Annotated in this window: 207 protein-coding genes, 1 tRNA gene and 2 pseudogenes (1 of these 210 only partly in view); 121 read left to right on the top strand and 89 right to left on the bottom strand. The window is 73.6% G+C overall.

Annotated features, from left to right (window positions below):
- On the top strand, positions 1–362 hold the 3' end of the coding sequence (locus ACF08D_RS06415) for an inositol monophosphatase family protein (RefSeq protein WP_392221414.1). The gene continues 505 nt to the left of window position 1, outside the view; 362 of the gene's 867 nt are visible here — the last part of the coding sequence; its start codon lies beyond the left edge, outside the window; its stop codon occupies positions 360–362.
- On the opposite strand, the gene ACF08D_RS06410 is transcribed toward ACF08D_RS06415, so the two are convergent.
- Positions 357–1559, bottom strand: a complete 1203-nt coding sequence (locus tag ACF08D_RS06410) for an SLC13 family permease (RefSeq protein WP_392221413.1) — start codon at positions 1557–1559, stop codon at positions 357–359. The two genes, ACF08D_RS06415 and ACF08D_RS06410, sit on opposite strands and share 6 nt — an antisense overlap.
- Before the next feature lie 68 nt (positions 1560–1627).
- Between ACF08D_RS06410 and ACF08D_RS06405 the strand changes: the two genes are divergently transcribed.
- The 6 genes from ACF08D_RS06405 (at position 1628) to ACF08D_RS06380 (ending at position 6178) form a co-directional block, all read left to right on the top strand.
- The gene (locus tag ACF08D_RS06405) at positions 1628–2344 is read left to right on the top strand and encodes a vWA domain-containing protein (protein WP_392221412.1); all 717 of its coding nucleotides are present in this window, start codon (positions 1628–1630) and stop codon (positions 2342–2344) included.
- Positions 2341–2919 (top strand): HutD family protein, encoded by a 579-nt coding sequence (locus ACF08D_RS06400; RefSeq protein ID WP_392221411.1) that lies wholly within the window; start codon positions 2341–2343, stop codon positions 2917–2919. Before ACF08D_RS06405 ends, ACF08D_RS06400 begins: the two co-directional genes overlap by 4 nt.
- Before the next feature lie 96 nt (positions 2920–3015).
- Positions 3016–3450, top strand: coding sequence for a hypothetical protein (locus ACF08D_RS06395; RefSeq protein ID WP_392221410.1), 435 nt, complete (start codon positions 3016–3018; stop codon positions 3448–3450).
- Between the two features lie 192 nt (positions 3451–3642).
- Positions 3643–3846 carry a cold-shock protein gene (locus tag ACF08D_RS06390; protein WP_005318814.1) on the top strand — a complete coding sequence of 68 codons (204 nt, stop codon included), beginning with the start codon at positions 3643–3645 and terminating at the stop codon, positions 3844–3846.
- 130 nt (positions 3847–3976) lie between these two features.
- Positions 3977–5548, top strand: a complete 1572-nt coding sequence (locus ACF08D_RS06385; RefSeq protein ID WP_392221409.1) for a DEAD/DEAH box helicase — start codon at positions 3977–3979, stop codon at positions 5546–5548.
- Positions 5549–5800: 252 nt separating this feature from the next.
- Positions 5801–6178 (top strand): ribonuclease domain-containing protein, encoded by a 378-nt coding sequence (locus ACF08D_RS06380; RefSeq protein ID WP_392221408.1) that lies wholly within the window; start codon positions 5801–5803, stop codon positions 6176–6178.
- Between the two features lie 74 nt (positions 6179–6252).
- Here ACF08D_RS06380 and ACF08D_RS06375 read toward each other — a convergent pair whose 3' ends face one another.
- The gene (locus ACF08D_RS06375) at positions 6253–7146 is read right to left on the bottom strand and encodes a hypothetical protein (protein WP_392221407.1); all 894 of its coding nucleotides are present in this window, start codon (positions 7144–7146) and stop codon (positions 6253–6255) included.
- Between the two features lie 263 nt (positions 7147–7409).
- Between ACF08D_RS06375 and ACF08D_RS06370 the strand changes: the two genes are divergently transcribed.
- Positions 7410–8180, top strand: coding sequence for a S1 family peptidase (locus ACF08D_RS06370; RefSeq protein WP_392221406.1), 771 nt, complete (start codon positions 7410–7412; stop codon positions 8178–8180).
- 87 nt (positions 8181–8267) lie between these two features.
- On the opposite strand, the gene ACF08D_RS06365 is transcribed toward ACF08D_RS06370, so the two are convergent.
- Positions 8268–10058, bottom strand: coding sequence for a beta-galactosidase (locus ACF08D_RS06365; RefSeq protein WP_392221405.1), 1791 nt, complete (start codon positions 10056–10058; stop codon positions 8268–8270).
- Positions 10059–10256: 198 nt separating this feature from the next.
- Between ACF08D_RS06365 and ACF08D_RS06360 the strand changes: the two genes are divergently transcribed.
- Positions 10257–11144 carry a helix-turn-helix domain-containing protein gene (locus ACF08D_RS06360; protein ID WP_392221404.1) on the top strand — a complete coding sequence of 296 codons (888 nt, stop codon included), beginning with the start codon at positions 10257–10259 and terminating at the stop codon, positions 11142–11144.
- 11 nt (positions 11145–11155) lie between these two features.
- Positions 11156–11491 carry a chorismate mutase gene (locus ACF08D_RS06355; protein ID WP_392221403.1) on the top strand — a complete coding sequence of 112 codons (336 nt, stop codon included), beginning with the start codon at positions 11156–11158 and terminating at the stop codon, positions 11489–11491.
- A 14-nt stretch (positions 11492–11505) separates the two neighbouring features.
- Here the strand turns inward: ACF08D_RS06355 and ACF08D_RS06350 are convergent, their stop codons facing one another.
- On the bottom strand, positions 11506–12168 hold the full coding sequence (locus ACF08D_RS06350) for a class I SAM-dependent methyltransferase (RefSeq protein ID WP_392221402.1): 663 nt from the start codon (positions 12166–12168) through the stop codon (positions 11506–11508).
- Positions 12169–12313: 145 nt separating this feature from the next.
- Between ACF08D_RS06350 and pepN the strand changes: the two genes are divergently transcribed.
- Positions 12314–14797 carry an aminopeptidase N gene (gene pepN, locus ACF08D_RS06345; RefSeq protein ID WP_392221401.1) on the top strand — a complete coding sequence of 828 codons (2484 nt, stop codon included), beginning with the start codon at positions 12314–12316 and terminating at the stop codon, positions 14795–14797.
- 182 nt (positions 14798–14979) lie between these two features.
- On the opposite strand, the gene ACF08D_RS06340 is transcribed toward pepN, so the two are convergent.
- Positions 14980–15108 carry a hypothetical protein gene (locus ACF08D_RS06340; RefSeq protein ID WP_392221400.1) on the bottom strand — a complete coding sequence of 43 codons (129 nt, stop codon included), beginning with the start codon at positions 15106–15108 and terminating at the stop codon, positions 14980–14982.
- Positions 15109–15214: 106 nt separating this feature from the next.
- Here ACF08D_RS06340 and ACF08D_RS06335 point away from each other — a divergent pair, with 106 nt between their 5' ends.
- Both ACF08D_RS06335 and ACF08D_RS06330 read left to right on the top strand, forming a co-directional pair.
- Complete coding sequence (locus tag ACF08D_RS06335; protein WP_392221399.1) at positions 15215–16558, top strand: pyridoxal phosphate-dependent decarboxylase family protein; 1344 nt, start codon at positions 15215–15217, stop codon at positions 16556–16558.
- Positions 16555–17991 carry a lysine N(6)-hydroxylase/L-ornithine N(5)-oxygenase family protein gene (locus ACF08D_RS06330; RefSeq protein ID WP_392221398.1) on the top strand — a complete coding sequence of 479 codons (1437 nt, stop codon included), beginning with the start codon at positions 16555–16557 and terminating at the stop codon, positions 17989–17991. Before ACF08D_RS06335 ends, ACF08D_RS06330 begins: the two co-directional genes overlap by 4 nt.
- Here ACF08D_RS06330 and ACF08D_RS06325 read toward each other — a convergent pair.
- On the bottom strand, positions 17988–19790 hold the full coding sequence (locus tag ACF08D_RS06325) for a bifunctional metallophosphatase/5'-nucleotidase (protein ID WP_392221397.1): 1803 nt from the start codon (positions 19788–19790) through the stop codon (positions 17988–17990). The genes ACF08D_RS06330 and ACF08D_RS06325 overlap by 4 nt on opposite strands.
- A 149-nt stretch (positions 19791–19939) precedes the next feature.
- On the opposite strand from ACF08D_RS06325, the gene ACF08D_RS06320 reads away from it, so the two are divergent.
- Positions 19940–20647, top strand: coding sequence for an SIMPL domain-containing protein (locus tag ACF08D_RS06320; protein WP_392221396.1), 708 nt, complete (start codon positions 19940–19942; stop codon positions 20645–20647).
- Between the two features lie 144 nt (positions 20648–20791).
- Positions 20792–22222, top strand: coding sequence for a pyruvate kinase (pyk, locus tag ACF08D_RS06315; protein ID WP_392221395.1), 1431 nt, complete (start codon positions 20792–20794; stop codon positions 22220–22222).
- An 8-nt stretch (positions 22223–22230) separates the two neighbouring features.
- Here the strand turns inward: pyk and ACF08D_RS06310 are convergent, their stop codons facing one another.
- Both ACF08D_RS06310 and ACF08D_RS06305 read right to left on the bottom strand, forming a co-directional pair.
- Complete coding sequence (locus tag ACF08D_RS06310; protein WP_392221394.1) at positions 22231–23019, bottom strand: helix-turn-helix domain-containing protein; 789 nt, start codon at positions 23017–23019, stop codon at positions 22231–22233.
- 85 nt (positions 23020–23104) lie between these two features.
- Positions 23105–23187: transfer RNA gene (locus ACF08D_RS06305), tRNA-Leu, on the bottom strand.
- Between the two features lie 94 nt (positions 23188–23281).
- On the opposite strand from ACF08D_RS06305, the gene ACF08D_RS06300 reads away from it, so the two are divergent.
- On the top strand, positions 23282–23938 hold the full coding sequence (locus tag ACF08D_RS06300) for an ANTAR domain-containing response regulator (protein WP_392221393.1): 657 nt from the start codon (positions 23282–23284) through the stop codon (positions 23936–23938).
- 92 nt (positions 23939–24030) lie between these two features.
- Here the strand turns inward: ACF08D_RS06300 and ACF08D_RS06295 are convergent, their stop codons facing one another.
- The 7 genes from ACF08D_RS06295 to ACF08D_RS06265 form a co-directional block, all read right to left on the bottom strand.
- Complete coding sequence (locus ACF08D_RS06295) at positions 24031–24747, bottom strand: ABC transporter ATP-binding protein (RefSeq protein ID WP_392221392.1); 717 nt, start codon at positions 24745–24747, stop codon at positions 24031–24033.
- Positions 24744–25793 (bottom strand): ABC transporter ATP-binding protein, encoded by a 1050-nt coding sequence (locus ACF08D_RS06290; protein ID WP_392221391.1) that lies wholly within the window; start codon positions 25791–25793, stop codon positions 24744–24746. Before ACF08D_RS06290 ends, ACF08D_RS06295 begins: the two co-directional genes overlap by 4 nt.
- A 6-nt stretch (positions 25794–25799) precedes the next feature.
- On the bottom strand, positions 25800–27608 hold the full coding sequence (locus tag ACF08D_RS06285; RefSeq protein ID WP_392221390.1) for a branched-chain amino acid ABC transporter permease: 1809 nt from the start codon (positions 27606–27608) through the stop codon (positions 25800–25802).
- A 4-nt stretch (positions 27609–27612) separates the two neighbouring features.
- Complete coding sequence (locus ACF08D_RS06280; RefSeq protein ID WP_392221389.1) at positions 27613–28542, bottom strand: branched-chain amino acid ABC transporter permease; 930 nt, start codon at positions 28540–28542, stop codon at positions 27613–27615.
- A 100-nt stretch (positions 28543–28642) separates the two neighbouring features.
- On the bottom strand, positions 28643–29860 hold the full coding sequence (locus ACF08D_RS06275; RefSeq protein ID WP_392222320.1) for a branched-chain amino acid ABC transporter substrate-binding protein: 1218 nt from the start codon (positions 29858–29860) through the stop codon (positions 28643–28645).
- A 1748-nt stretch (positions 29861–31608) separates the two neighbouring features.
- On the bottom strand, positions 31609–32121 hold the full coding sequence (locus ACF08D_RS06270) for a PaaI family thioesterase (RefSeq protein ID WP_392221388.1): 513 nt from the start codon (positions 32119–32121) through the stop codon (positions 31609–31611).
- A gap of 69 nt (positions 32122–32190) precedes the next feature.
- Entirely contained in the window at positions 32191–34473 is a 2283-nt protein-coding gene (locus ACF08D_RS06265) for an FdhF/YdeP family oxidoreductase (protein ID WP_392221387.1), read from the bottom strand.
- 194 nt (positions 34474–34667) lie between these two features.
- On the opposite strand from ACF08D_RS06265, the gene polA reads away from it, so the two are divergent.
- A complete protein-coding gene (gene polA / locus ACF08D_RS06260; RefSeq protein WP_392222319.1) occupies positions 34668–37325 on the top strand; it encodes a DNA polymerase I in 2658 nt (885 codons plus the stop codon).
- Positions 37326–37409: 84 nt separating this feature from the next.
- On the opposite strand, the gene ACF08D_RS06255 is transcribed toward polA, so the two are convergent.
- The gene (locus ACF08D_RS06255; protein ID WP_392221386.1) at positions 37410–38240 is read right to left on the bottom strand and encodes a DUF4184 family protein; all 831 of its coding nucleotides are present in this window, start codon (positions 38238–38240) and stop codon (positions 37410–37412) included.
- A 208-nt stretch (positions 38241–38448) separates the two neighbouring features.
- On the opposite strand from ACF08D_RS06255, the gene ACF08D_RS06250 reads away from it, so the two are divergent.
- Positions 38449–40170, top strand: coding sequence for a lytic transglycosylase domain-containing protein (locus tag ACF08D_RS06250; protein ID WP_392221385.1), 1722 nt, complete (start codon positions 38449–38451; stop codon positions 40168–40170).
- Positions 40171–40288: 118 nt separating this feature from the next.
- Here ACF08D_RS06250 and ACF08D_RS06245 read toward each other — a convergent pair whose 3' ends face one another.
- Together ACF08D_RS06245 and ACF08D_RS06240 are read right to left on the bottom strand one after the other, a co-directional pair.
- Positions 40289–42955 carry an ATP-dependent RNA helicase gene (locus tag ACF08D_RS06245; RefSeq protein WP_392221384.1) on the bottom strand — a complete coding sequence of 889 codons (2667 nt, stop codon included), beginning with the start codon at positions 42953–42955 and terminating at the stop codon, positions 40289–40291.
- A complete protein-coding gene (locus tag ACF08D_RS06240; protein ID WP_392221383.1) occupies positions 42955–43749 on the bottom strand; it encodes a class I SAM-dependent methyltransferase in 795 nt (264 codons plus the stop codon). Before ACF08D_RS06240 ends, ACF08D_RS06245 begins: the two co-directional genes overlap by 1 nt.
- Before the next feature lie 350 nt (positions 43750–44099).
- On the opposite strand from ACF08D_RS06240, the gene rpsA reads away from it, so the two are divergent.
- The 4 genes from rpsA (at position 44100) to ACF08D_RS06220 (ending at position 47936) form a co-directional block, all read left to right on the top strand.
- On the top strand, positions 44100–45602 hold the full coding sequence (gene rpsA, locus ACF08D_RS06235; protein ID WP_156694932.1) for a 30S ribosomal protein S1: 1503 nt from the start codon (positions 44100–44102) through the stop codon (positions 45600–45602).
- Between the two features lie 231 nt (positions 45603–45833).
- Positions 45834–46772, top strand: a complete 939-nt coding sequence (locus tag ACF08D_RS06230; RefSeq protein WP_392221382.1) for a proteasome assembly chaperone family protein — start codon at positions 45834–45836, stop codon at positions 46770–46772.
- A 31-nt stretch (positions 46773–46803) separates the two neighbouring features.
- A complete protein-coding gene (coaE, locus tag ACF08D_RS06225) occupies positions 46804–47418 on the top strand; it encodes a dephospho-CoA kinase (RefSeq protein WP_392221381.1) in 615 nt (204 codons plus the stop codon).
- Between the two features lie 125 nt (positions 47419–47543).
- Positions 47544–47936: a tetratricopeptide repeat protein gene (locus tag ACF08D_RS06220; protein ID WP_392221380.1), complete on the top strand. Its 393-nt coding sequence runs from the start codon at positions 47544–47546 to the stop codon at positions 47934–47936.
- A 9-nt stretch (positions 47937–47945) separates the two neighbouring features.
- On the opposite strand, the gene ACF08D_RS06215 is transcribed toward ACF08D_RS06220, so the two are convergent.
- A complete protein-coding gene (locus ACF08D_RS06215; protein ID WP_392221379.1) occupies positions 47946–48212 on the bottom strand; it encodes a DUF6343 family protein in 267 nt (88 codons plus the stop codon).
- A 211-nt stretch (positions 48213–48423) separates the two neighbouring features.
- Between ACF08D_RS06215 and ACF08D_RS06210 the strand changes: the two genes are divergently transcribed.
- The 6 genes from ACF08D_RS06210 to ACF08D_RS06185 all read left to right on the top strand — a co-directional run bounded on the left by ACF08D_RS06210 (position 48424) and on the right by ACF08D_RS06185 (position 57746).
- Positions 48424–48978, top strand: a complete 555-nt coding sequence (locus tag ACF08D_RS06210) for a DoxX family protein (protein ID WP_392221378.1) — start codon at positions 48424–48426, stop codon at positions 48976–48978.
- Between the two features lie 54 nt (positions 48979–49032).
- A complete protein-coding gene (locus tag ACF08D_RS06205; RefSeq protein ID WP_392221377.1) occupies positions 49033–50490 on the top strand; it encodes a carboxylesterase/lipase family protein in 1458 nt (485 codons plus the stop codon).
- Between the two features lie 79 nt (positions 50491–50569).
- A complete protein-coding gene (gene murJ, locus ACF08D_RS06200) occupies positions 50570–52246 on the top strand; it encodes a murein biosynthesis integral membrane protein MurJ (RefSeq protein WP_392221376.1) in 1677 nt (558 codons plus the stop codon).
- Between the two features lie 288 nt (positions 52247–52534).
- Positions 52535–55372 (top strand): DEAD/DEAH box helicase, encoded by a 2838-nt coding sequence (locus tag ACF08D_RS06195; protein WP_392221375.1) that lies wholly within the window; start codon positions 52535–52537, stop codon positions 55370–55372.
- Positions 55369–56820 (top strand): SWIM zinc finger family protein, encoded by a 1452-nt coding sequence (locus tag ACF08D_RS06190; protein WP_392221374.1) that lies wholly within the window; start codon positions 55369–55371, stop codon positions 56818–56820. The genes ACF08D_RS06195 and ACF08D_RS06190 overlap by 4 nt, the downstream gene beginning before the upstream one ends.
- 149 nt (positions 56821–56969) lie before the next feature.
- On the top strand, positions 56970–57746 hold the full coding sequence (locus tag ACF08D_RS06185) for a chaplin (protein ID WP_392221373.1): 777 nt from the start codon (positions 56970–56972) through the stop codon (positions 57744–57746).
- A gap of 221 nt (positions 57747–57967) precedes the next feature.
- Here ACF08D_RS06185 and ACF08D_RS06180 read toward each other — a convergent pair whose 3' ends face one another.
- Positions 57968–58636 (bottom strand): DUF2293 domain-containing protein, encoded by a 669-nt coding sequence (locus tag ACF08D_RS06180; protein ID WP_392221372.1) that lies wholly within the window; start codon positions 58634–58636, stop codon positions 57968–57970.
- A gap of 1 nt (position 58637) precedes the next feature.
- The gene (locus tag ACF08D_RS06175) at positions 58638–59084 is read right to left on the bottom strand and encodes a hypothetical protein (protein ID WP_392221371.1); all 447 of its coding nucleotides are present in this window, start codon (positions 59082–59084) and stop codon (positions 58638–58640) included.
- A 134-nt stretch (positions 59085–59218) separates the two neighbouring features.
- Between ACF08D_RS06175 and ACF08D_RS06170 the strand changes: the two genes are divergently transcribed.
- Positions 59219–59851 carry a uridine kinase gene (locus ACF08D_RS06170; protein WP_392221370.1) on the top strand — a complete coding sequence of 211 codons (633 nt, stop codon included), beginning with the start codon at positions 59219–59221 and terminating at the stop codon, positions 59849–59851.
- A 28-nt stretch (positions 59852–59879) separates the two neighbouring features.
- Here ACF08D_RS06170 and ACF08D_RS06165 read toward each other — a convergent pair whose 3' ends face one another.
- Entirely contained in the window at positions 59880–60773 is an 894-nt protein-coding gene (locus ACF08D_RS06165) for a carbohydrate kinase family protein (protein WP_392221369.1), read from the bottom strand.
- Positions 60770–61678, bottom strand: coding sequence for a pseudouridine-5'-phosphate glycosidase (locus ACF08D_RS06160; protein ID WP_392221368.1), 909 nt, complete (start codon positions 61676–61678; stop codon positions 60770–60772). Before ACF08D_RS06160 ends, ACF08D_RS06165 begins: the two co-directional genes overlap by 4 nt.
- Positions 61679–61748: 70 nt before the next feature.
- On the opposite strand from ACF08D_RS06160, the gene ACF08D_RS06155 reads away from it, so the two are divergent.
- Complete coding sequence (locus tag ACF08D_RS06155; RefSeq protein ID WP_392221367.1) at positions 61749–62105, top strand: cupin domain-containing protein; 357 nt, start codon at positions 61749–61751, stop codon at positions 62103–62105.
- Between the two features lie 134 nt (positions 62106–62239).
- Here ACF08D_RS06155 and ACF08D_RS06150 read toward each other — a convergent pair whose 3' ends face one another.
- Both ACF08D_RS06150 and ACF08D_RS06145 read right to left on the bottom strand, forming a co-directional pair.
- Positions 62240–63529, bottom strand: a complete 1290-nt coding sequence (locus ACF08D_RS06150; RefSeq protein WP_392221366.1) for an MFS transporter — start codon at positions 63527–63529, stop codon at positions 62240–62242.
- Positions 63530–63556: 27 nt separating this feature from the next.
- Positions 63557–64105, bottom strand: coding sequence for a methylated-DNA--[protein]-cysteine S-methyltransferase (locus ACF08D_RS06145; protein ID WP_392221365.1), 549 nt, complete (start codon positions 64103–64105; stop codon positions 63557–63559).
- 300 nt (positions 64106–64405) lie between these two features.
- Between ACF08D_RS06145 and ACF08D_RS06140 the strand changes: the two genes are divergently transcribed.
- The 5 genes from ACF08D_RS06140 to ACF08D_RS06120 all read left to right on the top strand — a co-directional run bounded on the left by ACF08D_RS06140 (position 64406) and on the right by ACF08D_RS06120 (position 72024).
- Positions 64406–65323 carry an MHYT domain-containing protein gene (locus ACF08D_RS06140; protein ID WP_392221364.1) on the top strand — a complete coding sequence of 306 codons (918 nt, stop codon included), beginning with the start codon at positions 64406–64408 and terminating at the stop codon, positions 65321–65323.
- A gap of 149 nt (positions 65324–65472) precedes the next feature.
- Positions 65473–67632, top strand: coding sequence for an excinuclease ABC subunit UvrB (uvrB, locus tag ACF08D_RS06135; RefSeq protein ID WP_392221363.1), 2160 nt, complete (start codon positions 65473–65475; stop codon positions 67630–67632).
- Between the two features lie 322 nt (positions 67633–67954).
- On the top strand, positions 67955–68533 hold the full coding sequence (locus tag ACF08D_RS06130) for a TerD family protein (protein WP_392221362.1): 579 nt from the start codon (positions 67955–67957) through the stop codon (positions 68531–68533).
- 106 nt (positions 68534–68639) lie between these two features.
- Entirely contained in the window at positions 68640–70775 is a 2136-nt protein-coding gene (locus ACF08D_RS06125) for a TerD family protein (protein WP_392221361.1), read from the top strand.
- Positions 70776–71019: 244 nt separating this feature from the next.
- Positions 71020–72024 carry a TerC/Alx family metal homeostasis membrane protein gene (locus tag ACF08D_RS06120; protein ID WP_392221360.1) on the top strand — a complete coding sequence of 335 codons (1005 nt, stop codon included), beginning with the start codon at positions 71020–71022 and terminating at the stop codon, positions 72022–72024.
- Between the two features lie 123 nt (positions 72025–72147).
- Here the strand turns inward: ACF08D_RS06120 and ACF08D_RS06115 are convergent, their stop codons facing one another.
- The 3 genes from ACF08D_RS06115 to ACF08D_RS06105 form a co-directional block, all read right to left on the bottom strand.
- Positions 72148–73431 (bottom strand): MFS transporter, encoded by a 1284-nt coding sequence (locus tag ACF08D_RS06115; RefSeq protein ID WP_392222318.1) that lies wholly within the window; start codon positions 73429–73431, stop codon positions 72148–72150.
- A gap of 363 nt (positions 73432–73794) precedes the next feature.
- Entirely contained in the window at positions 73795–74451 is a 657-nt protein-coding gene (locus ACF08D_RS06110; protein ID WP_392221359.1) for an MBL fold metallo-hydrolase, read from the bottom strand.
- Between the two features lie 10 nt (positions 74452–74461).
- Positions 74462–75154, bottom strand: coding sequence for a maleylpyruvate isomerase family mycothiol-dependent enzyme (locus ACF08D_RS06105; protein WP_392221358.1), 693 nt, complete (start codon positions 75152–75154; stop codon positions 74462–74464).
- Positions 75155–75362: 208 nt separating this feature from the next.
- Here ACF08D_RS06105 and uvrA point away from each other — a divergent pair, with 208 nt between their 5' ends.
- On the top strand, positions 75363–78431 hold the full coding sequence (uvrA, locus tag ACF08D_RS06100; protein ID WP_392221357.1) for an excinuclease ABC subunit UvrA: 3069 nt from the start codon (positions 75363–75365) through the stop codon (positions 78429–78431).
- A 182-nt stretch (positions 78432–78613) separates the two neighbouring features.
- On the opposite strand, the gene ACF08D_RS06095 is transcribed toward uvrA, so the two are convergent.
- The 3 genes and pseudogenes from ACF08D_RS06095 to ACF08D_RS06085 form a co-directional block, all read right to left on the bottom strand.
- A complete protein-coding gene (locus ACF08D_RS06095; protein WP_392221356.1) occupies positions 78614–79615 on the bottom strand; it encodes a phosphotransferase family protein in 1002 nt (333 codons plus the stop codon).
- A 39-nt stretch (positions 79616–79654) separates the two neighbouring features.
- Positions 79655–79978 (bottom strand): DUF4180 domain-containing protein, encoded by a 324-nt coding sequence (locus ACF08D_RS06090; protein ID WP_392222317.1) that lies wholly within the window; start codon positions 79976–79978, stop codon positions 79655–79657.
- A gap of 51 nt (positions 79979–80029) precedes the next feature.
- Positions 80030–80914: pseudogene (locus tag ACF08D_RS06085) on the bottom strand (carbohydrate kinase); the annotation flags it as partial.
- A gap of 123 nt (positions 80915–81037) precedes the next feature.
- On the opposite strand from ACF08D_RS06085, the gene ACF08D_RS06080 reads away from it, so the two are divergent.
- The 16 genes from ACF08D_RS06080 (at position 81038) to ACF08D_RS06005 (ending at position 100543) form a co-directional block, all read left to right on the top strand.
- Positions 81038–81463: a Rieske (2Fe-2S) protein gene (locus ACF08D_RS06080; protein WP_392221355.1), complete on the top strand. Its 426-nt coding sequence runs from the start codon at positions 81038–81040 to the stop codon at positions 81461–81463.
- A 157-nt stretch (positions 81464–81620) separates the two neighbouring features.
- Positions 81621–82664, top strand: coding sequence for a vWA domain-containing protein (locus ACF08D_RS06075; RefSeq protein ID WP_392221354.1), 1044 nt, complete (start codon positions 81621–81623; stop codon positions 82662–82664).
- A gap of 342 nt (positions 82665–83006) precedes the next feature.
- Entirely contained in the window at positions 83007–85178 is a 2172-nt protein-coding gene (gene uvrC, locus ACF08D_RS06070) for an excinuclease ABC subunit UvrC (protein ID WP_392221353.1), read from the top strand.
- A complete protein-coding gene (gene rapZ / locus ACF08D_RS06065; RefSeq protein ID WP_392221352.1) occupies positions 85171–86148 on the top strand; it encodes an RNase adapter RapZ in 978 nt (325 codons plus the stop codon). Before uvrC ends, rapZ begins: the two co-directional genes overlap by 8 nt.
- Complete coding sequence (gene yvcK, locus ACF08D_RS06060; RefSeq protein ID WP_392221351.1) at positions 86145–87167, top strand: uridine diphosphate-N-acetylglucosamine-binding protein YvcK; 1023 nt, start codon at positions 86145–86147, stop codon at positions 87165–87167. Before rapZ ends, yvcK begins: the two co-directional genes overlap by 4 nt.
- Positions 87158–88147 (top strand): DNA-binding protein WhiA, encoded by a 990-nt coding sequence (whiA, locus tag ACF08D_RS06055; RefSeq protein WP_084901626.1) that lies wholly within the window; start codon positions 87158–87160, stop codon positions 88145–88147. Before yvcK ends, whiA begins: the two co-directional genes overlap by 10 nt.
- Before the next feature lie 291 nt (positions 88148–88438).
- Positions 88439–91414 (top strand): M14 family zinc carboxypeptidase, encoded by a 2976-nt coding sequence (locus tag ACF08D_RS06050; RefSeq protein ID WP_392221350.1) that lies wholly within the window; start codon positions 88439–88441, stop codon positions 91412–91414.
- A gap of 293 nt (positions 91415–91707) precedes the next feature.
- The gene (gap, locus tag ACF08D_RS06045; RefSeq protein ID WP_392221349.1) at positions 91708–92712 is read left to right on the top strand and encodes a type I glyceraldehyde-3-phosphate dehydrogenase; all 1005 of its coding nucleotides are present in this window, start codon (positions 91708–91710) and stop codon (positions 92710–92712) included.
- A gap of 120 nt (positions 92713–92832) precedes the next feature.
- On the top strand, positions 92833–94044 hold the full coding sequence (locus ACF08D_RS06040; protein ID WP_392221348.1) for a phosphoglycerate kinase: 1212 nt from the start codon (positions 92833–92835) through the stop codon (positions 94042–94044).
- Positions 94045–94050: 6 nt separating this feature from the next.
- Positions 94051–94827, top strand: a complete 777-nt coding sequence (tpiA, locus tag ACF08D_RS06035) for a triose-phosphate isomerase (RefSeq protein WP_392221347.1) — start codon at positions 94051–94053, stop codon at positions 94825–94827.
- A gap of 212 nt (positions 94828–95039) precedes the next feature.
- Positions 95040–95270, top strand: a complete 231-nt coding sequence (gene secG / locus ACF08D_RS06030; RefSeq protein WP_064073089.1) for a preprotein translocase subunit SecG — start codon at positions 95040–95042, stop codon at positions 95268–95270.
- A gap of 110 nt (positions 95271–95380) precedes the next feature.
- On the top strand, positions 95381–95716 hold the full coding sequence (locus ACF08D_RS06025; RefSeq protein ID WP_003957010.1) for an RNA polymerase-binding protein RbpA: 336 nt from the start codon (positions 95381–95383) through the stop codon (positions 95714–95716).
- Between the two features lie 197 nt (positions 95717–95913).
- Positions 95914–97566 (top strand): glucose-6-phosphate isomerase, encoded by a 1653-nt coding sequence (gene pgi, locus ACF08D_RS06020; protein WP_392222316.1) that lies wholly within the window; start codon positions 95914–95916, stop codon positions 97564–97566.
- A gap of 4 nt (positions 97567–97570) precedes the next feature.
- Positions 97571–98071 (top strand): PH domain-containing protein, encoded by a 501-nt coding sequence (locus ACF08D_RS06015; RefSeq protein WP_392221346.1) that lies wholly within the window; start codon positions 97571–97573, stop codon positions 98069–98071.
- Entirely contained in the window at positions 98068–99627 is a 1560-nt protein-coding gene (locus ACF08D_RS06010; protein ID WP_392221345.1) for a PH domain-containing protein, read from the top strand. The genes ACF08D_RS06015 and ACF08D_RS06010 overlap by 4 nt, the downstream gene beginning before the upstream one ends.
- Positions 99628–99694: 67 nt before the next feature.
- Positions 99695–100543, top strand: a complete 849-nt coding sequence (locus tag ACF08D_RS06005) for a poly-gamma-glutamate hydrolase family protein (protein ID WP_392221344.1) — start codon at positions 99695–99697, stop codon at positions 100541–100543.
- An 81-nt stretch (positions 100544–100624) separates the two neighbouring features.
- Here ACF08D_RS06005 and pgl read toward each other — a convergent pair whose 3' ends face one another.
- The 5 genes from pgl to tkt are packed head-to-tail and all read right to left on the bottom strand — an operon-like array spanning position 100625 to position 107247.
- Positions 100625–101413 carry a 6-phosphogluconolactonase gene (gene pgl, locus ACF08D_RS06000; RefSeq protein WP_392221343.1) on the bottom strand — a complete coding sequence of 263 codons (789 nt, stop codon included), beginning with the start codon at positions 101411–101413 and terminating at the stop codon, positions 100625–100627.
- The gene (gene opcA, locus ACF08D_RS05995; protein ID WP_392221342.1) at positions 101410–102459 is read right to left on the bottom strand and encodes a glucose-6-phosphate dehydrogenase assembly protein OpcA; all 1050 of its coding nucleotides are present in this window, start codon (positions 102457–102459) and stop codon (positions 101410–101412) included. Before opcA ends, pgl begins: the two co-directional genes overlap by 4 nt.
- Positions 102456–103988 (bottom strand): glucose-6-phosphate dehydrogenase, encoded by a 1533-nt coding sequence (zwf, locus tag ACF08D_RS05990; protein ID WP_392221341.1) that lies wholly within the window; start codon positions 103986–103988, stop codon positions 102456–102458. Before zwf ends, opcA begins: the two co-directional genes overlap by 4 nt.
- Before the next feature lie 3 nt (positions 103989–103991).
- The gene (gene tal, locus ACF08D_RS05985; RefSeq protein ID WP_392221340.1) at positions 103992–105110 is read right to left on the bottom strand and encodes a transaldolase; all 1119 of its coding nucleotides are present in this window, start codon (positions 105108–105110) and stop codon (positions 103992–103994) included.
- A 34-nt stretch (positions 105111–105144) separates the two neighbouring features.
- Positions 105145–107247: a transketolase gene (tkt, locus tag ACF08D_RS05980; protein WP_392221339.1), complete on the bottom strand. Its 2103-nt coding sequence runs from the start codon at positions 107245–107247 to the stop codon at positions 105145–105147.
- A gap of 372 nt (positions 107248–107619) precedes the next feature.
- Between tkt and ACF08D_RS05975 the strand changes: the two genes are divergently transcribed.
- The 3 genes and pseudogenes from ACF08D_RS05975 to ACF08D_RS05965 all read left to right on the top strand — a co-directional run bounded on the left by ACF08D_RS05975 (position 107620) and on the right by ACF08D_RS05965 (position 110405).
- A complete protein-coding gene (locus ACF08D_RS05975; protein WP_392221338.1) occupies positions 107620–108561 on the top strand; it encodes a heme o synthase in 942 nt (313 codons plus the stop codon).
- 93 nt (positions 108562–108654) lie between these two features.
- Positions 108655–108996 (top strand): annotated as a pseudogene (locus ACF08D_RS05970) (hypothetical protein); the annotation flags it as partial.
- Positions 108997–109289: 293 nt separating this feature from the next.
- Positions 109290–110405 (top strand): amidohydrolase, encoded by a 1116-nt coding sequence (locus ACF08D_RS05965; protein WP_392221337.1) that lies wholly within the window; start codon positions 109290–109292, stop codon positions 110403–110405.
- On the opposite strand, the gene ACF08D_RS05960 is transcribed toward ACF08D_RS05965, so the two are convergent.
- The 3 genes from ACF08D_RS05960 to ACF08D_RS05950 all read right to left on the bottom strand — a co-directional run bounded on the left by ACF08D_RS05960 (position 110380) and on the right by ACF08D_RS05950 (position 113123).
- Positions 110380–111369, bottom strand: coding sequence for a heme A synthase (locus tag ACF08D_RS05960; RefSeq protein WP_392221336.1), 990 nt, complete (start codon positions 111367–111369; stop codon positions 110380–110382). The genes ACF08D_RS05965 and ACF08D_RS05960 overlap by 26 nt on opposite strands.
- A 63-nt stretch (positions 111370–111432) precedes the next feature.
- On the bottom strand, positions 111433–112200 hold the full coding sequence (locus ACF08D_RS05955) for an ABC transporter permease (protein WP_392221335.1): 768 nt from the start codon (positions 112198–112200) through the stop codon (positions 111433–111435).
- Positions 112197–113123: an ABC transporter ATP-binding protein gene (locus ACF08D_RS05950; protein ID WP_392221334.1), complete on the bottom strand. Its 927-nt coding sequence runs from the start codon at positions 113121–113123 to the stop codon at positions 112197–112199. Before ACF08D_RS05950 ends, ACF08D_RS05955 begins: the two co-directional genes overlap by 4 nt.
- 250 nt (positions 113124–113373) lie before the next feature.
- Between ACF08D_RS05950 and ACF08D_RS05945 the strand changes: the two genes are divergently transcribed.
- The 8 genes from ACF08D_RS05945 (at position 113374) to ACF08D_RS05910 (ending at position 119995) form a co-directional block, all read left to right on the top strand.
- Complete coding sequence (locus ACF08D_RS05945; RefSeq protein WP_392221333.1) at positions 113374–114096, top strand: helix-turn-helix transcriptional regulator; 723 nt, start codon at positions 113374–113376, stop codon at positions 114094–114096.
- Entirely contained in the window at positions 114093–115508 is a 1416-nt protein-coding gene (gene sufB / locus ACF08D_RS05940) for a Fe-S cluster assembly protein SufB (protein WP_392221332.1), read from the top strand. Before ACF08D_RS05945 ends, sufB begins: the two co-directional genes overlap by 4 nt.
- Positions 115509–115660: 152 nt before the next feature.
- Positions 115661–116842: a Fe-S cluster assembly protein SufD gene (gene sufD / locus ACF08D_RS05935; RefSeq protein ID WP_392221331.1), complete on the top strand. Its 1182-nt coding sequence runs from the start codon at positions 115661–115663 to the stop codon at positions 116840–116842.
- A complete protein-coding gene (locus ACF08D_RS05930; RefSeq protein ID WP_126883593.1) occupies positions 116842–117159 on the top strand; it encodes a non-heme iron oxygenase ferredoxin subunit in 318 nt (105 codons plus the stop codon). Before sufD ends, ACF08D_RS05930 begins: the two co-directional genes overlap by 1 nt.
- Positions 117160–117166: 7 nt before the next feature.
- Positions 117167–117931 (top strand): Fe-S cluster assembly ATPase SufC, encoded by a 765-nt coding sequence (gene sufC / locus ACF08D_RS05925; RefSeq protein WP_392221330.1) that lies wholly within the window; start codon positions 117167–117169, stop codon positions 117929–117931.
- On the top strand, positions 117928–119184 hold the full coding sequence (locus tag ACF08D_RS05920; RefSeq protein ID WP_392221329.1) for a cysteine desulfurase: 1257 nt from the start codon (positions 117928–117930) through the stop codon (positions 119182–119184). The genes sufC and ACF08D_RS05920 overlap by 4 nt, the downstream gene beginning before the upstream one ends.
- An 11-nt stretch (positions 119185–119195) precedes the next feature.
- Positions 119196–119660, top strand: coding sequence for a Fe-S cluster assembly sulfur transfer protein SufU (sufU, locus tag ACF08D_RS05915; RefSeq protein ID WP_392221328.1), 465 nt, complete (start codon positions 119196–119198; stop codon positions 119658–119660).
- Positions 119657–119995 (top strand): metal-sulfur cluster assembly factor, encoded by a 339-nt coding sequence (locus tag ACF08D_RS05910; RefSeq protein ID WP_392221327.1) that lies wholly within the window; start codon positions 119657–119659, stop codon positions 119993–119995. Before sufU ends, ACF08D_RS05910 begins: the two co-directional genes overlap by 4 nt.
- Before the next feature lie 66 nt (positions 119996–120061).
- On the opposite strand, the gene ACF08D_RS05905 is transcribed toward ACF08D_RS05910, so the two are convergent.
- The gene (locus ACF08D_RS05905; RefSeq protein WP_392221326.1) at positions 120062–121240 is read right to left on the bottom strand and encodes a hypothetical protein; all 1179 of its coding nucleotides are present in this window, start codon (positions 121238–121240) and stop codon (positions 120062–120064) included.
- Between the two features lie 46 nt (positions 121241–121286).
- Between ACF08D_RS05905 and ACF08D_RS05900 the strand changes: the two genes are divergently transcribed.
- The 10 genes from ACF08D_RS05900 to ACF08D_RS05855 all read left to right on the top strand — a co-directional run bounded on the left by ACF08D_RS05900 (position 121287) and on the right by ACF08D_RS05855 (position 127101).
- Positions 121287–121625 (top strand): DMT family transporter, encoded by a 339-nt coding sequence (locus ACF08D_RS05900; RefSeq protein WP_392221325.1) that lies wholly within the window; start codon positions 121287–121289, stop codon positions 121623–121625.
- The gene (locus ACF08D_RS05895; RefSeq protein WP_392221324.1) at positions 121625–122164 is read left to right on the top strand and encodes a TetR/AcrR family transcriptional regulator; all 540 of its coding nucleotides are present in this window, start codon (positions 121625–121627) and stop codon (positions 122162–122164) included. The genes ACF08D_RS05900 and ACF08D_RS05895 overlap by 1 nt, the downstream gene beginning before the upstream one ends.
- Before the next feature lie 61 nt (positions 122165–122225).
- On the top strand, positions 122226–122828 hold the full coding sequence (locus ACF08D_RS05890; protein ID WP_392221323.1) for an RNA polymerase sigma factor: 603 nt from the start codon (positions 122226–122228) through the stop codon (positions 122826–122828).
- Entirely contained in the window at positions 122821–123768 is a 948-nt protein-coding gene (locus tag ACF08D_RS05885; protein WP_392221322.1) for a hypothetical protein, read from the top strand. Before ACF08D_RS05890 ends, ACF08D_RS05885 begins: the two co-directional genes overlap by 8 nt.
- Positions 123769–123868: 100 nt before the next feature.
- The gene (gene dapD / locus ACF08D_RS05880) at positions 123869–124852 is read left to right on the top strand and encodes a 2,3,4,5-tetrahydropyridine-2,6-dicarboxylate N-succinyltransferase (RefSeq protein WP_392221321.1); all 984 of its coding nucleotides are present in this window, start codon (positions 123869–123871) and stop codon (positions 124850–124852) included.
- Positions 124853–124943: 91 nt separating this feature from the next.
- Positions 124944–125150 carry a hypothetical protein gene (locus tag ACF08D_RS05875; protein WP_392221320.1) on the top strand — a complete coding sequence of 69 codons (207 nt, stop codon included), beginning with the start codon at positions 124944–124946 and terminating at the stop codon, positions 125148–125150.
- 157 nt (positions 125151–125307) lie between these two features.
- On the top strand, positions 125308–125697 hold the full coding sequence (locus tag ACF08D_RS05870) for a phage holin family protein (protein ID WP_392221319.1): 390 nt from the start codon (positions 125308–125310) through the stop codon (positions 125695–125697).
- A complete protein-coding gene (locus ACF08D_RS05865) occupies positions 125694–125951 on the top strand; it encodes a DUF3618 domain-containing protein (protein ID WP_392221318.1) in 258 nt (85 codons plus the stop codon). Before ACF08D_RS05870 ends, ACF08D_RS05865 begins: the two co-directional genes overlap by 4 nt.
- A gap of 9 nt (positions 125952–125960) precedes the next feature.
- Positions 125961–126239 (top strand): DUF4235 domain-containing protein, encoded by a 279-nt coding sequence (locus ACF08D_RS05860; protein WP_392221317.1) that lies wholly within the window; start codon positions 125961–125963, stop codon positions 126237–126239.
- Positions 126240–126387: 148 nt separating this feature from the next.
- Positions 126388–127101 carry an antibiotic biosynthesis monooxygenase gene (locus ACF08D_RS05855; RefSeq protein ID WP_392221316.1) on the top strand — a complete coding sequence of 238 codons (714 nt, stop codon included), beginning with the start codon at positions 126388–126390 and terminating at the stop codon, positions 127099–127101.
- A 16-nt stretch (positions 127102–127117) separates the two neighbouring features.
- Here ACF08D_RS05855 and ACF08D_RS05850 read toward each other — a convergent pair whose 3' ends face one another.
- Positions 127118–128968 carry an endonuclease/exonuclease/phosphatase family protein gene (locus ACF08D_RS05850; protein ID WP_392221315.1) on the bottom strand — a complete coding sequence of 617 codons (1851 nt, stop codon included), beginning with the start codon at positions 128966–128968 and terminating at the stop codon, positions 127118–127120.
- Positions 128969–129172: 204 nt separating this feature from the next.
- On the opposite strand from ACF08D_RS05850, the gene ACF08D_RS05845 reads away from it, so the two are divergent.
- Positions 129173–130627: a hypothetical protein gene (locus ACF08D_RS05845; RefSeq protein ID WP_392221314.1), complete on the top strand. Its 1455-nt coding sequence runs from the start codon at positions 129173–129175 to the stop codon at positions 130625–130627.
- 469 nt (positions 130628–131096) lie between these two features.
- Here the strand turns inward: ACF08D_RS05845 and ACF08D_RS05840 are convergent, their stop codons facing one another.
- Both ACF08D_RS05840 and ACF08D_RS05835 read right to left on the bottom strand, forming a co-directional pair.
- Positions 131097–131858 carry an SDR family NAD(P)-dependent oxidoreductase gene (locus ACF08D_RS05840; RefSeq protein WP_392221313.1) on the bottom strand — a complete coding sequence of 254 codons (762 nt, stop codon included), beginning with the start codon at positions 131856–131858 and terminating at the stop codon, positions 131097–131099.
- Complete coding sequence (locus ACF08D_RS05835; RefSeq protein WP_392221312.1) at positions 131855–132475, bottom strand: PAS domain S-box protein; 621 nt, start codon at positions 132473–132475, stop codon at positions 131855–131857. The genes ACF08D_RS05840 and ACF08D_RS05835 overlap by 4 nt, the downstream gene beginning before the upstream one ends.
- 65 nt (positions 132476–132540) lie before the next feature.
- Here ACF08D_RS05835 and ACF08D_RS05830 point away from each other — a divergent pair, with 65 nt between their 5' ends.
- On the top strand, positions 132541–135633 hold the full coding sequence (locus ACF08D_RS05830; RefSeq protein ID WP_392221311.1) for a cytochrome P450: 3093 nt from the start codon (positions 132541–132543) through the stop codon (positions 135631–135633).
- Positions 135634–135647: 14 nt separating this feature from the next.
- Here the strand turns inward: ACF08D_RS05830 and ACF08D_RS05825 are convergent, their stop codons facing one another.
- From ACF08D_RS05825 to ACF08D_RS05815, 3 genes are all read right to left on the bottom strand, one after another.
- A complete protein-coding gene (locus tag ACF08D_RS05825) occupies positions 135648–136868 on the bottom strand; it encodes a TerD family protein (protein ID WP_392221310.1) in 1221 nt (406 codons plus the stop codon).
- 35 nt (positions 136869–136903) lie between these two features.
- Positions 136904–137134, bottom strand: a complete 231-nt coding sequence (locus tag ACF08D_RS05820) for a hypothetical protein (RefSeq protein WP_392221309.1) — start codon at positions 137132–137134, stop codon at positions 136904–136906.
- 80 nt (positions 137135–137214) lie between these two features.
- On the bottom strand, positions 137215–138396 hold the full coding sequence (locus ACF08D_RS05815; protein WP_392221308.1) for an MFS transporter: 1182 nt from the start codon (positions 138394–138396) through the stop codon (positions 137215–137217).
- Positions 138397–138563: 167 nt separating this feature from the next.
- On the opposite strand from ACF08D_RS05815, the gene ACF08D_RS05810 reads away from it, so the two are divergent.
- A complete protein-coding gene (locus ACF08D_RS05810) occupies positions 138564–138818 on the top strand; it encodes a hypothetical protein (protein ID WP_392221307.1) in 255 nt (84 codons plus the stop codon).
- Here ACF08D_RS05810 and ACF08D_RS05805 read toward each other — a convergent pair.
- The 4 genes from ACF08D_RS05805 to ACF08D_RS05790 all read right to left on the bottom strand — a co-directional run bounded on the left by ACF08D_RS05805 (position 138757) and on the right by ACF08D_RS05790 (position 142142).
- Positions 138757–139245 carry a hypothetical protein gene (locus ACF08D_RS05805; RefSeq protein ID WP_392221306.1) on the bottom strand — a complete coding sequence of 163 codons (489 nt, stop codon included), beginning with the start codon at positions 139243–139245 and terminating at the stop codon, positions 138757–138759. The genes ACF08D_RS05810 and ACF08D_RS05805 overlap by 62 nt on opposite strands.
- 75 nt (positions 139246–139320) lie before the next feature.
- Entirely contained in the window at positions 139321–140769 is a 1449-nt protein-coding gene (locus tag ACF08D_RS05800; RefSeq protein ID WP_392221305.1) for a peptidoglycan D,D-transpeptidase FtsI family protein, read from the bottom strand.
- 132 nt (positions 140770–140901) lie between these two features.
- Positions 140902–141372 carry a GNAT family N-acetyltransferase gene (locus tag ACF08D_RS05795; RefSeq protein WP_392221304.1) on the bottom strand — a complete coding sequence of 157 codons (471 nt, stop codon included), beginning with the start codon at positions 141370–141372 and terminating at the stop codon, positions 140902–140904.
- Positions 141372–142142: an IclR family transcriptional regulator gene (locus ACF08D_RS05790; RefSeq protein WP_392221303.1), complete on the bottom strand. Its 771-nt coding sequence runs from the start codon at positions 142140–142142 to the stop codon at positions 141372–141374. Before ACF08D_RS05790 ends, ACF08D_RS05795 begins: the two co-directional genes overlap by 1 nt.
- A gap of 203 nt (positions 142143–142345) precedes the next feature.
- On the opposite strand from ACF08D_RS05790, the gene ACF08D_RS05785 reads away from it, so the two are divergent.
- From ACF08D_RS05785 to ACF08D_RS05775, 3 genes are all read left to right on the top strand, one after another.
- Complete coding sequence (locus ACF08D_RS05785) at positions 142346–143893, top strand: aldehyde dehydrogenase (NADP(+)) (RefSeq protein ID WP_392221302.1); 1548 nt, start codon at positions 142346–142348, stop codon at positions 143891–143893.
- A gap of 147 nt (positions 143894–144040) precedes the next feature.
- Positions 144041–144544, top strand: a complete 504-nt coding sequence (locus ACF08D_RS05780; RefSeq protein WP_392221301.1) for a GNAT family N-acetyltransferase — start codon at positions 144041–144043, stop codon at positions 144542–144544.
- A 37-nt stretch (positions 144545–144581) separates the two neighbouring features.
- A complete protein-coding gene (locus ACF08D_RS05775) occupies positions 144582–145685 on the top strand; it encodes a class I SAM-dependent methyltransferase (protein ID WP_392221300.1) in 1104 nt (367 codons plus the stop codon).
- A gap of 45 nt (positions 145686–145730) precedes the next feature.
- On the opposite strand, the gene ACF08D_RS05770 is transcribed toward ACF08D_RS05775, so the two are convergent.
- Together ACF08D_RS05770 and ACF08D_RS05765 are read right to left on the bottom strand one after the other, a co-directional pair.
- On the bottom strand, positions 145731–148043 hold the full coding sequence (locus tag ACF08D_RS05770) for an MMPL family transporter (RefSeq protein WP_392221299.1): 2313 nt from the start codon (positions 148041–148043) through the stop codon (positions 145731–145733).
- 120 nt (positions 148044–148163) lie between these two features.
- A complete protein-coding gene (locus tag ACF08D_RS05765) occupies positions 148164–148793 on the bottom strand; it encodes a TetR/AcrR family transcriptional regulator (protein WP_392221298.1) in 630 nt (209 codons plus the stop codon).
- An 80-nt stretch (positions 148794–148873) separates the two neighbouring features.
- Here ACF08D_RS05765 and ACF08D_RS05760 point away from each other — a divergent pair, with 80 nt between their 5' ends.
- Both ACF08D_RS05760 and ACF08D_RS05755 read left to right on the top strand, forming a co-directional pair.
- Positions 148874–150073, top strand: coding sequence for an MFS transporter (locus tag ACF08D_RS05760; protein WP_392221297.1), 1200 nt, complete (start codon positions 148874–148876; stop codon positions 150071–150073).
- A 110-nt stretch (positions 150074–150183) separates the two neighbouring features.
- A complete protein-coding gene (locus tag ACF08D_RS05755; protein WP_392221296.1) occupies positions 150184–151272 on the top strand; it encodes a sugar ABC transporter permease in 1089 nt (362 codons plus the stop codon).
- Between the two features lie 32 nt (positions 151273–151304).
- On the opposite strand, the gene ACF08D_RS05750 is transcribed toward ACF08D_RS05755, so the two are convergent.
- The gene (locus ACF08D_RS05750; RefSeq protein WP_392221295.1) at positions 151305–151892 is read right to left on the bottom strand and encodes a hypothetical protein; all 588 of its coding nucleotides are present in this window, start codon (positions 151890–151892) and stop codon (positions 151305–151307) included.
- A gap of 132 nt (positions 151893–152024) precedes the next feature.
- On the opposite strand from ACF08D_RS05750, the gene ACF08D_RS05745 reads away from it, so the two are divergent.
- A complete protein-coding gene (locus ACF08D_RS05745; protein ID WP_392221294.1) occupies positions 152025–152585 on the top strand; it encodes a dihydrofolate reductase family protein in 561 nt (186 codons plus the stop codon).
- A gap of 100 nt (positions 152586–152685) precedes the next feature.
- The gene (locus ACF08D_RS05740; RefSeq protein WP_392221293.1) at positions 152686–153384 is read left to right on the top strand and encodes a DsbA family oxidoreductase; all 699 of its coding nucleotides are present in this window, start codon (positions 152686–152688) and stop codon (positions 153382–153384) included.
- Between the two features lie 18 nt (positions 153385–153402).
- Here the strand turns inward: ACF08D_RS05740 and ACF08D_RS05735 are convergent, their stop codons facing one another.
- Positions 153403–153885: a DedA family protein gene (locus tag ACF08D_RS05735; RefSeq protein ID WP_392221292.1), complete on the bottom strand. Its 483-nt coding sequence runs from the start codon at positions 153883–153885 to the stop codon at positions 153403–153405.
- A 354-nt stretch (positions 153886–154239) separates the two neighbouring features.
- On the opposite strand from ACF08D_RS05735, the gene ACF08D_RS05730 reads away from it, so the two are divergent.
- A complete protein-coding gene (locus ACF08D_RS05730; protein ID WP_392221291.1) occupies positions 154240–155283 on the top strand; it encodes an aminotransferase class V-fold PLP-dependent enzyme in 1044 nt (347 codons plus the stop codon).
- A 151-nt stretch (positions 155284–155434) separates the two neighbouring features.
- Here ACF08D_RS05730 and ACF08D_RS05725 read toward each other — a convergent pair whose 3' ends face one another.
- Entirely contained in the window at positions 155435–155974 is a 540-nt protein-coding gene (locus tag ACF08D_RS05725) for a MarR family winged helix-turn-helix transcriptional regulator (protein ID WP_392221290.1), read from the bottom strand.
- 210 nt (positions 155975–156184) lie between these two features.
- Between ACF08D_RS05725 and ACF08D_RS05720 the strand changes: the two genes are divergently transcribed.
- On the top strand, positions 156185–157264 hold the full coding sequence (locus ACF08D_RS05720) for an alkene reductase (protein ID WP_392221289.1): 1080 nt from the start codon (positions 156185–156187) through the stop codon (positions 157262–157264).
- A gap of 115 nt (positions 157265–157379) precedes the next feature.
- On the opposite strand, the gene thpD is transcribed toward ACF08D_RS05720, so the two are convergent.
- The 4 genes from thpD to ectA all read right to left on the bottom strand — a co-directional run bounded on the left by thpD (position 157380) and on the right by ectA (position 160791).
- Positions 157380–158282, bottom strand: coding sequence for an ectoine hydroxylase (gene thpD / locus ACF08D_RS05715; RefSeq protein ID WP_392221288.1), 903 nt, complete (start codon positions 158280–158282; stop codon positions 157380–157382).
- 3 nt (positions 158283–158285) lie between these two features.
- The gene (locus ACF08D_RS05710) at positions 158286–158684 is read right to left on the bottom strand and encodes an ectoine synthase (protein ID WP_392221287.1); all 399 of its coding nucleotides are present in this window, start codon (positions 158682–158684) and stop codon (positions 158286–158288) included.
- 76 nt (positions 158685–158760) lie between these two features.
- Positions 158761–160029 (bottom strand): diaminobutyrate--2-oxoglutarate transaminase, encoded by a 1269-nt coding sequence (ectB, locus tag ACF08D_RS05705; RefSeq protein WP_392221286.1) that lies wholly within the window; start codon positions 160027–160029, stop codon positions 158761–158763.
- Between the two features lie 207 nt (positions 160030–160236).
- The gene (gene ectA / locus ACF08D_RS05700; RefSeq protein WP_392221285.1) at positions 160237–160791 is read right to left on the bottom strand and encodes a diaminobutyrate acetyltransferase; all 555 of its coding nucleotides are present in this window, start codon (positions 160789–160791) and stop codon (positions 160237–160239) included.
- Between the two features lie 565 nt (positions 160792–161356).
- Here ectA and ACF08D_RS05695 point away from each other — a divergent pair.
- Positions 161357–162424: a LysR family transcriptional regulator gene (locus ACF08D_RS05695; protein WP_392221284.1), complete on the top strand. Its 1068-nt coding sequence runs from the start codon at positions 161357–161359 to the stop codon at positions 162422–162424.
- Positions 162425–162608: 184 nt separating this feature from the next.
- On the opposite strand, the gene ACF08D_RS05690 is transcribed toward ACF08D_RS05695, so the two are convergent.
- On the bottom strand, positions 162609–163712 hold the full coding sequence (locus tag ACF08D_RS05690; RefSeq protein WP_392221283.1) for a pyridoxal-phosphate-dependent aminotransferase family protein: 1104 nt from the start codon (positions 163710–163712) through the stop codon (positions 162609–162611).
- A gap of 116 nt (positions 163713–163828) precedes the next feature.
- On the opposite strand from ACF08D_RS05690, the gene ACF08D_RS05685 reads away from it, so the two are divergent.
- Positions 163829–164914 (top strand): amidohydrolase family protein, encoded by a 1086-nt coding sequence (locus ACF08D_RS05685; protein ID WP_392221282.1) that lies wholly within the window; start codon positions 163829–163831, stop codon positions 164912–164914.
- A 367-nt stretch (positions 164915–165281) separates the two neighbouring features.
- Entirely contained in the window at positions 165282–166238 is a 957-nt protein-coding gene (locus ACF08D_RS05680) for an SCO1860 family LAETG-anchored protein (RefSeq protein WP_392221281.1), read from the top strand.
- Positions 166239–166466: 228 nt separating this feature from the next.
- On the opposite strand, the gene cobC is transcribed toward ACF08D_RS05680, so the two are convergent.
- Positions 166467–167534, bottom strand: a complete 1068-nt coding sequence (cobC, locus tag ACF08D_RS05675) for an Rv2231c family pyridoxal phosphate-dependent protein CobC (RefSeq protein ID WP_392221280.1) — start codon at positions 167532–167534, stop codon at positions 166467–166469.
- 319 nt (positions 167535–167853) lie between these two features.
- A complete protein-coding gene (locus ACF08D_RS05670) occupies positions 167854–169404 on the bottom strand; it encodes a cobyric acid synthase (RefSeq protein WP_392221279.1) in 1551 nt (516 codons plus the stop codon).
- A 365-nt stretch (positions 169405–169769) separates the two neighbouring features.
- Between ACF08D_RS05670 and ACF08D_RS05665 the strand changes: the two genes are divergently transcribed.
- Together ACF08D_RS05665 and ACF08D_RS05660 are read left to right on the top strand one after the other, a co-directional pair.
- Positions 169770–170075 (top strand): hypothetical protein, encoded by a 306-nt coding sequence (locus tag ACF08D_RS05665; protein WP_392221278.1) that lies wholly within the window; start codon positions 169770–169772, stop codon positions 170073–170075.
- Positions 170076–170196: 121 nt separating this feature from the next.
- Positions 170197–171180: a hypothetical protein gene (locus ACF08D_RS05660; RefSeq protein WP_392221277.1), complete on the top strand. Its 984-nt coding sequence runs from the start codon at positions 170197–170199 to the stop codon at positions 171178–171180.
- A gap of 161 nt (positions 171181–171341) precedes the next feature.
- Here ACF08D_RS05660 and ACF08D_RS05655 read toward each other — a convergent pair whose 3' ends face one another.
- The 3 genes from ACF08D_RS05655 to ACF08D_RS05645 all read right to left on the bottom strand — a co-directional run bounded on the left by ACF08D_RS05655 (position 171342) and on the right by ACF08D_RS05645 (position 173938).
- The gene (locus tag ACF08D_RS05655; RefSeq protein ID WP_392221276.1) at positions 171342–172310 is read right to left on the bottom strand and encodes a cobalamin biosynthesis protein; all 969 of its coding nucleotides are present in this window, start codon (positions 172308–172310) and stop codon (positions 171342–171344) included.
- Positions 172311–172443: 133 nt separating this feature from the next.
- Complete coding sequence (locus ACF08D_RS05650) at positions 172444–172665, bottom strand: hypothetical protein (RefSeq protein ID WP_073752768.1); 222 nt, start codon at positions 172663–172665, stop codon at positions 172444–172446.
- A gap of 13 nt (positions 172666–172678) precedes the next feature.
- Positions 172679–173938, bottom strand: coding sequence for an anion permease (locus ACF08D_RS05645; protein WP_392221275.1), 1260 nt, complete (start codon positions 173936–173938; stop codon positions 172679–172681).
- Between the two features lie 234 nt (positions 173939–174172).
- Here ACF08D_RS05645 and ACF08D_RS05640 point away from each other — a divergent pair, with 234 nt between their 5' ends.
- From ACF08D_RS05640 to ACF08D_RS05630, 3 genes are all read left to right on the top strand, one after another.
- Positions 174173–174823, top strand: coding sequence for a class II aldolase/adducin family protein (locus ACF08D_RS05640; protein WP_392221274.1), 651 nt, complete (start codon positions 174173–174175; stop codon positions 174821–174823).
- Between the two features lie 200 nt (positions 174824–175023).
- Positions 175024–176151 (top strand): alpha/beta hydrolase, encoded by a 1128-nt coding sequence (locus tag ACF08D_RS05635; RefSeq protein WP_392221273.1) that lies wholly within the window; start codon positions 175024–175026, stop codon positions 176149–176151.
- Positions 176152–176336: 185 nt separating this feature from the next.
- A complete protein-coding gene (locus ACF08D_RS05630) occupies positions 176337–177767 on the top strand; it encodes a hypothetical protein (protein WP_392221272.1) in 1431 nt (476 codons plus the stop codon).
- Positions 177768–177819: 52 nt separating this feature from the next.
- Here the strand turns inward: ACF08D_RS05630 and ACF08D_RS05625 are convergent, their stop codons facing one another.
- Entirely contained in the window at positions 177820–178221 is a 402-nt protein-coding gene (locus ACF08D_RS05625; protein ID WP_392221271.1) for a VOC family protein, read from the bottom strand.
- 457 nt (positions 178222–178678) lie between these two features.
- Here ACF08D_RS05625 and ACF08D_RS05620 point away from each other — a divergent pair, with 457 nt between their 5' ends.
- From ACF08D_RS05620 to ACF08D_RS05610, 3 genes are all read left to right on the top strand, one after another.
- On the top strand, positions 178679–180277 hold the full coding sequence (locus ACF08D_RS05620) for an ABC-F family ATP-binding cassette domain-containing protein (protein WP_392221270.1): 1599 nt from the start codon (positions 178679–178681) through the stop codon (positions 180275–180277).
- Positions 180278–180609: 332 nt separating this feature from the next.
- A complete protein-coding gene (locus ACF08D_RS05615) occupies positions 180610–180831 on the top strand; it encodes a helix-turn-helix domain-containing protein (protein WP_006123601.1) in 222 nt (73 codons plus the stop codon).
- 146 nt (positions 180832–180977) lie between these two features.
- Positions 180978–181778 (top strand): enoyl-CoA hydratase/isomerase family protein, encoded by an 801-nt coding sequence (locus tag ACF08D_RS05610; RefSeq protein ID WP_392221269.1) that lies wholly within the window; start codon positions 180978–180980, stop codon positions 181776–181778.
- A gap of 112 nt (positions 181779–181890) precedes the next feature.
- Here the strand turns inward: ACF08D_RS05610 and ACF08D_RS05605 are convergent, their stop codons facing one another.
- Complete coding sequence (locus ACF08D_RS05605; RefSeq protein ID WP_392221268.1) at positions 181891–182592, bottom strand: hypothetical protein; 702 nt, start codon at positions 182590–182592, stop codon at positions 181891–181893.
- A 192-nt stretch (positions 182593–182784) separates the two neighbouring features.
- Between ACF08D_RS05605 and ACF08D_RS05600 the strand changes: the two genes are divergently transcribed.
- Genes ACF08D_RS05600 through amaP form a run of 5 tightly spaced genes read left to right on the top strand, consistent with a single transcriptional unit; the run spans position 182785 to position 185002 of the window.
- A complete protein-coding gene (locus ACF08D_RS05600) occupies positions 182785–183201 on the top strand; it encodes an Asp23/Gls24 family envelope stress response protein (RefSeq protein WP_392222315.1) in 417 nt (138 codons plus the stop codon).
- A 21-nt stretch (positions 183202–183222) separates the two neighbouring features.
- On the top strand, positions 183223–183414 hold the full coding sequence (locus tag ACF08D_RS05595) for a hypothetical protein (protein ID WP_392221267.1): 192 nt from the start codon (positions 183223–183225) through the stop codon (positions 183412–183414).
- A complete protein-coding gene (locus ACF08D_RS05590; protein ID WP_392221266.1) occupies positions 183389–183805 on the top strand; it encodes an Asp23/Gls24 family envelope stress response protein in 417 nt (138 codons plus the stop codon). Before ACF08D_RS05595 ends, ACF08D_RS05590 begins: the two co-directional genes overlap by 26 nt.
- Positions 183802–184434: a DUF6286 domain-containing protein gene (locus tag ACF08D_RS05585; protein ID WP_392221265.1), complete on the top strand. Its 633-nt coding sequence runs from the start codon at positions 183802–183804 to the stop codon at positions 184432–184434. Before ACF08D_RS05590 ends, ACF08D_RS05585 begins: the two co-directional genes overlap by 4 nt.
- Before the next feature lie 4 nt (positions 184435–184438).
- Entirely contained in the window at positions 184439–185002 is a 564-nt protein-coding gene (gene amaP, locus ACF08D_RS05580) for an alkaline shock response membrane anchor protein AmaP (protein WP_392221264.1), read from the top strand.
- 12 nt (positions 185003–185014) lie between these two features.
- On the opposite strand, the gene ACF08D_RS05575 is transcribed toward amaP, so the two are convergent.
- The 8 genes from ACF08D_RS05575 to ACF08D_RS05540 form a co-directional block, all read right to left on the bottom strand.
- Positions 185015–185770, bottom strand: coding sequence for an SDR family oxidoreductase (locus ACF08D_RS05575; protein WP_392221263.1), 756 nt, complete (start codon positions 185768–185770; stop codon positions 185015–185017).
- A gap of 4 nt (positions 185771–185774) precedes the next feature.
- Positions 185775–187559, bottom strand: coding sequence for a glycoside hydrolase family 15 protein (locus tag ACF08D_RS05570; protein ID WP_392221262.1), 1785 nt, complete (start codon positions 187557–187559; stop codon positions 185775–185777).
- Positions 187560–187640: 81 nt separating this feature from the next.
- Positions 187641–188510 (bottom strand): SURF1 family protein, encoded by an 870-nt coding sequence (locus ACF08D_RS05565; protein ID WP_392221261.1) that lies wholly within the window; start codon positions 188508–188510, stop codon positions 187641–187643.
- A 127-nt stretch (positions 188511–188637) separates the two neighbouring features.
- Positions 188638–188874, bottom strand: coding sequence for a hypothetical protein (locus ACF08D_RS05560; RefSeq protein ID WP_392221260.1), 237 nt, complete (start codon positions 188872–188874; stop codon positions 188638–188640).
- 53 nt (positions 188875–188927) lie between these two features.
- A complete protein-coding gene (locus ACF08D_RS05555; RefSeq protein ID WP_392221259.1) occupies positions 188928–189926 on the bottom strand; it encodes a DEDDh family exonuclease in 999 nt (332 codons plus the stop codon).
- Positions 189927–190044: 118 nt separating this feature from the next.
- Positions 190045–193173 carry an NACHT domain-containing protein gene (locus tag ACF08D_RS05550; RefSeq protein ID WP_392221258.1) on the bottom strand — a complete coding sequence of 1043 codons (3129 nt, stop codon included), beginning with the start codon at positions 193171–193173 and terminating at the stop codon, positions 190045–190047.
- Positions 193174–193339: 166 nt separating this feature from the next.
- Positions 193340–194740, bottom strand: coding sequence for a CoA transferase (locus tag ACF08D_RS05545; protein WP_392221257.1), 1401 nt, complete (start codon positions 194738–194740; stop codon positions 193340–193342).
- A gap of 140 nt (positions 194741–194880) precedes the next feature.
- On the bottom strand, positions 194881–196419 hold the full coding sequence (locus tag ACF08D_RS05540) for a S8 family serine peptidase (protein WP_392221256.1): 1539 nt from the start codon (positions 196417–196419) through the stop codon (positions 194881–194883).
- Between the two features lie 293 nt (positions 196420–196712).
- Here ACF08D_RS05540 and ACF08D_RS05535 point away from each other — a divergent pair, with 293 nt between their 5' ends.
- The 3 genes from ACF08D_RS05535 to moaA all read left to right on the top strand — a co-directional run bounded on the left by ACF08D_RS05535 (position 196713) and on the right by moaA (position 199890).
- Positions 196713–197102 (top strand): DUF485 domain-containing protein, encoded by a 390-nt coding sequence (locus ACF08D_RS05535; RefSeq protein WP_392221255.1) that lies wholly within the window; start codon positions 196713–196715, stop codon positions 197100–197102.
- Complete coding sequence (locus ACF08D_RS05530) at positions 197099–198736, top strand: cation acetate symporter (RefSeq protein WP_392221254.1); 1638 nt, start codon at positions 197099–197101, stop codon at positions 198734–198736. Before ACF08D_RS05535 ends, ACF08D_RS05530 begins: the two co-directional genes overlap by 4 nt.
- Before the next feature lie 164 nt (positions 198737–198900).
- Positions 198901–199890 carry a GTP 3',8-cyclase MoaA gene (moaA, locus tag ACF08D_RS05525; RefSeq protein WP_392221253.1) on the top strand — a complete coding sequence of 330 codons (990 nt, stop codon included), beginning with the start codon at positions 198901–198903 and terminating at the stop codon, positions 199888–199890.
- A 10-nt stretch (positions 199891–199900) separates the two neighbouring features.
- Here the strand turns inward: moaA and ACF08D_RS05520 are convergent, their stop codons facing one another.
- A complete protein-coding gene (locus tag ACF08D_RS05520; protein WP_392221252.1) occupies positions 199901–200140 on the bottom strand; it encodes a hypothetical protein in 240 nt (79 codons plus the stop codon).
- A 212-nt stretch (positions 200141–200352) separates the two neighbouring features.
- On the bottom strand, positions 200353–200775 hold the full coding sequence (locus ACF08D_RS05515) for a DUF3099 domain-containing protein (protein WP_392221251.1): 423 nt from the start codon (positions 200773–200775) through the stop codon (positions 200353–200355).
- A gap of 197 nt (positions 200776–200972) precedes the next feature.
- Here ACF08D_RS05515 and ACF08D_RS05510 point away from each other — a divergent pair, with 197 nt between their 5' ends.
- Positions 200973–201248: a GlsB/YeaQ/YmgE family stress response membrane protein gene (locus ACF08D_RS05510; RefSeq protein ID WP_392221250.1), complete on the top strand. Its 276-nt coding sequence runs from the start codon at positions 200973–200975 to the stop codon at positions 201246–201248.
- 97 nt (positions 201249–201345) lie between these two features.
- On the opposite strand, the gene tyrS is transcribed toward ACF08D_RS05510, so the two are convergent.
- The 3 genes from tyrS to ACF08D_RS05495 form a co-directional block, all read right to left on the bottom strand.
- The gene (gene tyrS, locus ACF08D_RS05505) at positions 201346–202614 is read right to left on the bottom strand and encodes a tyrosine--tRNA ligase (protein WP_392221249.1); all 1269 of its coding nucleotides are present in this window, start codon (positions 202612–202614) and stop codon (positions 201346–201348) included.
- Positions 202615–202689: 75 nt separating this feature from the next.
- A complete protein-coding gene (locus tag ACF08D_RS05500; RefSeq protein WP_392221248.1) occupies positions 202690–204081 on the bottom strand; it encodes a metallopeptidase TldD-related protein in 1392 nt (463 codons plus the stop codon).
- Positions 204078–205601 (bottom strand): TldD/PmbA family protein, encoded by a 1524-nt coding sequence (locus tag ACF08D_RS05495; RefSeq protein WP_392221247.1) that lies wholly within the window; start codon positions 205599–205601, stop codon positions 204078–204080. Before ACF08D_RS05495 ends, ACF08D_RS05500 begins: the two co-directional genes overlap by 4 nt.
- Before the next feature lie 222 nt (positions 205602–205823).
- On the opposite strand from ACF08D_RS05495, the gene fabG reads away from it, so the two are divergent.
- The 3 genes from fabG (at position 205824) to ACF08D_RS05480 (ending at position 207961) form a co-directional block, all read left to right on the top strand.
- The gene (gene fabG, locus ACF08D_RS05490; RefSeq protein WP_392221246.1) at positions 205824–206540 is read left to right on the top strand and encodes a 3-oxoacyl-[acyl-carrier-protein] reductase; all 717 of its coding nucleotides are present in this window, start codon (positions 205824–205826) and stop codon (positions 206538–206540) included.
- 5 nt (positions 206541–206545) lie between these two features.
- Entirely contained in the window at positions 206546–207313 is a 768-nt protein-coding gene (gene fabI, locus ACF08D_RS05485) for an enoyl-ACP reductase FabI (protein ID WP_392221245.1), read from the top strand.
- 300 nt (positions 207314–207613) lie between these two features.
- Positions 207614–207961, top strand: coding sequence for a hypothetical protein (locus tag ACF08D_RS05480; RefSeq protein ID WP_392221244.1), 348 nt, complete (start codon positions 207614–207616; stop codon positions 207959–207961).
- Here ACF08D_RS05480 and ACF08D_RS05475 read toward each other — a convergent pair.
- Entirely contained in the window at positions 207930–208619 is a 690-nt protein-coding gene (locus ACF08D_RS05475) for a FadR/GntR family transcriptional regulator (RefSeq protein WP_392221243.1), read from the bottom strand. The two genes, ACF08D_RS05480 and ACF08D_RS05475, sit on opposite strands and share 32 nt — an antisense overlap.
- A gap of 67 nt (positions 208620–208686) precedes the next feature.
- On the opposite strand from ACF08D_RS05475, the gene ACF08D_RS05470 reads away from it, so the two are divergent.
- The 4 genes from ACF08D_RS05470 to ACF08D_RS05455 all read left to right on the top strand — a co-directional run bounded on the left by ACF08D_RS05470 (position 208687) and on the right by ACF08D_RS05455 (position 211201).
- On the top strand, positions 208687–210033 hold the full coding sequence (locus tag ACF08D_RS05470; protein ID WP_392221242.1) for a CynX/NimT family MFS transporter: 1347 nt from the start codon (positions 208687–208689) through the stop codon (positions 210031–210033).
- A 17-nt stretch (positions 210034–210050) separates the two neighbouring features.
- Complete coding sequence (locus ACF08D_RS05465) at positions 210051–210170, top strand: SGM_5486 family transporter-associated protein (RefSeq protein ID WP_392221241.1); 120 nt, start codon at positions 210051–210053, stop codon at positions 210168–210170.
- Positions 210171–210373: 203 nt separating this feature from the next.
- Positions 210374–210625 (top strand): hypothetical protein, encoded by a 252-nt coding sequence (locus tag ACF08D_RS05460; RefSeq protein ID WP_392221240.1) that lies wholly within the window; start codon positions 210374–210376, stop codon positions 210623–210625.
- 57 nt (positions 210626–210682) lie between these two features.
- Entirely contained in the window at positions 210683–211201 is a 519-nt protein-coding gene (locus ACF08D_RS05455) for a SixA phosphatase family protein (protein ID WP_392221239.1), read from the top strand.
- A 75-nt stretch (positions 211202–211276) separates the two neighbouring features.
- On the opposite strand, the gene serB is transcribed toward ACF08D_RS05455, so the two are convergent.
- On the bottom strand, positions 211277–212482 hold the full coding sequence (serB, locus tag ACF08D_RS05450) for a phosphoserine phosphatase SerB (protein ID WP_392221238.1): 1206 nt from the start codon (positions 212480–212482) through the stop codon (positions 211277–211279).
- Between the two features lie 411 nt (positions 212483–212893).
- On the opposite strand from serB, the gene ACF08D_RS05445 reads away from it, so the two are divergent.
- Positions 212894–215509, top strand: a complete 2616-nt coding sequence (locus ACF08D_RS05445) for an FHA domain-containing protein (protein WP_392221237.1) — start codon at positions 212894–212896, stop codon at positions 215507–215509.
- Between the two features lie 118 nt (positions 215510–215627).
- Here ACF08D_RS05445 and ACF08D_RS05440 read toward each other — a convergent pair whose 3' ends face one another.
- The 3 genes from ACF08D_RS05440 to ACF08D_RS05430 form a co-directional block, all read right to left on the bottom strand.
- Positions 215628–216356, bottom strand: a complete 729-nt coding sequence (locus ACF08D_RS05440) for a transglycosylase SLT domain-containing protein (protein ID WP_392221236.1) — start codon at positions 216354–216356, stop codon at positions 215628–215630.
- A gap of 304 nt (positions 216357–216660) precedes the next feature.
- Positions 216661–217743 (bottom strand): S-adenosylmethionine:tRNA ribosyltransferase-isomerase, encoded by a 1083-nt coding sequence (locus tag ACF08D_RS05435; protein ID WP_392221235.1) that lies wholly within the window; start codon positions 217741–217743, stop codon positions 216661–216663.
- The gene (locus ACF08D_RS05430) at positions 217740–218441 is read right to left on the bottom strand and encodes an SDR family NAD(P)-dependent oxidoreductase (RefSeq protein ID WP_392221234.1); all 702 of its coding nucleotides are present in this window, start codon (positions 218439–218441) and stop codon (positions 217740–217742) included. Before ACF08D_RS05430 ends, ACF08D_RS05435 begins: the two co-directional genes overlap by 4 nt.
- A 175-nt stretch (positions 218442–218616) precedes the next feature.
- Between ACF08D_RS05430 and ACF08D_RS05425 the strand changes: the two genes are divergently transcribed.
- The 3 genes from ACF08D_RS05425 (at position 218617) to ACF08D_RS05415 (ending at position 220802) form a co-directional block, all read left to right on the top strand.
- Positions 218617–219774, top strand: a complete 1158-nt coding sequence (locus tag ACF08D_RS05425) for a GAF domain-containing sensor histidine kinase (RefSeq protein WP_392221233.1) — start codon at positions 218617–218619, stop codon at positions 219772–219774.
- Positions 219767–220411 carry a response regulator gene (locus ACF08D_RS05420; RefSeq protein ID WP_392221232.1) on the top strand — a complete coding sequence of 215 codons (645 nt, stop codon included), beginning with the start codon at positions 219767–219769 and terminating at the stop codon, positions 220409–220411. The genes ACF08D_RS05425 and ACF08D_RS05420 overlap by 8 nt, the downstream gene beginning before the upstream one ends.
- Before the next feature lie 145 nt (positions 220412–220556).
- On the top strand, positions 220557–220802 hold the full coding sequence (locus ACF08D_RS05415; RefSeq protein WP_392221231.1) for a chaplin: 246 nt from the start codon (positions 220557–220559) through the stop codon (positions 220800–220802).
- A gap of 54 nt (positions 220803–220856) precedes the next feature.
- Here ACF08D_RS05415 and ACF08D_RS05410 read toward each other — a convergent pair whose 3' ends face one another.
- On the bottom strand, positions 220857–221663 hold the full coding sequence (locus tag ACF08D_RS05410; RefSeq protein WP_392221230.1) for a hypothetical protein: 807 nt from the start codon (positions 221661–221663) through the stop codon (positions 220857–220859).
- Between the two features lie 157 nt (positions 221664–221820).
- Here ACF08D_RS05410 and ACF08D_RS05405 point away from each other — a divergent pair, with 157 nt between their 5' ends.
- From ACF08D_RS05405 to ACF08D_RS05390, 4 genes are all read left to right on the top strand, one after another.
- Complete coding sequence (locus ACF08D_RS05405; RefSeq protein WP_392221229.1) at positions 221821–222612, top strand: ABC transporter ATP-binding protein; 792 nt, start codon at positions 221821–221823, stop codon at positions 222610–222612.
- Between the two features lie 46 nt (positions 222613–222658).
- Complete coding sequence (locus tag ACF08D_RS05400) at positions 222659–223087, top strand: NfeD family protein (protein ID WP_392221228.1); 429 nt, start codon at positions 222659–222661, stop codon at positions 223085–223087.
- 160 nt (positions 223088–223247) lie between these two features.
- A complete protein-coding gene (locus ACF08D_RS05395) occupies positions 223248–224219 on the top strand; it encodes an SPFH domain-containing protein (protein ID WP_392221227.1) in 972 nt (323 codons plus the stop codon).
- A gap of 76 nt (positions 224220–224295) precedes the next feature.
- A complete protein-coding gene (locus tag ACF08D_RS05390; RefSeq protein WP_392221226.1) occupies positions 224296–225066 on the top strand; it encodes a sulfite exporter TauE/SafE family protein in 771 nt (256 codons plus the stop codon).
- 93 nt (positions 225067–225159) lie between these two features.
- On the opposite strand, the gene ACF08D_RS05385 is transcribed toward ACF08D_RS05390, so the two are convergent.
- The 3 genes from ACF08D_RS05385 to ACF08D_RS05375 form a co-directional block, all read right to left on the bottom strand.
- Positions 225160–225699, bottom strand: a complete 540-nt coding sequence (locus ACF08D_RS05385) for an HNH endonuclease (protein ID WP_392221225.1) — start codon at positions 225697–225699, stop codon at positions 225160–225162.
- A gap of 171 nt (positions 225700–225870) precedes the next feature.
- A complete protein-coding gene (locus ACF08D_RS05380; protein WP_392221224.1) occupies positions 225871–226422 on the bottom strand; it encodes a YbhB/YbcL family Raf kinase inhibitor-like protein in 552 nt (183 codons plus the stop codon).
- Positions 226423–226473: 51 nt separating this feature from the next.
- The gene (locus ACF08D_RS05375) at positions 226474–227256 is read right to left on the bottom strand and encodes a sporulation protein (RefSeq protein ID WP_392221223.1); all 783 of its coding nucleotides are present in this window, start codon (positions 227254–227256) and stop codon (positions 226474–226476) included.
- Between the two features lie 81 nt (positions 227257–227337).
- Between ACF08D_RS05375 and ACF08D_RS05370 the strand changes: the two genes are divergently transcribed.
- Positions 227338–227979: a DNA-3-methyladenine glycosylase gene (locus ACF08D_RS05370; protein WP_392221222.1), complete on the top strand. Its 642-nt coding sequence runs from the start codon at positions 227338–227340 to the stop codon at positions 227977–227979.
- Positions 227980–228576 lie beyond the last annotated feature (597 nt).

Raw genomic sequence — 228576 nt, 5'->3', positions numbered from 1 at the left:
GGACCCAGGGCCACGCCGTGGACCGCGCCGACCGCGCCGCGACCGCCCTGCGCGGCGCGCTGGAACGCCGCTCCCGGCGCGTCCTGCGCCTGTGGGCACCGCTGCTGGGCTGGAGCCTGCTGGCGCGCGGCACCATCGACGGCCTCGTCGGCCACCGCGCCGACGGCGTCGACCTGCCCGCCGGCGCACTGCTCGCGGCCGAGGCGGGCGTGGAACTGCGCACCCTGCGCGGCGCGCCCTTCCGGCCCGGCTTCACCGGCCCCGACTCCGGGCGCAGTTTCGTCGCCGCCCGCGCCGAGACCCTCACCTACGTCCTGGAGGAGGTCGCCGCCGCGCTGCGCGCCCCCCACCGGCCGTCATGACGTCAGCTCCAGGGCGGCCACCGCCGCCACCGTGCCGGTGACGGCCAGCACCAGGCCCGTCCCCATGAACCGCCCCAGCCCGATCCGGACGCCGTGGCGGCGGCAGCGCTCGAACCACAGCAGCGTCGCCAGCGACGCCCACGGCGTGACCAGCGGGCCCACGTTCACCCCGATCAGCAGCGCGAGCAACTGCTCCCGGTGACCGGCCGGCACCGCGCCCTCCCCGGCCACGTACGCGGGGAGGTTGTTGAGCGCGTTGGAGAACCCCGCGCCCACCGCGGCCGTGCGCAGCACCCCCAGCGGCCCCTCGTGCGCACCGACCGCCGAGGCCAGCAGCCGGTCCAGGCCCAGCACCCCGGCCGTCTCCACCACCAGGAACATCCCCGGCACCAGGACCAGCAGCCGCCACGGCACCAGCGACCAGGACAGCTCCCGGGGCCGCCGCCGGGCGAACGCCGCGACCACCACCAGGGCCGCCGCCGACGACGCCGCCCACAGCGGCACCAGGTCGAGCAGCAGCACCGCCAGGAACCCGCCGCACGCCAGGGCGCACACCCGCAGCAGCACCGGATCCGCCGGACGCGGCGGCTCCGGCGGCACATAGCGCTCCGCCCCGCGCCGCCCGCGCCGCCAGTAGAACCCCCACAGGCACACCGCGGTCACCCCGATCGCCGCCACCTGCGACGGCCACATCACCGCCGCCATCCCGGTCGGCGACAGCCCCACCCGGTCCGCGGCGAGCAGGTTCGTCAGATTGGACACCGGCAGCAGCAGACTGGCCGTGTTCGCCAGCCACACGGTCGTCATCGCCAGCGGTACGGCCGCGATCCCCACCCGGCCGGCCAGCGCCAGCAGAACGGGCGTCAGCAGCACCGCCGTGGTGTCCAGGTTCAGGGCGATGGTCGTGACCGACGCGAACACCACGCACAGCGCGAACAGCACGGCGTAACTGCCCCGCCCGGCCCGCGCCACCCAGGCGGCCACGACGTCGAAGACCTGCGCGCTGCCGGTCAGTTCGGCGAGCACGATCACCGTCGCCAGGAACACCAGCAGCGGCCCGATCCGGGCCAGCACGTCCGACGCCGGCCCGTACGGCAGCACCCCGGTCGCCACGGCGAGCAGCCCCGCCCCCAGCAGCGCCCCGGCCAGCCAGTCCAGCGCGTGCAGCCTGCCGGTGACGCGTCCGAGAAGATCCACGGCCCTGAGCCTAGGCGGGTTTCCCCAGGCCCCCCGAAGGGGCCCCGGCGATCGCATAGTCTCCTCGTATGCCGATCAGTCTCCAGAAGGTCGAGGAGACAGCGCCCGCGCTGGTCGACCTCTACAAGAGCGCGGGCGTCTCGCTGCGCAAGCACGGGCTGAGCGGCGAGCGCGCCGCGGTCTATCTGGTCGTGGACTACTCGGGGTCCATGAAGCCGTACTACAAGGACGGCAGCGTCCAGGCGCTCGCCGACCGGGTGCTGGGGCTGTCGGCGAACCTCGACGACGACGGGCGCGTGCCGGTGGTGTTCTTCTCGACGGACGTCGACGCCGAGACCGAGATCGCGCTCGCCGACCACCGGGGCCGGGTCGACCGGATCGTGGCGGGTCTCGGCCACATGGGGAAGACCAGCTACCACCTGGCCATGGACGCCGTCATCGACCACTACCTCGACAGCGGGGCCACCGCCCCGGCGCTGGTCGTCTTCCAGACCGACGGCGGACCGATCAACAGGCTCGCCGCCGAGCGGTATCTGTGCAAGGCCGCCGAACTGCCGCTGTTCTGGCAGTTCATCGGCTTCGGCGACCCGCACAGCCGCCAGTTCGACTTCCTCCGCAAGCTCGACGAGCTGCCGGTCCCGGCGAAGCGCCGCGTCGACAACGCGGGCTTCTTCCACGCGGGCACCGACCCGGCCCGCGTCCCCGACGCCGAGCTGTACGACCGGCTGGTCGCCGAGTTCCCCGCCTGGCTCGTCGCCGCCCGCGCCGAGGGCATCGTCCGGTGAGCGCCCCGCAGGACCGGGGAGCCGGGCGGGTGCTGCGGGCGGCCGCCCGGACGGCGGTCCCGTGGCGGAACGGCGGCGGTGTCACCCGGGAGGTGGCCGCCGGGCCGGAGGGCGCGGGCCTGGACGGCTTCGACTGGCGGGTGAGCCTCGCGGACGTCCGCGCCGACGGGCCCTTCTCCGCCTTCCCCGGCACCGACCGGATCCTCACCGTCGCGGACGGCTCCGGCATGGACCTGGAGGCCGGCGGGCGGCACCTGCGCGCGGAGCGGTACGTACCGCTGCGCTTCCCCGGCGACGTCCCGACCGAGGGGCGGCTCGTCGGCGGACCCGTGGTGAACCTGAACGTGATGCACCGCCGGGGCGCCCTCGTGGCGGACGTCACGGTGGTCCGTGGCGGCCACACCCTCCCGGCCGCCGCCCCGGGTGCGGTCGTGCTGGTCGTCGCCCTGGACCGGGCGGTGGAGGTGGCGGGCGCGCGGCTGGGGCGCCACGACGCGGTGCTGGGCCCGCCGCCGGGGGCGGAGCTGCGCACGGAGGGGTACGCGGCGGTCGTCACCCTCGCCCGGACGCGCTGAGCCGGCCGTGTGATTGTCCCCGGGCCCTCGTGAGCGGGCACGTCCGGCGGGTAGTGCTGCACCTCGGGATTCGGCCACCGGACAGGAGACACACCCATGCGCCGTGCAGGTTTCACCCTCGCCGCCACCACCGCGTTCACGCTCGCCGCGGCGGGCCAGGGGTGGGCGAGCACCACCAGCGGGGACATCACCAGCAGTTGGGGGGACCGCACCAGGATCGAGATCACCTGGACCGACCGCGACTCCTTCCGCGACGGCACCCTCGCCGTCGCCGACCAGACCTGCGACGAGCGGACCGTGTACGCCACCCTCACCGTCCGCACCGGCTCCGGCACCACCCTCGCCACCGAGGACCGGCACAACACCCGCGGCTGCGGCACCACCAGCGACTTCCGCGGCCTGCGGGCCACCGACCCGGCCGGCATCAAGAGCGTCACGCTCACCCTGTGCCGCAGGGCGGCCGGCCAGCCGGACCAGTGCGAGTCCCGGTACACCGCCTACAACCCGTACAACCCGGCCTTCGGCCGCTGATCCGGCACCCCGCCCCGGCCCCCGGGCGCGCCTGGTTGCGACCGGGGCCGAGGGGTGGTGTGCTACGGTTGTCCACGTTGCAGTTTTGGTACCCATGAACTTTATGTGCGCCTGACGGGAATGTTCCTCAGGCGCATTATTGTTTTCCCGGCTTACTCCGGATGGGGCCCCTTACACCATCAGGAGAGCATTATGGCCACCGGCACCGTGAAGTGGTTCAACTCGGAAAAGGGCTTCGGCTTCATTGAGCAGGACGGCGGCGGCGCCGACGTCTTCGCCCACTACTCCAACATCGCCACCTCGGGCTTCCGTGAGCTCCAGGAGGGCCAGAAGGTGACCTTCGACGTCACGCAGGGCCAGAAGGGCCCGCAGGCGGAGAACATCCTCCCCGCCTGATCACCGGACACGCAGCACCGGTAGCGCGCAGCCGGGACCCGCACCTCGCAGTCGCAGGTGCGGGTCCCGGCTCGTGCTGTGCCCGGGCCACGCCCTGGCACCGCCCAGGCCCAAGGAAGGCAGCAGACGCATGACGACGACCCGCCCCGAACGCCCCGCCCGCAAGCGCCCCGCGCGCGCCGGGGGCGGCAAGGCGCCCGCCCGCGGCGCCGGCAACCGCGCCCCCGTGGCCCCGCCGCGCGACTTCACTCCGCCGGAGACCGCCACGCCCGCGCTGCCGCCGGTCGCGGCCTTCGCCGACCTCGACATGCCGGCCGCCCTCCTCAAGACGCTGACCGCCCAGGGCGTCACGGAGCCGTTCCCGATCCAGGCCGCCACCCTGCCGAACTCGCTGGCGGGCCGCGACATCCTCGGCCGGGGCCGCACCGGCTCCGGCAAGACCCTCGCCTTCGGCCTCGCCCTGCTGGCCCGCACCGCGGGCCGCCGCGCCGAGCCGAAGGCCCCGCTCGGGATGGTCCTGGTCCCCACGCGCGAGCTGGCGCAGCAGGTGACCGACGCTCTTACCCCGTACGCGACCTCCCTCCAGCTCCGGGTCGCCACCGTCGTCGGCGGCATGTCGATCACCCGCCAGGCGGGCGCGCTGCGGCGCGGCGCCGAGATCCTGGTCGCCACCCCGGGCCGGCTGAAGGACCTGATCGAGCGCGGCGACTGCCGGATCGACCAGGTGTCGGTCACCGTCCTGGACGAGGCCGACCAGATGGCGGACATGGGCTTCCTCCCCCAGGTCACCGCGCTGCTCAAGCAGGTCGAGCCGGACGGCCAGCGGATGCTCTTCTCGGCCACGCTCGACCGGAACATCGACCGGCTGGTGCGGATGTTCCTCACCGACCCGGTGGTGCACTCGGTCGACCCGTCGGCCGGCGCGGTCTCCACCATGGAGCACCACCTGCTGTACGTCGCCGACGAGACCGACAAGAAGGCCGTCACCGCCCGCATCGCGGCCCGCGACGGCCGGGTGATCCTCTTCCTGGACACCAAGCGCTCGGTGGACCGGCTGGTCAAGCGGCTCCTCTCCAGCGGGGTACGGGCCGCCGGCCTGCACGGCGGGCGCTCGCAGCCGCAGCGCAACCGCACCCTGGACCAGTTCAAGAACGGCCAGGTCACCGCGCTGGTGGCCACCAACGTGGCGGCCCGAGGCATCCACGTCGACGACCTCGACCTCGTCGTCAACGTCGACCCGCCGACCGACCACAAGGACTACCTGCACCGGGGCGGCCGCACCGCCCGTGCGGGTGAGTCCGGCAGCGTCGTCACGCTCGTCCTGCCCGAGCAGAAGCGCGAGATGAGCCGGCTGATGTCCCACGCGGGCATCACCCCGCGCACCGCGCGGGTGAAGTCGTCCGACGAGGAGCTGGCCCGGCTCACCGGTGCCCGCGAGCCGTCCGGCATACCGGTCGTCATCGAGGTCCCGCAGCAGCCCCGCCCCGCCGCGCAGCCCGCCGCCTCGTCCGGGCGGCGCCGCCGTCCCCGCCGCGGCGGCCAGGGCTCCGGCTCCGGCGCCCCCCAGGCGGCGTCCACGGGCGCGGCCGCGGGCGGCCAGGGCGGCACCTCCCGGCGCCGCCGCGGCGCCGGTGGCGGCGCCGGCCAGGGCGGCGGTACGGGACGCCCGGCGGGGCGCGGCGGCCGGCGGGCCGCGGCGTAGCGCTTTCGGCCGTACCGCAGTCGGTACAGGTGACATACGGCGGGGGCACCGGTCACGTGCCCCCGCCGTGTCCGTACCGGAGATGTGCGTACGGGAGACGTCCGTGCCGGAGACGTCCGTGGCGGAGACCTGCGTACAGGACGGCCGGGATGTTCACCGATCCGCCCCATAGGTGGATGCGCGGTCAACATCCGGGGAACACCCCGCACGCGGCGTTGACGTGCACACATCTACACGCGTCATCATCGCGGTATGCGAATCCCCCCACGCCTCACCCTGCTCGGCGGCGCCGCGGCGCTGCTCTCCACCCTGTTCACCGGACCGGCCACGGCCGCACCCGCCGCGGTCGGTGAGATCTGCTACTCGGCGCTGCCGTCCCAGGCGCACGACACCCTCGGCCTGATCGAAGCGGGCGGACCCTACCCCTACGAGCAGGACGGCACGGTCTTCCAGAACCGCGAGGGCATCCTGCCCGACCGGAACACCGGCTACTACCACGAGTACACCGTCGTCACGCCGGGCTCGGAGACGCGCGGCGCCCGCCGCATCGTCACCGGCGACGCCGAGCGCGAGGACTACTACACCGCCGACCACTACGAGTCGTTCGACCTCGTCGACCACGGCTGCTGAGGCGGCCCGGCATCCCCCCACCCCTGTGCGGCCGGTTTCCGCCGGCCGCACGGCCATGCCCGGGCCCGGCACTCTCAGGTGTCGCACTCCAGCACCGTGCGGCACAGCCCGCAGCGGGCGCGCACCCGCCCGCGTACCGGCACCCTGATGCGCTGGTGGCAGGTGGGGCAGGGGAACGAGACGCGCAGCCCGCCCTCCCGGCCGCCGCTCTCGAAGGCGTACGGCAGCCCGGTCGCGGCCCCCGGGTGTTCGCGGGCGTGACGGCGGTCCTTCGCGTACCGGTGCCGGCCCACCCGGCCCGCCGCCGTCAGCGGCGGCTGCCGCCCGTCGCGCAGGGCCAGCGCGCGGCCCTCGGTGTACGCGGTGTACGCCTGCGGGCTGGTGAACCACGGCGAGGGGTCCTCACCGAACACCAGCGCCCGCTTGGCCAGCACGTACCCGAACTCCTCCGGGGTGAGATAGCCGAGCTTCTGGCTCGTCACCCCGTCCTCCCGGTACGCGTCCAGCAGCAGCCAGCCGGCCCCGAGGTACGTGGTCACCGTGTCGGTGAGGATCTCGTTGTCCCGGGTGCCGGGGAACGTCAGTCCGAGCCGGTGCAGCAGCACATGGGTGATCTCATGGGCGAGGGCGGCGCCGATGTCCCGGCGGTGTGTCCGGAAACGGTCGTTCAGCTCGATGAAGTACTCGGGCCCCGCCGCCAGTTCGACGCTCGCCGCGTGGGTCATCGCCCGGAAGCCGACGATCATCCGCGCGTCCGGCAGCCGCAGGTGCTGCACCAGGGCGTGCGCCACCCGCTGCGCCCCGAGGTGCAGGTCGTCGCCGTCCGCGAAGGCCACGTCGGCGGGGGCGACGCCGACGCCGTACGCGAGGAGCCCGTCGGGCGTCAGCCGCCGGTACAGGGCCGTGATCGCCGCCCGCACGGTGTCGAGGTGCGGGTAGCCGTGCACGACCTCACTGCCGTTCGCCACGTGCCTGCCCCCATGTGCGACGCCGACCTCCCCTCCACTGTAGGGCCGCCGGGCGGTGAACCGGCGGTGCCGCCCGATGGCCGTCCGGCCACCGGGCGGTGGCCGCCGGGCGACCGGGACATGGCCGAAATCGCAGCCTTGTGGGTGCGCCGATCACGTCCGGATAATCCGGGACACGCCTTGACGGGCCCATGTCAGTGAGCTGCCTCTGGCCGGGGACCGTCCTGTGCGCACCCGCACAACCCCCCACGAAAGGCAGACACATGAACATCCTTCGCACCCTCAAGAGATGTGCCGCCGTCGGGGCCGTGGCGCTCGCCGCCGTCAGCCTCCAGCCCACCTCCGCGTCGGCCGCCCCCACGCCGGTCGTCGGAGGCACCCAGGCCGCCCAGGGCGAATTCCCCTGGATGGTCCGGCTCTCCATGGGCTGCGGCGGCTCGCTGCTCACCCAGCAGATCGTGCTCACCGCCGCCCACTGCGTCAACGGCTCCGGGAACAACACCAGCATCACCGCCACCGCCGGTGTCGTCGACCTCCAGAGCTCCAGCGCCATCAAGGTCCGCTCCACCAAGGTCCTCCAGGCCCCCGGCTACAACGGCAAGGGCAAGGACTGGGCCCTGATCAAGCTCGCCCGGCCGATCAACCTGCCCACCCTGAACATCGCCACCAACACCGCCTACAACACCGGTACCTTCACCGTCGCCGGATGGGGTGCCACGCGCGAGGGCGGCGGTCAGCAGCGCTACATGCGCAAGGCCACCGTGCCGTTCGTCTCCGACGCCTCCTGCCAGCAGTCGTACGGCAGCGACCTCGTCCCCGGCGAGGAGATCTGCGCCGGCTACCAGCAGGGCGGCGTCGACACCTGCCAGGGTGACTCCGGCGGCCCGATGTTCCGCCGCGACAACGCCGGCGCCTGGATACAGGTCGGCATCGTCAGCTGGGGCCAGGGCTGCGCACGGCCCGACTACCCCGGTGTGTACACCGAGGTGTCCACCTTCGCCTCCGCCATCAAGTCCGCGGCGGCGACTCTGTAGCACGGACGTCCGGGGGTGAGGGGCGGGTCCGGCGGGGCCCGCCCCTCACCTCGTCATCCCAGGAGTACGCGGACGCCGGTCATCTGGTCATCTCAGGAGTACGCGGTCCCCGGCGCCCTCCAGCTCCAGCACCCACACCTCGTTCGGCCCCTCCCGCAGCACCGGCCCCGGCACGAACAGCGACCGCTGCGGCCCCACGTCCCAGTAGCGGCCCACGCAGAAGCCGCCCACCCACACGAAGCCCCGGGTCCAGCCCGGCAGCTCCAGCCACGCGTCCCCCGCGCCGGACACCACCGCCACCCCCCGGTACAGACCCGGCGCACCACCCCCCGGCACCCGGTCCTCCGGCGCCCGGTCCTCCGGTGCCGACGCGGGCGGCACGGCGGTGAACGGCACCTTCGCCACCCCCTCCCCGGTGAACGCGTCCAGCCGCAGGCCCCGCGCCCGTACCCCGTGCAACTGCTGGCGCTCGTGCAGCACCCCGCCCGTCAGGCCCTTGGCCTCGCCGACCCGCGGCCCGTAGTTGACCCGCCCCAGCGACTCCACCCACAGCTCCACCACCGCCGGGCCCGCCACCGGGCGCGGCAGCGCCGGTTCCCGCTCGGTGAGCACCCCGGCCCGTACCCCGTCCACGTACACCACCGCCCGGTCCCGCAGGCCCGGGGCCGACAGGGCGTACGGCACGCGCGGCCCCGGGACCTCCAGCCGGTAGCGCACCAGCCCCCGGTCCACGCCCAGTTCCTCGAAGGACGGCGGCACCGGCCCGGCCACCTCCTCGTCGCCGAGCGCCTCCAGCACGTCCCCAATCGGCGCCCACTCCCGGAGCGGCGCCTCCACCGGGCCGGCCAGCCGCGGCGGCGGGGGCGGCACGGGCGGCAGCGGGCCCGGCGCCCACCGCTCCAGCACCGCGCGGAACGCCCAGAACTTCGCCGTCGGCAGCCCCGCCTCGTCGACCGGCGCGCCGTAGTCGTACGAGGTGAGCGTCGGCTCCAGCTCCCCGTCGTGCAGCGGGCCGGAGCGGTTCGCGCCCGCCCAGCCGCCGAAGTTCGACCCGCCGTGCGCCAGATAGACGTTCACCGACGCCCCGCACTCCAGGATCTCCGCCAGCTCCGCCGCCGCGTCCGCCGCGTCCCGCCCGGCGCCCTCCTCGCCCCAGTGCCCGAACCACCCGCACCAGAACTCCCCGCACAGCAGCGGCCCGTCCGGCCGGTGCCGGCGCAGCGCCCCGAAGGCGGCCCGCGCCCCGGACCCGAAGTTCACCGCGGCCGTCAGCCCCGGCACCGACCCGCCGGTGAGCATGTGGTCCTCGGGCCCGTCCGACGTGAACAGCGGCACGCTCACCCCGCACGCCTCCAGCAGCCCGGCGACGTACCGCGGATGGCCGCTGTCCGAGCCCCAGCTCCCGTACTCGTTCTCCGCCTGCACCAGCACCACCGGGCCGCCCCGGTCCACCTGGCGCTCCACCACCTGCGGCAGCAGCGCCCGGAACCAGCGGCCGACGTGTTCCAGGTACGCGGCGTCCGCCGTCCGCACCCGCCGCCCCACCCGCCCGGTCAGCCAGTGCGGCAGCCCGCCGTTCTCCCACTCGGCGCAGATGTACGGGCCCGGCCGCACGATCGCCCACAGCCCGGCTTCCCGCACCGCGTCCAGGAAGCGGCCCACCGCCCCCAGGTCCCGGTACCGCCCCGGCGCGGGCTCGTGGAGGTTCCACGGGACGTACGTGTCCACGCAGTTGAGCCCCATGGCGCGCAGCATCGCCAGCCGGTGGCCCCACTGCTCCTCGTGCACCCGGAAGTAGTGCAGCGCCCCGGACAGCAGCCGCACCGGCCTGCCGTCCAGCAGGAAGTCCGCCTCTCCCACGGTGAACGCACCGCCCACGACACCCACCCCACCCCTCCGAGCCCGACAGCGGCCGACCGCGCCCACTGTCGCCCTCTGGCGGCGGGCGGGTCCATGGACAAAGATCGGCGCTGATTGGACGCGCCCGAAGCGGGGCGGCCCCGGGCCGGGGCGGTCCGGGCGGGGGCGGGGCGAGCGGGGACAGCAGCGGCGATGGCACCTCCGGGAGGCCGAAGGATGTACCACACCTGGATGCGTTTCTTCACGCCCGGCCCACCGCACCAGCGGCTCGGCCTGGTCTGCCTCGGCGTCGGGCTCCAGCACGGCGCCCTGCCCACCGTCGGCCCCCGCACCCTGGACCACCACGTCGCCGTGGTGATCACCGCGGGCGGCGGCTGGTACCGGTACCCCGACGGCCGGCGCGCCACCGTCACCGCGCCCGCCCTGCTCTGGCTCACCCCCGGGGTCCCGCACCACTACGGGCCGGACCCGGCGACCGGCTGGGACGAGGGGTTCGTCGACTTCACCGGCCCGGTCACCGCCACGTACACCGAGCTGGGCTACATCGAGCCCGACCGCCCCGTCGTCCCGCTCGCCGACGCCGGCCCCGCCCGCACGGTGATCGGCCGCATCGCCCGGGCCGCGCGGCGCGGCAACCCGCTGCTGGAGGTCGAGACCGCCGCCGCCGTCCACGAGCTGCTGGTCGCGCTGCGCCGCGCCCGCGCCGACACCAACGCCGACGGCGCCCCCGTCCTGGACGCCCTCGCCCGCGACGCCTTCCGGCCGCTGACCGTCGCCGAGCACGCCGCCCGGCACGGGATGACCCCCGCCGAGCTGCGCACCGCGGTACGCCGGGGCGCCGGGTGCAGCCCCAAGGACTACCTCCTCGGCATACGGCTCGGCCGCGCCAAGGAGCTCCTCGCCGGTACGGACCTGCCGGTCGCCGCCGTCGCCCGCCGCGTCGGCTACGACGACCCCGCGTACTTCTCCCGCCTGTTCACCCGCCGCGTCGGCACCGCACCGGTCCGCTTCCGCGAGCAGCAGGGCCGTGCCGTGCCGGGCGGCTGGAGCACCAGGGTCCCGGATGCCGAACACCCCCCGACGATCATCACGGGACACGTCTAAGCTCGCTCCCCATGAGCACCAGCCACACCGACGACTCCGCGACCGGCCCCGAATCCGTCAGCGCCGAACTGAACCGGCTGCGCGAGAGCATCGACAACATCGACGCGGCGGTCGTCCACATGCTCGCCGAGCGCTTCAAGTGCACCCAGCAGGTCGGTCTCCTCAAGGCCCGCCACCACATGCCGCCGGCCGACCCCGACCGCGAGGCCCGCCAGATCGCCCGGCTGCGCCGGCTCGCCGAGAGCGCCAACCTGGACCCGGCGTTCGCCGAGAAGCTGCTGAACTTCATCATCGCCGAGGTGATCCGCCACCACGAGACCATCGCCGGCGGCCCCGACGCCCCCTGACGCCGGCCGGGCCCTCAGTCCGTCGCCCGCAGCAGCAGGTGGCCGCGCCGGAAGCGTTCCCCCTCGGCCGGCGCCCGCAGCATCCGCCCCACCTCGGTGAACCCGGCCCCGGTGGCCAGCGCGGCCAGTCCGTCGACCGGCCACCGGTAGGCCGTCACCACCTTGTGGTCGAACGCCACGACCGGCTCGCCCTCCGATGCGAAGAACGCCAGCAGCAGCACCCCGCCGGGCGCGAGGGCCCGGCGGAACGCGGCGAGGTACCCGGGCATGTCCTCCGGCGGCGCGTGGATCACCGAGTACCAGGACACGGCACCCCGCAGCCGCCCGGCGCCCGGGCCGTCCGGCAGGTCGAGCGCGCCCGGCGCCTCCATCGCGCCGAGCTCGAACCGCAGGTCCGGGTACGCCTCCCGGGCCAGCGCGATCAGCCCGGGCGACACGTCGACACCGAAGACGTCCAGCCCCAGGTCCCGCAGGTGCGCGGTCAGGTACCCGGGGCCGCACCCCAGGTCGGCGACGGGCCCCGGGCCGGCGGCGCGGACGGTCTCGGCGAACGCGGCGATCACCGCCCGGTCCAGCGGGAGGCCGTCGAGCGAGTCGCGGGCGAGCCCGGCGTACAGGCCGGCGACGGCGTCGTACGCCCCCGCCGTCTCATGGTGGTACGGGGAGAGTCCGGTCATGAGCGCAAACCCTACGGCGCCCGCCCCGGTGCCCCGGCCCCGGCCCGGGCGCCCCCGCCGCGGAGCCCGCCCGGGACGGAACTCGTGGTCAGCCGTGAGAGGAACCCTCGTGCCCCGCCCCCGCACCATCGGGCAGCATGGGCCCATGCCCGTACTGACGCGCGACGAAGCGCAGACCCGAGCCCGGCTCCTCGACGTCCACCGCTACACGGTCGACCTGGACCTGACCACCGGTGACGAGACCTTCGGCTCCACCACCGCCGTCCACTTCACCGCCCGCGCCGCCGGGACCACCTTCGTCGAGCTCAAACCGGCCACCCTCCGCTCCGTCACCCTCGACGGCGAGCCCGTCGACCCCGAGACGCTCGGCGACAACCGGCTGCCGCTCACCCTCACCGAGGGCGAGCACACCCTCCGCGTCGACGCCACCATGCGCTACTCGCGCACCGGCGAGGGCATGCACCGCTTCACCGACCCCAGCGACGGCGAGACCTACGTCTACACCCAGCTGTTCCTCGACGACGTCCAGCGGGTCTTCGCCGCCTTCGACCAGCCCGACCTCAAGGCGGTCTTCGAGATCGCCGTCACCGCGCCCGAGGGCTGGACCGTCCTCGCCAACGGCATCACCACCCACCAGGGCGGCGGCCGCTGGCAGGCCGCCCCCACCCCGCCGATCTCCACCTACCTCGCCGCCGTCGCCGCCGGCCCCTGGCACTCGGTCCGCACCGAGCACGCCGGGCTGCCCTTCGGCATCCACTGCCGCCGCTCCCTCGCCCCGTACCTGGACGCCGACGCCGACGAGATCCTCGACGTCACCCGGCGCTGCTTCGACCGGTACCACGAGAAGTTCGACGAGCCGTACCCCTTCGACTCGTACGACCAGGCCTTCGTCCCCGAGTTCAACGCGGGCGCCATGGAGAACCCCGGCCTGGTCACCTTCCGCGACGAGTTCGTCTACCGGTCCGCCGTCACCGTGACCGAGCGGCAGACCCGCGCCATGGTCATCGCCCACGAGATGGCCCACATGTGGTTCGGCGACCTCGTCACCCTGCGGTGGTGGGACGACATCTGGCTCAACGAGTCCTTCGCCGAGTACATGGGCTACCAGACCGTCAACGAGGCCACCACCCGCTTCCCCGACACCTGGACCGACTTCGGCATCGCCCGCAAGGCGTGGGGGTACGACGCCGACCAGCGCCCCTCCACCCACCCCGTCGCGCCCGACCCCGACGCCGTGCCCGACACCGCGTCCGCCCTGCTGAACTTCGACGGCATCTCCTACGCCAAGGGCGCCTCCGCCCTGCGCCAGCTGGTGGCGTGGATGGGCGAGAAGGAGTTCCTGGCCGGGATCAACGCCCACTTCGCCCGCCACCGGTTCGGCAACGCCACCCTCGCCGACTTCCTCGACAACCTCGCCTCCGCGACCTCCCGCGACGTCCACGGCTGGGCCGAGGCATGGCTGCGCACCACCGGCGTCGACACGCTTACCCCCCGGTACGACCAGGCCGCCGGCACCCTCACCGCCGACCGCTCCGGCAGCCGCCCCCACCGCGTCACCGCCGGGGTGTACGACCCCGACCTCGCCGACGGCCGGCGTCTGGTCCTGCGCGACCGCCACGAGATCGACGTCCCGCAGGACGCCCCCGCGCACCTGCCCGGCCCGCGCCCCGCGCTGATCGTCCTCAACGACGAGGACCACACGTACGCCAAGATCCGCCTCGACGACCACTCCGCCGAGCGCGCCCTGCGCACCCTCTCCGGCATCCCCGGCGCCCTCACCCGCGCCGTGGTGTGGAACTGCCTGCGCGACATGGTCCGGGACGGCGAGCTGGAACCGGTCACCTACCTGGAGACCGCCCGCGCCCACCTGCCCGAGGAGACCGACCTCGCGGTCGTCCAGGGCGTCCTCGCCTTCGCCTCCGGCCCGATCGCCGACCAGTACGTCCCCGCCGAGGAGCGCCCCGCCGCCCTCGCCGTCCTCACCGACCTCACCCGCGACCTGATCCGCCGCACCGAGGACGGCAGCGACCCGGGCCTGCGCCTCACCGCCGTACGCCACCACATCGACGCCACCGACCGGACCGGCACCCTGCAGGGCTGGCTCGACGAGGGCACCGTGCCGGGCGGCCCCGAACTCGACCCCGAGCTGCGCTGGCGCGTCCTGGCCCGGCTCGCCGCCCTCGGCGCCACCGACGAGGCCGCCATCGCCGCCGAACTCGACCGCGACGCCAGCGCCACCGGCGAGGAGGGCGCCGCCCGCTGCCGCGCCGCCCTGCCCACCGCCGAGGCCAAGGCGGCCGCCTGGGAGCGGATGTTCACCGCCGACACCCTCTCCAACTACCTGTTCACCGCCACCGCCCAGGGCTTCTGGCAGCCCGAACAGGCCGGGCTGCTGCGGGAGTACGTCGCCCGGTTCTACCCGGACGCCACCGCCCTCGCCGACCGCCGGGGCCCCGCCATCGCCCGCGCGGCCGGCCGCTACGCGTTCCCGGCGCACGCGGTCGACCCGGCGCACCTGAGCCTCGCCGAGGAGCACCTGGCGTCCGGCAGCCTGCTCCCGGCCCTGCACCGTCAGCTCACCGACCAGGTCGACGACCTGCGGCGCGCCCTCGCGGTGCGCAAGGGCTGACCGGCCGGGAGGGCGCGCGGGGCGGCTCCCGGGACCACCCGGGGGCCGCGGGAGGACCACCCGGGGGCCGCGGGAGGACCACCCGGGGGCCGCCCATAGCACGTCCGCACCGACCCGTAACCCCCCTTCCCCCTTTCGGGTTGTGATCGCCCCGCACCCCGGCCTCGCCCCGCCGGGCCGGGTCACGCTGGCAGCATGAGCAGCACCCCGCCGAGCACGCCGCCGAGCAGCCCGAGCACGCCGCCGAGCGCCCCGCCCGAGGCCCGGCCGGGCACCCCGCCGAGCACGCCGCCGAACCCCCGCACGGGCACGCCCTCCGGCGCCCCCGGAACCGCCGGCACCCCCGGGGCCGCTGGAGCCGCTGGGGCCGGACCCTCCGGGAGTCCGCCGCTCGCCGGGGGGCCCGGCGGGGCCGACGTGCTGCGGCCCCTGCTCGCCACCGTGCTCGACGCGCTGCGCGACGGCACCCACGCGCGCGGCGGCCCCCTGCCGGCCGGCGGCCCCGACACCGTCACCGCCCGGCTGCGCCACGCCCTCGAAGACCCCCTGCCCGACGCCGGGACCGGCGCCGACGAGGCCCTGCGCACCCTGGTCACCGCCCTCGCCGCCGGCGCCGCCGACCCGGCCCACCCCCGGTGCGCCGCCCACCTCCACACCCCGCCCCTCGCCGTCGCGGCCGCGGCCGACCTCGCCGCCTCCGCGCTCAACCCCTCCCTCGACTCCTGGGACCAGGCCCCCGCCGCCTCCGCCCTCGAACAGGGCGTCACCCGCGCCCTCGCCGGCCTCACCCACCCCACCGGCCCCGCCCCCGACGCCCTCGTCACCACCGGCGGCACCGAGTCCAACCAGCTCGCCCTGCTCCTCGCCCGCGAACGGCACGGCCCCACCCTCCAGACCGTGTGCGGTGCCAACGCCCACCACTCGCTCCACCGCGCCGCCTGGCTCCTCGGCCTCCCCGCCCCCGTCACCGTCCCCGCCCCCGGCGGCACCCTCGACCTCGACGCCCTCGCCGCCGTCCTCACCGACCTGCGCGGCCCTCTCCTCGTCACCGCCACCGCCGGCACCACCGACACCGGGGCCATCGACCCCCTCGACGCCGTCGCCGACCTCTGCGACGCCCACGGCGCGGACCTCCACATCGACGCCGCCTACGGCGGGCCGCTCCTCTTCAGCGACACCCGCCGCCACCTCCTCACCGGTCTCCACCGCGCCCGCACCGTCACGCTCGACCTGCACAAGCTGGGCTGGCAGCCGGTCGCCGCCGGCCTCCTCGCCGTACCCGACACCCGCCTCCTCGACGCCCTGCGCCACACCGCCCCCTACCTCAACCCCGACGACGACACCGAGGCCGGGCTCCCCGACCTCCTCGGCCGCTCCCCGCGCACCAGCCGCCGCCCCGACATCCTCAAGATCGCCGTCACCCTGCGCGCCCTCGGCCGCACCGGCCTCGGCCGGCTCGTCGACCACGTCTGCGACGCCGCCCAGACCCTCGCCGGCCTCGTCGAGAAACACCCCGGCCTCGAACTCCACTCACGCCCCACCATCAGCACCGTCCTGCTGCGCCCCACCGGTGCCACCGACCACGCCGTCGCCGCCACCCGGCGCGACCTGCTCACCCGGGGCCACGCCGTCCTCGGCCGCGCCCACGCCGACGGCCGGCTCTGGCTCAAGGCCACCCTCCTCAACCCCCACACCACCCACGGCGACCTCGAAGAACTCGTCGCCCTCACCGCACTCGTGGAAGGCAGAACCGCCCGATGACCGGCAGCACACCCCAGCGCGACAGCCAGCGCGACCACGACCCCCAGGACCTGGTGGGCATCGGCATCGGCCCCTTCAACCTCTCCCTCGCCGCCCTCGCCCACGGCGTACCCGGCGGCCTGGCCACCGCCTTCTACGAGCAGCGCCCCGCCTTCCAGTGGCACCCCGGCCAGCTCATCGAGGGCACCACCCTCCAAGTGCCGTTCCTCGCCGACCTCGTCACCCTCGCCGACCCCACCAGCCCCTGGTCCTTCCTCAACTACCTCCGCGGCCGGGACCGGCTCTACCCCTTCTACTTCGCCGAGCGGTTCCACATCCACCGCGCCGAGTACGACGCCTACTGCCGCTGGGTCAGCGACCACCTCCCCGGCCTGCACTTCTCCCACCAGGTCGACGCCGTCCGCTGGAACCCCGAACGCGACCTCTTCGAGATCGACCACAGCCGACTCGGCGACGACGGCGAGACCGAGGCGCTCGGCCGCACCCACGCCCGCCACATCGTCCTCGGCGTCGGCACCCGGCCCCACGTCCCCGACCCGCTGCGCCCCCTCGCCGAACAGCCCTCCGTGCCCGTCATCCACGCCGCCGACTACCTCCGGCACCGCGACACCCTCCTGGCCGCCGGACACATCACCGTCATCGGGTCCGGCCAGTCCGGCGCCGAGATCTTCCTCGACCTGCTGCGCGCCCGCCCCACCGGAGCCGAGAAGATCCACTGGCTCACCCGCACCGAGGCGTTCGCCCCCATGGAGTACAGCAAACTGGGCCTCGAACACTTCACCCCCGACTACACCCGCTACTTCCACGCCCTGCCCGAACAGGTCCGCAGCGACCTCGTCCCCCGCCAGTGGCAGCTCCACAAGGGCATCGACGCCGAGACCATCGCCGCCATCCACGACGAGCTGTACCGCCGCAGCCTCCACGGCGGCTGGCCCGACGCCGTCCTCACCCCCGGCGTCCGCGTCCGCACCGCCGGCCGCCTCGCCACCACCAAGGTCGAACTGCACCTGGAACACCTCCAGCAGGGCACCCGCTCCCGCCTCACCACCGACGCCGTCGTCCTCGCCACCGGCTACCGGGAACGCCCCCTCGGCCGCATCCTCGCCGGCCTCGACCCCTACGTCCGCCGCGACTCCCGCGACCGGCCCCGCGTCGACGCCCACCACCGGCTCGTCCTCGACCCCTCGGTCACCGGCTCCGTCTACGTACAGAACGCCGAGACCCACACCCACGGCGTCGGAACCCCCGACCTCGGCCTCGCCGCCTGGCGCAGCGCCACCATCCTCAACCACCTCACCGGCAAGGAGCCCTACCCGCTCCCGCACCGCACCGCCTTCACCACCTTCGGCCTCGAACGCCAGGAGGCGCCCGGCATCCCCCGCCAGGCGCCCCCTCTGCGCACCGCGCGCCCCGTCAGTCCCGAAACGACCTAGAACACCGGCACACCGTCCCGGGTCAGCTTCCAGTCCACCGACGCGAAGCCGGCCGGGTCGACCGTGCCCCGCGCCTTCACCCACTGGATGATGGTGTTGCGGATCTCGTCCGAGTTCGCCCACAGCTGCTTGGCGCCCGCCACGTGCGGGAAGGCACCGCCGCCGGACGCCCGGTAGTTGTTCACCGCCAGCACGAACTGGGCGGCCGGGTCCAGCGGCTTGCCCTGGAACGACAGGTTCACGATCCGCGAACCGGCCGGCTTCGCGATGTCGATCTCGTACGACAGGCCGTACAGCGCGTCGTAGTTGTAGTCCGGCGTCCCGTCCGCGTTGGTCAGCTTCGCCGGGTCCACCGGCGCGCCCGCCGGGGTCCGCACGTAGTACCGCGCCGAGAACTCCAGATAGTCCTTGAGCTGCGCGCCCGTCAGCAGCCGCGCCTCCAGGGTGTTCTCGAACGGGTACAGGCCCGCCGCGTCCCGGATGGTCACCTCACCGGCCGGGATCTTCGCCGTGCGGGAGAAGCAGGACGCCTGCGACAGCACCGGCAGCGACGCGTACGCGCCGCCCGCCAGCGCCGCCTTCACCGTCTCCGCCTGCACATGGTTGATCAGGTCGATGATCGGCTCGTCCTTCCACGGCGCGTCGGCCGTGGACATCTCCGCCGTCGACGTACCGATCACCTGATTGACGTACGCCACGACCTTCTCGTGCTCGTCGCCCAGCAGCCGGACGATCTCCGGGTCCTCCTCGACGGTGTTGGAGTTCAGCACCTGCGCGCCGACCTTCTCCACCGTCCAGCGGCCCTTCGACCACATCAGGTCGAAGTCGAACAGCGTCAGCCGCTGCCCCCACTTCAGCGGCTCGGACAGCACCACGTCCTTGCCGGTCTTCTTGTTCGCCACCCGGTACTCGGGGATCTCCGTGTGCGCGTGGCCCACCAGGATCGCGTCGATCCCCGGCACCTGCTCGGCCACCAGCGCCGCCGCGTTCTCGATGTACGGGAGCTGGTCGCCGTACGACGAGGTGCCGCTGGACCCGGAGTGGGCCGACACGATCACCACGTCCGCGCCCATCGACCGCAGCCGCGGCACCCACTTCGCCGCCTGCTCCTCCAGCCCCGGGAACACCATCTTCCCGCTGACGTTCGCCTTGTCCCAGATCGCGATGCCCGGGTTCGTCAGCCCCAGCACCGCCACCCGCACGTCCCGCCCGCACGGGGTGCGCAGCCGGTGCATGCTGTACGGGGGGAACGCCGGCCGCAGCGTCCTCGCGTCCAGCGCGTTGGCGCCCAGCAGCGGGAAATCGCACTGCTCCTGGAACTTCCGCAGCACGGGTATGCCGTAGTTGAACTCGTGGTTGCCGAGCGCGGCGGCGTCGTACCCGATCGCGTTCATCGCCTGCGCCATGGGGTGCACGGGGCCGCGCCGGGCGGTGATCGGGTCGACCTTGGCGTAGTAGTACGACAGCTGGGTGCCCTGGATGGTGTCCCCGGCGTCGATGAGGAGGGTGTTGCGGCGCCCCTTCTCCTCGCGCACCCGCTCGACCAGCGTGGAGATCTTCGCCAGGCCGACGTCGTTGTGGGCCTTGTCGTCGAACTCCTTGTCCGTGAAGTAGTCCCAGTTGAAGACGTTGCCGTGCAGGTCGGTGGTCCCCATCACGGTGAAGGAGTACCGCCGGGCGCGGCCCCGGGACCCGGTGCGGGGCGCCGCCGCCGCCGGGGTCGTGAGGGCCCCGCCGACGGCCGCGCCGGCACCGGCAGCGGCCGAAGTGCCCAGAAAAGTCCTACGATTGAGCGGCATGTGATCTCCTTCGTTCCGTCATGACGCGCGTAGATTCTGGCGCAGACACGACAGGCGCAACACCCCTCGCGGGTTTCTGTTCGACGACCACCTGCGCGACAGTGGCAGAACGACGCACGACACCCCCCGACGCGAAGGGCGACCGCGCCATGACCCAGCCCCCCTTCCCCGCCCACCCGCCCTACGGCACCCCCGACGCCCCGCGCGTCGCCGTCCGCGGCGAGGCCCTCCTCGAAGTGGACCCCGAGATCGCCCGCATCGGCGTCACCGTCACCGCCCGCGGCACCGACCGGCGCACCACCCTCGACGACCTCACCCGCCGCAACACGGCCGCCCTCGACCTCCTCAGGTCCTACGGCGACGCCGTCGAGAACCTCCGCACCGGCACCTTCACCCTCACCCCCGAACTCACCCGCCACGGCCGCGCCGAACGGGTCCGCAGCCACCACGGCAGCGTCCACATCACCGCCGAACTGAACGACTTCACCGCCCTCGGTGAGCTGGCCACCCGCCTCGCCGACCTCGAACTCACCCGCGTCGACGGACCCTGGTGGGCGCTGCGCCCCGACTCGCCCGTCCACGCCGAGGCCCGCCGCCGGGCCGTCCAGGAGGCCGTGACCCGCGCCCGCGCCTACGCCGAGGCCCTCGGCACCCTGCTGGACGCCCTGGTCGAACTGGCCGACCCCGGCGCCGAGGACGCCGCCCCCTACGGGCCGCCCCCGGGCGCCCGGATGGCCTTCGCCGGAGCGCGGGGCGCCGAACCGGACGACGCCCCGGTGCTCGACCTCGAACCCCAGCGCCAGACCGTCACCGCCCAGGTCAACGCCCGGTTCACCATGCGACCGCCCCAGCTGTGACCCACCCGGTCGCGCCGCCCGCGGCGCTCATCGGAGCGGGCCCCCGCACACATTCAACTGTTGTCAATAAGGCTTCATGGAAAGGTTGTTGAGTCGTCACGCGGGACCAAATCTCTACCCGTCGGTAAGCCATAGGCTCGGCCCATGCGCCGAGCGAAAATCGTCTGCACCCTGGGCCCCGCCACCCACACATACGACCAGATCAAGTCATTGGTCGACGCCGGAATGGACGTCGCCCGCTTCAACCTCAGCCACGGCAGTTACGCCGACCACGAAGAGCGCTACCGCCATGTGCGCAAGGCGTCCGAGGAGACCGGCCGCGGTGTCGGGGTCCTCGCCGACCTTCAAGGCCCGAAGATCCGCCTCGGACGCTTCGCCGAAGGCCCCGTACTCCTTGAACGCGGCGACGACTTCACCATCACCACCGAACCCGGCGTCCAGGGCGACCGCCACACCTGCGGCACCACCTACCCCGGCCTGGCCGGCGACGTCACCCCCGGCGAGCGCATCCTGGTGGACGACGGCCGCGTCACCCTCCAGGTCACCGCCGTCGACGGGCCCCGCGTCCGGACCACCGTCGTCGAGGGCGGCATGGTCTCCGACAACAAGGGCCTCAACCTCCCCGGTGTCGCCGTCTCCGTCCCCGCGCTCTCCGAGAAGGACATCGACGACCTCCGCTGGGCCCTGCGCACCGGCGCGGACATCGTCGCCCTCTCCTTCGTCCGCAGCGGACGCGACATCGAGGACGTCCACCGGGTGATGGACGAGGAGGGGCGCCGCGTCCCCGTCATCGCGAAGATCGAGAAGCCGCAGGCCGTCGAGAACATCGACGGCATCGTCGCCGCCTTCGACGGCATCATGGTCGCCCGCGGCGACCTGGGCGTCGAGATGCCCCTGGAGCACGTCCCGGTCGTCCAGAAGCGCGCGATCAAGCTCGCCAAGCGCAACGCCAAGCCGGTCATCGTCGCCACCCAGATGCTCGACTCGATGATCGACAACTCCCGGCCCACCCGCGCCGAGGCCAGCGACGTCGCCAACGCCGTCATCGACGGCACCGACGCCGTGATGCTCTCCGGCGAGACCAGCGTCGGCCGCTTCCCCATCGAGACGGTCCGCACCATGAGCCGCATCGTGGAGGCCGCCGAGGAGGACGTCCTCGCCAAGGGCCTGCCGCCGCTGACCGAACGGAACAAGCCCCGCACCCAGGGCGGCGCCGTCGCCCGCGCCGCCGCCGAGATCGGCGACTTCCTCGGCGCCACCCACCTCGTCGCCTTCACCCAGTCCGGCGACACGGTCAAGCGGCTCTCCCGCTACCGGTCGCCCATCCCGCTGCTGGCCTTCACCCCGGACCCGGACACCCGCTCCCAGCTCAACCTCACCTGGGGCGTCGAGACCTTCCTGGGCCCCCACGTGGACTCCACCGACGCGATGGTCGCCCAGGTCGACGAGCACCTGCTGAAGATCGGCCGCTGCCGCAAGGGGGACGTCGTCATCATCACGGCGGGCTCCCCGCCGGGCGTCTCGGGCTCCACCAACCTGGTCCGCGTCCACCACATCGGCGAGCCCCTGGCGTAACCCGCCACTCAGTATTTCGGCCCGACGTGCGCGTCCACCAAGCCCACGCACGCGCGTCGGGCGACCGAGATGTTGTACGGGTTCCCGTCCCGCGTGCAGTGCGTCCACCCGACGCCGAGCCTGTCGAGCGTGTCGGTGAACAGCCGCCGGATGTCCTCGGACACGTTGGTGAAGAAGTACCGCGGATACTCGTACCGCTTGCGCTCACCCGCCACGACCCGTGTGGTCCAGTTCGTCGTCCGGCACCCGTCGGAATGGATGAGCCCCCGGACGAACTCCCACGGGTGCGCGTCGACGATCGTTCGCTGCCACTCCTCGAGCACGATGCGCCGCTCGTGCTTCCTGCCGGGGCCGTGCTGGGGGAAGAGGCAGACCAGGTGCTTGCCGTATACCTTCAGGTTGTGGCACCCGGTCCTGCGTACGCGGCATACCCGGTTGCCGGGGAGGACGGCGCGCATGGCCTGCTCGCACTCGTCCATGACGCCGGGCCAGCTGTCATCACAGGTGATCATGAGACTTGGCACGCGATGCGCCGAGTGGTGACTGATGTGTCCGTCGCCCAGGTACATGCCCAGTAAGTACGAGTAGGCCGCGGTGTCGAGCGCCCGGCCGTCGCAGTGGGGGCACTCCGGCTCTGGCTTGCCGGGACATTCTGCTCGCTCAGCCCGGTCCATGTGGAGCCAGTAGGAGATCGTGCCCACGGGGATGTCGAGCCGACGCGCCACGTCCGCGTTGCGCACGCCGCCACGCAGGAGTGCGAGGGCCTGTTGCCGCACTGTTGTGCCGTGGAAGTTCATGCGTACACTCTCCGTGATCGGGGATCACGGTGAGCAGCAGAAAGCGGATGTTCACGAGAATGGGAACATCCGCTTGTCCTTGCCGTACCGGGTGCGGGACTCGAACCCGCAAGCCCTCTCGGGCAGAGGTGTTTGAGACCTCCGTGTATACCGTTCCACCAACCCGGCGAGGTGTCCTGTCGGAGTGTACCCGGTGCCCATGATCGTCGGCAGCTGGGTAGGCTCAGGGGGAGCTGTACCTGCCTTGGAACGAGGAGCCCACGTGACCGCCCCCGAGTCGCCCCAGCCCGACGCCGCCGACGACGACAAGTCGCACGTCCCGCCGCTGACGACCCGTGTCGTCATCGCCGAGGACGAGGCCCTCATCCGCCTCGACCTCAAAGAGATGCTCGAGGAAGAGGGCTACTCGGTCGTCGGCGAGGCCGGGGACGGCGCCCGCGCCGTCGAGCTGGCCCGGGAGCACCGGCCCGACCTGGTGATCCTGGACGTGAAGATGCCCGTCCTGGACGGGATCTCCGCCGCGGAGCGGATCGCCGGCGAGTCCATCGCGCCCGTCCTGATGCTCACCGCGTTCTCGCAGCGGGACCTGGTCGAGCGGGCGCGGGACGCCGGGGCCATGGCGTACCTGGTGAAGCCGTTCAGCAAGAGCGACGTGGTGCCGGCGATCGAGATGGCCGTCTCGCGGTTCGCGGAGCTGAAGGCGCTGGAGCAGGAGGTCGCGGACCTCTCGCAGCGGCTGGAGACGCGCAAGCTGGTGGACCGGGCGAAGAGCATCCTGCAGACGCAGTACGGGCTGACGGAGCCGGCCGCGTTCCGGTGGATCCAGAAGACGTCGATGGACCGGCGGATGTCGATGCAGCAGGTCGCCGAGGCGGTCATCGAGGACGCCGAGGAGAAGAAGGCGGCCAAGGGGCAGTAGCCGGCGCGGCGCCGCCGCCCGCGTACGCGGGACGAACACCGCAGGAGGGCCCACCCGCTGACGGGTGGGCCCTCCTGTGCGTGCGGTGGTGCTCAGTCCTCGCCGAGGTAGGTCTTGCGGACCGACTCGTCGTGGAGGAGGTCCTGCCCGGTGCCGGAGAGCTTGATCGTGCCGGTCTCCATGACGTACGCCTGGTCGGCGAGCGACAGCGCGGCCTGGGCGTTCTGCTCGACGAGCAGGATGGTGGTGCCCTGGGCCTTGAGCGCCGAGATGGTCTCCATGATCTTCTGCATCATGATCGGCGAGAGGCCCATGGAGGGCTCGTCGAGCATGAGCAGCTTGGGCCGGGACATCAGGGCCCTGCCCATGGCGAGCATCTGCTGCTCGCCGCCGGAGAGGGTGCCGGCGGCCTGCTTGCGGCGTTCCCCGAGGATGGGGAAGAGGTCGTAGGCGCGCTGGATGTCCTTCTCGATGCCCTCCTTGTCGCTGCGGAGGTAGGCGCCGAGCCGCAGATTGTCCTCGATGGACATGCGGGGGAAGATGTGGCGCCCCTCGGGGGAGTGGGCCAGGCCCAGGGCGACGATCTTGTGGGCGGGGACCTTCCGCAGCGGCTGGCCGTCGAAGGTGATCCTGCCCGCGAGGGGTTCGAGGAGCCCGGAGAGGGTGCGCAACGTGGTCGTTTTGCCGGCGCCGTTGGTGCCGATGAGGGTGACGACCTCGCCGGCGCCGACGCTGAAGGAGATGCCCTTCACGGCTTCGATCTTGCCGTAGGCGACCCGGAGGTCCTCGACTTCGAGGAGTGCGGTCACTTGGTGTCTCCTTCGGTGGTGCCGGGCTCCGCGTCGATGTCCGGTGCGCCGGAGCCGTGCGGTGCGTCGGCGCCGGTCGCGTCGGCGTCCGGTGCCTCGTCGTTCTCCGCGCCGTCCGCCGGCGCCTCCGTACCGGACGCCGGGGCGGAGGCCGTGCCGGACGCCGGGGCGGATGCCTCCGCGGCGGCCGCCTCGGCGTGGGCCTCGGCGGCCTCGACCTCGGCGACCTCCTCCGCGCCCGGCGCTCCCTCGAAGGGGGTGCCGAGGTACGCGGCGATGACGCGCTCGTCGCCCTGGACGACGGCCGGGGTGCCCTCGATGAGCTTCTCGCCGCGCACGAGGCAGGCGACCCGGTCGCAGAGGTTGAAGATGAAGCGCATGTCGTGCTCGATGACGAGGACGGCGATGCCCTTGTCGCGGATCGCGAAGATCAGCTCTTCGGCGGCCCGCGTCTCCTGCGGGTTCATCCCGGCGGTGGGCTCGTCGAGCAGCAGCAGCCCGGGGTCGCTCGCGAGGGCGCGGGCGATCTCCAGCTTGCGCTGCTCGCCGTAGGGCAGGTTGCGGGCGAGGTGGTCGGCCTTGGCGGCGAGGCCGGTAAACTCCAGGAGCTCCATGGCCCGTTCGCGGGACTCCTCCTCGGCCTTCCGGAATCCGGGCAGCCGCAGCAGGGCGGACCAGAGGCCCTCCTTGGTGCGGGTGTGTCGGCCGACGAGGACGTTCTCCAGGACCGTCATGTTGGCGAAGAGCCGGATGTTCTGGAAGGTGCGCGCGATACCGGCCTGGGTGACCAGGTGCGGCTTGGGCGGCAGGACGGTGCCTTTGTAGCTGACCCTGCCCTCGGTGGGAACGTACAGCCCGGTGAGGCAGTTGAAGAAGGTCGTCTTGCCGGCGCCGTTGGGGCCGATGAGGCCGACGATCTCGCCGCTGTTGACGGTGAGGCTGACGTCGCGTACGGCGGTCAGGCCGCCGAAGCGCATGGTGACGCCGCTCGCGTCGAGCACGGTGGTGGTGGCCGGTGCGGCCGGGGTGGCAGTGGTGGTGGTCATGAGGTGTTACGCCCCCGCCTTGGTGATGCCGACGGCGCCGTCGGGGAGCTTCGCGTCGGGCACGTCGAGCTGGCCGGTCTCGTGGAACTCCAGCTGCTTCCGGCGGTCGGCGACCAGTCCTTCGGGGCGGAAGCGCATCAGGACGATGAGCGCGACACCGAAGAGGAGGAGCTGGTAGTCCTGCATGAACTGGAGCTTGGCCGGGATGAGGTAGAGCAGGGCGGCGCCGATGAGCGGGCCGCCGATGGTGCCCATGCCGCCGAGGATGACCGCGGCGAGCAGGAAGGCGCTGTTGGGCGGTACGGAGCCGGCGAACTGGTACTGCTCCGGGGTCACGCTGTAGCCGAGGTGCGCCTGCACGGTGCCGGCGAGGCCGGCGAGCGCCGCGCCGAGGGCGAAGGCCAGCAGCTTGAGCCGGAAGCCGTTGATGCCCATGGCGGTGGCGGCGGTCTCGTCCTCGCGGATGGCGACCCAGGCGCGGCCGATGCGGGAGTCGGCGGAGCGCCGGAAGACCAGCACCACGACGGCGGTGAAGATCAGCATCAGCAGGAAGTAGTTGCCGGACCGGGTGAGGTCGAAGCCGGCGACGGTGTGGGTGAGCCCGAAGTCGAATCCGAAGACATTGAGGTCCGGGATGTTCGGGATGCCCTGGGCGCCGTTGGTGACGTCGGGGCCGCTGGTGCCGTTGAGGTTGAGCATGGCCAGGCGGAAGATCTCACCGAAGCCGAGGGTGACGATGGCGAGGTAGTCGCCGCGCAGCCGCAGGGTCGGGGCGCCGATGAGGACGCCGAAGATCAGGGAGACGGCGGCACCGGTGAGGACCGCGGCCCAGAAGGGGAAGTGGACCCCGATGCTGGACTGGGGGGAGCCGGAGACCAGGGCGGCGGTGTAGGCGCCGACGCCGAGGAAGGCGACGTATCCCAGGTCGAGCAGGCCGGCCAGGCCGACGACCACGTTGAGGCCGAGCGCCACCGTGGCGAAGATCAGGATGTTCGCGCCGATCAGGGTGAACTGGTCGTTGCTCTGCGAGAACGGGAAGCAGATCGCGGCCGCGAAGGCGGCGCCCATGGTGACGGTGCGGTGCTTGGCGGTGAGGGCGGTGACCCGGGCCAGCAGTCCGGCGCGGTTGACGGCGGTGAAGCCGAACCCGACGGTGATCAGGAAGCCGATGAAGAGTTCGGCGTAGTCCGTGTCGATGCCGTAGACGAAGACGTACAGGCCGACGGCGAAGGCGGCGACGATGATCCCGATCTCCGCCCAGGAGGACAGCTCCCGGGCGCGCGGCGGCCGGGGCGCGGAGAGGCTGTGGCGCAGCCGCGGCCAGAAGCCGTCCGCGCTGTCGGCGTCGGGCTCCTGGTCGGCGGGGAGGCCGAAGGCGCCGATGACGGCGATCAGGGCGCCGGCGCCGGAGACCCAGGCGCCGGGTTCGAGGTTGACGAGCCCGCCGAGGGTGGTGGATATGGCGCCGATGGCGTAGCCGGTGGTGCCGAGGACGCCGAGGGTGAGGAGGCGTACGGGGCTGTTGGTGCCGCCCGGGGTGAGCCAGCCGAGGCCCTTGACGCCGTACCCGGAGAGCAGGAACAGCAGGGCGAGGGCGGCGCCGGCGAGGGTGAGGACCTGGAGGCCGCCGGGGTAGCCGGTGACGGTGAGGTCGCCGGGGAACTCGTCGGTCCACGTCCAGGCGAGGAAGGTGCCGGCGAGGGCGAGGACGGAGCCGGCGACGGCGGTGATCCGCGCGGTGGCGGCCGGCAGGGGGAGCAGGGCCGCGGGGGCCGAGGGGCCGGCGGCGGGGGTGGTCTTGGTGATGGTGGTCATGTGTTCACGCCCTGTCCGCGACGCGTTCGCCAAGGAGGCCCTGGGGACGGATGAGGAGGACGAGGATGAGGAGGCTGAAGGCCCAGACGTCCTTCCAGCCGCCGCCACCGAAGAGCTCCATGCCGGGGATCTCACCGACGTAGCCGGTGGCGAGGGACTCGGCGATGCCGAGGACGACGCCGCCGAGCATGGCGCCGTAGATGTTGCCGATGCCGCCGAGGACGGCCGCGGTGAACGCCTTGAGGCCCATCAGGAAGCCCATGCGGAAGCCGACCTGGCCGTTCTTCAGGCCGTAGGCGACGGCCGCGACGGCGGCGAACGCGGCACCGATGGCGAACGCCATGACGATGATGCGGTCGGTGTTGATGCCCATCAGCTTGGCGGTGTCCGGGTCCTGCGCGGTGGCCTGCATGCCGCGGCCCGAGCGGGTCTTGGAGACGAAGAGGCCGAGGGCGAGCATGCACAGCGGGGCGGCGACCAGGACGAAGATGTCACCGCGCTGGATGGTGGCGCCGAGGATCTCGAAGGGCGCCCCGTCGAACTGCGGGAAGGACCGGTCCTTCTTGGCGTCCGGGTAGAGCATCCAGACGGCCTGCTGGAGGGCGATCGACAGGCCGATCGCGGTGATCAGCGGGGCGAGCCGTGGCGCGCTGCGCAGCGGACGATAGGCGAAACGTTCCGCTGCGGTGGCGACCGCGACGGACACGAGGACGCCGCCGAGGATCATCAGCGGGATGGCGAGGCCCAGGGAGAAGCCGGTCGGAAGGACGAGGAAGACGGTCAGGGCGCCGAAGCCGCCGACCATGAAGATCTCGCCATGGGCGAAGTTGATGAGCTGGACGATGCCGTAGACCATCGTGTAGCCGACAGCGATGAGTCCGTACATCGCGCCGAGGATGAGTCCATTGGCCAGCTGTTGCGGCAGTTCGTGCACCGCAGGGCCTCCGTGGAGTGGTTCGGATGGGGCGCCGCGCGGGAGCGCTGGTGGCGCTCCCGCGCGGCCTGGGTTCAGGCGGCGGGGCGGGAGGGGCCGGTTACGGCTTGTACTCCTCGCTCAGCTTGGGGACCCAGGCGCCCTTGTCGACCTGGTAGGCGGTCATCATGGTGTTGGTGGTGTCGCCGAACTCGTCGAAGGAGACCGGGCCGGTGACGCCCTCGAACTTGACCTTGCTCATGGCCTCGAGGACCTTGGCGCGGGCGTCCTCGGGGAGCTTGCCGCCGTTGTCGGCCACCGCGATCTTGACGGCCTCGATGATCGACCAGGTGGCGTCGTAGGTGCCGCCGCCGTAGGCCTCGTAGGCGTCCTTGTAGCCGGCCGTCTTGTAGTCGGCGATGAACTTCTTCGCGGAGTCCAGCTGCTCGACGGGCTTGCCCACGGAGGTGGCCAGGTCGCCCTGGGCCTTCTTGTTGAGCTTGGGGAACTCGCCGCTGTAGATGCCGTCGCCGCCCATCAGCGGGATGTTGGTGCCGCTGTCCTTGAGCTGCTGGCTGAGCGGCGCGGCGGCGGGGTACTCACCGCCGTAGTAGAGGGCCTTGGCGCCGGAGTTCTTCACCTTGGCGACGACGGCGTTGAAGTCGCGGTCGTCGGGGTTGATGTGGTCCGTGCCGACGATCTTGCCGCCGAGCTTGGTGTAGGTCTCCTTGAAGGAGGCTGCGAGACCGGCGCCGTAGGTCTTCTGGTCGTCGATCAGGTAGACCTGCTTGATCTTCGCGGTGTTGAAGAGGTACTTGGCCGCGAAGGCGCCCTGGACCTGGTCGGTCGTGGCGGTGCGGAAGTACGTCTTGAACGGGCGCTTCTTGTCGCCGGTCTTCCAGCCGTCGCCCTGGGTCAGCTCGGTGCCGGTGTTGGCGGGGGAGACCTGGACCAGGCCGGCGTCGTTGAGCGGCTTCTGCATGGACTGCGAGACGCTGGAGTTCAGCGGGCCGACGACACCGAGGACGTCGTCGTTGCTGATGAATTTGCTGGCGTTCTGCTGGCCGACGGACGGCTGTGCCTGGTCGTCGAGCGCTTCGACCTTGAATTCGATGCCGGGGACGACGTTGTCCTTGTTGGCCGTCTTGGCGGCGAGGTCGGCGGAGTTCTTGATGCCGAGGCCGAGGGCGGACAGGTCACCGGTCAGCGGCGCGTCGACGCCGATGACCACGGTGGTCTTCTTGCCGTCGCTGCTGTCGCCGCCACCCTTGTCGTCGCGCGACCCACAGGCAGTGAGAGTCAGTGCTCCGGTGGTGAGCACCGCGGTGAGTATGAACAACGATCGCTGTCGCACGAAGGGGTCCTTTCCCTGGCGCGGTCTCCTCGCTGTCGAGGAGCCGTTGCGAGCGCCGGGCCGTACATGACGTGATGCAGGGGCCGTGCAGGTGACGCGCCCGGCGGCGCGGTGACTGGCCGTGACTCTAAGCGCAGCCGGGGCGGGTCGGGGAGCGTCGGCAAGAGGATGTGACTTTCTTGTTATGCCGTGGCCAAACGTTGCCGATCGGTGCCGCCTACACGCGTCGTCGCGGCCGGGGCTTCCTTCTCACATGGCGAGAACGCCCAGTTCCGCTAAGGGGCTTGGGGGGATCTTGCTGCTTACGTGCGGACCGGTGGCGCGCGGTCGCGCGGACGTGCGCGGGGCGCTCGTGGCGCTCTCGCGCCCTCGGTCGGGGGCGGCTTGGCGCATCGGAGGTTTATTACGGAGAGTGACGGTGGCCCGAAGGGGAGGGTAACTCCGCTTCGTGGTCCGGAAGGGGGTGCGGCCGGTGCCGCGGGGGCTTCCGGCGGCGACGGTGGACGGGGCTCCGGAGGGCGTCCGCGGCGCCGCGCCGGGCGGGGCGAAGTCGCTGGCGAGCGGCTACGGCGGGCGGTGTACGGCCGCCGCCTCTGCCCCCTGCGCGGCATGTGCGCGTGAAGTCCCGTTCCGGGCGCCCTGTGCGGCGTCCGGCGGCCGTGGTGTCCGGTCAGCGCGACACCGAGTCCGGTAGCCGAAGTGCCCTGTCCGTGACGGGAGTTGACCCTACCGCGCCGGGAGTGGTTGGCCGGCCCGGTGGTGGTGGCAGAGCCGTGCCGGCCGCCGGGCGGGCGCGGGGCGCGATGTGGGGGTGGGTGCGGCTCCACCGGGCGGCTCGCCGGTGGTTCTCGCGGCGGCCGGGCGGACCCCGGGACCTCAACTGTGAGTGAGCGGTGGACGGTTGGTGGATCAGGTGTCGCAGATGCGGAAGCGATGTGAGGGCCGGGTGTCCGTCCCTGGCGGCGGGTGGCCCCGCGAGGCCGGGAGGCGGGGCAGGTGGTGCTGTGCCCCCCTGGCACCCCCTCGGCGGCCGGTGCGCCGTCGCGCCGACGGGCCCCGCCGTCGCCTTGCCCCGGGGCGCGGCACGTCCCTCCGCGCGAGGCTCCGGCGAGGGCTTCGCGCCGCGGATCGGGGCCGGTCGCGCCCGGTCGTTCCCGCCCCGCGCGGAGGGCCCGTATCACCAGGTGGACACCGGGACGGCGACGGACAGCGACGGACGGCCACGGAGCCTGGCGGACGCGGCGGTGCGGGGGCGGGTGGCCCCGAGGGGGTCGGTGGCGTTCGGCCGGGGGCGCCCGGCCGGGGTGGCGGCCCGTGGCCGGGGGCGCCCGCGTACGGGGGCGGCGGCGGGGGTGGTCCCTTACCAGGAAGGTGAGATGACCGGGGCGGACCGCCCCGGAGGTAAGGGGCACGGGCAGTGCGGGGGCGGTACGGGGCGGGGCGCGGGGGCGCGGGGCCGTTCGCCGGGGGTCGGGGGCTGGTGGCTGCCGCCCGGGCGCACCCTCGTGGGGGCTGGTGGCGTGCCGGCGCGGGGACGGCCGATGGCCCCGGCGGTACCGGGGCGGAGTCGCGGCCGTGCCGGGTGGACCGCCCTGGGGGCTGGTGGCATCCGCCCGGGTGGACCGCTCCGGGGGCTCGGGGCCGGACGGACGGGAGCGGCACCCGTCTCCGGGGGCGAGCCAGGCCCCCGGCCGGCCGGTCCGTGGTGCGGCGGCCGGCCGGGGGGCGGCGGGTCAGCCAGCCGGGCGGTCCGTGGCGGTGGCCGCGCCGGCGACGTGCTCGGCGTCCTTGGGGGAGACCTCCCGCAGCAGGCAGGTCAGACGGGCCGTGCAGACCCGCTTGTCCTGCTCGTCGGTGATGACGATCTCGTACGTCGCGGTCGAGCGGCCCCGGTGGACGGGGGTGGCCACCCCGGTCACCAGCCCGCTGCGGACGCCCCGGTGGTGCGTGCAGTTCAGGTCGACGCCCACGGCGATCTTGGACACGCCGCCGTGGAGCATCGAGCCGACCGAGCCGAGCGTCTCGGCCAGGACGGCGGACGCCCCGCCGTGCAGCAGCCCGTACGGCTGGGTGTTGCCCTCGACCGGCATGGTGCCGACGACGCGGTCCGCCGACGCCTCGACGATCTGGACGCCCATGCGGTCGCCGAGGTGCCCGGCGGAGAAGAGGGCGGGCAGGTCCACGCCGAGCGAGGCGTACTCGTCGAGGACTTCCTGCGGGAACTTCACCTGTGTCTGCTCGCCCATGGGGCCCGGCTCCGATCGTCGTGCGGTCGCGTCACTCGTCACTGATCCACCTGCTGCCTAAGCGAACGCTCAGGCGGGTGGTGATTGTTCCAGACGCACGACGACGGACTTGCTCGCGGGGGTGTTGCTGACGTCCGCGGTGGCCTCCAGCGGCACCAGGACATTGGTCTCCGGGTAGTACGCGGCGGCGCAGCCCCGCGCCGTGGGGTAGTGGACGACCCGGAAGCCGGGCGCCCTCCGCTCGGTGCCGTCCGTCCACTCGCTGACCAGATCGGCGTACGCCCCGTCGGGCAGCCCCCGCTCCCGGGCGTCCTCGGGGTGCACCAGGACGACCCGCCGCCCGCCCGTGATGCCCCGGTAGCGGTCGTCCAGGCCGTAGATCGTGGTGTTGTACTGGTCGTGCGAGCGGAGCGTCTGGAGCAGCAGGCGGCCCTCCGGGACCCGGGGGTACTCGACCGGCGCGGCCGTGAAGTTGGCCTTCCCGGTCCTCGTTGGGAAGCGGCGCTCGTCGCGCGGGGCGTGCGGCAGGGCGAAGCCGCCCGGGTTCGCCGCCAGCCGGGCGTTGAAGTCCTCGAAACCGGGCACCACGCGCGCGATGCGGTCCCGGATCGTGGCGTAGTCCTCCTCGAACCGCTCCCACGGCGTCGCCGACGCCCCGCCGAGCACCGCCCTGGCCATGCGCGCCACGATCGCCGGCTCCGACAGCAGGTGCGGGCCCGCCGGCCGCAGGTTGCCCCGGGAGGCGTGCACCAGGCCCATCGAGTCCTCGACCGTGACGAACTGCCGGCCGCTCCGCTGCACGTCCCGGTCGGTGCGGCCCAGCGTGGGGAGGATCAGCGCGCGCGTGCCGGTCACCGCGTGGGACCGGTTCAGCTTGGTCGACACGTGCACCGTCAGCCGCGCCCGGCGCATCGCCGCCTCGGTGACCTCCGTGTCCGGGGTGGCGCCCACGAAGTTGCCGCCCATGGCGAAGAACACCTTCGCCCGGCCGTCGCGCAGGGCCTGGATGGCGCGCACCACGTCGTAGCCGTGGTGCCGGGGGGAAGTGATGCCGAACTCCGCGTCCAGCGCGTCCAGGAATCCGGCGGAGGGCCGCTCGAAGATCCCCATGGTGCGGTCGCCCTGCACGTTGGAGTGGCCCCGCACCGGGCAGACGCCCGCGCCGGGGCGGCCGATGTTGCCGCGGAGCAGCAGGAAGTTGACCACCTCGCGGATGGTCGGCACCGCGTGCTTGTGCTGGGTCAGGCCCATGGCCCAGCAGACGATGGTGCGCCGGGAGTCGAGCACCATGCGCAGCGCCCGCTCGACCTCCTCGCGCTCCAGGCCGGTGGCGGCGAGGGTCTCCTCCCAGCCGGCGCCCCCGGCCGCGGCGGCGAACTCCTCGAAGCCGTGCGTGTGCTCCCGGACGAAGTCCTGGTCGACCGCGCCGTCCGTCTCCAGGATCAGCTTGTTGAGGAGGCGGAAGAGGGCCTGGTCCCCGCCGATGCGGATCTGGAGGAACAGGTCGGTGAGGGCGGCACCCCTGAGCATGCCCCGCGGGGTCTGCGGATTCTTGAAGCGCTCCAGGCCCGCCTCGGGCAGCGGGTTCACCGTGATGATCCGGGCGCCGGCGGCCTTGGCCCTCTCCAGCGCGGACAGCATCCGGGGGTGGTTGGTGCCCGGGTTCTGCCCGGCCACGATGATCAGGTCGGCCCGGTGCAGGTCCTCCAGGGAGACGCTGCCCTTGCCGATGCCAATGGTCTCCGTGAGCGCCGAGCCGGAGGACTCGTGGCACATGTTGGAGCAGTCCGGCAGGTTGTTGGTGCCGAACTCGCGGGCGAAGAGCTGGAGCAGGAACGCGGCCTCGTTGCTGGTGCGCCCGGAGGTGTAGAAGACGGCCTCGTCGGGGGAGCCGAGCGCCGTCAGCTCCTCGGCGATGATCGAGAAGGCCCGCTCCCAGCTCACCGGTTCGTACCGCTCGGCGCCCTCGGCCGCGTACACCGGCTCGGTGATCCGGCCCTGCTGGCCCAGCCAGTACCCGCTGCGGGTGGCGAGGTCGGCGATCGGGTGGGCGGCGAAGAACGCGGGCGTCACCCGGCGCAGGGTCGCCTCCTCGGCGACGGCCTTCGCCCCGTTCTCGCAGAACTCGGCGACATGGCGCTTGTCGCCCTCGGGCCAGGCGCAGCCGGGGCAGTCGAAGCCGTCCTTCTGGTTCACCTTGAGCAGGGTGCGCGCGGTGCGCGCGACGCCCATCTGCGCCTGCGACATCCGCAGCGTGTGCCCGACCGCGGGGAGGCCCGCGGCGGCGTGCTGCGGCGGCGCGACCCGCGGCGCGTCCTGGACCGGGTCACCTGCGGGCGGCTTGCTGGCCATCGCGCTCCCCCTTGAGCGGTCGTCTCTCCGGCGGTACGGGATCGCCGCACCTTCTTCGATCCTGTCACGCGCCACCGACAGCCGCGGACTCGAGCCCCGCCCGGTCGGGATTGTCAGTGGTCCGTGGCAGGATCGTCCCCGTGGTAGAGACAGCATCGAAGAAGACCGACGACAACCGTCCGCGCCTGCTCCTCATGGACGGGCACTCCCTGGCGTACCGGGCGTTCTTCGCGCTGCCCGCGGAGAACTTCACCACCGCGAGCGGCCAGACGACCAACGCCATCTACGGCTTCGCGTCGATGCTGGCGAACACGCTGCGCGACGAGGCGCCCACGCACTTCGCCGTCGCCTTCGACGTCTCCCGCAAGACGTGGCGGTCCGCGGACTTCCCGGAGTACAAGGCGAACCGCTCGTCGACCCCGGACGAGTTCAAGGGCCAGGTGGAGCTGATTGGCGAGCTGCTCGACACGATGAACGCGGAGCGGTTCGCGGTCGACGGCTTCGAGGCGGACGACATCATCGCCACCCTGGCCACGCGGGCCGAGGCGGCCGGTTTCGAGGTGCTGATCGTCACCGGCGACCGCGACTCCTTCCAGCTGGTGTCCGACCACGTCACCGTGCTGTATCCGACCAAGGGCGTCTCCGAGCTCACCCGCTTCACCCCCGAGAAGGTGCGGGAGAAGTACGGACTGACCCCCGCGCAGTACCCGGACTTCGCCGCCCTGCGCGGCGACCCGTCGGACAACCTCCCGGGCATCCCCGGCGTCGGCGAGAAGACGGCCACGAAGTGGATCAACCAGTTCGGTTCGTTCGCGGAGCTGGTCGAGCGCGCCGACGAGGTGAAGGGCAAGGTGGGGCAGGCGCTGCGCGACCACCTGGAGTCCGTCAAGCTCAACCGTCACCTCACGGAGCTGGTCCGTGACGTCGAGCTGCCGAAGACGGTCGAGGACCTGGAGCGCCGGCCGTACGACCGCACGGCGCTCAAGGGCTTCCTGGAGGTCCTGGAGATCCGGAACCCGAGCCTGCGCGAGCGGCTCCTCGCGGTCGACCCGGGCGCCGAGGAGGAAGAGGCCCCGGCCCCGGCCGCCGGGGTCGAGCTGGACGGCTCGGTCCTGGGCGCCGGCGAGGTCGCGGGCTGGCTGGAGCGGCACGGGGCGCAGCCGCTCGGTGTCGCCACCGTCGCCAGCTGGGCGCTCGGCGTGGGCAATGTCAGCGAGGTCGCCCTGGCCGCCGCCGACGGCACGGCGGCCTGGTTCGACACCACCCAGCTCGACGAGGCCGACGAGCGGGCCTTCGCCGCCTGGCTGGCGGACGCGAGCCGCCCGAAGGTCCTGCACAGCGCCAAGGAGGCCCTGCGGGTCTTCCCCGAGCACGGCTGGCGGATCGAGGGCATCACCATGGACACCGCCCTCGCTGCCTACCTCGTCAAGCCCGGCCGCCGCTCCTTCGCGCTGGACGCCCTGTCCGTGGAGTACCTGCACCGCGAGCTGGCGCCCGCCGCCGCGGACGGGCAGCTGGCCTTCGGCTCCGACGACGAGCAGGCCGAGGCCGACGCCCTGATGGCCCAGGCCCGCGCCGTCCTCGACCTGGGTGAGGCGTTCGGCGAGCGGCTCGCGGACGTCGGCGCCACGGAGCTGTTGCACCAGGTGGAGCTGCCGACCTCTCTCCTGCTCGCCCGGATGGAGCGGCACGGCATCTTCGCCGACCGCGCCCACCTGGAGGCCATGGAGCAGCAGTTCGCGGGCGCCGTGCAGCAGGCCGTGAAGGAGGCCCACGCGTCGGTCGGGCACGAGTTCAACCTCGGCTCGCCCAAGCAGCTGCAGGAGGTCCTCTTCGGCGAGCTGAACCTGCCCAAGACCAAGAAGACCAAGACCGGTTACACCACCGACGCCGACGCGCTCGCCTGGCTGGCCGCCCAGACCGAGCACGAACTGCCGGTCATCATGCTCCGCCACCGCGAGCAGGCGCGGCTCCGCTCCACCGTCGAGGGCCTGATCAAGACCATCGCGGCGGACGGCCGGATCCACACCACCTTCAGCCAGACCGTCGCCGCCACCGGCCGCCTGTCGTCCACCGACCCCAACCTGCAGAACGTGCCGGTCCGCACCGACGAGGGCCGCGCCATCCGGCACGGCTTCGTCGTCGGCGAGGGGTTCGAGTCCCTGATGACGGCCGACTACAGCCAGATCGAACTGCGCGTGATGGCCCACCTGTCGGAGGACGAGGGCCTCATCGAGGCGTTCACCTCCGGCGAGGACCTCCACACCACGGTCGCCTCCCAGGTGTTCTCCGTGGAGCGGTCCGCCGTCGACGCCGAGATGCGCCGCAAGATCAAGGCCATGTCGTACGGCCTGGCGTACGGATTGTCCGCCTTCGGCCTGTCCCAGCAGCTCAGCATCGAGGCGGGCGAGGCCCGCGCCCTGATGGACACCTACTTCGAGCGGTTCGGCGGGGTACGGGACTATCTGCGCCGGGTCGTCGACGAGGCGCGGGCCACCGGGTACACCGAGACGATGCTGGGCCGCCGCCGGTACCTCCCGGACCTCAACAGCGACAACCGCCAGCGCCGCGAGGCGGCCGAGCGGATGGCACTGAACGCCCCGATCCAGGGCACGGCCGCCGACATCGTGAAGGTCGCCATGCTCAATGTCGACCGCGCCCTGCGCGAGGCCGGGCTCACCACCCGGATGCTGCTCCAGGTCCACGACGAAATCGTGCTGGAGGTCGCCCCGGGCGAGCGGGAGCGGGTCGAGGAGCTCGTGCGCCACGAGATGTCCACCGCCGTGCACCTGCGCGCACCGCTGGACGTCTCGGTGGGCGTCGGCCGGGACTGGGACTCCGCTGCCCACTGACCCCGGCCGCCCCCGCCGGTGGACGTCCACCGGCGGGGGCGGGCCCCCCGGCGTCGACCGGTGGGACCCGCCGCCCACATCCTCCTAGCCCACCGGGCGGCGGGTGTTCGCCGCCGTGTGCAGCCGCATGCCCGCGCCGTACAGCAGCAGCCCCGCGGCGAGCCCCGCACCCGCGCCGAAGCAGGCGGTGGGGATGATGTCCAGCGGGGTGTCGATCCGCCCCCAGTACGCGTACCACCGGGCGCACCGGTGCGCGGTGCCCACCGCCACCGAGGCGAGCAGCAGGCCGCCCGCCAGCCACCGCCCCCGCCGGTCCAGCACCGGCACCGCCGCCGGTGGCCGGCCCGCAACCTCCGGGGGCACCCGGCGCAGCGCGCCGCCCACGAACCACACCAGCACCACCAGCGCCACGGCCGAGCCGCCGTACTGCGCGTACAGATAGAGCGGGAAGCCGGCCACCAGCTCGCCGAGCCACGGGAGGACCCGGGTGCCCCACCGGTCGGCGTGGGTGAACAGGTCCCACACCACATGGGTCGCCGCCCCGGCGGCGGCCGAGACGCAGAACCACACCGCCAGCGCCGCCGGACGGCGCTCGCGCCAGGACTCGCCCCGCACCACGGCGTGCACCCGCCCCTGCCACCGGCCCGGCACCAGCGCCAGCAGCGGCTCACGCACCATCAGCCACACCGCCACCAGCGCGGCGGCGATCAGGACGTCGACGGTCACCACACCCAGCGGGCTGTGAGTGACGTCCCCGAAGGCCATCGCCCCGGGGATCGCGGTGTCCGCGAAATAGGTCATGTCGGGCGCGAACGACCCCATGACGAGCGCCGACGGGACCAGCGGCCCCCGGCCCGCGCCCGACCTCCGTATGCCCGGCAGCACCGCCGCCGCGTGGCTGAGCGTGAATGGCATGAGTGTCGTGCCCCCCGAAATGCGTACGCAGATTCAACGGCGCCCAGTATGCGCGACATTCGACAACCGGATTCCGGACGACCCGCAGGTGACGAATGCGTGAAAACCGGTCAAGTGCCGGTGTCCAGGGGCGTCGAGTTGACGTAGGGTCGCCTGAGTCACCGCGCTGGGGAGCGCGAAGGGCCGCCAACGGGGAGGGACCAGACGTATGGCAGGGCACATCGGCCGTCGACTGCGCAAGGGAGCGACCAGCACAGCCGTGGCCGCGGCCGCGGTGGCGGCACTCTCCGCCTCGCAGGCACCCGGAGTCACCCCGGCCGGAGGCGGCTCCGACGGGCCGCTCACCGGCTCGACGCCCCCCTCGCCCGACGGCTCGGCGACCGGCAACTCCCCGTACTACACCGACCTTCCGCCGCTGAACACGCCCACCAAGCCCGGCGCGCCCACCGGCCCGGTCGTCACGGGCCCCGCGGAGGCCGGCATCCCGGCGACCGTGCTCGCCGCGTACAAGCAGGCCGAGCAGCACCTCCGTACCAGCGACCCCGGCTGCAACCTGCCCTGGCAACTCCTCGCCGGCATCGGCAAGGTCGAGTCCGGCCAGGCGCGCGGAGGCCGGGTCGACGCCAACGGCACCACCCTGTCGCCGATCCTGGGCCCGGTCCTCAACGGCGTCGGCTTCGCCAACATCTCCGACACCGACCGGGGCGCCTACGACGGCGACTCCACGCACGACCGCGCCGTCGGCCCGATGCAGTTCATCCCGTCCACCTGGGCGACCTGGGGCCAGGACGCCAACGGGGACGGCCGCAAGGACCCCAACAACATCTACGACGCGGCCCGCGCGGCCGGGATGTACCTGTGCGCCAACGACCGCGACCTCGCGCTCAAGGCCGACCTGGACAAGGCGATCCTCAGCTACAACCGGTCGACGGAGTACCTGCGGACGGTGCTGTCCTGGTTCGAGTACTACAAGAACAACAGCCACCAGGTGCCGGACGGCACGGGCGTCCTGCCGGTCGACCGCAGCGACACCAGCGCCGGTACGGGCACCGGGACCGGCACGCGCCCGTCCCCCTCGCCGGTGCCCACCCCGGGTCCCTCGCTCACCCCCGGCACGGTCACGCCCACGCCGAAGCCCCCGAGTCCGTCCCCCACGCCCACCCCGAAGCCGCCCACCCCCACGCCGAAGCCGCCGACGCCGACCCCGACTCCGACCCCGCCGCCCAGCCCCTCGCCGTCGCCGGCCACGGTCGCGCGCCTCAAAGACGCCGCCGCCGGCCCGCTGACCGCGACCGCCGGCAGCCGCTTCGAGCAGCGCCCGGCCGTCACGGCGCTGAACGCGGCGGGCAAGCCGGTGGCCCGGGCCCGGGTCACCTTCACGCTCCTCGGCGAGACCGACTCCCGCTTCCCCGGCGGGGCCACCACCGCGACCGTCGTCACCGGGACCGACGGCACGGCCACCGCGCCGGAGCTCCAGGCGGGCGAGCGGACCGGTGAGTTCACCGTCCGGGCCACCGTGGCGGGCCGCACCGTCACCCCCGTCGACCGGACCGCCACCGTCACCGCGCGCCAGGCCGACGCCCTGACCCGCACGGACGACGAGGGCGACAAGGCCACCAAGGCCGCGCCCGGGACGGAGTTCGCCGGCCGGATCCGGGTCGGCGCCACGCACAAGGGCGCGACCGCCCCGGGTGTCGCCGTGACCGCCACTCTGGTCGCGGCGGCGGGTGACACCACCGCCGCGGGCAAGGGCCCCTTCTTCAAGGACGAGCAGGGCAACCCGGTCCGCACCCTCGAAGGGCTGACCACCGGCGAGGACGGGACGCTGACCCTCCCGAAGCTCTTCGCGGACGACCTCAGCGGCACGTTCCTGCTGCGGCTCACCACCGAGGGCGGCGGCACCCTGACCGTCGAGCTGACCGTCGCCTGACCCGCGGCCTCACCGACCGCGGCCCTCACGACTCCACGAAGGCCGTGGGGGCCATGAGGGCCGTGGGGCCATGAGGGCGGTGGGGGTCAGGAGGGCCGTGCGGCCCGGCCGGGGACCCTCAGCGGCGGGCGTTCGTCCGCCGCGTCGGCGGCGCCGCCGTCGGGTCCTCCGGCCACGGGTGCCGCGGGTACCGTCCGCGCAACTCCGCGCGGACGGCCCGGTACCCGTCCCGCCAGAACGACGCCAGGTCCGCCGTGACCGCCGCCGGGCGCCCGGCCGGCGACAGCAGGTGCACCAGCAGCGGAACCCCCGCCACCGAGGGCGTCTCGGACAGGCCGAACATCTCCTGGAGCTTCACCGCCAGTACGGGCTGCTCGCCGCCGTACTCGACCCGGACCCGCGACCCGCTCGGCACCTCGACGCGCTCCGGCGCCAGCTCGTCCAGCCGCGCCGCCTCACCGCCCGCCCACGGCAGCAGCCCCCGGAGGGCCTGCCCCGCGTCGATCCGCCCCAGGTCGGCCCGGCGCCGCGCCCGCGACAGCTCCGGCTCCAGCCACTCACCGGGCCGCTCCAGCAGCGCGGCGTCCGAGACGTCCGGCCACGGCGCGCCCAGCACCCGGTGCAGGAACGCCAGCCGCTGCCGCAGCTCCACCGACGCCCGCGACCAGCCGAGCAGTCCCGTGCCCTCGCGCCGCAGCCCCTCCAGCAGCGCCTCCCGCACCAGCCCCGGGTCCGGCTCCCTCAGCGGTCGTACGGCGAGGTCGACGGCGCCCAGCCGCTCCACCGAGCGCGCGACGACGTCACCGTCCTCCCAGCGCACCTCCTCACCCGCCGCCAGCAGGTGCCGTGCCGCCGTCCGCGCGGTGTCCTCGTCGATCACCGCGGCCAGCCGCACGCGCGCGGAGGCGGCGTGCGCGGGCCGGTCCGCGACGGCCACCGCGAGCCACTCCGCCCCGCGCGACGCCGACCCGCGCGGCAGCTCCGCCCCGGTCCCGGACGCCATCAGGAACGCCCCCTCGACCCGGGCCCGCGCCACCCGCTCCGGGTACGCCAGCGAGGTGACCAGCCCGGCGACCGCGTCGTCCGACAGCCGGGCCCCACCCGACAGCCCGGCGCCCGGAACCCCGGCGCCCGGAACCCCGGCGCCCGGAACTCCGTCCTCCGACAGCCCGGCCCCCGGAACCCCGGCGCCCGGAACCCCGCCCTCCGGCAGCCCGGCGTCCGGCACCGCTTCGTACGGTGATCCGGCCGCTCGGGCCTCGTCCTCCGACCGCCCCGGCCGTAACCCCGCGCCCGCGCGGGACGGCTCGCCCAGCTGGCCCGCCAGGCGCCGCGCCTCCTGGCGCCACCGCGCCCCGTAGGCGTCCCCGCCGCGCCGCGCCGCGCGCCACGCGCCCGCCAGGTCGTCGCCGTACTCGCGCGGCGGCTCCTCGCTCAGCAGGGCCACCACCTCCGCCGCCCGCCGCGCGCCCACCAGCGGCGCCCCGTCCAGCAGCGCCCGCGCGAGCCGCGGGTGGAGGCCCAGCCGCGCCATCGCCCCGCCCCGGGCGGTCACCCGGCCCGCCGCGTCCACCGCGCCGATCGCCGCCAGCACCGACCGGGCGGCGGCCATCGCCCCGGCCGGCGGCGCGTCCAGCAGCGCCAGCCCGGCCGCCTTCGGATCGCCCCAGGCCGCGGCCCGGAGCGCGAACCCGGCGAGGTCGGCCACCCGTATCTCCGGCGCCGGGAACGCGGGCAGGCGCCCGTCCTCCGCCTCGGCCCAGCACCGGTACACCACGCCCGGCGCCTCGCGACCAGCCCGCCCCGCGCGCTGCCGGGCGGCCGCCCGCGACGCCCGTACGGTCGTCAGCGACCCCAGCCCGCGCGCGTGGTCCACCCGCGGCTCGCGCGCCAGCCCGCAGTCCACCACCACCCGCACCCCCGGGACGGTCAGCGACGACTCGGCCACCGACGTCGCCAGCACCACCCGCCGGCGTACCCCGGGGGAGAGCACCGCCTCCTGCACGGCCGCCGGAGCCCGCCCGTGCACCTGGAGCACCTCCGCCTCCACGGACGCCAGAAGCCCCGCCACGCGCGCGATCTCCCCGACACCGGGCAGGAAGCACAGCACGTCGCCGGAGCGCTCGGCCAGCGCCCGCCGCACCACCGCCGCGACATGCGCGAGCAGCGCCGGGTCGACCCTGGTCCCCTGGGGCGGCCGCACCGAACCGGCCGGCGGGGCCCACACCACCTCCACCGGGTGGGCCGTGCCGTGCGCCTCGACCACCGGCGCGCCGCCCAGCAGCCGCGCCCAGCCCTCCGCGTCGGTCGTCGCCGACGCGGCCACCAGCCGCAGCTCCGGCCGCAGCGTCTCCCGGACGTCCAGCAGGAACGCGGCGGCGGTGTCCGCGTCGAGGTGCCGTTCATGGCACTCGTCGATGATCACCACATCGGTCCCCGGCAGCTCCGGGTCCCGCTGGAGCCGCTGGAGCAGCACACCCGTGGTCACCACCTCGACGAGCGTGTCGCGCGAGACGACCCGCTCGCCGCGCACCGTGAAGCCGACCCGGCCGCCCGCCTTCCCGCCCAGCAGCCACGCCATCCGCCGGGCCGCCGCCCGTGCCGCGATCCGGCGCGGCTCGGCGACCAGTACGCGCGCGCCGCGCTCCGCGAGGGCGAGCGGCACCAGCGTGGTCTTGCCCGTCCCGGGCGGCGCGCAGAGCACCGCCGAGCCATGGTCCTCCAGCGCCCGTTCCAGCGCGGGCAGGGCGTCCCGCACGGGAAGGGCGTGCGCCTCGGCACGCATCACGCGCGCTCGCAGACGAAGATCGCCGTGCCGGGGATCAGGTTGCCGCGCAGCGGGGACCAGCCGCCCCACTCCTGGGTGTTCCAGGCGGGCCACTCCGGCTCGACCAGGTCCACCAGCCGGAAGCCGCCCGCCACCACGTCCCGCACCCGGTCCCCGAGGGTCCGGTGGTGCTCGACGTACACGGCGTCGCCCCGCTCGTCCTGCTCGACGTAGGGCGTGCGGTCGAAGTACGAGGCGGAGACGGTCAGCCCGTCCGGTCCCGGCTCGTCGGGGAAGGCCCACCGGATCGGGTGGGTCACCGAGAAGACCCACCGCCCGCCGGGCCGCAGCACCCGGCGCACCTCGCGGAAGACCCGTACCGGATCGGCCACGAAGGGCACCGCCCCGTACGCCGAGCACGCCAGGTCGAAGGCGCCGTCCCGGAAGGGCAGCGCCGAGGCGTCGGCCTCCACCAGCGGCACGCCGCCGCCGATGCGCAGCGCGTGCTGGAGCTGGCGGTGGGAGAGGTCCAGCGCCACGGGCCGGGCCCCGCGCGCGGCGAGCCAGCGCGCGCACTGGGCGGCGCCCGCGCCGATCTCCAGTACGTCCAGCCCCGCGACGTCCCCCAGCAGGCCCGCGTCCGCCTCGTCCAGCCCCTCCGGGCCCCACACGAAGCGGTCGTCCCCGAGGAAGGAGCCGTGCTCGGTCTGGTACTCGTCCGCGTTGCGGTCCCACCAGCCGCGGCTCGCCCGGCTGCTCTCCCGGTCACCGGCGTGGCGCCGGGTGGCCTCAGGCTCGTACTCTTGGATCATCCCGCCCGCCGTTGTAGGTTGCGCACGGCCCCCACCGAGTGGCGGCCGCGGCCACGATGGCCTTGGGAAACCTTAAATGTGCCGGGTATGCGATGTTCTGCCCCGGGTGTGCGCCTTCGCGCATTGACCGTGTCCGGCCGTCCCCGTATGCTAAAGGTTGCGCTGCGGGCCTGCGCGCCTCAGACGGAGCAGGTCGCGCTCGCATCTGTTGTATGTCCCCTCGGTTGTCGAGGCGCCTCCCCCTCCGGGATCGGGCGCTTCCTTGGCTGTCCGGCTTCTGCAGCTGCGATACGGGCTCTCGGCGTAGCAGTACCTACGACTTCAATGTCCGTACCGGAGCCCTTTCCCACATGACGAGCAGCACCGAGACCACCGCCACCACCCCGCAGGTTGCGGTCAACGACATCGGTAACGAGGAAGCCTTCCTCGCCGCGATCGACGAGACGATCAAGTACTTCAACGACGGCGACATCGTCGACGGCGTCATCGTGAAGGTCGACCGGGACGAGGTCCTGCTCGACATCGGTTACAAGACCGAAGGTGTCATCCCGAGCCGCGAGCTCTCGATCAAGCACGACGTCGACCCGAACGAGGTCGTCAAGGTCGGCGACGAGATCGAGGCCCTGGTTCTCCAGAAGGAGGACAAGGAAGGCCGCCTGATCCTCTCGAAGAAGCGCGCCCAGTACGAGCGTGCCTGGGGCACCATCGAGAAGATCAAGGAAGAGGACGGCATCGTCACCGGCACCGTCATCGAGGTCGTCAAGGGTGGTCTCATCCTCGACATCGGCCTCCGTGGCTTCCTGCCGGCCTCCCTCGTCGAGATGCGCCGTGTCCGCGACCTCCAGCCCTACGTGGGCAAGGAGCTCGAGGCGAAGATCATCGAGCTGGACAAGAACCGCAACAACGTGGTCCTGTCCCGCCGCGCCTGGCTCGAGCAGACCCAGTCCGAGGTGCGCCAGACGTTCCTCACCACCCTGCAGAAGGGTCAGGTCCGCTCCGGCGTCGTCTCCTCGATCGTCAACTTCGGTGCGTTCGTGGACCTGGGCGGCGTCGACGGTCTGGTGCACGTCTCCGAGCTGTCCTGGAAGCACATCGACCACCCCTCCGAGGTTGTCGAGGTCGGCCAGGAGGTCACCGTCGAGGTTCTCGACGTGGACATGGACCGCGAGCGTGTCTCCCTGTCGCTGAAGGCGACGCAGGAGGACCCGTGGCAGCAGTTCGCCCGTACGCACCAGATCGGTCAGGTCGTCCCGGGCAAGGTCACCAAGCTGGTTCCGTTCGGTGCGTTCGTCCGCGTGGACGAGGGGATCGAGGGTCTGGTCCACATCTCCGAGCTGGCCGAGCGCCACGTGGAGATCCCGGAGCAGGTCGTCCAGGTCAACGACGAGATCTTCGTCAAGGTCATCGACATCGACCTCGAGCGCCGTCGCATCAGCCTCTCGCTGAAGCAGGCCAACGAGTCCTTCGGTGCCGACCCGGCGTCGGTCGAGTTCGACCCGACCCTGTACGGCATGGCCGCGTCGTACGACGACCAGGGCAACTACATCTACCCCGAGGGCTTCGACCCCGAGACCAACGACTGGCTCGAGGGCTACGAGACCCAGCGCGAGGCCTGGGAGACCCAGTACGCCGAGGCGCAGCAGCGCTTCGAGCAGCACCAGGCCCAGGTCATCAAGTCCCGCGAGGCCGACGAGGCCGCCGCTGCCGAGGGTGGCCCCGCCGCTCCGGCCGGCGCCCCGGCGGGTGCCTCGGGCGGTTCGTACTCCTCGGAGTCGGACGACAACTCCGGCGCCCTGGCGTCGGACGAGGCCCTGGCCGCGCTCCGCGAGAAGCTGGCCGGCGGCCAGAGCTGACGCTCCGGCTCACCGCTGAGCGGTAGGAGCACGCAGTAGCAGCACTGAGGCCCGTCCCCGGAAGGGGGCGGGCCTCAGTCGTACCCGGCGCCCGGTGCCCGGCGCCCGGCTGTTGCCCTCGTCCGCCGGACGAGGGCAACAGCCGGGCGGCAGCCGGGAATACGGGTGCGGCGGGAATGCCGGTGCGGCGGGTGACGTTCTTCCCTGTGAACACGAGGAGGAGCGGTAATCGTGCCTGATCCGCAGGGTTTGTACGCATGGGAGCCGAAGGGCCTGGCCGCCGTCGACATGGCGCTGGCACAGGAGTCCGCCGGCCTGGTCATGCTCTACCACTTCGACGGCTACATCGACGCGGGCGAGACCGGCGAGCAGATCGTCGACGGCCTGCTGGACGCGCTGCCCCACCAGGTGGTGGCCCGCTTCGACCACGACCGGCTCGTGGACTACCGGGCCCGCCGGCCGCTCCTCACCTTCCGGCGCGACCGCTGGAGCGCGTACGAGGTCCCGGCGATCGAGGTCCGGCTCGTCCAGGACGCCACCGGGGCGCCCTTCCTCCTGCTGTCCGGCCCGGAGCCGGACGTGGAGTGGGAGCGGTTCGCCGCCGCCGTCCGGCAGGTCGTCGAGCGGCTCGGGGTGCGGCTCTCGGTCAACTTCCACGGCATCCCCATGGGCGTCCCGCACACCCGCCCCGTCGGCCTCACCCCGCACGGCAACCGCACCGACCTGGTCCCCGGGCACAGCAGCCCCTTCGACGAGGCCCAGGTGCCCGGCAGCGCCGAGGCGCTGGTCGAGTACCGGCTGATGGAGGCCGGGCACGACGTCCTCGGCGTCGCCGCCCACGTCCCGCACTACGTCGCCCGGTCCCCCTACCCCGACGCGGCGCTCACCGCGGTGGAGGCCATCACCGCCGCCACCGGCCTCGTCCTGCCCGCCGTCGCCCACGCCCTGCGCACCCGCGCCCAGCGCACCCAGACGGAGATCGAGCGCCAGATCGGCGAGGGCGACGAGGAGCTGACCGCGCTCGTCCAGGGCCTCGAGCACCAGTACGACGCGATGGCCGGCGCCGAGACCCGCGGCAGCCTGGTCGCCGAACCGGTGGAGCTGCCCTCCGCCGACGAGATCGGCCGCGAGTTCGAGCGCTTCCTGGCCGAGCGGGAGGGCGAAGGCTGAGCCCCGGACGGCACGCCCTAGGGTTGCCCCCATGCTGAAGGTGGGACTGACCGGTGGCATCGGCGCCGGCAAGAGCGAGGTGTCACGGCTGCTCTCCTCGTACGGAGCGGTCGTCGTCGACGCCGACAAGATCGCCCGCGAGGTCGTCGAGCCCGGTACGCCCGGGCTCGACGCCGTGGTGGCGGCGTTCGGGCCGGAGGTCCTGACACCCGCCGGGGCGCTGGACCGGCCCCGGCTCGGGGCGATCGTCTTCGCCGACCCCGAGCGGCTGGCCGTCCTGAACGCCATCGTCCATCCGCTGGTCGGCGCCCGCTCCGCCGAGCTGGAGGCCGCCGCCGGACCGGACGCGGTCGTCGTCCACGACGTACCGCTGCTCACGGAGAACGGCCTCGCCCCGCTGTACGACCTCGTGGTGGTCGTGGACGCCTCGCCCGCGACCCAGCTCGACCGGCTCGTCCGGCTGCGCGGCATGACCGAGGAGGACGCGCGGGCCAGGATGTCCGCCCAGGCCACCCGGGAGCAGCGGCTGGCCGTCGCGGACCTGGTCGTCGACAACGACGGGCCGATCGAGGCCCTGGAACCCCAGGTGCGGGAGGTGTGGGCGCGGCTGACCGAACGGGCCGCCGCGCCGCCGCGCACCGGCTGAGCAGACGCTCGGCAGGCGCCCGGCCTCGCGTACGAGGGGCTCGGGCCGGCGGGCATGGGGGCGGCCGCAGGAATACCGGACGCCCCGCGCATGTTGAACCGGCGCAGCGAGGGAAGGATGGGAGCGTGCCCGAGACCAACCCGGAGACCCACGTCATCGACTACCGCGCGGCCGAGCAGCTCCTCGCCGCCCGGGACCCGCGCGGGGCCGTCAAGCTCCTCGACTCCGTGATCGCGGCCCATCCCGAGAACACCGCCGCCCGCCTGCTGCGCGCCCGGGCGTTCTTCGCGGCGGCCCAGCTGCGACCGGCGGAGCTGGAGTTCGAGCTGGTGCTGGAGCGGGAGCCGGACAACGCGTTCGCGCACTACGCCCTGGCCCGGACCTTCCAGCGCTCCGGCCGCCCCGAGCAGGCCAAACGCCACTTCCGGCTCGCCGCCGCCCTGGAGCCCCGGCCCGAGTACCTGGAGGCCGCCCGCTTCCCGGTGGACTTCCCGGCGGACCTGCCCCCGGAGGAGTAGGGCCCCGGTCTAGGGCCTGTCACCCGGCTCGTACGGCGGCACGTCCCGCCCCGGCTGGTAGTGCGGGCCCTGCCGGATGTGGCGCCGGACCAGCAGCAGGTCGACCGTGACCACCACGGCCAGCACCCCGCACGCCGCCGCCCAGCCGGGCCGGCCGGCCAGCGCGAAGGCCACCGTGCCGCCCACCGCCCAGACCAGCCCCCACACGGCCAGCCAGAACCGGCCGCGCAGGGGGCTGCGCGCGGTTCTCGGTTCACTGCCGGTACGCGTTCCCATGGAGATCACCTCCTGCCCCGGGCTGCCACCTGGCGGGTACCCGTCCCGCGACCGATCGATCCCGGCCACAGCGCCTGGTGGCCGGTGGTGGCTCCGCGCGCAAAAAGGCGCCTCGACCAGCGCGGCGACAGCGATGAGTTTCCGGTGGCGGGCCGGTCCATACTCCGACAGCGACGCCCCGCCGGGGCAACGCCCGCAGGAGGAGACCGACATGACCGCCACCGCCAGCACCCCCGCCACCACCGTCGACACCACCACCGCCGCTGTGGGTACCGGCGCCGGCGCCGGTACGGGTACGGGCACGGGAACCGGCACGGGTACGGGAACCGGCACCGGCACGGGGACCGGTCAGGCGGCCGGAGCCGCCCGGAAGTCCGGCCTCTCCCGCCGCGCCGACATCGGCGCCTGGACGCTCCAGATCGTCCTCGCCCTCTTCTTCGCCGTCCCCAGCGCCGGGCCCAAGCTGGTCGGCCACGCCTCCGCCGCCGAGTCCTTCGACACCATCGGCTACGGCGACTGGTTCATGTATCTCGTCGGCGGGCTGGAACTCGCCGGTGCCGTCGCCCTGGTGATCCCGGTACTGTCCGGAGTGGCGGCGCTCGCGCTGATCGGCCTGATGGGCGGCGCGCTCGTCGCGCAAATCGCCTACCTGGGCGCGGAGTTCTGGTTCACGCCGGTGATCTTCGCGGTGCTGTTGGCCGTGGTCGCCCTGGCCCGCCGCGGGCAGACCGCACGGCTGCTGGCGCTGGTCCGCGACCGCGCGTGAGCCCGCGGGTACCGGACCGGAGCGCGCCGCGCCCACCCGACGGAGGGGACCGTGATGCGACCGGTGTGCACGACGAGGCAGGGCGCGGTGCGCGGCACCGTCTCGGCCGACGGGACCGCCTCCTTCCTCGGCATCCCGTACGCCGCGCCCCCGTTCGGCCCCCTCCGCTTCCGCCCGCCCGCCCCTCCGCGCGCGTGGAGCGGGATCCGGGACGCGACGGCCCACGGTCCCACCCCGCCGAAGGCGCCCTACGCCCCGCCGTTCGACGCCCTCGTCCCGGAGACGACGATCCCGGGCGAGGACTGCCTCAACCTCAATGTGTGGACGCCGTCCCCCGGACCGGGCGCCCGCCTGCCGGTCGTGGTGTGGCTGTACGGAGGGGCCTTCACCAACGGGTCGGCGTCCCCGTCCGCGTACGACGGAGGCGCCTTCGCCCGTGACGGTGTGGTGTTCGTGTCGCCCAACTACCGGCTCGGCGCGGACGGGTTCCTGCACCTGGACGGAGTCCCGGACAACCGGGGCCTGCTCGACCAGATAGCGGCGCTGGAATGGGTCCGGGACAACATCGAGGCCTTCGGCGGCGATCCCGGCCGGGTGACCCTGGCCGGCGAGTCGGCCGGTGCGATCAGCATCGGGGTGCTGCTGTCCGATCCACGCGCGCGTGGGTTGTTCCACCGGGCCGTCCTGCAGAGCGGGGCGGCCCACCACGTCCTGCGCCCCGAGACCGCCGGCCGGATCACCGCCCACCTGGCCGGGAAGCTGGGCATCGCCCCCACGGCCGACGCCTTCGCCGCCGTACCGCTCGACCGGCTGCTGCCCGCCCAGGCGGAACTGCGCAAGGACATCGCGACCGGCCCCGACCCGGCCCTCTGGGGCGAGGCCGTGCTCAACGCGATGCCCTTCGAACCGGTCACCGACGGCCCGGTGCTCCCGGGACCCGACTGCGGTGTGGACCTGCTGGTCGGCTCCAACCGGGAGGAGTACCGGTTCTTCCTCGTACCGACGGGCCGCCTGCACCGCCTGACGGAGGAGAAGCTCCGGTCCACCGCCGAGGCGTACGGGCTCGACCCGGACAAGGCCCTGCCCGTCTACCGCGACGCACGACCCGGGGCCGTCCCGGGGGAGATCTTCGACGCGATGGTGACGGACTGGTTCTACCGGATCCCCGCGCTCCGGCTCGCCGAGTCGGTACCCGGCTCCCACGTGTACGAGTTCGCCCGGCGCTCCTCCGCCTTCGACGGCCGGCTCGGCGCCTGCCACGCCGGCGAGCTGGCGTACGTCTTCGACCGGCTGGACGACCCCCAGTACGCCCCGGTGACCGGCCACGCCCCGCCGCAGGCGCTGGCCGACGCGATGCACGGCGCCTGGGTCGCGTTTGCCACGACCGGCGACCCGGGCTGGCCCGCGTACGACACACGGACCCGCCCGACGATGGTCTTCGACGACCCGGCCCCGACCGTCGCCCACGACCCCCGCGCCCGGGAACGGACCCTCTGGGACGGCATCCGCTGACCCCGGGCGGTCGCTGCCCGGTGGGTGGACGGCGGCACCCCGCCGGGGACCGGGCAGGGCGGAGACATAGGTTGACGGGATGGTGGAGGGGACCGACTCGGCGGCGCGGACCATGCCGCAGAAGCAAGGTAAGGGGCGGCGGGCCGCCCGGCGGACGAAGAGCAGGGGCGGGACGGCGCGTTCGTCGCTGCTGATGGCGGCGGGCACGGTGGTGTCCCGGGCCACCGGGCTGATCCGCCAGGTGCTGCAGGCGGCGGCACTGGGAACGGGCCTGCTGGCCAGCACGTACAACACGGCGAACACCGTGCCGACGAGCCTGTACACCCTGCTGATCGGCGGCGCGCTCAACGCGGTGCTGGTGCCCCAGTTGGTGCGGGCCCGGACGACCCAGCCGGACGGCGGACGGGCCTACGAACAGCGGTTGGTCACCCTGGTGCTGTGCGTACTGGGCGCGGGCACGGCGCTGGCGGTATGGGCGGCACCGCACATCGTGGGCCTGTACATGCGGGACACCCCGGACAGCCATGAGGCGTTCGAGCTGACGGTCACGTTCGCCCGCTTCCTGCTGCCGCAGATCTTCTTCTACGGGCTGTTCAGCATCTACGGGCAGGTCCTCAACGCCCGGGAGAAGTTCGGCGCGATGATGTGGACGCCGGTGCTGAACAACGTCGTGCTGGTCGGGATGTTCGCCGCCTACCTGGCGCTGATGGCGGTACCCGACCGGGCGGAGGACATCACCGGCGCCCAGGTGCGGCTGCTGGGCATCGCGACGACGGCCGGCATCGCCGTGCAGGCGCTGGCCCTGATCCCCTTCGCCCGGGCGGCGGGCTTCCGCTTCCGGCCCCGCTTCGACTGGCGGGGGAGCGGCCTGGGCAGCAGTGTCCACGCGGCGAAGTGGACGCTGCTGTTCGTCCTCGCCAACCAGGTCGCCCTGGTCGTGGTGACGAACTACGCCAACGCCGCCGACCAGGAGCTGCCCGAGGCGGGGGCCGGATACTCGGCCTACACGTACGCGCAGACCATCTGGATGCTCCCGCAGTCGATCGTGACCGTGTCCCTGGTGACGGCGCTGCTGCCCCGGATGAGCCGCGCCGTGGCCGAGGGGCGCGTCGGGGACCTGCGCGACGACCTCTCCCGGGTCCTGCGGATCAGCGGCGTGGTCATCGTGCCGGCCGCCTTTCTCTTCCTCGCCCTGGGCCCGCAGATCTCCGCCCTGCTGTTCGCGCACGGCGCCGCCGACGCCGAGTCGGCCCGCCCGCTGGGCCAGATGCTGCAGGCCTTCGGACTCGGCCTCATTCCGTTCTCCGCCCAGTACTTGCTGCTGCGGGGCTTCTACGCCTTCGAGGACACCCGCACACCGTTCTTCATGGCGGCCTGGATCGCGGCGGTGAACATCGCCCTGGCCACGGCCTGCCATCTCCTGCTGCCCGCCCGCTGGGCGGTGGTGGGCATGGCCGGGTCCTGCACCCTCTCGTACGTCGCCGGCCTCGCGCTCACCGCGGCCCTGTTGCGCAGGCGGCTGGGGGGCCACATCGACGGCTCCGGCGCCCTGGGCCGCGCCTACACGAAGCTGCTGTGCGCCGCGGTCCCGGCGGCGGGACTGGGCTGGGCGGTGGCCCGCGGGTGCGCCGCCCTGGGACGGGGAACGTGGCCCACTGCCGCCGCCCTGGCCGCCGGGACGCTGGTGACGGCGTCGGCCTACCTCCTGCTCGCCCGGCTGCTGAAGGTCGAGGAGCTGCGGCTGCGCCGCCGGTGACGTGCGGGCGGGTACGCGCCTGTCCGGGTGCCGCGCGGGAGGCTGCGGGCCGGGTGCCGCGCGGGAGGTTGCCTGCCCGAGTGCCGCGCGGGAGGCTGCGGGCCGGGTGCCGCCGCGTGGTGCCGCCGCTCGGTGTCGCCGTCCGGCCGTGGGTCGCCCGGCGGGTGGCGCGGCGTGTGTCCGGTGGGTGGGCGGCCGGTTCGGGAGGCGGGCCGGGGCCGGTTGTCAGACCCTCGCCGTAAGGTCGGAGATCGATGACACGACCAGCGTGAGGGGAGGTGACCGGCCATGGCGCAGTGGCCGCCGCAGGGGCTCGCCGCGGTGTTCCTGCCCGCCGCGCTGCCGCGGGAGGGCCGGGTCGCCTTCTGGGCGCCCGACGGGCGCCCCCTGCCGCCCCGGCCGGCGGGTTCCGGGCCGTCCGGGGGTGACGGCGCGGAGACGATCACCGTGGTGCGGGCGCATGGAGCGGGCGTGCGGGGCCGGGCCGTGCCGGCGGCGGTGCTGTCCGTGGGGGAGGCCCTGCCCGCGCTGGTCGCCGCGCGGCACGACCCGGCGGCCCACCCGGCGGCCGCCTGCTGGGGCGCCGCCGCCCTGCACGCCCTGCACCTCGCCGGGCGGGGCCGGCTGCTGCCGGGGCTCACCCCGGGAGACCTGGACGCCTGGCGGGCCGGGCCGCTGGACGCCGACGACATCGCGCACCTGAGGGCCGTAGCCGCCGCCATGCCGTACGAGGCGCACGCCGTCCCCGTCGAGGGCGCCCGCCCGCTGCGGCTGCCCGAGCCGGAGGCCCTGGTGCGGGCGTTCCTCGACGCGGTGGCCGACACCCTGCCCCGCACCCCCGCCGCCGCGTACGCCGCCGGGGCGCCCTTCGCCGCCCGCACCCCCCAGCACCTGCCCCACGCGCGTGCCTGGGCCGCCGAGGCGGCGGCGGGCATGGACGCCGGGGTCCGGGTGTCGCTCCGCCTCGACATCGCGGGCCACGAGCTGTTCGACACCACCCAGGAGGGCGGCGGGGACCGGCCGGCCGCCGCCGCCCTGGTCCAGGTCCACAGCCTGGCCGACCCGACCCTGGTGGTCGACGCGGCCGCGCTCTGGGCGGGGGAGGGCGCCGAGCACTTCGGGCCGCGCGCCCGCATCGACGCCGTCCTGGCACTGCGCCGCGCCGCCCGCGTCTGGGCGCCGCTCGCCCGGCTGCTGGAGCAGGACGTGCCGGACGTCCTGACGCTCACCGAGGACGAGCTGTACGAGCTGCTGGGCCCCGCCGCCGCACGGCTCGGCGCGGCCGGGGTGACCGTCCACTGGCCCCGCGAGCTGGCGCGCTCGCTCACCGCCGCCGCGGTCGTCCGGCCCGCCCCCGGCTCGGCCACCGACGGCACGGCGTTCTTCGACAGCGCCGAGCTGCTGCGGTTCGACTGGCAGCTGGCGCTGGACGGCGACCCGCTGACCGAGCGCGAGATGGATGCCCTGGCCGAGGCCCACCGTCCCGTCGTGCGCCTGCGCGACCAGTGGGTGGTCGTGGACCCGGCGCTGGTGCGCAAGGCCCGCAAGCGGGAGCTGGGCCTGCTGGAGCCGGCCGACGCGCTGGCGGTGGCGCTCACCGGCACCGCCGAGGTCGACGGCGAGACGGTCGAGGCGGTGCCGGTGGGCGCGCTGGCCGCGCTGCGCGACCGGCTGGTCGCCGGTCCGGCCACCACCGATCCGCCCCCGGGACTCGACGCCACCCTGCGCGACTACCAACTGCGCGGGCTGGCCTGGCTGGACCTGATGACCTCCCTCGGTCTCGGCGGCTGCCTCGCCGACGACATGGGCCTCGGCAAGACCGTCACCCTGATCGCGCTGCACCTGCGCCGCGCCCGCCGCGCCCCCACCCTCGTCGTCTGTCCCGCCTCGCTCCTCGGCAACTGGCAGCGGGAGGTGGCCCGGTTCGCCCCCGGCGTACCGGTACGCCGCTTCCACGGCGCCGACCGCACCCTGGACGGCCTCGACGGCGGCTTCGTCCTCACCACGTACGGCACCATGCGCACCAGCGCCGAGCAGCTCGCCGCCCACGAGTGGGGCATGGTCGTCGCCGACGAGGCGCAGCACGTCAAGAACCCGTTCTCCGCCACCGCCAAGGCGCTGCGCACCATCCCCGCCCCCGCGCGCGTGGCCCTCACCGGCACCCCCGTGGAGAACAACCTCTCCGAGCTGTGGGCGCTGCTCGACTGGACCACCCCCGGACTCCTCGGCCCGCTCAAGGCGTTCCGCTCCCGGCACGCCCGGGCCGTGGAGAACGCCGAGCAGATCGAGAACGACGAGGCGGTCGAGCGCCTCGCCCGGCTCGTCCGGCCCTTCCTGCTGCGCCGCAAGAAGTCCGACCCGGGCATCGTGCCCGAGCTGCCGCCCAAGACGGAGTCCGACCACCCGGTGCCCCTCACCCGCGAACAGGCCTCCCTCTACGAGGCGGTGGTGCGCGAGACGATGGCGCGGATCGAGGGTGCGGAGGGCATCGCCCGCCGGGGACTGGTGATGAAGCTGCTGACCTCCCTCAAGCAGATCTGCAACCACCCCGCCCAGTACCTGAAGGAGGACCCCTCCCGCCCCGCCCGCCTGGCCGGCCGCTCCGGGAAGCTCGCCCTCCTCGACGAGCTGCTCGACACGATCCTGTCCGAGGACGGCTCGGTGCTGGTCTTCACCCAGTACGTCGGCATGGCCCGGCTGCTCACGGCCCACTTCTCCGCCCGCGCCGTCCCCTCCCAACTCCTGCACGGCGGGACGCCGGTGGCGGAGCGGGAGCGCATGGTGGACCGCTTCCAGTCCGGCGGGGTACCGGTGTTCGTGCTCTCCCTCAAGGCCGCCGGAACCGGCCTCAACCTCACCCGGGCCGGCCATGTCGTCCACTACGACCGCTGGTGGAACCCGGCGGTCGAGGAGCAGGCCACCGACCGGGCGTACCGCATCGGCCAGACCCAGCCGGTGCAGGTCCACCGGCTGATCGCCGAGGGCACGGTGGAGGACCGCATCGCGGAGATGCTGCGGTCCAAGCGCGCCCTCGCCGACGCGGTCCTCGGCTCCGGCGAGGCGGCCCTCACCGAGCTGACCGACCGCGAGCTGGCCGACCTCGTGTCCCTGCGGAGGCTGTCATGACCCCGCCCGCACTCCCATCCGGCCCCAGCCCCGGTTCCGGCCACGGCCCCGACTCCGTCCCCGGCGCCGGTTCCGGCCCCGTCCCCGGCCCCGGTTCCGGGTTCGGTTCCGGCCCCGTCCCCGCTTCCAGTTCCGGCCAAGGCCCCGGCCCCGGTCATGGCCCGGGTGCCCGTCCCGGTCACGGTCCCGGCGCCCGCCGGGGCGCCCGGCGCACCCCGCTGCACGACGACCGCCGCCGTACGTTCCCCCAGCTCGCCCCCGTCACCGGGGCCGCCGACGGGAAGTTCGCCGCCACCTGGTGGGGCAACGCCTGGGTGGACGCCCTGGAGGACACCGCCCTCGACCCGGCGCGCCTGGCGCGGGGCCGCGCTTACGCCGCCACCGGGCACGTCGACGCCATCACGGTCACCCCCGGCCGGGTCACCGCCTACGTCCACGGCAGCCGGCCCCGCCCGTACCGCACCGACATCCGGCTCCGCGTCCTCGGCGGCGACGACTGGGAGCGCTTCCTGGACGCCGCGGCCGCCCGCCCCGACCACATCGCCGCCCTCCTCGACAAGGACGTGCCGCACGCCCTGGCCGCCGCGGTCGACCTGCTGCCCGGCCCCGGCGACCTGGTCCCGGACTGCTCCTGCCCCGACCACGGCTTCCCCTGCAAGCACGCCGCGGCCCTCTGCTACCAGGCGGCCCGGCTCCTCGACGAGGACCCCTTCGTGCTGTTCCTGATGCGCGGCCGGGGCGAGCAGGAGATCCTCGCCGCGCTCAGCCACCGCAACGCCGCCCACGAGGCGGCCGAGACCACCGCCGCGCCCCCGCCAATGCCCACCCTGCCCGCCGCCACCGTCCTCGCCACCCCGTCCGGCGCGCCGCTCCCGCCCCCGCTGCCCGTCCCCGACCGGCCCGGACGGCCGCCGCTCTACCCCGAGGACCCCGACGCGCCCGACCCGCTGGCCCTGGAGATGCTGGCGACCGAGGCCGCCGCCCGCGCGTACGCCCTGCTGACCACCGGACAGGATCCGGTCGCCGCCCTCACCCCCTGGCAGGACGCCGTCCGCCTCGCGGCGGCCCACCCCGGCTCCGGCCTGACCGCCTCCACCCGCGCGCTGTACCGGGACCTCGCCGCCGCCCTGGACCGCAGCCCGTCCGACCTCGCCCGCGCGGTCGCCGCCTGGCGCCAGGGCGGACCGGCCGGGCTCGCCGTCCTGGAGGAGCCCTGGGACCCGCCCGCCGGCCCCTTCGACCGCGCCCGCCCCGCCCTGATCGCCGCCGACCTCCCGCAGTTCCGGCCGTGGCGCAACCGCCTCTCCTCACGCTCGCTCCAACTGCGGTACGGCCGCGACGGCTTGTGGTACGGCTACGAGTCGGACCCCGACCGCGAGGACTGGTGGCCGCGGGGCACCCCCGACGCGGACCCCGTCGGGGCGCTCACCGACCTGCTGGAGCAGTGATCCGGGGAGGGTGTGAACGGATGGTGACGGTTCGAATGAGACGCCACTCGATGGAGTGAATGGCGGATGCGTCATAACCCCGCTTGCCGCCACGGCGTTAATTCCGGTGCGGGCGGGTGCCCGTGAACCTCTCCGGAAGGCAGGAAGCCATGAGGCACACTCGCCGAAATGGTCTGGTCACTCTGATGGCCACGGGTGGCGCGCTCGCTGTGGCGGCGGGTTACGCGCACGCGGACTCCGAGGCGAACGGCGCCGCGGCCGGTTCGCCCGGGCTCATCTCCGGCAACGCCGTGCAGCTGCCGGTCGACGTCCCGGTCAATGTGTGCGGGAACACCGTCAATGTGGTCGGGCTGCTCAACCCCGCGGCGGGCAACACGTGCGCGAACAAGGGCGGCGGCCACCAGCACAAGGACCGCCCCGGCACCGCCCGCGGCGGTGAGGCGGGCAGCGGCCACGGCAAGGGAACCACCGGCGGCTCGCACACGGACGGCGGCGGAGCCTCGGCGGACGGCGCCGCGGTGGGGTCGCCCGGCGTCATCTCCGGCAACGGCATCCAGCTCCCCGTCGACCTGCCGGTCAACATCAGCGGCAACTCGGTGGGCGTGGTCGGCATCCTCAACCCGACCTTCGGCAACGCCTCCAGCAACGGTGGCGGCAAGCCGCCCGTGACGCCGGAGAAGCCGGCGAAGCCGGTGAAGCCCGCCGAGCCCACCGCGCCGCTGCCCGAGGAGGACGAGCCCGTCGCCCCGGTGCCCGCCCCGGCCGACCAGGCCCCGGCCCCGGAGCCGCAGCTCACCACGGAGGCCCTGGCCGAGACCGGCGCCGGCGCCGGCCTGCTCGGCATCGGCGCGCCCGCCGCCCTCGGCCTCGTCCTGGGCGGGGGGCTCCTCTACCGCCGCTCCCGCGCCGCGGCCGACCGCGCCTGAAGGACCCCGGCACCGCCGGGCCCCCGGCCGCGCCCCGTCGGCTACGGCAAGAAGGACCCGGCCCGCGCCGGAAGCGGACGGCGGCGTCGCCCCAGGGACCCGGCCGCCCCGACGGGGGACCCGGTGCCGCGTCCCCCAAGGGCCCGGCCGCACCCCGACGGAGGCTCAGCGACACCCCGGCGGGGCCCGGCCGCGGCCAGGAGCGAGGGCCCGGCCGCACGTCACCGCCGCCAGGCGGCCAGCACCGACTCGATGGCCGGTGCCACCCGGATACGCGCCTGGCGGCGGGGGACTCGGCGCATCAACAGGGCGTCGTAGTCGGTGTCGAGGTGCCGCACCGACGCCCGTACCGCCGCCGTGACCGCCCCCTCGTCCAGAGCCCGCCCCGCCGCCGTCCGGCCCACCCGGCCGCTCCCGCGCTCCCCGGCGTGCGCGGCGATCTCCTCGGCCCGTCCGGGCGGGCAGCCGGGAAAGAGGCGCAGGATCTCGGCGGCCAGCGCGCCCCGGAACCGCACGTCCTCGGCGGCCCGGCGCACCGCGTCCCGCTCCCGGCGCCGGGCCCGCGCCTCGGCGTCGGCCAGGCACGCGGCCTCCGCCCGCGCCAGGGCGGCCTCCTCGACCAGGACGCCCTGCCGCTCGTACCGGGTGCGGCGCCGGTTGTGGCGTACCACCACCGCCCACAGGCCGCTCGCCTCCCGGGCCCTGCGGGTCAGCGCCGCGTCACCGCGCGGCAGGTACACCAGGTGGCCGAGGTCGGCGCAGTCAAGACAGAGCGGCGAGCCGGACTCCAGGACCAGCCGGGGCAGCGGCCCCCGCCGGCACTCCGCGCAGTGGCGGCTCCGCAGCGGCTCGATCACCACGATCGCGGCGGAGACCGCCGGGCCGGCCATGTCAGCGCACGGTGGGCGCGGCGGCGTCGATGAACGCCGCCAGCGCCTCCACGGCCTCCGTCGAGCGCCGCTCCCGGTCGGTCTCGTCCTCCGCCCGGTGCATGCAGTGCGTCACCTCGAACGCCCGGTGGGCGTGCGCGACGAGCGCCGGGTCCTCGCACAGCAGTTGCACCCGCACCAGCGCCTGCCGGGCGGTGGCGCGCCGGTCGTAGGACTCCATCCGGGTCGCCTCGGCCTGGGAGCCGTTCCGGCGGTACCAGCGCGCGTTCTGCGCCCGCCGGTACTCGACGACCGCGTCCGCGAACGCGCTGTACGTCGAGATCCGCTCCTGCCGCAGCTGCTCGGCGCGCGTCAGGTCGGCGGTGCGCCGGGCCGCCCGCCCCTGGAACAGATGCGTGACGACCGCGCCGAGCAGCGTGCCGGCCACGGCGATGAGCGCCGTCTCCATCAGACCCCCCAAGTCCCGCCGGCCGGTGCTGTCGGCGCCGGACCGTCCACCGGACCAACGGGCGCAGCCGGTGTGCTTGTTCCCTTCCCGCGCCCCGCCGCGACCACGCCCGTCCGCTGCGGCAGCATGGACGCGTGAACGTCGAGCCGATCACCTGGGAGCGCCTGGTCGCGAACCTCGCCGCGCATCTCGACGGGCGGACCCCGGCGGACGGGGGGCCGTGGCTGAAGGTCGCCGTCGACGGGGCGCCCGCCGCAAGGCCCGGCGAGCCGGCCGCCCTGCTGGCGGAGGCGCTGCGGCTGCGCGGGCGGGCGGTGCTGGCGGTGGGCACGGAGGGCTTCATGCGGCCGGCGTCGCTGCGGTACGAGTACGGCAAGGAGGACCCCGACACGTACTACAGCGGCTGGTACGACACGGGCGCCCTGTGGCGGGAGGTGTTCGCGCCGCTGGAACCGGGCGGCAGCGGGCGGGTGCTGCCCGACCTGTGGGACCCGGTCACCGACCGGGCGACCCGCAGCCCGTACCGGACGCTGGCACCGGGCGGGGTGCTGCTGCTGCACGGGCCGTTCCTGCTCGGCCACTGGTTCCCCTTCGACCTCACGCTCCATCTGCGCCTGTCCGCGGGCGCGCTGGCACGCCGCACGGAACTGCCGTGGACGCTCCCGGCGTTCGAGCGGTACGAGGACGAGGTCGCCCCCGCGCGCGCCGCGGACGTCGTCGTGCGCTGTGACGACCCCCGCCACCCGGCATGGACCGGCCTGCCCTGAGAGGCCGGCCGGCGACCGCCGCCGCCCCTCAGCCGGTCGGGGGACGGCCGCCCAGGACGGCGACCGCCGCGGCACCGGCCCGGCAGCCGGCCTCGGCGGCGGTGGTGGGACCCGCGCCGGACAGCCGGGCCGCCAGGAAGGCACCGGTGAACGCGTCGCCCGCCCCGGTCGAGTCCACGGCCGGCACCGCGGGGGCGGTGACACGCGAGACGACCCGCCCGGACACGGCGACCAGCGCGCCCGCCGCCCCCAGGGTCACCGCGACCAGCGGGAAACGGCGGCTCAGCGCGGCGCCGGCCGCCGCCGGGTCGGACAGCCCGGTCAGCAGCGACGCCTCGGCCGCGTTCGGAAGGAGCAGGTCCGCCCCCTCGACCGCCGCCAGGAACGTGTCCACGCCCACCGCGGCGGCGAACCCGGCCGACGCGGGGTCCACGCTCACCGGCACCCCCCGCGCGCGTGCCGTCGCCAGGGCCAGCCGCGCCGTCTCGCGGCTGGTCCCGGCGAAGAACAAATACCCGGACAGATGGAGGTGCCCAACCCCCTCCAGCAGAGTTGGCGACCAGTCGCCAGGGGCGAGCCGGAGCGCCGCCCCGCTGTCCGTGAGGAACGTCCGCTCGGCGTCCGCGTCGACCAGCGCCACCACCGTCGCGGTCGGCGCGTCCGGGTCCCGCACCAGCAGCGGCCGTACCCCCGCGCGCCTCAGCCGTTCCTCGTGCCAGTCCGCCCCCTCCGTACCCACCCGCCCCAGCATCCGCACGTCCGCGCACCCCGAACGGGCCGCCCAGCACGCCGCGTTGGCGCCCGCCCCGCCCGGCAGCGTCCGGATCTCCGCCGCCGTGTCGGTGGCCGGGGCGAGCGGCTCGCGGTGCCGCGCCACCACATCGGTGACCACGTCCCCGACGACCAGCAGCGCCCCGCTCACAGCGCGGCCGCGACCCGCGCTGCCAGCCGCACATTGCCGCGCACCGCGGCCAGGTTGGCCTCCAGCGACGCTCCGCCGGTGTGCCGCATCAGGTACTCCAGCAGGAAGGGCGTCACGCCCTGCCCGGTGATCCCCCGCTCCCGGCACTCGTCCAGCGCCCGCCCGAGCACCCGGTCGTGCAGCTCCGGGTCCAACTGCTCCTCCTCCGGTACGGGATTGGCGACGATCAGCGCCGCCTCCGGGCCGCCCAGCGCGTCCTGGGCCCGCATCACCGCCGCGACCTCCTCCGGCGACCGGACCGACCAGTCGACCGGCTCCCCGGAGGACGCCAGGTAGAAGCCGGGGAAGCGGTCGGTGCCGTAGCCGAGGACACCGACGCCGAGGGTCTCCAGCCGCTGGAGCGTCGCGGGCACGTCGAGGATGGACTTCACCCCCGCGCACACCACGGTGATCCGCGTCCGCGCCAGCAGCCGCAGGTCGGCCGACTCGTCCTGCGTACGGGCCCATTCGCGGTGGACACCGCCGAGCCCGCCGGTGGCGAAGACCCGGATGCCCGCCCGCGCCGCCAGGAACGCCGTCGCGGACACCGTGGTCGCCCCGCTCGCCCCCGCCGCGAGCGCGGGCGCCAGGTCCCGGTGGCCCAGCTTGCGTATGCCGGGATCGGTGGCGACCCGCTCCACCTGGTCCTTGTCCAGCCCCACCCGCGCCACGCCGTCCAGCACGGCGACCGTGGCGGGGACGGCGCCCCCGGCCCGGACGAGCGCCTCCAGCTCCTCCGCCACGGCGAGGTTGCGGGGGCGCGGCAGGCCGTGCGCGATGATCGTCGACTCCAGGGCGACGACCGGCCGGCGCGCGGCCACCGCCTCCCGTACCTCTGCGGACAGCGTCACTGTGGTCTCCGGCATGTCCCATCCCTGGCGCGGCGGCGGGGCCCGCAAACCTCCGGGCGGGGCCGCCCGGCTACAGTCACGGGCCATGACGACCATGGACAGGCCCTCGTTCGCCGTGCACATCCCCGACGCCGAGCTGGAACCCGAGCCGCTGGACCCCGCGCAGATCGTCTCCGGCGACCCGGTGGTGACCGGCAAGGTGCTGTGGGAGTCCGCCGACGGCACCCAGGTGCGGGGCATCTGGCAGATCACGCCCGGCGTGGTCACCGACACGGAGGCGAACGAGCTGTTCGTCGTGGTCAGCGGGCGCGCCACCGTGGCGGTCGAGGGCGGCGACACGCTGGAGCTGGGGCCGGGCGACGCCTGCGTCCTGCGGGAGGGCGACCGTACGACCTGGACGGTCCACGAGACGCTCCGCAAGGCGTACCACATCTGCCTCTGACCGCCTCGGCGCCGCCCCCGTCCGTCGCCCCCGTCCGTCGCCCCTGCCGGTCCTGCGGTCCTGCGGTCCTGTCGGCCGTGCCGTCGCTGGGGGCGGGACCGCACCGGCCCCCCGGGGCGGGCGTCACACCGGTGTCACCCCTGGCCGGCGCGGCCGTCGGGACCCGGCCGGAACGCCCCGGTGCCGCGCAGCGCCAGCGCGGCCAGGGGGAGCAGCAGCAGTGCCCCCACGGCGTTGAGCCAGCCGTAGCCCGCCCGCGCGACGATCAGGCCGGCCGCCGCGCCACCGATCCCGGCCGCCGAGTTCATGATCAGGTCGGACAGGCCCTGCACGGCGGCGCGGGCGGCCTGCGGTACGGAGTCGGTGAGCAGCGCCGAGCCGGAGACCAGCGCCGCCGACCAGCCCAGCCCCAAGACGAACAGCCCGGTCGCGGTCTGCCCATGGTTCGCCCCGGCCGTCCCGGCCAGCAGCGCGGCGAGCGCCAGCAGGCCCACCGCCAGCCCGATCACGGCGAGCCGGCCGAGCCGGTCCGCGAGCCGGCCCATCACCGGCGAGAAGGCGTACATCCCCGCGATGTGGCCGCTGATCACCAGGCCGATCAGCGTGATGCCGGCGCCATGGTGGCCGAGGGCCACCGGTGTCATCGACATGATCGAGACCATGGCGGTGTGCGCCACCGCGACGGTGACCAGGGCCAGCCGGGCGCGGGGCGACTCCCGTACGGCCGACACCCCCGCCCGCAGGGACCGCCCGCCGGGCTTCCCGTCGCCCTCGGTGCCGGCCGCCAGCGCCCGCGCGGTCAGCAGCGGGTCGGGCCGCAGCAGCACCGCGACCACCACTGCGGACACCAGGAACACCCCCGCCGCCCACAGGAACGGCCCGGCCGCCGCCGGAACCCCCAGCCCCGCCACGCTCCGCCCGGCGGGCGCGGCGATGTTCGGCCCGAGCACCGCGCCGACGGTGGTCGCCCACACCACGGTGGAGATCGCCCGTCCGCGCCGCTCCGGCTCCGCCAGGTCCGCCGCGGCGAACCGCGCCTGGAGGTTGGCCGACGACCCCGCCCCGAAGCCCGCCATCCCCGCCAGCAGCAGCGGGAAGCTGCCGATGACCGCGGCCCACACCACCACCCCCGCCCCGGCGGCACCGATGACATACGCCAGGACCAGCCCGGGCCGCCGGCCCCGTGCGGTCATCAGCGCGGCGAGCGGCACCGACAGCAGCGCCGTCCCGGCCACGGTGGCCGTCGGAGCCAGCCCGGCCAGGGCCTCCGTACCGCCCACTTCCTGCGCCAGCACGGAGGCGAGGGCGATACCGGTCGCCACACCCAGCCCGCCCAGGATCTGGGTCGCCACCAGCACGGCGGCGATCCGCCGCCGCAGCGCGGGCAGCTCGGTGGCCCCGGGTATCTCCGCATCGGTAGTCACCGCGGCAGTCTGCCACCCCTTACCGATTCAGAACAGCGGCTGCGGCAGCACCCCCTCCAGCGCCAGCAGCCGGCGCTTCGTCTCCAGTCCTCCACCGAATCCGCCGATTCCCCCGTCGCTCTCCACCACGCGGTGGCACGGCACCACCAGCGGCAGCGGATTGGCGCCCATCGCCGCCCCCACGGCCTGCGCCGCCCCCGGCTGCCCCACCCGGGCCGCCAGCTCCCCGTACCCGACGACCGTGCCGTACGGCACGCCGGACGCCAGCTCCCGCAGCACCTGCCGGTTGAACCCGGCCGTCAGCGTCCAGTCCAGCGTCAGCCCCGGCCCCAGCTCCCGGACCTCTCCCGCGAAGTAGGCGTCCAGCCTGCGTATCGGCTCGGCCAGCCGCCCCGTCGCACACTCCACCAGCGGCGCCCCCAGCTGCCCCTCCAGCCGTCGCACCGCCCGGTCGCGCACCGCCTCGCGGGCATGGAACACCACGCTGACCAGCCCCTCGCCGGTGGCGGCGAGCAACAGCGGACCGATGTCGCTGCCGACGACCGCCCACTCCACGCACTGCCCGTTGCTGTCCATGCCGACCACCGTACGACCGCCCACTGACAACGCCGCCCGTCCCGGTCCGCCACACCCCTCGCGGCCGTCCGGGCCGGCCGCGAGCCGGACCGGCAGAGGATGGCTGGAATGTGAAGGTCCGCGTCGGGCGTCTCCGCCGGACCACCCCGAGCGGTCACATCGGCGGGCACATGTGTGTTCGGCGGGCGTCGCGCCGTAGCCTCTGGCCCGTACCAGCGGGTACACATGGCACCACCGGTGCCGCCGGACGGGCGACGGACATCCGGACGGCGGGGCACGAGCAGCAAGGGGCGGACGGCTATGCGGGGCACGGTCGAAGGGTTCAGCTACGGCTTCGTCACTCCCGTGGCCGCTTTTCTCATGGCGTGCCTGGGCGGCGTGCTCGGGCTGCGCTGCGTGCTCAGGTCGCTGCGACCGCACGGCAGCTTCAGGGCCGGCTGGCTCGCCCTGGGCGCCGTCGCCATCGGCTCGGGCATCTGGACCATGCACTTCATCGCCATGCTGGGCTTCACCGTCCGGGAGGCGCCGATCGGCTACGACCCCGCCATCACGCTCGCCAGCCTCGGCGTGGCGATCGTGATGGTCGGCGTCGGGATCTTCCTGGTCGGGCATCGCGGGGCCACCCCGATGGCCCTGGTCACCGGCGGCACGATCACCGGCCTCGGCATCGCGACCATGCACTACCTCGGAATGGCCGGAATGCGTCTGCCGGGCCGGATCGCGTACGACACCCTCACCGTCACCCTCTCCGTGGTGATCGCGGTGGTGGCGGCGACCTCGGCGCTCTGGGCGGCCGTCTCGGTCCGGGGCATGCTGCCCACCCTGGCGGCCGGCCTGGGCATGGGCGTCGCGGTGAGCGGGATGCACTACACCGGCATGGCCGCCGTCAGCGTCCACCTGCACGGCGACGGCCTCCCGGCCGGCGGGGGCGAGTCGGCCACCTCGCTCCTCGGTCCCATGCTGGTGGGGCCGGTGGTGTTCCTGCTGCTGGCGGGGTTCGTGGTGATGGTCGACCCCCTGCTGGTCACCGGCGACGACGACCACCGGGACCCCGCACACCCACCGCATCACCGCCCCGGTGCGGCGGCGGAGCGGCACCGGCACCGCTACGGCGACCACCGCGACTACCGCGACCACCGTGACGACCGCGGCTACGGCGGTCCGGCCGTCCGGGCATCGCGCCGGGTCCGCCGCCAGGAGCGTGCCGGCCGCGGCTGAGAGCGGGCGGCCGGGGCGGGTGGATCAGGCGGGTTGGCCGGGCGTCCCGGGCGGGAGGACGGGCCGGAGGACGGGGCGGACGGGCGGACGGACCGGGCGGACGGGCCTTCCGGGCCCCGAGTGTCAGTGGCGAGTCGTACGGTGGTTTCATGCGGCCCGTTTCCAAGATCGAACGCTCGGTGGCGCCCTTCGAGGTCGTCAGCCCCTACCAGCCCAGCGGCGACCAGCCTGCGGCCATCGCCGACCTGGCCCGCCGTATCGGCGCGGGTGAGAAGGACGTCGTCCTCCTCGGCGCGACCGGCACCGGAAAGTCGGCGACGACCGCCTGGATGATCGAGAAGCTCCAGCGCCCCACCCTCGTCATGGCCCCCAACAAGACGCTGGCCGCCCAGCTGGCGAACGAGTTCCGGGAGCTCCTGCCGAACAACGCGGTGGAGTACTTCGTCTCGTACTACGACTACTACCAGCCCGAGGCGTACGTCCCGCAGTCGGACACCTACATCGAGAAGGACTCCTCGATCAACGAGGAGGTCGAGCGGCTGCGCCACTCCGCCACCAACTCGCTGCTGACCCGCCGGGACGTGGTCGTGGTGGCCTCCGTCTCCTGCATCTACGGCCTGGGCACGCCGCAGGAGTACGTGGACCGCATGGTCCCGCTGAAGGTCGGCGAGGAGATCGACCGGGACCAGCTGCTGCGCCGGTTCGTCGACATCCAGTACACCCGCAACGACCTGGCGTTCACCCGCGGGACCTTCCGGGTCCGCGGCGACACCATCGAGATCTTCCCGGTCTACGAGGAGCTGGCCGTCCGGATCGAGATGTTCGGCGACGAGATCGAGGCCCTGTCCACCCTCCACCCGCTCACCGGCGAGGTCATCAGCGACGACCAGGAGCTGTACGTCTTCCCGGCCAGCCACTACGTGGCGGGACCGGAGCGCATGGAGAAGGCGATCAACGGCATCGAGCGGGAGCTGGAGGTCCGGCTCGCCGAGCTGGAGAAGCAGGGCAAGCTGCTGGAGGCCCAGCGGCTGCGGATGCGCACCACGTACGACATCGAGATGATGCGCCAGATCGGCTCCTGCTCCGGCATCGAGAACTACTCGATGCACTTCGACGACCGCGATCCGGGCTCCGCGCCCAACACCCTCCTCGACTACTTCCCCGAGGACTTCGTCCTCGTCATCGACGAGTCCCACGTCACCGTCCCCCAGATCGGGGCGATGTACGAGGGCGACGCCTCCCGCAAGCGCACCCTCGTCGACCACGGCTTCCGGCTGCCGTCCGCGCTCGACAACCGGCCGCTGAAGTGGGAGGAGTTCCAGGAGCGGATCGGCCAGACCGTCTATCTGTCGGCGACCCCCGGGCAGTACGAGCTGTCCCGCTCCGACGGCTTCGTGGAGCAGATCATCCGCCCCACCGGCCTGGTCGACCCCGAGGTCGTCGTCAAGCCCACGGAGGGCCAGATCGACGACCTGGTCCACGAGATCCGGCTGCGCACCGAGCGGGACGAGCGGGTCCTGGTCACCACCCTCACCAAGAAGATGGCCGAGGACCTCACCGACTACTTCCTGGAGCTGGGCATCCAGGTCCGCTATCTGCACAGCGATGTCGACACCCTCCGCCGGATCGAGCTGCTGCGTGAACTGCGGGCCGGTGAATACGACGTCCTGGTCGGCATCAACCTCCTCCGCGAGGGCCTCGACCTTCCCGAGGTCTCCCTCGTCGCCATCCTGGACGCCGACAAGCAGGGCTTCCTCCGCTCCGGCACCTCGCTCATCCAGACCATCGGCCGTGCGGCGCGCAATGTCTCCGGCCAGGTCCACATGTACGCGGACTCCGTCACCCCGGCCATGGCCAAGGCCATCGACGAGACCAACCGCCGTCGGGAGAAGCAGATCGCGTACAACACCGAGCACGGCATCGACCCCCAGCCGCTGCGCAAGAAGATCAACGACATCGTCGCGACCATCGCGCGCGAGGAGGTCGACACCGAGCAACTGCTGGGCACCGGCTACCGCCAGGCGAAGGACGGCAAGGGCGCCAAGACCCCGGTCCCCACGCTCGGCACCAAGGCGTCGTCCGGCGCCGGGACGGCCGGCAAGGGCGGCAAGTCCGGGAAGGCGGCCGGGAAGGGCGCCCTGGTGACCGACCGTCCGGCGGCCGAACTGGCCGGGATCATCGAGGAGATGACCGAGCGGATGCGGGCGGCCGCCGCCGAGCTGCAGTTCGAGGTGGCGGCGCGGCTGCGTGACGAGGTGGGCGAGCTGAAGAAGGAGCTGCGACAGATGAAGGAGGCGGGCATCGCCTGACGGGGGCCGCGCGGGCATCGCCCGACGGTCGCCACGGGCGGGGCCGCGCGGACGGGGCGGTACGGGCGGGGCTTTCACCGTCCGGTCCGGGTTTCGGCCGGGTTTCGGCCCGGGCCTGGGCCCCCGGCTCGGCTTGGGCTCCCGCCCCGGCCTGGGCCCGGGGCCCGGCTCGGGAAACGCCTGGGCCGGTTACCGCCCGGTGTGTTGCAACACCGCCACAAAACCGGGCTCCGCCTGATGGCGCCCCGCGCCCGCTGCGTAGGGTGCTCAGCAACCGCACTGGCAGACGGTCGCGGGGGTACGCAATGAGAGGGGACAGCGCGTGACGGTCAACATGACCAAGGGCCAGGCCATCAGCCTTCAGAAGAGTGACGGGGGAACCCTCACCGCGGTGCGGATGGGGCTCGGCTGGCAGGCTGCGCCGCGTCGCGGTCTGTTCGGCTCGCGCACCCGCGAGGTCGACCTGGACGCCTCGGCGGTGCTCTTCGCCGAGAAGCAGCCCGTGGACGTGGTCTTCTTCCGCCACCTGGTGAGCGACGACGGCTCCGTCCGCCACACCGGCGACAACCTGGTGGGCGGCGCGGGGCAGGGCGGCGACGACGAGGCGATCCTCGTCGACCTCCAGCGGATCCCGGTCCACATCGACCAGATCGTCTTCACGGTGAACTCCTTCACCGGCCAGACGTTCCAGGAGGTGCAGAACGCCTTCTGCCGCATCGTCGACGAGACGAACGGCCAGGAGCTCGCCCGCTACACCCTGGACGGCGGCGGCCAGTACACCGCGCAGATCATGGCGAAGGTGCACCGCGCCGGCACCGGCTGGAAGATGACCGCCCTGGGCAACCCGGCCAACGGCCGTACGTTCCAGGACCTGATGCCCGCGATCCTGCCGCACCTGTAGGCGCGCGGAGCACCTACGCACCTCGCGGCTCCCGGCGGCGCACGCCCCCGGGAGCCGCGCCACACCGGCAGGCGCCGCGCGCCGACGCACGAGGGGGAAGACAGGCATGACGGCCGAGCTGGTCCGGGGGCAGAACCACCCGCTGCCCCACACCCGACTGGAGATCCGGGTGTCGGCCGGTGAGCCGGTCGTCGCCGGTGCCACCCTCGGCGGCGAGGACGGCACGGTCACCGGCCCCGAGTGGGTCGCCCACCCCGGCGCGCCCGCGCTCCCGGGGCTGGAGGTCTCCCGGCAGGCCGCCGCCGACCACCGGCTCGCCGTGGACCTCGGCGCCATGCCCCCGACCGTCCACCGGGTGACCGTGCTGCTCGCGCTGGTCCAGGGGACCGGTGGCGCCGGGCGGTTCGGGGCCGTCGCGGCGCCCTTCGTCGCGGTCACCGCGCTCGACGGCACCGCGATCGCCGGGTTCACCATCACCGGGCTGGACAGCGAGTCCGCCGTCGTCGCCCTGGAGCTGTACCGCAGGCAGGGCGCCTGGAAGGTCCGCGCCGTCGGCCAGGGGTACGCGGGCGGGCTCGTCGCGATGCTCGCCGACCAGGGGCTGGAGCGGGCCGCCGAGATCGCGTCCACCATCGAGGAGGCGGTCGCGGCCGGGACGGCCCGTTCGGTCGCCGCGCCCCCGCCCCGTACCGCCGAGGGGGGCCGGGCCCGGCTCGGCGCCGCCACCCTGGCCGGGTTCACCGGGGCCGGGGACACCACCGCGGGCGAGCCGCCCACGGACCGGACACCGCCGCCCTCCGCGGACCGGACTCCGCCCTCCGCCGACCGGACTCCGCCGCCCACGGACCGGACACCGTCCCCCGCCGACCGGACTCCGCCGCCCGCCACCACATCTCCCGCCGCACCTCCGGCCGCGCCCCCGGCTGCTCCGGCCGGTCCCGCGCCCGCGTCCACGCCTCCGGTGTCCCCGGCGGGTGGGCCCATCAGCTATGCCCACCCCCGCCGGGCCGCCGCCCCGGCTCCGGGCCCGGCGTCTGCCCAGCCGTCCGGCCCGCCCCCGTCCGGCTCGCCCCAGTCCGACCCCGCCGGGCCGGCCGGCGGCCCCGCGCGGCCGGTCGCGGGCGACGCCGCCGGGTGGTCCATGGACGAGCGCCTCTACAACCAGGTCTGGGGCATGTTCGAGGACCTGGCCCGCACCGCCGCCGCGTACCGCAGCGCCGTCGACTTCGCCGAGTCCCGCATGGAGCAGGAGCTGGACGGCGTGCTGTCGGACCCGCGCAGCCGTATCGGCTCCGCCGGTGACACCGCCAGGGCGGCGGCCCGCGCCAAGCGCGACGAGCTGACCGACCGCGCGCGTGAGGCGCTCGACCGGGACCTCGCCCAGCTGACGGCCGAGTCCGAGGTCGTCGAGCCCGCCCTGCCGGTCGCCTACGCGGGGTGGGACAGCCCCGCCTGGCACGCCTACCGGGTGCCCGCCGAGGCGGCGATGGCCGTCCGCCTGGGCGACGTCCACCTCCCCGAGCACCCCGCGCTGCGCATCCCGATGCTGGTGCGGCTGCCGCTGGAGCGCGGCCTGTGGGTGGACAGCGGCCGGTCCCGGGGCTCCGAGGCCGCCGGCCCGGCCGACCGGACGGAGCTGCACCGGCGGGCCATGGACACGGCGGTCCTGCACGCGGCGCGGCTGCTCGCGGTCCACCCGGTGGGGGAGTACGCCGTGCATGTGATCGACCCGGCCGGCTCCGGGGCTGCCGCACTCGCCCCGCTGACCGCCTCCGGGGCCCTCGCCGCGCCCCCGGCGACCGGGGCCGGGGGAGTGGCCGCCGTCCTCGACCGCCTCACCGAGCGCGTGGAGCTGCTGCGGATGGCCGTGAGCGGTGGTGCGGTGGACGCGCTGCCGCCCGGTGTGGACCTGTCCGGGCAGCTGCTGCTCGTCAACGACTTCCCGCACGGCTTCGACGACCGGGCCGTCACCCGGCTGCGGTACCTGGCGGACGAGGGCCCCGCCGTCGGGGTCCATCTGCTGCTGGTCGCCGACCGGGAGGACGCCCGCGCCTACGGCCCCGTCCTCGACCCGCTGTGGCGGTCGCTGCTGCGTCTGACGCCCGTCCCGGACGACCACCTCGCCGACCCCTGGGTCGGGCACGCGTGGACGTACGAGCCGCCACGGCTGCCCGCGGGCAGTGGCGTCCTGGGCCAGGTGCTGTCCCAGGTGGTGGGCGCCCGTACCAACTGGCGACACTGACCTGGCCTTTTGGTGTTCCTTTTACTTTTCTCTTTACCTTCCCTTGGGTTTTGGGGTACGGTTCTCACAGCGGAGGGGAGTACTCCCGTGCGCGGCGTGCCCGTCAGTACGGACGGTCGGACGTAAGGCCGGTCCCGGGGCGCCGGCCCGTGGTGTGCCCCGGTCACAAGGCCGGGCGGCCCGGGTGGAAGAGACCTCCGGCAGCGACGACGCTGATCAGTAGCCGTACGACGCCGGAGGCGCAGTGGACGTTTCGATGAGCCTGTGGGTGGCGACCGTTCTCGGTCTGTCCGCCCTGATCGCGGTCGACTTCTTCATCGGGCGCAAGCCCCATGACGTGTCGATCAAGGAAGCCGGAATCTGGACGGTCGTCTGGATCGTCCTGGCCGCACTGTTCGGCCTGGGCCTGCTCGTCTTCGGTGAGACGCAGGCGTCGGGCGAGTTCTTCGCCGGATTCATCACCGAGAAGTCGCTGAGCGTCGACAACCTCTTCGTCTTCGTCCTGATCATGGCGAAGTTCTCGGTGCCGAGCCACCTCCAGCAGCGGGTGCTGCTGATCGGTGTGCTGATCGCCCTGGTCCTGCGTGCGATCTTCATCGCCGCCGGCGCCGCGATCATCGCCAGCTTCTCCTGGGTGTTCTACATCTTCGGCGCGTTCCTGATCTACACCGCCTGGAAGCTGATTCAGGAGGCGCGGGCCGACGAGCCGGAGGAGGAGTTCGAGGAGAACCGCCTCCTGAAGTCCATCGAGAGCCGCTTCGGCGTCGCCGACCGGTACCACGGCACCAAGCTCTTCATCCGTGAGAACGGCAAGCGGGTGCTGACGCCCCTGATGGTCGTCATGCTGGCCATCGGCACCACGGACGTCCTGTTCGCGCTGGACTCCATCCCCGCGATCTTCGGCCTGACCCAGGACCCGTACATCGTCTTCACCGCCAACGCCTTCGCCCTGATGGGTCTGCGGCAGCTGTACTTCCTCATCGGCGGCCTGCTGAAGAAGCTGGTCCACCTGAGCTACGGCCTGTCGGTGATCCTCGGCTTCATCGGTGTGAAGCTGGTGCTGCACGCCCTGCACGAGTCCGGGGTGCATGTGCCCGAGATCTCCATCCCGGTGTCGCTGGCCGTCATCTGCGGCGTACTGATCATCACCACGATCACCAGCCTGATCGCCTCCAAGAAGCAGGCGGAGCGCGAGGCCGCCGAGGCGGCGGACGGCAAGGACGCCGACAAGGACAGCGTCGGGGCCTGACCCCCGGCGGGAGCGGCGGCGGCAGCAGTCCCACGACCGCCCCACGACCGTCACGGCACCGGCCGGTGCGGATCCGCAACGCGCGGTCCGCACCGGCCGGTGCTCGTCCGGGCGACGGCCTGCTTACGCGGCGGCCGACTCCAGGGCGGGCTCCGGGGCCGGCTTGGGCAGGGTCTCCGGGAGCAGGGCGAAGCAGCCGAGGCTGAGCAGGGCGATCGCCGTCAGGTACGCGGCCACGCCCCAGGGCGGCCCCGAGCCGTCCGCCGAGGCCGTCGCCACGATCGGGGTCAGCGCCCCGCCCAGGACGCCCGCGAGGTTGTAGCCCACGGCCGCCCCGGTGCAGCGCACCCTCGGCTCGTACAGCTCCGGGAGGTAGGCGGCGACCACGGCGAACATGGTGATGAAGGCCAGCAGCGCCCCGGTGAAGCCCAGGAACATCAGCACGGGCCGGGCCGTGTGCAGCAGGCCCACCATGGGGAACATCCAGAGCGCCGCCGCGGCGCAGCCCGCCAGGCACATCGGCCGCCGCCCGAACCGGTCGCCCAGCATCGCCGCGAACGGCGTCGCAACGCCCTTGACCGCCACCGCCGCCATGATGCAGACCAGCATCACCGTGCGGCTCACACCGAGCCGCTCCGTGCCGTAGGCGAGCGCCCAGGTGGAGACGGCGTAGAAGATCGCGTACCCGACCGCCAGCGCGCCGGCGGTCAGCAGCACCAGCCGCCAGTGCTTGCGCGCCACCTCCACCAGCGGGGCGCTCGCCCGCGCACCGGTCCGGGCCAGCTCCCGGAACTGCGGGGTCTCCGCCAGGGACGTACGCAGCAGCAGACCGCCCGCCGCCAGGAGCCCCGCCGCCCAGAACGGCACCCGCCAGCCCCACTCCCGGAACTGCGCGTCGCTCAGCCCCGCCGACAGCCCGAGCATCACCCCGTTGGCCAGCAGGAAGCCCACCGCGGGACCGATCTGCGGGAAGCTCGCCCACAGCGCGCGGCGCCCCGGGGGCGCGTGCTCCGCCGTGAGCAGCACCGCCCCGCCCCACTCGCCGCCGAGCCCCAGCCCCTGCAGGAAGCGCAGCACCAGCAGCAGCACCGGAGCGGCCACCCCGAGGGTCGCGTACGAGGGGACGCACCCGACCGCGACCGTGGCCGCCCCGGTCAGGACCAGGGACGCGAACATCACCGGCCGTCGCCCGTACCGGTCACCGATGTGACCAAAGAGGACAGAACCGAGCGGGCGCGAAACAAAGCCGACCGCGAAGGTGCCGAAGGCGGCCAGTGTGCCGGCCAGCGGCGAGAAGGTCGGGAAGAACAGCGGGCCCAGGACCAGCGCGGCGGCGGTCCCGTAGACGAAGAAGTCGTAGAACTCGACGGCCGTGCCGGCGAGCGAGGCGGCGGCGAGCCGCACCATCGAAGGAGCGGGGGCGGACGGGGCGGCCGACGCCTCGGCCGACAGGTCCGGATCATGACTCTGGCGCATGCCGCGCCAACTGGCCGGTGACGCCCGGGGTTACGGGGGCGCGGGGGAGCCGTGGGAGCGCCGGCGGCACGCCTTCGCGCCCGCTCGCCGCGCCTCCCCGTACCCGCGCTCCCATGCCCGCCGGCCCGCAGCCGGCGACGGGACGCGGCAACCGGCGCCAGGGCGGGACGGCCGGAGACGGGAATCGACTCGTCGCGACCGCGACCACGACCGACTCGCCGCGACCGGAGTCGACCCATCGCGATCCGGATCGACTCTCCGCGACCGGGATCGACTCGTCCGGCCGGTGCCCCGCTACCAGCCGCGCTCGCGCCACTCCGGGAGCTTCGGGCGCTCCTCGCCCAGCGTGGTGTCCTTGCCGTGCCCGGGGTAGACCCAGGTCTCGTCGGGCAGCACGTCGAAGAGCTTCGTCTCGACGTCGAGGATCAGGCTCGCGAAGGCGTCCGGGTCCTGCCAGGTGTTGCCGACCCCGCCCGGGAAGAGGCAGTCGCCGGTGAACACATGCGGATGGCCGTGCGGGTCGTCGTAGACGAGCACGATGGACCCGGGGGTGTGCCCCACCATCCGGCGGGCGGTCAGCTCCACCCGGCCGACCCGGATCACGTCCCCGTCCCCGACGGGGACGTCCGTGGCGACGCCGATGCCCTCGGCGTCGTACGTCCCGGCGTACGTACGGGCCCCGGTGGCCGCCACGACCTCGGCCAGCGCGTCCCAGTGGTCGCGGTGGCGGTGGGTCGTGACGACCGACGCGATGCCGTCGTCACCGATCAGCCGGAGCAGGGTCGCGGGCTCGTTCGCCGCGTCGATCAGCAGCTGCTCGCCGGTGGCCCGGCAGCGCAGCAGATAGGCGTTGTTGTCCATGGGCCCGACCGCGACCTTGGAGATCATCAGGTCCGCCAGCTCGTGCACGTCGGCGGGCCCGCCCACCTTCACCGCTCCGCTGTACGTCATGGGGTCCAGCCTATAGCGGGGGCAGGACGGGCAGGGGGCCGCCCGAGACCTCCAGGGCGGCGCCGTCCCGGCGGCCCGCCAGCCAGCCGAGCAGGTCGGCCGCGGGGCCCGAGACGGTCACCTCGGCCCCCTCGCCGCCGCCGGTGCGCCACTCGTGCCCCTCCCGGCCGGCCGCGACCACCCGGGTCGGCGGGACGGCGGGGTGGCCGCCGAAGCGGTCGGCCAGGAAGGCGATCTCGCGGTCGGTGAACTCCTCCGGGAGGTCCTCCAGCTCGTACCCGATGTCCAGGTCGACATGGTGCAGCTCCACCTCGACGAGGCGGCGGAAGGGCACCCGGGCCGCCCGGTCGGTGACGCCGTTGCGCAGCTCCACGACGCGGTCCCAGTCGGCCGGGGCCTCGCCGGCGGCGGAGAAGCGCGCGGCGCTCTCCCGGAGGTCGTCGAGCTGGACGGCCGGCGGGCGGGGGGCTCCGCGCTCGATGTCGGCGTCGCGCGCCTCCGCGCCGGGATACATGGGGCGCCCCTGGAGAACATTCACGAGCGCGTCGGCGTTACGTGAGAGGTGGGCCAGTACGTGGCCCCGCGTCCAGTCGGGCAGCCGGGACGGCGCGGTCACCGCGGCGTCGTCCAGAGCGGCGGCAGCGGTGAGGAGTCGCTCGGTCGCCTCACGTACAGAGGCCAGGTCATGCACATGGTCGATCATGCCGCTGACCCTAGCGCCGCCACACGATCGGGTGAAGGTGGCGGCGCGTGGCCGGAAATCGAATGCACGTGCTATACGCTCGATGGAGGCATCCTTGAAAGCCAGGCATCCGATGTGAGCCAGGCATCCGCTTGGCGACCCCCCGAGGCTCAACAGTCCGGGACGGGGGCTGTGCCCCCCACTTCCCTCAAGAAAGGTGCGGACCGGCGTGGCCGACCGTCTCATCGTCCGTGGCGCGCGCGAGCACAATCTGAAGAACGTCTCGCTCGACCTCCCGCGTGACTCCCTCATCGTCTTCACCGGACTGTCCGGGTCGGGCAAGTCCTCCCTCGCGTTCGACACGATTTTCGCCGAGGGGCAGCGCCGGTACGTCGAGTCGCTCTCCTCCTACGCCCGGCAGTTCCTCGGCCAGATGGACAAGCCGGACGTCGACTTCATCGAGGGCCTCTCCCCGGCCGTCTCGATCGACCAGAAGTCGACCTCGCGCAACCCGCGCTCGACCGTCGGCACGATCACCGAGGTGTACGACTACCTGCGCCTGCTCTTCGCGCGCATCGGCAAGCCCCACTGCCCCGAGTGCCACCGGCCGATCTCCCGCCAGTCGCCGCAGGCCATCGTGGACAAGGTGCTGGAGCTGCCCGAGGGGAGCCGCTTCCAGGTCCTGTCGCCGCTGGTGCGCGAGCGCAAGGGCGAGTTCGTCGACCTCTTCGCCGACCTCCAGACCAAGGGCTACAGCCGGGCGCGGGTGGACGGGACGACCATCCAGCTCGCCGAGCCGCCCACGCTGAAGAAGCAGGAGAAGCACACCATCGAGGTGGTCGTGGACCGCCTCACGGTCAAGGACAGCGCCAAGCGGCGGCTGACCGACTCCGTGGAGACCGCGCTGGGCCTGTCCGGCGGCATGGTCGTGCTCGACTTCGTCGACCTCCCCGAGGACGACCCCGAGCGCGAGCGGATGTACTCGGAGCACCTGTACTGCCCCTACGACGACCTGTCCTTCGAGGAGCTGGAGCCCCGGTCCTTCTCGTTCAACTCGCCCTTCGGCGCCTGCCCGGACTGCACCGGCATCGGCACCCGCATGGAGGTCGACCCCGAGCTGGTCGTCCCCGACGAGGAGCGGTCCCTGGACGAGGGGGCGATCCACCCCTGGTCGCACGGCCACACCAAGGAGTACTTCGGCCGGCTGATCGGCGGCCTCTCCCAGGCCCTGGGCTTCCGCACGGACATCCCCTGGGCCGGGCTCCCCGCCCGCGCCCGCAAGGCCCTGCTGTACGGCCACCGCACCCAGGTCGAGGTCCGCTACCGCAACCGCTACGGCCGGGAGCGCGCCTACACCACGCCCGCCTTCGAGGGCGCCGTCTCCTTCGTCAAGCGGCGGCACAGCGAGGCCGAGAGCGACTCCAGCCGGGAGCGCTTCGAGGGCTATATGCGCGAGGTCCCCTGCCCCACCTGCGAGGGCACCCGGCTCAAGCCGATCGTCCTCGCCGTGACGGTGATGGAGAAGTCCATCGCGGAGGTCTCCGCGATGTCCATCAGCGAGTGCGCCGACTTCCTCGGCGAGCTCCGGCTGAACGCCCGCGACAAGAAGATCGCCGAGCGGGTGCTCAAGGAGGTCAACGAGCGGCTGCGGTTCCTGGTCGACGTGGGCCTGGACTACCTCTCGCTCAACCGGGCCGCCGGCACCCTGTCCGGCGGCGAGGCCCAGCGCATCCGGCTCGCCACCCAGATCGGCTCCGGCCTGGTCGGTGTGCTGTACGTGCTGGACGAGCCGTCGATCGGCCTGCACCAGCGCGACAACCACCGGCTGATCGAGACCCTGGTGCGCCTGCGCGACATGGGCAACACCCTGATCGTGGTCGAGCACGACGAGGACACGATCAAGGTGGCCGACTGGGTCGTGGACATCGGCCCCGGCGCGGGCGAGCACGGCGGCAAGGTGGTGCACTCCGGTCCGCTGAAGCAGCTCCTCGCCAACAAGGACTCCATGACCGGCCAGTACCTGGCCGGCAAGCGGTCCATCCCCACCCCGGACGTCCGGCGGCCCGTGGACCCCTCGCGCCGGCTGACCGTGCACGGCGCCCGGGAGAACAACCTGCGGGACATCGACGTCTCCTTCCCGCTCGGTGTGCTCACGGCGGTCACCGGTGTATCCGGTTCCGGCAAGTCGACCCTGGTCAACGACATCCTCTACACCCACCTGGCGCGCGAGCTGAACGGCGCCAAGTCGGTGCCGGGGCGCCACACGCGCGTGGACGGCGACGACCTGGTCGACAAGGTGGTCCACGTCGACCAGTCGCCCATCGGCCGCACGCCCCGGTCCAACCCGGCGACGTACACCGGCGTCTTCGACCACGTCCGCAAGCTGTTCGCCGAGACGATGGAGGCGAAGGTCCGGGGCTACCTGCCGGGCCGGTTCTCCTTCAACGTCAAGGGCGGCCGCTGCGAGAACTGCGCGGGCGACGGCACGATCAAGATCGAGATGAACTTCCTGCCGGACGTGTACGTCCCCTGCGAGGTCTGCCACGGGGCGCGCTACAACCGGGAGACCCTGGACGTCCACTACAAGGGCAAGTCCATCGCCGAGGTGCTGGACATGCCGATCGAGGAGGCCCTCGACTTCTTCGAGGCGGTGCCGACGATCTCGCGCCACCTGCGCACCCTCACCGAAGTCGGCCTCGGGTACGTACGGCTGGGCCAGCCCGCGCCCACGCTCTCCGGCGGCGAGGCGCAGCGTGTGAAGCTCGCGTCCGAGCTCCAGAAGCGGTCCACGGGCCGCACGGTGTACGTCCTGGACGAGCCGACCACCGGTCTGCACTTCGAGGACATCTCGAAGCTGATCAGGGTGCTGTCCAACCTGGTCGACAAGGGCAACTCGGTGATCGTCATCGAGCACAACCTGGACGTCATCAAGACCGCCGACTGGGTCGTGGACATGGGGCCCGAGGGCGGCAGCGGCGGTGGCGTGGTCGTCGCCGAGGGCACGCCCGAGCAGGTCGCGGCCGTCCCGGCCAGCCACACCGGCAAGTTCCTCCGGGACATCCTGGGCGCCGACCGGGTCAGCGACGCGGCCCCGAGCGTCCCGGCCGCCCGGAAGCGGACGACGGCCAAGAAGGCGGCGGCCAAGAAGACCGTCGCGGCGGTGGACGGGACGCCCCGAGGGACGGCCACGGCGAAGACCACCGCGAAGGCCACGACGTCGAAGACCACGACGTCTAAGACCACCACGGCGAAGACCGCCAAGGCGAAGAAGACGACCGCCAGGGCCGCCAAGTCCTGACGGTGGTCGACGTCCGGGGGACGCCGGTCCTCACCACCCGCGCGGTGGCGGGGGCCGGCGTCGCACCGGAGCTGCGGCACCGAGCGCGCGTGGCGGCAGCCACGGCCCGGGCGTGCGAGGGTCGGCCTCGAGCGCGGTCTCAGCACCGTACGCGCCGGCCGCACGGCCCGGGCGCGCGCGGGTCAGCCGTAGCGGTCGAACAGGGCGGCGAGGTACTCCTCCAGCCGCCGGGTCAGGACGTCCGCGGTCAGATCCGTACGGCCCAGCTCGCGCCAGGGAACGGCCACCTTCTCCGCGTCCGGGGCGAACCCCAGCGCGTCCAGCAGCCGCCAGTGGAGATGAGCGGCCGGCTCCCCGGCCAGAACGCCACCGGCGGCCACGTACCGGTCGGCGAAGCGCATCCCGGCCGGCACCCCGTGCAGCAGGGCGAGAGCGGTCGAGCAGTGCGCCACGTCCAGGTCGGCCGGCCCCCAGGAGGTCTCCACCCAGTCGACGACACCGCTGATCCGGAGCGCGTCACCGGTCCCGGTGAAGAGGACGTTGCCCGGGTGGAAGTCCCGGTGCAGGAAGCACCCCTCGTACTCCGGCGGCTCCTGGCCGATGACCTCGACGGCCCGCCGCCACAGCCCGGGCCGCCCGGTGCCGGCGGGCGGAGTCACCCGCTCCGGAGAAACCCAGGGCTGATAGGTGCGCGGCCGCTCCCGCGCCGTCACCGCCACCCGGTGGATGCGCACCAACTGGCGCGCCAGCAGCTCGGCGCGCTCCTCCGCGCCCCGGTCGTCCAGCCGTACGCCGCCGGGCAGCAGGGACATCAGCAGGGACGGGTGCTCGCAGTGCCGTGCCGTCGCGTCCACCGCCACAAGTCCGGCCGCCGGCACCTCCGTACCGCCGAGCAGGCGCAGGACGGCCGCCTCCCGGTTCAGCAGGCCCTCCGCGTGCCGCACGTAGAACGGCTTGACGAAGGACCGCAGGACCAGCGAGCGCCCGCCACCCGCCGCCCCCACGAGATCCAGACGCCGCATCTCCGACGACCAGCCGCCGCGCAACGGCACCACTCTCCCGATGCGCTCCGCCTCGGCCAGCTGCTTCTCCACCCAGGAGCGCGTGGCACCCCACTCCCGGCCGCCGTCCAGGTCCGCGCCATGGTCCGCGACGCCGCCCCCGGCCCCCTCGTTCGCGTGCATGCACCCAAACTACCCACACTGGTACGGGAGTTCGCGGCGTCAGTGTGCCCCGGCGAGCCGCGCCGCCAGGGCGGGGATCGTGGCGGCGACCAGCAGCGGGCCGCCGTGCGCCCCCTCGCCCGCGGCGTCCCGCAGCCCCGCCTCCTCCACCGCCCGATGCGCGGCGTCACCGACGACCGCCAGTCGCAGCCCCAGGTCCCGGCACCTGCGGACGGCCTCGCCCAGCATTCCCGTACGCGGCGCGAAGAAGTCCGCCCCGAGCCGCTCCACCGGAACCACCACCAGCTCCGCGCCGCGCGCGACGGCCTCGTCGAGCAGGCCCGCGACGGCCCCCCGCTCCGACAGCGGCGGCCCCGAGGGCACGCACACCAACGCCGGGGCACCGCACAGCGGCACCACCGCGTCCGCCGTCACCAGCTCCGCCGCGTACGGGGGCTCCGCGCCCGGCCGCGAGCAGGTGAGCGCGGCGGCCCGCGCGGCGAAGGACAGCAGCTCCGTCCACGCCTCCGCGTCCAGGCCGGCCACCGGGCGGGACCCCAGACCGTGCAGCAGGGCCGCGTTCACCGTGTCACCCGCGCCGATGGTGTCGGCCACCGCGACCGGAACCGACGGCACCGACACGGTCACGGTCCGCGTGAACACCGTCAGCCCGCCCCCGCCACGAGTCAGCACCACCGCCGACGGGCCCCGCGCGAGCCACTCACTGGGCGCCCCGCCCAGCCACGCGGCGTCCTCCTCGGACAGCTTCAGCAGCGTCACATACGGCAGCCGCTCCAGGAACCGCTCCCGCTGGGCGTCCGCCTCCCCGTCCGCGACCAGCCCCGCCCGCACATTCGGGTCCAGCAGGGTGAGCAGCCCCCGCCCCGCCTCCCGCCGCAGCAGCGCGTCGTAGGTGCTCGCGCCCGGCTCCAGCAGCAGCGAACACGTCCCGAAGGCGACCGCCCGGACCGCGTCCGGCAGCCGCCCGGGCAGCTCGAAGAGCCGGTCGGCCGTGCCCTCCGCGTAGAAGGAGTACCCGGCGGAACCGTCCGCCCCGACCGACGCCACCGCCAGCGTCGTCGGCTCGGGCCCCCGCTGTACGAGGCCGGTGTCCACGCCCGCCGCCCGCAGGCCGTCCATCAGCGCCTCGCCGTACGCGTCCGTCGAGACCCGCGAGCAGAAGGCGGCACCGGCCCCGAGCCGCCCCAGCGCCACCGCCGTGTTGTACGGGCCGCCGCCCCGGCGCGGGACGAGCGGCGCGAGCGGCCCCGGGCGGTCGGCGACAAGATCGATCAGGGACTCTCCGGCGGCAACGATCACGCGCCCGAACGTAACCCATCGCGCCCGGCCCGGACAGCCCCGGAACCCGGCCGCAGGGCCCCCGATCTACCCCGGTATCGTCGGTTCCGTCACCCGCGCACCCCAGTCCACCGTGGAGCACCCATGCCCGGCCAGCCGCCCGCCCGCCGTACCGTGCTGAAAGGCGCCGCCCTGGCCGGAACCGCCGGGCTCGCCGCCGCCTGCTCCACCGAGTCGAAGCTCGGGCACGCCAAGGCGCCCACCCCGACGGCCCCCGTCGACCTGGGCGCGGCGGACGCGGTGCCGGTCGGCGGCGCCAAGCTGTACCGCGAGGAGCGCCTGGTCGTGAGCTGCCCGGCCAAGGGCCAGTACAAGGCGTTCAGCGCCCAGTGCACCCACGCGGGCTGCGTCTTCGACAAGGTCGAGGGCACCGAGGGCAACTGCCCCTGCCACGGCAGCCGCTTCGACGTCACCACCGGCCAGCCGCTCAAGGGCCCGGCGACCGCCGCGCTGCCCGAGGTCCCGGTGCGGGTCACCGGCGGCAAGCTCGTCGCCGGCCCCGAGGCGTAGCCCCCCGCCGCACCGCAGCCCCACACCGCAGCCCCCCGCACGCCTCTTCCGTGCTGGTCCACCCCTCCGCTCTTCCAAGATCGATTGTCAGTGGTGGGTGCGAGGATCTGAGCATCGGATCGACCTGAACACCGGGTCGGAAGAGGGGGAGCTTTCCATGTCCGGAAACCAGAACTACATCAACCACGTCGCCCTCGTGCTGGACGCCAGCTCGTCCATGTCGCACCTGAGCGGCAAGGTCGTCGAGGTCGCCGACCAGCAGATCGCGTACCTGGCGCGCCGCTCGCAGGAGCTGGACCAGGAGACCCGCGTCACGGTGTACGTCTTCGCCGAGCAGGTCGAGTGCGTCATCTACGACAAGGACGTGCTGCGCATGCCGTCCCTGAAGCAGCTGTACCGGGTCGGCGGGATGACGGCGCTGCTGGCGGCCACCCTCAAGTCGCAGCGGGAGCTGGCGCAGACGGCCCAGCTGTACGGCGACCACAGCTTCCTGACGTTCGTCCTCACGGACGGCCAGGAGAACGCGAGCCACCGCAGCGCGGACGCTCCGTCCCGGGACCCGCGCCAACTGGTCGAGGCCGTGGCCCGGATGATGGAGACGCAGGAGGACAACTGGACCCTGGCCGTCCTCGTGCCGGACCAGATGGGCAAGCGCGAGGCCATGCAGTGCGGCTTCCCCAAGGACAACATCGCCATCTGGGACGCCACCAGCACCCAGGGCCTGGAGGAGGCCGGTCAGGTCATCCAGCAGGCCACCGAGAAGTTCATGGTCGGCCGGACCCAGGGCATCAGGGGATCGCGGGCCGTGTTCTCCATGGGCGCGGACGCGGTCAACAAGGACACCATCGAGGCGGCCGGGCTCACCCCGGTGGACGCCGCCGAGTACCAGCTCCTCACGGTGGACCGCGCGGCGGCGATCCGGGACTGGGTGGTGGAGGGCGGCCACACCTACCGCACGGGGGCCGCGTTCTACCAGCTCAGCAAGTCGGAGAAGATCCAGGCCCGGAAGCGGATAGCGGTGCTGGAGAAGAAGACGGACCGGGTCTACGCCGGACCGGAGGCCCGCGCGCTGCTCGGCCTGCCGGACGTGGAGGTCCGCGTCAAGCCCGACCACAACGACGACTTCACGATCTTCGTGCAGAGCACCAGCGTGAACCGGAAGCTGGTGCCGCAGACGCGGCTGCTGCTGATGAACGCCTGACGCGCGTACGCCGGCGGGGCCCGCGCCGCTCCCGAGCGGCGGCCCCGGCCGGTCGGCCCCGGCTCCCGGGCGGCGCCGACCTCGGGGACCCGGCTCCCGCGCGGCGCCGACCTCCGGGGACCCGGCTCGTGGGCGGGCCCGGCTCCCGGGCGGGCCCGGGCCCTGAGCGGCGCCGCCCCCCGGGGCCGCTCCGGCCTCCGAGCGGCGCCGGGCCCCTGGGCGGGCGTCCCGGTGGGCCCGGGCGGCGGGGCCTCGGGCGTCCCGTTCCCGACACCTCGGGCGTCCCGTTACCGACACCTCGTGGCGCCCGTGGTGTCACTGGACGACAGTAGGGTGTGAGGCATGGCAGACCCCTCCAGCTACCGCCCCAAGCCGGGACAGATCCCCGACTCGCCGGGGGTCTACAAGTTCCGCGACGAGCACCGCCGGGTGATCTACGTCGGGAAGGCGAAGTCCCTGCGCCAGCGGCTCGCCAACTACTTCCAGGACTTGGCGGGCCTGCACCCCCGTACGCGGACCATGGTCACCACGGCCGCCTCGGTGGAGTGGACGGTCGTGTCCACGGAGGTCGAGGCGCTCCAGCTGGAGTACTCGTGGATCAAGGAGTTCGACCCCCGGTTCAACGTCAAGTACCGCGACGACAAGAGCTACCCCTACCTGGCCGTCACGCTCAACGAGGACTTCCCGCGCGTACAGGTCATGCGGGGCCAGAAAAAGAAGGGCGTGCGCTACTTCGGCCCGTACAGCCACGCCTGGGCCATCCGGGACACGGTCGACCTGCTGCTGCGGGTCTTCCCCGTCCGCACCTGCTCCGCCGGGGTGTTCAAGAACGCCGAGCGGACCGGCCGGCCCTGCCTCCTCGGCTACATCGGCAAGTGCTCGGCGCCGTGCGTGGGGCGGGTGGACCCGGAGGAACACCGGGAGCTGGCCGAGGAGTTCTGCGACTTCATGGCCGGCCGGACCGGGACGTACATCCGCCGGCTGGAGAAGGACATGATGCTGGCGGCCGAGGACATGGAGTACGAGAAGGCCGCCCGCCTCCGGGACGACATAGGTGCCCTCAAGCGGGCCATGGAGAAGAGCGCGGTCGTGCTCGCCGACGCCACCGACGCGGACCTGATCGCGGTGGCCGAGGACGAGCTGGAGGCGGCCGTGCAGATCTTCCACGTCCGCGGCGGCCGGGTGCGCGGCCAGCGCGGCTGGGTCACCGACAAGGTCGAGGCCGTCGACACGGCCGGCCTGGTCGAGCATGCGCTCCAGCAGCTGTACGGCGAGGAGAGCGGCGACGCCGTACCCCGGGAGGTCCTCGTCCCGGCCCTCCCCGAGGACCTCGACGCCGTCACGCAGTGGCTCAGCGACCGGCGCGGCTCGCAGGTGTCCCTGCGCATCCCGCAGCGCGGCGACAAGAAGGCGCTGATGGAGACGGTCGGGCGCAACGCCCAGCAGTCCCTGGTGCTGCACAAGACCAAGCGCGCCAGCGATCTGACCACCCGCTCGCGGGCGCTGGAGGAGATCGCGGAGGCGCTCGACCTCCAGGCGGCGCCGCTGCGCATCGAGTGCTTCGACGTCTCGCACCTCCAGGGCGAGGACGTCGTGGCGTCCATGGTGGTCTTCGAGGACGGGCTGCCCCGGAAGAGCGAGTACCGCCGCTTCCAGATCAAGGGCTTCGAGGGCCAGGACGACGTCCGCTCGATGCACGAGGTGATCACCCGCCGGTTCAGGCGCTATCTCGCCGAGAAGGAGCGGACCGGCGAGTGGACGGTGGCGGAGACGGCGGACGAGGCCGACCCGACCGGCGGCGCGGCCGGCGCAGTCGGCGCGGCGGCGACCGCCACCGGGGGAGCCGTCGGCCCCGGCCTGCCGCAGGCCGGACTGCCCGAGCCCGGCGTCCCCGGCCTGCCCGAGCCGGGCCTGCCCCCGGCCGGCCTCCCCGAGCCCGGGGTCGCCGTGACGGAGGTGCCCGCGCCGGGCGCGGAGGACGACGGGCGGCCGAAGAAGTTCGCGTACCCGCCGCAGCTCGTGGTGGTCGACGGCGGCCGGCCGCAGGTCGCCGCGGCCCAGCGGGCGCTGGACGAGCTGGGCATCGACGACGTGGCCGTCTGCGGCCTGGCCAAGCGGCTGGAGGAGGTCTGGCTGCCCGGCGACGACGACCCCGTGGTGCTGCCCCGCTCCAGCGAGGGGCTGTACCTCCTCCAGCGGGTCCGCGACACCGCGCACGACTTCGCCATCCGCTACCAGCGCACCAAGCGGCACAAACGCATCCGCACCGGCCCGCTCGACGCCGTCCCCGGGCTGGGCGAGGCCCGCAAGCAGACGCTCATCAAGCACTTCGGCTCGGTGAAGCGGCTGCGGCAGGCGACAATCGAGCAGATCTGCGAGGTGCCGGGCTTCGGCCGGAAGACCGCCGAGGCCGTCGCCGTGGCCCTCGCCCAGGCGGCCCCGGCCGCCCCCGCCGTCAACACGGCGACCGGAGAGATCATGGAAGACGACGACGGGGGAGGCACGGATGCCTGACCACCACCCCACCCCGGAACCACTGCCGACCGCACGACCAGCACGAGAAGACGGAGCACCACACGTGAGTACGGGCACCACGATCGAGGCCGGCGAGGCCGCCGAGGCGGCCATCCCCGAGCTGGTGATCATCTCCGGCATGTCCGGCGCCGGGCGGAGCACCGCCGCCAAGTGCCTGGAGGACCTCGGCTGGTTCGTCGTCGACAACCTGCCGCCCGCGCTGATCCCCACCATGGTGGAGCTCGGCGCCCGTTCCCAGGGCAATGTGGCGCGTATCGCCGTCGTGGTCGACGTGCGGGGCCGCCAGTTCTTCGAGAGCCTCCGCGAGTCGCTGGCGGTCCTCGACGCCAAGCAGGTCACCCGCCGGATCGTCTTCCTGGAGTCGTCCGACGAGGCCCTGGTCCGCCGCTTCGAGTCGGTGCGCCGCCCGCACCCCCTCCAGGGCGACGGCCGGATCGTGGACGGCATCGCCGCCGAGCGCGACCTGCTGCGCGAGCTGCGCGGCGACGCGGACCTGGTGATCGACACCTCCAGCCTCAACGTCCACGAGCTGCGCGCCAAGATGGACGCCCGGTTCGCCGGCGACGAGGAGCCGGAGCTGCGCGCCACAGTCATGTCGTTCGGGTACAAGTACGGCCTGCCCGTGGACGCCGACCTGGTGGTGGACTGCCGCTTCCTGCCCAACCCGCACTGGGTCCCGGAGCTGCGCCCCTTCACCGGCCTCAACGAGGAGGTGTCGGGCTATGTCTTCAACCAGCCGGGCGCCAAGGAGTTCCTCGACCGGTACACCGAGCTGCTCCGGCTGATCTCCACCGGCTACCGCCGCGAGGGCAAGCGGTACGTCACGGTCGCGGTCGGCTGCACCGGCGGCAAGCACCGCTCCGTCGCCATGTCCGAGAAGCTCGCCGCCCGGCTGTCCTCCGAAGGGGTCGAGACCGTCGTCGTGCACCGGGACATGGGGCGCGAGTGAAGCAGTCCCGTCGGCGTACGAGCTCCCTGTCCGTTCGTACGCTCCGCAGGCGCGGCGCCCAGCCCAAGGTCGTGGCCCTCGGCGGCGGCATGGGCCTGTCCGCGTCCCTCGCCGCCCTGCGCCGCATCACCGGCGACCTGACCGCCGTGGTCACCGTCGCCGACGACGGCGGCTCCAGCGGCCGGCTCCGGGAGGAGCTGGGCGTGCTGCCGCCGGGGGACCTGCGCAAGGCCCTGGCGGCGCTGTGCGGCGACGACGACTGGGGCCAGACCTGGTCCCGCGTCATCCAGCACCGCTTCCAGTCCAAGGGCGACCTGCACGAGCACGCCGTGGGCAACCTGCTGATCGTCGCCCTGTGGGAGCAGCTCGGCGACCACGTCCAGGCGCTGGACCTGGTGGGCAGCCTGCTCGGCGCGCACGGCCGGGTGCTGCCCATGTCGGCGGTGCCGCTGGAGCTCCAGGCGCTGGTCAAGGGCCACGACCCGAAGCGCCCGGACGCCGTGGACACCGTCCGCGGCCAGGCCACCGTGGCGCTCACGCCCGGCGAGGTGCAGTCCGTGCACCTCGTGCCGAACGATCCGCCCGCCGTCCCGGAGGCCGTCGAGGCCGTGCTGGACGCGGACTGGGTGGTGCTGGGCCCCGGGTCCTGGTTCTCCTCCGTGATCCCGCACCTCCTGGTGCCGGAGCTGCTGGAGGCCCTCGTGGAGACGAAGGCCCGCAGGGTCCTGTCGCTGAACCTCGCACCGCAACCCGGAGAAACCGAGGGCTTCTCCCCGCAGCGTCATTTGGAGGTTTTGGGACGACACGCCCCTAAACTCGCCCTGGACGTGGTGCTGGCCGACGAGGCCGCCGTACCCGACCGCGAGTCCCTCGCAGAGGCCGCCAAGCGGCTCGGCGCCGCGGTCGAGCTGGCCCCGGTGGCCAGGAAGGACGGCTCGCCGAAGCACGACCCGGAGCTGCTGGCCGCCGCGTACGACCGTATTTTTCGGATGCATGGAAGGATCGGCCCATGGCGATGACGGCAGCGGTGAAGGACGAGATCTCCCGGCTCCCCGTCACCCGGACCTGCTGCAGAAAGGCCGAGGTCTCGTCGATCCTGCGGTTCGCCGGCGGCCTGCACCTGGTCAGCGGGCGGATCGTGATCGAGGCGGAGCTGGACACGGCGATGGCGGCGCGCCGGCTGAAGCGGGACATCGCAGAGATCTTCGGGCACGGTTCCGAGCTGATCGTGATGGCGCCGGGCGGGCTGCGCCGCGGCTCGCGCTTCGTCGTACGGGTGGTGGCGGGCGGTGATCAGCTCGCTCGCCAGACCGGGCTGGTCGACGGCCGGGGCCGCCCGATCCGGGGCCTGCCGCCGCAGGTCGTCTCGGGGGCGACCTGTGACGCGGAGGCCGCCTGGCGCGGCGCCTTCCTGGCGCACGGCTCGCTGACCGAGCCCGGCCGCTCCTCGTCGCTGGAGGTCACCTGCCCCGGCCCGGAGGCGGCGCTCGCGCTGGTCGGCGCCGCGCGACGGCTCTCCATCCCCGCCAAGGCCCGCGAGGTCCGGGGCGTGGACCGGGTGGTCGTACGGGACGGGGACGCGATCGGCGCCCTGCTCACCCGGCTCGGCGCGCACGACTCGGTGCTGGCCTGGGAGGAGCGGCGGATGCGCCGCGAGGTCCGTGCCACGGCGAACCGGCTGGCCAACTTCGACGACGCCAACCTCCGCCGCTCGGCCCGTGCCGCGGTGGCGGCCGGCGCCCGGGTGCAGCGCGCCCTGGAGATCCTCGGCGAGGAGGTCCCCGAGCACCTGGCGGCGGCCGGCCGGCTGCGCATGGAGCACAAGCAGGCGTCGCTGGAGGAGCTGGGCGCCCTCGCCGACCCGCCGCTGACCAAGGACGCGGTCGCGGGCCGTATCCGGCGCCTGCTGGCGATGGCCGACAAGCGGGCCCAGGACCTGGGCATCCCCGGGACGGAGTCCAACCTGACGGAGGAGATGGCCGACGGTCTCGTCGGCTGAACCGGTACGAGGCGGAGCGGGCCGTACGTCACATGCGGCCCGCCCGCCGCCCCGGGCACGGCACCTCGCCGCCCCCGGGCCTCGGCGCCCCGCCGCCCCGGCGCCCATGCCGCCGTACCTCTCCGGTGCACACCCAGCACGACCCCGCCGCACCCCTCACCCCCCAACCCGCCCCCTCCGCCTCACCCCCCCGGCCACCATCCGGCCGGAAACGCATCATTGACATGATCATGCACAGTCACCAGCCTGGCGCCTGTCCACGTCCGTGGCACACAACCGCAAGGGGGGCACATGAGACGCAGGGCGGGTTCGATCCTCGCCGCGGCCTCGCTGCTGATGGCCGGACTGGTGGCGGGACCCGCCACCGGGGCCGAGCAGCGGCCTGACGGCGCGACCGGGGACAGCGGCGGCAGCAGCGGCGGCACCCTCTCCGTATGGCACGCGCGGGTGACCAAGGAGCAGGTACCGCTCCTCCTCGACGCCGGCACCGACGGGCACGAACTGACCGAGCAGGTGCCCGACCGGGGCACCGCCACCGTCGAGCTGCACCTCACCGGGCGGCAGGCGCACGCGCTGCGCGAGCGGGGCGTGCGGATCACCGAGCACGACCTGACCGCCACCGCCGAGAAGCGGGTCACGGCCGCCGGCGACGGCGTCTTCCAGCCGTACGGCGGCCCGGGCGGGCTCAAGGAGGAGATCCTCGCCACCGCCCGCGCCCACCCGGCGCTCACCAAGGTCGTCAGCATCGGCAAGACCGTCCGGGGGCAGGACATCCTCGCCCTCAAACTCACCAAGAACGCCGGCCGGACCCGGGACGGGGCCAGGCCCGCCACCCTCTACCTCTCCAACCAGCACGCCCGCGAGTGGATCACCCCCGAGATGAACCGGCGGCTGCTCCACCACTACCTCGCCGGGTACGGCAAGGACTCGCGCATCACCAGGATCGTCGACACCACCGAGCTGTGGTTCGTGCTCTCGGCCAATCCCGACGGCTACGACCACACCCACGCCGACCCCGCCAACCGCCAGTGGCGCAAGAACCTCCGCGACAACAACGGCGACGGGCGGCCCGGGCCCGGCGACGGCGTCGACCTCAACCGCAACTTCTCCTACAAATGGGGCTACGACAACGAGGGTTCCTCGCCCGACCCCGCCGACGAGACCTACCGAGGCACCGGCCCGATGTCGGAGCCCGAGACCCGGGCGCTGGACGCCTTCCAGAAGCGGATCGGCTTCCAGTACGGCATCAACTACCACTCCGCCGCCCAGCTCCTGCTGTACGGCGTGGGCTGGCAGGTCGCCACGGACACCCCGGACGACGTGGCCCTCACCGCACTGGCCGGGACGCCCGGGAAGTCCGCGGTCCCCGGCTACCGCCCGCAGGTCTCCTCCGAGCTGTACACCACCAACGGCGAGGCCGACGGGCACGCGGCCAACGTCAATGGCATGCAGATGTTCACCCCGGAGATGTCGACCTGCGCCACCGCCTCCCGCGTCGACCCCAACGACGCCTGGGAACCGGCCGACTGCGCGTCCGTCTTCACCTTTCCCGACGACGAGAAGCTGATCCAGCAGGAGTTCGCCAAGAACGTCCCCTTCGCGCTGGCCGTCGCCGAGTCCGCCGCCCGCCCCGACGACCCGGTCTCCCCGGTGGGAGCCCCGGCGCCGCCCTTCGTGCCCGACCCCTTCACCACCTCCTACGCGTACGACGGCGCCGCCCAGGAGGTCGCCGTCACCGCCCGGAAGTCGCTGCGCGACAAGGAGCTGAAGTACCGCGTCAACGGCGGTCGCACCCACGACCAGCGCCTCAAAGCCTGGAAGGGCGGCGAGACGTACGGCGGCGAGGACAACCTCTACTACGACGAGTACCGCGCCGAGGTCCAGGACGGCGAACCCGGCGACACCGTCGAGGTCTGGTTCACCGGCCGCACCCGCGACGGCAGGCGCGTCTCCTCCACCCCGTTCACCTACACCGTCGCCGAACGGCCCCGCGCCGACGTGCTGGTCCTCGCCGAGGAGGGCGGCACCGCCCCGGCCCGGCACACCGCCGCGTACACCAAGGCGGTCAGGGACAACGGCCGCCGCGCCGCCGTCTGGGACGTCGCCGCCCGGGGCGTCCCGCACCCGCTGGGCGTGCTCGGCCACTTCGGCACGGTCGTCCGGTACACCGGCGCCGACCGCCCCTCCGGCGGCACCACCCTCGCCCTGCGGGAGTACCTCAACGAGGGCGGCAGACTGGTCGACGCGGGCGAACGGTCCGGTGGCGCCGTGGACATCGGCCGCGCCGACTCCGACGACTTCGCCCAGTACTACCAGGGCGCCTACCGCCGCTCCGGGATCGCCGGGCCCGGCGCCTTCCGGGGCGAGGGGCGGTTCGCCGGAGTACGGGCCGCCCTCGGGGACGCCCCCGGCAACCCGCTGGACAGCGCGGGCGCCTTCACCGTCACCTCCGACACCCTCGACCCCCGGCTCTTCCCCCGGTTCCGCAGCGCCGCCGCGGGCGGCTACCCCGGGGTGCGCACCCCCTTCGAGCCGTACGAGGGCGAGACCTTCGCCGCCGTCCGGCACACCGACGACACGTGGACGCGGCTGACCCGTACCGTCGACCTGACCGGCACCGCCGCGGCGGCGCGGCCCACGCTCGGCTTCCGGCTCAGCCACGACACCGAGGCCGGGTACGACCACGTCGTCGTCGAGGCGCGCACCGCGGGCCAGGACGACTGGACCACCCTGCCCGACACCCAGGGGCGGTCCACGAGCGCCGTCCCGGCCGACTGCGCGGAGGGCTACTACCTCGCCGGGCACCCCTTCCTCGCCCACTACCTCACCCTCGGCGAGGACGGCTGCACCGCCACCGGGACCACCGGCGCCTGGCACGCCTTCACCGGCACCTCCGGCGGCTGGCAGCCGGTCTCCGTCGACCTGAGCGCGTACGCCGGCAAGCGGGTCGAGGTGTCCGTCTCGTACGTGTCCGACCCCGGCACCGGGGGTACGGGCGTCTTCGTGGACGACACCGAGCTGATCGTCGGCGGTACCCGCGAAGGGGAGGGGTTCGAGACCTCGTTCGGGCCCTGGAGCGTGTCCGGCCCGCCGGCCGGCAGCCCCGGCAACGCCGGTGACTGGGCCCGCTCGCCCGCCCTGTTCCACTCGCGGGCGGCCGTCACCACCCGGGACACGGTGCTGTTCGGCTTCGGCCTGGAGCACGTGCCCGACCCGTCGTCCCGCGCCCGGCTGCTGGGCACCGCCCTGCGCGCGCTCGACCGCTGAGACGTGCCCCGACGAGCGTGCCGCCGCACGGCTGAGCGGGGCCCGGCCGGCCCCGCCCCGACGAGCGGCGGCGCGCACGGACGAGCGCCGAGCGATCACGCTCGGTAGCCGGACGAACGCCCCGGAGGACCGTACTGTCCAGTAGGAAAAAGGTCGTGGTCACCGGGCTCGCCCGAATGCGCTAGATGTCACTCCGCCGCCTGGAGGGAGGTAGGGTCGTAAGCGGTCGGGGACATCCCAAATGGAAACTCGCCGGCGTCGAAACCCGGCGTACCTATCGAGGAGATCGGTTCGTGACGATCCGCGTAGGAATCAACGGCTTCGGCCGCATCGGTCGCAACTACTTCCGCGCACTGCTGGAGCAGGGTGCGGACATCGAGATCGTGGCTGTCAACGACCTGGGTGACACAGCGACCACGGCCCACCTGCTGAAGTACGACACCATCCTGGGCCGCCTCAAGGCCGAGGTGAGCCACACCGAAGACACCATCACGGTCGACGGCCGCACCATCAAGGTGCTCTCCGAGCGCAACCCGGCCGACATCCCGTGGGGCGAGCTGGGCGTCGACATCGTCATCGAGTCGACCGGCATCTTCACCAAGAAGGCCGACGCGGAGAAGCACATCGCGGGTGGCGCGAAGAAGGTCCTCATCTCGGCTCCGGCCACCGACGAGGACATCACCATCGTCATGGGCGTCAACCAGGACAAGTACGACGCGGCCAACCACCACGTCATCTCCAACGCCTCCTGCACCACCAACTGCGTGGCGCCGATGGCCAAGGTCCTCGACGAGAACTTCGGCATCGTCAAGGGCATGATGACGACGGTCCACGCGTACACCAACGACCAGCGCATCCTGGACTTCCCGCACAAGGACCTCCGCCGCGCCCGCGCCGCCGCGGAGAACATCATCCCGACCTCGACGGGCGCCGCCAAGGCCACCGCCCTGGTCCTCCCGCAGCTCAAGGGCAAGCTGGACGGCATCGCCATGCGCGTCCCGGTGCCGACCGGCTCGGTGACCGACCTCGTCATCGAGCTCGACCGCGAGGTCACCAAGGACGAGATCAACACCGCCTTCCAGAAGGCCGCCGAGGGACAGCTCAAGGGCGTCCTGGAGTACACCGAGGACCCGATCGTCTCCTCGGACATCGTCAACTGGCCGGCCTCCTGCACCTTCGACTCGAAGCTCACCATGGTCCAGGGCAAGCAGGTCAAGGTCGTCGGCTGGTACGACAACGAGTGGGGCTACTCCAACCGTCTCGTCGACCTCACCGTCTTCGTCGGCGGCCAGCTCTAAGAAACCGGGCAGCGGGGCAGGCACTTCGATGTGAGCGCAGGGCTCGGGCAGCGCAACGCCGCGCTGCGCGGGCCCTGACGCTTGCGTCGATCTTCCAAGGAGTACGGAGTAAGAGGACAGATGAAGACGATCGACGAGCTGCTGCGTCAAGGCGTCGAGGGCAAGCGGGTGTTCGTCCGCGCCGACCTCAACGTGCCGCAGGACGGCACCACCATCACCGACGACGGCCGCATCCGCGCCGTCCTGCCGACCGTCAAGGCACTGACCGAGGCCGGTGCCAAGGTCGTCGTGGCCTCGCACCTCGGCCGCCCCAAGGGCGCCCCGGACCCGGCCTTCACCCTGCGGTTCGCCGCCTCCCGCCTCGGCGAGCTGCTCGGCCGCCCCGTGGCGTTCGCCGGCGACACCATCGGCTCCGAGGCCCACGCCGCCGTCGAGGGCCTGGGCGACGGCGACATCGCCGTCCTGGAGAACCTCCGCTTCAACGCCGGCGAGACGTCCAAGGACGACGCCGAGCGCGCCGAGTTCGCCGCCCGCCTCGCCGCCCTCGCGGACGTCTACGTGGGCGACGGCTTCGGCGCCGTGCACCGGGGCCACGCGTCGGTCCACGACCTGCCCCGCCTGCTTCCCGCCTACGCCGGCTACCTGATCAGCACCGAGCTCGGCGTCCTGCGGAAGCTCACCGACGACGTCCGCCGCCCCTATGTCGTCGTGCTCGGCGGCGCCAAGGTCTCCGACAAGCTCGGTGTCATCGACCACCTGCTGGAGAAGGCCGACCGCATCCTCATCGGCGGCGGCATGGCGTACACCTTCCTCAAGGCCAAGGGCCACGAGGTGGGCATCTCGCTCCTCCAGGAGGACCAGATCCCGGCCTGCCTGGACTACCTGGCGCGCGCCGAGAAGAAGGGCGTGGAGTTCGTGCTCCCCGTCGACGTGCTGGTCTCGGCCGAGTTCCCCGACCTCAAGACCAAGGCGCCGGCCAACCCGACCCTGGTCTCCTCGTCCGCCATCCCGGCCGACCAGGAGGGTCTGGACATCGGCCCCGAGACCCGCAAGCTGTACGCATCGAAGCTCGCCGACGCGGCCACCGTCTTCTGGAACGGCCCCATGGGCGTCTTCGAGCACCCCGACTACGCCGAGGGCACCAAGGCCGTCGCCCAGGCGCTCGTCGACTCCCCGGCCTTCACGGTCGTCGGCGGTGGTGACTCCGCCGCCGCCGTCCGGACCCTGGGGTTCGACGAGGACGCATTCGGCCACATCTCGACCGGCGGCGGAGCGAGCCTCGAATACCTCGAGGGCAAGACGCTTCCCGGCCTCGCCGCACTGGAGGACTGACCCTCAATGACCGCCCGTACCCCGCTGATGGCGGGCAACTGGAAGATGAACCTCAACCACCTCGAGGCCATCGCCCACGTCCAGAAGCTCGCCTTCGCCCTGACCGACAAGGACTACGAGGCCGTCGAGGTCGCCGTCCTCGCGCCCTTCACCGACCTGCGGTCCGTGCAGACCCTGGTCGACGGCGACAAGCTGAAGATCAAGTACGGCGCCCAGGACATCTCGGCGCACGACTCCGGCGCGTACACCGGGGAGATCTCCGGCCCGATGCTCGCCAAGCTGAAGTGCTCCTACGTCGCCGTCGGCCACTCCGAGCGCCGGCAGTACCACGGCGAGACGGACGAGATCTGCAACGCCAAGGTCAAGGCCGCCTTCACGCACGGGATCACCCCCATCCTCTGCGTCGGCGAGGGACTGGACGTCCGCAAGGCGGGCAACCAGGTCGCCCACACGCTCGCCCAGCTCGACGGCGCCCTGAAGGACGTGTCCGCCGAGCAGGCCGAGAGCATTGTGATCGCCTACGAGCCGGTCTGGGCCATCGGCACCGGCGAGGTCGCCACGCCCGAGGACGCCCAGGAGGTCTGCGGAGCCGTCCGCGGCCGTCTCGCCGAGCTGTACTCCCAGGAGCTTGCCGACAAGGTCCGCATCCAGTACGGCGGCTCCGTCAAGGCCGGCAACGTGGCCGCGATCATGGCGCAGCCCGACGTGGACGGCGCCCTGGTGGGCGGCGCCGCGCTGGACGCCGACGAGTTCGTCAAGATCGTCCGGTTCCGCGACCAGTGACCACCGACCATTGACCACTGATCACTGACCAGTGACCACTGCCACGGTCCGGTGAACCGCCGGACGTGAGTAGGCGGTGGGACGGAATCGTCGTACCCTTGCGGGGGCCGAGGCTCATGCGCGCGGGCTGTTGCCGCGCGAGCCTGGGCCCCCGCACACCGTGTAAGCCGTGTAAGCCGAGAATTGCCAGGAAGTAGGGTCCAGCCGTGGTTATGGGGTTCTCGATCGCCCTGATCGTCTTCAGCGCGCTGCTGATGCTGCTCGTGCTGATGCACAAGGGGAAGGGCGGCGGCCTCTCCGACATGTTCGGTGGCGGCATGCAGTCGTCCGTCGGTGGCTCCTCGGTCGCCGAGCGCAACCTGGACCGCATCACCGTGGTCGTCGGTCTGCTGTGGTTCGCGTGCATCGTCGTGCTGGCTCTGCTGATCAAGCTGGACAACTGACGTCTCGGTTCCGCGCCCCCGGAAGAGGGGTAACTCCTCTCCCTGGACGCGCGTTGGGCCTTACGTAGACTGGGGCATCTTCGAGCACCATCACGCAGGGAGTTACAACCGTGGCAAGTGGCAACGCGATCCGGGGAAGCCGGGTCGGCGCGGGGCCGATGGGGGAGGCCGAGCGGGGCGAGTCCGCGCCGCGACTGCGCATCTCCTTCTGGTGCTCGAACGGGCACGAGACACAGCCGAGCTTCGCGAGCGACGCGCAGGTCCCCGACACCTGGGACTGCCCGCGGTGCGGGTTCCCCGCCGGCCAGGACCGGGACAATCCGCCGGACCCGCCGCGCACCGAGCCGTACAAGACGCACCTCGCGTACGTACGGGAGCGGCGCAGCGACGCGGACGGCGAGGCGATCCTGGCCGAGGCGCTGGCCAAACTGCGCGGTGAGATCTGAACGGCTGAGGGCCCCGCGGTGGAACATCCACCGGCGGGGCCCACTGCGTTGTGCCCCGCATCCGGGCCCCGCCTCCTCGCCCGCGCTCGAACGCGCCCCCGTCTCCGTGCCCGCGCTCGAACGCGCCCCAGATCAATTAGGTTGGAGGGGCAGCGGGGCAACAGGCAGGTACGAGAAGAAGTGGGCTGATGTCCGAGATGAACGCAGAAGGCCGCACCAGGCTCCCCCAGATGCCCGAATGGACCGCTCTCGCCAAGCACCGGCAGGAGCTGGGCGGGACCCATCTGCGCGAGCTGTTCGCCGCCGACCCGGCGCGGGGCACGTCGTACACCCTCCGCGTCGGCGATCTGTACGTCGACTACTCCAAGCAGCGCGTCACGGATGAGACGCTGCGGCTGCTGCGCGAGCTGGCCGACGCCACCGGGGTGGCCCGGCTGCGCGACGCCATGTTCCGCGGCGAGAAGATCAACACCACCGAGGACCGGGCCGTCCTGCACACCGCGCTCCGGGCCCCCCGGGACGCCGTGATCGAGGTCGACGGCGAGAACGTGGTCCCGGGCGTCCACGCGGTGCTCGACAAGATGGCCGCCTTCTCGGAGCGCGTCCGCTCCGGCGAGTGGACCGGCCACACCGGCAGGCCCATCAAGAACATCGTCAACATCGGCATCGGCGGCTCCGACCTCGGCCCCGCCATGGCGTACGAGGCGCTGCGCTCCTACACCCGGCGCGACCTCACCGTCCGGTTCGTCTCCAACGTCGACGGCGCCGACCTGCACGAGGCGGTCCGCGACCTGGACCCGGCCGAGACGCTGTTCATCATCGCGTCGAAGACCTTCACCACCATCGAGACCATCACCAACGCCACCTCCGCCCGCGACTGGCTGCTCACCGGCCTGAGGGCCGGTCAGGAAGCCGTCGCCCGGCACTTCGTGGCGCTGTCCACCAACGCCGGCAAGGTCGAGGACTTCGGCATCGACACGGCCAACATGTTCGAGTTCTGGGACTGGGTCGGCGGCCGGTACTCCTACGACTCCGCCATCGGCCTCTCCCTGATGATCGCCATCGGCCCCGAGCGGTTCCGCGAGATGCTCGACGGCTTCCACCTGGTCGACGAGCACTTCCGCACCGCGTCGCCCGAGGAGAACGTCCCGCTGCTGCTCGGTCTGCTGGGCGTCTGGTACGGGGCGTTCTTCGACGCCCAGTCCCACGCCGTGCTGCCCTACAGCCACTACCTGTCGAAGTTCACGGCGTACCTCCAGCAGCTCGACATGGAGTCCAACGGCAAGTCCGTCGACCGGGACGGCAACCCGGTCACCTGGCAGACCGGCCCCGTCGTCTGGGGCACCCCCGGCACCAACGGGCAGCACGCGTACTACCAGTTGATCCACCAGGGCACCAAGCTCATCCCCGCCGACTTCATCGGCTTCGCCAAGCCCGTCGCGGATCTGGCGCCCGGCCTGGTCGCCCAGCACGACCTGCTGATGGCCAACTTCCTCGCCCAGACCCAGGCGCTGGCGTTCGGCAAGACCCCCGACGAGGTACGCGCCGAGGGCGTGGCCGAGGACCTGGTGCCGCACAAGACCTTCCGCGGCAACCACCCCACCACCACCATCCTCGCCGACGAGCTGACCCCGTCCGTGCTGGGCCAGCTGATCGCCCTCTACGAGCACAAGGTGTTCGTCCAGGGCGCCGTGTGGAACATCGACTCCTTCGACCAGTGGGGCGTCGAACTCGGCAAGGTCCTTGCCAAGCGCATCGAGCCGGTGCTCACCGAGGGCGAGGGCGGCGACGGGCTCGACAGCTCCACCGCCGCGCTCGCCGAGCGCTACCGGACACTGCGCGGCAGGTGATCCGGTGACGGGGGAGGGCGCGGTGCGGCTCCGGCCGCCCCGCAACACGCTGAACGAGCGGGCCGTCGGCTGGTGGACCACCCAGTGGCTGCTGCTGACGGCCGCGCCGGTCACGGTCCTGGCCGTGCTCGGCGCGCTGATCGGGCCCGCCAGGCTCTGGCTGTGGCTGCCCGCCGCGGTGCTGGCCGCGGCCGGGCTCGCCTGCGCCGCGCTCCTTCCCCGCTGGTGGTTCCGGGTCCACCGCTGGGAGGTCACGGACGACGCCGTGTACGTCCGCACCGGGGCCTTCTGGCAGGAGTGGCGGATCGCCCCGATGTCCCGGATCCAGACGGTCGACACCGTCCGCGGACCGCTGGAGCAGGCGTTCCGGCTCGCCACGGTCACCGTGACCACCGCCTCCGCCAAGGGCGCCGTCCGGATCGAGGGCCTCGACCACCGGCTGGCCGCCGACCTCGCCGAGCGGCTCACCCGCATCACCGGCGCCACCCCCGGCGACGCCACATGACCGGGCGCGACGCCGGCACCGCCGACGGGTGGCGGCGGCTCGACCGGCGCACCGTGCTGGTCGCCGCCCTGGTCGCGGCGGGCGTCGCCGGCGGTGTGTGCGTCTCGCTGCTGCTCGGCCTCAGCGGCGGCACCTGGGCCCGGCAGGGGCCGCTGCGCGGCGCCCGCGCCCTGCTGCTGCCCGCCGGGGCCCTGCTCTTCGTCCTGGGCGCCGCCGCCCTGGAGCACATCCGCTGGACCCGCACCCGCTACCGCGTCGGCCCCGAGCGCGCCGAACTGCACACCGGGGTGCTCCTGGTGAAACGCCGCTCGCTGGCCCGCGAACGCATCCGCACCGTCGACCTCACGGCGAACCCGCTGCTGCGGGTGCTGGGCCTGGTCAAGGTGCGGATGGGCACCGGCGAGCACACCGGCGCCACCGGGTCCACGCTGGAGCTCCGCCCGGTCGCCAGGGCCGAGGGGGAGCGGCTGCGCCGCGAACTGCTCGACCGGCCCCCGGCGGCCGGCGGCACCACCCGGGACGGCGAGCTGGCCGTGCTCGACCCCCGCTGGATCCGCTACGCCCCGGTGTCGTTCGTCGCCCCGCTGCTGGGCGGCGCGGCGGCCGGCGCCGTGATGCAGGTCAGCCAGTGGTTCGGCGCCCAGGAGGAGGTCATCGACTGGGTGGGCGCCCGCTTCACCGGCACCCCCGTGGTGGGCATCGTCCTCACCCTGGCCGCGCTCGTCCTGGCCGCCGGGGTGGTGGGCGCGCTCGGGCTGTGGGTCGAGATGTGGTGGAACCACCGGCTGGAGCGGGAACCGGGCGGCACGCTGCGGGTCCGGCGCGGGCTGTTCACCACCCGCTCCATCTCCGTCGAGGAGCGCCGGCTGCGCGGGGTGGAGCTGGTCGAACCGCTGGGCTTCCGGCTCTGCGGCGCGGCCCGGGTCGACGCGATCGCCACCGGCCTCACCACCGCCCAGGAGGACCGGCACACCGACCACAAGACGCTGCTGCCGCCCGCGCCGCGCCCCGCCGCCGAGCGGGTGGCCGCCCTGGTCCTGCGCGAGACCACCGCCCCCACCGGGGTGCCGCTCACGCCCCACCCCCGCGCGGCCCGCGCCCGGCGCCTGCGGTGGGCCCTGTCGGCCGCCCTGGCACCCGTGGTGGTCCTCGCCGTGCTGGGCGCCCTCCTCACCGACGTCCTGCTGTACGCCGCCGGGGCCTGCGCCCTGGTCCTGGTGCCGCTCGCGGTGCTCCTCGCCCTCGACGCGTACCGCGCCCTGGGCCACGCCACCACGCCCCGCCACCTGGTCACCCGCTCCGGCACCGTCCGGCGCGCCACCGTCGCCCTGGACCGGGGCGGCGTCATCGGCTGGACGGTCCGGCAGTCGTACGTCCAGCGCCGCGCCGGTCTCGTCACGCTCACCGCGACCACCGCGGCGGGCGCGGGGGCGTACCACGTCCGCGACGCCGGGCGGGACGAGGGGCTCACGTTCGCCGCGGCGGCCGTACCGGGCCTGCTGGAGCCGTTCCTGGAGCGCGGGCCCGGACCGGGCGGGGCGCCGCCGGGGGAGTGACGCACCCCACAGCGCGGACCGGCAGGGATCGCGTCCGCCGCCGCACCGGCCGCATGATCATGAAGGCATGACTCAGACCAGCCGTCGTACGGTCCTCACCGCCCTCGCCACCGCCGCCGTCGGCGGCCCGCTGCTCGGCGGCGTGGCCGCCTCCCCGGCGTACGCCACCGACGAGTTCGACCTCTACACCTCCAACACCGACCTCTACACCAAGCTCGCCGGCCAGGAGGGCACCGAGTTCGCCCGCCGCTACAAGCGCCACGAGTACCTCGACACCAGCCTCGGGCAGAGACACCCCTACCACCGCACCACCATCATGGCCATGCACGGCGGCGGCATCGAGACCGGCACGTCCGAGCTGTGCCTCGGCATCGCCGGCTACCACCCCGCGACCCTCGCGCCGCTCCAGGACGGCCACGGGGCGCACGACTACTGGATGTTCGAGGGCCTGCGCTCCTCCGGCAACCGGGACCTCCACGTCACCGCCAAGAACAACGACGACCACGTGGCCCTGTCGATGGCCGCCTCCAGCCTCAACGTCCTGAGCCTGCACGGCTGCACGGCGGCCCAGGCCGGCACCGCCGACCCGCGGGCGGTCGTCGTCGGCGGGCTCAACGAGCGGTTCAAGACCCTGCTGAAGAACGCGTTCACCACGGCCGGGATCGCCTGGCGCGACGGCAACGACCCGGCCGTCCGCGACCTCGCCGGCGTCAACCCCGACAACCCCTGCAACCGCACCATGCTGCGCAAGGGCGCCCAGCTGGAGCTGACCACCGAGCTGCGGGCCGCGATGTTCCGCGTCAACACCCGCGCCGGGCGCGCCGGAAGCACCACCGAGGTCTTCGACCGGTTCGTCACCGCCTGCCGCTCGGCCATCACCACCCTGGAGCAGGACCCCGACCAGATCGTCCTCTGACGGGCCGGGCGCGTACGACAGGAGGCCCGGCCCACCCCTCGCGGGTGAACCGGGCCTCCCCGTGCCGGGGCCGGCGCTCCGTCAGGACGCCGTCGCCGGGGCCGCCGCCGCGCCCGGCAGCCGCGCCGCCGCGGCCTCGTCCAGCAGCCACAGGGTCCGGCGGCTGCCGCGGGCGCCGGCCGCCGGGGCCTGGATCTCCCCCGCGCCCGACAGCGCGACCGCCGCCGCCTGCGCCTTGTCCTCGCCCGCCGCCAGCAGCCACACCTCGCGCGCCGCCCGGATCGCCGGGAGGGTCAGCGAGATCCGGGTCGGCGGCGGCTTGGGCGCGTCGTACACGCCCACCACCGTCCGCTCGGTCTCCCGCACCGCCGGAAGCTCCGGGAAGAGGGAGGCGACATGCGTGTCCGGGCCGACGCCCAGCATCAGGACGTCGAAGCTCGGCACCGCCCCCTCGTCGTCGGGCCCCGCCGCGGCGGCCAGCTCCGCCGCGTACGCGTCGGCCGCGGCGTCCGCGTCCTTCCCGTACGCGCCGTCCAGCACCGGCATGGAGTGCACCCGCGCCGGGTCCAGAGGGACGCTGTCGAGCAGCGCCGCACGGGCCTGGGTGTCGTTCCGGTCGGGGTCGCCCTCCGGGAGGAACCGCTCGTCGCCCCACCACAGGTCCACCCGCGACCAGTCGACCGCGTCCAGGGCGGGCGACGCACGCAGCGCCGCCAGCAGGCCGTTGCCGTTGCGGCCACCGGTCAGCACCACCGAGGCGGAGCCGCGCGCGGCCTGGGCGTCCACGATCGCCGTGATCAGCCGGGCCGCCGTGGCCTGCGCCATCAGCTCCTTGTCGCGGTGGACGACCAGCCGCGGAGCGCCGCTCACTTGGCCGCCGCCTTCTTCGCCGGCGCCTTGGACGCGGTCTTCTTCGCGGCCGGCTTCTCGTCGGCCGGCCCGTCGGCGGACCCGGACGAGCCCCGGTCGGCGTCGTCCCGGGAGCGGCCGGCGTCGCCGAGCCGGTCCACCCCGTACCGCAGGGCCGAGGCGTAGGTGTCGTCCGGGTCGAGGCGCCGCAGCTCCTCGGCGATCAGCTCGGACGTCTCCCGGCGCTTGAGCGCGACCGCCCGGTCGGGCTGTCCCTCTATGCAGAGCGTGGCCAGCGACCCGTCGGGCCGGTCCAGCACGATGGGGCCGCAGTCGGTCTCCATGCGGACGGCGGTCAGGCCGGGGCCCGAGGACGCCGAGCGCTTGACGGGGATCTTCAGCCGGTCCGCCAGCCACATGGCCAGCAGCTCCACGCTCGGGTTGAACTCCTCGCCCTCCACCTCGGCGGCGGTGACCTGGCAGGCGACCTGGTCCAGGGCGGCGGCCAGCATGGAGCGCCACGGGGTGATCCGGGTCCACGACAGGTCGGTGTCGCCCGGGGTGTAGGACGCGGCGCGCTGGGACAGCTCCCGCACCGGGTGCTCCGAGGCGTAGCTGTCGGTGACGCGCCGCTGCCCGAGGGCGCCCAGCGGGTCGCTGGCCGGGTCGGCCGGGCCCTGCACCGGCCACCAGACCACCACCGGGGCGTCCGGGAGCAGCAGCGGCAGGACCACCGACTGGGCGTGGTCGATGACCTCGCCGTACAGCCGCAGCACCACCGTCTCGCCGGTGGACGCGTCGGCGCCCAGCCGCACCTCGGCGTCGAGCCGGGCGTTGGCCCGGTCGCGCGGGGAGCGGGAGGGGCGCTTGATGACCACCAGGGTGCGCGAGGGGTGCTCGCGGGACGCCTCGTTGGCGGCCTTCAGCGCGTCGTAGGCGTTCTCCTCGTCGGTCACGATGACGAGGGTGAGGACCATGCCGATGGCCGGGGTGCCGATGGCACGGCGTCCCAGCACCAGCGCTTTGTTGATCTTGCTGGACGTGGTGTCCGTCAGGTCGGTCTTCATGGCCGGCGCCAGCTCCGTCCGTCTCGTGCGAGCATCTCGTCCGCCTCGACCGGACCCCAGGTCCCGGACTCGTACTGCGCGGGCTTGCCGTGCCGGTCCCAGTACTGCTCGATCGGGTCCAGGATGTTCCAGGACAGCTCGACCTCCTCCGTGCGCGGGAAGAGGTTGGCGTCCCCGAGCAGGACGTCGAGGATCAGCCGCTCGTACGCCTCGGGGCTGGACTCCGTGAAGGACTCGCCGTACGCGAAGTCCATCGAGACGTCCCGCACCTCCATCGAGGTGCCGGGCACCTTGGAGCCGAACCGCAGCGTCACGCCCTCGTCCGGCTGCACCCGGATGACCAGGGCGTTCTGCCCCAGCTCCTCGGTGGCCGTGTGGTCGAAGGGGGAGTGCGGGGCGCGCTGGAAGACGACCGCGATCTCGGTGACCCGGCGGCCCAGCCGCTTGCCGGTGCGCAGGTAGAAGGGGACGCCCGCCCAGCGGCGGTTGTCGATCTCCAGCTTGATCGCGGCGTAGGTGTCGGTCTTCGACCGGGGGTCGATGCCCTCCTCCTCCAGGTAGCCGACGGCCCTCGCGCCGCCCTGCCACCCGGCCGCGTACTGGCCGCGGACGGTGGACTTGCCGAGGTCCTTGGGCAGCCGCACCGCGCCCAGCACCTTGGTCTTCTCGGCCGCGAGCGCGTCCGCGTCGAAGGAGGCGGGCTCCTCCATGGCGGTCAGCGCCAGCAGCTGGAGCAGGTGGTTCTGGATGACGTCACGGGCGGCGCCGATGCCGTCGTAGTACCCGGCCCGGCCGCCGATGCCGATGTCCTCGGCCATGGTGATCTGGACGTGGTCGACGTACGACCGGTTCCAGATCGGCTCGAAGAGGGTGTTGGCGAACCGCAGCGCCAGGATGTTCTGGACGGTCTCCTTGCCCAGGTAGTGGTCGATGCGGAAGACCTGGTCGGGCGAGAAGACCTCGTGGACGATCTCGTTGAGCTCCTTGGCGGAGGCCAGGTCGTGCCCGAAGGGCTTCTCGATGACCGCGCGCCGCCAGGAGTCGCCCGGCTCGTCGGCCAGGCCGTGCTTCTTGAGCTGCTGGACCACGAGCGGGAAGAACTTGGGCGGTACGGAGAGGTAGAAGGCGAAGTTGCCGCCGGTGCCCTGGGCCTGGTCCAGCTCCTCCATCGTCTTCTTCAGGGTCTCGAACGCCTCGTTGTCGTCGAAGTTGCCCTGGACGAAGCGCATCCCCTGGCTGAGCTGCTGCCACACCTCCTCCCGGAAGGGCGTACGGGCGTGCTGCTTGACGGCCTGGTAGACCTCGTCCGCGAAGTCCTCGTCCTGCCACTCGCGCCGGGCGAAGCCGATCAGCGAGAAGCCCGGCGGCAGCAGACCGCGGTTGGCCAGGTCGTAGACGGCAGGCATCAGCTTTTTACGGGACAAATCGCCCGTGACGCCGAAGATCACCAGACCCGACGGCCCCGCGATGCGCGGGAGCCGTCGGTCTGCGGCGTCACGGAGCGGATTCGCTCCATGAACTGCGTTCAAGGGTTACGCCTCCGAAGGGGCGAGGCGCTTGAGCTCCGCCTCGGTCGACTTGAGCAGGTCGTTCCAGGACGCCTCGAACTTCTCGACGCCCTCGTCCTCCAGCAGCTGCACGACCTCGTCGTAGCCGATGCCCAGCTTCTCAAGGGCCGCCAGGTCGGCACGTGCCTGGTCGTACGTACCGGCGACGGTGTTGCCGGTGATCTCACCGTGGTCGCCGGTCGCCTCGAGCGTCGCCTCCGGCATGGTGTTCACCGTGCCCGGCGCGACCAGCTCGTCGACGTACAGCGTGTCCTTGTACGCCGGGTCCTTCACGCCCGTCGAGGCCCACAGCGGGCGCTGCTTGTTGGCCTGCGCCTTGTCCAGGGCCGCCCAGCGCTCGGAGGAGAAGACCTCCTCGTACGCCTCGTACGCCAGACGCGCGTTGGCGAGGGCGGCCCTGCCGCGCAGCGCCTTGGCCTCGTCGGTGCCGATGCCGTCCAGCCGCTTGTCGATCTCGGTGTCCACCCGGGACACGAAGAAGGACGCCACCGAGTGGATCTTCGACAGGTCAAGGCCGCGCTCCTTGGCCTTCTCCAGACCGGCCAGGTAGGCGTCCATGACCGCGCGGTAGCGCTCGAGCGAGAAGATCAGCGTCACATTGACGCTGATGCCGAGGCCGATGACCTCGGTGATCGCCGGCAGACCCGCCTCGGTGGCCGGGATCTTGATCAGGGTGTTCGGCCGGTCCACCAGCCACGCCAGCTGCTTGGCCTCGGCGACCGTCGCCCTGGTGTTGTGCGCCAGGCGCGGGTCGACCTCGATCGACACCCGGCCGTCCTGGCCCTGCGTCGCGTCGAACACCGGGCGCAGGATGTCGGCGGCGTCCCGGACGTCCGCCGTCGTGATCATGCGGATGGCTTCCTCGACGGTCACCTCACGGGCCGCCAGGTCCGTGAGCTGCGTGTCGTAGCCGTCGCCCTGCGAGATCGCCTTCTGGAAGATCGACGGGTTGGTGGTGACACCCACCACGTGCTGCTGGTCGATCAGCTCGGCCAGGTTGCCCGAGGTGATCCGCTTGCGGGACAGGTCGTCCAGCCAGATCGCGACGCCTTCGTCGGAGAGGCGCTTGAGTGCGTCTGTCATGAGAGTTGCATCTCCTACTAGTTCCTGTACGGCGTCAGCGCGCCGCGGCGTCGAGGGATTCCCGGGCGGCGGCGGCGACCGCCTCCGGGGTGAAACCGAACTCCCGGAAGAGCACCTTGCCGTCGGCCGAGGCACCGAAGTGCTCCAGCGAGACGATGCGCCCCGCGTCGCCGACGTACCGGTGCCAGGTGAGCCCGATGCCCGCCTCGACCGCGACCCGCGCCCTCACCGACGGAGGCAGCACCGCATCCCGGTACCCCTGGTCCTGCTGCTCGAACCACTCCACGCACGGCATCGACACCACACGGGTCGGAACGCCGGCGGCCTGGAGCTGCTCACGCGCCTCCACGGCCACATGCACCTCGGAGCCCGTACCGATCAGCACGACCTGCGGCTCGGTGTCCTGCCCGTCGGAGCCGGCCGCCTCGAACAGCACATAGCCACCGCGGGCGGCGTCGTCGTTCCACTCGTAGGTGGGAACGCCCTGGCGGGTCAGCGCCATGCCGTGCGGGGCGCCCTTGCCGAACTCCTTGGTCCAGCGGCGGAGGATCTCGCGCCAGGCGATCGCCGTCTCGTTGGCGTCGGCCGGGCGGACCACGTTCAGCCCGGGGATGGCGCGCAGCGAGGCCAGGTGCTCGACCGGCTGGTGGGTCGGGCCGTCCTCGCCCAGGCCGATGGAGTCGTGCGTCCACACGTACGTCACCGGCAGGTGCATCAGCGCGGAGAGGCGCACGGCGTTGCGCATGTAGTCGGAGAACACCAGGAAGGTGCCGCCGAAGATGCGGGTGTTGCCGTGCAGCGCGATGCCGTTCATCTCCGCGGCCATGGCGTGCTCGCGGATGCCGAAGTGGATCGTGCGGCCGTACGGGTCGGCCTCCGGCAGCGGGTTGCCCACCGGCAGGAACGACGACGTCTTGTCGATCGTCGTGTTGTTCGAGCCGGCCAGGTCGGCGGAGCCGCCCCACAGCTCGGGGATCACCGCGCCCAGCGCCTGGAGCACCTTGCCGGAGGCGGCCCGGGTGGCGACGCCCTTACCGGTCTCGAAGACCGGGAGCTTCTCCTCCCAGCCGGTGGGCAGCTCGCCCGCGGCGACGCGGTCGAACTCGGCCGCGCGCTCCGGGTTGGCGGACCGCCACTCCTGGAACTTCTTCTCCCACTCGGCGCGGGCCTCACGGCCGCGGTCGAGGGCCCGGCGGGTGTGGCCGATGACCTCGTCCGAGACCTCGAACGTCTTCTCGGGGTCGAAGCCCAGGACGCGCTTGGTGGCCGCGACCTCCTCGTCGCCGAGCGCCGAGCCGTGCGCGGCCTCGGTGTTCTGCGCGTTGGGCGCCGGCCAGGCGATGATCGAGCGCATCGCGATGAACGACGGACGCGAGGTCTCGGCCTTGGCGGCCTGGATCGCGCGGAAGAGGGCCTCGGGGTCGAGGTCGCCGTTCTCCTGGGGCTCCACCCGCTGCACGTGCCAGCCGTACGCCTCGTACCGCTGCATCGTGTCCTCGGAGACCGCGGTCTCCGTGTCGCCCTCGATCGAGATGTGGTTGTCGTCCCACAGCAGGACCAGGTTCCCGAGCTTCTGGTGCCCGGCGGTCGAGGACGCCTCGGCGGAGATGCCCTCCTGGAGGCAGCCGTCACCGGCGATGCAGAAGACGAAGTGGTCGAACGGCGAGGTGCCGGGCGCCGCCTCGGGGTCGAACAGGCCGCGCTCGTAGCGGGCGGCCATGGCCATGCCCACGGCGTTGGCCACGCCCTGGCCCAGCGGCCCGGTCGTCGTCTCGACGCCGACCGTGTGGCCGTACTCCGGGTGGCCCGGGGTCTTCGAGCCCCAGGTCCGGAAGGCCTTCAGGTCGTCCAGCTCCAGGCCGAAGCCGGCCAGGTACAGCTGGGTGTACAGCGTCAGGGACGAGTGCCCGGCGGACAGCACGAAACGGTCGCGCCCGGTCCAGTCGGCGTCCGAGGGGTCGTGCCGCATCACCTTCTGGAAGAGGGTGTACGCGGCCGGGGCCAGGCTCATGGCCGTACCGGGATGGCCGTTGCCGACCTTCTGTACGGCGTCGGCGGCCAGGATGCGGGCGGTGTCGACGGCCCGCTGGTCCAACTCGGTCCACTCGAGGTCTGTGGTGGTCGGCTTGGTGCTCACCCTGGGTCAGGGCTCCTCTCCACATGTCGAATGCCGGTGACGTAGATCCCACCGGCCGCTGTCGAGCCTACCCCCGTGAGAACGCGCATTTTTTCGAGTCGTTCCAGAGTGCCGGGATCCACCGGGATCCGCCTCCTGACTGGGCTGTACGGCATTCGGCAAGTGAATACGGAGCCGCTCATCCGATCGCTCATCCGAGCGTGGAAACCACCCTTTGCGGTGCCCTCTCCAACACGACCGACCCCCGGGGAGGGCGAGGTATGGGCAACGTCTAGAGTGGCGTGGTACGCGCGAGTCCTTACCGGGCCCTCACGGCCTCGTGGCCCCCTTCGTCCGGAGCGGCTCGCTGGGATGTCTCTGTCAGGGGTGTGCGTGACGGCCGTCGAATCCCGTCCGGCGGGTGTGCTCGACAGGAGCACGGGGAAGCGGCCATTCGGGGCCCGCGTCAAGGGCTTCGTGGCACTGACGAAGCCGCGGATCATCGAGCTGCTCCTGATCACGACGGTGCCCGTCATGTTCCTGGCCGAGCAGGGCGTGCCCGACCTGTGGCTGGTGCTAGCCACCTGCCTCGGCGGCTACCTGTCGGCCGGCGGCGCCAACGCCCTGAACATGTACATCGACCGCGACATCGACGCCCTGATGGACCGTACGTCGCAGCGGCCCCTGGTCACCGGAATGGTCTCGCCGCGCGAGGGCCTGGTCTTCGGCCTGACCCTCGCCGTCGTCTCCACGCTCTGGTTCGGGCTCCTCGTCAACTGGCTGTCCGCCTGGCTGTCGCTCGGCGCGCTCCTCTTCTACGTCGTCGTCTACACGATGATCCTGAAGCGGCGCACCGCGCAGAACATCGTGTGGGGCGGCATCGCCGGCTGCATGCCGGTGCTCATCGGCTGGTCCGCGGTGACGGACTCGATGTCCTGGGCCGCGGTCATCCTCTTCCTGGTCATCTTCTTCTGGACGCCGCCGCACTATTGGCCGCTGTCGATGAAGGTGAAGGAGGACTACGCGCGCGTGGGCGTGCCCATGCTTCCCGTGGTCGCCTCCAACAAGGTGGTGGCCCGCCAGATCGTCCTCTACAGCTGGGTGATGGTCGCCGTCTCCCTGCTGCTGACGCCGCTCGGCTACACCGGCTGGTTCTACACCGCCGTGGCGCTGGCGACCGGCGGCTGGTGGCTCTGGGAGGCGCACGCCCTGCAGAACCGCGCCAAGGCCGGTGAGACGGGCGGCAAGCTCAAGGAGATGCGCCTCTTCCACTGGTCGATCACCTATGTGTCGCTGCTGTTCGTGGCGGTGGCCGTGGACCCCTTCCTGCGCTGAGCGGGGCCTGATCCGCCTACGGGCGGGCCGCGTGGTCAAAGCCACGCGGCCCGCCCGTCGCCAGTCGATCTACCCGCGAGTAGCATCCTGTCCATGGCAGACACCACGCAGGGCGACACCACGCAGGCGGCGGCCGGGGCCGAGCGCAGGGCCGCGAAGCTCGCCAAGCAGATCCAGGCGTTCTCCAAGGAGCACGGCGGCGCCGAGGGGCAGCTCGCCCACCTCGGCCAGATGGGCACCCGCATCGTGCTCGTCGGCCAGGACGGCGGCTGGGGCGACCTCGTCGCCCCCACGCACGCGATCGCCGAGAGCGCCGCGCGGAAGGCCGGCCTCACCCTCCACGAGGAGTTCGACGGCGACTTCGCGGCCCGGGTCCGCACCGGCCCCTACGAGTGGACCCGCATGGCGGGCATCCAGGTCGGCGGCCCCTCCAACGGCCCGGCGCCCGCGCCGGAGGCCGCCCCGGAGCCCGCCGCGGAGGTGAAGCCCGCTCCGGAGGCCACGCCGGAGCCTGTTTCGGAGGAGAAGCCGGCGCCGGAGCCCGCCCCCGAAGCCGTTGCGGAGGCCGCGTCCGAGCCCGCCCCCGAAGCCGCTTCGGAGGAGAAGCCCGCCGCTGACGACAAGCCCGCGTCGAACGGCACCGGGACGTCCGCCGGCTGAGGCAACACCTTGTGCGGGGGTCACCCGTTAGGCCCTGTGACGGTCCGTCCACCGCAGGGAGCCCCCGCATGATCGACACCCCGACGCTGGTGGACCAGTACTGCCACGGGGTGCTCCGCACGGAGCTGGGGCTGGGCACCTTCGAGACCCTGCTCGGCCGGGCCGCCGGGCCGCCCGCCGCCGGGACCACCTTCTTCGACACCCAGACCGGCTTCGCCGTACGCCGCTGGTGCCCGCCCCTGCTCGGCCTCGAACCGCACTGCCCGCCCGCCCGCTACCTGGCCCGCCGCCGTGAGCTGGGCGTGCTGCGCTCCGGCCGGCTGCTGCTGCGCGCCACCGGCATCTCCACCTACCTCGTGGAGACCGGCCTGCCCGGCGACCTCACCGGCCCCGCCGAGACCGCCGCCGCCGGGGACGCCCGGGCCCATGAGATCGTCCGCCTGGAGCTGCTCGCCCAGCAGGTCGCGGACACCTCCGGCACCGTCGACTCGCTGCTCGCCAACCTCGCCGAGGCCGTCCACGGCGCGGCCCTCTCCGCCGCCGCCTTCACCTCGGTCGCGGCGGTGCGCCACGGGCTCGCCCTCGCGCCCGCGCCGCCCGGGCCCGGCGAGGTGCGGGGCGCGGCCGGGCGCTGGCTCGCGGGCCGCCGCGCGGGCGGGGCGCTCACCGACCCGGTCCTGCTGCGGCACCTGCTGTGGATCGCCGTCTCCTCCGGGCGCCCCCTCCAGCTGCACCTGGGCGACGACGACCCCGTGTCCCTCGGCGACTTCGCGGCGGCCACCGCGGGGCTCGGCACCGACCTGGTGCTGCTGCACGGCTACCCGCACCACCGGCAGGCCGCCCACCTGGCGAGCGTGTTCCCGCACGTGTACGCCGATCTGGGGCCCGCGCTCGCGCGGACCGGCGCCCGGGCGGCGGCCGTCCTGGCGGAGACCCTGGAGCTGGCGCCGTTCGGCAAGCTGCTGTTCTCCAGCGGGGCGCGCGGGCTGCCCGAGCTGCACGTGGTGGGCGCCTCGGTGTTCCGCGAGGCGCTCACCCGGGTGCTGGCCGGGTGGGTGCGCGACGGCGCCTGGTCCCGCACCGACGCCCAGCGGGTGGCCGGCCTGATCTGCGCGGGCAACGCCCGGCGCGTGTACCGGCTGGAGGAGCTGGCCCCGGCTACGCCGGCCGCGCCGCCGGGCTGAGCTCCGCGTCCGGCGCCTGGGCCGGGACCGCCGCGCCGGGGACGTCCGAGGGGCGCTCGCGCAGGCTCAGCACCAGGCGGAGCACCGCGATCCACATCAGGGACGAGCCCAGCATGTGCAGGCCCACCAGGACCTCCGGGACGCCCGTGAAGTACTGCACGTACCCGATCCCGCCCTGCGCCAGCAGCACCAGCAGCAGGTCGCGGGCGCGCCGCCGGGTGTCGTCGGGGGCGTCCACCACCCGCAGCGCGAAGAACATCGCCAGCGCCAGCGCGCACACGCCCCAGGCGAACAGGGCGTGCACCTGGGCGACCGAGGTGTAGTCGAACGGCATCCGCGGCACGTCGCTGCTGTCCCCCGCGTGCTTGCCCGAGCCGGTCACCGTGGTGCCCGCCGCGACCAGCAGGCCGGCCAGCACCATCAGGGCCAGGCCCAGCTTCCGCACCGGGGACGGCACCCGCGGGCGGGCCGGGCCGTCGCCCTCGCCGGCCCGTACCCAGGTGACGGTGGTCACCGTCAGCAGCGCGTTGGCCGCGAGGAAGTGGACCGCCACCGTCCAGGGGTTCAGCTCCATGTGGACGGTGATGCCGCCGATCACGGCGTTCAGCGCCACGATCCAGAACTGCAGCCAGGTCAGCCGGTTCAGCCCGCGCCGCCGGGGCTTGGCCGCGCGGGACGCCACGATGACCCAGCCCACGGCCGCCGACACCACATACGTCAGCATCCGGTTGCCGAACTCGATGGCACCGTGGATGCCCTGCTCGGAGGTGGTGAACAGGCTGTCGTCCGTGCACTTGGGCCAGGTGTCGCAGCCGAGGCCGGAGCCGGTAAGCCTGACGGCGCCGCCCGTCACGATGATGACCACGGTCATGATCACGGCGGAGAGCGCGGCGCGCCGGACGGTCCGGGGGGAGGGGGTCCAGCGCTGGGCAATGAAGGCGAGGGGGGTCAACACGGACACCATCGTAGGCGCCCGCTTGTGCACCGATTCACGAGGCCCCCCTGTGCCGGGGGCCCCGCCGCGGGGCTACTCCCAGCGGAAGAAGCGGGCCGCCGCGCCCAGCCCCAGCACCGCCCAGGCGGCGAGGATCCCGGCCGCGCCCCAGGGCATCCCCGAACCGCCCTGGAGCACGTCCCGCAGCCCGTCCGAGAGCGCCGAGATCGGCAGCAGCTCCAGCACCGCGCGCGCCGCTCCGGGGAACTTGTCCAGCGGCACGATCACCCCGCCGCCCACGAGGAGCAGCAGGAACACCAGGTTCGCGGCGGCCAGCGTCGCCTCGGCGCGCAGCGTGCCGGCCATCAGCAGCCCCAGCCCCGAGAAGGCGGCGGTGCCCAGCAGGAGCAGCAGCACCACCGGGAGCGGACCGCCCTGCGGGGACCAGCCCAGCAGCAGCGCGATGACGGTCAGCAGCGCCACCTGGAGCACCTCGGTGACCAGGACGGCCGCGGTCTTGGCCGTCATCAGCGCCCAGCGGGGGAGCGGTGAGGCGCCCAGCCGCTTGAGCACTCCGTACCGCCGCTCGAAACCGGTGGCGATGGCCTGGCCGGTGAAGGCCGTCGACATCACGGCGAGCGCGAGGACGCCGGGCGCCAGGAAGTCGACGGCCTTCCCGCCGCCCGTGTCCACGATGTCGACCGTGGAGAAGAGCACCAGCAGCAGCGACGGGATGATCACGGTGAGCAGGAGCTGCTCGCCGTTGCGCAGCAGCATCCGCGTCTCGAACGCGGCCTGCGCGGCGATCATCCGCCCGGCCGGGGCGGCGCCGGGCCGGGGCGTGAAGGTTCCGCCGCTCATGAACGCAGCTCCTTGCCGGTCAGTTCGAGGAAGACGTCTTCCAGGGCGTGCCGCTCGACCGCTATCCCGTCGGGCATCACCCCGTGCTGCGCGCACCAGGTGGTGACGGTGGCCAGCAGCTGCGGGTCGACGGTGCCGCTGATGCGGTACGTGCCGGGCGCCGGCTCGGCCGCCGCGGTGCCGTCCGGGAGCGCCTTGAGCAGCGAGCCCAGGTCCAGCCCGGGGCGGCCGGTGAAGCGGAGGGTGTTCTCCGCGCCGCCCCGGCACAGCTCGTCGGGGCTGCCCTGGGCGGCGACCCGCCCGGCGTCGAGGATCGCCACGTCGTCGGCGAGCTCCTCGGCCTCGTCCATGAAGTGGGTGGTCAGCACGGTGGTGACGCCGTCGGCGCGCAGCTCGCGGACCAGCTCCCAGGTGGCGCGGCGGGCCTGCGGGTCGAGGCCCGCGGTCGGCTCGTCCAGGAAGACCAGCTCGGGGCGGCCGACCAGGGCCATGGCGAGCGCCAGGCGCTGCTGCTGGCCGCCGGAGAGGCGCCGGTACGTCGTCCGGCCGCAGGACCCGAGCCCGAGCCGCTCGATCAGGGCGTCCACGTCGAGGGGGTGCGCGTGCAGCTTCGCCATGTGGCGGAGCATCTCCGCGGCGCGGGCGCCGGAGTAGACGCCACCCGACTGGAGCATCACGCCGATCCGGGGCCGCAGGCGGGCGGCGTCGGCGACGGGGTCGAGGCCCAGGACGCGGACCGTGCCGGCGTCGGGGCGGCGGTAACCCTCGCAGGTCTCCACCGTCGTGGTCTTGCCGGCGCCGTTGGGCCCGAGGACGGCGGTCACGGTGCCCGCCCGGACGTCCAGGTCGAGGCCGTCCACCGCGGTCTTGTCTCCGTACCGCTTGACCAGGCCCCGGACCCGGACGGCGGACTCGTTTTCCATGCACGGAAGTCTAAGGAGCGGGCCGGGGTGCCCCGCGTGCGGGTGCGCCGGGCCACCCCGCCGCTGCGGCGGCCGGGTGACCGTGAACGGGCAAAACGGGCAGGTCAGGCCCGGTCACCGAGGCTCGCCGGGCCGCTCATGCCTGATCGTTTGCGCAGGTCAGGTTAGGTTTCCCTTAGTGATGCACGGCACCGTCCACCCCGTGGGACCTCGCTTGTCAGGCTTCGGAGAATTACGCAACAATGGCGTTGTGAAAAACGTCGGCGAGGCCCACGCGGCTCCAGCGGAGGAACTCGCGACCGGGGAGCGCTCCACGCGCAACCGGGTCGCGCGCTCCATCCTGGACCACGGCCCGTCCACCGTGGCCGAGCTGGCCAAACGGCTCGGTCTCACCCAGGCCGCCGTCCGTCGCCACCTCGACGCCCTGGTCGCCGACGACGTCGTCGCCGCCCGTGAACAGCGGGTCTACGGCGCGCGTACCCGCGGCCGGCCCGCCAAGGTGTTCGCCCTGACGGACTGCGGCCGGGACGCCTTCGACCAGTCGTACGACGCGCTCGCCGTCGACGCCCTGCGCTGGATCGAGGAGAACGCCGGCGGGGAGGCGGCCGTCGCCGCGTTCGCCCGGGCCCGTATGGAGACCCAGGCGGAGGCGTACCGCGAGGCCGTCGAGGCCGCGGCCCCGGAGGACCGGGCCGAGGCGCTCGCCAGGGCCCTGAGCGCGGACGGGTACGCTGCCACGGCTCGCAACGCGCCGGTCGGGCAGCAGCTGTGCCAGCACCACTGCCCGGTCGCCCACGTCGCCGAGCGGTACCCGCAGCTGTGCGAGGCTGAGACCGAGGTCTTCGGCCGGCTGCTCGGCACGCATGTCCAGCGGCTGGCGACCATCGCCCACGGCGACGGTGTCTGCACGACGTACATCCCGCACACCACATCATCAGCATCCGCAAGCACGGCCGGGAGGAACCCCGCATGACCACCGAGATCAGCCACCCCGAGCTTGAGGGCCTGGGTCGGTACGAGTACGGCTGGGCCGACTCGGACGCGGCCGGTGCCGCCGCCAAGCGCGGTCTCTCCGAGGCTGTCGTCCGCGACATCTCGCAGAAGAAGAACGAGCCCGAGTGGATGCTGAAGCTGCGGCTGAAGGGTCTGCGCCTCTTCGACAAGAAGCCCATGCCCAACTGGGGCTCCGACCTGTCGGGCATCGACTTCGACAACATCAAGTACTTCGTCCGCTCCACCGAGCAGCAGGCCGCCTCCTGGGAGGACCTGCCCGAGGACATCAAGAACACCTACGACAAGCTCGGCATCCCCGAGGCGGAGAAGCAGCGCCTCGTCGCCGGTGTCGCCGCCCAGTACGAGTCCGAGGTCGTCTACCACCAGATCCGCGAGGACCTGGAGGAGCAGGGCGTCATCTTCCTGGACACCGACACCGCGCTCAAGGAGCACCCGGAGCTCTTCCAGGAGTACTTCGGCACGGTCATCCCGGTCGGCGACAACAAGTTCGCCTCGCTGAACACCGCGGTCTGGTCCGGCGGCTCGTTCATCTACGTGCCGAAGGGCGTGCACGTGGAGATCCCGCTCCAGGCGTACTTCCGCATCAACACCGAGAACATGGGCCAGTTCGAGCGGACGCTGATCATCGTCGACGAGGACGCCTACGTCCACTACGTCGAGGGCTGCACCGCCCCGATCTACTCCTCCGACTCGCTGCACAGCGCCGTCGTGGAGATCATCGTCAAGAAGGGCGGCCGCTGCCGCTACACGACGATCCAGAACTGGTCGAACAACGTCTACAACCTGGTCACCAAGCGTGCCGTGGCCTACGAGGGCGCGACCATGGAGTGGGTCGACGGCAACATCGGCTCCAAGGTGACGATGAAGTACCCGGCCGTCTACCTGATGGGCGAGCACGCCAAGGGCGAGACGCTGTCCATCGCCTTCGCGGGCGAGGGCCAGCACCAGGACGCCGGCGCCAAGATGGTCCACATGGCCCCCAACACCTCCTCCAACATCGTCTCCAAGTCGGTGGCGCGAGGCGGCGGCCGGACCTCCTACCGCGGTCTCATCGAGATCGGCGAGGGCGCCCCCGGCTCCAAGTCGAACGTGCTCTGCGACGCGCTGCTGGTCGACACGATCTCCCGCTCGGACACCTACCCCTACGTCGACGTGCGTGAGGACGACGTGTCCATGGGCCACGAGGCGACCGTCTCCAAGGTCTCCGAGGACCAGCTCTTCTACCTGATGAGCCGCGGCCTGTCGGAGGACGAGGCCATGGCCATGATCGTGCGCGGCTTCGTCGAGCCGATCGCCAAGGAGCTGCCCATGGAGTACGCGCTCGAGCTCAACCGGCTGATCGAGCTGCAGATGGAAGGCGCGGTGGGCTGACCCGCCCCCCGCCGTATCGATCACGTCCCCGGGCTCACCCGGAGTGAGCCCGGGTGAGTCCCGCGAGCCGCCCGCGGGGCGACCGGCCCCGGCCGGCCCCGCCCCGCCGGCGGCGAACGCACCGAACGCAGAAAGCGAGCAGACCGACAGCCATGGCTGAGGCTCAGAATCTCCCGGCGGGCTCCACCACCGCCGGCTCCATCGCGGTGGCCGCCGAGTCCACCGTCGCCACCCGCATGAGCGCCCCCCCGTCCTTCGACGTCGCGGACTTCCCCGTCCCGCACGGCCGCGAGGAGGAGTGGCGGTTCACGCCGCTGGAGCGGCTGCGCGGTCTGCACGACGGCACCGCGATCGCCACCGGCGACGGGGTGCGCGTCGACGTGGAGGCGCCCCAGGGCGTCACCGTCGAGACCGTCGGCCGCGACGACGAGCGGCTCGGCCGGGCCGGCACGCCCGTGGACCGGGTCGCCGCCCAGGCGTACTCGGCCTTCGAGAAGGCGTCCGTCGTCACGGTGCCCAAGGAGACCGTGCTCACCGAGCCGATCCGGATCACCGTGCACGGCCAGGGCGGCACCGCCTTCGGCCACCAGGTCGTCGAGCTCGGCGCGTTCGCCGAGGCCGTCGTCGTCATCGACCACACCGGTGACGGCGTGCTCGCCGCCAACGTCGACTACCTCCTCGGCGACGGCGCCCGGCTCACCGTCGTCTCCATCCAGGACTGGGACGAGAAGGCCGTCCACGTCGCCCAGCACAACGCGCTGGTCGGCCGCGACGCCTCCTTCAAGTCCGTCGTCGTCACCTTCGGCGGCGACGTCGTCCGCCTCCACCCGCGCGTGAAGTACGCCTCCACCGGCGGCACCGCCGAGCTGTTCGGCCTGTACTTCACCGACAAGGGCCAGCACCAGGAGCACCGCCTCCTCGTCGACCACAACACCCCGCACTGCACGTCCAACGTCGCCTACAAGGGCGCGCTCCAGGGCGACGACGCGCACGCGGTGTGGATCGGCGACGTCCTCATCCAGGCCGCGGCCGAGGGCACCGACACCTACGAGATGAACCGCAACCTGGTCCTCACCGACGGTGCCCGGGTCGACTCCGTGCCCAACCTGGAGATCGAGACCGGCGAGATCGCCGGCGCCGGCCACGCCTCCGCCACCGGCCGCTTCGACGACGAGCAGCTCTTCTACCTGATGGCCCGCGGCATCCCGGAGATCGAGGCCCGCCGCCTCGTCGTCCGCGGCTTCTTCGCCGAGCTGGTCCAGCAGATCGGCCTGCCCGATGTCGAGGAGCGGCTGATCGCCAAGATCGAGGCCGAGCTGGAGGCGTCCCTCTGATGCCCTTCGTCCGAGCCTGTGGGCTGAGCGAGCTGGAGGAGGACACCCCGAAGCGGGTGGAACTCGACGGCACGCCCATCTCCGTCGTCCAGACCGAGGGCGAGGTGTTCGCGATCCACGACATCTGCTCGCACGCGAACGTCTCGCTGTCGGAGGGCGAGGTCGAGGACTGCCAGATCGAGTGCTGGCTGCACGGGTCCGCCTTCGACCTGCGCACCGGCAAGCCGTCCGGCCTTCCCGCGACGCGCCCCGTCCCCGTATACCCCGTAAAGATCGAAGGGGACGATGTGCTCGTCTCCGTCACCCAGGAGTCCTGAGTCACCCATGGCAACGCTTGAAATCCGCGACCTGCACGTCTCCGTCGAGGCGGACAACGCCACCAAGGAGATCCTCAAGGGCGTCGACCTGACCGTGAAGCAGGGCGAGACCCACGCCATCATGGGCCCCAACGGCTCCGGCAAGTCGACCCTCGCGTACTCGCTGGCCGGCCACCCCAAGTACACGATCACCGGCGGCACCGTCACCCTCGACGGCGAGGACGTCCTGGAGATGTCCGTCGACGAGCGCGCCCGCGCCGGCGTCTTCCTCGCCATGCAGTACCCGGTCGAGGTCCCCGGCGTCTCGGTGAGCAACTTCCTGCGCACCTCCGCCACCGCCGTCCGCGGCGAGGCCCCCAAGCTGCGCACCTGGGTGAAGGAGGTCAAGGAGGCCATGCAGCGCCTCAACATGGACCCCTCCTTCGCCGAGCGGAACGTCAACGAGGGCTTCTCCGGCGGTGAGAAGAAGCGCCACGAGATCCTCCAGCTGGAGCTGCTCAAGCCGAAGATCGCCGTCCTCGACGAGACCGACTCCGGCCTCGACGTCGACGCGCTGCGCATCGTCTCCGAGGGCGTCAACCGCGTGCGCGAGAGCGGTGAGGTCGGCACCCTGCTGATCACCCACTACACGCGCATCCTGCGCTACATCAAGCCGGACCACGTCCACGTCTTCGCCGGCGGCCGGATCGTCGAGTCGGGCGGCCCCGAGCTGGCCGACAAGCTGGAGGCCGAGGGCTACGCGTCGTACACGAAGGGTGGCGCATCCGCGTGACACAGCTGCCGGGCCTCCTCGACGCCGAGGCGCTCCGCAAGGACTTCCCGATCCTCGACCGGGTGCTCCACGACGGCAAGAAGCTCGTCTACCTGGACAACGCGGCGACCTCCCAGACGCCGCGCCAGGTCATCGACGCCGTCAGCGAGTACTACGAGCGGCACAACGCCAATGTGCACCGCGGCGTGCACGTGCTGGCCGAGGAGGCCACGGCGCTGTACGAGGGTGCGCGCGACAAGGTCGCCGCGTTCATCAACGCGCCCAGCCGCGACGAGGTGATCTTCACCAAGAACGCCTCGGAGTCGCTCAACCTGGTCGCCAACATGCTGGGCTGGGCCGACGAGCCCTACCGGGTCGACCAGGACACCGAGATCGTCATCACGGAGATGGAGCACCACTCCAACATCGTCCCGTGGCAGCTGCTCTCGCAGCGCACCGGCGCCAAGCTGAAGTGGTTCGGCCTCACCGACGACGGCCGCCTCGACCTGTCGAACATCGACGAGATCATCACCGAGAAGACGAAGATCGTCTCCTTCACGCTGGTCTCCAACATCATGGGCACCGTCAACCCGGTCGAGGCGATAGTGCGCCGCGCCCAGGACGTCGGCGCCCTGGTGCTGCTCGACGCCTCGCAGGCCGCCCCGCACATGCCGCTGGACGTGCAGGCCCTCCAGGCCGACTTCGTGGCCTTCACCGGCCACAAGATGTGCGGCCCGACCGGCATCGGCGTGCTCTGGGGCCGCCAGGAGCTGCTGGAGGACCTCCCGCCGTTCCTGGGCGGCGGCGAGATGATCGAGACCGTCTCGATGAGCTCGTCCACCTACGCCCCCGCGCCGCACAAGTTCGAGGCGGGGACGCCCCCGATCGCGCAGGCCGTGGGCCTCGGCGCGGCCGTGGACTACCTGTCCGCGATCGGCATGGACAAGATCGCCGCTCATGAGCACGCGATCACCGAGTACGCGGTCCGCCGCCTCCAGGAGGTCCCCGACCTGCGGATCATCGGCCCGGTGACGGCCGAGGACCGCGGCGCGGCGATCTCCTTCGTGCTCGGCGACATCCACCCCCACGACGTGGGCCAGGTCCTGGACGAGCAGGGCATCGCGGTCCGGGTCGGCCACCACTGCGCGCGGCCGGTGTGCCTGCGGTACGGAATTCCCGCGACCACGCGAGCGTCGTTCTATCTGTACTCCACTCCCGCCGAGGTCGACGCCCTGGTGGAAGGGCTGGAGCACGTCCGTAACTTCTTCGGATGAGGGGCTGACGCGTGAAGCTGGATTCGATGTACCAGGACGTCATCCTGGACCACTACAAGCACCCGCACGGGCGGGGCTTGCGGGACGGCGACGCCGAGGTGCACCACGTCAACCCGACGTGCGGCGACGAGATCACGCTGCGCGTGAAGTACGACGGGTCGCTCGTCGCCGACGTGTCGTACGAGGGTCAGGGCTGCTCCATCAGCCAGGCGTCGGCCTCCGTGCTGAACGAGCTGCTCGTCGGCAAGGACCTCGCCGACGCGCGGCGGATCCAGGAGACCTTCCTGGAGCTGATGCAGTCCAAGGGGAAGATCGAGCCCGACGACGCGATGGAAGAGGTGCTGGAGGACGCGGTCGCGTTCGCCGGCGTCTCCAAGTACCCGGCCCGGGTGAAGTGCGCCCTGCTGAGCTGGATGGCCTGGAAGGACGCGACGGCCCAGGCGATGGGTGACGGCGCGGAGAGGAACACGGCATGAGCGAGAACCAGACGGCCGGCACCAAGCCGGCGTCCGAGGAAGAGGTCCGTGAGGCCCTGTACGACGTCGTCGACCCCGAGCTGGGCATCGACGTCGTCAACCTGGGCCTCATCTACGGCATCCACATCGACGACGCCAACATCGCGACGCTGGACATGACGCTGACGTCGGCGGCCTGTCCGCTGACGGACGTGATCGAGGACCAGGCGAAGGCCGCGACGGACGGCATCGTCAACGAGCTGAAGATCAACTGGGTCTGGATGCCGCCGTGGGGCCCGGACAAGATCACGGACGACGGCCGGGAGCAGCTCCGCGCGCTCGGCTTCAACGTCTGATCCGGAAGCCGGCTGCGACGGCCATGCCCGCCAGGGAGACTGGCGGTCATGGCCGTTTCCCGTCCCTCACGGACTGAGCGGCCCCTGCGGCGGTGCGGCCGCGGCCTCGGCGAGGGTCGCGCCCAGGTTCTCCCTGCGGATGCGCTGGTCGACGTAGATCAGCGCGTTGACCAGCTGGGGGAAGGCGGCGGTGAAGACCTGGGAGACGATCTGGGCGACCAGGCCGAAGGCCAGGCCGGTCACCAGGATCGCCACGGCGGTCCCGGTGCCCGGCGCGCCGTCGCCGAACCCGTCCGCCCCGAAGCCGTCCCCGCCGATGCCCTCGAGGAACGAGAAGGGGAGCTGCAGGGCGTAGCCCGCCAGGCCCGCGATGATCGCGCCCAGCAGTGAGATCCCGAAGACCCGCCACCAGTCGCCGCTCACCAGCCGCGCCGAGCGGGTCATGGAGGCGATCGCGCCCTGGCCCTCGAAGACCGCGACGGCCGGCGCGAAGCTGAACCGCACCCACAGCCAGACCGCCACCGGGCCGGTCGCCAGCAGCCCCAGGACGGCCAGGCCCAGCAGCCACCCGAACCCGCCGTCCTCGCCCACGGCGAGGGCGAACAGCGAGAGCACGATCGCGGTGAACGCCAGCACCATCAGCAGCATCGGCACGGCCGCGACCAGCCACATCAGCAGCGTGACCCGCAGGACCGCCCCGACCCGGGGCCGGGCGCGCCGCCACACCGTGCCGATGGTGGCCCGGCGGCCGAGGATCGCGTCCTGGAGGACGGCCGGGCAGCTCGCGTACACCACGGCGTTGGCGGTCAGCAGGACCAGCATCCCGAAGAGGTAGACGCCGATGAAGGCGGCCACCAGGGGCGCGAAGTCGGCGGGGGCGGCGTCGGCGTCGTACCGGGACGTGTCCACGAGCCGCTCGACGTCCTCGCGCAGTGCCACGTACGCCAGCACCAGCGCCCCGCCGAAGACGACCAGCGCCGCCGCGTAGGCGGCCAGCGCGATGCCCAGGAGCTGCTTCCAGTGCCGCCCCAGGGTCATGAACGCGCCGCCGAGGACCTCCATCACCCCGTACGGGGCCAGCGGCACCACCCCAGGCTTGGGCGGCGGCGCCCAGCCGCCCCAGCCGCCGCCGTAGCCGCCGCCGCGGCCGTACGGTCCCGGCGGTGGCCCGGCGGGAGGTCCCTGCGGCGGCCCCCACCCGGTGTGCTGCGACATGTACTCCCCGTCCCCCTCGTACTTACGCATGAGGCTCTGATGTGCGAATCCGACGCGCACACGTTATCCGGAACCGATGTGTACGCTCGTACACATGGGATACGGACTGCTCGCAGCCGCCATCGCGGCCGAGGTGGCGGGAACGACGGCCATGAAGTACAGCGACGGCTTCACCCGGCTGTGGCCCTCGCTGATCACCGTCGCCGGCTATGTGCTCGCCTTCACGCTCCTCGCGCAGACCCTCAAGACCATGTCCGTGGGGACCGCCTACGCGATCTGGGCCGGAGTGGGCACCGCGGCCGTCGCCGCCATCGGCATGCTCTTCCTCGACGAGTCGACCAGCACCGTCAAGATCCTGGGCATCGCCCTCGTCATCGTCGGGGTGGTCGTCCTCAATCTGGGAGGAGCCCACTGATGACCCCCCGCCGGTACGACCCCGACCGGCGCGGGCGCATCATCGACGCGGCGATCCGGGTCGTCGGACGCGGCGGCATCGCCGGACTCAGCCACCGCACGGTGGCCGCCGAGGCCGATGTGCCCCTCGGCTCCACCACCTACCACTTCGCCTCCCTCGACGAACTGCTCGTCGCCGCCCTGCGCCGGTCCGGCGAGGGATTCGCCGGTGCCGTACGGGGAAGCGCCGCCCTCACCGGAACCGGCGCCGACCTCGCGGCCGGCCTCGCCCGCCTCACCGGACAGTGGCTGGCCGGCGACCGCACCGGCGTGGAGCTGGAGTACGAGCTGTACCTCGCCGCCCTGCGCCGCCCCGCCCTGCGCCCGGTCGTCGCCGAATGGACCGACGGCGTCGTCGCCGCCCTGTCCGCCCGCACCGACCCCGCCACCGCCCGCGCGCTGGTCGCCCTGATCGACGGCATCTGCCTCCAGGTGCTGCTCACCGACGCCGAGTACGACGAGGACCGCACCCGCGAGATGCTGGGGCGACTGCTCGCGTGAACCCCTTCCGGGCGTGCGGGGAACAGAGGGTGTGACCACGCCCGTAACAGATGGAGACCCCGTGACCGGCCCGCCCGGCGGCGAGGACGACGCCGGTGTCATCGCCGCGTCCCTGGACCGGCCCGAGCTCTTCGCCGAGCTCTACCGGCGGCACGCCGCCGACATCCACCGGTACGCCGGCCGGCGCCTGGGCGACGCGGCGGCCGACGACATCACGGCCGACACCTTCCTCGCGGCCTTCCGGGCCCGCTCCCGCTACGACCTCGGCCGCGCCAACGCCCGCCCCTGGCTGTACGGCATAGCCGCCAACCTGATCGGCAAGCAGCGCCGCACCGAGGTCCGCGCCCTCCACGCGCTCGCCCGCACCGGCCACGACCCGGTCGCCGAGTCCTGGGTCGACCACGCCGACGACCGGATCACCGCCCAGGCCGCCCACGGCCCGCTGGCCGGCGCGCTCGCGTCCCTCTCGGGCGGCGACCGGCACGTCCTGCTGCTGGTCGCCTGGGCGGACCTCACCTACCAGGAGGTCGCCGAGGCGCTGTCGATCCCCGTCGGCACGGTCCGCTCGCGCCTCAACCGCGCCCGCAGGAAGGTGCGGGCCGCGCTGGGCGGCGCCGACCCCACGCTCGTACACGACTTCGTGCAGGAGGCCAGCCATGGATGAGATGCGGACGCTCCAGGACTTCCGGGCGGACGCCCCCGCCCCCGACCGCGCCCGCCTCGCCCCGGGCCACCAGCGGCTCCTCGACGAGGCGGCCCGGCCCCGGCGCCTGCGGGGCCGGCGGTGGCTGGCTGCCGTCGGTGCCGCGACGGCGGTCGCGGTCGCGGCGGTGCTCGTCACGCAGGCCGTCCCGCCGGCGGACGGGCCGCGCGTGAAGGCCGAGTACGCCTCCGTACCGGAACCGGGCGACGGACAGTGGCTCTACCGCAAGACGGTCACCCGGCAGTCGACTCTCAACTTCCGCGACGACCTCAACCCGGTGACGGAGAAGGAGCCCGGGTGGAAGCCCTATGCCGTCCTTGAGGGAGAGACCTGGACGCAGTACGCCAGCGGGAAGCAGCGGCGGACGCTGAGCACGGGCCGGCTGGACTCCCTCGTCACGGAGTCGCCCTGGGGGTCACCGAAGGACGTACGGGCCAAGGTCGAGAAGCTGCCGAGCGAGCCCCCGGAGCTGATGCGGGCCCTGCAGGGCATCGTCACCATGCCGAAGGGCGACCCGCCCGGACCGGACATCGGCGACTACCACCGGATCTGGTTCGCCTTCACCGAACTGGAGAACCTTCCGCCGAAGGTCCGCCTGGCGCTCTTCCGGACGCTCCAGCAGATCCCCGGTGTCGTCATCCGCACCGACCCGGCCGAGGACGCGCTGGGCCGCCCGGCCGTCGCCGTGCACTGGTCGGACGCCGACGACCAGTTCACCAAGGAGACCCACCGGCGCAGGGAACTGCTCCTCGACCCGGAGACCTACGAGTACCGCGGCGAACGGACCCTGCTGCTCGCCGGAGGCATGATCGACTCCAAGGTGACCACGAAGGACACCCTGATCTCGGTCAGCGCCGTGGTGGACGGGGGCGTCGTGGACAAGGCGGGCACCCGCCCCTGACCCGCCCGCGGTCGTCCGCCCCGGGACGGGGGTCCGGGGCGGGCGACCGGGACGTGAGACCGGTTCGCCCGGGCGGCCGGGCGCCGGTTAGGTTTCTGGCATGACTTCTGCACCTCGCACCACCGGCGCCGTCGCCGCCGGCCTCGCCACCATCGCCGGTGACGGCACCGTCCTCGACACCTGGTTCCCGGCGCCCGAGCTCGTCGCCGAGCCCGGCCCCGCCGGAACCGAGCGCCTCACCGCCGACCAGGCCGTCAACCTGATCGGCGAGGGCGCCGCCAAGGCCGTCGGTGTCGACGCCCGCCGGGGCGTCGAGGTCGTCGCCGTCCGCACGGTCATCGCCTCGCTCGACGAGAAGCCGATCGACGCCCACGACGCCTACCTGCGCCTGCACCTGCTCAGCCACCGGCTGGTCAAGCCGCACGGGCAGAGCCTGGACGGCATCTTCGGGCTGCTCGCCAACGTCGCCTGGACCTCCCTCGGCCCCGTCGCCGTCGACGACCTGGAGAAGGTCCGCCTCAACGCGCGCGCCGAGGGCCTGCACCTCCAGGTCACCAGCGTCGACAAGTTCCCGCGCATGACGGACTACGTCGCGCCCAAGGGCGTCCGGATCGCCGACGCCGACCGCGTCCGGCTCGGCGCGCACCTCGCCGCCGGCACCACCGTCATGCACGAGGGCTTCGTCAACTTCAACGCCGGCACCCTCGGCACCTCGATGGTCGAGGGCCGCATCTCCGCGGGCGTCGTCATCGGCGACGGCAGCGACATCGGCGGCGGTGCCTCCACCATGGGCACCCTCTCCGGCGGCGGCAACGTCATCATCTCCGTCGGCGAGCGCTGCCTGGTCGGCGCCGAGGCGGGCGTCGGCATCGCGCTCGGCGACGAGTGCGTTGTGGAGGCCGGCCTCTACATCACCGCCGGCACCCGGGTCACCATGCCCGACGGCCAGATCGTCAAGGCGCGGGACCTGTCCGGCGCCTCCAACATCCTGTTCCGCCGCAACTCGGTCACCGGCACCGTCGAGGCCCGGCCGAACAACGCGGTCTGGGGCGGTCTCAACGACATCCTCCACAGCCACAACTGATTCGTGTGATGGTGCGTGACCTTTCCGCCACTCGGGTGGATAAACAGGTCGCACACGGTCACACAATCCGGCAGGGCGAGGGACGGTTCCTATGAAGATCGCACGGCTGGTCGTTCCGGGCGCGCTGGCGCTGGCGGCCGCACTCTCCTCCGGGACCGCCCACGCGGACGAGGCGCACAGCGCCTCCGACAACGGCCACCACGTGACGCTCCTGTCGATCGGGCAGATCGACGACCCCATGGAGGACGTCCTGGAGCACGTCGCCGTCTTCGGGTCCAACGGCGTCGTCGGCTCCTGAGCCGCCCCGCGCGAGCGCCCGTATACAACACCCGCAGCCCGTCGGCCACTCACGGCCGGCGGGCTGTCCCGCGCCCGCGCACGGCCGGATTGGCTGGTTCACGGCGCCGCCCGGCGGGGTACCCGGAGCTTCCCGTACGAGATGGGAGGCGATTCGCGTGGCCGGAGAACCGTCGGTCGGCGAGCTGGTGAAGCAGGCGTCGGAACAGCTCTCCGACCTGGTGAAGACCGAGATGCGCACCGCGCAGGCCGAGATGATGCAGAAGGGCAAACGGGCGGGCAAGGGCGGCGGGATGCTGGGCGCCGCCGCGGCGGTGGGGTATGTCGGGCTCATCGGGGTGTGGGCCAGCGTGGCGGCGGCGCTGGCCGTCGCACTCGACGTGTGGCTGGCGGTCCTCATCGCGACCGCGCTGTTCCTGGCGCTGGCCGGAGTGCTCGCCGTGCTGGGCCGTACGCAGCTCAAGCGGGCCGTGCCGCCCAAGCCGGAGCGGGCGATCGACGGAGTGCGCTCGGACGTCCACGAGATCAAGGAGAGGGTCCACCGATGACACGGGACAACGCCCGCAGCCCGGGACCTGACGAGCTCCGCCTGGAGGCGGCGCGCAAGCGGCAGGAGCTCGGCGAGACCATCGACCAGCTGATGGCCAAGACGGACGTGAAGAGGCGCGCCGCGCACCTGGTGCACGACAAGACCCCGGAACCGGTGCGTGAGCACTCACGCCCCCTCCTCGCGGCGGTGGCCGCGGTGGTGGTCGCGGGAGTCGTGCTGTACAGCCTGCGGCGCAGCGGAAAGTGGGGGTGACGGCAGGACATGGCCAAGCAGAAGAAGCGCAAGCAGAAACTCCTCTACCGGCCGGTGGGCATCCTGCTCGGCATGGCGGGCGGCGCCATGGCGAGCACGCTGTTCGCCAAGGCGTGGGCGGCCGTCGGCGACGGCGACGCCCCGGACGCGATGGACGAGGAACGGGAGTGGAAGGAGATCCTCCTGGCCGCCGCCATCCAGGGCGCCATCTTCGCCGTGGTCAAGGCCGCGGTGGACCGCTCCGGCGCGGTGGGGGTGCGGCGGCTGACCGGCACCTGGCCGGGCTGACGCGCGGACAACCCCGCCACGGGCGGCTCCGGACCACACGGCCGGAGCCGCCCGTCGGCGTCTCTTGACCTCAACCGCGCTTGATCTTCGACCATGGCGGGTACGCACGCGCCCCGCCCCGGGACGCGGCGTCACGAGAGGACACGCCATGACCGTCGTCGACCAGCCCCACGCCCGCCCCGACCTGCTCCGCCCCGGCGTCGGCGTCGTCACGGTGAGCACCTGGCGCGTCGGCACCCCCGAGCGGCAGAAGGCCGCCGTCGAGGCCATCGCCACGGCATGGCACGCCCGCGACTGGCCGGCGGGGGGACTCCTGTCGTACACCGTCCACACCGGCGAGGACGGCGACACCCTGCTGCACTACGCGCAGTGGACCGGCGAGGAGGCGTACCAGCACTTCGTCCGCACCCACCGCGACGACAGGAACGCCGAGATCGACGCCGCCGTCCCCGGCATCGAGCGGGTCGCCCTGCACACGTACACCCCCTACCGCAGCGGGACGGCGGCTCCCGGCGACACCCGGATCCCCGGCTGCGTCGTCGTCGTGGACGTCGAGTTCGACGGACCCGACGCCGACCGTCAACGCGCCTGGGTGGACGCCGTGTTCGACGCGCTGGGCGACGAGCCCGCCCCGCACCCCGGCGGCATCGCCGCCCACTTCCACACCGGCACCGACGGCACCCGGGTGCTCAACTACGCCGAGTGGGAGAGCGCCGGCGCGCACCGGGCGGCGCTCGCCGCCCCCGGCGACGGGATCGGGTCCGCCACCCCGCTGTGGCAGCGGGTGCAGACCTGGCCCGGCGTCACCGGCGGCGGCGTACGGCGCTACACGCCCGCGCTGAGCCTCACCGCGGCGGGGTGAGGCCCGGCGCCGGGCCTCACGGGCGGAAGCGCAGCACCTGCGGGTCGTGGTCGCTGTTCTGCTCGGCGAACTCGGCGTTGATGTGCACGCTGTCGTACGCGAAGCGGTCGATCGACGGGCTGGTCAGGATCTGGTCCAGCACCTGGCTGTTGCCCTGGTAGACGTACGAGTAGCGCTCGGAGCGCGGCAGCGAGGTGACCGCCGCCCGCAGCGCGCCCCCGGCCGTCAGCGCCTTCGTCGTCCCGGAGAACTCGAAGTCGTTGATGTCGCCGAGCACCACCACAGCGGCGGAGCGCTGCGCCTTCAGGACGTCCTTGACGAAGGTGTTGACGGCCTGCGCCTGCAGGAGCCGCTTGGCCTCGGAGGAACGGTTCGGCGGCTGGTGGTGCGAGACCAGCGACTCGTCGCCGCCCTTCGAGCCGAAGTGGTTGGCGACGACGAAGACCGTCCGGCCGCGGAAGGTGAACTCGCCGGCCAGCGGCTTGCGGCTGTTCTCCCACGCCGTGTCGGCCGGGGCGATCCGGCCGGGGGAGTGGGTCAGGGCCGCCCGGCCCTTCTCCCGTACGACACCGGTCGCCGTCACCGCGTCACCGCCCGCGCGGTCCGTGAAGGACACCCGCTCGGGGTTGAAGAGGAACGCCTGGCGGATGTTGCCGCCCGGCTCGCCGCCGTCCTTGTTGTTCTCCGGGTCGATGGAGCGCCACTGGTACGCCGGGCCGCCGGCCGCGACGATCGCGTCCGTGAACTTCTTCAGCGTCTGGTCGGCGGCGACCGTACCGTCGTTCTTGGCGCCGTTGTTGTCCTGGATCTCCTCCAGGGCGAGGATGTCGGGCGACGCCAGGTTGTCGACGACGGCCTTCGCCAGCGCGTCGAACTTCTCCTGCGGGTCGGACGGGTCGAGGTTCTCCACGTTGTACGTGGCGACCGCCAGCTCGCCGCGGTGCTGCTTCCTGGTCCGCTCCCGCTCCAGGCCGCGGTCGGCGACCGTGCCGAGGGTACGGGCGGTGAGCGTGTAGCCGCCGAACTGGTTGAAGTCCAGCGGGCCCTCGGTCGTCCCGGTCAGCCAGTCGCCGACGTTCGCCTTCGGGAAGGGCTGCTCGGCGACGGGCGCGAGGGACTGGATCTGGAGGCGCCCGGTGTTCTGCGAGGTGTACGAGCCGTAGACCGTGCCGCCCCGCCGGTTGTCGTTCTCGCGCGGCTTCACCGTCACCCACAGCTCGTGGTACGGGTCGGTCGCGCCGACCACCCGGGAGGAGCCGATGCGGACGTTCGAGCCCTCCAGGGACTCGAAGTAGTCCAGGGCGTACCGCCCCGGACGCAGCGTCAGGCCGTTGATGGACCCGCCGGCCGCCGGGTCGCCCTGCGGCGTGTAGGCGGACGGGACGGAGCGGGACGAGAGCGTGACGGGTGCCGGGACCGGGTTGCCCGAGGAGACCACGGTGACCGTGGGCTTGGTGATCTGGGTGAGCGACTGGTTCCCCGAGGCCGCGCCGCCCGGGACGTACTCGGTGACCGTGCCGGAGACGGTGACCGCGTCACCGACGGCGACGGTCGGGACCGAGCCGGTGTAGACGAACACGCCCTCGCTGGTGGCCGGGTCCTTGTCCGGCGCGGTGTCCTGGAACCAGAAGCCGCGCGAGCCGTACGTCCGGACGCCGGTGACCACGCCGGCCACGCCCGAGACCTGCTGCCCCACCAGCGGCGAGGTGCGGGTGGTGCCCTGGATGTCGTGGATGCGTATGGCGTCGTCCGGCGCTCCGGCGGCCGTCGCCGCGCCCGTGGCGAGGAGGCCCGCCGCGAGGGCGGCGGCCACGACGGCCGAAACGGCGGCGGTGCGGGAGGTCGTTCTCGGCAGGGATGAGGACATCAAGGGGCTCCGGTGGGTGGTGGGAGGTGGTGGCGATCTACCTGCGGGTAGCTCTACGCGCGTCAATCTCTTGGCTGTGACCCGTCCTTGTCAAGGGTTCACGAGTGGCCGGAATTCGACCGGTACATGAACGTCCGGGTGGGTGCGCGAATACGTCTACGCTGGGGGCCGCCCGACCACGAACGTCCCGAGGAGAAACCGCTGATGTCGTCGGATCGCCCCGCCCTGCCGCCGGTGCGGCTGCCCTCGGACGCGGAGCTGGCGCGTGACGCGCTCGTCGCCCCCCTGCTGGCCCGCGCCGTCCGGCTCGCCCGCTGGGCCGGGCCGGACACCCGGGTCGGCGCGGGCGGCGAACTCATCGAGGAGCAACTGCCCGCCGCCGCCGAGGCGCTGGGCCTCGACCCGGACGAGGACGGCGCCGCGTACGCCAGCGAGGCCTGGCGCGTCGCCGTCGACACCGGGCTCGTCGCGGTCGAGGACCCCCAGGAGGACGAGCACGGCGGCGAGAGCGGCACCGCCGAGGCCGGTGACCAGCTCGCCCTGGTCACCGGCGGCACCCCGCAGGACGTCCTGGCGCTCTGGCTGGACGCCCTGGAGACGGCGCTCGCCGACGCGACCGCCCCCCTCATCGACGACCTCGCCGACCTCGTCGGCGAGGACGGCGAACTCGACCTGGACTCCCTGGACTGGGACCCCCAGCACGAGGCGGACTTCCTCGACGGCGTCCTCGGCAACCTGTACCTCCTCACCGTCACCGAGGGCGGCTCCGGCGACGCGCCCGTCCCGCTCCCCGCGCTCGCCGCGTCGATGATCGTGCCCGACGACATGGGCGAGCCGACCGACGACGTCCTGGAGCAGGTCTCCGAGGCGATGATGCGGCTCGACGACCAGTTCCGGGTCCTGGAGCCGGTGGGCCTCGTCGAGTACCAGCCCGTCGACGAGGCCCTGATGGCCGAGGAGGGCGAGGAGCCCGCCCCGCCCGCCGACGACGAGGACGTCACCCGCTACGGGATGGTCCGGCTCACCCCGCTCGGCCTCTACGGCGTCCGCGCCCGGATGCTGGAGGCCGGCGTGGACGCGCCCGCGGTCGGCGACCTCACCGAGAAGGGCGCGGACGCCCTGCTCGCCGGTCTCGCGCACTACCCGGAGGCCGCCGCCCGGGCCGAGACGCACCAGTGGCTGGCCGCCCGCGGGGCGGTGCCCGCCGCCGCCGAGCTGCTCGCCGCGGCGAAGGGCGCGGACGCCGGAGCGCCACTGCGCCGGCTCCACTGCCAGCAGGCGCTGACCCTGGTGGGCGCGGACGCGGAGCCCGCGGTACGCCAGGTGCTCGACGACCCCGAACTCGGCGGGCTCGCCCGGGTCTGGCTCGCCGAGCGCGGTGCGGCGGACGTGCCCGCGCCGCCGGAGCCGATGGTCTTCTGGCTGGCCGTCGACACCATCGCGGCGCAGCTGCACGCGGTGGGCGGCGGCGACTCCGAGGAGCTGCGCGAGCTGATCGAGGGCCTGACGAGCCGGCACGGCGGCTTCTTCGACGCGGCATGGCGGGTGGAGCACCCGGCCACACCCGAGGTCCTGGAGGCGATCGGGCGGCTGCACCGGGACAAGGCGGTGGCGAAGGAGGCCCGCAAGGCGGCGTTCAAGTCCCGCTCGCGAGCCTGAAACGCCCCTGCGGAGCGGTGCGGCACGTCCCCCGGTTGCGGGCGGTCGCCCCCTCGTTGTGGGCAATCGTCCCGCAGGGCGATGGGGGTCCCCCCTGCTCGAGCGAAGCCGAGAGCTTGGGGGAGGGTGGGTACAACGGGGCCCCGCGTTGTGGGCATTCGTTCCGCTGGGGCGGAACGGGTGGGCACAACGCACCCGGGACGGTGCCTGTTCCTGGGGTGCGCCCCGGGGCGGTGCCGGTGGGTGGGGGGTGTGGCCCCTCCGGGCTCACCTCCTCGCGGTCGGCGGGTTGCCCTACCGGTCCGGTCACCGGGCGACGCCGCCGATCCGCTGCGGGGGCGACCCTGCACGGCCCCACCCCGGCCGTACGCCGACTGCGGGCCGGTGGGTGGGAGGGGCACGGCCCCGCCCCGGCCGTCGGCCGACTGCGGGCTGGTGGGTGGAGGGGGCGTTGCCCACAACGGGTCCCTCAGGGGCGCAGGTGTGACGCGCCGTTGAGGTCCAGGATCGTGCCGGAGGCCCATTCCGCGGCCGGCGAGGCCAGCCAGAGCACCGCCTCGGCGACCTCCTCGGGCGTGCCCACCCGGCCGAAGGGGCTCTGGCCGCGGATCGCCGCGCCCTCCGGGCCGGCCAGGCGGGGCGCGACGCGCTCCGTGGCGAAGAAGCCGGGCGCGACCGAGGCGACGGCGATGCCGTACGGGGCCAGGGACACCGCCAGCGACTGGCCCAGGGCGTGGACGGCCGCCTTGGTGGCGCCGTACGCCGGGTGGTCGGGCTCGCCCCGCTGCGCGCCCCGGGAGCCGATGTTGACGATCCGTCCGCCCGTGCCCTGGTCGATCATGAGGCGCGCCGCCCGGTGGCTCAGGTGCGCGGTGGCGAGCAGGTTGACCGAGACGTGCTGCTGCCAGGCCCGTACCCACTCCTCGTACGGCGTCTCGGCGAGCGGGTGCCGGGTGTTGACCGCCGCGTTGTTGACGAGGACGTCCAGCCCGCCGAGCGCGGTGGCCGCCGCGCCGGCGACGCGCGCCGCCTCCGCGGGGTCGGCGAGGTCCCCGGCGACGAGGGTGTGGCCCGTGCCGGGCAGGGCGTCCAGGGTGGCGCGCGCCTCGGCGGCGCGGGAGCCGTAGTGCACCGCGACCCGGTCGCCGTTGGCGGCGAAGGCAAGGGCGACGGCGCGGCCGAGGCCCCGGGACGCGCCGGTGACGAGGACGCGGCGGCCGGTGGGGTTCATGGCAGGGGGCCTTTCTGGTCGGGCGCGGCCGCCGGGGGCCACACGTCGGGGGAGAGCACGCCCAGGACGTAGGCGCGGGCCACCAGAGCCGTACGGCCGGGCACTCCCCAGCGGCGGGAGAGGCGGGTGAGGTGGTAGTTGACGCCGTCGGCGGTGAGGCCCACCGAGCGGGCGATCCGGTCGGTCGTGGCGCCGGACGCGACCAGGGCGAGGATCCGCTTCTCCGTGCCGGTGGCGGGTTCCGCCTCCCGGTCGCCGAGCACCTTCAGCACCACCAGCAGGCACAGCGGGGCGTCGGCCGAGTCGCTCACGGTGTCGGCGGTCAGCTCCCCGTACCGCTCGCGGCCGTCCGGGCCGGTCCAGTCGACGCGCAGCGGGTAGCGGGAGCGGTGGCCGCGGCGCACCGCCTCCTCGATGCGGTGGACCTGGTCCGCGGAGCGGGGGTGGAACAGCTCCAGGACGTTGCGCCCCGGCAGCCGGCCCGCGGTGCTGCCCCACTCCGCCGCCATGGCCGGGTTGGCCAGCAGCATCTCGCCGTCCGTCTGGCACACCGCGACGGGCACCGGCATCCGGTCGAAGATCAGCAGGGCCCGGTTGCGCCAGAGGACGTCGTGCATGGCACTACAGAATCATGTAGAAGACCCGCCGGGGCGGCCGGGTGGCCGGGGCGACGCTGAGGTGCATGAGGAACGACACCGCCGTCCCCGTCGTCGAGATCGCCGCGGCGACCGCCACCCCGCTCCAGCAGGTCATGGACCTCCTGCGGGAGCACGGCCCCGTGATCCGCCGCCGGCTGCACGGCCACGAGACCCTGTTCGTCGCCGACCCGGACCTGGTCGCGGAGCTGTGCGACGAGGAACGGTTCGCCAAGCACGTCGGCCCCGCCCTGGAGAACGTCCGGGAGTTCGCGGGGGACGGCCTGTTCACCGCGTACAACGAGGAGCCGGCCTGGGCCGCCGCCCACGGCGTGCTGATGCCGGCCTTCGCGCTCGGGTCGATGCGGACGTACCACCCGGTCATGCTGCGGGTGGCGCGGCGCCTGATCCGGTCGTGGGACGCGGCCGGGTCCGCGCCCGTCGACGTGCCCGAGGACATGACGCGGATGACGCTCGACACCATCGGACTGGCCGGGTTCGGCTACGACTTCGGGTCGTTCGGCCGTGCCGAGCCGCACCCCTTCGTCCAGGCGATGGTCCGCTGCCTGGAGTGGTCCATGAACCGCCTCGGACGGCTGCCGGGAGGCGACTACGGCGCCGAGGACGCGGCGTTCGCCGAGGACGCCGCCCACCTGGCGGCCGTGGTGGACGAGGTGATCGCCGCCCGGACGGAGTCGGGGGAGACCGGGCAGGACGACCTGATGGGGCTGATGCTGGACTCCGGCCTGGAGCACACCACCATCCGCAACCAGGTCATCACCTTCCTGATCGCCGGACACGAGACGACGTCCGGCGCCCTGTCGTTCGCCCTGCACCACCTGGTGCGCCACCCGGGTGAACTGCGGGCCGTCCAGCGGGAGGTGGACGCGCTGTGGGGCGCCACGGCCGACCCAGAGCCGTCGTTCGAGGACGTCGGGCTGCTGCGCCGGACCCGCCAGGTGCTGAACGAGGCGCTGCGGCTGTGGCCGACGGCCGCCGCCTTCAGCCGCCACGCGCGCGTGGACACCCTGCTCGGTGGCCGGATCCCGATGCGGGCCGGGGATGCGGCCACCGTGGTGGTGCCGATGCTGCACCGCGACGCGGGCCTCTGGGGCGACAACCCGGACCTGTTCGACCCCTCCCGGTTCGCCCCGGAGGCCGAGGCGGCCCGCCCGGCGCACGCGTACAAGCCCTTCGGGACGGGGGAACGCGCCTGTATCGGGCGGCAGTTCGCGCTGCACGAGGCGACGATGCTGCTGGCCCTGCTGGTGCACCGGTACCGCTTCGTGGACCACGCCGGGTACCGGTTGCGGGTCAAGGAGGCGCTCACCCTCAAGCCGGACGGCTTCACGCTCACCGTGCTGCCCCGCACCGAGCGGTTCGCCGCCCCCCGGACCGGGCCGGCGGTACCGGCGGAGCGCCGCGCCCAGGGCCCCGCGCGCGTGCTGCCGGGCACGGAGGTGCTGGTGCTGCACGGCAGCAACTACGGGACGTGCCGGGGCTTCGCCCAGGACCTGGCGGCCGCCGCGGAGGGCGCGGGCTGCGCGGCGGAGGTCGCGCCGCTGGACGCGTACACCGGCGGCCTGCCCGCCGGCCGGCCGGTCGTGGTCGTCGCCGCCTCCTACAACGGCCGCCCCACCGACGACGCGGCCGGGTTCGCCGAGTGGCTGGAGAAGGCCGGCGCGGAGGCGGTACGAGATGTTCCGTACGCCGTGCTGGGCGTCGGCGACCGCAACTGGGCCGCCACCTACCAGCGCGTACCCGCCCGCCTGGACGAGCGGCTCGCGGAGCTGGGCGGCGACCGGCTGGTGGCGCGCGGCGAGGCCGACGCCTCCGGCGATCTGGGCGGAGCGGTACGGGCGTTCACGGACGGCCTGCTGCGGGCCCTGCTGGAGCGGTACGGCGACCCGGCGTCGGCGGACGAGGCGGGCGGGCCGGACGGGGCGGCCGGGGTCGTGCCCGCGTACACCGTCACCGAGCTGTCGGGCGGCCCGCTGGACGCGGTGGCGGAGCGGCACGGGCTCACCCCGATGACGGTGACCGAGAGCTGGAGCCTGACGGAACCGGGGTACGCGCGCGTGAAGCGGTTCGTCCGCGTCGCCCTCCCCGAGGGCGTCACCTACCGCACGGCCGACCACCTCGCCGTCCTGCCCGCCAACCCGCCCGCCCTGGTGGACCGCACGGCGCGGCTGCTGGGCGCCGATCCGGACACCGTGCTGAGCATCGTCCCGGCCCGCCCCGGGCGCGCCGCCCTCGCGGTGGACCGGCCGGTCACCGTACGGGAACTGCTGACCCACCTGGTGGATCTGGGGCACCGGCCGGGCGCCGCCGCCCTCGCCCGGCTCGCCGAGCTCGTCCCGTGCCCGCCCGAGGCCGCCGCCCTGCGCGCCACCCCGCCGGGCACGGCCACCCTGCCGGAGCTGGCGGAGACGTACCCGGCGCTGGGCGGGGCGCTGACCTGGCCCGTGCTGCTGGAGGTGCTGGAGCCGATGCGCCCGCGCACCTACTCGGTGTCGTCGTCACCGGCCGTGGACCCCCGCCACGCCGATCTGATGGTGTCGGCCGCCGCCCCGGGCACCGGCTCCGCGTACCTGGCCGCGCTCCGGCCGGGGGACACCGTGCTCGCGGGTGTCCGGCCGTGCCGGGAGGCATTCCGGGTGGTCCACGGCGACGAGCCGCTGATCATGGTCGCCGCCGGGACGGGACTGGCGCCCTTCCGGGGCGTGGTGGCCGACCGGCGGGCCCTGCTGGACGGCGGGGCCCGGGAACTGGGGCCGGCGCTGCTGTACTTCGGGTGCGACGCCCCGGACGCCGACTACCTGCACGCGCGGGAGCTGCGGGCGGCCGAGGCCGGGGGCGCCGTGTCGCTGCGGCCGGCGTTCAGCGAGGCCCCGGTGGACGGCGCCCGCTTCGTCCAGCACCGGATCGCGGCCGACGCGGCCGAGCTGTGGCCGCTGCTCCGGCGGGGCGCCCGGGTGTACGTGTGCGGGGACGCCACCCGGATGGCACCGGGCGTCCGGGACGCCTTCCGCGCGCTGTACGCACAACACGCGCCGGACGCCGGCGACGAGGCGGCCCGGGTCTGGCTGGACCGCCTCGTCGCGGACGGGCGCTATGTGGAGGACGTCTACGGAGGCTGAGAGCCCGGGAGGGGTCAGAGGGCCTGCGCGGCCGGCTTCACCATGCCGCGCACGGTCCTCGACTTCACGAAGTCGCCCATGGCGGTCATCTCCCACTCGCCGGAGAACTGCTTGATCAGCTTGGCCATCATGACGCCGGTCTGCGGCTCGGCCGACGTCAGGTCGAAGCGGACCAGCTCCTCGCCGGTCGCCGCGTCCATCAGCCGGCAGTACGCCTTGGCGACCTCGGTGAACTTCTGTCCGGAGAAGGAGTTGACCGTGAAGACCAGCCCGGTGGCGTCGGCGGGCAGCCGGCCGAGGTCGACCGTGATCACCTCGTCGTCGCCCGCGCCCTCACCGGTGAGGTTGTCCCCGGAGTGCTTGACCGCGCCGCCGAGGATGGTCAGCTTGCCGAAGTAGCAGCTGTCCAGGTGGTTGCGCTGGGGGCCGTAGGCGATGACGGAGGCGTCCAGGTCGATGTCCTTGCCCCGGTACGCGGGCTCCCAGCCGAGGCCCATCTTGACCTGGGAGAGCAGCGGACGGCCGCCCTTGACGAGGGAGACGGTCTGGTTCTTCTGGAGGCTGACCCGGCCCTTGTCCAGGTTGATCTTCCCGGCGCCGGGCGCCGGTGCCGGGGGCGCGGCGGGCGCGGCCGGGGGAGCGGGCGGCGCGGTCTGCGCGACCGGAGGGGCGGGCGGGGCGGGCGGTGCCGCCGGTGCCGCCGGGGCGGGCGCGGGGGCGGCCTGCGCCGGCTCCTCGTCGACCGAGACACCGAAGTCGGTGGCGATGCCGGCCAGCCCGTTGGCGTACCCCTGGCCGACGGCGCGGACCTTCCAGGCGCCGTTGCGCAGGTAGATCTCGACGACCACCAGGGCGGTCTCCGTGCCGAGCCGGGGCGGGGTGAAGGTGGCGAGCACCTGGCCGTCGTCGGCGCCGCGGACGGTGGCGGTGGGCTCGATGCCCTGGAACGTCTGCCCCGGGGCGTCCGGGCTCGCGGTGACGACGATCTTCTCGATGCCGGGCGGGACGGCGGCCGTGTCCACCACGACCGCGTCGGGCGCCGAGCCGCCGCCGGACCGGTGGGTCACGCCCGGGCCGGACGGCTGGTTGTAGAAGATGAAGTCGTCGTCGGAGCGCACCTTGCCGTCGGCGGTGAGCAGCAGGCCCGATACGTCGAGCCGCACGGGCGCGGCGACGTCCACCGCCACACGGGTGACGGGAAGCGGGATGTTCGAGCCGGGGGTCATAGCTGTCATGCCGGGGTAACGAGCGAGGCAGCTTTGCCGTTCCCTTACCTTCGGCCACTCCGGTTACGCGGATGGTCGCGGGCGGCGCGTTCGTTGCCGTGCTTGTACGCGCCGGTCCAGCGCGCCATCACCAGCTGGGCGTCGCCGGACTCCGCCTCGGCGAGGAACTTCTCCGCGCGGGCGCCGCGCAGGGTGCCGGCGGGGCGGCCGTGATGGGTGATGCCGACGGTGCCGTCGGCGTGGCGCTCGTACGCGAAACCATGGGGTCGGGGCATGGGCGGCATCATCCGGGCCGGGCACCGCGCCCGTCACCCGGTTTTCCGCGCCGGCCACCGGGGCGGCCCGCCGTTGCCCATCACGGGGCGGACGGCCGCGCGAGGGCCAGGGCGAGGGCGGTCAGCAGCCCCGCCGCCCCGACCAGGGGCAGCAGGACCCGGACGTCCACCACGGCGACCAGGCCCGCGCCGAGCGCCAGGGCCAGGGCGTTGGGCACGAACAGCAGGGTACTCGCGGTGGCGGCGGTACGGCCCAGGACCTCGCCGGGCGTCCACCGCTGCACCGCGGTCAGCGCCCCGGCCAGCACCCACGGCAGGCCCGCGCCGACGAGCGCCCCGCACACCAGCGCCGTCGCGTCGTACGGCAGGGCGCGCCCGCCCGCGCCGGCCGCGAACAGCGCGACGCCCGCCGCCACGAGCCCCCGCTCGCCCAGCCGCCGCGCGAGCGGTCCCGCCGCGATCCCGGCCACCACCGACCCGGCACCCTGCGCCGCGTACAGCACGCCCGCGTACGACGGGGACCGGCCCAGGACGTCGTCCACGACCGCGTACGCCACCGCCCCGTTCAGCCCCGCGAGGCCCATGGTGACCGCGCCCGCCGCCACCAGCGGCCGCAGCCGCGCCGACCGCCACAGCCGCCGCGCCCCCTCCCACGTCCCGGACGTACGGGCGCGGGCCGGCTCCTCCCGCACCCGCATCCGTGCGAACAGCCCGGCCGCCACCGCGAAGGACGCCGCGTCCAGCAGCACCACGGGCGCCGCCCCCGCGTGCGTGAACAGCGCCGCGCCGGTCAGCGGCGCGATCAGCTTCATGCCCTCGCCGGCGGTCAGCCGCAGCCCGTTGAGGTCGCCCAGCAGCTCCGCGCCGACCGCGCCGGGCAGCAGCGCCGCCTCCGCCGCGTCCTGCACGGTGGCCGCGGCCCCGTACAGGAAGAGCACCGTGAACAGCAGCCACACGCGGCCGGGGGAGTCGACCAGCAGCAGCACCGGCAGCAGCGCGGCCATCGCCAGGTTCACCCCCACCAGCAGCGGCCCGCGCCGCACCCGGTCCGCCACCGCCCCCAGCGTCGGCCCGGCCAGGACGGGCGCCCACGGGGCGAACACCGCGAGCGCCGCCAGACTGTCCGACCCGGTCAGGGACTTCACCCAGACGCCCGCGACCAGCCACATCCCCGCCGAGCCGAAGCCCGACACCACCACCCCGGCCAGATACAGCCGGGCCGCGCGGTCCCCGAGGACGCGCCCCACCGATCCCTTCACCATGCCGTCAGCGTGCGCACTGAGGCCCCCCGGCCGGATCGGGCACCCTCCCCATCCCCGGCCCGGCCACCCCGGTACGGCCTAAGGCCCGTGCACGCGCGCGTGGTTGAGGACGGCCCGGCGGGTTACACGGGGGAGGGTAAGGGCCGTTCGGACGAGGGGAGCGGAAGATGCGCGCGGACGGAACACTCGACGCCCTGGAACCGGGCACCGTGCAGCGGGGACGGCTGCGGGAGCGGGCCTCGGACATCGCCTGGACGGCCGCCTGCCTGGTGCTGGGTCTGGGCGCGCTCCTCGGGGCGATCGGCGTGGCCACCGGGGCGACCGAGCAGTGGGGCTATGTGGCGGTGGCCGCCACCCTGTTCACCGTGGTGGTGGTGCTCCGCGTCGCCGCGCTGCGGGACCGGGCGCGCCGCCGTCTGTGACGGCGCCCGCCGCCCTCCGCTCGTACCGCAGCGCCACCCCGGTGGCGAGCGCGCCCAGGCCCTCCCACAGCCCCACTCCGGCGAAGCCGGCCGGGGCGCGGCCGGAGGCGACGGCGAGCAGGAACACCGCGCAGGTGAGCAGCCGGAAGGGCACCGTCCAGCGGAAGAAGGCCCGCCAGTCGGCCACCGCGGCCAGCATGTAGTACACCCCCATGTTGACCGCGGCCATCGACGAGGCGGTCAGGAACATCAGGGTGTGGTCGCCGTCCGCGCGCCGGCCCTCCGGCACGGGCGTGAAGCCCATGACCGTGAGCAGCGCGTCCGGGGCGGCGAGCCCCACCACCCCCAGGGCCGTGGCGAGCAGCCCGAAGACGGCGATGGTCCAGCCGGACGGCGAGCGGGGGCGGTAGCGGGACAACGGCCGCACGGTGAGTCCTCCATACGTACAGGGGTACGAAGGGACCTGCATACCGTGCGGCCGTGAACCGCCCTCGGGCGGGGCCTACTTCAGCGCCGCCTCCATCATCTTCCGCGCCACCGGCGCCGCCAGGCCGTTGCCGCTGACCTCGGCCCGCCGGGCGTTGGAGTCCTCGATCAGGACCGCCACCGCGACCTCCTTGCCGGTCCTGTCGTCCTTCGCGTACGAGGTGAACCAGGCGTACGGCTTCTTGCTGTTCTCCACGCCCCGCTGCGCGGTGCCCGTCTTGCCGCCGACCTCGGCGCCGTCGATCCGCGCGTTGGAGCCGGTGCCGTCCTCGACGACCGTGGTCATCGCGTCCCGCAGCTGCTCGGCGGTGTCCGGCGACATGATCCGCCGGGTCTCCCCGTCCTTGTGGGACTCCAGGGTGTCGCCGTCCCCGTCCACCACCCGGGACACCATGTGGGGCGACGCCAGCAGCCCGTCGTTGGCGATGGCGGCCGACACCATGGCGACCTGGAGCGGGGTGGCGGTGACGTCGAACTGCCCGATGCCCGACAGCGCGGTCTGCGCGGCGTCCATCCCGGACGGGTAGACGCTCGGGTAGGCCCGCACCGGGATGTCCTGCTCCTTGTCGTTGAAGCCGAACTTCTCAGCCGTCGCCCGGACCTTGTCCTGCCCCAGGTCGGCGGCCATCTTCCCGAAGACGTTGTTGCACGAGTACTGCAGCGCCACCCGGATGGAGGCGTTCTCGCAGGGCGCGGACGGGTTCTCGTTCACCAGGTCCGTGACGGTGCCCTTCATCCGGTACGGGTTGGGGCTCTTCGTCGGCTCGTCGACCGACCCGTACAGCCCGTCCTCCAGCGCCGCCGCGGCGACGACCAGCTTGAAGGTGGAGCCGGGTGCCACGGGCTGCCGGATGGCCCGGTTCACCAGCGGCTTGTCCTCGTCCTCGGTGAGCCTCCGCCACGCCTCGCCGTCCGCCGAACCGGCGATCACCGAGGGGTCGTACGAGGGCGTGCTGACCATGCCGAGGACCCGGCCCGTCCTGGGGTCGAGGGCGACGGCCGCGCCCTTGACGTCGCCGAGGGCCTCGAACCCGGCCTTCTGCACCGCCGGGTCGATCGTGGTGAGCACGTCACCCGGCTCGGTCCGCTTGCCGGTGAGCGCGTCGAGGGGGTTCTTCAGCCGGGAGTCCGTGCCGTCCAGCACGTCGGCGTAGATGCCCTCCAGCTGGTTCGACCCGTACGCCTGCGAGCTGTAGCCGGTGACGGCCGCGTACAGCTCGCCGTCCTTGTAGGTGCGCTTGTACCGGAGGTCTCCGCCCGTCGTCTCCTTCGAGCCGGTGACCGGTGACCCGGCCACGACGATGTCACCGAGCGGATGGGCGTACTGCTCCATGGTGTTCCGCCGGTTGTGCTGGTCGTCCGCGAGCGCCCTGGCTTCGTACGCCTGCACCCAGGTCGCCCGGAGCAGCAGGGCGAACACCAGCAGCAGGGAGAAGACGGCGGCTCTTCTGATCGTCTTGTTCATCCCGCACACAAGGACGAATCGGGAGGAGCGGAGGGTTCCGGGCCGCCGTCCTTCTCAGGAAACCTTCATGCGCGGGCCGCCGCGGTGAGGGGACCGGCACACCCGGTCACCACCCGTCCGGCCTCGCGGAGGTCAGCCGTCGAGGCGGAGGAGCACCTCGTCGGTCTCCTCCCCGCGCGCGTGGGCGAACCCCCGGGCCCGTCCCGTCACCGTGAAACCGCACTTCTCCAGCACCCGGATCGAGCCCTTGTTGTCCGCCGCCGCGCGCGCGTGCAGCGGGCGGGTGTCCACCAGGCCGAGCAGCGCCCGCAGGGCGGCGGTGGCGATGCCCCGCCCCCAGTGGGTGCGGCCGACGACATAGGTCACCTCCCGCTCGTCCGGCGGACCGTAGACCGCCGTGTGGCCGACGACCTCGCCGTCGGCGAGCACCGTGCGGACCACGGCGTCCGAGGCGAGCACCCGCGCCCAGTGGGCGTCGAAGCCCGCGCGGTCGGTGGGGTCCTCGGCGGTGAAGGCCGCCATACGGCTCGACTCGGGGTCGCTCATGTGGGAGAAGAAGACCGGCAGGTCGCTCTCCCGCACCTCCCGCAGGACGACGTCCATCACAGCCCCCTCGTCACACGCGCCAGCCGGTCCCGGGCGTCGAACAGGGCCGCCCTGATCGTCTGCTGCCGCTCCGGGGCGAACCGGGCCGCCGACAGCGAGCAGCTCACCGCGTCCCGGGCAGGGACGCGGTGCGGGACCGCGACGCCGAAGCACAGCAGGCCCAGGGTGTTCTCCTCGCGGTCCACCGCGTACCCCTGCTCGCGGACCGCGCCCAGCTCCTCGACGAGCCGCTCCCGGTCGGTGATGGTGTGCTCGGTGAGCGCCGGGAGGGTGGCCGGGAGCAGCGCGCGGACCTCGTCGTCGGTGTACGTGGCGAGCAGCGCCTTGCCGAGCGCGGTGGAGTGGGCGGGCAGCCGCCGCCCGGCCCGGCTCACCGGGCGCAGCCGGTGCCGCGACTCCCGGGTGGCGAGGTGGACGACCCCGGTCCCGTCGAGCCGGCCGAGGTGGATGGTCTCGCCGGTCTCGTCCGCGAGCCGGTCCAGGGCCGGGCGGGCGAGGGCGACGACCTCGTCGCCCTCGACGTACGCCGTGCCCATCAGCAGGGCGCGCACCCCGATGCCGTAGCGGGTGCCGGTGGTGTCCGTCTCCACCCAGCCCAGCTCCACCAGGGTGCGCAGCAGCACGTACAGGCTGGACTTGGGGTAGCCGAGGGCCTCCTGCACGGCCGCGAGGGAGTGCGTCCCGGGGTGCCGGGCGAAGAACTCCAGCAGCTCCACCGTGCGTACGGCGGACTTCACATGCGCCCCGCCGGATCCGTCGGCCGTCATCCGTACCCGCCCCTCCGGTGGGCTCCGGAGGGAGCCCTCTTGTGACCCGCCGCGCCCGTCCCTAGAGTCGCGTCCGGTTCCGGGTCGCGTCCGTCTCCAGGGTCGCGCCCGGTGCCGGGTCGCGTCCAGTGTCCGGAACGCCGTTCAGGATATCGAACGACCGCAGGGATCCGTCCGGTTCGGTTCGGGGAGAGGACGTGGTGGTGGCAGCAGCACAGGTGTGGAGTGTCGACCCCCGGACCGGGGAGCGCCGGGGCGCGGTCGGCACCGAGGCCACGCCGGACGACGTCGACCGGGCCGTACGCGCGGCCCACGCGGCCCGTGACGCGCTCGCCGACCGCGCTGTCCGGGCCGCGTTCCTCCGCGGCGCCGCCGCGCTGCTGGAGGAGGACCGGGACCGGCTGGTGGCGGAGGCCGACGCCGAGACCGCGCTCGGCCCGGCCCGGCTCACCAGCGAACTGGCCCGCACCTGCTACCAGTTGGGCGCCTTCGCCGGTGTGGTCGAGGAGGGCGCCTTCCTGGACGTCGTCATCGACCACCCCGACGCCACCGCCACCCCGCCCGTCCCGGACCTGCGCCGCTACAAGGTGCCGCTGGGGGTGGTGGCCGTGTACGCCGCCTCCAACTTCCCCTTCGCCTTCTCCGTCCCGGGCGGGGACACCGCCAGCGCGCTCGCGGCCGGCTGCCCCGTCGTGGTGAAGGCCCACCCCGGCCACCCGGCGACCTCCGCGCTGGCCGCCGACGTCCTGGGCCGGGCCGCCGAGCGGCACGGCCTGCCCCGGGCGGTCGCCGGGCTGGTCCACGGCTTCGACGCGGGCGTGGCGCTGGTCCGGCACCCGCTGGTCGCCGCCGCCGGGTTCACCGGCTCGGTACGCGGCGGGCGGGCGCTGTTCGACGCCGCCGCCGCCCGTCCCGTACCCATCCCGTTCCACGGCGAACTGGGCTCCCTCAACCCGGTCCTGGTCACCCGGGACGCCGCCGCCGAGCGCGCCGGGACGATCGGCACCGGGCTCGCCGGGTCCATGACGCTCGGCGCGGGCCAGTTCTGCGTCAAGCCCGGCCTGGTGCTGGTGCCCACCGGGGCGGACGGCGACGAGCTGGTCGCCGCCCTCGCCGCAGCGGTCGAGGACGCCCCCGAGGGCGTGCTGCTCGACCACCGGATGCGGGACGCCTTCGTCGCGGGCGTCGCCGAGCGCGCCGCGCTGCCGGACGTCGAGGCTCCGGTCACCCCCGGCGCGGCGGGGGACCACACGGTCGGCGCCGGCTTCCTGACCGTCCCGGCCGCCCGGCTGGCCGCGCCCGGGCCGCACGACCTGCTGCTGGAGGAGTGCTTCGGCCCCGTCACGGTGGTCGCCCGGTACGCCGGCGACGACGAGGCCACCGCCGTGCTGTCCCGGCTGCCCGGCAACCTCACCGCCACGGTCCACCTCTCCGCGGCCGAGGCGGCCGGCCGGGGGAACGGCGCCGGCATCCTGGCCCGGCTGACCCCGCTCGCCGGCCGCGTCCTCGTCGACGGCTGGCCCACGGGCGTCGCCGTCGCCCCCGCCCAGCACCACGGCGGCCCCTACCCGGCCACCACCTCCACGTCCACCTCCGTGGGCGCGACGGCCGTGGAACGGTGGCTGCGCCCCGTCACCCACCAGTCCGTCCCCGAGGCGCTGCTCCCGCCGGAGCTGCGCGACGACAACCCGCTGGGCCTGCCACGCCGCGTCGACGGCCACCCGGAGCACCCCGGCCGGCCCGGTTCCTGACCGGCGTACGGTACGAGGAGGGTGACGGCACCGGCCCGGGAGGCCGGCCCAGGGGCGCAGAGGAACCGGACGCGAGGGCCCGGACGCACGGGCCCGGCCCCGGGGTGCAGAGGAACCGCCCGGCGCGCCGCCCTCGTCCTCACGGCCATGATCCGATACGCCACCGCCCGGGACCTCGACGCCATCACCGCCCTCCACCGGGAGGCCCGGGCCACGTACTACCGGGGCCACCTCCCCGACGACGCCTTCGAGGGCCCCGCCGAGCTGGCCCGCAGCCGGCAGGGCTGGGCGGCGGCCGTCGACCGGGGCGACGCCGTGCTGTGCGCCGAGTCGGACGGCGCCCTCACCGGCGTCGCCGCCTTCCGGCCGGTCGGCGGGGCGATGACGCTGACCCAGCTCCATGTCGCCCCCGCGCACTGGCGCCGGGGCACCGGCAGCCGGTTGCACACCGCGTGCGTCGAGGCGTGGCGGGCCGCCGGGGTCGCCGGCGCCCGCCTGGAGGTCTTCGAGCACAACGCCCGCGCCCGGGCCTTCTACGCCCACCACGGCTGGGTCCCCGACCCGGTGGCGCCGCGCTCGGGGAACCACCTGGTGCTGCGGCTCGCCGTCACGCCGGAAGCGGCAGCGCGCGGGGAACGCCGCGTAACGTGAGGAAAGGAGCGAAAAGGGCACCCTCTCAGGAGTGATCATGACAGCCGTATCCCCGGACGCCGTCCGCGCCGACGCCTTCGCCGGCCGGATGACCGAGGTGCTCAACCAGGGCGCGCTGGCGCTCCTCATCAGCGTCGGCCACCAGACGGGCCTGTTCGAGATCCTGGGCGAACTCCCGCCCGCCACCAGCGGCGAGATCGCCGAGGCCGCCGGTCTGGACGAACGGTACGTCCGCGAATGGCTCGGCGGGATGACCGTCGGCGGCGTCGTGGAGTACGCGCCGGACGGCGCCACCTACCGGCTGCCGCCCGAGCACGCCGCCTCGCTCACCGCGGCCGCCGGGCCCGGCAACCTCGCCGGGATGATGCCGTACATCGGGATGATGGGCGAGGTCGAGCAGCGCGTCGTCGCGGCCTTCCGGGAGGGCGGCGGCGTCCCCTACGAGGCGTACCCCCGCTTCCAGGCGCTCCAGGCCCAGGAGACGGCCCGGGTCTACGACGCGTCGCTGGTGGACACCGTCGTCCCGCTGGTCCCCGGCCTCACCGAGCGGCTGCGCGAGGGCATCGACGTGCTGGACGTCGGCACCGGACGCGGCCACGCCCCGCTCGTCCTGGCCCGGGCGTTCCCCCGCAGCCGCTTCACCGGCCTGGACCGGTCGGAGGAGGGGATCGCGTACGCCCGCCGCCAGGCCGCGCGCCACTCGCTCGGCAACCTCAGCTACACCGTCGGCGACTCCACCGAACTCCCCGGCCCGTACGACCTCGTCACCGCCTTCGACGTCATCCATGACCTCGCCCGCCCGCAGGAGACCCTCGACGCCGTCGCCGCCGCGCTCCGCGAGGACGGCACCTTCCTGATGGGCGAGTTCGCCGCCTCCAGCAACCTGGAGGAGAACGTCGGCCACCCCTTCGGGCCCGTCCTCTACGGCTTCTCCGTCTTCTACTGCATGACCACCTCGCTCAGCACCGGCGGCGCCGGCCTCGGCACCGTCTGGGGCGAGCAGACCGCCCGCCGGATGCTGGGCGAGGCGGGCTTCACCGACGTCCGGGTCCGCTCGGTCGAGGGCGACCCGCTGAACGCCTACTACGTGGCGGGCCGGACGGGGCCCGCCTGGCGCCGCGGAGGGACGGGGCCCGCCTGACGCCGCGGAGGGGCGGGGCCCGCCTGACGTCGCCGAGGGGCGGGGTCAGCCGTCCCGGAGGCCGGCCCTGGCGTGCAGCCGGCGCAGGGGCGGGGGAGCCCACCAGTTGGCGCGGCCGCACAGCTTCATCACGGCCGGCACCAGGATGCCCCGTACCAGGGTGGCGTCGACCAGCACGGCCAGCGCGAGCCCCGCGCCCAGCAGCTTGAGCAGGCTCAGCCCCGAGGTCGCCAGCGCCCCGAGGACCGTCGCCACGACCAGGGCGGCGGCCGTGATCAGGCGGCCCGTGCGGTCGATGCCGAAGGCCACGGCCCGGGTGTTGTCGCCGGTGGCGAGGTACTCCTCCCTGATCCGGGAGAGCAGGAACACGGTGTAGTCCATGGACAGCCCGAACGCCACGCAGAACATCAGCACCGGGACCGTCACCTCCAGCTGTCCGGTGGTGACGAAGTCGCCCACCAGCCACTTGAGACGGCCGTCCTGGAACACGTACACCATCGCCCCGAAGGAGGCGGTGAGGCTGAGCGTGTTCAGGACGAGCGCCTGCACCGGCACGACCAGGCTCCCGGTGAAGAGGAACAGCAGGACCAGCATGCTCAGGGCGATGATCGCCGCGGCGTACGGAATGCTGTCCCCGAGCGCCTCCTTGGTGTCGGTCAGGACCGCCGCCTCGCCGCCCACCAGCACCCCGGCGGGCGCCGGGACGGAGCGCACCAGGCCGGTGTGGCGCTCGCCGGCCTCCGAGTTGGGGCGGGCGCCGGACACCACGCCGAGCCAGGCGCCCCCGGAATCCGCCATCCGTGCGGCGGCGGGCCCGGCGGGGGCCACCTGCCTGCCGTCCGCCCAGCTGCCGAGGGGGCCGTCGACCCGCACGGTGCCCTCGATGCGGGAGAGGTCCGCCATGTAGCCGGCGAGCCGCGCCTCACGGCCCTGTGCGGGAAGGTCGGGCAGGACCACCGTCACCGGTGCCGTACCCGCCCCGGCGAAGCCCGTCCGGACGGTCTCGGCCGCGGCCTGGGCGGACGAGCCCCGCGGCAGGATGCGGTCGTCGGTGAGCCCGAAGCGGGCGTGCCCGAACGGCAGCGCGAGCGCGATCAGCAGGACGGCGACGGCGCCGCCGGCGGCCACCGGGCGCCGCATGACCCCGGTCGCCAGCGCGTGCCAGACGCCCCGGCGCGCCTCGGTCCCGGCCGGTGACCGAGTGCGCCGCCACCGGCCGAAGACGTCCAGCCGGTCGATGCGCCGCCCGATGACCGCCAGCACCGGCGGCAGGATCACCAGGGACGTCAGGGCGGCCAGGCTCACCACCGCGATGCCCGCGTAGGCGAGTGAGCGCAGGAACATCATGGGGAAGACCGTCAGCGCGGCAAGGGAGAGGACCACCGTGAGGGCCGAGAACAGCACGGTCCGCCCGGCCGTGCGCAGGGACTCGGTGACCGCCTCCAGCACGTCGCGGCCGCGCTCCAGCTCCTCCCGGTAGCGGGTCACGACGAACAGGCTGTAGTCCACGGCCAGTCCGAAGCCGAGTGCCGTCGTGACGTTCATCGCGAACAGGGACACGTCCGTGAAGGCGGCCAGCGCGCGCAGGACGGCCAGCGTGCACACCACGGAGACGACGCCCACCAGCAGCGGCAGGAGGGCGGCGACCAGTGAGCCGAACGCGACGAGGAGGATGACCAGGGTGAGCGGGGCACCGATCAGCTCGGCCTTGGTCAGGTCCTTGGCGCTCTGCTTCTCCAGGGCGTCCTCGACGACCGCCCGCCCGGTCGCCGTCACGGTGAACGGCCCCTGCTCGCCGGTGAGTCCGGCCGCCAGCTCACCCGCCCGGTGCGTCGCCCCGCTCTCGTCGCCGGACAGCCGCACCAGGACCAGGGCCGAGCGGCCGTCCTCGGAGCGCAGGGCCGGGTCGCGGGACGTCCAGTACGAGGTGGCGTAGCCGACGCCGTCCAGCGCGCCCACCCGCTCGGTGAACCCGCGCCCGGCCTCGGCGGCCCCCGGGTCGTCCACCGGCCGGTCGCCCGAGACCACAAGGACCATGTGGGGGGACCCGGCCCCGAAGCGGTCGGTCAGGATCCGGTCGGCCCGCGCGGACTCCGAGCCGCTCGCCGTGTAGCCGCCGCCCGCGAGGTCGTCCGCGGCGCCCGCGCCGAACAGCCCGGCGGCCAGGGTGACCGCCGCGATGATCAGGAAGACGGCGGTCCTGCGCCGGACCAGCCGGCGGGCCACCCCGGCGAGTCCGCCGCCGAGTCCGCCGCCGAGTCCGTCGCCGAGTCCGCCGGCGGAGGCTTTGGAGTCCGGCGGCGGAGCCGGGTCCTCGCCGTCCGCGGTGCCGGGCGGCGGTAAGTTCTTCGTCGTCACGTGGTGCTCCCGGTGAAGAAGGGGCCGGTTCGGCCGTGGGACGGTGGGCGTGGGCGCGGGGGTACGAACGGCGGGGCCCGCCCGCTCCGGGCGGGGCCCCGGTGGCCCGGCGGTGGGGCGTCACGCCCCGCCGAGCAGCTGGCGGCAGAGACCGGTGTGCACCCAGTCCGCCCACTCCTGGGGCGTCCAGCCGCGCTCGGTGACGAGCAGGTGGTAGATCTCGGGGCCCAGCAGGGTGTAGCCGGTGTCCACCGCCCGCTCCACCGGCAGGCCGGCGGGCAGGGGGTGCTTCGCCGCCAGGGCCTCGACCAACCGGGCCTGGATCTCGTGGCGCTGTTCCTTGTTCCGCTCCCAGAGCGGGGCGATCTCCTCGTTCGCCGTGGCCGCGTGCCGCAGGACCTCCAGCAGGCCGCCGACCCGTTCGTAGATCTCCCGGGCCCCGTCCACCTGGTGGCGCAGCTGGACCTCGGGGTCCTCGGCCGCGACGGCGGCGCGGAACCAGTCGCGCTCCACCGTGGGCACCGGCTCGTGGTCGCCGGCCACCCGGACGTCCAGCAGTTCCTGGAGGATGGCGGCCTTCGTACCGAACTTGAAGTACACCGTCTGCACCGCGACCCCCGCCTCACGGGCGATCGCCTCGATGGTGGTCCCGTCGTACCCGTGGGCGGCGAACAACCCGAGCGCCGCGTCGAGCAGACGGGTCCGCGTCTCGTTGGAGCGCCGGCGCCGCGCGCCCGCCTTTTCCGCCATGGTCCGCCTGCCGTTCTGTTCGCTGGAGTGTTCCTCTAGAGTATGACTACAGATACTGCTCTTCGGGCGGGGAGGCAAGCGTGGACACGTGGGAGAGGGCCAAGAGCGCGGTACCCGGCGGGAGTCACCCGCCCCGGGGCCTGCTGGCACTGACGACCACGAGCATGGCGCTCTCCATGTTCGTCCTCTTCGCGTTCGGCGCCCTCGGCCCGGCGCTCCTCGACGACCTCGGGCTGTCGCGGTCCCAGCTCGGCTCACTCCCCGCCGTGGCGTTCGGCACCGCGACCGTCCTCTCCCTCGTCAGCGGGCACCTCACCGACCTCGTCGGCGGCAGACGCGCCCTCCTCGCCCTCCTGACGACCGTGGCGCTCGCCTTCACCGTGCTGTCGCGGGCCGCCGGCTACGGCGCACTGCTGGCCGGGCTGGTCCTCGCCGGCGCCGCCCAGGCGTGCGCCAACCCCGCGACCAACCACCTCATCGCCGGGCACCTGCCGCCCGCGAGGCGCGCCGCCGCCATCGGGATCAAGCAGTCCGGTGTCCAGATCGGCGCCTTCGCCGCCGGCCTGCTGGTGCCGTCCCTCGCCGCGGCCACCTCGTGGCGCACCACGCTCGCCCTCGTCGTCCCGGTGGCCCTGGCCGCCGCGGTCGCCGCCCTGCTCCTGCCGCGCGACCGGCCGGAGCCCCGCGGCGGCCGGGCCTTCACCCTGCCCGGGCGCCCCAACCGGGCGGCCCGGTGGCTCATCGTTTACTCCCTGGGCGTCGGGACCGGACTCGCCGCCCTCAACACCTACCTCCCGCTGTACGCCCACGAGGAACTCGGCATGGGTGAACGGGCGTCGGGCGCCCTCATCGCGGCCGTCGGCGTCGCGGGCATCGCCGCCCGGGTGCTGTGGACCCGGGTGAGCGGACGCCTCTCCGACATCGGCGTGCCCCTGCTGCTGCTGGCGGCGGCGGCCGTCTGCTTCCTGCTGCTCGTGCCCGCCGCCCGCCTCCTGACCCCGCTGGTCTGGATCGGCGCCGTCGGCCTCGGCGGCTCCGCCGTCGCCGCCAACGCCGTCTCCATGGTCGCCGTGGTGCGCGGCACGGCCTTCGGAGCCACCGGGCACGCCTCCGCGCTGGTGTCGATGGGCTTCTTCGGCGGCTTCGTCGTCGGTCCGCTCGGCTTCGGACTGCTCGCCGACGGCCCGGCGGGTTACACCGGCGGCTGGGCGATGGCGGGAGCGGCCTTCCTCGTCTCCGTCGTCGGCGCGGCCCGGGTACGGCGGGCGGTGGCGGCATGACCACCCGTACCGGCCCCGGCGGCCGGGCGGTGCCGGGGCGATGCCGCTGGACGACGACGACTGCTGTTGCGGCACCGCCGCACCGACCCTGCTGATCAGCGAGGAGTGAGATGGAACCGAGCCTGGACCGCGCCACCGCCGCGTCGGCGGCGGCGTCGATGATCCGGAGGGCGGACGCCACCGCCGGGGAGGTGGGCGACCGCTTCCCGCTGTACGCCGGCCCCGGGGAGGGACGCTGGACCTCCACCCGGCGCGGCTCGTGGACCGGGGGCTTCTGGGCCGGGCTGCTCTGGCTCGCCGCCGGAGCGGCCGGGGACGGTGACGGCGGTCATGCCGTACGGCGGGCGCGCGAGGTCACCGTACGGCTCCGGGACCGCGTCCACGACGACACCGACACCCGCGCCCTGACCTTCTGGTACGGAGCCGCCCAGGGACACCTGCGCCACGGGGACACCGCCGCTGCCCGGATCGCCGCCGAGGGTGCCGAGGCCCTGGTCGCGGCGGCACACCCCCGCCACGGAGTCCTCCCGGCGGGCACCGCCCTGGGACGGGGGGCGCGGGGCGCCGACGAACTGACGGTGGACGCGGCCGGGGCGGCGGTCGCGCTGCTCGACTGGGCCGGCCGCGAACGGGACTGCCCCGGGGCCCGGGAACTGGCGCAACGGCACGCCGCAGCCGTACGCGACCGCTGCCTGGACGAACACGGGGGAGTCCGCCCCTCGGTACGGCTGGACGGCACCGGCCGGGACGAGGCGCCCGCCGGCACCTGGGCGCGCGGCCAGGCGTGGGGCGTCCTCGCCCTCACCACCGCCGCGCGCGTCCTGCGGGACGGTGAGCGGGACGGCGGCGAGGGGTACCGGGACGCGGCGCTCCTGGCGGCCCGTCACTGGCTCCGCCACACCGGGGACGCCGTCCCCCCGTGGAGCTTCGCGGACCCGGACGGGCACCACGACACCTCCGCCGGGGCGATCGCCGCGCAGGCCCTGCTGGAGCTGGCCGAGCTGACCCCCGGGCGGCCCGGCCGGGACCTCCACGAGGCGGCGGCCCGCCTGCTGGGCGCGCTCGTCTCCGGCCACCTGCGGAACGGCAGGCTCCTGGACGGCTGTTACGACCCGGCCTCGGGCACCGCGGTCGCCCACGAACTGATCTGGGGCGACTACTTCCTGCTGTCCGCGCTCCAGCGGTTCGCCGGCCGCTGAGCCCCCGGGGGCGGCCCCGAACGGACAGGCTCCTAGTGACCGCCGCGGGGTTCCACGCAGCCGCCCTCCTGGTACGGGCCGTGCGCCTCGGCGTGGACGGCCGGACGGAGCCCGCCCGACACGCAGGGGCCCACGCCGGGGACCATCAGGCTGAAGGCGGGGTCCGTGTCCGTGCCGTACACCTCGATGTGGTCCGCCGGGTAGCCGAGCCCCTCCAGCGCGGCCCGCAGCGCCCGTCCGTCGCGGACGCCCGCCAGCGCCTCGGCGATCCGGCCGGCGTGGGCGCGGCCCCGGCACTCGGCGTCGGGCCGCATCGGCAACTCCCGCTTGAACGCGTGGTTCTCGGCGTACTTGGCCCGTTCCGGGTCGTACGGCTCCGAGGCCGTGGCCGCCGGCGAGGTGGCGGAGGGGCGCGCCGATGCGCGGGCACACCCGGCGCCGACCCCGGGGAACCGCCGGTCGTGCGCGGCCCGCGCCGCCTCCGCCGCCTCCTCCGCGGCGGCGGACCGGGCGGGGGACGGCGCTGCGGCGGCCTGGGTCCCGGGCCGTTCGGTGCCGCAGCCGACGGCCAGCAGGAGCAGGGCCACGGCGGCGGTGGCGGTCAGCGGCGGACGTCTCACGGTCACTCCCTCGGGTGTACGGCACGGCGGGCCGGACGATTGTCCGGTGCCCGGGCGGTGATGGTCGTGAGTATCCGTACTCAGAAGGATCTACGAGGCAGTACGCGGACACGAAGGACGCGAGGTACCGCGATGGGAAAGATCATCCTGTCCATGTCGGTGTCCCTGGACGGTTACATGGAGGGGCCGGACCGGGACATCGACTGGCACACGGTCGACGAGGAACTGCACACCCACTTCAACGAGGAGATGGGCGCGGTCGGCGCCTTCCTGGAGGGCCGTGTCACCTATCAGCTGATGGAGGAGTACTGGCCGACGGCCGACGAGGACCCCGGCGCGGACCGGGTCACCCGGGACTTCGCCCGCATCTGGCGCGAGAAGCCCAAGTACGTGTACTCCCGCACCCTCCAGGAGGCCGGCCCCAACGCCACGATCATCAGGGACGTGGACCCGGACGACGTCGCCGCCCTCAGGGAGCAGTACCCGGACGGCCTGGCGGTCGGGGGCGCCGACCTGGCGGCGGTGTTCGGGCGGTACGGGCTGATCGACGAGTACCGCGTCTACGTCCACCCCGTGCTCCTCGGCCGGGGCAAGCCGCTCTTCCCGGAGGGGGAGGGCCGCGTCCGGCTGCGCCTCACCGGGACGCGCGCCTTCGGCAACGGGGTGGTGATGCTGCGGTACGAGCGGGAATGAACCGGTCCGCCGGCCGGTTGACGCCGCAGCGGAGGACCCCTCCGTACCGCTGTCGTGCCGTGAGCCCCCGAGCCACCGAGCCCCCTGGAGAGAACCACCCATGCGCGTCGAGATCTGGAGCGACATCGCCTGCCCCTGGTGCTACATCGGCAAGGCGCGCTTCGAGAAGGGGCTCGCGGCCTTCGCCCACCGCGACGCGATCGAGGTGGTGCACCGCTCCTTCGAGCTCGACCCGGGCCGGGGCCGGGGCGACACCGAGCCGGTGATCGACATGCTGGCCGGGAAGTACGGGCGTACGCGCGAGGAGGCCCGCGCGATGGAGGAGCACGTGGCCTCCACCGCGCGGGCCGAGGGCCTGGACTACCGCACGGACGGCCGCGACCACGGCAGCACCTTCGACCTCCACCGGCTGCTGCACCTGGCGAAGGCGCGCGGCCGGCAGGACGCCCTGCTGGACCTCGCGTACCGCGCCAACTTCGCCGAGGAGCGGTCCGTCTTCGACCCCGGCACGCTCACCGCGCTGGGCGCCGCCGCCGGCCTCCCGGAGGACGAGGCGCGGGCGGTGCTCGCCGACGAGGACGCCTACGCCGAGGACGTACGCGCCGACGAGCGCGAGGCGGCGGCGCTCGGCGCCACGGGTGTGCCGTTCTTCGTGCTCGACCGGCGCTACGGCCTCTCCGGCGCCCAGCCGGCCGAGACCTTCACCCGGGCCCTGGAACAGGCCTGGCAGGGCCGCACGCCCGAGCCGTCCGCCCCGGGCATCCCGGCCTGCGACCCGGAGGGCAGCTGCGCGGTCTGACGCGGATGCGCCGGAGGTTCAGACCTCGTCGGCGGCCGGGTCGGGGGAGGGCAGGGTCGCCCTCCTCCTGCGGTACACGACCAGCGCGCACAGCGCGAGGAGCAGGGCGGCCACGGCGGACAGTCCCAGGGCCGCCCGCTCGGCGAAGAGGCTCCCCAGCACGGTGAGCACCCCGACTCCGGCCGTCGCGTAGATCAGCGCCCAGGCCGCACCGCCCACGAACAGGGCGGGCAGGTAGCGCGACAGGGGCATCCGCATGCTGCCCGCCAGGAAGTTGGCGGCGGTCTGGAGGCCGACCGTCAGGAACGAGACGGCCACCACCGGCGCGCCCCACCGCTGGATCGCCCGCTCGGCGCGCTGGAACCTGGCGGAGGAGATCCGCTCCGCGAACCTGCTGCGGCGGGCGCCGGCGCCGGTGAGCCACCCGACGGCGAACGTCCCTCCGGCGCGGAGCAGGACGATGACGTACAGGGCGCCGGCCGTGAGCGCGATCGTGTTCACGGCGCCCCGTCCCGAGTGCTCATGGGCACGTTGCTCATGGGCCTGGTCCTCATGGGCGTGGTCCTCATGGGCGTGCCGCCCGATCACCGTTGCTCATCCGCGACCCGCCTCTGCCGTTGCGTCCTGTGACCTCCCACCCGCGGCACCGTGACCCTGAGTGCGGGTCCTCGTGCCAGGCAAGGCCAGCCTAACCGAACGGGCATACGGCGGATACGGGGCACCGCCCCCACCGCCCCCGGGTGGCGTCCGGGCAGCACCTCGGGGCGGCACCCCCGTGTACTTCGGGGCGGCACCCCGGGGCGGCCGGGGGCTCACCCGATTGACCGGGTGCGGCCCGGGACCCAGGCTGGGGGCATGGAAAAGCCTCTCGGTGGCGACGAGTTCGCCCCCTCCGTGACGTATCTGAACACCTCCAAGTGCGGGTTGCTGCCCCGCCGGGCCGTGGCCGCGGTGACCGCGCTGGCGGAGGGGCTCGCCGCCGGGACCGCCGGCGGGTCCGGCAGCTTCGAGGCGGTGGAGGACGCGCGGAGCGGGTTCGCCCGGGTGGCGGGCGTCACACCCGACCGGGTCGCCGTGGGCAGTTCGGTCGCCGTCCATGTGGGGCTGGTGGCGAGCGCCCTCCCGCCCGGCGCCGAAGTGCTGTGCGTGGAGGGCGACTTCGGCTCGCTGATCACCCCTTTCGCGGTGCGCGGGGACCTGCGCACGCGGTACGTGCCGCTCGCGGACCTGGCGGACGCGGTACGGCCGGGGACGGCGCTCGTCGCCTTCTCGTCCGTGCAGTCGGCGGACGGCCGCGTCGCCGACCTGGCGGCCGTACGGGAGGCGGCGGCGCTTTACGGGGCGCGCACCCTGGTCGACGCCACCCAGGCGGCGGGGTGGCTGCCGCTGGACGCCGGGGCGTACGACTACACCGTGACGGCCGGGTTCAAGTTCCTGATGGGCCCGCGCGGCGTGTCGTACCTGACTGTTACGGAGGAGGCGCAGAAGTCGCTGCCGCCGGTGTACGCGGGCTGGATGGCCGCCCGGGACCTGGCGGACCCCTACGGCCCGGCCGGACCGCTCGCCGACTCCGCCCGCCGCTACGACGAGCCGCCCGCCTTCCTCCCGTACCACGGGGCCGCGCGGTCCCTGGCCCTGCTGGACGAGATCGGCGTCGACGCCGTGCACGCCCACGCCACGGCGCTGGCTGCCCGCTTCCGCGAGGGCCTGGTCCGCATCGGCCACGCCCCGGTGCCCGGCGACTCCGCCGTGGTCGCCGTCCCGGGTCTCGGCGCGCGGCAGCCCGCCCTGGCCGAGGCGGGCGTGGTCGTCTCCTCGGCGGCGGGCAACCTCCGGGTGGCCTTCCACCTCTACAACTCGGCCGCCGACGTGGACCGGGCGCTCGACGCGCTCTCCTGAGCGGCGGCCTCGCGCCCGGGTCGTCCGCGCGCCGGGTCGCTCCCGCGCCGGGTCCGGGCCCGGGCCCGGCGCCGCGCCGGATCCGGGTCCGGGCCGCGTACCCGGGCCTGGTCAGGACCGGGCCGGGTCTGGGGTCGCGTACCCGACCCTGTCAGGACCGTACCGGGGGCGTCGCGGGGCAGCCCGGCGCCTCCTTGCACAGGTTCGCCTCGACCTTGCCCAGCAGGCGGGCCAGCTCGGCGCGCTCCCCGGCGTCGAGCCCGGCGAGCGTGAGGTCCTCCAGGTCGCTCCAGGCCGCGGTGACCTGCGCGTGCAGGGTGCAGCTCGCCGGCGTCGCCTCGACCAGCACGGCCCGGCGGTCGGCGGGGTCGGGGGAGCGGCGCACGTGCCCGGTCTGCTCCAGGCGCTGGAGCATCTTGGTGACCGTGGACGGATCGAGGTCCACGACCTTGATCAGCTCGGACTGGCGGACCGGCCCGGCGTCCCACAGGTGCATCATCACGAACTCCTGGCCCGGGTAGATGCCCGCCTCCTTCAGGAGCTTGCCCGCGGCGAAGCGGTGCAGCCGCGCCACCCGGGACAGGGTGTGGCTGAGGGGGCCGCACTGTGCCGCCGAGGGGATGGCGTCGGCGCAGGCGGACGGCTCGGCGCCCGCCTCCGCGTGCCGCGTCGCGCGCTGGGGGGCTGTCATCGGGGGATCTCCTTCGGGCGATGACCGGTGGTGGCCGGTACAGGACCGGCGAGGACCGGTGCGGGGCCGGCGACGGACCGGCGGTGTCCGGGTCCAGGTTACGAGCCCCGGCGCCGTTGTCACCGATTTTACCTTGGTCGGCCAACGAATAGGTTACAGTGGGAGCAGTCCAGTTAATTGGCCGACCACATATCTGCCCAGGGAGCCACCATGACCACCGCCTTCGACCCGATCGACCTGTCCGGTACGCGGCTCGCCAACCGCATCGCCATGGCACCGATGACCCGCAGCCGGGCCGGCGCGGGGCGCGTCCCCACCGACCTGACCGCCGAGTACTACGCCCAGCGCGCCTCGGCCGGCCTGATCATCACCGAGGGCGTCCAGCCCTCACCGGTCGGCCAGGGCTACCCCGGCACACCCGGCCTCCACAGCGAGGAGCAGGTCGCCGGCTGGCGCAAGGTCACCGAGGCCGTCCACGACCGGGGCGGGACGATCTTCGCCCAGCTGATGCACGCGGGCCGGATCGGCCACCCCGACCTGCTGGCCGACCACCCCGGCGGCCTCCGCCCGGTCGGCCCGTCCCCGGTCACCGCCGCCGGACAGCTCTACACCCCGGACGGGATGAAGGACTTCGTCACCCCGCGCGAACTCACCGGTGCGGAGGTGCGGGCGACGATCGAGGACTTCGTCACGGCCGCCCGCAACGCCGTGGACGCCGGCTTCGACGGGGTCGAGCTGCACGGCGCCAACGGCTACCTCATCCACCAGTTCCTCGCCCCGAACACCAACCTGCGTACCGACGAGTGGGGCGGCTCCGTGGAGGGCCGCATCCGCTTCGCCGTGGAGGTCGCCCGGGCCGTCGCCGCGGAGATCGGGCCCGGGCGCACCGGCCTGCGCATCTCGCCCGGGAACCCCTTCAACGACATCGACGAGCCCGAACCGGACGAGACGTACACCGCGCTGGTCACGGCGCTCGAACCGCTCGGGCTCGCCTACCTGCACGTCCTGGAGGGCTCCCCGGCCTCGCGCGGGCTCACCCTGGAGCTGCGCAAGCGGTTCGGCGGCGCCCTGGTGCTGAACCCGGCGACCGAGGGGCCGACCAGCGCCGAGGACCTCGCGCTGATCGAGGACGGCACGGCCGACCTCGTGGCCTTCGGCGCGCTGTTCCTCGCCAACCCCGACCTGCCGGCCCGGCTGCGGGCCAACGGCCCGTACAACACCCCCGACACCGCCACCTTCTACGGCGGCGATCACCGCGGCTACACCGACTACCCGGCCCTGGCCGTCTGACCGCCCGGCCCGCTCATGGTGCGCACACGCGGAGGGGCGGGACCGCACCCCGGTCCCGCCCCTCCGCGTACCCGTGCGGCCCTCGCCGCACCGGCGTCTCACCGCACCCGGCGTCTCACCGCACCGGCGTGAAGTCCCTCGCGCCGATGAACTCCGGGCGCCGGACCGGCGCCGCGAACGGCTCCACCGCCGTGTTCTCCACACTGTTGAACACGATGAAGACGTTGCTGCGCGGGAACGGGGTGATGTTGTCGCCCGACCCGTGCATCGCGTTGCAGTCGAACCAGGTCGCCGACCCCGCCTTTCCGGTGAACAGGCGGATGCCGTGCGCGTCGGCGAACTTGGTCAGCGCCTCGTCCGACGGCGTGCCCGCGTCCTGCATCTGGAGCGACTTCTTGTAGTTGTCCTTCGGCGTCTCACCCGCGCAGCCGAGGAACGTCCGGTGCGACCCCGGCATGATCATCAGGCCGCCGTTGGTGTCGAAGTTCTCCGTCAGCGCGATCGACACCGAGACCGTACGCATCCGGGGGAGCCCGTCCTCCGCGTGCCAGGTCTCGAAGTCCGAGTGCCAGTAGAAGCCCGAGGCGCCGAAGCCCGGCTTCACGTTGATCCGCGACTGGTGGACGTACACGTCCGACCCGAGGATCTCGCGCGCCCGGCCCACCACGCGCTCGTCGCGCACCAGCCGTGCGAACACGTCGCTGATCCGGTGCACCTCGAAGACCGACCGCACGTCCTGGGACTGCGGCTCGATGATCGAGCGCTCGTCGGCGCGGACGGCCGGGTCGGTGACGAGCCGGTCCAGCTCGGCACGGTAGACGGCGACCTCGTCCGGCGTGATGAGCTGGTCGACGGCGAGGAAGCCGTCACGCTCGAACGACTGCAGCTCGGGCGAGGTCGCGGGGCCCCAGACGACCGGGTCCTGGCGCGGGGTGACGACCTCGGACGCGCCCCGGGTGGGGTAGAGGTCCTGCACGGTGGCCGTGGGGGTGGCGGTGGCGGTGGTGGTCGTGGTCATGATTCAGCCCTCCTCCGTGAGCAGCGGGTAGACACCGTTCTCGTCGTGGTCCTCCCGTCCGGTGACAGGCGGGTTGAAGACGCACACGCAGCGGAAGTCCGTCTTGGGGCGCAAGGTGTGGCGCTCGTGGCCGTCGAGCAGGTACATGGTGCCCGGCTCGATCCAGTGCTTCTCGCCCGTCTCGTCGTTGGTCAGCTCGGCCTCGCCCTCGACGCAGAGCACGGCCTCGATGTGGTTGGCGTACCACATGGAGGTCTCGGTCCCGGCGTACAGCACGGTCTCGTGCAGCGAGAAGCCGACCTTCTCCTTGGCGAGCACGATGCGCTTGGACTCCCAGGTGCCGGAGGCCGCCTTGACATGGCGCTCGGTGTTCTCGATGTCCTTGAACGATCGGACGATCACGGTGGTGCACTTTCCTTTCGTACTGCGGTGCCCGCGAGAAAAGTCAGGCGGTCGGTCGGTCGGGTGGCGCGGCGCGTCAGGCGGTCTCGCGAACCGCGCGGGCCAGCGTGCGCAGGCCCTCGTCGAGCTCGTCGGGCGTCACGGTCAGCGGCGGGAGCAGCTTGACGACCTCGCTCTGCGGGCCGGAGGTCTCCACCAGCAGGCCCAGCTCGAAGGCGCGCGCGCAGACCGCCGTGGCGCGGGACTTGTCGGTGAACTCCATGCCCCAGACCAGGCCGCGGCCCCGGAAGTGGGCGCCGTAGGCGGAGTTCTCGTCGCAGATCGCCAGCAGCGCCTGCTCGACCTGCTCGCCGCGGGCGATGGTCTGCTTCTCCATCTGGCCGTCGGCCCAGTAGGTGTCCAGCGCGGCGGTGGCCGTGACGAAGGCCGGGTTGTTGCCGCGGAAGGTGCCGTTGTGCTCACCCGGGCCCCACACGTCGAGCTCCGGCATGAACAGGCACAGCGACATCGGCAGGCCGTAACCGCTGATGGACTTCGACAGGGTGACGATGTCCGGCGTGATCCCCGCCTCCTCGAAGGAGAAGAAGGCGCCGGTACGGCCGCAGCCCATCTGGATGTCGTCGACGATCAGCAGCATGTCCTGCCGGTCGCACAGCTCCCGCAGCGCGCGGAGCCACTCGGGCCGGGCCACGTTGATGCCGCCCTCGCCCTGCACGGTCTCCACGATCACGGCGGCCGGCTTGTTCAGGCCGGAACCCTGGTCCTCCAGCAGCCGCTCGAACCACAGGAAGTCCGGCACCTGGCCGTCGAGGTAGTTGTCGAACGGCATCGGGGTGCCGTGCACCAGCGGGATGCCGGCGCCGGCGCGCTTGAAGGCGTTGCCGGTCACGGCGAGCGAGCCCAGCGACATGCCGTGGAAGGCGTTGGTGAACGACACGATCGACTCGCGCCCCTTCACCTTGCGGGCCAGCTTCAGCGCGGCCTCCACGGCGTTGGTGCCCGTCGGGCCCGGGAACATGACCTTGTAGGGCAGGTCGCGGGGCCGCAGGATCACGTTCTGGAAGGACTCCAGGAACGCGCGCTTCGCGGTCGTCGCCATGTCCAGGCCGTGCGTGATGCCGTCGCGCTCCAGGTAGTCGAGCAGGGCGCGTTTCAGCACCGGGTTGTTGTGGCCGTAGTTGAGCGAGCCGGCACCGGCGAAGAAGTCGAGGTAGGAGTGGCCGTCCTCGTCGGTCAGGCGGGCGCCCTGCGCGCGGTCGAAGACGGCGGGCCAACCGCGGCAGTAGCTGCGCACCTCCGACTCCACGGTCTCGAAGACGCTCAGGGCGGGCGGGGTGATGGTCACTGCGGTTCGTCTCCTCGGTGGGGGTGTCTCACGGCGTGCGGTACGGGGCGGATGCCGTCGTACGAGTACGGGGTGGGCCCTGGCGTCCCGTTACGGGGCGGGCCCTGCGCGCGGCGGCCGGCGCGGGCGCTCGCGCTCCACGGCGCCGACCGGGCGATGGACGGCCGGGCGACGGGCGCCCGGGCGGCCTGACCGGTGGGCGACCGGTCAGGCGATCGGGCTGATCCGGTAGAGCACCTCGGGCTCGTGCGTGCCCTCGGGGAACAGCCCTCCGTCGAAGAGGACCTCCCGCTCCAGGGACGCGCCCCGGCGCTCCGCGAAGGAGGTGAAGAGGCGGTCGGACGCGGTGTTGTCCGGGGTGATGGTGGTCTCCACGGTGTGGACGCCCTGGCCGGACACCCGCGCGGTGAGCGCGTCCAGCAGGACACCGGCCAGGCCCTGTCCCCGGTGCTCCCGGTCCACGGCCACCTGCCAGACGACCAGGGTCTGGGGGCGCTGCGGGCGGATGTAACCGGTGACGAAAGCGATCGGCTCGCCGTCGGCGCCGCGCGCCACCAAAGACGTGGCGGCGAAGTCACGGCACCACAGCAAATAGCTGTACGAGGAGTTGAGGTCCAGGACCTCGGAGTCGCGGGCGATGCGCCAGATCGCGGCTCCGTCCTCCACTCGCGGCGTGTCGATGCCGATGGCCGGTGCGGCCTGGGCGGCCGGTCGGTCGAATTCGTTTCGGACACCTGCAAGGTCTGCTTGTGCTGCGGTCATGCGGATGCAACTTACCCAGCAATTTCAGAAAATGCATCGGGGTGAGGGGTTGGGTGGGCGCCTGACCTGTGTTATCGCGCGGGCGCGAGTTCGATCGGGGATCGGTCGGCACAGGCCGCTGTTTGCCCGGATATGCACGGGCAAAACGGGCGGCATGTGGATTCGGTCACATGCCGATAAGCGCCTTGACGGACGCCCGGATTGCCCGGCGCGTCCTTATGAAATCTTTGCGTTTAGGATCCCGGAGAGCGGGCAGAAGAAGGCCGGAAGCTGCCTCCCATAAAACACCTGCCGTTATGCATTGAGCAATACCGTATTCCTATTCGCGTTCCGCCGCGGCAATGTCGCGGCATCGGCGCGGCGCGGTGATGCCGGTGTCGGTGCCGGTGTCGGAGCGACGCATCCCCCACCCCCTGGACCTCCGGTCTCCGTCCGCGAACCGCGGCGGGCGCGGTGAGTCGTTCCGGCCCTCCCGGCCGTACCTGTGTTTCGAGCCCCGTCGTGCGCCGGAAACACGTACATGGCGAGACGGGCGCACCGGGAAGAAGACGCGGCCGGGAAGCGGTTGACCAGCACAGTGATCATCAACGGCGATGGGGTGGGGGTCCGGGAAGTGGAGCTGCGGGAGCTGGAGTACGTCGTCGCGGTCGCCGAGGAGCTGGACGTCGAGCGGGCCGCCGAGCGGCTGCGCACGGCCCCGGCCGCGGTGAGCCGGGGGCTGGCCCGCCTGGAGCGGGAGCTGGGGCTGCGGCTGTTCGACCGCCTCACCCGGCACGTCCGGCTCACCGCCGCCGGAGAGCGGCTGCTGCCGGAGGCCCGCGCCGCGCTCGCCGCCGCGGCCCGGGTCCGGGCCACCGCCGCCGGGATCACCGCCGGGACCGAGGGCCTGGTCCGGCTCGGCACCTCGCGGGCGTTCGCGGACCGCGTCTACCGCGCGCTGGACCGGCTGGCCGCCCACCGCCCCGGCCTGCGGGTGCGCCTGGAGCGCGCCCCGCAGGAGGCCCGCCTCGCGGCCATACGCTCCGGGACCTTCGACGCCGCCCTGGTACGCGCCGTGCGGCGGGCCGACGGGGTGACCCTCCACCCGCTGTGGACCGACCCGCTGATCGCGGCGCTGCCCGCGGCGCACGCGGCGGCCCTCGGGCTCGCCGACGACGAGCCGCCGAGCCTCGAACGGCTGGCCCGGCTGCCCCTGCGGCTCGCCCCGCACGCTGCCCACCCCGCCTTCCACGACCTGGTGACCGCCGCCCTGCCGGACTGGACGCCCGGCCCGCCGTTCACCACGCTCCGGGAGACGCTCAACGAGCTGGCCGACCATCCCGAACCGTCCTGGACGGTGTTCTATCCGGTCGGCCCGCTGCCGCCGACGCCCCGGGTCGTCTTCCGCGTCCTGCCGGGCCTCACGGTGCCGGTCTCCCTGGCGGTCCCGGCAGGCCGGCCGCTCGCCCCGCCGGTCCGGGCCCTGCTCGACGCGCTGACCGCCGCGGCCGCCACCGCCGTACGCCCGCCGGCCGTCCCGCTCCCGGCTGTCCCGCTTTCGGCCGGGCACGCGCGCGTGACGGCCTCCGCGGCGGCCCGGGTGGCACCGGTGGGCCCAGTGGCCGCGCCCGCCGGCGCCCCGGCCCCCGCCTGAGCGCCGGCGCCGGCGCCAGGGCCGCCGGTTCCTGCTTGAGCGCCGGGCGCCGGAGCAAGGCACCCCGCGCTCGCGCTCATGCACCCCCGCCGGGCGCCGGAGCGAGGCACCCGCGCTAGCGCTCCCGCGCCGCGCACCGGAGCCGGGCCTTCGCGCCCCGCCCCGGCCCCCGGTAAGGCGGCTGCTACGCCCACGCCTCCGCGGCTGCTCGCAGCGCGGCCGGGACGTCGCCCGCCGTGCCGGTCAGGCGGCCCAGGGCGGCCCCGAGGGCCGACAGCGAGGACTCCACGGCGCCCCGGTCGGCGTCCACGCCGTAGTGGTTCACCCGGATCATCTCCGAGGCCAGCGCGCCGCCCCCCGCCGCCAGCGGCAGCGACGGCTCGCCCGCCAGCGCCTCGCGCACCAGCGCCGAGGCGTCCACCCCGGCCGGGGCGCGCAGCGTGGTGGCCACCGGGGCGGCCTCCTTCGCCTCGTGCACGTACGGCTCCAGGCCGCCCCCGAGCGCGAGCGCGCCCGCGCGGGTGGCCGCGGCGGCCGAGGCGTGGCGGGCCATCAGCCCGTCCAGGCCCTCCGCGTCGATGCGGTCCAGGCACGCCTCCAGCGCCAGCATCTCCAGCTGCGCGGGGGCGTGCAGCAGCGCCCTGCGCCCGCCGTCGATCCAGCGCTCCTTCCAGTCCAGCAGCGAGAGGTAGGAGCGGCGCGGCGCGGCCGGGTTGGCGGCGAACCGCTCCCACGCGCGCGTGCTGACCGACACCGCCGAGACGCCCGCGGGGCCGCCCATCGCCTTCTGCGCGCCGATGATGCACAGGTCGACGCCCCAGGCGTCCGGCAGGACGGGTTCGGCGCCGATCGAGGCGACCGCGTCCAGGTAGAACAGCGCACCGTGCGCCCGGACCACCTCACCGATCTCGGCGACCGGGTTGGTGTTGCCGGTCGCGGCCTCGGCGTGCACCAGGGACACGAAGTCGATCTCCGGGTGCCGCTCCAGCGCCCCGGCGACCGAGGCGGCGGTCACCGCCGTGTGGAACGGCACCTCCAGGTCCACCACCGTCGCGCCGCAGTCGCGCAGCCAGTCGCCGAAGGTCTGGCCGTACGGCCCGGTCACCACGTTCAGCGCGGTGGAACCGGGCCGGGCGCCGCTGCGGATGCAGCCCTCCAGCGGCAGCAGCGCCTCGCCCTGCGTGATCACCACGTCCTGCTCGGTGTCGAGCAGCGCGGCCACGCGCCGCTCGATCGCGGCGAACCGGTCGGCGGTCAGCGGGGGCAGGTCGAGGAGGGGGTGCGTCACGGGAGGCTCTCTTCTCAGTGCGTGCGGTGCGCGCGGTTCGTGCGGTGCGTGCGTGCGGTGCGCGCGGTGCGGATCTGCTTGGCCGAGCGTACTTCCGCCCTCGTAGAGTGCTGGACATGACCGTGGTGCTGCACGTGACGGGACGGGTACTGGCCGGACCGGAGGACGTCCGGGACGAGCTGTGGGTGGTCGACGGGCGGATCACGTACGAGCGTCCCTCCGCCGCCCGGGACGTCAGGACCGTCACCGGCTGGGCGCTGCCCGGGCTGGTGGACGCGCACTGCCATGTCGGTCTGGACGCCCACGGCGCGGTCGACGCGGCCACCAGCGAGAAGCAGGCGCTCACCGACCGGGACGCGGGCACGCTGCTGATCCGGGACGCCGGGTCGCCGGCCGACACCCGCTGGATCGACGACCGCGACGACCTGCCGAAGATCATCCGGGCCGGCCGGCACATCGCCCGTACCCGCCGCTACATCCGCAACTACGCCCATGAGATCGAGCCGGCCGACCTGGTCGCGTACGTGGGCCGGGAGGCGCGGCGCGGCGACGGCTGGGTCAAGCTGGTCGGCGACTGGCTGGACCGCGGCGCGGGCGACCTGGCCGCCTGCTGGCCGCGCGCCGAGGTCGAGGCCGCCATCGCGGAGGCGCACCGCCTCGGCGCCCGGGTCACCGCCCACTGCTTCGCCGAGGACTCGCTGCGGGACCTGGTCGAGGCGGGCATCGACTGCGTCGAGCACGCCACGGGGCTGACCGAGGACACCATTCCGCTGTTCGCCGAGCGCGGTGTGGCCATCGTGCCCACCCTCGTCAACATCGCCACCTTCCCCGGGCTCGCGGCGGGCGGGGAGGCCAAGTTCCCGCGCTGGGCCGCCCACATGAGGCGGCTGCACGAGCGCCGGTACGACACCGTGCGGGCGGCGTACGACGCGGGGGTCCCCGTCTTCGTGGGCACCGACGCGGGCGGCTCCCTGGCCCACGGGCTGGTCGCGGCCGAGGTCGCCGAGCTGGTCACGGCGGGCATCCCGCCCCTGGAGGCCCTGTCGGCGACCACCTGGGGGGCCAGGGCCTGGCTGGGGCGGCCCGGCCTGGAGGAGGGCGCCCCGGCGGACCTGGTCGTCTACGACGAGGACCCGCGCGCGGACGTACGGGCCCTCGCCGCGCCGCGCCGGGTGATCCTCAACGGCCGCGTGGTCGGCTGACGCCACCCGCGCGCACGTCCACCCGCGCGCACGTCCACCCGTACGCCCGCCCGTCCGCTGGGGGCGCAGCCGGTTGTTGACGCGCCCGTGACGACGGCCGCCCGATGCTCGTTGTCATCGGCCCTCGCCCGCTCCCGACCTGGGTGGACCGGCCGAAAGGGTGGAGCGGATGGGGTTCGGGCGAACGCCCGTGCCGGAATATTCGAATACGGGAGCGGAAACCCCCTTTGGGGTGAACTCACGTCAGGTTCCCGCCGGTTCACTCTCCGTGCGTAAGTATTCCGGTGTCCCGCGTCGCCGCCGTTCATGTGTTCCCGTGAGCCGGGGGGTCGGCGACGCCCCTGTCTCCAGTGGGGGTTCCACCACCGTGAACAGCAACACCCCGCGCCCGCCCGCCCGCAGGCGCACCGCCGCCGTCGTCGCGGTCGCCACGGCGCTCACTGCCGGACCCGTACTCCTCACCGCGCCCGCGGCGCACGCCACCGGCGGGGAGCCCGGGCGGGCGACCGCGGTCGTCCTGCGCACCGACCTGGACGTCGCCCTGCTCAACAAGACCGTCCAGGTGCCGCTGACGGCCACGCTCAACGAGGTGCGGGCGCCCGCCACCGCCGAGAAGACCGCGCTCACCGTCACCCTGGACGGCGTCGAGCAGGGCAGACCCGTCAGCGTCCTGCGGGCCGACGTCGCCACCGCGAAGGCCACCGCCGACGAGCGGCGGGCGGAAGGGCGCAGCGAGCTGGCCCACGCCCAAGTGCACGTCCCCGGGCTGCCGTTGCTCTCCCTGATCGAGGTCGAGAAGGTCACCTCCCGCGCGACCTGCGAAGCGGGCAAGGAGCCGGTCGCCGAGGCGAACGCGCTCGGGCGCGTCACCGTCCTCGGCAAGCGGGTCACGCTCACCGCCGGCGGCCCGACCACGGTGGATGTCCAGGGCGTCGGCGAGGTGACCCTCGACCTCTCCCGCACGCAGACCACTTCTCGTACCGCCGCCGCGACCGCCCTGCGGCTCACCGTCTCGGTGAACCCGCTGAAGGCGAACGTCGCCGAGGTCACCGGCACGGTCACCCTGGCCGAGGCCACCTGCGAGACCCCGAAGCCGGCGGCCGCGCCCGCGGCCCCGCAGCCGGCCGACCCCGAGCCCGCCGAGCCCCGCCCCGCGGACGTGGTGCCGCAGACCGCGGCGGAACCGGAGGAGGCCAACCTCGCGGAAACGGGCGGCAGTTCCATGACTCCCTACCTCGCGGGCGGGTCCCTCGCGCTGCTCGCCGCGGGCGCCGGCGCGCTGGCCCTCACCCGCCGCGCCCGCGCCGCCCGGGCCCGCGACTGACGGAAGCCGCACCCCGCCGGCCGCCGGGTGACGCCCCCGTCCCACGGGCCTCACCCGGCGGCCCACCCCGGGGCCCACGCACCGCCCCTCGCAGTCACCCGCCGGCCACGCGCCGCCCTCCGCAGTCACCCGCCGGGGCCCGCCCAGCCCTCCGCAGTCACCCGCCGGCCGCCCGCCGCCCGCCGGCCGCGCGCCGCCCGGTGGCCGGGAGGGCCCGCGTGCCGTCCCTCAGCGGTCCGCCGCGTGGCCGGACATCACCAGTGCCTGGTCCAGGGCCTGGAGGAACCGGTTGGTGACGGCGCGGTCCCGTACCGCCAGCCGCAGCCACTCGGGGCCCAGGCCCGGGAAGGTGTCGCCGCGCCGCGCGGCGAAGCCCAGCGTCCGCAGCCGCTCCCGTACCGCGTCCGCGCCCTCCATGCGGACCAGCACGAACGGCCCCTCCGCCGCCGCGACCGCCCGCACCTCGTCGAACTCCGCCAGCCCGGCCAGCAGATGGGCGCGCTCCACCGCCGTCCGGTGCGCCGCGAGTTCCGCCTCCGCCAGCGCCGCCCGCGACATGCACGCCTCGGCCGCCGCCAGCGCCGGCGACGACACGGGCCACAGCGGCTGCGCCCGCTCCAGCGCCGCCACGGTGTCCGGCTCGGCCAGCACGTAACCGACGCGCAGCCCGGCCAGGCCCCAGGTCTTGGTGAGGCTGCGCAGCACCACCAGCCCCGGCAGGTCCGTCCGCCCCGCCAGGCTCTCCCGTTCGCCCGGCACCGCGTCGATGAACGCCTCGTCCACCACCAGCGTCCGCCCGGGGCGGGCCAGCCGGGCCAGCAGGGCGGCCGGGTGCAGCACGGACGTCGGGTTCGTCGGATTGCCCACCATCACCAGGTCGGCGTCCCGGGGCACCGCCGCCGGGTCCAGCCGGAAGCCCTCCTCCTCGCGCAGCAGCACCCGCCGCACCCGGTGGCCCGCGTCCCGCAGCGCCGCCTCCGGCTCGGTGAACTGAGGGTGCACCACCACCGGCCGCCGCACCGGGAGGGCCCGAGCCAGCAGGACGAACGCCTCGGCGGCGCCGGCCGTCAGCAGCACCCGCTCGGGCGGCAGGTCGTGCCGCGCCGCGACGGCGGCCCGGGCGGCCCGGCCGTCCGGGTAGGCCGCCAGTCCGGTCAGGGAGGCCGCTATCCGCTCCCGCAGCCAGGCGGGCGGGGTGTCGGTACGGACGTTGACCGCGAGGTCGGTGAGCTTCTCGTCCCGGATCTCCGCGTCACCGTGGTGCCGCAGATCGTGAGTGTCGGTGTGGGTATACATGGCCGCCTGGTGGGGGTGAAGTGGGGGGTGGGGGAGGAGAGGCCGCCGGCCTCCCCGTAGCGCTCCATGACCAGGGTCTAACACTCCGGTGTCTCCCCAGCGGTGTACCCGTGACCCACATTCAACAACCGCAGGCGCACACGGCGGTACGGGGTCGCGCGACGGGACACCGTGACGGGAACAGGCGGCGGCGCCGGCCGACCGGCCGAGGTGCCACCGACCGCCGCGACGCCGCTCCCACAACCACTCCGGCCACTCCGGCCACTCCGGCCACTCCGGCCACTCACGGTGCTCCCGGTACTCACGGTGCTCCCGGTACTCACGGCGCTCCCGGTACTCCCGGCGGCCCTCCCGGTACTCCCGGCGGCGCTCCCGGCGGGACGAACGGGAGCCCGGTGGGCGGGCCCTGCTCGATCAGCTTCCACAGCGCGTCCGTGTCCGCGTACCACTCGATCAGGTCGCCGAGCCGGTCGAGCTGCTCCTCCCGCAGCGCGGCGAAGGACGTGCCGGGCGCGGGGACGAAGCGCCGGCCGGCCGCCCGGGCCACCTCCCGGAGGAACGCCCGGCGGAAGGCGTCGCTCTCCAGCGCGCCGTGCCAGTGCGTACCCCACACCGACCCGACACGGCACCCGTCGAGGAACGGTTCACCGCCGAGCACCTCGGCGACACCATGGTGGATCTCGTACCCCTCGACCCGCTCGCCCAGGGCCTCGCCGACCGGCCGGGCGAGGGTCTTCTCCGGGGCGAACCGCACCCGTACCGGCAGCAGGCCGAGCCCCTCGACCTCGCCGGCCCTCGACTCGACCTCGTCCGTGATGTGCGCGCCCAGCATCTGGAAACCGCCGCACACGCCCAGCACCGGACGGCCCGCCGCCGCCCGCCGCGCCAGCGCCTCCGCGAGGCCCCGCTCCCGCAGCCACGCCAGGGCCCGCACCGTGCCGCGCGTCCCGGGCACCACCACCAGGTCGGCGTCCACCAGCTCCTCGGGGCGGTCCACGAAGCGGACCACCACACCCGGCTCGGCGGCCAGCGCGTCCACATCGGTGAAGTTGGACATCAGGGGCACCGCGCAGACGGCGACCCGCAGCACGTCCTCACCGGCCGGCGGCGCGACGACCGACTCGCGCACCGCGCCCCGCAGCGACACGCGCAGCCCGTCCTCCTCGTCGATGCCGAGCCCGTGGGCGTACGGCAGGACACCGAGGGTGCGGCGGCCGGTCAGCCCCAGCAGCATGTCGAGACCCGGCTCCAGCAGCGTCACGTCGCCCCGGAACTTGTTGACCAGGAACCCCGCGATCAGCTCCTGGTCCTCGGGCGACAGCAGCGCCGTCGTCCCGAAGAACTGCGCGAACACCCCGCCCCGGTCGATGTCGCCGACCACGACCACGGGCAGGCGGGCGGCCCGGGCGACCGCCATGTTGACGATGTCGGTGCTCCGCAGGTTGATCTCGGCCGGGCTGCCCGCGCCCTCGCAGATCACGGCGTCGTACGTGCTCCGCAGCTCCTCCAGGCACTCCACGACCGTGCCGAGCAGGGTCTGCTGCCGCCCGCCGTGGTAGCCGCGCGCGCTCAGCTCGCCGACCGGCTTCCCCAGCAGCACCACCTGGCTGGAGCTGTCGCTCCCCGGCTTGAGCAGCACCGGGTTCATCAGCGCCGACGGTTCCACCCGGGCCGCCCCTGCCTGCATGGCCTGGGCACGCCCGATCTCGGCGCCCTCTCGGGTGACGTACGAGTTGAGGGACATGTTCTGCCCCTTGAACGGCGCGACCCGCACGCCCTGCCGCGCCAGCCAGCGGCAGATGCCGGCCGTGACGACGCTCTTGCCCGCGTCGGACGTGGTGCCCGCGACCAGCAGCCCCCCGCCCCTCATGCCCCGCCCCTCGCGCCCGGCCGCCCCATGTCCCGCCTTCGCCTCGCGCCGGGCCGCCCCACGTCCCGCCTCCGCCTCGCGCCCGGCCGCCCCATGTCCCGCCTCCGCCTCACCCGCCGGGACCCGTGTCCCGTCTCGCCACGCCACCACCGGGCCCCTGCCGCCGGCCCGCTCCCGCCATTCTCCCCGCTGTCCGGGAAGGCCCGGGACAGCACCCCTGACCAGGCCGGACACCGCGCGGGTGTCCGGGACGGCCGGGAGCCCTTGCCGGTCCGGGCGGCACCGGCACAGGCTTCTCCCGTTCGACCGGCCGGCCGCCCGGTACCGCTTCCCGCACATGAACGAACGGACAGAGGGAGAACTCCATGTTCAAGAAGATCGCTGTGGCGACGACGACAGCCGCGATGGGGTGCGTGACGGTCCTCGGCCTGGCACCCGCCGCCCAGGCCGCCCCGACCGCACCGGCCGGTGCGCTGGCCTGCTCGAAGTGGATCGACTACACGGACCGGGGGCGGGCGCACGCGAAGTGCGCCGGCGTCGACGTGTCCGTGACGGTGAAGTGCGCCAACGGGCGTTCGTACGGCAGCAGCCCCGGCTGGCGCTGGGAGTACAACAAGGCCGAGTGCCCCCGGGGCATCGGCGCGACCAGCATGACCTACCGCACCCGGTAGCGGGGACGGCGCGGTGCCGGCGGCCCCTCATGGGGCTCCGGCACCCTCGCGCGGCCCGGGCCCGGCAATTGGCGAGGATCGTCGTTGACGGCCCGGGACGCGGGCGGCGACGCTTTTCCCCATGGCGGAGCAGCCGGTCCGGGACCTCGCGGAAGTGGACGACACGGCCGGGTTCGTGAGGGCCCTGCGGCGGTTGAAGGACGCGTCCGGGCTGTCGTACCGGCAGCTGGAGGAGCGCGCGGCCGGCGCCGGGGACGTCCTTCCCCGCAGCACCGCCGCCGGGATGCTGGGCCGGGACGTCCTGCCGAGGCCCGACCAGCTCGCGGCGTTCGTACGGGCCTGCGGGGACGGCGAGCACCTGGAACGGTGGCTCCGGGCCCGGGACCGGATCGCCGAAGGGCGGCCGTCCACCCGGCCCTCCGATGCCCCCGAGGGGCGGCCCGCCGATGCCGCACCGGCGGAACCGGTCCGGCGTGGCCGGGGCGCGGCCCTGGCGGTGAAGGTGGCCGTCCCGGTGCTGATCCTCGCCGGCGCCTGGCTGGTGACCGCCGCCGCCGGGGGGCCGACGGCGGGCCGGGGCGGGGACACCGGTGCCCCGGCCCCGCGTTCCCCCGCCACCCCGGGTCCCGGCACCGCCGGTCCCGCGAGCGCTTTCGCGCCGCCCAGCGGCTGGGTGCGCATCCGGCCGGTGACGGCTCCCGGCATGTGCGTGACGGACGGGCGGGTACGGGACCGCCGGTACACCCCGCTGGTGGCGGTGCAGCGGCCGTGCGCCGAGACGGCCCCGCAGGCCACCCGGCTGGAGCCGGTGGGCGGGGACAGGGTGCGGATCCAGTGGCACCACCCCGACTACGGCAAGGGCTGCCTCAAGGCGCTCGCCGAGGGCCCGGGCGCCGGGCTGCTGGAGCCGTTCGACGACTGCCGGCAGGGCAGCCTGTTCCGGCTGGAGGCGTCCGGGTCGTACACCGGCGGCCGGTACGTGCTGCGCGTCGACGGCCAGGGGTGCGTGGGCATCCGGGACTCGGCCACGGCCGAGGGGACCGAGGCCGTCATGGGCCGGTGCGTGGGCCGGGGAGGGCAGGTCTTCCTCATCGAACCCGCCTGAGTACGCGAGGAGGGCGCCGGACCCCGGCCGCCCTCAGCCCCGCCGCCGCCCGCGCCTCCGCCGGACCGTCCCGTACGCCGGCCGCCTCCCCGCCCTCAGCCCCAACTTCGTCCGCGCGCCTCAGCCCCGACCGCGACCGCAACCGCGCCCGCGCCCGCGCCTCAGCCCCGACGCCGCCCGCGTCCCCGCCCGCGCCGGACCGTCCCGTACGCCAGCCGTCCGCCCGCGCACACCGCGAGGGCCAGGGCGCTCACCCGGCGCGACAGCCGTACCGCCCGTTCGACGTCCGCCACCTCCACGGCCCGGCCCTCCGCGTTCAGCACCGGCCGGTGCTCCACCCGGCCGTCGTACGAGAGGGTCCCCCCGAGCCGTACGCCCAGGGCGCCTGCGAACGCCGCCTCGACCGGGCCCGCGTTGGGGCTCGGGTGCCGGGCGGCGTCGGCGCGCCAGGCCCGTACCGCGCCCCGGGCGTCCCCGCCGGCGACCGCCGCCAGGGCCGCCGTCAGCCGGGCGCCGGGCCAGCCGGCCAGGTCGTCGAGCCGGGCGGACGCCCAGCCGAAGCGGCGGTACCGGGGCGACCTGTGCCCCACCATCGCGTCGAGGGTGTTGACCGCCCGAAAGGCCACCAGGCCCGGTACGCCGCCCAGCGCGCCCCAGACGAGGGCGCCGGTCACGGCGTCGGAGGTGTTCTCGGCGACCGACTCCACCACCGCGCGGGCGATCCCGGGCCCGTCCAGGGCCTCCGGGTCGCGTCCGCACAGATGGGGCAGCCGCCCGCGGGCCGCGTCGAGGTCGCCCGCGGCCAGCGCGCCCGCCACGGCGCGCGCCTCGCGGCCCAGGGTCGTCCCGCCGACGACCGCCCAGACCGAGGCGGCGGTCAGCACGACGGGGAGGACGCCCCGGTGCCGTACGGCCCGGTCGGCGAGCACCGCCGCCCCGGTCGCGCCCCCGGCGCACACCAGGGCGTGCAGGGCGCCCCAGCCGCGGTGGTCCCGCCACAGGGCGCCCTCCACGGCGCTCGCGGCGCGCCCGAAGGCGGCGACGGGGTGGCCGCGCCGGGGGTCGGCGAGGACCAGGTCGGCGGCGAGCCCGGCGGCGGCGCCGCAGGCGAAGACGTGGTCACCACGCATCGGACCGGCCATCTCGTCCTCACTCCGTCCTCACTCGGGGCGAGCGGCGCCCCGCCTCGACGATGAACCGGCCGCGCCCCCGGAACGGGAGCGTTCCGGGGGCGCGGCGTACGACTCGGGGGAGCCCCGCCGGTCAGGTGACGATCAGGAAGATCCCGTACGCCACGGCCGCCGCGCACAGCGCGAAGCAGGCGTACGCACCGGTGCGGGCGAGGGCGGCCGATCCGCCGTTCGCCGAGGCGGTCTCCTGCTTGGAGAGCCCGACGATACCGAGGGTGAACAGGCCCACCAGGGCCACGGTGGCCAGGAGGCTGACCCCGAAGACGGAGCCGAGAGCTGCCCAGTCGATCTTCATTGCTGTTTCTTCCTTACACCGAGGCGGCGGAGGCCGGGGCAGTGGACGCCGGGGCGGGCTCGCCGGCCGGGGCCGGGATGGTGGCCTTCAGCTCCTCGGCGACGGCGGCGGTCGGGGGCGGGGTGACGGCCGCGATGGCGGTGGTGACGACGCCCGCGGGCTCCTCCTCCGCCTCGACGTCGTTGACGTTGGTGTGGTCGACGACCTGGCGGCGCGAGATCAGCCAGATGGCGGCGCAGGAGGCCACCAGGAAGACCGCGACGACGGCGACGCCCCAGTCGCCCTGCTTGGTGACGAATTCCGAGGCGGCGGCGACCAGCGCGGCGGCCGGGAGCGTCAGGCCCCAGGCGACGAACATCCGGGTGGCGGTGGACCAGCGGACCACACCGCCCTTGCGGCCGAGGCCCGCGCCCATCACGGCGCCGGAGCAGGAGTGGGTCGTGGAGAGCGAGAAGCCCAGGTTGGAGGAGGCCAGGATGACGGCCGCGGCGCTGGTCTGGGCGGCGAAGCCCTGCTGCGGCTGGAGGTCGGTGAGGCCCTTGCCCATGGTGCGGATGATGCGCCAGCCGCCCAGGTAGGTGCCGAGCGCGATGGCCACACCGGCGGAGACGATCACCCATACCGGGGGGTTGGAGCCGGGGGCGAGGGCGCCGGCGGCGACCAGGGCGAGGGTGATGATGCCCATCGTCTTCTGCGCGTCGTTGGTGCCGTGGGCCAGGGAGACCAGGCCGGCGGAGGCGATCTGTCCGGCGCGGTAGCCCTTGCGGCCGGTCTTCTCCCCGACGTGCGCCCCGGCCCGGTACGTCAGGCGGGTGGCGAGCATCGCGGCGATGCCGGCGACCAGCGGCGCGGCGACGGCCGGGATGAGGACCTTGGTGACGACGACGCCGCCGTTGACGCCGCCGATGCCGACGGAGGCGACGGTGGCACCGACGAGGCCGCCCATGAGGGCGTGGGAGGAGCTGGACGGCAGGCCCACGAGCCAGGTCAGCAGGTTCCACAGGATCGCGCCGACGAGCGCCGCGAAGATCACTTCGGGGGTGATGCCGTCTTCGGTGACGAGTCCGCTGGAGATCGTCTTGGCGACCTCGACGGACAGGAAGGCGCCGACCAGGTTGAGCACGGCGGACATGGCCACCGCCGTCTTGGGCTTCATCGCGCCGGTCGAGATGGTGGTCGCCATCGCGTTGGCGGTGTCATGGAAACCGTTCGTGAAATCGAACACGAGAGCTGTCACGACCACAATGGCGAGCAGCAGCGTGATGTGTTCCATTTACCCAGGCAATCGTTCGACGTCAGTGGCTCGGCGAACGTAGGCAACCTGAGTGAACGGAAGGTGAACTGGGCCGGGCGCCATGGTGACCCCCAGTGCGATGCGGTCCTTCCGCTTCCACCCCCGCGCAGGCCCGGCGGGCCCTCCCGGCGCCCCGCCCGCCGCCGGGGAGACATACGTCACCCCGAACCCCGCGACGGCCCCCGCGCGGCGGCGGGTGCCATGATCGGGTGCATGACACAGGACGCGATCGCTCAGGCATGGGACGAGCTGGTGGCCACCGCCCGCCGGACGGTGGCGGACGGGCTGGTCGTCGGGACCTCGGGAAACGTTTCCGTACGGGTCGGCGACCTCGTCCTCGTCACCCCCAGCGGCGTGCCCTACGACCGGCTCACCCCGGACGACACCGTCGCCGTGGACCTCGACGGCACCCGGGTGCGCGGCCGGCTCGCCCCCACCAGCGAGCTGCCCATGCACCTGGCCGTCTACCGCAGCACCGAGGCCCGCGCCGTCGTCCACACCCACGCCGTGCACGCCACCGCCGTCTCCACCCTCGTCACCGAGCTGCCGCTGATCCACTACATGGCGGCGGCCCTCGGCGGTCCCGTCCGCGTCGCCCCCTACGCGCTGTACGGGACCGAGGAACTGGCCGCGCACATGCTCCGCGCCCTCGACGGCCGCACCGGCTGCCTGCTGCGCAACCACGGCACCGTCACCCACGGCGACACCCTGGACCAGGCGTACGACCGCACGGCCCAGCTGGAGTGGATGTGCCGCGTCTGGCTCACCGCCCGGTCCGTGCCCGGCCACACGCCGAGCCTGCTGTCGGACGGCGAACTGCGCACGGCCCACGACAAGCTCCGCGGCTACGGCCAGCCGGGCTGACCTCCCGGGCCGACCTTCCGGGCTGACCTTCCGGGCTGGCCTTCAGGGGTGACCTTCCGGGCCGACCTCCCGACAGCCGGGTGCCGCCCGCCCGGGCCGACACGCCGACCTCCCGGCCGCCGGGTACCGCCCGCCCGGGCCGACACCCCGGCGGAGGCCGCCCACTGGCGCCGGGGCGCGGGGGTGCCGACACTGGGACGGTGCGCCCGGCTACAGCGACGGCAGCGGCCGTCACCACCATGATCGGTGCCGGCGCGGTCGCGGTCGCGGCCGGCCGGTACGCCAGCAGCGCCGCGCTCAAGGTGCCCTCCGACCGGCCCCTGCCCGGCGAGCCCCGGCTCACCGTGCACGCCACCGCCGCCGGACAGGTCACCCTGACCCGCTGCCTCGCCTCCCGGCGCCCCGGCACCTACGGGCTCACCGGACCCGGCGTCCACGCCGTCGTGGGCCCCGTCCTCGACGACGTACCGCACAGCCCCGACACCGTCGTACGCCGCCTCGAACGCGTCGTCACCGGACGGCTGGAGGTCGGCGGGCGCGTCCGCCTCACCCCCCGGCTCCACACCGGCACCCCCGCCGGGGCGCTCGGGCTGGAGTACCAGGACACCGAGGTCCCCGGCGAACTCGGCGCCCTGCCCGCCTGGTACGTCCCCGCCGCCCGCTCCACCTGGGTCATCGCCGTCCACGGGATCGGCGCCACCCGCGAGCACCCGATGAACGTCATGGGGTTCCTGCACCGGATGCGCCTCCCGGTGCTCGCCGTCAGCCACCGCGGCGACCCCGGAGCGCCCCGCCCCGCCGGCGGGCTCAGCCACCTCGGCGACTCCGAGTGGCGCGACCTGGACGCCGCGATCCGCCACGCCGTGCGCCAGGGCGCCGAACGCGTCGTCCTGCACGGCTGGTCCACCGGCGCCGCCATGGCCCTGCACGCCGCCGCCAACTCCGGCCTGCGCGACCGGATCAGCGGCCTCGTCCTCGACTCCCCGGTCCTCGACTGGGAGGCCACCGTGCGCGCCCTGGTCGCCGCCCGGCGCGTCCCCGCCGCGCTGCTCCCGCTCGCCGTGCGCGCCGCCCGCGGCAGCACCGGCGTCCACGGCGACCGGCTCGCGGAGGCGGCCGACCCGCGCGGACTGCGCGTCCCCACCCTGGTCTTCCACGGCCCCGAGGACCGCATCGCCCCCTGGACGACCACCCGCGACCTCGCCTCCCTCCGCACCGACCTGGTCACCCTCCACACCATCCGCGACGCCCCCCACGCCGCCATGTGGAACGCCGACCCGCACCGCTACGAGGAGGCCATGCGCCGCTTCCTCACCTCCCTCGTCTGAACTTCCTCCGGGCCCCTCCCTCGTCCGAGCCCCTCCCTGCCCGGCAACCGCGCGGTGCCCACCGGCCCCGCCGCGCCCCGCCACGCCCCGTCCGGCGCGCCGGACGGGGCGCCGCGGCGACACCACGAACCCGGCGAATCGGATTCCGTTTGGGCTTTCGGGGCGTCAGCGGGAAGACTGCTCCCGTGACGTCTCGAAAGCCTGATGAGCAACTGGCGCGCAACTCCAGACTCCGACTCGTCCGACCGCGGCCCCTGACCACGGCCCGACGGGCCGTGACGACCCGGCGTACCCGCCCGGTGCCGCGACCGCCCGAGGGGACACCGCCACCCGCCGAACTGGCCCGGCAGGCCAGGATCGTGCTCGCCGACGCCGTCCGCATCGCCCGCTGGGCCGCCGTCGAGCGGGACCGGGCCCACGACGACACCACCCCCGCCACCGAACGGGCCGCCGCAGCCCTCGGCCTGACCCCCGCTCAGGTGCGGGCCGGCTGGGACCGCGCCCGGCTCGCCGGTCTCGTCGAGCTGCACGGCGACACCGCCCGCCCCGGCTGGCGGCTGCGCGCCTGGGACCGCGACGACTCCGCCGTCCTGCGCGGCTGGGTCGCCCTGTTCGACGCCTGGTCGCTGGTGCGCCCCGCGCCCACCGAGGCGGCACCCGCCGCCGTCGCCGAGGTCGTGGAGGCCGTCCCCCAGGTGCTCTCCCTCCTCCAGCTCTCGGCCGGCCCCGTGCCCGTGCCGTCGCTGCTCGACCTGCTCCGGCAGCGGGTCGCCGAACTGCGCGAGGAGCGCTGCGAGGTCCCCGCCGGCGCCCCGCACTCCGGCACGCCCGCAGCCGCCCCCGGTCAGGCCCCCGGCGCGGCCGGTGAGACCGCGTCGGATACCACCGGCCAGGCGCCCCTCTCCCGGCTCCTCGACTGGGCCCTGGAGGGCCTGGCCGCCGTCGGCGCCCTCACCCTGGGCGGGGGACAGGCGACCCTGACGCCCCTGGGCAACTGGGCGGTGTGGGTGAAGCTGGAGCAGATCTGCGTGGCCGCCCAGAGCCCCGCCGGCCACATCGAGCAGTCCGCCGAGGACATGCTGCGCGGCTGCGCCCGGCTCACCCCCGGCCCCGCCCGCGTCGAGTACCGCGCCTGGCTCGCCGCCCGCCCCGTCCGCAGCGCCGTCACCGAACTCCTCGCCGTCGCCCGGGGCGAGGACGCCCTGCTGCGCGGCCTCGCCTTCGAGGCGCTCCGGGTGGTCGGCGCCCCCGCCGAGGCCGCCGTGCGCGCCGCCGCCGCCGAGCCCGGGCTGCGCCCCTACGCCCTGCTCTGGCTCGCCGAGTACGAGGGGGCCGACCCGGACGACGCCCCCGACGTCCTCACCCGCGAGGAGGCCACCTGGCTCTGGGTGGACACCGCCGCCGCCGTCGCCGACCACGGGGAGAGCACCCTCCTGGTCCGCCACCTCGAATCCGCCGTCCAGGGCACCGTCCCCGCCCTGCTCGACGAGGTCCGGGCGGTCGGCCACCCCCGCACCGTCCAGGTCCTCGTCGCCCTGGCGGCCGCACACCCCGACCCCGCCCTCGCCAAGGCGGTGCGCCGCGCGGCCTTCCAGGTCCACACCGGCGGAGCCTGACCCTCCGCCCGCTCGCCGAGGGCCCGCCCGCCGAAGGCCGGCTCCCGGCCGGCTAGCCCGCCGCGCCGGGGGCGTACGTCCCGAAGCTCCAGACGTTGCCCTCGGCGTCCCGCGCCATGTAGTCCCGCGAGCCGTAATCCTGGTCCGTGGGCGGCATCAGGATCTCCACCCCGTGCTCCACCGCCCGCGCGTGGTGGGCGTCCACGTCCTCCACCACCACGTAGACCCCGGCCGGGCCACTGCCCGCCATCGCCTTGGCGAAGGCCCCGCCGCCGCCCTTGGAGCCCAGCATCACCATGCCGTTCCCCAAGGCCAGCTCCGAGTGGACGACCCGGCCGTCCTCGCCCTCGTACACACTCACCTCGGTGAAGCCGAACGCCTCCTTCAGCGTTCTGATCGCCGTCTTCGCGTCCTCGTACAGGATCGTCGGGTAGATGCTCGGTACGTCCGCCACGCTGATCACGCTCCGATTCGGTGCTCGTCCTCGGCGCGCGCCCTTCACCCGGCCCGCGCCCCTGCCGCCCTTGCTCAGGTGATCCGGATCTCAGCCGGTTCCCAGTCTGGCACCCGGCACTGACAACGCGACCCGGAGCGCCCACCGGCTCACCGGAAGGTGTTGCACCGCGCCCCGTCCCGCCGCCGTGCCGCCCGGTCCGGCGGCGGCCGCACCCCGCGGCGTCCTCGCACCGGGCCGGGCCCCGGGCGGCACCGGGCCGGGCCCCGGGCGGCACCGGGCCGGGCCCCGGGCGGCACCGGGCCGGGCCCCGGGCGGGCGCAGCATGGCCGAAAAGCAGTTGCACGCGCCCGTTAGACTGGCCCGTATGGCCATTCTCCCTGTGCATTAGACCGGCGTCGAAGCCCCCGCACCCGCCGTCCTTCCGCCGTCGTCCCCACCGCCCTGGAGTCTGTCCGTGATCACCGCTTCCGGCATCGAGCTGCGTGCCGGCGCACGCGTTCTCATCGAGTCCGCTTCCTTCCGCATCGCCAAGGGCGACCGCATCGGCCTGGTCGGCCGCAACGGCGCCGGCAAGACCACCCTCACCAAGTGCCTCGCCGGCGAGGGCATCCCGGCCGGCGGCACCATCACCCGCTCCGGTGAGGTCGGCTACCTCCCGCAGGACCCCCGCACCGGCGACCTCGACGTCCTGGCCCGCGACCGGATCCTCTCCGCCCGCGGCCTGGACTCCCTGCTGCGCAAGATGCGGCTGAACGAGGAGCGCATCGCGAACGGCCAGGGCGCCACCCGCGACAAGGCCCTGCGCCAGTACGAGCGCCAGGAGACCGAGTTCCTCACCAAGGGCGGGTACGCCGCCGAGGCCGAGGCCGCCACCATCGCCCACGCCCTCGGTCTGCCCGACCGGGTCCTCGGCCAGCCGCTGCACACCCTCTCCGGCGGTCAGCGGCGCCGGGTCGAGCTGGCCCGCATCCTCTTCTCGGACGCCGACACCCTGCTCCTCGACGAGCCGACCAACCACCTCGACGCCGACTCGATCGTCTGGCTGCGCGACTACCTCAAGACGTACCGGGGCGGCTTCATCGTCATCTCCCACGACGTCGACCTCGTCGAGACCGTGGTCAACAAGGTCTTCTACCTGGACGCGAACCGGTCCGTGATCGACGTCTACAACATGGGCTGGAAGCTCTACCAGCAGCAGCGCGAGGCCGACGAGAAGCGCCGCAAGCGGGAGCGCGCCAACGCCGAGAAGAAGGCCGCCGCCCTCAACTCGCAGGCCGACAAGATGCGCGCCAAGGCCACCAAGACCGTCGCCGCGCAGAACATGGCCCGCCGCGCCGAGCGGCTGCTCGCCGGGCTGGAGGAGGTCCGCGCCTCCGACAAGGTCGCCAAGCTCCGCTTCCCCGAGCCGGCGCCCTGCGGCAAGACCCCGCTCACCGCGGAGGGGCTGTCCAAGTCGTACGGATCGCTGGAGATCTTCACCGACGTGGACCTGGCCATCGACAAGGGCTCACGCGTGGTCATCCTGGGCCTCAACGGCGCCGGCAAGACCACCCTGCTGCGGCTGCTCGCCGGGGTCGAGAAGCCGGACACCGGTCAGGTCACTCCCGGTCACGGCCTCAAGCTCGGCTACTACGCCCAGGAGCACGAGACCCTCGACCCCGACCGCACGGTCCTGGAGAACATGCGGTCGGCCGCCCCCGACCTGGACCTGGTGGAGGTCCGCAAGACGCTGGGCTCGTTCCTGTTCTCCGGCGACGACGTCGACAAGCCCGCCGGGGTCCTCTCCGGCGGTGAGAAGACCCGGCTGGCCCTGGCCACCCTGGTGGTCTCCTCGGCGAACGTCCTGCTCCTCGACGAGCCGACCAACAACCTCGACCCCGCCAGCCGCGAGGAGATCCTCGGCGCGCTGCGCACCTACAAGGGCGCCGTCGTCCTGGTCACCCACGACGAAGGCGCGGTCGACGCCCTCCAGCCGGAGCGGATCATCCTGCTGCCGGACGGCGTCGAGGACCTGTGGGGCGCGGACTACGCGGACCTCGTGGCCCTGGCGTAGCCGGCGTCTCGGGCGGCGCCCGCGAGGGCCCCGCCCGGTCTCCCTGGATCATTCGGCCTACCCGTGATCCATCATCTGAGTGAGCGCGTCTCGTACTGCGGCGTGGCTCCGGGCGGATTTCACCTCTCGTGCGCCCCCCGCGCCCCTTTCGCGCGTACCGCCCTGACCAGGTATTTCACCGAATCTCCCGGCTTTCTCCCGGGCCGGCGGGCCGTCCGGCGGGCCCCGAGCGGCGAATCCGTACGGCACAGACCTTGTCGAATGGCTGGCCAGGAAGCCCCGGAGGGGTGATCATGAGAAGACCAGAGCGCACTTCCCATGAGGAGGCACGGGTGGCCGAGACTCTGAAGAAGGGCAGCCGGGTGACCGGCGCCGCGCGCGACAAGCTCGCGGCAGACCTGAAGAAGAAGTACGACTCCGGTGCGAGCATCCGGGCACTGGCCGAGGAAACCGGTCGGTCTTACGGATTCGTCCACCGGATGCTGAGCGAATCCGGAGTCACGCTGCGTGGACGCGGCGGAGCGACGCGAGGCAAGAAGGCCGCTTCGGCCTGACGGCCACGGCGACCTGACACCCCGAGCGCGGCTCGTCCGGCCCCACCGGTACCGGCAGGGCCACCCGGTCGATCGCAGTGTCGGCCGGGTGGTTACTGTGCAGTCACTTGATGGCTGCACTGCCGCACCGGACCCGGAGGCGCCCCATGACCTCGCTCGACCCAGTCCTCGACGTGCTCGACAAGGACGGCGTACGGCTCACCGTCGACGACGCCGTTGCCACGGTGACCCTCACCAATCCGGCCAAGCGCAACGCCCAGTCCCCCGCGCTGTGGAGGGCGTTGACGGAGGCCGGGAGGTCGCTGCCGGGCAGCGTGCGGGTCGTGGTGCTGCGCGGAGAGGGCCAGTCCTTCTCCGCCGGACTCGACCGGCAGGCGTTCACGCCGGAGGGCTTCGCCGGAGAGCCGTCGTTCCTCGATCTGGCGCGCGGCTCGGACGCCGAGCTCGACGCGGTCATCACCGAGTACCAGGAGGCGTTCACCTGGTGGCGACGTAACGACATCGTGTCGATCGCGGCCGTGCAGGGACACGCGATCGGGGCCGGCTTCCAGCTCGCCCTGGCGTGCGACCTGCGGGTCGTGGCCGACGACGTCCAGTTCGCGATGCGCGAGACCAGCCTCGGTCTCGTCCCCGACCTGACGGGCACGCACCCGCTCGTGGGGGCGGTCGGCTACGCCCGCGCGCTGGAGATCTGCGCCACGGGCCGGTTCGTCCACGCCGCGGAGGCGGAGCGCATCGGACTGGCCAACATCGTGGTGCCCGCCGAGGAGCTGGACGGCGCCGTACGGGACCTGGCGGGCGCGCTGCTCGCTGCGCCCCGCGACGCGGTCGTCGAGACCAAGGCGCTGCTGCGGGGCGCGGGCGACCGCACCTACGAGGAGCAGCGCACGGCCGAGCGGGCCGCCCAGGCGCGCCGGCTGCGCGACCTCGCCGGGCTCGCCGACTAGGGCGCGCCGACCAGGGCTCGCCGACCGGGGGCTCGCCGACTAGAGCCCGCCGACCCAGGGCCCCGCCTTCCAGGGCCCGCCCGCCCGTCGGCGCGTCGCGCTCCGGCGGCCCTCACGCCCCGGTGACCACCACGGTCACCGGAAGCTGCTCGCGCACGGCCCCGCGTACCGCCCGCGCCACGTCCAGTGGCCGGTGGTCCGGGGCCGTCGCCAGTTCCACCCGTACATGATCGGCGGCCCGGTGGACCGGGGGTCCCAGCACCGTCGTCAGCCGGTCCACCCCCTCCACCCCGGCCGCCGCGCCCGCCACCGGGTCGTCCAGCGAGCCCGGGCCCGCCTCGCGCGGGGGCGCCGCCGGGGGAGCGGTGTCCACCGCCTCCCGGGGCGCGCCGTCCGCCAGGTCCGTCACCCGCAGGTCCACCTCCGACACGATCAGCCCCAGCCGCCGCTCCGAGGCCGCCCACAGCGCGGCCCGCAGCCGGTCGGCCAGGGCCGGCAGGGGTACGGCGGTCCCGGCGGCGAAGTCCATCTCGATGCGCAGCGGGCCGGGCGGCAGCGACCCCGGAGGCGCCGGGAACGCGGACGGCCGCCCGTCCGGGGCACCGGCGGAGCGGGTGCCGTGCGGGGCCCCGGCCGGGGTGATCCGTACCCGCCCCGGTGTCACCCCCTCCACCTGCCGTGCCGCCCCGCGCAGTGCCGCGTCCACGGCGCGCGCCGCGATCCAGGCCCCGTCCTCCGGGCCGCCCAGGGGGAGCAGCACCCCCAGACCGGTCCGGCTCCGCACCGCCGCCACCCATCCATCAGCCGTCGTCATTCCTCCAGCCTGCCGCATCCCCGGCGCGAGATCCGTAAACCACCCTTAATGTGTGCGAAGGAGCCCAAATCTCCGAAAGGGAGAACGGTGATGAGTGAGGCGTCGCAGCCCGACCGGGCCGCCCAGTCGGACCAGGCCGCCAAGGCCGCACGGGTCCGTGAACCGGCCGCCGAGGAAACCCGCAGGACCTCCATGGCCAAGCGCACGGGCGGCGGCGGAGCCCCCGCCACCCGCGGGCGCACCACCATCGCCGACGGGGTGGTCGAGAAGATCGCCGGTCTGGCCGCACGGGACGTCGCCGGTGTCCACGCCATGGGCAGCGGCGTCTCCCGGACCTTCGGCGCGGTGCGCGACCGGGTCCCGGGAGGCCGCCCCAGCGTCACCCGAGGGGTCAAGGCCGAGGTCGGAGAGGTCCAGGCGGCCCTCGACCTGGAGATCGTCGTCGAGTACGGCTATCCGATCATGGACGTCGCCGGCGAGGTGCGGGAGAACGTGATCTCCGCGGTCGAGCGCATGACCGGGCTCGACGTGGTCGAGGTCAACATCGCGGTCAGCGATGTGAAGCTGCCCGAGGACGAGGACGACGAGCAGGAGTCACGGCTCCAGTAGCCGCCTCATGAGGAGCGCACGATGAGCATGGCGACGGCCGGCCTGTTGGCCGGAATGGCACTCGGTTTCGCCGGATACTTCGGTGGCTTCGGCGCATTCGTCCTGGTGGCCGCCCTGGGGGCCATCGGGTTCATCGCCGGGCGGTTCGCCGACGGGGACCTGGAGGCGGGCGACTTCTTCCGGGGCCGTGGCCGCGACGACCGGCGGCGGTGACGCGGTGGCGGGGGTCTCGGCGGCGGAACGCGGAGCGACCACCATCGCCGACCGGGTGGTGGCGAAGATCGCCGCGCACGCGGCGCGGGAGGCGCTCGACGAGGTGCCCGGGAACGAGAGCACGGCGGGCGACACCGCCCGGCGCGGCGGCGGCGCCGGCCCGCCGCACGCGGCGGTGGTCGTGCACCGCAACAGCGCGCGCGTCCGCGTCAGCCTCGAACTGGACTACCCCTGCGACATCGGCGCCCGCTGCCGCGACGTACGCCGCCAGGTGATCCGGCGGGTACGGACCCTGGCCGGAATGGAGGTGCCCGAGGTGGCCGTCCAGGTGGAACGCCTGCACTCGCCGTACACCCGGGAGCGCGACAAGAGCGGCGGGAGGGTCCGATGAGCGCCCCGGCCCCCGAGAAGCGGGGCGAGGGCGGGCCCTCCGATCCCGGGACCGCCCCCGTGCCGCAGGAGTCCGGGCACGGCCGCTCCGCGCACCGCTTCTGGTCCTTCCGGCGCGTGCCGGCGATCCTGGTCGCCGTCGTCCTGCTCGGCTGCGCGGGACTGCTGCTGTACGACGTCGCGTCCGTCGAGGCGGGCCGGCCCGGGATGCGCTGGCGGCGGGTCCTCGCCGACGACCTCGCCACCCGGCCGCTGGACGACATCGCCGTCCTCGTCGGCGCCGGCGTCGCCGTGGCGCTCGGCATCTGGCTGCTCCTCCTCGCCTGCACCCCCGGGCTGCGCGCCGTGCTGCCCATGCGGCGCGCCCACGGCCCGCTGCGCGCGGGCCTCGGACGCGATGTGGTGGAGGCCGTCCTGCGCGACCGGGCGGCCGGGGTCGCGGGGGTGCAGTCCGTACGGGTACGGGCGCGGCGCCACAAGGCCGCCGTACGGGCCGTCGCCCACTTCCGCGAACTCGACGACGTCCGGACGGACCTGGACCGGGCGCTGCGCGGCGCGGTCGGGGAGCTGGGCCTGGCCCGGCCGCCCCGGCTGGCGGTGCACGTCGCACGGCCCGCGAAGAAGGGGTGACGGCATGCTCAGGACGGTGAACCGGGTGGTGGTGGGCCTCGCCGGCGCAGCGCTGGTGGTCGTCGGCGGCGGTGTGCTCGCCGCCGGGCTGGACCTGAACGTGCCGTCGTGGTGGCCGTGGAGCGGGCCGGACGGGGTGCTGCTCGCCCGGTCGACCCGGGAGAGCTGGGCCTGGGGCGCCGTCGTCGCGGTGCTGGCGGCGCTGCTGCTCCTGGCGCTCTGGTGGCTGCTGGCCCAGCTGCGCCGGCGCCGGCTGGCGGAGGTCCTGGTCGACAGCCGGGACGGCGAGAGCGCGGTGCTCCGCGGCCGGGCCCTGGAGGGCGCCACCGAGGCGGAGACCGAGGCGCTGGACGGTGTCGCGCGCGCCCGGGTCCGGCTCACCGGCCGCCGCACGGCACCCGCCGCCCGGATGTCGCTGCGGGTGGAACCGCACGCCTCACCCGCCGAGACGCTGGCCCGCCTCCGGGACGGGGCGCTGCGCCACGCGCGCGAGGCGGCGGGCCTCACCGACCTCCCGGTGGAGGCCCGCCTGAGCGCCGCCAAGCACACGGAGCGCCGCGTCTCCTGAGGAACGGACCCCTCAGAAGCCGTGCCGGGCGCCGCCGTCGACGGGCAGCATGACCCCCGTCAGGTACGAGGCGGCCGGCGACAGCAGGAACGCCGCCGTGGCGCCGAACTCCTCCGGCGTGCCGTACCGCCGCAGCGGCACCCGCGACTCGGCCGCCGCACGCGCCGCCGGGGCGTCCCCGGACAGGCCGTCCAGCTCCCGCACCCGGTCGGTGTCGATCCGCCCCGGCAGCAGGCCCACCACCCGGATGCCGCGCGGGCCCACGTCATTGGCGAGCGACTTGGCGAAGCCGGCGAGCCCCGGGCGCAGCCCGTTGGAGATCGTCAGGCCCGGGATCGGCTCGTGCACCGAGCCAGACAGCACGAACCCGATCACCCCGCCCTCCGACAGCGTCTCGGCCGCCGCCCGGGCCATCCGCACCGCGCCCAGGAACACCGAGTCGAACGCCGCCCGCCACTGCTCGTCCGTGTTGTCCGCCGCCCACCCGGGCGCCGGGCCGCCGACACTGATCAGCACACCGTCCAGCCGCCCGAAGTGCTCCCGCGCGGCACCGAACAGGCGGGCGGGGGCCTCCGGGTCGGCGTTGTCCGCCGCCACGCCCACCGCGTCCCCGCCCAGCCCGGCGGCGGCCCGCGCCACCGCCTCCTCCTCCCGCGAGGAGACGACCACCTTCGCGCCGTCCGCCACCAGGGCGCGCGCCGAGGCGTGCCCCAGCCCGCGGGAGGCGCCGGTCACCACGTACACACGGTCCTTCAGTCCAAGATCCATGGGCCTATCCTGCCGCGCCCTCCCGCACCAGGGCGAGAGCGGTGCCCACCAGACCGACATGGCTGAACGCCTGCGGGAAGTTGCCCAGCTGGCGCCCCGACACCGTGTCGTACTCCTCGGCCAGCAGCCCCACGTCGTTGCGGAGCGACAGCAGCCGCTCGAAGAGCTCCCGCGCCTCCTTCTCACGGCCCGTCATGCGCAGCGCGTCCGCCATCCAGAACGAGCAGACCAGGAACGTGCCCTCGTCTCCCGGCAGCCCGTCGACCGGCACCCCCGCGGTGCTGTACCGCTTGACGAGCCCCTGGTGGTTCAGCTCCTCCCACACCGCGTCCACCGTCCCCACCACCCGCGGGTCGTCCGGCGGCAGGAAACCCACCCGGGGGATCAGCAGGGTCGCCGCGTCCAGCTCGCGCGAGCCGTACGACTGCGTGAAGGTGTTGCGCTCCGGGTCGTACCCCTTCTCGCACACGTCCCGGTGCACCGCGTCGCGCATCGCCCGCCACCGGCCCACGTCACCGGTCAGCGACGGGTCCTCCTCCAGCGCCCGCACCGCCCGGTCGGCGGCGACCCACGCCATCACCTTGGAGTGCACGAAGTGGCGCCGCGGCCCGCGCACCTCCCACAGCCCCTCGTCCGGCTCCCGCCACGTCGACTCCAGGAAGCCCAGCAGGCTCAGCTGGAGGTTCCACGCGTGCGCCTGCGAGGACAGCCCGGCCTCGCGCGCCAGGTACAGCGAGTCCATGACCTCCCCGTACACATCGAGCTGCAGCTGCCGCACGGCGGCGTTCCCGGTGCGCACCGGGGCCGACCCGGCGTACCCGCGCAGCCACGGCAGCTCCGTCTCCGGCAGCCGCCGCTCGCCCGCCAGCCCGTACATGATCTGGAGGTCCGCCGGGTCGCCGGCCACCGCGCGCAGCAGCCAGTCGCGCCACGCCGCCGCCTCGTCCAGATAGCCGGCCGACAGCAGCGCGCCCAGCGTGAGGGTGGCGTCGCGCAGCCAGCAGTAGCGGTAGTCCCAGTTCCGTACGCCCCCGATCTCCTCGGGCAGCGAGGTCGTCGGCGCGGCCACGATCCCGCCCGTCGGGGCGTACGTCAGCGCCTTCAGGGTGATCAGCGAGCGCATCACCGCGTCCCGGTGGGGCCCCTCGTAGGTGCACCGCGCCGACCACGCCTCCCAGTCCTCCAGCGTGTGCTCCAACGCCTCGAACGGGTCGATCAGCGCGGGCCGGGGGTGGTGGGAGGGGTGCCAGGTGAGGACGAACGCCACCCGCTCGCCGGCGGAGACCGTGAACGACGAGCAGGTGCTGAACTGCTGGCCCCAGGTCTTGACCTCCGGCTCGCTGCGCAGCCATATCGAGTCGGGGCCCGCGACCGCCACCCGGTGGCCGTTGGTCCGGCGCATCCACGGCACCACGGACCCGAAGTCGAAGCGCAGCCGCAGCACCGAGGCCATCTCGACCGTCCCGCTGACGCCCTCCACGATGCGGACCACGTCGGGCGCCTCGTCGCGCTGGGGCATGAAGTCCAGCACCTTGACCGTGCCGGTGCGGGTCTCCCAGACGGACTCCAGGACGAGGGAGTCACCGACGTACCGGCGGCTGGTGCAGGACTGCCCGTCCTTGGGGGCGATGCGCCAGTGGCCGTTCTCCTCGTCGCCCAGCAGGGCGGCGAAACAGGCCGCCGAGTCGAAGCGCGGCAGGCACAGCCAGTCGACGGAACCGTTCCGGCCGACCAGGGCCGCGGTCTGGAGATCCCCGATGAGGGCGTAGTCCTCGATGCGTTGCGTCACGCTCAGGCGTCTTCCCGCCGTGACGGACGGCCAATCGGGTACCTGCCGACGGCCGGAGACGCGGCCTCGGCGCTTCGGGGGTTACGCCGGTGACGGGGCCGCCGGCCGCACCTCGTCGCCGCGGTTCCCGCCGTCGCCACCGCCGTCGCGGCCGTCGCCGCCGTCGCCGTGGTCCCCGCCGTCGCCGGCCGGGGCCGCGCGGTCCGCCTCGGCGCGGTCGCGCTTCTCGCGGCGCACCAGCACCACCCACCCCACGGGCACTCCCGCCGCGAACAGCCACCACTGCACCGCGTACGCCATGTGCGCGCCGATCGAGTCGTGGTCGGGCTCCGGGATCAGCTCCGGGGTGTCCCCGGCCGGCTCCGGCGCGGTCTGTTCCAGATAGCCGCCCAGCACCTCGCGGCCGAGGCCGGCGGCCTGCTGCTCGCTGTTGATCAGCATTACCTGGCGGGGCGGCAGTCCGCTGAGGTCCTTGATGCCGCTGGCACCGGTGGTCTCGTCGGCCTTCAGCCGGCCGGTGACGGTGACGGTGCCCTTGGGGGCGGGCGGCACCTGGGGGAAGGACATCTGGTCGGCGGCGGCCGGGATCCAGCCCCGGTTGACCAGGACGGCGCGGCCGTCGGCGAGGATCAGGGGGGTGAGGACCAGGACGCCGATCCGTTCGTCCGCGGAGGTCCGGCGGCGTACGACGACCTCGTGGGCCGTGTCGAAGGTGCCGGTGGCGGTGGTCCGGCGCCAGTAGTCGGCGCGCGGGACGGTGTGGCCGGGGGAGGTGAGCTCCGTCACGGGGACGGGCTTCGCCTTCAGGTTGTCCTCGATCAGCCGGTTCTGTGCCACCCGGTGCTCATGGCGGTGGAACTGCCAGAAGCCCAGCTCGATCATCGTGGGGATGAGAACGAGGGCGACGAGGGTGAGGATCACCCACTGCCGGGACAACAGGAAGCGGTACACGGCTTCGACCGTACCTGCTCGGGTCCGGCCCCCGGTCGGCGGGTCGGCCCGGCTCCCGGTCGGCGTCGGCTCCCGGCCGCCCGGTCGGCGGGTCTGCCCCGGCCGTCCGCCGCCCGGCGGGCCGGGGTCAGACGCTGTCGACGATGCCCACCTCGCCCTTCTCCGCGCGGGCGCAGTGGGCCCCGCAGTAGAACTGCCCGCCGGCCTCGACGCCCTGGCCGATGATCTGGACCCGGCAGTGCTCGCAGATGGGTGCCATCCGGTGGATGGCGCAGGCGAAGCAGTCGAAGACGTGCACGGCGCCCTGCGCGTGCACCTCGAAGGACATCCTGTAGTCGTTCCCGCAGACCTCACAACGTGCCATGCGCCACAGGGTGCGGGCCGGTGGTCCGGAAGGACCGGTGAAACGCCCGGCGGTCACCCGTCTGCCGGGTCGCCGGCCGGGGCCACGTCCCGCAGCAGCTGGGTGAACGCCGCCTCGTCGACGACCGGCGTGCCGAACGCCTTGGCCTTGACCGTCTTGGAGGTGGCCGAGTCCGGGTCGTTGGTGACGAGGAGGCTCGTCAGCCGGGAGACGCTGCTCGCCACATGGAGGCCCGCCTCGAACGCCCGGTCCTCCAGCAGCTCGCGGTCGATCGAGGTGTCACCCGAGAACGCCACCCGCATGCCCTGCTTGAGCGGTTTGTCCGCTTCGTAGCGGCCCGGGTTCGGGTACGGGCAGGCCGGCCGCCTCCGGGACGGCCGCCAGCCGCCCGAGCGGTACGACGCCTGCCGGCCGATCCGCGGCACCGGCGACCCGGCGGGCGACGACACCCACTCGGTGAGCGGACGGCACTCCAGCAGCGGCAGCCGGACACCCCGCTCGGCGGCGGCGTGCAGACTCGGGCGGAACGCCTCCGCCAGCACGCGCGCGTCGTCCAGCGCGTTGTGCGCCCGGCGCTGCACCACGCCGAAGTGGGTGGCCAGCGTCTCCAGCTTGAAGTTGGCCAGCGGCAGGCCCAGCTCCTTGGACAGGGCGATGGTGCACAGCCGCTGCCGCACCGGGGCCGCGCTCTCCGCCCGGGCGTACTCACGGGCGATCATCGACCAGTCGAACATGGCGTTGTGCGCGACGAGCACCCGGCCGTCGAGCCGCGCGGAGAACTCCGCCGCGACGTCCGCGAAGAGCGGCGCCCCCTCCAGCAGGTCGCTCGTCAGACCGTGAATCCACACCGGCCCCGGGTCGCGCTCCGGATTGACCAGCGTGTACCAGTGGTCCTCCACATTGCCCTGCGGGTCGAGGCGGTAGACGGCGGCGGACACTATCCGGTCGTCGCGGGCGAGGCCGGTGGTCTCCACGTCGACGACCGCGTACCCCTGGGTCGGGTACGCGGTCGGCCACGGTGTCGCTGTCGTACGGTCGTCGAGCATGGTCACTGAGAATAGAGCCCGCCACTGACAACGCCACCGCCGGGCTTGCCCCATGTGTCCCCCGAGTTGACGCCCGTGGCCGCTGTCCGCCGTGTACGCGGGGGAGTTGGGCGGGCCGGAGTCCTCACGCCTGGGCCCGCCGCACCACCAGGCGGGCCGGGCCGAACCCTTCGGTGCCGGTGACGGACATGTCGTCGGTGAGGGTCACGGTCAGGTTCTCCAGACCGGCCAGCGGGGCGAGGTCGACCGGGCGGCCGTCACCCGTCTCGCACTGCCACAGCTCCAGCGAGGTGAGCGCGGGCAGGTCCCGCAGCGGGGCCAGCGCCCCGGGCAGCTCGCACCGCCAGAGAAACAGCCGCTCCAGCGAGCCGCCGAGCGCCCCGAGCGGCCGCAGGTCCAGCGATACCAGCTCATTGAGCGTCAGGGACGTCAGCGCCGGAGGCGACACCATCCGCGTCAACTGACCCAGCTGTGTGCGGCCCGAGAGGGCCAGGGAGATGAGGCCGGGCCACCGCTCGATGCCGTCGAGGGCGACATACCGGACCTGGCGCTGGAGGGTGAGGTGGGTGAGCCCCGGGCCGGCGGGCAGCTCGGCCAGGCTCTCGATGAACAGGGTGTGGCCCAGGTGCAGAGCCTTGAGGTCCGGCATGCCGGCCAGCGGCTCGATGTCGAGACCGGGGTGGAGGTCGTAGAGCGACAGCCACTCCAGACCGGGGCCGGCCAGCGGCGACAGATCGGTGAGGGACGGGCACCGGCTCAGGCCGGCCTCACGCAGTCCGGCGGAACGGGACACCGGCGAGAGGTCCCGCACGGTCGGGTTGTCGAACAGGAAGAGCCGGTGCAGGCCGTCCAGCACCGCGAGCGGTGCCAGGTCGGGATGGTCCCCCTCCAGGTGCACGGCGCGTACCCGCGGGACGTGCCGCAGGGCGGCCAGCTGCCCGGCCGTCTTCACATACAGGTAGTGGTCGTCCCAGGTACGCGGCGCCAGGACCTCCTCCAGGTACCGCTCGGTGCAGAACGAGCCCCATGCCTGGGCGAGTTCGAAGGTCACGGGAGTACGGGTGTCGTCCCGGAAGCGGGAGACGACCTCGTACGCGGTGTCGCCGCCGATCAGCCCCGCCGTCCGCACCACGGCCGCCGCGCTGTACTGGTCGAGCCCCTCCTCCGGGCCCGGCAGCAGCTCCAGCACCAGCTCGCCCACCTCGGCGAGCTGTTCGGCATCGGTCCGGCGGCGGGGCGGCAGCAGCTCCTGCGTCCGCTCCTGCACGGCCGCCCTGACCCGGGGGTCCAGCTCGGGCGCGTGCTCCAGGCACGCGGCCGCCAGCAGGACCAGCCGGTGCCGGTGGCACTCCTCCTCGTCCGCCCGGTCCAGCAGGTCGGTCAGCAGCCGGGCGCGCTCGTCCACGCGCGCGTGCCCGACCGCCATCTGCACCACGTCGTCCCACTGGTCGTCGTGCGCGTTCCGCACCAGGACGCCGAAGTCCCGCGCCTCCACGGCGGCCTTGGCGCCCAGGTAGTCCTGGAAGGTCCGGTGGACGAAGTCGACCGCGCCGGGGCGGGGTTCGCGCAGCAGCCCGCTCCTGATGAGCAGGTGCGAGAACACCTGCTCCGCCGTGCCGTCCACCTGCGGCATGGCGTCCAGCCACCGCCCGGCCATCTCCACGGCCTCCGCACGGTCCGCCTCGTTGCGGCCGTTGCGGATGAGCCAGTACGCGAACCGCTGGAGCAGCGCCATCTGCTCCTCGCGCGTGAGGTCGACGCCCTCCACCCCCACGACCTCGCGCTCGGTGTCCCTGCGCACCAGCAGCATGTCCAGCGCCGCGTCGTACAGCTCCTTGCGGGCCCGGGGGAGCTGCATCCGCCGGTCCCGGTTGAGGGCGCAGAGCAGCGCGCACATCAGCGGGTTGGTGGCGAGCAGCCCCAGCGCGCGACGGGTGCCCACCGCCCGCAGCAGCGACGCCTCGTAGGTGTCCAGCCGCGCCCGCTCGGCGTCCCCGGCGCACTCGCGCCGCGCCGTCTCGTGCCAGTGCCCGACGAACGCCCGGATGTCGTCCCGTTCCATGGGCAGCAGCGAGTGGACGGCGAACCCGTGCCGCGCCAGCCAGTCCTCGGGCACCGCGGAGGGCCGCGTCGTCACCACGTACCGCGCGTGGGGGAACGCCGCGATCAGGCCCCTGAGCCACTCCCGGGTCCGCCTGCGCAGCCGCGCCGGCACCTCGTCGACCCCGTCCACGAGGACCAGCGCCCGGCCCTCGCCCATCAGCCCCTCCACCCAGCCGGCCGGTGCCGACCCGGCCAGCGGCACACCGGCCGCCCGCAGGAAGTCCCCGGGCCCCGGGAGTTCGCCGGACGGGGTGAACGTCCGCAGCCGCAGTACGAAGGGGACGTACCGGTTCCAGTCGCTCAGGTCCGCGCCGGCGCCGCTGCCGAACCGGCGCTGCGCGGCGTTCAGCGCGAGCCACTGCACCAGGGTGCTCTTGCCCGAGCCCGCCGGGCCGCGCAGCAGGACCCGGTCGGCCTCCGCGAGCGCCTGCTCGGCCCTGACGGCGACCTGGCCACGCCCACCGGGCGGGCCGAAGCCCTCGGGGCGGGAGTCGTCGCCGCTCACCGACAGGCTGATGTAGGCGGTGTCCAGGGACCACTCGCCCGCCGACCGCCCCAGGGTCAGCCCGAACAGCTCCAGCCGCCCGTGCGTCAGCGCCATGTAGTCCGCGTACCGCTGCTCGAACCGCAGCGCCTCCGCCACCGGACGGCTCTGCCCGGCCGCCAGCTCCTCGACCAGCGCCCGGGTACGGCCCGAGGCGCGGGTCTGCTCGACGGCCGCACGCGCCGGGAACGACGGGTGCGCGGTGAGCTGCTCCACCACGTGGGCGCAGCACAGCGACAGCAGCTCCTCGTACAGCTCCGCCGCCCGCGCGCTCAGGCTCCGCACGGCGGCGGGCGAGCGCAGCTCCGCGCACAGCCGGGCCGGCTCCAGGTCCAGCGAGAAGAGCCGGCCGGCGTCGATCTCGCCCGCCGCGGCGAAGCTGTCGCGGACGGCGTCGACGGCGGCGAGCCGCTCGTGCTCGGGCAGCGTGCCGTACGCCGCCTCCAGCCGCCCGGCCAGGACCTTCGCCAGCCGGTCCGGCTTCGGCGGGCGGGGCAGCGGGCGTACGGGGCGGTCGACGAGCCCCGCCCCCGGCCGGGGGGCCACCAGCGATCTGGCGACGCTGCCCAGCACGGTGCCCGCGAGCCGGGCGGCCACGATCTCCATACCCTGCACGGTCGTTGCTCCCCCCGAGGACGGCTCCGCCGCGATCGTACGGCGCCGCCCGGACGCCGGGGGCGTGAATCGGCCCGCCGGGCACTCCCCGTACGGCCCCGCCCGGCATCCCCGTACGGCTCCGCCCGGCACTCCCCGTACCGGCGCCCCTTCGTCGTCAGGGGCCGGTCCACTCCGCCCGGTCCGCGCCCCAGCGGCCGGACGGGCGGGTCCAGTCGGGCGGGGCTCCGTCGTAGGCGACCGGGGGCAGTGCGTGGCGGAGCCGGCCGCGGGGGGTGGCGGCCACCGCGGTGCGGCGCTCCGGGTCGAGCGGGCCGGCCGGTTCCGGGGGGCCGGTCAGCTCGTGCACCAGCCAGTGGGCGGTCCGGGTCAGGGCGGCCTCGGCGAGCCAGGTGCCGCCGCCGTCCCGGCCGGTCGCCTCGGTCAGCGCCCGCAGGACGGCGGCGGCCAGCAGATAGCCGGTGCCGTGGTCCAGCGCCTGGGCGGGCAGCGCGCCGGGCTCGTCGCCGCGGCCCTCCCGCAGGGCGATGCCGGTCGCCGCCTGGACCAGGCTGTCGAAGCCGCGCCGCTCGTGCCACGGCCCCTGGCGGCCCCAGGCCGACAGCCGGGCCACGACCAGGCCGGGGCGGCGCCCGGCCAGTGCTTCGGGGGAGAGCCCGAACCTGTCGAGGGCGCCGGGCCGGTAGCCGGTCACCACCACGTCGGCGTCCCGGAGGAGATCCTCGAACACCCGGTGGTCCGCCGCCCGCCGCAGGTCCAGGGTCGTCGACCGCTTGCCCATCCCGGTGTCGTCGTGCGCGTCCTGGCTCTCCGGCAGGTGCGGCGGGTCGATCCGCAGCACGTCCGCCCCGAGCAGCGCGAGGGTCCGGGTGGCGACCGGCCCGGCCAGTACCCGTGTCAGGTCCAGCACCCGCACCCCCGCGCAGGGCAGCAGGGGCCCGGCGGGCAGCGGGCCCCACGCGCGCGTGGGCGCGGTTTCGCCGATCCGCTCCAGGGTCAGCAGGGGCCGCCCGGCCACCAGGGAGCCCTGTTCCCCGGCCGTCCACTGCTCCACCGTCCGGGCGGCGACGGCCAGCCCGCCCGCCGCGTACACGGTGTCCTCCACGTCGCGCGCGGACCGGCCGGCGATCAGGGCGGCGACCGCGTCCGGGCCGGCGCCGTCCGGCAGGCCGAGCGCGGTCAGCAACCGGGCCCGGTGGTGCGGGTAGTTGGCGTGGGTCCGCACCCAGCCGTCGGCCGCCCGCCAGAACCGCGACAGCGGTGCGAAGGTCACCGGCGCCCGCCCGTCGACCCGCACCAGCCGGTCGCTCAGGAACGCCGCGGCGACCGCCTCGTCGTCCACCCGCACCCGCGGCACCGGGCCCCCGGTGCGTACCGCGGCCAGCTCGGCGGCGGCGAGGGCGCACGCCCCGACAGCCGCCCGGGCCAGCGCCATCACAGGCAGCCGGGCGGGCAGCCCGCCCCGGGGGCCGGTGCGGGAGACCCGCTCCAGCAGAGCCGTATCGGCACCGAGTGCCGTCCAGAGGGGGCGCAGGCCGGGCAGGTCGTCCGTGTTCATCCCTCCAGCCTGGCACTGAGTGCCACCCGGGGGGAAGGGGCCGGCCGGAAGGGACCGGGCGGGCCGGGGAACAGTTCCCCCGGCCCGCCCGGCCGTGACGCCCGCCCGGCCGTCACGCCGGCCCTGGCGCCCGTGCGGTCCTACCGTCGTACAGCGTCCAGCGCGTCGACCATGCCCTTGCCGTAGAAGCCGTTGTCGCGCTTGCCGCCCTCGCAGACCGCGTCCACGGTGCCGTCGCCGTTGATGTCGTACGGCGCCGTGCACGCCATGTCGTCCGCCTGCTTGGCCAGCAGCGACTTCACCTCGTTCACCGAGGCGTGCGGGCGCGTCGACCTGATGAGCGCGGCCACACCCGCGGCGTGCGGCGACGCCATCGACGTACCGGCCTTGTAGCCGTACTTGCCGCCCGGCAGCGTCGAGAGGATCAGCCCGTTGGTGGCGGGCGCCTCCGGCGGCTGGTAGGCCGTCGAGTCACCGCCCGGGGCGGCGATGTCCACGACGCCCAGGCCGTAGTTGGAGTACGAGGACTTCAGCCCCTTCGCGCCGGTCGCCGACACGGTGACCACGCCGTCGAGCATCGTCGGCACGTCCGGGCAGACGCTCGGGTCGACCACACGCTCGACCGGCGTGGTGTCGTTGGGGCTGGTGGTGTCGGTGACCTCGTCCGCGGCCAGGTCGGTCCGCGAGTTGCCCGCGGCGGCCACATTGACCGCGCCCTTGCGCTCCGCGTACCGCGTCGCCCGCTGGAGCGCCTCGACCAGCGCGCCCTGGTCGGCGTCGTTCTTGCAGGTGTAGAGCCACGGGTCCACGTAGTAGCTGTTGTTGGTCACCTCCACGCCGTGCTCGGCGGCCCAGATGAAGCCGCACACCACGGACTCGGTGTAGAAGAACCCGTCCGGGTTGGACACCTTGATGCCGGAGACCTTCACGCCCGGGGCGACACCGGTGATCCCGACGCCGTTCTTCGCGGCGGCTATGGTGCCCGCCACGTGCGTGCCGTGGTCGCTCTCCGTGGGGCCCGGCCGCCAGGAGCCGTCGGTGGTGTCCGGGGCGCCGGTCACGCAGTTCGCGGAGGCCCGGCGGTCGAAGTTGGGCGCGAGGTCCGGGTGGGTGTCGTCGACGCCCGTGTCCAGGACGGCGACGGTGACCTTCTTGCTGCCGAGCGACTTCTCGTGCGCCTTGTCCGCCTTGATGGCCGGCAGGTCCCACTGGAGGGGCTCGAACGGGTCCTGCTCGCCGTCCGCCCGGGCGGCCGCCGTACGGGCCTCCGCCGCCGACAGCGGCTGCTCGGCCCCGATGTCGGTGGTGCGCTGGGCCGCGAGCGGCGCGGTCCTCGTCGCGCCCGCGGACTGCACGCCCCGCACGCCGCGGATGGTCTTCGCGAAGTCCGGGTTCTGCGAGTGGACGACGATGACACCTATCTGGTCGTAGGCGATCACCACGGTGCCGCCCGCCCGGGATATCGCCTTCTTCACCGCCTTCGCGGTGGAGTGACCACCCGTCACATTGACGACGTACGACATTTTCGGGCCGTTCGTCGCCACCGCGGCGGCGGGAGCCTCGTCCAGCGGGGCGGCCGAGGCGGCCGTCCCCATCGGGAGCAGACCGAGCGAGGCCGTGAGCGCCAGACCGGCGGGCAGCGCGAGTACGCGCCCGCGTCCGGATCCCAGATGAGCCATGGGTTCTCCACATCATCCGTGACGTCCGCCCGTACACCGGTTGTGTATGGACGGGTACATGACGAGCGAAGCTATCGCCGATCATCCCGGCCCATCAATGACCTTGCGGGAACGACTTGGCGCGAACGGCCCCCCGGCGGCCCCCGGGAAGAAAAACGTCCCAGGTGAACCGCGTCGCCACGGCTTCCGTGCCGTTGACAGGGGAGGAGTACCGGCCAGTACCGGTGCCGCCCCCCAACCGTGAGGTTCCGCCCATGTCCATGCCCAGCGCACCCGCGTCGCGAGGAGATTCCGTGGTTACCGATGCACCGCCGCCCGAGGGCGGTACGGCCACCAGCCCCGCCCAGCCCCCGACGGCGTCCTTCGTCGAGGTGCAGGAGAGTGCGGAGTTCGGCGAACTGCGCCGTGCGTACCGCTCCTTCGCCTTCCCCCTGACCGTGGCCTTCATCGCCTGGTACCTGCTGTACGTCCTGCTGTCCAACTACGCGGGCGGCTTCATGGGCACCCGGCTGTTCGGCAACATCAACGTCGCGCTGGTCCTCGGCATCGGCCAGTTCCTCACCACGTTCCTCATCGCCTGGCTCTACTCCCGGCACGCCGCCGGGAAGCTCGACCCCAGGGCCGAGGCCATCAAGTCCCGTATGGAGTCCGGTATGGAGTCCCGTACGGAGGGCCACGCATGAACAGCACCACCACCGGCACCGCCCTGCTGGCGGCCGCGTCCGACGCCTCCGAGCACCGCCCGCTGATCATCACCCTGTTCGCGGCGTTCGTCGTCGCGACCCTCGCCATCACCGTCTGGGCCGGCCGCCAGACCCGCAGCGCCTCCGACTTCTACGCGGGCGGACGGCAGTTCACCGGCTTCCAGAACGGCCTCGCCATCTCCGGCGACTACATGTCCGCCGCCTCGTTCCTCGGCATCGCGGGCGCCATCGCCCTCTTCGGGTACGACGGCTTCCTCTACTCCATCGGCTTCCTGGTCGCCTGGCTCGTCGCCCTGCTGCTGGTCGCCGAGCCGCTGCGCAACTCCGGCCGCTACACCATGGGCGACGTCCTCGCGTACCGGATGCGCCAGCGGCCCGTGCGCACCGCCGCCGGCACCTCCACCATCGTCGTCTCGATCTTCTACCTGCTCGCGCAGATGGCCGGCGCGGGCGTCCTCGTGTCCCTGCTCCTCGGCATCACCTCGGACGGCGGGAAGATCGCCATCGTCGCCCTCGTCGGCGTCCTGATGATCGTCTACGTGACCATCGGCGGCATGAAGGGCACCACCTGGGTGCAGATGGTCAAGGCCGTCCTGCTCATCGCGGGCACCCTGCTCATCACCTTCCTCATCCTGCTGAAGTTCGGCTTCAACCTCTCCGAACTGCTCGGCACCGCCGCCGCCAACAGCGGCAAGGGCGCCGCCTTCCTCGAACCCGGCCTCAAGTACGGCGCCACGGAGACCTCCAAGCTGGACTTCATCTCCCTGGGCATCGCGCTGGTCCTCGGCACCGCCGGACTCCCGCACATCCTGATCCGCTTCTACACGGTGCCCACCGCCAAGGCCGCCCGGAAGTCCGTCAACTGGGCCATCGGCATCATCGGCGCCTTCTACCTGATGACCATCGTCCTCGGCTTCGGCGCCGCCGCGCTGCTCGCCCCCGGCGACATCGTCGCCTCCAACAAGGCGGGCAACACCGCCGCCCCGCTGGCCGCCCTGGAGATCGGCGGCGGCGGAGACTCCACCGGCGGCGCCATCCTGCTCGCCGTGATCTCCGCGGTCGCCTTCGCCACCATCCTCGCCGTCGTCGCCGGGCTCACCCTCGCCTCGTCGTCGTCCTTCGCGCACGACATCTACGCCAACGTCATCCGGCGGGGCCGCGCCACCGAGCAGGAGGAGGTGCGCGCCGCCCGCTGGGCCACCGTCCTCATCGGCGTCGTCTCCATCGGCCTCGGCGCGCTCGCCCGCGACCTCAACGTCGCCGGCCTGGTCGCCCTGGCCTTCGCCGTCGCCGCCTCCGCCAACCTGCCGACGATCCTCTACAGCCTCTTCTGGAAGCGGTTCACCACCCAGGGCGCCCTGTGGTCGATCTACGGCGGCCTGACCGCCTCGGTGGCGCTCGTCCTGTTCTCACCGGTCGTCTCCGGCAAGCCCAGCTCCATGTTCCCCGGCGCCGACTTCGCCTGGTTCCCGCTGGAGAACCCGGGACTCATCTCGATCCCGCTCGGCTTCCTCCTCGGCTGGCTCGGCTCCCTGTTCTCCAAGGAGGAGCCCGACCGGGGCAAGTACGCGGAGCTGGAGGTCAAGTCCCTCACCGGTGTCGGAGCGCACTGACCCGCGCACCCTGTGCGACTGTACGCGGCGGCGCCGCCGGGATCGTCGTAGATCCCTACGACGCCGCCGCCCCGCTCCTGTGGACAACGGCCCGTGTCGTTGTCACCCCGGTCACGTAGGCTCCATGAGTAAGGAACCTGACACCCCGGGGGAGGGCGCCCACCGTGCTCATCGACACCTACGGCCGTGTGGCCACCGACCTGCGGGTCTCGCTCACCGACCGGTGCAATCTGCGCTGTACGTACTGCATGCCGGAAGAGGGCCTCCAGTGGCTCGCCAAGCCGGACCTGCTCAGCGACGACGAGATCGTCCGCCTGATCCGCATAGCCGTCACCGACCTCGGCGTCACCGAGGTCCGCTTCACCGGCGGCGAGCCGCTCCTGCGCCCCGGCCTCGTGGGCATCGTCGAGCGCTGCGCCGCCCTGGAGCCCCGCCCGCGCATGTCGCTGACCACCAACGGCATCGGCCTGCGCCGCACCGCGACCGCCCTCAAGGCCGCCGGGCTCGACCGGGTCAATGTCTCCCTCGACACCCTGCGCCCGGACGTCTTCAAGACCCTCACCCGGCGGGACCGGCACAAGGACGTCCTCGAAGGGCTCCAGGCCGCCCGGGACGCCGGACTGACCCCGGTCAAGGTCAACACCGTCCTGATGCCCGGCCTCAACGACGACGAGGCCCCCGACCTGCTCGCCTGGGCCGTGGAGAACGCCTACGAGCTGCGCTTCATCGAGCAGATGCCGCTCGACGCCCAGCACGGCTGGAAGCGCGACGGCATGATCACCGCGGGGGACATCCTGGAGTCGCTGCGCACCCGCTTCACGCTCGACCCCGAGCCCGACGAGGCACGCGGCTCGGCGCCCGCCGAGCGCTGGATCGTCGACGGCGGACCGCACCGCGTGGGCGTCATCGCCTCCGTCACCCGCCCCTTCTGCCGGGCCTGCGACCGCACCCGGCTCACCGCCGACGGCCAGGTGCGCACCTGCCTGTTCGCGCGGGAGGAGACGGACCTGCGGGCCGCGCTCCGCTCGGACGCGCCGGACGCGGAGGTCGCCCGCCTGTGGCGGCTCGCGATGTGGGGCAAGAAGGCGGGCTCCGGACTGGACGACCCGAGCTTCCTCCAGCCCGACCGCCCCATGTCGGCGATCGGCGGCTGACCGGGGCGGATCAGACGCCGGGGCCCCGCGAGTCCCGGCCCGACTCCCACGCGTCCAGCGTGACGACGTCCTTCAGGAAACCCCGTACGCCCAGGAACTGCGACAGGTGCTCCCGGTGCTCGTCGCACGCCAGCCAGGTCTTGCGGCGCTCCGGGGTGTGCAGCTTGGGGTTGTTCCACGCCAGCAGCCACACCGCCGCGGCGCGGCAGCCCTTGGCGGAGCAGATGGGGGTGGGGGTCTCGTCGCTCACTGCACGTCCAAGGAGAGGGCCGAACGGCCGGGCACGACCGCCCGGACAAAGGCGACGCCGGGCAGCCACGGGGGGAGCTGCCCGGCGTCGGTCCGTCGCTCCGACGGGGGATGCGGAGCGCCTACGAAGTATGTCACGGGGACCCGGGCGGAGTGCACGGAAACCACATGATTGATCTGAGCTTTTCTTGAGCTTTGCAGACGGGCCATCTCTCACTGCTGCTCGTACTGCCGTTCCTGGCGCGGCTGTTGACGGTCCGCGCCGGACTCCCGCGCGCCCTCCGCCGCAGCTCGCGCCCCCTCCGAGGGCGCCTCGTCCGCGCTCTCGGACCGCCCCGGGTCCAGCATCGGGCGGTCGGATCCCGGAGTCGGTACGAAGGTGCCCGGCAGCCCCGGTGCCGACTCGCGGCCCGCGTTGGCGATGACCACCGCCACGTACGGCAGCACCGCACCGAGCACCAGGGCGACGATCGCCACGTACCGCTCGACGTTCCACAGGCAGGCGGCGGCGATCACGGCGAGCGTCCGCACCGACATGGAGATGACATAGCGCCGCTGCCGGCCGCGCACGTCGTCCGCCAGGCCCTGACGGGCGCCGGTGATCCGGAAGACCTCGTCGCTGCCACGCTTCCGCATCGCGTTCCACCACCCGACATCACGCCGGGCGCTCCCCGGCCCGGCCTGCTTCCACGGTACGCCCGGCGCCCCCGGCGCACACGACCGGGTCCGCACGGCCGGCCGCACGCGTACGGCGCCGCCCGACATGCGCGGGGCGGCGGGCGGCCCCAGACTTGTCGGGACTGCTCACGTCAATCCGTACCGAGGAGGCAGCCATGGGCTGGTTGTGGGCGATTATCGTCGGATTCGTGCTGGGCCTGCTGGCCAAGGCGATCCTGCCGGGCAAGCAGCACAGTCCGCTGTGGCTGACCACGATCTTCGGCATTATCGGCGCCATCGCCGGTAACGCCCTCGCCAGGGCATTCGGCATCGAGGCGACCCCCGGCATCGACTGGGGCAGGCACGCCCTCCAGCTCGGAGCCGCGATCGTCCTCGTCGGCCTCGGCGACATGCTCTACATGTCGACGCGCGGCAGAAAACAGCGCGCCTGAGTACACGGCGTGCCCGGCGGGCTTGAGGACACGGCGGGACGGGCGGCGCCCCGGGTGCTGGTGCTTCCACCCGGGGCGCCGCCGTGCCGTCCGTACGTCAGCCCGCCGCGACCTCGATGGCCGCCAGGTTCTTCTTGCCGCGCCGCAGCACCAGCCAGCGGCCGTGCAGCAGCTCGTCCGCCGACACCACGGCGTCCTCGGCGGTCACCTTGACGTTGTTCACGTACGCGCCGCCCTCCTTGACCGTCCGGCGGGCCGCCGACTTGCTCGGCGCCAGGCCGACCTCGGCGAAGAGGTCCACCACCGGACCGGGCCCGGCGACCCGGGCGTGCGGCAGCTCCGCCAGCGCGGCGGCCAGCGTCGCCTCGTCCAGCTCCGCCAGCTCACCCTGGCCGAACAGGGCCTTCGACGCGGCGATCACCGCGGCGCACTGCTCGGCGCCGTGCACCAGCGTCGTCAGCTCCTCCGCCAGGGCGCGCTGCGCGGTCCGGGCCTGCGGCCGCTCCTCGGTGAGCCGCTCCAGCTCCTCCAGCTCCTCCCGGCTCTTGAAGCTCAGGATGCGCATGTAGGGCGAGATGTCCCGGTCGTCCACGTTCAGCCAGAACTGGTAGAACGCGTACGGCGTGGTCATCTCCGGGTCCAGCCAGACGGCCCCGCCCTCGGTCTTGCCGAACTTGGTGCCGTCCGACTTGGTCATCAGCGGGGTGGCCAGCGCGTGCACCTGCGCCTCCGGCTCCAGCCGGTGGATCAGGTCCAGGCCCGCCGTGAGGTTGCCCCACTGGTCGCTGCCGCCCTGCTGGAGCACACAGCCGTAGCGCCGGTACAGCTCCAGGAAGTCCATGCCCTGGAGGAGCTGGTAGCTGAACTCCGTGTAGCTGATCCCCTCCTGGGACTCCAGCCGCCGGGCGACCGAGTCCTTGGTGAGCATCTTGTTGACCCGGAAGTGCTTGCCGATGTCACGCAGGAACTCGATCGCGGTCATCCCCGCGGTCCAGTCCAGGTTGTTGACCATGACCGCGGCGTTCTCGCCCTCGAAGGACAGGAACGGCTCGATCTGCGTCCGCAGCCGGGTCACCCACTGGGCGACCGTCTCCGGGTCGTTCAGCGTGCGCTCCGCGGTGGGGCGGGGGTCGCCGATCTGGCCCGTCGCCCCGCCCACCAGCGCCAGCGGCCGGTGCCCGGCCCGCTGGAGCCGGCGGACGGTGAGCACCTGGACCAGGTGCCCGACGTGCAGGCTGGCCGCCGTGGGGTCGAAACCGCAATAGAAGGTGACCGGACCGTCCGCGAGAGCCTTGCGCAGAGCGTCCTCGTCGGTGGACTGGGCGAACAGCCCGCGCCACTTCAGCTCGTCGACGATGTCCGTCACGGTTGCGTGTCTCCTTCAGTGCTCTTCAGTGTTCTTCAGTGCTCTTCGATGCGTACGCACGCCAGTCTAGGGGGGTCACACCCCCCGGCTGACCGAACTCATGTTGAAGTCCGGCACCCGCAGCGGAGGCATCGCGGCCCGGGTGAAGTAGTCGCTCCACTCGCGCGGCAGCGTCCGCTCCGTCCGCCCCGCCTCGGTCGCCCGCCCCAGCAGGTCCACCGGCGACTCGTTGAAGCGGAAGTTGTTCACCTCGCCGACGACCTCGCCGTTCTCCACCAGGTACACCCCGTCCCGGGTCAGCCCGGTCAGCAGCAGCGTCGCCGGGTCCACCTCGCGGATGTACCAGAGGCAGGTCAGCAGCAGCCCGCGCCCGGTGTCCGCCACCATGTCCTCCAGCGACCGGTCGCCGCCGCCGTCCAGGACCAGGTTGCCGGTCCAGGGCGTCACCGGCAGGCCGGTCAGCCCGGCGCTGTGCCGCGTGGTGAGCAGGTGCTCCAGCCGGCCCTCGCGCAGCCACGACGTCGGCGCCAGCGGCAGCCCGTTGTCGAACACCGACGAGTCGTCGCCCGACGCGTGCGCGATCACGAACGGCGCCGACTCCAGCCCCGGCTCGTCCGGGTCGCTGCGCAGCGTCAGCGGCAGCGGGGACAGGGTGTCGCCGACCCGGGTGCCGCCGCCCGGCTTGGCGAAGACGGTCCGCCCCTCCGCCGCGTCCCGGGCGGCCGACGACCACATCTGGTAGATCAGCAGGTCCGCCACCGCGGTCGGCGGCAGCAGCGTCTCGTACCGCCCGGCGGGCAGCTCCACCCGGCGCTCCGCCCAGCGCAGCCGCCGGTCCAGCTCCGCGTCCAGGGCGGTGGGGTCGACGTCCTTGAAGTCCCGCGTCGACCGCCCAGCCCACGCCGAGCGCGTCCGGTCCGGCGACTTGGCGTTCAGCTCCAGCGTCCCCGACGGCTGGTCGTGCCGCAGCCGCAGGCCCGTCGACGTGCCCAGGTAGGTCGAGGTCAGCTCGTGGTGCGCGAAGCCGTACAGCTCCCGGCCCCCGCCGCGGGCCCGGCCGAAGGCCTCGCCCAGCGCGGGCGCGAAGTCCCCGAACACCGCCGAGGAGGTCTCGGCCGGCGCGTCCGTGAAGTCCGGCGACGCCTCCCCGCCGGCCACCAGCGGCTGTGCGTCCTCGGCGGGGCCGGCGGCCCGCGCGGCGGCCTCGGCGGCCCGGACCAGCGGCTCGAGGTCCGCGGCGGTGACCGCCGACCGGGACACCACGCCGGACGCGGTGCCCTCCGCCCCGTCGACGGTCGCGATCACGGTGAGCGTGCGGCCGCGGGTGACACCGTTGGTGGTGAGGGCGTTGCCCGCCCAGCGCAGGTTGGCCGAGGAGTGCTCGTCGGCGATGACGACACACCCGTCCGCGCGGGACAGCTCCAGGGCCCGCTCGACGATCTCGTACGGCTTCATCACGGGGCTCATCGGCCACCCTCCTGCGCGGTGTTAAGGATGTTCACGCCCCGGAACAGGGCCGAGGGGCAGCCGTGCGAGACCGCCGCGACCTGGCCCGGCTGGGCCTTGCCGCAGTTGAAGGCACCGCCCAGGACGTACGTCTGCGGGCCGCCGACCTTCTCCATGGAGCCCCAGAAGTCGGTCGTCGTCGCCTGGTAGGCCACGTCGCGGAGCTGACCGGCCAGCCGGCCGTTCTCGATCCGGAAGAAGCGCTGACCGGTGAACTGGAAGTTGTACCGCTGCATGTCGATCGACCACGACCGGTCGCCGACCACGTAGATGCCGCGCTCCACCCCGCCGATCAGGTCCTCCGTGGACAGCCCGCCCGGGTCCGGCCGCAGCGACACGTTCGCCATCCGCTGCACCGGCACATGGCCGGGGGAGTCCGCGAAGGCGCAGCCGTTGGACCGCCCGAGACCGGTGAGCCGCGCGATCCGCCGGTCCAGCTGGTAGCCGACCAGCGTCCCGTCCTTCACCAGGTCCCAGCTCTGCGCCTCGACGCCCTCGTCGTCGTACCCGATCGTGGCCAGCCCGTGCTCGGCGGTCCGGTCACCGGTCACGTTCATGATCGGCGACCCGTACGCCAGCTTGCCCAGCTGGTCGAAGGTGGCGAACGAGGTGCCCGCGTACGCCGCCTCGTAGCCCAGCGCCCGGTCCAGCTCGGTGGCGTGCCCGATCGACTCGTGGATCGTCAGCCACAGGTTGGACGGGTCGACGACCAGGTCGTACGTCCCCGCCTCCACGCTCGGCGCCCGCATCTTCTCGGCCAGCAGCTCGGGGATGCCCTCCAGCTCGGCGTCCCAGTCCCAGCCGGTGCCCGTCAGGTACTCCCAGCCGCGCCCGACCGGCGGCGCGATCGTCCGCATCGAGTCGAACTCGCCGGTCGACCCGTCCACCGCCACGGCCGTCAGCTGCGGGTGCAGCCGGACCCGCTGCTGGGTGGTGACCGTCCCCGCCGTGTCCGCGTAGAACTTGTTCTCGTGCACGGCCATCAGGGAGGCGTCCACATGCGCCACCCCGTCCGCGCGCAGCAGCCGCGCGCTCCACTCCGCCAGCAGTCCGCTCTTCTCCGCGTCCGGCACGGTGAAGGGGTCGATCTCGTACGACGAGACCCACGTCCGGTCCGCGTGCACCGGCTCGTCCGCGAGCTCCACGTGCTCCGCCGACCCCGCCGCCGCGATCACCCGGGCCGACAGCTTCGCCATGGCCACCGCCTGCGAGGCCACCCGGGCCGCCGCGTCCATGGAAAGGTCCACCCCGGAGGCGAACCCCCAGGCCCCGCCGTGGACCACCCGTACCGCGTATCCGAGGTCGGTGGTGTCCGACGAACCCGCCGGCCTGGCGTCCCGCAGCCGCCACGAGGCGCTGCGGACCCGCTCGAAGCGGAAGTCGGCGTGCTCGGCGCCGAGCGCCCTGGCCCGCGCGAGCGCCGCGTCGGCGAGCGCCCGCAGCGGCAGCGCCGTAAAGGCTTCGTCGATGGAATGAGGCACGAAACGTCTCCTGTCGTCCGAGACCGGTCCCGCAGATCATGTCGCGCCGCACGGCCCCCTGCCCAGTGCTTTCCGCCGGCTCCGCACCGGAGTGCCGCCCACGGCGTTCTGTAGGGACCCGACAGTGACGCCCCTGCGCCACTGTCAGGGGCCGATTCTCCACGCGGGGCACCGGACCGATAGGTTTTCGAGGTACCAGACCGCTAGGGAAAGGGTGATCCGTTGAGCCGCTCGGTTCTCGTCACCGGAGGAAACCGGGGCATCGGCCTCGCCATCGCCCGCGCATTCGCCGCAGCCGGCGACAAGGTCGCGATCACATACCGCTCGGGCGAGCCCGACGAGCTGGCCAAGGAGGGCCTCCTCGCCGTCCGGTGCGACATCACCGACGCCGAGCAGGTGGAGCAGGCCTACAAGGAGATCGAGGAGAAGCACGGTCCGGTGGAGGTGCTGGTGGCCAACGCCGGTGTCACCAAGGACCAGTTGCTGATGCGGATGTCCGAGGAGGACTTCACCTCGGTCCTCGACACCAACCTCACCGGCACCTTCCGGGTCGTCAAGCGCGCCAACCGCGGCATGCTGCGCGCCAAGAAGGGCCGTGTCGTCCTGATCTCCTCGGTGGTCGGCCTGCTGGGCTCGGCGGGCCAGGCCAACTACGCCGCCTCCAAGGCCGGGCTGGTCGGCTTCGCCCGCTCCCTCGCCCGCGAGCTCGGCTCGCGCAACATCACGTTCAACGTCGTCGCACCCGGTTTCGTCGACACCGACATGACCGCCGTGCTCACCGAGGAGCAGCGGGCGGGCATCGTCGCCCAGGTGCCGCTCGGCCGCTACGCGCAGCCCGACGAGATCGCCGCCGCGGTCCGGTTCCTCGCGTCCGACGACGCCTCGTACATCACTGGAGCCGTCATTCCCGTTGACGGCGGATTGGGCATGGGTCACTGAGTCACATGAGCGGAATTCTCGAGGGCAAGCGCGTCCTGATCACCGGTGTGCTGATGGAGTCCTCCATCGCCTTCCACGCCGCCAAGGTGGCCCAGGAGCAGGGCGCGGAGATCATCCTGACGGCCTTCCCGCGGCCCACCCTGACCGAGCGCATCGCCAAGAAGCTTCCCAAGCCGGCCAAGGTCATCGAGCTGGACGTCACCAACGACGAGCACCTGGCCCGCGTCGAGGACGTGGTGCGCGAGGAGCTGGGCGGCCTCGACGGCGTCGTCCACTCCATCGGCTTCGCCCCGCAGGACGCCCTCGGCGGCAACTTCCTCAACACCCCGTTCGAGTCGGTGTCCACCGCGATGCACGTCTCGGCGTTCTCGCTGAAGTCGCTGACCATGGCTTGCATGCCGCTGATGCAGAACGGCGGCTCGGTCGTCGGCCTGACCTTCGACGCGCAGTTCGCCTGGCCGCAGTACGACTGGATGGGCCCGGCCAAGGCCGCGCTGGAGGCCACCAGCCGCTACCTCGCGCGGGACCTCGGCAAGCAGGACGTCCGCTGCAACCTGATCTCGGCGGGCCCGCTCCGCTCCATGGCCGCCAAGTCCATCCCGGGCTTCACCGACCTGGCGAAGGTGTGGGACGAGCGCTCCCCGCTCCAGTGGGACATGGAGGACCCGGAGCCGGCCGGCCGCGGCATCGTCGCGCTGCTCTCGGACTTCTTCCCGAAGACCACCGGCGAGATCATCCACGTCGACGGCGGCGTGCACATCATGGGCGCCTGAGCCCCTCGGGCAGCGCCCCGAAGGCCGCGTACCGCTCCCGCAGAGCGGTACGCGGCCTTCGCGCGTCCCGGCTCCCCGGCCCCGGCGGTTCGTACGCGTGTACGGTGCGCAGCGCTCCCGAGTCGAAGAGTCACCGCCCGCACGGCACACTGGGGAGAGCGGTAGCGAGGTCTCGGGGCTCGGGAAGCGTGGGGAGGAGGTGCGGCCGTGCGGACGGAACACCGGACACGACGACTGCGACCGGGACGGCTCGTCCCGCTCGGAGAGCGACTCGGACCGCGGAAGCGGCGGCGGTGGGCGGTGGCCCTGCCCACGACCGCGGCACTGCTGGCCGGCCTCGGCGCCGGGCTGCCCGCCACCGGAGTCCAGGCCGCCGAGAAACCCGCGCCGGACGCCCCCAGGAACCCGCACATCGCCTCGTGCCGCACGGACATCGAGGGCTCACGCGTCACCGCGTTCTGCCACAACCCCTATCCCGGCGTGGACCGCGTCCGGCTGCACGTCGAATGCGCCCGCTGGTGGGACATCGACACCGACAGCGCGCCCGTGGAGGTCGGCCCCACCGCGTACGTCGAACTGACCCAGCGGTGCTGGAAAGAGGTCGGCAACGCCTGGATCAGTCACCAGCCGGAGCCCGCTCGCCCCTGAGGCACACAAAGGGGTAGCCGGCGGCCTCGGACGCCGCCGCGCCGGCGTCGCCCGCGCGGATCGCCTCCACCAGCCGTCCGTGGTCCATGTGGTTCTCCGGCCGCAGCTCCTGGCCCACGTCGTCGCGCAGCCAGTCCCGCAGCAGATGGCCGAGGTCGGCGTACAGCCCGGACAGCACCTCGTTGTGCGAGGCGGCCACCACGGCCAGGTGGAAGGTCGCGTCCGCCGCGACGAACCGCTCCGCGTCGCCCGCCTCCCACGCCTCCTCGCGCCGCGCCAGCAGCGTGTCCAGCTGCCGCATGTCCCGCTCCGTACGCCGCTCGGCGGCGAGCCGGGCGGCCGACGACTCCAGCGTGGAGCGCAGCTCGGCGATGTGCCGGGGGTCGGCCCCCGCGAAGCGCCGGTGCATCACCCCGGCCAGCTCACTGGTGGCCACCACATAGGTGCCCGAACCCTGCCGGATGTCCAGCAGCCCGTTGTGCGCCAGCGCCCGGACCGCCTCGCGGACGGTGTTGCGGGCGACCCCGAGCTGTTCGACCAGCTCGGGCTCGGTGGGGATGCGGGAGCCCACCGGCCACTCGCCGGAGGTGATCTGGTTCCTCAGCTCGGCGATCACCTGGTCGGACAGAGCGGATCGGCGGGGCGAGCTCAGCGCCATGGTGCTCCTTGCGTCGGGACACGATCGGATTGGACAGCCAATCATCCCATGATTCTATGATGGGCCCATGCCCGACGAGCCGCAGACCCGCACACACGAGCCGCAGACCCGCACACCGAACCGCCCCCAGGCCCCGGCCGCCCCCGCACGCATCCCCGCGCCCGCCCGCCCCGGGGCCGCCTCCCGCCCCCGGAACACGGTCTGGCTCACCCGCCTGCTGGTCGCCGGACTCGTCCTCGCCGCGCTGAACCTCCGCCCCGCCATCACCAGCCTCGGCGCCCTCCTCGAAGAGGTCCGCACCGGACTGCACATGAGCGGCGGCGTCGCCGGGCTCCTCACCTCCGTGCCCCCGCTCTGCTTCGCGGTCTTCGGCATCACCGCCCCCCGGCTCGCCCGCCGCTTCGGCCCCACCGCCGTCGTCCTGGCGGGCATGGTCGCCATCACGGCCGGCCTCGTCATACGCCCCTTCACCGGCGGCACGGTCGCCTTCCTCGCCGCCAGCGCCCTCGCCCTGATGGGCATCGCCGTCAGCAACGTCCTGATGCCGGTGATCGTCAAGCGGTACTTCCCGGACCGCGTCGGCACCATGACCGGCCTGTACTCGATGGCCCTCGCCCTCGGCACCTCGCTCGCCGCCGCCGCGACCGTCCCGCTCACCGGCGCCCTGGGCGGCGACTGGCGCACCGGGCTCGCCGTCTGGGCCGCGCTCGGCGCCCTCGCCGTGGTGGCCTGGATCCCGCTCGTACGCCGCGGGGGTACGGGTACGGGTGCCGGCACCGGCGCCGGTACGGAGCAGGGCGCGGGCGCCGCCCCGGCGGACGGGGCCGCACCCGCGCTGCGGATCACCCGCAGCCGCACGGCCTGGGCGCTCGGCTGCTTCTTCGGCCTCCAGGCCACCGGCGCCTACATCACCATGGGCTGGATGCCGCAGATCTTCCGCGACGCGGGCGTCTCCGCCGGCACCGCGGGCGTGCTGCTCGCCGTAACCATGGTGATGGGCGTGCCGCTCGCGTTCGTCATCCCCCGGCTCGCCACCCGGATGAAGAACCAGGGCCCCATCGTCGTCGTCCTGGGCCTGTGCGGACTGACCGGGTACGCCGGGCTGCACTTCGCGCCCGCGGCCGGGGCCTGGGTCTGGGCGCTCCTGCTCGGCGTCTCCAACTGCGCCTTCCCGCTCGCGCTCACCATGATCGGCATGCGCTCGCGCACCGGGGGCGGGGTCGTGCGGCTCTCCGCCTTCGCCCAGAGCGTCGGCTACCTGATCTCGATCCCCGGGCCGACGCTGGTCGGCACCCTGTACGAGCACAGCGGCGGCTGGGGCACCCCGCTGGCGCTGATGGCCGGGCTGATGGTGCCGCAGATGATCGTGGGCATCCTCGCCGGGCGGGACCGGACGATCGAGGACGAGGCGTGAGGTGCGAGACTGGGCCCATGCAGCCTGTGCTCGACCCGAACCCCCCGAACGGTCAGAAGAAGCTCCTCCTCGTCTTCGCCACGATGCTGGGCATCGGTGTGGTGATCGGCATCATCGCCACGCTCGCCTCCCCGTGAGCCGTGGGCCCCGGTGAGGCCGTGAGCCGGTGCCGGCCGCCGGGTCCGGGCCGGAGGGTGGGGTAAACCCCACCGTCCCCTAGGGGGCCAGGCTCAGGGACAACTGGGTGGCTTGCCGGATGGGGCCGCGGGCACGCGATCCGTAGCGTGAACATCACTCCCGCCCGACACCGGGACCACGCCCACGGACCTCGGAGGCGGCCATGCCGGCCACGACACCCCCGCGACGCACGGTCGCTCGACGCCCGCTCGCCGTCACCGGCGGCCCGGCCGCCGGCGCCCCCGCCGCCGGGCCCGCCGGGAGCCGCCTGCCGTGGTGGGCCGTGGCCCTCCCGGTGCTCGCCTTCGCCGTGCTCCTCGCCCTGCTCACCGGCGGCGGCCAGGCGCGGGCGGCGGGCGGCGACCCGGAGGTCGGCCGCTTCCTCCAGCAGATCCAGCACACACTCGCCCGATAGCTCCCGGCTCCCCAACACCCAGCGCCCCGTGGCGTGTTTCATGCGAAGCTGGTGAGCATGAGCGTCGACACACCCCGCAGGATCGTGCTACTCCGGCATGCGAAGGCCGACTGGCCCCAGGTGTCCGACCACGAGCGTCCGCTCGCGGAGCGAGGCCGCAAGGACGCCCCCGTGGCGGGCCGGCGCCTGGCCGAGACCGGAATCACCTTCGACCTTGCCCTGTGCTCCACCGCGGTCAGGACCCGCGAGACCTGGAAGCTGGCGGTGCAGGAGCTGCCGCAGCGGCCCAGGACCGTGTACGAGGAGCGGCTCTACGAAGCCTCACTCGGAGAGATCCTCGCCCTGCTCAACGAAACCCCGGAGGACGTCGACGACCTCCTGGTGATCGGGCACAACCCGGGGATGCACGCCGTCTCCGACGCCCTCGCGGGCTCCGCCGAGGGGGACACCCTGGCGCGGATGAACCGCGGCGGCTTCCCGACCTCCGCCTTCGCCGTCGTCACGTTCACCGGCTCGTGGAAGACCGTCGAGCACGGCGTCGGCCGGCTCGCCGCCTACTGGGCGCCGCACGACTGAGGCCCTGCGGCTCATGGGCCCGCCCGGCCACCGCCCGGCGGGCCCCTGAGGCCCTCACGATCCGGAGGACGCGCCCTAGTCCTCGTGGATGTCCGCGGCCTCGACCTCTTCGCGGGTGATGCCCAGCAGGTACAGCACCGTGTCCAGGAACGGCACGTTGACCGCCGTGTGCGCCGCCTCGCGCACCACCGGCTTGGCGTTGAAGGCGACGCCAAGACCCGCCGTGTTGAGCATGTCCAGGTCATTGGCACCGTCGCCGATCGCCACCGTCTGCGCCAGCGGTACGCCGGCCTCGGCGGCGAACCGGCTCAGCAGGCGCGCCTTCCCGGCCCGGTCGACGATCTCGCCGGTCACCCGCCCGGTCAGCCTGCCGTCCACGATCTCCAGGGTGTTGGCCGACGCGAAGTCCAGCCCCAGCCGCACCTTCAGCTCGTCGGTGACCTGCGTGAACCCGCCGGACACCACACCCACCTGGTAGCCGAGCCGCTTCAGCGTACGGATCAGGGTGCGCGCCCCCGGGGTCAGCCTGACCTCCTGGCGCACCTTCTCCACCACCGACTCGTCCAGCCCGGCCAGCAGCGCCACCCGGGCGTGCAGCGACTGCTCGAAGTCCAGCTCACCGCGCATCGCCCGCGCCGTCACCTCGGCGACCTGCTCTTCGCAGCCCGCGTGCGCCGCGAAGAGCTCGATCACCTCGTCCTGGATGAGCGTGGAGTCCACGTCCATCACGACCAGCCGCTGCGCCCGGCGGTGCAGGCCGGCCGAGACCACGGCCACATCCACGCCGATCTTGTGCGCCCGGGTGGCCAGCGCGGTGCGCAGGTCGCCCGTCTCCGTACCCGACACCGCGAACTCGACCGCCGTGACCGGGTACTTCGCCAGCCGGAAGATACGGTCGATGTTGCCGCCCGTCGAGGTGATCGTGGACGCTATGGCCGCCGTGTGCTCGGCCGTCAGCGGGTGCCCGAGCACGGTGACGTGGGACCGGCCCGAACCGCGCGGCCGGTTGTCGCCCGTACCGGAGATGATCTCCGCCTGGAGCCGCAGCGACTCCGCCCAGCTGTGCACGGTGGCCCGCAGCTCCCCCTCGCCGCCGGCGGTGGGCTCCGTGACGAGCGCGCACAGCACGATGCGGCCACGGGTCACGACCTGTTCGATGTCGACGACGTCGACGGAGAAGGCGGCCAGGGTGTCGAAGAGCCCGGCGGTGATCCCGGGGCGGTCCTTCCCGAAGATCTTGACGAGAAGGGTGGGAACGTCAGAGGTCTGCGATGCGCTCATGGTCCTCCCACCGTATCGGCCCCCACGCGGTCGGGCGCGTCCCGTCCCGACCACCGGACACCAAGGCGGCCATGATCGAGGTCAGGATCACACCGCCCGCCGGGTCGCCCACCCGTTGTGCCGGTCACTACCGTGTCCGTACACGCCAGGCCCGTGAAAGATCCACATTCTGCGAAGAATTGCCCTGGTTCTCCACCATTCACCGTGAATAGCGGTTACTTGACGGGTATCGGGCTGGTTTCCTCCCGGTCGGTCGCAGGCGGAGGCGGTGCGGGGGCGCTCGCCGGGCAGGTCTTCACACCGCCCGACTTTCGATTCCGGTCCCGGGCCTGAAATAGTTCCCCCCGATGTTCGCCATCCCTAGACTCCCTGCGACGGGGGGAACTCGGGGGACAAGTAGTGGGGCATGGAGTGCCGGAACTCGTACTGGAATTGAACGGAAGCACCTGGACTCTCGATCCGTCCAGGTCGTACACCCTCGGGCGTGATCCGCAGGGCGACCTCGTGATCGACGACGCCAGGGTCTCGTGGCGGCACGCCACGGTCAGCTGGAACGGCCGGAGTTGGGTCATCGAGGACCACGGCTCCACCAACGGCACCTATGTGCAGGGTCAGCGGATCCACCAGACGGAGCTGGGCCCCGGCTCCGCCGTGCACCTGGGCAACGCGACCGACGGCCCCCGGGTCAGCCTGACCGCCGCGGGCGCCGGCGCCGGCGCGGCCGCGTACAGCGCCCAGGCCGCCGCCCCGCAGCAGCAGCAGGCGTGGCAGCAGCAGGCCCCGGCCGCTCCCCAGCAGCAGCCCGCCCCGCAGGGCTGGCCCCACCAGGCCCAGCAGCCCCACGCGCCCGCCGCGCACCAGCAGCCCCACCAGGCTCACGCGCCCGCCGAGCACCAGCAGCCCCACCAGGCCCAGCAGCCGCAGGTTCCGCACCAGCAGCAGTCCGGTCCCGGCGAGAGCTACGCCCAGAAGGTCCCGGGCGCCGCGGCGGCCCCCGCCCCGGCCGCGCCGGTCCACGCCGAGCGCAGCCCCACCACCTTCCACCAGCTCGCCCTGGGCCGGGTGATGCGCATCGGCCGCGCCCTGGAGAACGAGCTGGTCGTCTCCGACCTCCAGGTCTCGCGCCACCACGCCGAGTTCCACGCGACGCCCGACGGCCGCTTCGAGATCCGCGACCTCGGCTCGCACAACGGCACGTACGTCAACGGCCAGCCGCTCGCCAAGTCCGGCTCCGCGCTCATCGGCCCCAGCGACATCGTCGGTGTCGGTCACTCGACCTTCCGGCTCGTCGGGGACCGGCTCGAGGAGTTCGTCGACACCGGTGAGGTCTCCTTCTCCGCCCGCCACCTCACGGTCACCGTCGACGGCGGCAAGCAGATCCTCAAGGACGTCACCTTCGGCGTCCCCGAGAAGTCGCTGATCGCGGTCATCGGCCCGTCCGGCTCCGGAAAGTCGACGCTGCTCAAGGCGCTGACCGGCTACCGCCCCGCCAACCAGGGCGACGTCCTCTACGACAACCGGAACCTCTACAAGCAGTTCGCCGAGCTGCGCCAGCGCATCGGTCTGGTCCCGCAGGACGACATCCTGCACAAGGAGCTGACCGTCCGCACCGCGCTCAAGTACGCCGCGAAGCTCCGCTTCCCCGCGGACACCACCGAGCGGGAGCGCGACGCGCGGATCGACGAGGTGCTGCGCGAGCTGAAGCTCGACATCCACAAGACCAAGAAGATCACCGCGCTCTCCGGCGGCCAGCGCAAGCGCGTCTCGGTCGCCCTGGAGCTGCTGACCAAGCCGTCCCTGATCTTCCTGGACGAGCCGACCTCGGGCCTCGACCCGGGCATGGACCGCGACGTCATGCAGCTGCTGCGCGGCCTCGCCGACGACGGCCGCACGGTCCTCGTCGTCACCCACTCCGTGGCCGAGCTGGCGCTCTGCGACAAGCTGCTGGTCATGGCGCCCGGCGGTTCGGTGGCCTACTTCGGCCCGCCGGAGGAGGCGCTCAACTTCTTCGGCTACGACACATGGGCCGACGTCTTCTCCGCCTTCGAGAACTACCGCGACTACGACTGGGCGGGCCGCTGGAAGGGCTCGCAGCACTACCAGATGTACGCCGCGGACATCGACGCCGTCGCCGCGCAGTCCGTACAGATGCCGTCGGCCCAGGCGATGCGGCCGCCCAAGCCGCAGGGCTGGGGCGCGCAGCTGTGGACCCTGATCCGCCGCTATGTCTCCGTCATCGCGTCCGACAAGGGCTTCATGGCGCTGATGGTGATCCTGCCCGCCGTCCTCGGCGTGGTCTCGACCCTGATCAGCTCGGACTACGGGCTCAGGCCGAGCCCGCGGGGCCCCAACGGCAGCGCGGCGACCATCCTGCTGATCCTGGCCGTCGGCGCATGCTTCGCCGGTGCCGCCAACTCCGTACGAGAACTGATCAAGGAACGGGTCATCTACGAACGGGAACGGGCGACGGGCCTGTCACGTTCGGCGTACCTGATGTCGAAGGTGATCGTCCTCGGTCTGATCACCGTGTTCCAGGGCGCGATCATCGGCGGCATCGGCTTCGGCCTGCGGGACGTGCCGGACGAGGGCCTGCTGTTCAGCTCCTCCCTGGTGCGGCTGGAGCTGTGCCTGCCGATCATGGCGCTCGGCTTCACCTCGATGATGTTCGGCCTGATCATCTCCTCGCTGGTGAAGACCGCCGAGAAGACCATGCCGCTGCTGGTGATGTTCGCGATCATCCAGGTCGTCTTCACCGGCTGCCTCTTCACCCTGCACGGCCAGGTCGGCGTCAACGAGTTCTCCTACCTGATGCCCTCCCGCTGGGCCGTCGCCGCCGCCGGCACCACCGCGCAGCTCAACGTCCTCTTCCCCAACCAGGACGACCCCACCGACACGGACCCGCTGTGGGACCACGAGGTGGCGCAGTGGATGGTCGACATGGGCGCGCTGCTGGCGCTCGGCGCGATCTGCGGTGTGATCGTGGCGCGCCTGCTGCGCCGCCACGAGCCGGAGGTCATGCGCAAGTAACCGCGCGCGCCGGAACCGGTACGCCGGTACGCGCCGGAGGGCGGCACCCCGCACGGGGTGCCGCCCTCCGGCGTACGGGCGCGAGCGGCGGTCCGGACGCGGACCGGTGTGCCCGGGCTCAGTAGGCGCTGTTCACGTTGTCCATGGAGCCGTAGCGGTCGGCGGCGTAGTTGCAGGCCGCGACGATGTTGGCGACCGGGTCCCACTGGCTCTTCTTGGTGCCGGGGATGTGGTACGCGTCGAACGTCGGCTTGATGACCTGGAGCAGGCCGATCGACGGGACGCCGTTGATGGCGTTGATGTCCCAGTTGTTGATCGCGTTCGGGTTGCCGCTGGACTCCCGCATGATGTTGCGGTGGATGCCCTCGTAGGAACCCGGGATGTTGTGCTTCTTCATGATGGACATCGCCTCGCGGATCCAGCCGTCGAGGTTGTTCGCGTAGACCGGCTTGCGGGCGGCGGCGCGGCTGGCGGCGGCCTTGGCGGCGGCACGCTTCTTGGCGGCGGCCTCGGCCTTCGCCTTCGCGGCGGCGGCGCTCTTGGCCTTCGCGGCGGCCTCGGCCTTCGCCTTGGCGGCGGCCGCGTCGGCCTTCGCCTTCAGCTCGATGGTGGTCTGCTGCTCGGTGATGCCGAGGTGCAGCGGCTTGCCCTGGGCGGTGCCGGTCAGGGCGACCGGGGCGGCGCCGACGGCGGCGACGGCCTTGGGCTCGGTCTCGGCGGCGGCGTCGTTGCCGGGAACGATCGAGAACGCGACGGCGGCGGCGCTGAGAGTGGCGACGCCCGCCAGGGAGAGCTTGTGGTTCTTCTTGAGACGGCTGAAGCCGGGGCGGTTGCTGAACGCGGACATGCAGTCGTACCTCTTCGAATCGCTGGACTGTCGCCTGGCCGGGGCGGCGCTACGCCTGCTGCGGCGGGCGACGGCTGCAATTCTTAGCGGCCGCAAAATCCTCTGGCAAAGGTGTGACGTACGAAGGCGGGTAGTGGATCAGCGGATGGGAAAGTGCGCGGTCTGACCCGTTTCGCACCACATCCACCAGGCTGATCCGACCTTTATGTCCATTACTACCCGACCTCGTACGTGATCTGCGCCCTATGCGCGGGCTCACATCGGGCACGTAACGGTCTCACCATCTGTTGCACGAGCAATGCTCTCAGTGAGGCCCCTCGTCCGGCAGGAGGAGGTGCACGTCGCCGAACTCGTGCCACAGGTAGAGCCGCCTCAGCGCCTCGGCGTACGCCCGGCCCAGCACCCGGCGCCCCGCCCCCGGCCCGGCCGCCCGCTCCGCGACCGCCTCCAGCATCAGCAGGTGCGACGCCTCCGGCTCGTGCAGCCCCGTCAGCAGCCCGTCCACCACCCGCACCCCCCGCCGCGGCGTCACCACCAGGTCCGTCCACCCCTCCACCGGGCGTACGACCCCGTCCGCACCCGCCGCCGACTCCAGCGCCCGTACCGCCGTCGTCCCCACCGCCACGATCCGCCCCCCGGCCGCCCGCGCCGCACCCACCAGCCACGCCGTCACCGCCGGCACCGAGAACCGCTCCGGATACGGCGGCTCGTGCGCCTCCGCCGACGCCACCCCCGTGTGCAGCGTCACCGGCGCGAACTGCACGCCCCGGCTCACCAGCTCCGCCACCGCCCCCGCCGTGAAGGGCCGCGCGGCGCTCGGCATCTCCGCCGACCCCGCCCCGTCCGGCGCCGGCCGCGCGAACACCGTCTGATACGCGGCGAGCGGCTGGTCCCGCTCCGTGTAGCCGTACCGGATGGGCCGCCCGTACGCCGCCAGCAGCCCCGGCACCCCCACCGACACCGATGCCCACCACAGCCGCGCCGACCCCGCCGCCCCCAGCGGCTCCTCCAGCACCAGCCGCGCCCCGCCCGGCAGCCGCACCACCCCGCCCGCCGGCCCGCCCGGCCGCGGCCGGGTGCTGCCCCGCCCGTCCGGGTCCCGCAGCTCCACCGACCAGCGCCCGTCGTCCCCGTGCGTCGAGAAGTGCACCACCACACCGTCCCCGCCGAGCCGGCCGTTCACCGCCGCCGCCAGCGTCGGCGAGGTGTTCACCACCAGCACGTCCCCGGCGCGCAGCACCCCCGGCAGGTCCCGGAACGCGTGGTGCGACACCGCCGCCCCCCGCGACACCATCAGCCGCACGTCGTCCCGCCCCGCGCCCCGCTGCTCCGCGGGCACGCGCGCGGAGAGCTCGGCAGGCACCCGCAGCGCCTCCAGCACGCTCACGCCCCCACCTCCAGCAGCGCCGGGGCCACGTACCGCCCGCTCGCCGGCCGCTCGGCCAGCAGCCGCAGGAAGCCCGGCACCACCGACTCCGGATCCGGCCGGTGCGAGTCGTCGTCGACCGGGACGGCGGCCCGGTACAGATCCGTCCGCATGTCGCCCGGGTCCACCGCCCACACCCGCAGCCCCGGCTCCTCCACGGCCAGCACCGCCGCCAGGTGGTCCAGCGCCGCCTTCGACGCCCCGTACCCGCCCCACGTCTCGTACGGCTCCACCGCCGCGTCCGAGCTCACCGCCACCACCGCCCCCGCCGCGCTCGCCCGCAGCAGCGGCAGCGCCTCCTGCACCAGCCCCAGCGCGGCCACCACATTCGTCTCCAGCGCCTCCCGCAACCCGTCCAGGGACAGCGCCTCCAGCCGCACCAGCGGCTCCGCGCCCAGCGCGCTCGCACTGCTCACCAGCAGGTCCAGGCCGCCCAGCTCCCGGGCCGCCGCCACCAGCGCCGCCCGGTGCCACCGGTCGCCCACGTCCCCCGGCAGCGCCACCACCCGCGTCCCGTACGCCCGCGCCTCCCGCGCGCTCTCCTCCAGTACGGGACCGGTGCGGGCGTCCAGCACCAGGTCCCAGCCCTCCCGGGCGAGCGCCGCGGCCAGCGCCCGCCCCAGCCCCTTCGACGCACCCGTAATGATCGCGACGGCCATGACGGCCACCCCTTCCTCGTCGGAGTCGATGGCCTCAGCCTGCGACCCCGCCCCCGCCCGCCGCCTCGGGCCGCGGCCCCGGACCGCCGGGGACTTCGACCTAGGCCCCCGGCCGCACCCCGCCCCCGTCCCCGGCCCGATACGGACTGTCACCCCCCGCGGGTAACGTGAACGCATGACCGATCGACCGCCCGGCTCCGGCCTCGCCGCCGTCAGCACCGCCCTGCTCGCGATGAGCAGGCACCTGGAGGTGCACGACGTCCTCAAGACGATCGTCGCCTCCGCCCGCGAGCTGCTCGACGCCGAGTACGCGGCCCTGGGCGTCCCCGACGACCACGGCGGCTTCGCCCAGTTCGTCGTGGACGGCGTCGGCGAGGAGCAGTGGAAGGCGATCGGCCCGCTGCCCCGCCAGCACGGCATCCTCGCCGCGATGCTCCACGGCGCGAAGCCCGAGCGCCTCGCCGACGTCCGCAAGGACCCCCGCTTCGAGGGCTGGCCCGCCGCCCACCCCGACATGTCCGACTTCCTGGGCCTGCCCATCCAGGACGGCGACGAGACCATCGGCGCGCTCTTCCTCGCCAACAAGCGCTGCTCCCGCGAGCCCGCCCCCGCCGGCGGCTGCGGCTTCACCGAGGCCGACGAGGAGCTGCTCGGCATCCTCGCCCAGCACGCCGCCATCGCCCTCACCAACGCCCGCCTCTACGAGCGCAGCCGCGAGCTGACCATCGCCGAGGAGCGCTCACGGCTCGCCCATGAGCTGCACGACGCGGTCAGCCAGAAGCTCTTCTCCCTCCGCCTCACCGCCCAGGCCGCCGCCGCCCTCGTCGACCGCGACCCCGCCCGCGCCAAGGGCGAGCTCCAGCAGGTCGCCGCCCTCGCCGCCGAGGCCGCCGACGAGCTGCGCGCCGCGGTCGTCGAGCTGCGCCCCGCCGCGCTCGACGAGGACGGGCTCGTCCACACCCTCCGCACCCAGATCCAGGTCCTCGACCGCGCCCACACCGCGCGCGTGACCTTCGACAGCTGCGGCGTCCGCGCCCTGCCCGCCGCCCAGGAGGAAGCCCTCCTCCGGGTCGCCCAGGAGGCCCTGCACAACGCCCTGCGCCACTCCGGGGCCGGCCGCGTCGCCGTGTCCCTCGTGCGGCACGGCCAGGGCGCGCTGCTCAGCGTCACCGACGACGGCAAGGGCTTCGACCCCCGCTCCGTCCGCCGCGCGGGCCGCCACCTGGGCCTGGTCTCCATGCGGGACCGGGCGAGCGGCGTCGGCGGCCGGCTCACCGTCCAGTCCGCGCCCGGCGAGGGCGCCACCGTCGAGATGGAGGTCCCCGGTGGCTGAGACCGGCATCCGCGTCCTGCTGGTCGACGACCACCAGGTCGTCCGCCGAGGACTGCGCACCTTCCTGGAGGTCCAGGACGACATCGAGGTCGTGGGGGAGGCGGGGGACGGCGCCGAGGGCGTCGCCCGCGCCGAGGAGCTGCGCCCCGACGTCGTCCTCATGGACGTGAAGATGCCCGGCATGGACGGCATCGAGGCCCTGCGCAAGCTCCGCGAGCTGGCCAACCCGGCCAAGGTGCTGATCGTCACCAGCTTCACCGAGCAGCGCACCGTCGTCCCCGCCCTGCGCGCGGGCGCGTCCGGATACGTCTACAAGGACGTCGACCCCGACGCGCTGGCCGGCGCCATCCGCTCGGTCCACGCCGGGCACGTCCTGCTCCAGCCCGAGGTCGCCGTGGCCCTGCTGTCCCAGGAGGACACCGGCGGCGGCACCGGCCGCGGCGGCACCCTGACCGAACGGGAGCGGGAGGTCCTCGGGCTGATCGCCGACGGGCGCTCCAACCGCGAGATCGCCCGCGCCCTCGTCCTCTCCGAGAAGACCGTCAAGACCCACGTCTCGAACATCCTGATGAAACTGGACCTCGCCGACCGCACCCAGGCCGCCCTCTGGGCCGTCCGGCACGGCCTGACCGGCTGAGTCAACCGGCGACCCCCCCACCGGTACGAGATTCATACCGTCGTGTGTATGTCACCCACTCGGCGCAACCGGAGCGCCGCGCGGGCGTTCTCCATGGCGTGCTGCGGGGATCACCGCAGCGAGCCAGTCGACGGAGGACAATCCCGTGAAGAACCTGAAGAAGGCCGCCGCTGTCACCATGGTCGCCGGTGGGCTCGTCGCCGCCGCCGCGGGCGCCGCGTCCGCCACCGGCGGTGCCCACGCGGACGGCGCCGCCGTCCATTCGCCCGGCGTCGCCTCCGGCAACCTGGTTCAGGTCCCGGTCCACGTCCCGGTGAACGTCTCGGGCAACAGCGTCAGCGTGATCGGCCTGCTCAACCCCGCCTTCGGCAACACCGCCGTCAACCACTGAGGCACGGACCGGCCCCCAGCCCCACCTGGGGGCCGCCCCACCCCGCGAGCGCCCTCAGCCCCGCTCGCGCTCCCGCTCCTCCACCCAGGCGTTGAAGGCCGCCACCTGCGCCCGCCTGGCCACCCGCTCCACCGGACGCAGCGCCTCCCCGCGCGCCGCCATCTCCGAGGCGCTCACCGCCCCGCCCTGCGCGCCACCCGTCCCGTACGCCGGGGCGTACGCCAGCGACACCAGCATCCCCACCCGCCGCGCCAGCTCCAGCACCCGCGCCGCCCGCGGCGGATACCCCGGCGCCAGCACGTCGCCCCCGGCCTCCGCCCGCGCCCGGTAGGCGTCCAGCGCCGCCTCCGCCGCCGGACCCGACGCCGCCACGTCCAGCCGGGTCAGCACCACCGTCGCCTCCCGCAGCGCCTCCGCCAGCTCCCGCTCCGCCTCCCCGAGCGACGGCACGTCCGCCGGCGGCGCCTCCCGCACCGGCAGGCAGTGCCACACCACCTCCACATGCACATCGCCCTCGGGCCCCGCCTCGTCCACCTCCGGTACGAGCCCGAAGGGCGCCCCGCACCCCACGACCGCCTCCCCGGCCTCCAGCGCCCGCGCGTTGAACTCCGGCGGCCCGCTCAGCCCCAGCGGATGACCGGGAGCCGGCAGCGCCACCCGCCACCCCGCGACCCCCAGCGCCCGCAGCCGCCCCAGCGCCAGCGTCAGCCCCACCGGCCCCCGCTCGCCCGGCAGCCCCTCCACCCGGTGCACGGCATCGTCCCCCACGATCGAGAGCACGGCCTCATCCGGCGACACCAATCCGGCCAGCAGGGCGTTCCCCCATGCGGCCAGCCGTCCTGAACGCGGTTCCGAAAGCATCCCCCCAGCCTAGGGTCTCCCCATCCACCGGACCGAAGAGACGAAAGGAGACCTAACGACCGGCACCCGCCACCAGTGGCGTAGGTTTTCCCTGGGAGCTTCGCCCACAGGCGCAAGCGCCGACGAGACTCGACCGCATAGGGGAGACAACGCGCTCATGAGCGATGTACTGGAGCTGGTGGACGTATCCGTGGTCCGCGACGGACGCGCTCTGGTGGACGACGTCTCGTGGTCGGTCAAGGAGGGCGAGCGCTGGGCCATCCTCGGCCCCAACGGCGCCGGCAAGACCACCCTCCTCAACGTCGCCTCCAGCTACCTCTTCCCCAGCAGCGGCACCGCCACCATCCTCGGCGACCGCCTCGGCACCATCGACGTCTTCGAACTGCGCCCCCGCATCGGCATGGCCGGCATCGCCATGGCCGACAAGCTCCCCAAGCGGCAGACCGTCCTCCAGACCGTCCTCACCGCCGCGTACGGCATGACCGCGACGTGGAACGAGGACTACGACACCGTCGACGAGGACCGCGCCCGCGCCTTCCTCGACCGGCTCGGCATGACCGAGTTCCTCGACCGCAGGTTCGGCACCCTCTCCGAGGGCGAGCGCAAGCGCACCCTGATCGCCCGCGCCATGATGACCGACCCCGAACTGCTGCTCCTCGACGAGCCCGCCGCCGGCCTCGACCTCGGCGGCCGCGAGGACCTCGTCCGCCGCCTCGGCCGCCTCGCCCGCGACCCCTACGCCCCCTCCATGATCATGGTCACGCACCACGTCGAGGAGATCCCGCCGGGCTTCACCCACGTCCTGATGATCCGTCAGGGCAAGGTGCTCGCCGCCGGACCGGTGGAGATGGAGCTGACCTCCCGCAACCTCTCGCACTGCTTCGGCCTCCCGCTCGTCGTCGAGCGCGTCGGCGACCGCTACACCGCCCAGGGGCTCCCCCTCTCCTGAGCCCGCGCCCTGTCGGCGGACCCGCACCCCGACCTACCATGACCACGTGGACATCGACGCATGGGTCTGGTGGCTGATCGGCGCGGTGGGGCTCGGCATCCCGCTCGTCATGACCGCGATGCCGGAATTCGGAATGCTGTCCGTGGGAGCGATCGCCGGGTCCGTCACCGCGGGCCTCGGCTTCGGCGTCGTGGCCCAAGTGGTGGTCTTCGCCGCCGTGTCGGTCGCCCTCATCGCGGTCGTACGCCCCATCGCGGCCCGCCACCGTGACGGACGCCCCCAACACGCCACCAACGTGGACGCCTTGAGGGGCCGGCAGGCCGTCGTCCTCGAACGGGTCGACGGCGGCGGCGGGCGCATCAAACTGGCCGGCGAGGTCTGGTCCGCCCGCGCCCTCGACTCCGACCAGGTCTTCGAACCGGGCCGGCAGGTCGACGTCGTCGAGATCGACGGGGCCACCGCCGTGGTGATGTGACGGCCCGTACGAGAGACGACGGCGGCGAGCCCACGGGGAAACCCGGTCAACTCCCGCCGAACGGCGCACGCGAGAGCCGGCCGTCTGCGAAAATCGATCATCGAACCGGCCGGCAACGAACCGGCGGACAACCGGCAGCGAAGGGCACGGGGAACACACGATGCCATCAGTCATCATCGTCCTGGTCATCCTGGTGGTGCTCGTCTTCATCGCCCTGATCAAGACGATCCAGGTCATCCCGCAGGCCAGCGCCGCCATCGTCGAGCGCTTCGGCCGCTACACCCGCACCCTCAACGCGGGCCTGAACATCGTCGTCCCGTTCATCGACTCGATCCGCAACCGGATCGACCTGCGGGAACAGGTCGTCCCCTTCCCGCCCCAACCGGTGATCACCCAGGACAACCTGGTCGTGAACATCGACACCGTCATCTACTACCAGGTGACCGACGCCCGCGCCGCGACCTACGAGGTCGCCAGCTACATCCAGGCCATCGAACAGCTCACCGTCACCACCCTGCGCAACATCATCGGCGGCATGGACCTGGAGCGCACCCTCACCTCCCGCGAGGAGATCAACGCCGCCCTCCGCGGCGTCCTCGACGAAGCCACCGGCAAGTGGGGCATCCGCGTCAACCGCGTCGAGCTCAAGGCCATCGAACCGCCCACCTCCATCCAGGACTCGATGGAGAAGCAGATGCGCGCCGACCGCGACAAGCGCGCCGCGATCCTCACCGCCGAGGGCATCCGCCAGTCCCAGATCCTCACCGCCGAGGGCGAGAAGCAGTCCGCCATCCTCCGCGCCGAGGGCGAGGCCAAGGCCGCCGCCCTCCGCGCCGAGGGCGAGGCCCAGGCCGTACGCACCGTCTTCGAGGCCATCCACGCCGGCGACCCCGACCAGAAGCTGCTCTCCTACCAGTACCTCCAGATGCTCCCGAAGATCGCCGAGGGCGACGCCAACAAGCTCTGGATCGTCCCCAGCGAGATCGGCGACGCCCTCAAGGGCCTCTCCGGCGCCTTCGGCAACCTCGGCGGCGGCGCCCCCGGCTTCAACACCTCGGGCACCGGCGGCACCGCGGCCGGAGGCAAGGAGCGCCCGCCGGCCCAGCGACGCGAGGAACCCCCGGTCGACTGACGCGACCGCCCTTCGTGCATGATCAGTGCCTCAAGCACCCATCGCAGAGACACCGATCCCGCACGAAGGGCACAGCGTGACGATCTGGGAGATGCTCGCCGTCCTCGCCGCAGGCATCGGCGCCGGCACGATCAACACCATCGTCGGATCGGGAACACTCATCACCTTCCCCGTCCTCGTCGCCACCGGCCTCCCCCCGGTCACCGCCACCGTCTCCAACGCCCTCGGCCTGATCCCCGGCTCCATCAGCGGCGCCATCGGCTACCGCGCCGAACTCACCGGCCAGCGCCGCCGCGTCCTGCGCCTCGCCGTCGCCGCCGCCACCGGAGCACTCGGCGGAGCCGTCCTGCTCCTCCTGCTGCCCGCCACCGCCTTCGAGACGATCGTCCCGGTCCTCGTCGCCCTGGCCCTCGTCCTCGTCGTCCTCCAGCCGCGCATCTCCCGGGCCGTCCAGCGCCGGCGCGAACGCGAAGGCACCACCACCAACCCCGACGGCGGCCCCCTCCTCTTCCTCGGCCTGCTCCTCGCCAGTGTCTACGGCGGCTACTTCACCGCCGCCCAGGGGATCATCTACCTCTCCCTGATGGGGATGCTGCTCAACGACAGCCTCCAGCGCCTCAACGCCACCAAGAACATCCTCGCGGCCGTCGTCAACACCGTCGCCGCGCTCTTCTTCCTCTTCGCCGCCCACTTCGACTGGACGGCGGTCCTCCTCATCGCCGTCGGCTCCACCATCGGCGGCCAGATCGGCGCCAAGGTCGGCCGCCGCCTCCCGCCCACCGCGCTCCGCGCGGTCATCCTCGTGGTGGGCGTCCTCGCCATCGTCCAGCTCACCACCCGCGGCTGACCCGCCCGCGAACCGGCGCACACCACAGGAGCCCGCCCCGGTACCCACCGGAACGGGCTCCACCTCATCCACCTGCCAAGAGCGTTCAGCGGCTCACGCGGCCACCGCCGCCTCCGGCGCACCCGGACGGTAGTTCCCCGCCCCCAGCCACTCCGGAAGCCCCGCCCGGTCCCGCACCCCCAGCGCCAGCAGCATCGCGTCCGCCGGCGACGGGACGAACGGCTGATGCAGCAGCGGCATCCCCGCCTGCTCCGGCGTACGGTCCGCTTTGCGGTGATTGTCCTCGGCGCAGGACGCCACCGTGTTCAGCCAGTGGTCCCCGCCGCCCTGCGCCCGCGGCACCACATGGTCCACGGTCGTCGCCCGCCGCCCGCAGTACGCGCACCGGTGCTGGTCCCGTATCAGCACTCCCCGCCTCGACCACGGAGCCTGTCTTCGGAACGGCACCCGTACATACCGGCAGAGCCTGATCACCCGGGGCACCGGCAGATCGACGGCCGCCGCACGCACCCGCAGGCGGGGATGCTCCTGCTCGACCACGGCCTTGTCCTGGAGCACCAGCACCACCGCACGGTGAAGCGTCACCGTCGAAAGCGGCTCGAAGCTCGCGTTGAGTACCAGCGTGTCCCGCATCCTGCCCACCTCCCGCATGCCGGCCCCGCCCTCATGGCGGGCCTGGGCTGGAGACCAACTCTGGCCGGGCGCGCCGGGTTGGACAACGCAATAAACGACGTCCGTGCGCAACGAAAGATGCCCGCTCCTGATCTCTCCAAGACCAGGAGCGGGCAAACGGAAAGCGAACGATCAGCTTTCGGCAGGCTCCGCGTAGTGTCCGATCACATGCGCCCGCGCCAGCGTGTGGAAGCGGAGATTGAACCCGACCACCGCCGGCGACGCCTCCGCGTCCGGCCCGAGCTTCTCGGTGTCCACCGCGTACACGGTGAACACATAACGGTGGTCCTCGCCCGCCGGCGGCGCGGCCCCGCCGAAGTCCTTCGTCCCGTAGTCGTTGCGGACGTGCACCGCCCCCTCGGGCAGCCCCTCGAACTTCCCGCCACCCGCACCGGCGGGCAGCTCGGTCACCGACGCCGGGATGTCGAACACCGTCCAGTGCCAGAACCCGCTCCCGGTCGGGGCGTCCGGGTCGAAACACGTCACCGCGAAACTCTTCGTCCCCGCCGGGAAACCCTCCCACCGCAGATGCGGCGAGGTGTTCCCGCGCGCGTACACCTGCGCGTCCCCCAGCACCGCCCCCGGCGCGACGTCGTCGCTCACCACCGTGAACGACGGCACCTCCGGATGGAAGTCATGGGGAAGCGGCGCCCGGTTCTCCCCGCTCACTCCGGCCTCGGTCACCTCGGAAACCTCCGTCTCGCTGTCTGTGCCTGATCAGTCCCGGCCGAACCCTCAGAGCCAGTTGCGCTTGCCGCTCACGTCGGCCAGCCACTGGTTGAGGTAAGCGGCCCAGTCGGTGTTCTGGAAGTCGTGCAGCCCCACCGTGAACGCCCGGTAGGAGTCGCTGCTCTCACTGAACAGACCCGGCTTCTTGTCCATCTCCAGGACGACGTCCATCTCGCGCTCGTCCGCGATGAACGTCAGCTCCACCTGGTTCAGCCCCCGGTACTGCTGCGGCGGGAAGAACTCGATCTCCTGGTAGAACGGCAGCTTCTGCCGCGTACCCCGGATGTGCCCCCGCTCCATGTCCGCGCTCTTGAAGCGGAAGCCCAGCTGGATGAAGGCGTCCAGGATCGCCTGCTGCGCCGGCAGCGGGTGCACATGGATCGCGTCCAGGTCGCCCGAGTCCACCGCCCGCGCGATCTCCAGTTCGGTGGTCACCCCGATGTCCATGCCCCGGAGCTGCTGCCCGGCGATCGTCGTGACCGGCGTCTCCCACGGGATGTCCAGACCGAACGGCACCACGTGCACCGCCCCGGCCTTCACCTCGAAGGCCCCGCCGAGCCGGACCTTGGTGAACTCGACGTCCTGCTTGTACTCCTGGTCACCGCCCTCGACCTCGACCCGCGCCTGGAGACCGACCGACAGCCCCTCGATCCGCTGATCTACCGAGCCGCCCTGGATGCGCACCTCGCCCTGGACGACCCCGCCGGGCACCACGTTCGCCTCGGTGAGCACCGTCTCCACCGACGCGCCCCCGGCCCCCAGGCTCGCGAGCAGCTTCTTGAACCCCATGTTCACTCCTTTTCGGATCTGACCCCTACACACGCGCATACGCGGATCGACCGCCGCCGGTTCCCAGTACGCTCGTACGACATGATCGAGAGCTCCGACCGTACGCCGCTGCCGCGGGACTTCTTCGACCGCCCCGTACTGGAGGTCGCCCCCGACCTGCTGGGCCGCACCCTGGTACGCACGACGGACGACGGCCCCATCGAGCTCCGCCTCACCGAGGTGGAGGCGTACGCGGGCGAAGCCGACCCAGGCTCCCACGCCTACCGCGGACGCACCCCCCGAAACGCCGTGATGTTCGGCCCGCCCGGCCACGCCTACGTCTACTTCACCTACGGCATGTGGCACTGCCTGAACCTGGTGTGCGGCCCCGAGGGCTCCGCGAGCGGTGTCCTCCTGCGCGCCGGTGAGGTACGGGTCGGCCAGGAGCTGGCCCGGAAGCGTCGACTCTCGGCCCGATACGACAAGGAACTGGCCAAAGGCCCGGCCCGTCTCGCGACCGCCCTGGACGTCGACCGCACCCTCGACGGCACCGACGCGTGCGACGGCCCCGCGTCCCCGCTCTCGGTCCTCACCGGCACTCCGGTCGCGGCCGACCAGGTCAGGAGCGGTCCCCGCACGGGAGTGGGCGGGGAGGGCGCCACCCACCCCTGGCGCTTCTGGATCGAGGGCGACCCCACGGTGAGCCCGTACCGGGCCCACGCCCCCCGGAAGAGGAAGCGGTGACGGGGGGTTGACTTGAGGCGCGGAAGCGCCTAATGTCTACCGAGCTGCAAGAGCTGGGCCTGCCGTTTCAGGCGCCCGGGGGCAGCCATCCACCACCCAAGATCGATCTCCCCAACGGGTTCGCGCTTTTTGGCGTGTCCGAGCGCGTCCGAAAGGGAATCCGAACGGCCCGATTATGAATCGGCCGGGGAAATGGTCTAAAGTGGCGGAAGCCGAAAGGCAAAGGCCCTCCAACGGCCACCGGAAACAGAATCCGAACCGGAAACGGAACGGAAAAAGGATCTGGTAAGGTTGGAAACACCGAAGGGAAGCGCCCGGAGGAAAGCCCCAGAGAATGTTCTGCGGGTGAGTACGAAGGAAGCGTCCGTTCCTTGAGAACTCAACAGCGTGCCAAAAATCAACGCCAGATTAGTTGATACCCCGTCCATCCAACGGATGGTCGAGGTTCCTTTGAAAAAACACAGCGAGGACGCTGTGAACCGGAAGGACTATTCCTCCTTCTGGTTCCGCTCAACGCGAGTGCAACCCGATCACGGGTAAACATTCACGGAGAGTTTGATCCTGGCTCAGGACGAACGCTGGCGGCGTGCTTAACAC

The sequence above is a fragment of the Streptomyces sp. NPDC015131 genome, assembly GCF_043079975.1.
Lineage (GTDB): Bacteria > Actinomycetota > Actinomycetes > Streptomycetales > Streptomycetaceae > Streptomyces.
Note: the sequence above shows the minus strand (reverse complement) of the source record. Positions and strands in the feature narration are given on the sequence as shown.

Coding starts and splice junctions, on each gene's coding strand:
- ACF08D_RS06155 (WP_392221367.1), top strand. CDS start 61,749: ATGACGACCATGGACAGGCCCTCGTTCGCCGTGCACATCCCCGACGCC.
- ACF08D_RS05465 (WP_392221241.1), top strand. CDS start 210,051: ATGCAGCCTGTGCTCGACCCGAACCCCCCGAACGGTCAGAAGAAGCTC.
- ACF08D_RS05850 (WP_392221315.1), bottom strand. CDS start 128,968: ATGTCCTCATCCCTGCCGAGAACGACCTCCCGCACCGCCGCCGTTTCG.
- dapD (WP_392221321.1), top strand. CDS start 123,869: ATGACTTCTGCACCTCGCACCACCGGCGCCGTCGCCGCCGGCCTCGCC.
- ACF08D_RS05780 (WP_392221301.1), top strand. CDS start 144,041: ATGATCCGATACGCCACCGCCCGGGACCTCGACGCCATCACCGCCCTC.
- ACF08D_RS06010 (WP_392221345.1), top strand. CDS start 98,068: ATGACCGGGCGCGACGCCGGCACCGCCGACGGGTGGCGGCGGCTCGAC.
- ACF08D_RS06355 (WP_392221403.1), top strand. CDS start 11,156: ATGAGCACCAGCCACACCGACGACTCCGCGACCGGCCCCGAATCCGTC.
- ACF08D_RS06185 (WP_392221373.1), top strand. CDS start 56,970: ATGAGGCACACTCGCCGAAATGGTCTGGTCACTCTGATGGCCACGGGT.
- ACF08D_RS05665 (WP_392221278.1), top strand. CDS start 169,770: ATGTTCAAGAAGATCGCTGTGGCGACGACGACAGCCGCGATGGGGTGC.
- sufD (WP_392221331.1), top strand. CDS start 115,661: ATGGCTGAGGCTCAGAATCTCCCGGCGGGCTCCACCACCGCCGGCTCC.
- ACF08D_RS06125 (WP_392221361.1), top strand. CDS start 68,640: ATGACGGCCGAGCTGGTCCGGGGGCAGAACCACCCGCTGCCCCACACC.
- ACF08D_RS06330 (WP_392221398.1), top strand. CDS start 16,555: ATGACCGGCAGCACACCCCAGCGCGACAGCCAGCGCGACCACGACCCC.
- ACF08D_RS05765 (WP_392221298.1), bottom strand. CDS start 148,793: ATGGCGGAAAAGGCGGGCGCGCGGCGCCGGCGCTCCAACGAGACGCGG.
- ACF08D_RS06140 (WP_392221364.1), top strand. CDS start 64,406: ATGCGGGGCACGGTCGAAGGGTTCAGCTACGGCTTCGTCACTCCCGTG.
- whiA (WP_084901626.1), top strand. CDS start 87,158: ATGGCGATGACGGCAGCGGTGAAGGACGAGATCTCCCGGCTCCCCGTC.
- ACF08D_RS05650 (WP_073752768.1), bottom strand. CDS start 172,665: ATGAAGATCGACTGGGCAGCTCTCGGCTCCGTCTTCGGGGTCAGCCTC.
- ACF08D_RS05405 (WP_392221229.1), top strand. CDS start 221,821: ATGAGCGATGTACTGGAGCTGGTGGACGTATCCGTGGTCCGCGACGGA.
- ACF08D_RS06380 (WP_392221408.1), top strand. CDS start 5,801: ATGCGAATCCCCCCACGCCTCACCCTGCTCGGCGGCGCCGCGGCGCTG.
- murJ (WP_392221376.1), top strand. CDS start 50,570: ATGGTGGAGGGGACCGACTCGGCGGCGCGGACCATGCCGCAGAAGCAA.
- serB (WP_392221238.1), bottom strand. CDS start 212,482: ATGAGCGCATCGCAGACCTCTGACGTTCCCACCCTTCTCGTCAAGATC.
- ACF08D_RS06115 (WP_392222318.1), bottom strand. CDS start 73,431: ATGGTGCGGCTCGCCGCCGCCTCGCTCGCCGGCACGGCCGTCGAGTTC.
- ACF08D_RS06040 (WP_392221348.1), top strand. CDS start 92,833: ATGAAGACGATCGACGAGCTGCTGCGTCAAGGCGTCGAGGGCAAGCGG.
- rapZ (WP_392221352.1), top strand. CDS start 85,171: ATGCCTGACCACCACCCCACCCCGGAACCACTGCCGACCGCACGACCA.
- ACF08D_RS05370 (WP_392221222.1), top strand. CDS start 227,338: ATGATCGAGAGCTCCGACCGTACGCCGCTGCCGCGGGACTTCTTCGAC.
- ACF08D_RS06385 (WP_392221409.1), top strand. CDS start 3,977: ATGACGACGACCCGCCCCGAACGCCCCGCCCGCAAGCGCCCCGCGCGC.
- ACF08D_RS05745 (WP_392221294.1), top strand. CDS start 152,025: ATGGGAAAGATCATCCTGTCCATGTCGGTGTCCCTGGACGGTTACATG.
- ACF08D_RS06290 (WP_392221391.1), bottom strand. CDS start 25,793: ATGACCACCACCACTGCCACCCCGGCCGCACCGGCCACCACCACCGTG.
- ACF08D_RS05800 (WP_392221305.1), bottom strand. CDS start 140,769: ATGAACAAGACGATCAGAAGAGCCGCCGTCTTCTCCCTGCTGCTGGTG.
- ACF08D_RS06250 (WP_392221385.1), top strand. CDS start 38,449: ATGGCAGGGCACATCGGCCGTCGACTGCGCAAGGGAGCGACCAGCACA.
- ACF08D_RS05835 (WP_392221312.1), bottom strand. CDS start 132,475: ATGCACGACGTCCTCTGGCGCAACCGGGCCCTGCTGATCTTCGACCGG.
- ACF08D_RS05900 (WP_392221325.1), top strand. CDS start 121,287: ATGTGTACGCTCGTACACATGGGATACGGACTGCTCGCAGCCGCCATC.
- ACF08D_RS06205 (WP_392221377.1), top strand. CDS start 49,033: ATGCGACCGGTGTGCACGACGAGGCAGGGCGCGGTGCGCGGCACCGTC.
- ACF08D_RS05530 (WP_392221254.1), top strand. CDS start 197,099: ATGAACAGCACCACCACCGGCACCGCCCTGCTGGCGGCCGCGTCCGAC.
- ACF08D_RS05430 (WP_392221234.1), bottom strand. CDS start 218,441: ATGGCCGTCGCGATCATTACGGGTGCGTCGAAGGGGCTGGGGCGGGCG.
- ACF08D_RS06265 (WP_392221387.1), bottom strand. CDS start 34,473: ATGGCCAGCAAGCCGCCCGCAGGTGACCCGGTCCAGGACGCGCCGCGG.
- ACF08D_RS05910 (WP_392221327.1), top strand. CDS start 119,657: ATGAGCGAGAACCAGACGGCCGGCACCAAGCCGGCGTCCGAGGAAGAG.
- ACF08D_RS06390 (WP_005318814.1), top strand. CDS start 3,643: ATGGCCACCGGCACCGTGAAGTGGTTCAACTCGGAAAAGGGCTTCGGC.
- ACF08D_RS05950 (WP_392221334.1), bottom strand. CDS start 113,123: ATGGAAAACGAGTCCGCCGTCCGGGTCCGGGGCCTGGTCAAGCGGTAC.
- ACF08D_RS06080 (WP_392221355.1), top strand. CDS start 81,038: ATGCCCGGCCAGCCGCCCGCCCGCCGTACCGTGCTGAAAGGCGCCGCC.
- ACF08D_RS05550 (WP_392221258.1), bottom strand. CDS start 193,173: ATGGAGATCGTGGCCGCCCGGCTCGCGGGCACCGTGCTGGGCAGCGTC.
- ACF08D_RS06190 (WP_392221374.1), top strand. CDS start 55,369: ATGACCCCGCCCGCACTCCCATCCGGCCCCAGCCCCGGTTCCGGCCAC.
- ACF08D_RS05885 (WP_392221322.1), top strand. CDS start 122,821: ATGGATGAGATGCGGACGCTCCAGGACTTCCGGGCGGACGCCCCCGCC.
- ACF08D_RS05810 (WP_392221307.1), top strand. CDS start 138,564: ATGCGCGCGGACGGAACACTCGACGCCCTGGAACCGGGCACCGTGCAG.
- ACF08D_RS05895 (WP_392221324.1), top strand. CDS start 121,625: ATGACCCCCCGCCGGTACGACCCCGACCGGCGCGGGCGCATCATCGAC.
- ACF08D_RS05475 (WP_392221243.1), bottom strand. CDS start 208,619: ATGGCGCTGAGCTCGCCCCGCCGATCCGCTCTGTCCGACCAGGTGATC.
- tpiA (WP_392221347.1), top strand. CDS start 94,051: ATGACCGCCCGTACCCCGCTGATGGCGGGCAACTGGAAGATGAACCTC.
- ACF08D_RS05385 (WP_392221225.1), bottom strand. CDS start 225,699: ATGCGGGACACGCTGGTACTCAACGCGAGCTTCGAGCCGCTTTCGACG.
- ACF08D_RS05470 (WP_392221242.1), top strand. CDS start 208,687: ATGCCCGACGAGCCGCAGACCCGCACACACGAGCCGCAGACCCGCACA.
- ACF08D_RS05500 (WP_392221248.1), bottom strand. CDS start 204,081: ATGAGCCCCGTGATGAAGCCGTACGAGATCGTCGAGCGGGCCCTGGAG.
- ACF08D_RS06350 (WP_392221402.1), bottom strand. CDS start 12,168: ATGACCGGACTCTCCCCGTACCACCATGAGACGGCGGGGGCGTACGAC.
- ACF08D_RS05600 (WP_392222315.1), top strand. CDS start 182,785: ATGGCCAAGCGCACGGGCGGCGGCGGAGCCCCCGCCACCCGCGGGCGC.
- ACF08D_RS05655 (WP_392221276.1), bottom strand. CDS start 172,310: ATGCGTGGTGACCACGTCTTCGCCTGCGGCGCCGCCGCCGGGCTCGCC.
- ACF08D_RS05515 (WP_392221251.1), bottom strand. CDS start 200,775: ATGCGGAAGCGTGGCAGCGACGAGGTCTTCCGGATCACCGGCGCCCGT.
- ACF08D_RS06285 (WP_392221390.1), bottom strand. CDS start 27,608: ATGACCACCATCACCAAGACCACCCCCGCCGCCGGCCCCTCGGCCCCC.
- ACF08D_RS06180 (WP_392221372.1), bottom strand. CDS start 58,636: ATGGCCGGCCCGGCGGTCTCCGCCGCGATCGTGGTGATCGAGCCGCTG.
- ACF08D_RS05960 (WP_392221336.1), bottom strand. CDS start 111,369: ATGGTGTCCGTGTTGACCCCCCTCGCCTTCATTGCCCAGCGCTGGACC.
- uvrB (WP_392221363.1), top strand. CDS start 65,473: ATGCGGCCCGTTTCCAAGATCGAACGCTCGGTGGCGCCCTTCGAGGTC.
- ACF08D_RS06245 (WP_392221384.1), bottom strand. CDS start 42,955: ATGCGTGCCGAGGCGCACGCCCTTCCCGTGCGGGACGCCCTGCCCGCG.
- ACF08D_RS06105 (WP_392221358.1), bottom strand. CDS start 75,154: ATGATCGACCATGTGCATGACCTGGCCTCTGTACGTGAGGCGACCGAG.
- ACF08D_RS05755 (WP_392221296.1), top strand. CDS start 150,184: ATGGAACCGAGCCTGGACCGCGCCACCGCCGCGTCGGCGGCGGCGTCG.
- ACF08D_RS05640 (WP_392221274.1), top strand. CDS start 174,173: ATGACACAGGACGCGATCGCTCAGGCATGGGACGAGCTGGTGGCCACC.
- ACF08D_RS06270 (WP_392221388.1), bottom strand. CDS start 32,121: ATGGGCGAGCAGACACAGGTGAAGTTCCCGCAGGAAGTCCTCGACGAG.
- fabI (WP_392221245.1), top strand. CDS start 206,546: ATGAGCGGAATTCTCGAGGGCAAGCGCGTCCTGATCACCGGTGTGCTG.
- ACF08D_RS05840 (WP_392221313.1), bottom strand. CDS start 131,858: ATGAACCCCACCGGCCGCCGCGTCCTCGTCACCGGCGCGTCCCGGGGC.
- ACF08D_RS06255 (WP_392221386.1), bottom strand. CDS start 38,240: ATGCCATTCACGCTCAGCCACGCGGCGGCGGTGCTGCCGGGCATACGG.
- ACF08D_RS05510 (WP_392221250.1), top strand. CDS start 200,973: ATGGGCTGGTTGTGGGCGATTATCGTCGGATTCGTGCTGGGCCTGCTG.
- secG (WP_064073089.1), top strand. CDS start 95,040: ATGGGGTTCTCGATCGCCCTGATCGTCTTCAGCGCGCTGCTGATGCTG.
- ACF08D_RS05395 (WP_392221227.1), top strand. CDS start 223,248: ATGCCATCAGTCATCATCGTCCTGGTCATCCTGGTGGTGCTCGTCTTC.
- cobC (WP_392221280.1), bottom strand. CDS start 167,534: ATGTATACCCACACCGACACTCACGATCTGCGGCACCACGGTGACGCG.
- ACF08D_RS05825 (WP_392221310.1), bottom strand. CDS start 136,868: ATGACAGCTATGACCCCCGGCTCGAACATCCCGCTTCCCGTCACCCGT.
- thpD (WP_392221288.1), bottom strand. CDS start 158,282: ATGACCACGACCACCACCGCCACCGCCACCCCCACGGCCACCGTGCAG.
- ACF08D_RS05865 (WP_392221318.1), top strand. CDS start 125,694: ATGACACGGGACAACGCCCGCAGCCCGGGACCTGACGAGCTCCGCCTG.
- ACF08D_RS06370 (WP_392221406.1), top strand. CDS start 7,410: ATGAACATCCTTCGCACCCTCAAGAGATGTGCCGCCGTCGGGGCCGTG.
- ACF08D_RS05605 (WP_392221268.1), bottom strand. CDS start 182,592: ATGACGACGGCTGATGGATGGGTGGCGGCGGTGCGGAGCCGGACCGGT.
- ACF08D_RS06240 (WP_392221383.1), bottom strand. CDS start 43,749: ATGATCCAAGAGTACGAGCCTGAGGCCACCCGGCGCCACGCCGGTGAC.
- ACF08D_RS06050 (WP_392221350.1), top strand. CDS start 88,439: ATGAGACGCAGGGCGGGTTCGATCCTCGCCGCGGCCTCGCTGCTGATG.
- ACF08D_RS05860 (WP_392221317.1), top strand. CDS start 125,961: ATGGCCAAGCAGAAGAAGCGCAAGCAGAAACTCCTCTACCGGCCGGTG.
- ACF08D_RS05905 (WP_392221326.1), bottom strand. CDS start 121,240: ATGCGTAAGTACGAGGGGGACGGGGAGTACATGTCGCAGCACACCGGG.
- sufB (WP_392221332.1), top strand. CDS start 114,093: ATGACCACCGAGATCAGCCACCCCGAGCTTGAGGGCCTGGGTCGGTAC.
- ACF08D_RS06175 (WP_392221371.1), bottom strand. CDS start 59,084: ATGGAGACGGCGCTCATCGCCGTGGCCGGCACGCTGCTCGGCGCGGTC.
- ACF08D_RS06320 (WP_392221396.1), top strand. CDS start 19,940: ATGACCCAGCCCCCCTTCCCCGCCCACCCGCCCTACGGCACCCCCGAC.
- polA (WP_392222319.1), top strand. CDS start 34,668: ATGGACGGGCACTCCCTGGCGTACCGGGCGTTCTTCGCGCTGCCCGCG.
- ACF08D_RS05790 (WP_392221303.1), bottom strand. CDS start 142,142: ATGACGGCCGACGGATCCGGCGGGGCGCATGTGAAGTCCGCCGTACGC.
- ACF08D_RS05685 (WP_392221282.1), top strand. CDS start 163,829: ATGACCGTGGTGCTGCACGTGACGGGACGGGTACTGGCCGGACCGGAG.
- ACF08D_RS05720 (WP_392221289.1), top strand. CDS start 156,185: ATGACCACCGCCTTCGACCCGATCGACCTGTCCGGTACGCGGCTCGCC.
- pepN (WP_392221401.1), top strand. CDS start 12,314: ATGCCCGTACTGACGCGCGACGAAGCGCAGACCCGAGCCCGGCTCCTC.
- ACF08D_RS05795 (WP_392221304.1), bottom strand. CDS start 141,372: ATGGACGTCGTCCTGCGGGAGGTGCGGGAGAGCGACCTGCCGGTCTTC.
- pgi (WP_392222316.1), top strand. CDS start 95,914: ATGAACGCAGAAGGCCGCACCAGGCTCCCCCAGATGCCCGAATGGACC.
- ACF08D_RS05740 (WP_392221293.1), top strand. CDS start 152,686: ATGCGCGTCGAGATCTGGAGCGACATCGCCTGCCCCTGGTGCTACATC.
- ACF08D_RS05375 (WP_392221223.1), bottom strand. CDS start 227,256: ATGGGGTTCAAGAAGCTGCTCGCGAGCCTGGGGGCCGGGGGCGCGTCG.
- ACF08D_RS05725 (WP_392221290.1), bottom strand. CDS start 155,974: ATGACAGCCCCCCAGCGCGCGACGCGGCACGCGGAGGCGGGCGCCGAG.
- ACF08D_RS05645 (WP_392221275.1), bottom strand. CDS start 173,938: ATGGAACACATCACGCTGCTGCTCGCCATTGTGGTCGTGACAGCTCTC.
- ACF08D_RS05930 (WP_126883593.1), top strand. CDS start 116,842: ATGCCCTTCGTCCGAGCCTGTGGGCTGAGCGAGCTGGAGGAGGACACC.
- opcA (WP_392221342.1), bottom strand. CDS start 102,459: ATGAAGACCGACCTGACGGACACCACGTCCAGCAAGATCAACAAAGCG.
- sufC (WP_392221330.1), top strand. CDS start 117,167: ATGGCAACGCTTGAAATCCGCGACCTGCACGTCTCCGTCGAGGCGGAC.
- ACF08D_RS06395 (WP_392221410.1), top strand. CDS start 3,016: ATGCGCCGTGCAGGTTTCACCCTCGCCGCCACCACCGCGTTCACGCTC.
- coaE (WP_392221381.1), top strand. CDS start 46,804: ATGCTGAAGGTGGGACTGACCGGTGGCATCGGCGCCGGCAAGAGCGAG.
- tal (WP_392221340.1), bottom strand. CDS start 105,110: ATGACAGACGCACTCAAGCGCCTCTCCGACGAAGGCGTCGCGATCTGG.
- ACF08D_RS05775 (WP_392221300.1), top strand. CDS start 144,582: ATGACAGCCGTATCCCCGGACGCCGTCCGCGCCGACGCCTTCGCCGGC.
- ACF08D_RS05660 (WP_392221277.1), top strand. CDS start 170,197: ATGGCGGAGCAGCCGGTCCGGGACCTCGCGGAAGTGGACGACACGGCC.
- ACF08D_RS05815 (WP_392221308.1), bottom strand. CDS start 138,396: ATGGTGAAGGGATCGGTGGGGCGCGTCCTCGGGGACCGCGCGGCCCGG.
- ACF08D_RS05955 (WP_392221335.1), bottom strand. CDS start 112,200: ATGAGCGGCGGAACCTTCACGCCCCGGCCCGGCGCCGCCCCGGCCGGG.
- ACF08D_RS06110 (WP_392221359.1), bottom strand. CDS start 74,451: ATGACGTACAGCGGAGCGGTGAAGGTGGGCGGGCCCGCCGACGTGCAC.
- ACF08D_RS05875 (WP_392221320.1), top strand. CDS start 124,944: ATGAAGATCGCACGGCTGGTCGTTCCGGGCGCGCTGGCGCTGGCGGCC.
- ACF08D_RS05820 (WP_392221309.1), bottom strand. CDS start 137,134: ATGCCCCGACCCCATGGTTTCGCGTACGAGCGCCACGCCGACGGCACC.
- ACF08D_RS05440 (WP_392221236.1), bottom strand. CDS start 216,356: ATGTCCGCGTTCAGCAACCGCCCCGGCTTCAGCCGTCTCAAGAAGAAC.
- ACF08D_RS05965 (WP_392221337.1), top strand. CDS start 109,290: ATGATCGACACCCCGACGCTGGTGGACCAGTACTGCCACGGGGTGCTC.
- ACF08D_RS06215 (WP_392221379.1), bottom strand. CDS start 48,212: ATGGGAACGCGTACCGGCAGTGAACCGAGAACCGCGCGCAGCCCCCTG.
- ACF08D_RS06195 (WP_392221375.1), top strand. CDS start 52,535: ATGGCGCAGTGGCCGCCGCAGGGGCTCGCCGCGGTGTTCCTGCCCGCC.
- ACF08D_RS05425 (WP_392221233.1), top strand. CDS start 218,617: ATGACCGATCGACCGCCCGGCTCCGGCCTCGCCGCCGTCAGCACCGCC.
- ACF08D_RS05585 (WP_392221265.1), top strand. CDS start 183,802: ATGAGCGCCCCGGCCCCCGAGAAGCGGGGCGAGGGCGGGCCCTCCGAT.
- rpsA (WP_156694932.1), top strand. CDS start 44,100: ATGACGAGCAGCACCGAGACCACCGCCACCACCCCGCAGGTTGCGGTC.
- ACF08D_RS06210 (WP_392221378.1), top strand. CDS start 48,424: ATGACCGCCACCGCCAGCACCCCCGCCACCACCGTCGACACCACCACC.
- ACF08D_RS06160 (WP_392221368.1), bottom strand. CDS start 61,678: ATGCCGGAGACCACAGTGACGCTGTCCGCAGAGGTACGGGAGGCGGTG.
- ACF08D_RS05460 (WP_392221240.1), top strand. CDS start 210,374: ATGCCGGCCACGACACCCCCGCGACGCACGGTCGCTCGACGCCCGCTC.
- ectA (WP_392221285.1), bottom strand. CDS start 160,791: ATGACCGCAGCACAAGCAGACCTTGCAGGTGTCCGAAACGAATTCGAC.
- ACF08D_RS05545 (WP_392221257.1), bottom strand. CDS start 194,740: ATGAACACGGACGACCTGCCCGGCCTGCGCCCCCTCTGGACGGCACTC.
- ACF08D_RS05560 (WP_392221260.1), bottom strand. CDS start 188,874: ATGGCACGTTGTGAGGTCTGCGGGAACGACTACAGGATGTCCTTCGAG.
- ACF08D_RS06360 (WP_392221404.1), top strand. CDS start 10,257: ATGTACCACACCTGGATGCGTTTCTTCACGCCCGGCCCACCGCACCAG.
- ACF08D_RS05575 (WP_392221263.1), bottom strand. CDS start 185,770: ATGGATCTTGGACTGAAGGACCGTGTGTACGTGGTGACCGGCGCCTCC.
- ACF08D_RS05730 (WP_392221291.1), top strand. CDS start 154,240: ATGGAAAAGCCTCTCGGTGGCGACGAGTTCGCCCCCTCCGTGACGTAT.
- ACF08D_RS05595 (WP_392221267.1), top strand. CDS start 183,223: ATGAGCATGGCGACGGCCGGCCTGTTGGCCGGAATGGCACTCGGTTTC.
- ACF08D_RS06095 (WP_392221356.1), bottom strand. CDS start 79,615: ATGCACGCGAACGAGGGGGCCGGGGGCGGCGTCGCGGACCATGGCGCG.
- ACF08D_RS05610 (WP_392221269.1), top strand. CDS start 180,978: ATGACCTCGCTCGACCCAGTCCTCGACGTGCTCGACAAGGACGGCGTA.
- ACF08D_RS06325 (WP_392221397.1), bottom strand. CDS start 19,790: ATGCCGCTCAATCGTAGGACTTTTCTGGGCACTTCGGCCGCTGCCGGT.
- ACF08D_RS06310 (WP_392221394.1), bottom strand. CDS start 23,019: ATGAACTTCCACGGCACAACAGTGCGGCAACAGGCCCTCGCACTCCTG.
- ACF08D_RS06145 (WP_392221365.1), bottom strand. CDS start 64,105: ATGGACAGCAACGGGCAGTGCGTGGAGTGGGCGGTCGTCGGCAGCGAC.
- ACF08D_RS05410 (WP_392221230.1), bottom strand. CDS start 221,663: ATGCTTTCGGAACCGCGTTCAGGACGGCTGGCCGCATGGGGGAACGCC.
- ACF08D_RS05830 (WP_392221311.1), top strand. CDS start 132,541: ATGAGGAACGACACCGCCGTCCCCGTCGTCGAGATCGCCGCGGCGACC.
- ACF08D_RS05455 (WP_392221239.1), top strand. CDS start 210,683: ATGAGCGTCGACACACCCCGCAGGATCGTGCTACTCCGGCATGCGAAG.
- ACF08D_RS05855 (WP_392221316.1), top strand. CDS start 126,388: ATGACCGTCGTCGACCAGCCCCACGCCCGCCCCGACCTGCTCCGCCCC.
- ACF08D_RS05845 (WP_392221314.1), top strand. CDS start 129,173: ATGTCGTCGGATCGCCCCGCCCTGCCGCCGGTGCGGCTGCCCTCGGAC.
- uvrC (WP_392221353.1), top strand. CDS start 83,007: ATGGCAGACCCCTCCAGCTACCGCCCCAAGCCGGGACAGATCCCCGAC.
- ACF08D_RS06075 (WP_392221354.1), top strand. CDS start 81,621: ATGTCCGGAAACCAGAACTACATCAACCACGTCGCCCTCGTGCTGGAC.
- amaP (WP_392221264.1), top strand. CDS start 184,439: ATGCTCAGGACGGTGAACCGGGTGGTGGTGGGCCTCGCCGGCGCAGCG.
- ACF08D_RS06005 (WP_392221344.1), top strand. CDS start 99,695: ATGACTCAGACCAGCCGTCGTACGGTCCTCACCGCCCTCGCCACCGCC.
- ACF08D_RS05540 (WP_392221256.1), bottom strand. CDS start 196,419: ATGGCTCATCTGGGATCCGGACGCGGGCGCGTACTCGCGCTGCCCGCC.
- ACF08D_RS05670 (WP_392221279.1), bottom strand. CDS start 169,404: ATGAGGGGCGGGGGGCTGCTGGTCGCGGGCACCACGTCCGACGCGGGC.
- ACF08D_RS06405 (WP_392221412.1), top strand. CDS start 1,628: ATGCCGATCAGTCTCCAGAAGGTCGAGGAGACAGCGCCCGCGCTGGTC.
- pyk (WP_392221395.1), top strand. CDS start 20,792: ATGCGCCGAGCGAAAATCGTCTGCACCCTGGGCCCCGCCACCCACACA.